Annotated in this window: 182 protein-coding genes, 2 pseudogenes and 1 riboswitch (1 of these 185 only partly in view); of the genes and pseudogenes, 103 read left to right on the forward strand and 81 right to left on the reverse strand. The window is 68.5% G+C overall.

Annotation, left to right across the window (positions count from 1 at the left end; genetic code table 11):
- On the forward strand, positions 1-170 hold the 3' end of the coding sequence (locus tag MKK51_RS11100; protein WP_243977094.1) for a cell wall hydrolase. 709 nt of this gene lie to the left of the window's left edge; the window shows 170 of its 879 coding nt (coding positions 710-879); its start codon lies beyond the left edge, outside the window; the stop codon is at positions 168-170.
- A 111-nt stretch (positions 171-281) separates the two neighbouring features.
- On the opposite strand, the gene MKK51_RS11105 is transcribed toward MKK51_RS11100, so the two are convergent.
- Together MKK51_RS11105 and ispG are read right to left on the reverse strand one after the other, a co-directional pair.
- Positions 282-2,234: a potassium transporter Kup gene (locus MKK51_RS11105; protein WP_243977096.1), complete on the reverse strand. Its 1,953-nt coding sequence runs from the start codon at positions 2,232-2,234 to the stop codon at positions 282-284.
- Between the two features lie 307 nt (positions 2,235-2,541).
- A complete protein-coding gene (gene ispG, locus MKK51_RS11110; RefSeq protein WP_243977098.1) occupies positions 2,542-3,855 on the reverse strand; it encodes a flavodoxin-dependent (E)-4-hydroxy-3-methylbut-2-enyl-diphosphate synthase in 1,314 nt (437 codons plus the stop codon).
- A 474-nt stretch (positions 3,856-4,329) separates the two neighbouring features.
- Here ispG and MKK51_RS11115 point away from each other — a divergent pair, with 474 nt between their 5' ends.
- From MKK51_RS11115 to MKK51_RS11125, 3 genes are all read left to right on the forward strand, one after another.
- Complete coding sequence (locus MKK51_RS11115; protein WP_243977319.1) at positions 4,330-5,391, forward strand: patatin-like phospholipase family protein; 1,062 nt, start codon at positions 4,330-4,332, stop codon at positions 5,389-5,391.
- A gap of 48 nt (positions 5,392-5,439) precedes the next feature.
- Positions 5,440-6,087, forward strand: a complete 648-nt coding sequence (locus tag MKK51_RS11120; protein WP_243977099.1) for a sigma-70 family RNA polymerase sigma factor — start codon at positions 5,440-5,442, stop codon at positions 6,085-6,087.
- 93 nt (positions 6,088-6,180) lie between these two features.
- A complete protein-coding gene (locus MKK51_RS11125; protein ID WP_243977100.1) occupies positions 6,181-6,951 on the forward strand; it encodes an anti-sigma factor family protein in 771 nt (256 codons plus the stop codon).
- Between the two features lie 31 nt (positions 6,952-6,982).
- Here the strand turns inward: MKK51_RS11125 and MKK51_RS11130 are convergent, their stop codons facing one another.
- A complete protein-coding gene (locus tag MKK51_RS11130) occupies positions 6,983-7,996 on the reverse strand; it encodes a bifunctional riboflavin kinase/FAD synthetase (RefSeq protein WP_243977101.1) in 1,014 nt (337 codons plus the stop codon).
- Between the two features lie 277 nt (positions 7,997-8,273).
- Between MKK51_RS11130 and MKK51_RS11135 the strand changes: the two genes are divergently transcribed.
- Together MKK51_RS11135 and MKK51_RS11140 are read left to right on the forward strand one after the other, a co-directional pair.
- Positions 8,274-8,657 (forward strand): response regulator, encoded by a 384-nt coding sequence (locus MKK51_RS11135; RefSeq protein ID WP_018046001.1) that lies wholly within the window; start codon positions 8,274-8,276, stop codon positions 8,655-8,657.
- Between the two features lie 56 nt (positions 8,658-8,713).
- Positions 8,714-9,253: a protein phosphatase CheZ gene (locus MKK51_RS11140; RefSeq protein ID WP_243977102.1), complete on the forward strand. Its 540-nt coding sequence runs from the start codon at positions 8,714-8,716 to the stop codon at positions 9,251-9,253.
- Positions 9,254-9,295: 42 nt separating this feature from the next.
- Here the strand turns inward: MKK51_RS11140 and MKK51_RS11145 are convergent, their stop codons facing one another.
- Entirely contained in the window at positions 9,296-10,210 is a 915-nt protein-coding gene (locus MKK51_RS11145) for a TIGR01459 family HAD-type hydrolase (protein WP_243977103.1), read from the reverse strand.
- A gap of 103 nt (positions 10,211-10,313) precedes the next feature.
- Positions 10,314-11,780 carry an EAL domain-containing protein gene (locus MKK51_RS11150; protein WP_243977104.1) on the reverse strand — a complete coding sequence of 489 codons (1,467 nt, stop codon included), beginning with the start codon at positions 11,778-11,780 and terminating at the stop codon, positions 10,314-10,316.
- A gap of 284 nt (positions 11,781-12,064) precedes the next feature.
- Between MKK51_RS11150 and MKK51_RS11155 the strand changes: the two genes are divergently transcribed.
- From MKK51_RS11155 to MKK51_RS11165, 3 genes are all read left to right on the forward strand, one after another.
- Positions 12,065-12,286 (forward strand): heavy-metal-associated domain-containing protein, encoded by a 222-nt coding sequence (locus MKK51_RS11155; protein WP_243977105.1) that lies wholly within the window; start codon positions 12,065-12,067, stop codon positions 12,284-12,286.
- A 217-nt stretch (positions 12,287-12,503) separates the two neighbouring features.
- Positions 12,504-14,177, forward strand: coding sequence for a formate--tetrahydrofolate ligase (locus MKK51_RS11160; RefSeq protein ID WP_243977106.1), 1,674 nt, complete (start codon positions 12,504-12,506; stop codon positions 14,175-14,177).
- A gap of 113 nt (positions 14,178-14,290) precedes the next feature.
- The gene (locus MKK51_RS11165) at positions 14,291-14,977 is read left to right on the forward strand and encodes a spermidine synthase (protein WP_243977108.1); all 687 of its coding nucleotides are present in this window, start codon (positions 14,291-14,293) and stop codon (positions 14,975-14,977) included.
- 15 nt (positions 14,978-14,992) lie between these two features.
- Here the strand turns inward: MKK51_RS11165 and MKK51_RS11170 are convergent, their stop codons facing one another.
- Together MKK51_RS11170 and MKK51_RS11175 are read right to left on the reverse strand one after the other, a co-directional pair.
- On the reverse strand, positions 14,993-15,262 hold the full coding sequence (locus MKK51_RS11170) for a hypothetical protein (protein WP_409565662.1): 270 nt from the start codon (positions 15,260-15,262) through the stop codon (positions 14,993-14,995).
- A 70-nt stretch (positions 15,263-15,332) separates the two neighbouring features.
- On the reverse strand, positions 15,333-15,641 hold the full coding sequence (locus MKK51_RS11175) for a hypothetical protein (RefSeq protein ID WP_243977110.1): 309 nt from the start codon (positions 15,639-15,641) through the stop codon (positions 15,333-15,335).
- A 962-nt stretch (positions 15,642-16,603) separates the two neighbouring features.
- On the opposite strand from MKK51_RS11175, the gene MKK51_RS11180 reads away from it, so the two are divergent.
- The 3 genes from MKK51_RS11180 (at position 16,604) to MKK51_RS11190 (ending at position 19,454) form a co-directional block, all read left to right on the forward strand.
- Positions 16,604-17,662, forward strand: a complete 1,059-nt coding sequence (locus MKK51_RS11180) for a hypothetical protein (protein ID WP_243977112.1) — start codon at positions 16,604-16,606, stop codon at positions 17,660-17,662.
- A gap of 141 nt (positions 17,663-17,803) precedes the next feature.
- Positions 17,804-18,811 (forward strand): DUF262 domain-containing protein, encoded by a 1,008-nt coding sequence (locus MKK51_RS11185; protein WP_243977113.1) that lies wholly within the window; start codon positions 17,804-17,806, stop codon positions 18,809-18,811.
- 1 nt (position 18,812) lies between these two features.
- The gene (locus MKK51_RS11190) at positions 18,813-19,454 is read left to right on the forward strand and encodes an MAE_28990/MAE_18760 family HEPN-like nuclease (protein ID WP_243977115.1); all 642 of its coding nucleotides are present in this window, start codon (positions 18,813-18,815) and stop codon (positions 19,452-19,454) included.
- On the opposite strand, the gene MKK51_RS11195 is transcribed toward MKK51_RS11190, so the two are convergent.
- Positions 19,451-20,220 (reverse strand): IS5 family transposase gene (locus tag MKK51_RS11195; RefSeq protein ID WP_243977117.1). Its coding sequence is split into 2 segments (ribosomal slippage): positions 19,451-19,903 and positions 19,906-20,220, totalling 768 coding nucleotides; the frame shifts between segments, so codons are not numbered across the junction. The two genes, MKK51_RS11190 and MKK51_RS11195, sit on opposite strands and share 4 nt — an antisense overlap.
- Positions 20,221-20,570: 350 nt before the next feature.
- A complete protein-coding gene (locus MKK51_RS11200; RefSeq protein ID WP_243977321.1) occupies positions 20,571-21,161 on the reverse strand; it encodes a GNAT family N-acetyltransferase in 591 nt (196 codons plus the stop codon).
- A 356-nt stretch (positions 21,162-21,517) separates the two neighbouring features.
- Between MKK51_RS11200 and zapE the strand changes: the two genes are divergently transcribed.
- The 3 genes from zapE (at position 21,518) to MKK51_RS11215 (ending at position 25,958) form a co-directional block, all read left to right on the forward strand.
- Positions 21,518-22,663 (forward strand): cell division protein ZapE, encoded by a 1,146-nt coding sequence (gene zapE / locus MKK51_RS11205; RefSeq protein ID WP_243977120.1) that lies wholly within the window; start codon positions 21,518-21,520, stop codon positions 22,661-22,663.
- A 464-nt stretch (positions 22,664-23,127) separates the two neighbouring features.
- Positions 23,128-23,607, forward strand: coding sequence for a (2Fe-2S)-binding protein (locus MKK51_RS11210; protein ID WP_243977121.1), 480 nt, complete (start codon positions 23,128-23,130; stop codon positions 23,605-23,607).
- Positions 23,604-25,958: a xanthine dehydrogenase family protein molybdopterin-binding subunit gene (locus tag MKK51_RS11215; RefSeq protein WP_243977123.1), complete on the forward strand. Its 2,355-nt coding sequence runs from the start codon at positions 23,604-23,606 to the stop codon at positions 25,956-25,958. Before MKK51_RS11210 ends, MKK51_RS11215 begins: the two co-directional genes overlap by 4 nt.
- Before the next feature lie 61 nt (positions 25,959-26,019).
- Here MKK51_RS11215 and MKK51_RS11220 read toward each other — a convergent pair whose 3' ends face one another.
- Positions 26,020-26,787, reverse strand: a complete 768-nt coding sequence (locus tag MKK51_RS11220; RefSeq protein ID WP_243977125.1) for a cation transporter — start codon at positions 26,785-26,787, stop codon at positions 26,020-26,022.
- A gap of 68 nt (positions 26,788-26,855) precedes the next feature.
- Here MKK51_RS11220 and MKK51_RS11225 point away from each other — a divergent pair, with 68 nt between their 5' ends.
- Entirely contained in the window at positions 26,856-27,311 is a 456-nt protein-coding gene (locus tag MKK51_RS11225) for a MerR family transcriptional regulator (protein WP_243977127.1), read from the forward strand.
- A gap of 76 nt (positions 27,312-27,387) precedes the next feature.
- Positions 27,388-27,783, forward strand: coding sequence for a hypothetical protein (locus MKK51_RS11230; protein ID WP_243977128.1), 396 nt, complete (start codon positions 27,388-27,390; stop codon positions 27,781-27,783).
- Positions 27,784-28,032: 249 nt separating this feature from the next.
- Here MKK51_RS11230 and MKK51_RS11235 read toward each other — a convergent pair whose 3' ends face one another.
- Positions 28,033-28,254 carry a hypothetical protein gene (locus tag MKK51_RS11235; protein WP_018045985.1) on the reverse strand — a complete coding sequence of 74 codons (222 nt, stop codon included), beginning with the start codon at positions 28,252-28,254 and terminating at the stop codon, positions 28,033-28,035.
- A gap of 395 nt (positions 28,255-28,649) precedes the next feature.
- Here MKK51_RS11235 and MKK51_RS11240 point away from each other — a divergent pair, with 395 nt between their 5' ends.
- The 8 genes from MKK51_RS11240 to MKK51_RS11275 all read left to right on the forward strand — a co-directional run bounded on the left by MKK51_RS11240 (position 28,650) and on the right by MKK51_RS11275 (position 36,421).
- Positions 28,650-28,838, forward strand: coding sequence for a hypothetical protein (locus tag MKK51_RS11240; protein WP_243977129.1), 189 nt, complete (start codon positions 28,650-28,652; stop codon positions 28,836-28,838).
- 768 nt (positions 28,839-29,606) lie between these two features.
- Positions 29,607-30,689, forward strand: a complete 1,083-nt coding sequence (locus MKK51_RS11245; protein WP_243977130.1) for a sulfate ABC transporter substrate-binding protein — start codon at positions 29,607-29,609, stop codon at positions 30,687-30,689.
- A gap of 237 nt (positions 30,690-30,926) precedes the next feature.
- On the forward strand, positions 30,927-31,784 hold the full coding sequence (gene cysT / locus MKK51_RS11250; protein WP_243977131.1) for a sulfate ABC transporter permease subunit CysT: 858 nt from the start codon (positions 30,927-30,929) through the stop codon (positions 31,782-31,784).
- Positions 31,777-32,655, forward strand: a complete 879-nt coding sequence (cysW, locus tag MKK51_RS11255; protein ID WP_243977132.1) for a sulfate ABC transporter permease subunit CysW — start codon at positions 31,777-31,779, stop codon at positions 32,653-32,655. The genes cysT and cysW overlap by 8 nt, the downstream gene beginning before the upstream one ends.
- Before the next feature lie 4 nt (positions 32,656-32,659).
- On the forward strand, positions 32,660-33,706 hold the full coding sequence (locus MKK51_RS11260; protein WP_243977133.1) for a sulfate/molybdate ABC transporter ATP-binding protein: 1,047 nt from the start codon (positions 32,660-32,662) through the stop codon (positions 33,704-33,706).
- A gap of 93 nt (positions 33,707-33,799) precedes the next feature.
- Positions 33,800-34,357 carry a DUF4337 domain-containing protein gene (locus MKK51_RS11265; RefSeq protein ID WP_243977143.1) on the forward strand — a complete coding sequence of 186 codons (558 nt, stop codon included), beginning with the start codon at positions 33,800-33,802 and terminating at the stop codon, positions 34,355-34,357.
- Positions 34,358-34,427: 70 nt separating this feature from the next.
- Positions 34,428-34,934, forward strand: a complete 507-nt coding sequence (locus tag MKK51_RS11270) for a phosphate-starvation-inducible PsiE family protein (protein WP_027171349.1) — start codon at positions 34,428-34,430, stop codon at positions 34,932-34,934.
- A 140-nt stretch (positions 34,935-35,074) separates the two neighbouring features.
- Positions 35,075-36,421 carry an L-serine ammonia-lyase gene (locus MKK51_RS11275; RefSeq protein ID WP_243977145.1) on the forward strand — a complete coding sequence of 449 codons (1,347 nt, stop codon included), beginning with the start codon at positions 35,075-35,077 and terminating at the stop codon, positions 36,419-36,421.
- Positions 36,422-36,515: 94 nt separating this feature from the next.
- Here the strand turns inward: MKK51_RS11275 and mdoH are convergent, their stop codons facing one another.
- Positions 36,516-38,438, reverse strand: coding sequence for a glucans biosynthesis glucosyltransferase MdoH (gene mdoH / locus MKK51_RS11280; protein WP_243977147.1), 1,923 nt, complete (start codon positions 38,436-38,438; stop codon positions 36,516-36,518).
- A gap of 237 nt (positions 38,439-38,675) precedes the next feature.
- Here mdoH and MKK51_RS11285 point away from each other — a divergent pair, with 237 nt between their 5' ends.
- Positions 38,676-40,151 carry a glucan biosynthesis protein gene (locus MKK51_RS11285; protein WP_243977323.1) on the forward strand — a complete coding sequence of 492 codons (1,476 nt, stop codon included), beginning with the start codon at positions 38,676-38,678 and terminating at the stop codon, positions 40,149-40,151.
- 283 nt (positions 40,152-40,434) lie between these two features.
- A riboswitch (cobalamin riboswitch) is annotated at positions 40,435-40,634 on the forward strand.
- Between the two features lie 112 nt (positions 40,635-40,746).
- Positions 40,747-42,897: a TonB-dependent receptor gene (locus tag MKK51_RS11290; protein WP_243977148.1), complete on the forward strand. Its 2,151-nt coding sequence runs from the start codon at positions 40,747-40,749 to the stop codon at positions 42,895-42,897.
- Positions 42,898-43,045: 148 nt separating this feature from the next.
- Here MKK51_RS11290 and MKK51_RS11295 read toward each other — a convergent pair whose 3' ends face one another.
- Positions 43,046-43,708: a TetR/AcrR family transcriptional regulator gene (locus MKK51_RS11295; RefSeq protein ID WP_243977149.1), complete on the reverse strand. Its 663-nt coding sequence runs from the start codon at positions 43,706-43,708 to the stop codon at positions 43,046-43,048.
- 81 nt (positions 43,709-43,789) lie between these two features.
- Between MKK51_RS11295 and MKK51_RS11300 the strand changes: the two genes are divergently transcribed.
- A complete protein-coding gene (locus MKK51_RS11300) occupies positions 43,790-44,530 on the forward strand; it encodes an SDR family oxidoreductase (RefSeq protein ID WP_243977150.1) in 741 nt (246 codons plus the stop codon).
- A gap of 109 nt (positions 44,531-44,639) precedes the next feature.
- Here MKK51_RS11300 and MKK51_RS11305 read toward each other — a convergent pair whose 3' ends face one another.
- Positions 44,640-45,755 carry a hypothetical protein gene (locus MKK51_RS11305; protein WP_243977151.1) on the reverse strand — a complete coding sequence of 372 codons (1,116 nt, stop codon included), beginning with the start codon at positions 45,753-45,755 and terminating at the stop codon, positions 44,640-44,642.
- A gap of 234 nt (positions 45,756-45,989) precedes the next feature.
- Here MKK51_RS11305 and MKK51_RS11310 point away from each other — a divergent pair, with 234 nt between their 5' ends.
- Positions 45,990-48,317, forward strand: coding sequence for a Tex family protein (locus MKK51_RS11310; protein ID WP_243977152.1), 2,328 nt, complete (start codon positions 45,990-45,992; stop codon positions 48,315-48,317).
- Between the two features lie 177 nt (positions 48,318-48,494).
- Here the strand turns inward: MKK51_RS11310 and MKK51_RS11315 are convergent, their stop codons facing one another.
- A complete protein-coding gene (locus tag MKK51_RS11315; protein WP_243977153.1) occupies positions 48,495-48,956 on the reverse strand; it encodes a hypothetical protein in 462 nt (153 codons plus the stop codon).
- A gap of 98 nt (positions 48,957-49,054) precedes the next feature.
- Positions 49,055-50,203, reverse strand: coding sequence for a trans-sulfuration enzyme family protein (locus tag MKK51_RS11320; protein WP_243977154.1), 1,149 nt, complete (start codon positions 50,201-50,203; stop codon positions 49,055-49,057).
- Between the two features lie 142 nt (positions 50,204-50,345).
- Between MKK51_RS11320 and MKK51_RS11325 the strand changes: the two genes are divergently transcribed.
- Entirely contained in the window at positions 50,346-50,864 is a 519-nt protein-coding gene (locus tag MKK51_RS11325) for a TspO/MBR family protein (RefSeq protein ID WP_243977155.1), read from the forward strand.
- Positions 50,865-50,871: 7 nt separating this feature from the next.
- Here the strand turns inward: MKK51_RS11325 and hemA are convergent, their stop codons facing one another.
- Positions 50,872-52,215 carry a 5-aminolevulinate synthase gene (gene hemA, locus MKK51_RS11330; RefSeq protein ID WP_243977156.1) on the reverse strand — a complete coding sequence of 448 codons (1,344 nt, stop codon included), beginning with the start codon at positions 52,213-52,215 and terminating at the stop codon, positions 50,872-50,874.
- 365 nt (positions 52,216-52,580) lie between these two features.
- Between hemA and MKK51_RS11335 the strand changes: the two genes are divergently transcribed.
- Entirely contained in the window at positions 52,581-52,748 is a 168-nt protein-coding gene (locus MKK51_RS11335; protein ID WP_243977158.1) for a hypothetical protein, read from the forward strand.
- A 138-nt stretch (positions 52,749-52,886) separates the two neighbouring features.
- A complete protein-coding gene (gene murA / locus MKK51_RS11340; protein ID WP_243977160.1) occupies positions 52,887-54,176 on the forward strand; it encodes a UDP-N-acetylglucosamine 1-carboxyvinyltransferase in 1,290 nt (429 codons plus the stop codon).
- 45 nt (positions 54,177-54,221) lie between these two features.
- On the opposite strand, the gene MKK51_RS11345 is transcribed toward murA, so the two are convergent.
- On the reverse strand, positions 54,222-54,587 hold the full coding sequence (locus MKK51_RS11345) for a hypothetical protein (RefSeq protein WP_243977161.1): 366 nt from the start codon (positions 54,585-54,587) through the stop codon (positions 54,222-54,224).
- A gap of 216 nt (positions 54,588-54,803) precedes the next feature.
- On the opposite strand from MKK51_RS11345, the pseudogene MKK51_RS11350 reads away from it, so the two are divergent.
- From MKK51_RS11350 to MKK51_RS11365, 4 genes and pseudogenes are all read left to right on the forward strand, one after another.
- Positions 54,804-55,229: pseudogene (locus MKK51_RS11350) on the forward strand (DUF2948 family protein); the annotation flags it as partial.
- Between the two features lie 143 nt (positions 55,230-55,372).
- Positions 55,373-56,668, forward strand: a complete 1,296-nt coding sequence (hisD, locus tag MKK51_RS11355; RefSeq protein WP_243977162.1) for a histidinol dehydrogenase — start codon at positions 55,373-55,375, stop codon at positions 56,666-56,668.
- A 7-nt stretch (positions 56,669-56,675) separates the two neighbouring features.
- Positions 56,676-57,206: a UPF0262 family protein gene (locus MKK51_RS11360; RefSeq protein WP_243977163.1), complete on the forward strand. Its 531-nt coding sequence runs from the start codon at positions 56,676-56,678 to the stop codon at positions 57,204-57,206.
- A gap of 39 nt (positions 57,207-57,245) precedes the next feature.
- Positions 57,246-57,707 carry a low molecular weight phosphatase family protein gene (locus tag MKK51_RS11365; protein WP_243977164.1) on the forward strand — a complete coding sequence of 154 codons (462 nt, stop codon included), beginning with the start codon at positions 57,246-57,248 and terminating at the stop codon, positions 57,705-57,707.
- Here the strand turns inward: MKK51_RS11365 and MKK51_RS11370 are convergent.
- Positions 57,685-58,572 carry a C40 family peptidase gene (locus tag MKK51_RS11370; protein ID WP_243977325.1) on the reverse strand — a complete coding sequence of 296 codons (888 nt, stop codon included), beginning with the start codon at positions 58,570-58,572 and terminating at the stop codon, positions 57,685-57,687. The two genes, MKK51_RS11365 and MKK51_RS11370, sit on opposite strands and share 23 nt — an antisense overlap.
- Positions 58,573-58,861: 289 nt before the next feature.
- Here MKK51_RS11370 and MKK51_RS11375 point away from each other — a divergent pair, with 289 nt between their 5' ends.
- The gene (locus tag MKK51_RS11375; protein ID WP_243977165.1) at positions 58,862-59,194 is read left to right on the forward strand and encodes a hypothetical protein; all 333 of its coding nucleotides are present in this window, start codon (positions 58,862-58,864) and stop codon (positions 59,192-59,194) included.
- 4 nt (positions 59,195-59,198) lie between these two features.
- On the opposite strand, the gene MKK51_RS11380 is transcribed toward MKK51_RS11375, so the two are convergent.
- The 3 genes from MKK51_RS11380 to MKK51_RS11390 all read right to left on the reverse strand — a co-directional run bounded on the left by MKK51_RS11380 (position 59,199) and on the right by MKK51_RS11390 (position 61,642).
- On the reverse strand, positions 59,199-59,885 hold the full coding sequence (locus MKK51_RS11380; RefSeq protein WP_243977166.1) for an SDR family NAD(P)-dependent oxidoreductase: 687 nt from the start codon (positions 59,883-59,885) through the stop codon (positions 59,199-59,201).
- Positions 59,886-59,974: 89 nt separating this feature from the next.
- Positions 59,975-60,691, reverse strand: coding sequence for an MgtC/SapB family protein (locus MKK51_RS11385; RefSeq protein ID WP_243977167.1), 717 nt, complete (start codon positions 60,689-60,691; stop codon positions 59,975-59,977).
- Positions 60,692-60,739: 48 nt separating this feature from the next.
- Positions 60,740-61,642 carry an alpha/beta fold hydrolase gene (locus MKK51_RS11390; protein ID WP_243977168.1) on the reverse strand — a complete coding sequence of 301 codons (903 nt, stop codon included), beginning with the start codon at positions 61,640-61,642 and terminating at the stop codon, positions 60,740-60,742.
- 384 nt (positions 61,643-62,026) lie between these two features.
- On the opposite strand from MKK51_RS11390, the gene MKK51_RS11395 reads away from it, so the two are divergent.
- The 9 genes from MKK51_RS11395 (at position 62,027) to panC (ending at position 70,129) form a co-directional block, all read left to right on the forward strand.
- Positions 62,027-63,040 (forward strand): AAA family ATPase, encoded by a 1,014-nt coding sequence (locus MKK51_RS11395; protein ID WP_243977169.1) that lies wholly within the window; start codon positions 62,027-62,029, stop codon positions 63,038-63,040.
- A gap of 26 nt (positions 63,041-63,066) precedes the next feature.
- Complete coding sequence (locus MKK51_RS11400; RefSeq protein WP_409565663.1) at positions 63,067-63,999, forward strand: DUF58 domain-containing protein; 933 nt, start codon at positions 63,067-63,069, stop codon at positions 63,997-63,999.
- 3 nt (positions 64,000-64,002) lie between these two features.
- Positions 64,003-64,470: a DUF4381 family protein gene (locus MKK51_RS11405; RefSeq protein WP_243977170.1), complete on the forward strand. Its 468-nt coding sequence runs from the start codon at positions 64,003-64,005 to the stop codon at positions 64,468-64,470.
- 4 nt (positions 64,471-64,474) lie between these two features.
- Complete coding sequence (locus MKK51_RS11410; protein WP_243977171.1) at positions 64,475-65,488, forward strand: VWA domain-containing protein; 1,014 nt, start codon at positions 64,475-64,477, stop codon at positions 65,486-65,488.
- Positions 65,485-66,414, forward strand: coding sequence for a vWA domain-containing protein (locus MKK51_RS11415; protein ID WP_243977172.1), 930 nt, complete (start codon positions 65,485-65,487; stop codon positions 66,412-66,414). The genes MKK51_RS11410 and MKK51_RS11415 overlap by 4 nt, the downstream gene beginning before the upstream one ends.
- Complete coding sequence (locus MKK51_RS11420) at positions 66,414-67,331, forward strand: tetratricopeptide repeat protein (RefSeq protein ID WP_243977173.1); 918 nt, start codon at positions 66,414-66,416, stop codon at positions 67,329-67,331. Before MKK51_RS11415 ends, MKK51_RS11420 begins: the two co-directional genes overlap by 1 nt.
- On the forward strand, positions 67,325-68,659 hold the full coding sequence (locus MKK51_RS11425) for a hypothetical protein (protein WP_409565664.1): 1,335 nt from the start codon (positions 67,325-67,327) through the stop codon (positions 68,657-68,659). The genes MKK51_RS11420 and MKK51_RS11425 overlap by 7 nt, the downstream gene beginning before the upstream one ends.
- A 111-nt stretch (positions 68,660-68,770) precedes the next feature.
- Entirely contained in the window at positions 68,771-69,172 is a 402-nt protein-coding gene (locus MKK51_RS11430) for a hypothetical protein (RefSeq protein WP_243977174.1), read from the forward strand.
- A 93-nt stretch (positions 69,173-69,265) separates the two neighbouring features.
- Positions 69,266-70,129: a pantoate--beta-alanine ligase gene (panC, locus tag MKK51_RS11435; RefSeq protein WP_243977175.1), complete on the forward strand. Its 864-nt coding sequence runs from the start codon at positions 69,266-69,268 to the stop codon at positions 70,127-70,129.
- 13 nt (positions 70,130-70,142) lie between these two features.
- Here the strand turns inward: panC and MKK51_RS11440 are convergent, their stop codons facing one another.
- The 6 genes from MKK51_RS11440 to MKK51_RS11465 form a co-directional block, all read right to left on the reverse strand.
- Positions 70,143-71,369, reverse strand: a complete 1,227-nt coding sequence (locus MKK51_RS11440; RefSeq protein ID WP_243977176.1) for an alpha/beta hydrolase family esterase — start codon at positions 71,367-71,369, stop codon at positions 70,143-70,145.
- 181 nt (positions 71,370-71,550) lie between these two features.
- Positions 71,551-72,276, reverse strand: coding sequence for a DNA polymerase III subunit epsilon (gene dnaQ / locus MKK51_RS11445; RefSeq protein WP_243977177.1), 726 nt, complete (start codon positions 72,274-72,276; stop codon positions 71,551-71,553).
- A gap of 35 nt (positions 72,277-72,311) precedes the next feature.
- Positions 72,312-72,917 (reverse strand): dephospho-CoA kinase, encoded by a 606-nt coding sequence (gene coaE, locus MKK51_RS11450; protein ID WP_243977178.1) that lies wholly within the window; start codon positions 72,915-72,917, stop codon positions 72,312-72,314.
- The gene (locus MKK51_RS11455) at positions 72,917-73,756 is read right to left on the reverse strand and encodes a shikimate dehydrogenase (RefSeq protein ID WP_243977179.1); all 840 of its coding nucleotides are present in this window, start codon (positions 73,754-73,756) and stop codon (positions 72,917-72,919) included. The genes coaE and MKK51_RS11455 overlap by 1 nt, the downstream gene beginning before the upstream one ends.
- Positions 73,757-73,838: 82 nt before the next feature.
- Positions 73,839-74,453 carry a Maf family protein gene (locus tag MKK51_RS11460; RefSeq protein ID WP_243977180.1) on the reverse strand — a complete coding sequence of 205 codons (615 nt, stop codon included), beginning with the start codon at positions 74,451-74,453 and terminating at the stop codon, positions 73,839-73,841.
- A 20-nt stretch (positions 74,454-74,473) separates the two neighbouring features.
- Positions 74,474-75,304 (reverse strand): pyruvate, water dikinase regulatory protein, encoded by an 831-nt coding sequence (locus MKK51_RS11465; protein WP_243977181.1) that lies wholly within the window; start codon positions 75,302-75,304, stop codon positions 74,474-74,476.
- A gap of 622 nt (positions 75,305-75,926) precedes the next feature.
- Between MKK51_RS11465 and hemE the strand changes: the two genes are divergently transcribed.
- From hemE to MKK51_RS11485, 4 genes are all read left to right on the forward strand, one after another.
- The gene (gene hemE / locus MKK51_RS11470) at positions 75,927-76,997 is read left to right on the forward strand and encodes a uroporphyrinogen decarboxylase (protein WP_243977182.1); all 1,071 of its coding nucleotides are present in this window, start codon (positions 75,927-75,929) and stop codon (positions 76,995-76,997) included.
- A 19-nt stretch (positions 76,998-77,016) separates the two neighbouring features.
- On the forward strand, positions 77,017-77,460 hold the full coding sequence (hemJ, locus tag MKK51_RS11475) for a protoporphyrinogen oxidase HemJ (RefSeq protein ID WP_243977330.1): 444 nt from the start codon (positions 77,017-77,019) through the stop codon (positions 77,458-77,460).
- Positions 77,457-77,834, forward strand: coding sequence for a lysozyme inhibitor LprI family protein (locus MKK51_RS11480; protein WP_409565665.1), 378 nt, complete (start codon positions 77,457-77,459; stop codon positions 77,832-77,834). The genes hemJ and MKK51_RS11480 overlap by 4 nt, the downstream gene beginning before the upstream one ends.
- 81 nt (positions 77,835-77,915) lie before the next feature.
- Positions 77,916-78,254 carry a hypothetical protein gene (locus MKK51_RS11485; protein ID WP_243977183.1) on the forward strand — a complete coding sequence of 113 codons (339 nt, stop codon included), beginning with the start codon at positions 77,916-77,918 and terminating at the stop codon, positions 78,252-78,254.
- A 52-nt stretch (positions 78,255-78,306) separates the two neighbouring features.
- Here MKK51_RS11485 and hisG read toward each other — a convergent pair whose 3' ends face one another.
- The 3 genes from hisG to hemH all read right to left on the reverse strand — a co-directional run bounded on the left by hisG (position 78,307) and on the right by hemH (position 81,653).
- A complete protein-coding gene (gene hisG, locus MKK51_RS11490) occupies positions 78,307-79,326 on the reverse strand; it encodes an ATP phosphoribosyltransferase (RefSeq protein WP_243977184.1) in 1,020 nt (339 codons plus the stop codon).
- Entirely contained in the window at positions 79,319-80,473 is a 1,155-nt protein-coding gene (locus MKK51_RS11495) for an ATP phosphoribosyltransferase regulatory subunit (protein ID WP_243977185.1), read from the reverse strand. Before MKK51_RS11495 ends, hisG begins: the two co-directional genes overlap by 8 nt.
- A gap of 97 nt (positions 80,474-80,570) precedes the next feature.
- Positions 80,571-81,653 (reverse strand): ferrochelatase, encoded by a 1,083-nt coding sequence (hemH, locus tag MKK51_RS11500; RefSeq protein WP_027171396.1) that lies wholly within the window; start codon positions 81,651-81,653, stop codon positions 80,571-80,573.
- A 127-nt stretch (positions 81,654-81,780) separates the two neighbouring features.
- Between hemH and MKK51_RS11505 the strand changes: the two genes are divergently transcribed.
- From MKK51_RS11505 to MKK51_RS11550, 10 genes are all read left to right on the forward strand, one after another.
- Positions 81,781-82,734: a class I SAM-dependent methyltransferase gene (locus MKK51_RS11505; RefSeq protein ID WP_243977186.1), complete on the forward strand. Its 954-nt coding sequence runs from the start codon at positions 81,781-81,783 to the stop codon at positions 82,732-82,734.
- 120 nt (positions 82,735-82,854) lie between these two features.
- Positions 82,855-84,375, forward strand: coding sequence for a bifunctional metallophosphatase/5'-nucleotidase (locus tag MKK51_RS11510; RefSeq protein WP_243977187.1), 1,521 nt, complete (start codon positions 82,855-82,857; stop codon positions 84,373-84,375).
- Positions 84,372-85,061, forward strand: a complete 690-nt coding sequence (locus MKK51_RS11515; protein WP_243977188.1) for a uracil-DNA glycosylase — start codon at positions 84,372-84,374, stop codon at positions 85,059-85,061. Before MKK51_RS11510 ends, MKK51_RS11515 begins: the two co-directional genes overlap by 4 nt.
- A gap of 142 nt (positions 85,062-85,203) precedes the next feature.
- A complete protein-coding gene (locus MKK51_RS11520; RefSeq protein WP_027171400.1) occupies positions 85,204-85,623 on the forward strand; it encodes a hypothetical protein in 420 nt (139 codons plus the stop codon).
- Positions 85,624-85,717: 94 nt separating this feature from the next.
- On the forward strand, positions 85,718-87,004 hold the full coding sequence (rlmN, locus tag MKK51_RS11525) for a 23S rRNA (adenine(2503)-C(2))-methyltransferase RlmN (protein ID WP_243977189.1): 1,287 nt from the start codon (positions 85,718-85,720) through the stop codon (positions 87,002-87,004).
- Between the two features lie 9 nt (positions 87,005-87,013).
- Positions 87,014-87,496 (forward strand): hypothetical protein, encoded by a 483-nt coding sequence (locus MKK51_RS11530; protein WP_243977190.1) that lies wholly within the window; start codon positions 87,014-87,016, stop codon positions 87,494-87,496.
- Between the two features lie 86 nt (positions 87,497-87,582).
- Positions 87,583-89,319, forward strand: a complete 1,737-nt coding sequence (gene ggt / locus MKK51_RS11535) for a gamma-glutamyltransferase (RefSeq protein ID WP_243977191.1) — start codon at positions 87,583-87,585, stop codon at positions 89,317-89,319.
- 72 nt (positions 89,320-89,391) lie between these two features.
- The gene (locus MKK51_RS11540; protein WP_243977192.1) at positions 89,392-90,171 is read left to right on the forward strand and encodes a lysophospholipid acyltransferase family protein; all 780 of its coding nucleotides are present in this window, start codon (positions 89,392-89,394) and stop codon (positions 90,169-90,171) included.
- 199 nt (positions 90,172-90,370) lie between these two features.
- The gene (locus MKK51_RS11545) at positions 90,371-90,766 is read left to right on the forward strand and encodes a hypothetical protein (protein ID WP_243977193.1); all 396 of its coding nucleotides are present in this window, start codon (positions 90,371-90,373) and stop codon (positions 90,764-90,766) included.
- A gap of 105 nt (positions 90,767-90,871) precedes the next feature.
- On the forward strand, positions 90,872-91,969 hold the full coding sequence (locus tag MKK51_RS11550; protein ID WP_243977194.1) for a DUF2125 domain-containing protein: 1,098 nt from the start codon (positions 90,872-90,874) through the stop codon (positions 91,967-91,969).
- A 194-nt stretch (positions 91,970-92,163) separates the two neighbouring features.
- On the opposite strand, the gene MKK51_RS11555 is transcribed toward MKK51_RS11550, so the two are convergent.
- From MKK51_RS11555 to MKK51_RS11565, 3 genes are all read right to left on the reverse strand, one after another.
- Positions 92,164-93,123, reverse strand: a complete 960-nt coding sequence (locus MKK51_RS11555) for a prephenate/arogenate dehydrogenase family protein (RefSeq protein WP_243977195.1) — start codon at positions 93,121-93,123, stop codon at positions 92,164-92,166.
- Positions 93,116-94,237, reverse strand: a complete 1,122-nt coding sequence (locus MKK51_RS11560; protein WP_243977196.1) for a pyridoxal phosphate-dependent aminotransferase — start codon at positions 94,235-94,237, stop codon at positions 93,116-93,118. The genes MKK51_RS11555 and MKK51_RS11560 overlap by 8 nt, the downstream gene beginning before the upstream one ends.
- Before the next feature lie 86 nt (positions 94,238-94,323).
- The gene (locus MKK51_RS11565; RefSeq protein WP_243977197.1) at positions 94,324-95,187 is read right to left on the reverse strand and encodes a chorismate mutase; all 864 of its coding nucleotides are present in this window, start codon (positions 95,185-95,187) and stop codon (positions 94,324-94,326) included.
- Positions 95,188-95,480: 293 nt separating this feature from the next.
- On the opposite strand from MKK51_RS11565, the gene MKK51_RS11570 reads away from it, so the two are divergent.
- The 4 genes from MKK51_RS11570 (at position 95,481) to MKK51_RS11585 (ending at position 99,231) form a co-directional block, all read left to right on the forward strand.
- Positions 95,481-96,689 carry a homoserine O-acetyltransferase gene (locus tag MKK51_RS11570; RefSeq protein WP_279601082.1) on the forward strand — a complete coding sequence of 403 codons (1,209 nt, stop codon included), beginning with the start codon at positions 95,481-95,483 and terminating at the stop codon, positions 96,687-96,689.
- Between the two features lie 5 nt (positions 96,690-96,694).
- Positions 96,695-97,378 carry a methionine biosynthesis protein MetW gene (metW, locus tag MKK51_RS11575; RefSeq protein ID WP_243977198.1) on the forward strand — a complete coding sequence of 228 codons (684 nt, stop codon included), beginning with the start codon at positions 96,695-96,697 and terminating at the stop codon, positions 97,376-97,378.
- A gap of 202 nt (positions 97,379-97,580) precedes the next feature.
- Complete coding sequence (locus tag MKK51_RS11580; RefSeq protein WP_243977199.1) at positions 97,581-98,807, forward strand: adenylate/guanylate cyclase domain-containing protein; 1,227 nt, start codon at positions 97,581-97,583, stop codon at positions 98,805-98,807.
- A gap of 163 nt (positions 98,808-98,970) precedes the next feature.
- Positions 98,971-99,231, forward strand: coding sequence for a hypothetical protein (locus MKK51_RS11585; protein WP_227436491.1), 261 nt, complete (start codon positions 98,971-98,973; stop codon positions 99,229-99,231).
- Between the two features lie 186 nt (positions 99,232-99,417).
- Here the strand turns inward: MKK51_RS11585 and MKK51_RS11590 are convergent, their stop codons facing one another.
- Positions 99,418-100,179, reverse strand: coding sequence for a methyltransferase (locus MKK51_RS11590; protein ID WP_243977200.1), 762 nt, complete (start codon positions 100,177-100,179; stop codon positions 99,418-99,420).
- Between the two features lie 190 nt (positions 100,180-100,369).
- Between MKK51_RS11590 and MKK51_RS11595 the strand changes: the two genes are divergently transcribed.
- The 5 genes from MKK51_RS11595 to MKK51_RS11615 all read left to right on the forward strand — a co-directional run bounded on the left by MKK51_RS11595 (position 100,370) and on the right by MKK51_RS11615 (position 104,327).
- A complete protein-coding gene (locus MKK51_RS11595; protein WP_243977201.1) occupies positions 100,370-101,401 on the forward strand; it encodes an extensin family protein in 1,032 nt (343 codons plus the stop codon).
- Positions 101,402-101,611: 210 nt separating this feature from the next.
- Positions 101,612-102,079, forward strand: a complete 468-nt coding sequence (locus MKK51_RS11600) for a hypothetical protein (protein ID WP_243977202.1) — start codon at positions 101,612-101,614, stop codon at positions 102,077-102,079.
- Entirely contained in the window at positions 102,076-102,735 is a 660-nt protein-coding gene (locus MKK51_RS11605) for a ribonuclease T2 (protein WP_243977203.1), read from the forward strand. Before MKK51_RS11600 ends, MKK51_RS11605 begins: the two co-directional genes overlap by 4 nt.
- Positions 102,736-102,753: 18 nt before the next feature.
- A complete protein-coding gene (locus MKK51_RS11610; protein WP_243977204.1) occupies positions 102,754-103,599 on the forward strand; it encodes a 23S rRNA (adenine(2030)-N(6))-methyltransferase RlmJ in 846 nt (281 codons plus the stop codon).
- Between the two features lie 26 nt (positions 103,600-103,625).
- Positions 103,626-104,327, forward strand: coding sequence for a spermidine synthase (locus MKK51_RS11615; RefSeq protein WP_243977333.1), 702 nt, complete (start codon positions 103,626-103,628; stop codon positions 104,325-104,327).
- 32 nt (positions 104,328-104,359) lie between these two features.
- Here MKK51_RS11615 and MKK51_RS11620 read toward each other — a convergent pair whose 3' ends face one another.
- Positions 104,360-104,647, reverse strand: a complete 288-nt coding sequence (locus MKK51_RS11620) for a hypothetical protein (RefSeq protein ID WP_243977205.1) — start codon at positions 104,645-104,647, stop codon at positions 104,360-104,362.
- Between the two features lie 104 nt (positions 104,648-104,751).
- Positions 104,752-106,185, reverse strand: a complete 1,434-nt coding sequence (locus MKK51_RS11625; RefSeq protein WP_243977206.1) for an FAD-linked oxidase C-terminal domain-containing protein — start codon at positions 106,183-106,185, stop codon at positions 104,752-104,754.
- Positions 106,186-106,488: 303 nt separating this feature from the next.
- Here MKK51_RS11625 and MKK51_RS11630 point away from each other — a divergent pair, with 303 nt between their 5' ends.
- Positions 106,489-106,857 (forward strand): c-type cytochrome, encoded by a 369-nt coding sequence (locus MKK51_RS11630; protein WP_243977207.1) that lies wholly within the window; start codon positions 106,489-106,491, stop codon positions 106,855-106,857.
- A gap of 150 nt (positions 106,858-107,007) precedes the next feature.
- Here MKK51_RS11630 and MKK51_RS11635 read toward each other — a convergent pair whose 3' ends face one another.
- Positions 107,008-107,520: a MarR family winged helix-turn-helix transcriptional regulator gene (locus tag MKK51_RS11635; protein WP_243977208.1), complete on the reverse strand. Its 513-nt coding sequence runs from the start codon at positions 107,518-107,520 to the stop codon at positions 107,008-107,010.
- 289 nt (positions 107,521-107,809) lie between these two features.
- On the opposite strand from MKK51_RS11635, the gene MKK51_RS11640 reads away from it, so the two are divergent.
- Positions 107,810-108,232, forward strand: a complete 423-nt coding sequence (locus tag MKK51_RS11640; RefSeq protein WP_243977209.1) for an organic hydroperoxide resistance protein — start codon at positions 107,810-107,812, stop codon at positions 108,230-108,232.
- Between the two features lie 53 nt (positions 108,233-108,285).
- Here the strand turns inward: MKK51_RS11640 and MKK51_RS11645 are convergent, their stop codons facing one another.
- The 4 genes from MKK51_RS11645 to MKK51_RS11660 all read right to left on the reverse strand — a co-directional run bounded on the left by MKK51_RS11645 (position 108,286) and on the right by MKK51_RS11660 (position 112,086).
- Positions 108,286-108,720, reverse strand: a complete 435-nt coding sequence (locus MKK51_RS11645; RefSeq protein WP_243977210.1) for an NfeD family protein — start codon at positions 108,718-108,720, stop codon at positions 108,286-108,288.
- Complete coding sequence (locus tag MKK51_RS11650; protein ID WP_243977211.1) at positions 108,717-109,709, reverse strand: SPFH domain-containing protein; 993 nt, start codon at positions 109,707-109,709, stop codon at positions 108,717-108,719. The genes MKK51_RS11645 and MKK51_RS11650 overlap by 4 nt, the downstream gene beginning before the upstream one ends.
- 76 nt (positions 109,710-109,785) lie before the next feature.
- On the reverse strand, positions 109,786-111,084 hold the full coding sequence (locus MKK51_RS11655) for a hypothetical protein (protein ID WP_243977213.1): 1,299 nt from the start codon (positions 111,082-111,084) through the stop codon (positions 109,786-109,788).
- 159 nt (positions 111,085-111,243) lie between these two features.
- Positions 111,244-112,086, reverse strand: coding sequence for a hypothetical protein (locus MKK51_RS11660; protein WP_243977215.1), 843 nt, complete (start codon positions 112,084-112,086; stop codon positions 111,244-111,246).
- 454 nt (positions 112,087-112,540) lie between these two features.
- Between MKK51_RS11660 and MKK51_RS11665 the strand changes: the two genes are divergently transcribed.
- Both MKK51_RS11665 and MKK51_RS11670 read left to right on the forward strand, forming a co-directional pair.
- A complete protein-coding gene (locus tag MKK51_RS11665) occupies positions 112,541-113,494 on the forward strand; it encodes a lipid kinase (protein WP_243977217.1) in 954 nt (317 codons plus the stop codon).
- Between the two features lie 45 nt (positions 113,495-113,539).
- A complete protein-coding gene (locus tag MKK51_RS11670; protein WP_243977219.1) occupies positions 113,540-114,283 on the forward strand; it encodes a TerC family protein in 744 nt (247 codons plus the stop codon).
- Between the two features lie 178 nt (positions 114,284-114,461).
- Here the strand turns inward: MKK51_RS11670 and MKK51_RS11675 are convergent, their stop codons facing one another.
- From MKK51_RS11675 to MKK51_RS11695, 5 genes are all read right to left on the reverse strand, one after another.
- Positions 114,462-115,352 carry an acid phosphatase gene (locus MKK51_RS11675; protein ID WP_243977221.1) on the reverse strand — a complete coding sequence of 297 codons (891 nt, stop codon included), beginning with the start codon at positions 115,350-115,352 and terminating at the stop codon, positions 114,462-114,464.
- Positions 115,353-115,497: 145 nt separating this feature from the next.
- Positions 115,498-116,379: an alpha/beta fold hydrolase gene (locus MKK51_RS11680; protein ID WP_243977223.1), complete on the reverse strand. Its 882-nt coding sequence runs from the start codon at positions 116,377-116,379 to the stop codon at positions 115,498-115,500.
- A 174-nt stretch (positions 116,380-116,553) separates the two neighbouring features.
- Positions 116,554-117,396 carry a 2,3,4,5-tetrahydropyridine-2,6-dicarboxylate N-succinyltransferase gene (gene dapD, locus MKK51_RS11685; RefSeq protein ID WP_409565666.1) on the reverse strand — a complete coding sequence of 281 codons (843 nt, stop codon included), beginning with the start codon at positions 117,394-117,396 and terminating at the stop codon, positions 116,554-116,556.
- A 77-nt stretch (positions 117,397-117,473) separates the two neighbouring features.
- Positions 117,474-117,737 carry a YARHG domain-containing protein gene (locus MKK51_RS11690; protein WP_243977225.1) on the reverse strand — a complete coding sequence of 88 codons (264 nt, stop codon included), beginning with the start codon at positions 117,735-117,737 and terminating at the stop codon, positions 117,474-117,476.
- 95 nt (positions 117,738-117,832) lie between these two features.
- Entirely contained in the window at positions 117,833-118,285 is a 453-nt protein-coding gene (locus MKK51_RS11695) for a cyclic nucleotide-binding domain-containing protein (RefSeq protein ID WP_243977227.1), read from the reverse strand.
- 176 nt (positions 118,286-118,461) lie between these two features.
- Between MKK51_RS11695 and MKK51_RS11700 the strand changes: the two genes are divergently transcribed.
- Positions 118,462-118,683 carry a hypothetical protein gene (locus MKK51_RS11700; RefSeq protein WP_243977229.1) on the forward strand — a complete coding sequence of 74 codons (222 nt, stop codon included), beginning with the start codon at positions 118,462-118,464 and terminating at the stop codon, positions 118,681-118,683.
- Between the two features lie 3 nt (positions 118,684-118,686).
- On the opposite strand, the gene MKK51_RS11705 is transcribed toward MKK51_RS11700, so the two are convergent.
- Entirely contained in the window at positions 118,687-119,373 is a 687-nt protein-coding gene (locus tag MKK51_RS11705; RefSeq protein WP_227438736.1) for a response regulator transcription factor, read from the reverse strand.
- 271 nt (positions 119,374-119,644) lie between these two features.
- Here MKK51_RS11705 and MKK51_RS11710 point away from each other — a divergent pair, with 271 nt between their 5' ends.
- Complete coding sequence (locus MKK51_RS11710; protein WP_243977231.1) at positions 119,645-120,181, forward strand: L,D-transpeptidase; 537 nt, start codon at positions 119,645-119,647, stop codon at positions 120,179-120,181.
- A gap of 13 nt (positions 120,182-120,194) precedes the next feature.
- On the opposite strand, the gene MKK51_RS11715 is transcribed toward MKK51_RS11710, so the two are convergent.
- Positions 120,195-121,520, reverse strand: coding sequence for an MFS transporter (locus MKK51_RS11715; protein WP_243977233.1), 1,326 nt, complete (start codon positions 121,518-121,520; stop codon positions 120,195-120,197).
- A gap of 155 nt (positions 121,521-121,675) precedes the next feature.
- On the opposite strand from MKK51_RS11715, the gene MKK51_RS11720 reads away from it, so the two are divergent.
- Complete coding sequence (locus MKK51_RS11720) at positions 121,676-122,116, forward strand: MarR family winged helix-turn-helix transcriptional regulator (RefSeq protein WP_243977235.1); 441 nt, start codon at positions 121,676-121,678, stop codon at positions 122,114-122,116.
- Between the two features lie 56 nt (positions 122,117-122,172).
- On the opposite strand, the gene hisS is transcribed toward MKK51_RS11720, so the two are convergent.
- The 3 genes from hisS to MKK51_RS11735 all read right to left on the reverse strand — a co-directional run bounded on the left by hisS (position 122,173) and on the right by MKK51_RS11735 (position 124,808).
- Positions 122,173-123,711, reverse strand: a complete 1,539-nt coding sequence (hisS, locus tag MKK51_RS11725; RefSeq protein WP_243977237.1) for a histidine--tRNA ligase — start codon at positions 123,709-123,711, stop codon at positions 122,173-122,175.
- Between the two features lie 119 nt (positions 123,712-123,830).
- Positions 123,831-124,316: a DUF3429 domain-containing protein gene (locus MKK51_RS11730; protein ID WP_243977239.1), complete on the reverse strand. Its 486-nt coding sequence runs from the start codon at positions 124,314-124,316 to the stop codon at positions 123,831-123,833.
- Between the two features lie 96 nt (positions 124,317-124,412).
- Positions 124,413-124,808 carry a tautomerase family protein gene (locus MKK51_RS11735; protein WP_243977241.1) on the reverse strand — a complete coding sequence of 132 codons (396 nt, stop codon included), beginning with the start codon at positions 124,806-124,808 and terminating at the stop codon, positions 124,413-124,415.
- Between the two features lie 93 nt (positions 124,809-124,901).
- On the opposite strand from MKK51_RS11735, the gene MKK51_RS11740 reads away from it, so the two are divergent.
- The gene (locus tag MKK51_RS11740) at positions 124,902-125,756 is read left to right on the forward strand and encodes a LysR family transcriptional regulator (RefSeq protein ID WP_243977242.1); all 855 of its coding nucleotides are present in this window, start codon (positions 124,902-124,904) and stop codon (positions 125,754-125,756) included.
- A gap of 143 nt (positions 125,757-125,899) precedes the next feature.
- Here the strand turns inward: MKK51_RS11740 and secB are convergent, their stop codons facing one another.
- Positions 125,900-126,409, reverse strand: coding sequence for a protein-export chaperone SecB (gene secB, locus MKK51_RS11745; protein ID WP_243977244.1), 510 nt, complete (start codon positions 126,407-126,409; stop codon positions 125,900-125,902).
- A gap of 437 nt (positions 126,410-126,846) precedes the next feature.
- On the opposite strand from secB, the gene MKK51_RS11750 reads away from it, so the two are divergent.
- From MKK51_RS11750 to mnmE, 5 genes are all read left to right on the forward strand, one after another.
- Complete coding sequence (locus MKK51_RS11750; protein ID WP_243977246.1) at positions 126,847-127,575, forward strand: Tim44/TimA family putative adaptor protein; 729 nt, start codon at positions 126,847-126,849, stop codon at positions 127,573-127,575.
- A gap of 16 nt (positions 127,576-127,591) precedes the next feature.
- Positions 127,592-128,782, forward strand: coding sequence for a murein transglycosylase A (locus tag MKK51_RS11755; RefSeq protein ID WP_409565667.1), 1,191 nt, complete (start codon positions 127,592-127,594; stop codon positions 128,780-128,782).
- Positions 128,779-129,486, forward strand: coding sequence for a Smr/MutS family protein (locus tag MKK51_RS11760; RefSeq protein WP_243977248.1), 708 nt, complete (start codon positions 128,779-128,781; stop codon positions 129,484-129,486). Before MKK51_RS11755 ends, MKK51_RS11760 begins: the two co-directional genes overlap by 4 nt.
- A gap of 252 nt (positions 129,487-129,738) precedes the next feature.
- Positions 129,739-131,082, forward strand: coding sequence for a transcription termination factor Rho (rho, locus tag MKK51_RS11765; RefSeq protein ID WP_027171473.1), 1,344 nt, complete (start codon positions 129,739-129,741; stop codon positions 131,080-131,082).
- Positions 131,083-131,331: 249 nt separating this feature from the next.
- The gene (gene mnmE / locus MKK51_RS11770) at positions 131,332-132,639 is read left to right on the forward strand and encodes a tRNA uridine-5-carboxymethylaminomethyl(34) synthesis GTPase MnmE (RefSeq protein WP_243977250.1); all 1,308 of its coding nucleotides are present in this window, start codon (positions 131,332-131,334) and stop codon (positions 132,637-132,639) included.
- A 32-nt stretch (positions 132,640-132,671) separates the two neighbouring features.
- Here the strand turns inward: mnmE and MKK51_RS11775 are convergent, their stop codons facing one another.
- The 7 genes from MKK51_RS11775 to leuS all read right to left on the reverse strand — a co-directional run bounded on the left by MKK51_RS11775 (position 132,672) and on the right by leuS (position 141,433).
- A complete protein-coding gene (locus MKK51_RS11775; protein ID WP_243977335.1) occupies positions 132,672-133,565 on the reverse strand; it encodes a ParB/RepB/Spo0J family partition protein in 894 nt (297 codons plus the stop codon).
- 54 nt (positions 133,566-133,619) lie between these two features.
- Positions 133,620-134,462 carry a ParA family protein gene (locus tag MKK51_RS11780; protein WP_243977252.1) on the reverse strand — a complete coding sequence of 281 codons (843 nt, stop codon included), beginning with the start codon at positions 134,460-134,462 and terminating at the stop codon, positions 133,620-133,622.
- Entirely contained in the window at positions 134,459-135,100 is a 642-nt protein-coding gene (gene rsmG, locus MKK51_RS11785; protein ID WP_243977253.1) for a 16S rRNA (guanine(527)-N(7))-methyltransferase RsmG, read from the reverse strand. Before rsmG ends, MKK51_RS11780 begins: the two co-directional genes overlap by 4 nt.
- Complete coding sequence (mnmG, locus tag MKK51_RS11790) at positions 135,090-136,979, reverse strand: tRNA uridine-5-carboxymethylaminomethyl(34) synthesis enzyme MnmG (protein ID WP_243977254.1); 1,890 nt, start codon at positions 136,977-136,979, stop codon at positions 135,090-135,092. Before mnmG ends, rsmG begins: the two co-directional genes overlap by 11 nt.
- A gap of 156 nt (positions 136,980-137,135) precedes the next feature.
- Positions 137,136-138,167, reverse strand: coding sequence for a DNA polymerase III subunit delta (holA, locus tag MKK51_RS11795; protein ID WP_243977336.1), 1,032 nt, complete (start codon positions 138,165-138,167; stop codon positions 137,136-137,138).
- Positions 138,164-138,715, reverse strand: a complete 552-nt coding sequence (gene lptE / locus MKK51_RS11800; RefSeq protein WP_243977255.1) for an LPS assembly lipoprotein LptE — start codon at positions 138,713-138,715, stop codon at positions 138,164-138,166. The genes holA and lptE overlap by 4 nt, the downstream gene beginning before the upstream one ends.
- 126 nt (positions 138,716-138,841) lie before the next feature.
- Positions 138,842-141,433, reverse strand: a complete 2,592-nt coding sequence (gene leuS, locus MKK51_RS11805) for a leucine--tRNA ligase (protein ID WP_243977256.1) — start codon at positions 141,431-141,433, stop codon at positions 138,842-138,844.
- Positions 141,434-141,629: 196 nt separating this feature from the next.
- Here leuS and MKK51_RS11810 point away from each other — a divergent pair, with 196 nt between their 5' ends.
- Positions 141,630-142,349 carry a YggS family pyridoxal phosphate-dependent enzyme gene (locus MKK51_RS11810; protein ID WP_243977257.1) on the forward strand — a complete coding sequence of 240 codons (720 nt, stop codon included), beginning with the start codon at positions 141,630-141,632 and terminating at the stop codon, positions 142,347-142,349.
- 52 nt (positions 142,350-142,401) lie between these two features.
- On the opposite strand, the gene MKK51_RS11815 is transcribed toward MKK51_RS11810, so the two are convergent.
- On the reverse strand, positions 142,402-145,293 hold the full coding sequence (locus MKK51_RS11815) for a phosphoenolpyruvate carboxylase (RefSeq protein ID WP_409565668.1): 2,892 nt from the start codon (positions 145,291-145,293) through the stop codon (positions 142,402-142,404).
- Positions 145,294-145,729: 436 nt separating this feature from the next.
- On the opposite strand from MKK51_RS11815, the gene MKK51_RS11820 reads away from it, so the two are divergent.
- The gene (locus tag MKK51_RS11820; RefSeq protein WP_243977260.1) at positions 145,730-146,479 is read left to right on the forward strand and encodes a hypothetical protein; all 750 of its coding nucleotides are present in this window, start codon (positions 145,730-145,732) and stop codon (positions 146,477-146,479) included.
- A 25-nt stretch (positions 146,480-146,504) separates the two neighbouring features.
- Positions 146,505-146,933, forward strand: a complete 429-nt coding sequence (locus tag MKK51_RS11825) for a cupin domain-containing protein (RefSeq protein ID WP_243977262.1) — start codon at positions 146,505-146,507, stop codon at positions 146,931-146,933.
- Positions 146,934-147,075: 142 nt separating this feature from the next.
- Here the strand turns inward: MKK51_RS11825 and MKK51_RS11830 are convergent, their stop codons facing one another.
- From MKK51_RS11830 to MKK51_RS11840, 3 genes are all read right to left on the reverse strand, one after another.
- The gene (locus tag MKK51_RS11830; protein ID WP_243977264.1) at positions 147,076-148,380 is read right to left on the reverse strand and encodes an HlyC/CorC family transporter; all 1,305 of its coding nucleotides are present in this window, start codon (positions 148,378-148,380) and stop codon (positions 147,076-147,078) included.
- Between the two features lie 247 nt (positions 148,381-148,627).
- A complete protein-coding gene (gene aroB / locus MKK51_RS11835) occupies positions 148,628-149,746 on the reverse strand; it encodes a 3-dehydroquinate synthase (RefSeq protein WP_243977266.1) in 1,119 nt (372 codons plus the stop codon).
- Positions 149,743-150,366 carry a shikimate kinase gene (locus MKK51_RS11840; protein WP_243977268.1) on the reverse strand — a complete coding sequence of 208 codons (624 nt, stop codon included), beginning with the start codon at positions 150,364-150,366 and terminating at the stop codon, positions 149,743-149,745. The genes aroB and MKK51_RS11840 overlap by 4 nt, the downstream gene beginning before the upstream one ends.
- Positions 150,367-150,704: 338 nt before the next feature.
- On the opposite strand from MKK51_RS11840, the gene MKK51_RS11845 reads away from it, so the two are divergent.
- Entirely contained in the window at positions 150,705-150,857 is a 153-nt protein-coding gene (locus tag MKK51_RS11845) for a histidine kinase (RefSeq protein WP_243977269.1), read from the forward strand.
- A 35-nt stretch (positions 150,858-150,892) separates the two neighbouring features.
- Positions 150,893-151,852, forward strand: a complete 960-nt coding sequence (locus tag MKK51_RS11850; RefSeq protein WP_313898806.1) for a site-specific tyrosine recombinase XerD — start codon at positions 150,893-150,895, stop codon at positions 151,850-151,852.
- 29 nt (positions 151,853-151,881) lie between these two features.
- On the opposite strand, the gene MKK51_RS11855 is transcribed toward MKK51_RS11850, so the two are convergent.
- The 3 genes from MKK51_RS11855 to MKK51_RS11865 all read right to left on the reverse strand — a co-directional run bounded on the left by MKK51_RS11855 (position 151,882) and on the right by MKK51_RS11865 (position 155,069).
- Entirely contained in the window at positions 151,882-152,916 is a 1,035-nt protein-coding gene (locus tag MKK51_RS11855) for a PAS domain-containing protein (RefSeq protein WP_243977270.1), read from the reverse strand.
- 357 nt (positions 152,917-153,273) lie between these two features.
- The gene (locus MKK51_RS11860; RefSeq protein WP_243977271.1) at positions 153,274-154,440 is read right to left on the reverse strand and encodes an AI-2E family transporter; all 1,167 of its coding nucleotides are present in this window, start codon (positions 154,438-154,440) and stop codon (positions 153,274-153,276) included.
- A gap of 137 nt (positions 154,441-154,577) precedes the next feature.
- Positions 154,578-155,069 (reverse strand): molybdenum cofactor biosynthesis protein MoaE, encoded by a 492-nt coding sequence (locus MKK51_RS11865; protein WP_243977272.1) that lies wholly within the window; start codon positions 155,067-155,069, stop codon positions 154,578-154,580.
- Between the two features lie 225 nt (positions 155,070-155,294).
- Between MKK51_RS11865 and MKK51_RS11870 the strand changes: the two genes are divergently transcribed.
- Both MKK51_RS11870 and MKK51_RS11875 read left to right on the forward strand, forming a co-directional pair.
- Positions 155,295-156,314: a gamma carbonic anhydrase family protein gene (locus MKK51_RS11870; RefSeq protein ID WP_243977273.1), complete on the forward strand. Its 1,020-nt coding sequence runs from the start codon at positions 155,295-155,297 to the stop codon at positions 156,312-156,314.
- A gap of 122 nt (positions 156,315-156,436) precedes the next feature.
- A complete protein-coding gene (locus MKK51_RS11875) occupies positions 156,437-157,309 on the forward strand; it encodes a DUF3108 domain-containing protein (protein WP_243977274.1) in 873 nt (290 codons plus the stop codon).
- Between the two features lie 12 nt (positions 157,310-157,321).
- On the opposite strand, the gene MKK51_RS11880 is transcribed toward MKK51_RS11875, so the two are convergent.
- The 3 genes from MKK51_RS11880 to MKK51_RS11890 all read right to left on the reverse strand — a co-directional run bounded on the left by MKK51_RS11880 (position 157,322) and on the right by MKK51_RS11890 (position 159,194).
- Positions 157,322-157,879 (reverse strand): pyridoxamine 5'-phosphate oxidase family protein, encoded by a 558-nt coding sequence (locus tag MKK51_RS11880; protein ID WP_243977275.1) that lies wholly within the window; start codon positions 157,877-157,879, stop codon positions 157,322-157,324.
- 19 nt (positions 157,880-157,898) lie between these two features.
- On the reverse strand, positions 157,899-158,165 hold the full coding sequence (locus tag MKK51_RS11885; protein ID WP_243977276.1) for a helix-turn-helix domain-containing protein: 267 nt from the start codon (positions 158,163-158,165) through the stop codon (positions 157,899-157,901).
- A gap of 411 nt (positions 158,166-158,576) precedes the next feature.
- A complete protein-coding gene (locus MKK51_RS11890) occupies positions 158,577-159,194 on the reverse strand; it encodes a TetR/AcrR family transcriptional regulator (protein WP_243977278.1) in 618 nt (205 codons plus the stop codon).
- A gap of 183 nt (positions 159,195-159,377) precedes the next feature.
- Here MKK51_RS11890 and MKK51_RS11895 point away from each other — a divergent pair, with 183 nt between their 5' ends.
- Positions 159,378-162,803, forward strand: a complete 3,426-nt coding sequence (locus MKK51_RS11895; protein WP_243977280.1) for an acyl-[ACP]--phospholipid O-acyltransferase — start codon at positions 159,378-159,380, stop codon at positions 162,801-162,803.
- A 177-nt stretch (positions 162,804-162,980) separates the two neighbouring features.
- On the opposite strand, the gene MKK51_RS11900 is transcribed toward MKK51_RS11895, so the two are convergent.
- From MKK51_RS11900 to MKK51_RS11910, 3 genes are all read right to left on the reverse strand, one after another.
- Positions 162,981-164,660, reverse strand: coding sequence for a methyl-accepting chemotaxis protein (locus MKK51_RS11900; protein WP_243977282.1), 1,680 nt, complete (start codon positions 164,658-164,660; stop codon positions 162,981-162,983).
- A gap of 412 nt (positions 164,661-165,072) precedes the next feature.
- Positions 165,073-166,221 carry an aminotransferase class I/II-fold pyridoxal phosphate-dependent enzyme gene (locus MKK51_RS11905; RefSeq protein WP_243977283.1) on the reverse strand — a complete coding sequence of 383 codons (1,149 nt, stop codon included), beginning with the start codon at positions 166,219-166,221 and terminating at the stop codon, positions 165,073-165,075.
- A gap of 50 nt (positions 166,222-166,271) precedes the next feature.
- The gene (locus MKK51_RS11910; protein WP_243977285.1) at positions 166,272-167,837 is read right to left on the reverse strand and encodes a hypothetical protein; all 1,566 of its coding nucleotides are present in this window, start codon (positions 167,835-167,837) and stop codon (positions 166,272-166,274) included.
- Between the two features lie 146 nt (positions 167,838-167,983).
- On the opposite strand from MKK51_RS11910, the gene MKK51_RS11915 reads away from it, so the two are divergent.
- The 3 genes from MKK51_RS11915 to MKK51_RS11925 all read left to right on the forward strand — a co-directional run bounded on the left by MKK51_RS11915 (position 167,984) and on the right by MKK51_RS11925 (position 170,622).
- Positions 167,984-169,252 (forward strand): adenosylmethionine--8-amino-7-oxononanoate transaminase, encoded by a 1,269-nt coding sequence (locus MKK51_RS11915; protein ID WP_243977287.1) that lies wholly within the window; start codon positions 167,984-167,986, stop codon positions 169,250-169,252.
- A 74-nt stretch (positions 169,253-169,326) separates the two neighbouring features.
- A complete protein-coding gene (locus MKK51_RS11920; RefSeq protein ID WP_409565669.1) occupies positions 169,327-169,725 on the forward strand; it encodes a response regulator in 399 nt (132 codons plus the stop codon).
- 234 nt (positions 169,726-169,959) lie between these two features.
- Entirely contained in the window at positions 169,960-170,622 is a 663-nt protein-coding gene (locus MKK51_RS11925; protein ID WP_243977288.1) for a MarR family winged helix-turn-helix transcriptional regulator, read from the forward strand.
- A gap of 167 nt (positions 170,623-170,789) precedes the next feature.
- Here the strand turns inward: MKK51_RS11925 and MKK51_RS11930 are convergent, their stop codons facing one another.
- Both MKK51_RS11930 and MKK51_RS11935 read right to left on the reverse strand, forming a co-directional pair.
- Positions 170,790-170,969 carry a hypothetical protein gene (locus tag MKK51_RS11930; RefSeq protein WP_243977290.1) on the reverse strand — a complete coding sequence of 60 codons (180 nt, stop codon included), beginning with the start codon at positions 170,967-170,969 and terminating at the stop codon, positions 170,790-170,792.
- Positions 170,970-171,171: 202 nt separating this feature from the next.
- Positions 171,172-171,438: a hypothetical protein gene (locus MKK51_RS11935; RefSeq protein ID WP_018045876.1), complete on the reverse strand. Its 267-nt coding sequence runs from the start codon at positions 171,436-171,438 to the stop codon at positions 171,172-171,174.
- Between the two features lie 435 nt (positions 171,439-171,873).
- Here MKK51_RS11935 and ileS point away from each other — a divergent pair, with 435 nt between their 5' ends.
- The 6 genes from ileS to MKK51_RS11965 all read left to right on the forward strand — a co-directional run bounded on the left by ileS (position 171,874) and on the right by MKK51_RS11965 (position 180,074).
- On the forward strand, positions 171,874-174,861 hold the full coding sequence (gene ileS / locus MKK51_RS11940; RefSeq protein ID WP_243977293.1) for an isoleucine--tRNA ligase: 2,988 nt from the start codon (positions 171,874-171,876) through the stop codon (positions 174,859-174,861).
- Positions 174,862-174,922: 61 nt separating this feature from the next.
- The gene (gene lspA / locus MKK51_RS11945; RefSeq protein ID WP_243977338.1) at positions 174,923-175,423 is read left to right on the forward strand and encodes a signal peptidase II; all 501 of its coding nucleotides are present in this window, start codon (positions 174,923-174,925) and stop codon (positions 175,421-175,423) included.
- A 211-nt stretch (positions 175,424-175,634) separates the two neighbouring features.
- Positions 175,635-176,264: a hypothetical protein gene (locus MKK51_RS11950; protein WP_243977295.1), complete on the forward strand. Its 630-nt coding sequence runs from the start codon at positions 175,635-175,637 to the stop codon at positions 176,262-176,264.
- 259 nt (positions 176,265-176,523) lie between these two features.
- On the forward strand, positions 176,524-177,909 hold the full coding sequence (locus MKK51_RS11955) for a M16 family metallopeptidase (protein WP_243977297.1): 1,386 nt from the start codon (positions 176,524-176,526) through the stop codon (positions 177,907-177,909).
- Between the two features lie 64 nt (positions 177,910-177,973).
- Positions 177,974-179,275, forward strand: coding sequence for a M16 family metallopeptidase (locus tag MKK51_RS11960; protein WP_243977299.1), 1,302 nt, complete (start codon positions 177,974-177,976; stop codon positions 179,273-179,275).
- 202 nt (positions 179,276-179,477) lie between these two features.
- Positions 179,478-180,074 carry a HupE/UreJ family protein gene (locus tag MKK51_RS11965; RefSeq protein ID WP_243977300.1) on the forward strand — a complete coding sequence of 199 codons (597 nt, stop codon included), beginning with the start codon at positions 179,478-179,480 and terminating at the stop codon, positions 180,072-180,074.
- A 9-nt stretch (positions 180,075-180,083) separates the two neighbouring features.
- Here MKK51_RS11965 and MKK51_RS11970 read toward each other — a convergent pair whose 3' ends face one another.
- A complete protein-coding gene (locus tag MKK51_RS11970; protein ID WP_243977302.1) occupies positions 180,084-180,707 on the reverse strand; it encodes an FMN-dependent NADH-azoreductase in 624 nt (207 codons plus the stop codon).
- Positions 180,708-180,861: 154 nt separating this feature from the next.
- On the opposite strand from MKK51_RS11970, the gene MKK51_RS11975 reads away from it, so the two are divergent.
- The 4 genes from MKK51_RS11975 (at position 180,862) to MKK51_RS11990 (ending at position 186,145) form a co-directional block, all read left to right on the forward strand.
- Entirely contained in the window at positions 180,862-181,797 is a 936-nt protein-coding gene (locus MKK51_RS11975) for a ring-cleaving dioxygenase (protein ID WP_243977304.1), read from the forward strand.
- A 398-nt stretch (positions 181,798-182,195) separates the two neighbouring features.
- Positions 182,196-182,969 carry a ferredoxin--NADP reductase gene (locus MKK51_RS11980; protein ID WP_243977307.1) on the forward strand — a complete coding sequence of 258 codons (774 nt, stop codon included), beginning with the start codon at positions 182,196-182,198 and terminating at the stop codon, positions 182,967-182,969.
- Positions 182,966-183,649, forward strand: a complete 684-nt coding sequence (bioD, locus tag MKK51_RS11985) for a dethiobiotin synthase (RefSeq protein WP_243977309.1) — start codon at positions 182,966-182,968, stop codon at positions 183,647-183,649. The genes MKK51_RS11980 and bioD overlap by 4 nt, the downstream gene beginning before the upstream one ends.
- A 558-nt stretch (positions 183,650-184,207) precedes the next feature.
- On the forward strand, positions 184,208-186,145 hold the full coding sequence (locus tag MKK51_RS11990) for a potassium transporter Kup (RefSeq protein WP_243977311.1): 1,938 nt from the start codon (positions 184,208-184,210) through the stop codon (positions 186,143-186,145).
- On the opposite strand, the gene MKK51_RS11995 is transcribed toward MKK51_RS11990, so the two are convergent.
- The 5 genes and pseudogenes from MKK51_RS11995 to MKK51_RS12015 form a co-directional block, all read right to left on the reverse strand.
- Complete coding sequence (locus MKK51_RS11995; RefSeq protein WP_243977313.1) at positions 186,146-186,442, reverse strand: hypothetical protein; 297 nt, start codon at positions 186,440-186,442, stop codon at positions 186,146-186,148.
- 244 nt (positions 186,443-186,686) lie between these two features.
- A complete protein-coding gene (locus tag MKK51_RS12000) occupies positions 186,687-188,222 on the reverse strand; it encodes an acyl--CoA ligase (RefSeq protein ID WP_243977314.1) in 1,536 nt (511 codons plus the stop codon).
- A gap of 118 nt (positions 188,223-188,340) precedes the next feature.
- On the reverse strand, positions 188,341-189,351 hold the full coding sequence (locus MKK51_RS12005; RefSeq protein WP_243977315.1) for a ketopantoate reductase family protein: 1,011 nt from the start codon (positions 189,349-189,351) through the stop codon (positions 188,341-188,343).
- Positions 189,352-189,399: 48 nt separating this feature from the next.
- Entirely contained in the window at positions 189,400-190,176 is a 777-nt protein-coding gene (locus MKK51_RS12010) for a fumarylacetoacetate hydrolase family protein (RefSeq protein ID WP_243977316.1), read from the reverse strand.
- 3 nt (positions 190,177-190,179) lie between these two features.
- Positions 190,180-190,372: pseudogene (locus MKK51_RS12015) on the reverse strand (oxalate/formate MFS antiporter); the annotation flags it as partial.

The raw sequence follows: 190,372 nt of genomic DNA on the forward strand, positions 1-190,372 counted from the left end.
AGCGCGCGGTCACCGCCTCCCACTCCGCCGTAGGACAGGGCGCGAACCTCAAAGCCTCATCGAAGCCGGTGGCGAGAACGCGGGTCGCCCATACCAGGAGCCCGGCGACGCTGGCGGCCCTCGCCCCCGAGCCGCCACCGCCGCCCGTCATCAACCTGCCGAGGCCGTGAACCGGCCGGCTAGAGCTGCGCTCGACCACGTTGGGTCGGGGCACACCTCGAGCTCTTTGTATTCGCGCACTCTTTTTCGCCGAACCTGCATCCACTTCGGCGGAGAGCGCTCTAGACGGTGACCTGGGTCCCCACCTCCACCACGCGGCCGGTGGGGATCTGGAAGAAGTCGGTGGCGTCGTTGGCGTTCTTGGCCAGCGTGATGAAGATCCGGTCCTGCCAGAGCGGCATGCCGGAATGTGCGGCGGGGCGGATCGAGCGGCGCGACAGGAAGAACGACGTCGCCATGATGTCGAACTTGAAGCCCTGCTTCTTCAGGAGGGTCAGCGTCCGTGGGATGTTGGGCTGCTCCATGTAGCCGAACTTCATCACGATCTTCGAGAAGTGCGGGCCGATCGGCTCCATGCGGATGCGGTCCGCATCGCTGGAGCGCGGCGTGTCCACGGTCTCCACCGTGAGGATGACGTTCTTCTCGTGCAGCACCTTGTTGTGCTTGAGGTTGTGCAGCAGGGCCGCCGGGGCGATCGACGGGTCGCTGGTGAGGAACACCGCCGTGCCGCGCACGTGGTGGGGCGGGCTCTTCTCCAGCATGCCGACGAGTTCCAGCAGCGGCACGTCGGTCTTGCGGGTCTTGTTGAACAGGATGTTGACGCCCCGCACCCAGGTCCACATCACGATGATGAGCATCCCGGCGAGCACGAGAGGCACGTAGCCGCCCTCGAACACCTTGAGCAGGTTCGAGAGCAGGAACAGGAACTCGATGACGATGAACGGCATGATCGCGGCGGCGGCGGCGATCGGCGACCATTTCCACGACTTCCAGAGCACGATGAAGCCCATGCTCGCGGTCAGCAGCATCGTCCCCGTCACGGCGATGCCGTAGGCGGAGGCCAGGGCCGAAGACGATCGGAACAGGATTGCCAGCACCACCACGCCGATCAGCAGCAGGATGTTCACCTGCGGCAGGAAGATCTGGCCCGAATGCGATTCGGAGGTGTGGCGGATTTCGAGGCGCGGGAGCAGGCCGAGCTGGATCGCCTGGCGCGAAAGTGAGAATGCTCCGGTGATAACGGCCTGGCTCGCGGTGACGGTGGCGATGGTCGCCAGAATCACCATGGGCAGAAGGCCCCATTCGGGGACGAGCTGGTAGAACGGGTCGGTCGTGTCCGGCACGTTGAGAACCAGCGCCGTCTGGCCGAGATAGTTCAGGGTCAGGCATGGAGCCACGAGGCCGAGCCAGGCCACCTGGATCGGCCGGCGTCCGAAATGCCCGAGATCGGCGAACAGCGCCTCGGCGCCGGTCACCGCGAGGAAGACCGCGCCCAGCGCCACCAGGGCCCCGGTGCCATGGCCGAGCAGGTAATGCAGCGCGTACCAGGGATTGAACGCCTGGAAGACGTCAGGCCGCGAGATGATGTGCGGCAGGGCCGCGAGACCCAGCGCCAGGAACCAGACCACCATGATCGGGCCGAAGAAGGCCGCCACCTTGCTGGTGCCACGGCTCTGGACCATGAACAGGGCGAAGATGATCGCCACCGTGATCGGCAGGACGTAATGGTCGAAGGCCGGGGTGACGAGCTTCAGGCCCTCCACCGCCGAGAGCACGGAGATCGCCGGCGTGATGACGGCGTCGCCGTAGAACAGGGAAGCGCCGAGCAGCCCGAGCATGAAGACGATGCGCGAACCGCCGAGCGCCTTGCGGGCCAGGGCCATCAGCGAGAGGATTCCGCCCTCGCCGTTGTTGTCCATGCGCAGCAGGATGACGACGTATTTGATCGTGACGATCAGCAGCAGTGCCCAGAGGATGAGCGATGTCGTGCCCAGGACCTCCTCGGGCAGCAGGATGCCGTCCGCCCTCGCCGGGCCGAGCGCCTCGCGGAAGGCGTAGAGTGGGCTGGTGCCGATGTCGCCGTAGACGACGCCGACGGAGCCGACGACCAGCGTCCAGAAGCTCGTCTTCCCATGCCCGTGATTGCCCGACCCATGCTCGCCTGACCCTGTCTCGGGATGGGCCGCGGGGCCTGACTGAGCGCCGGGGACGCTCGGGATGGCGGTTTGCGTCATGCGCTGCGATCAGGCTTCTGCGACGGGGAGAGGGATCGAACGGGGCGGCTTGGATTTTGGCGCGCGACATGGCTCAGAGAGGCGGGCGAACCGCGAGCGGAGTCCAGTCCCCACACGTCGCGGCCGACCCGGCGGCCGACCCCTGAAGCTACGGCTCCCAGCGCGAAGCATGCCAAGGTCGTATCATGCGGGTGGGACGCAGAGAACGACGATCCCGCGATGAACGGGAGGTCTTTGCCGGGGAGGCGAACGAATTCGCCCCGCGTGCCGGAGCAGCGCGGGACGACGGGCGTCACGGCGGACGGGCTCACTCGGCGGCGTTGCGGGCGCCCTGGCCGAAACGGCGCTCGATATAGTCGATCACCACCGTCTCGAAATCCTTGGCGAGCGTGGCGCCGCGCAGGGTCATCGCCTTCTTGCCGTCGATGAAGACCGGGGCGGTGGGGGTCTCGCCGGTGCCGGGCAGCGAGATGCCGATATCGGCATGCTTCGATTCGCCGGGTCCGTTGACGATGCAGCCCATCACCGCGACGTTCAGGCCCTCGACTCCCGGATAGGTCTTCTTCCATTCCGGCATGGAGGTGACGATCCAGTTCTGGATGTCGCGGGCGAGTTCCTGGAACGTGGTCGAGGTGGTGCGGCCGCAGCCGGGACAGGCGGCGACCATCGGCACGAAGGTGCGGAAGCCCATGGTCTGCAGCAGTTCCTGCGAGGCCTTGACCTCCACGGTGCGGTCACCGCCGGGCATCGGGGTCAGCGAATAGCGGATCGTGTCGCCGATGCCTTCCTGGAGCAGCACGCCGATGGCTGCGGAGGCCGCGACCAGGCCCTTCGAGCCCATGCCGGCCTCGGTGAGACCGAGATGGATCGCGTAGTCGGAGCGCCTGGCGACCTCACGGTAGACCGCGATCAGATCCTGTACCGCAGAGACCTTGGCCGAGAGGATGATCCGATTCTTGGGAAGGCCGAGTTCCTCGGCGCGCTGGGCCGAGGACAGGGCCGAGCGCACCATCGCCTCGCGCATCACGGCGCGGGCGTCGATGGGACGCGTGGACCGGGCGTTCTCGTCCATCAGGTGGGTGAGCAGCGCCTCGTCCAGCGAGCCCCAATTGGCACCGATGCGGATGGTCTTGCCGTAGCGGATCGCCTGCTCAACGATCGTCGAGAACTGCGTGTCCTTCTTTTCCTTAAAGCCCACATTGCCCGGATTGATCCGGTACTTGGCCAAGGCCTCGGCGCAGGCCGGGTGGTCGGAGAGGAGCTTGTGGCCGATATAGTGGAAGTCGCCCACCAGCGGCACGTGGACGCCGATGCGGGCCAGCCGGTCGCGGATTTTCGGGACGGCGGCGGCCGCCTCGTCGCGGTCGACGGTGATGCGCACGAGTTCGGAGCCGGCCCGCGACAGGGCGGCGACCTGCGCCACGGTGGCATCGATATCGGCCGTGTCAGTGTTGGTCATCGACTGGACGACGACCGGGGCGCCTCCACCGACGGTGACGGCCCCCTCGCCCTCACCCACCGTGACACCCACCGTACGGTGGCGCGGCGTCGGACCGGCGATCTCCGGGCCGGAAATCGAAATGCCGGGGCCGAACGGATCGGCGGAAGTGGCTTCCATCATGGCGTCCATCGCTGACCTTGCTTATGGCCTGGCCTGCCCTGAAGCGAGCGCCCGGCCATGGTCGTCTGGTATCAAATCCTGCCGATCCTTTGCGAAGATCGGGTGAAGGGTCCGGTGATTGAGACCCCTGCCGGTTAGCTGAGATGGCGCGCCGCATGCGTCAAGCCCGCGTACCGCATGGTAGAACCACGGGGCAGGACGGACCGCGCGCAACGCGTTGGCCCAGCGTCGGCTGACATGTCTTATCCCATGGGCGATGTCGAGGGAATTGGCGCAGTGCGACATGTCCGCCACAGGGACGGTCCAAGCGGAACCGATCCATGCAGTCACCGGTTTGCTGGCCTGCGACCTTTGATGCTGCAATGCAGCATACTCATGCGCACCTTACTCAATGCGCCTGTGTGATCCTGCCATGTGGAGCTGACGATGCTCGATTCCCAACAGCCGGCCCTGGTCGATTCGCCCTCTACCGATATGGAAGTGGCCCCGCCTCGCCCCGTCGCGCGCCTGCCCGTCAGCCTGGCCGGTCCGAATGCCGAGAAGACCGTCGCTCTGGCCTTGCAGGGCGGCGGCGCCCATGGTGCCTTCACCTGGGGCGTGCTCGATGCCCTGATCGAGGATGGCCGCCTGGCCTTCGAGGCCGTCACCGGGGCCAGCGCCGGGGCGATGAACGCGGTGGTGATGGTCGACGGCTGGATTGCTGGAGGGCCGGAGGGCGCCCGCGCCGCCCTCGACCGGTTCTGGCGCGAGGCGAGCCTCGATGGCGATTTGTGGCCGGCCCAGCGCGGCGTGTTCGACCGGCTGTTCGACTTCTGGAACGAGAACCCGGTGCTGGATTTCTGGATGCGGGCGCTCAAGACCAGCCCTTACGTCTCCAACCCGCTCAACGTGAACCCCCTGCGCAAGGCCTTGGCCAAGCACGTGGATTTCGAACGGCTGCGGACGGCGGAGACCGCCGGGATCTATGTCTCGGCCACCAATGTCTGGACCGGCAAGCTCGCCATCTTCGAGCGTGATTCCCTGAGCGTCGACCATCTCATGGCCTCCGCCTGCCTGCCCACCGTGTTCCAGGCCGTGGAGATCGACGGTGTGCCCTATTGGGATGGCGGCTATCTCGGCAACCCGCCGATCTACCCGCTTTTCCACGGGGCTCGGACCCGCGACGTGGTCCTGGTCCAGATCAACCCGGTGGAGCGGCGCGAGACCCCGCGTTCGCGCGAGGAGATCCAGGACAGGCTCAATGAGATCACCTTCAACGCGAACCTGATGCGGGAACTGCGCGCCATCGATTTCGTCGACGGGTTGATCGACGACGGCGTGCTCGGCCGCAACGACTACCACCGCATGCTGGTCCACCGCATCGACGGGACGGGAGCCCTGGACGATTACAAGGCGTCGTCGCGGATGGATGCCCGGATGCGCGTGTTCGAGGGCCTGCGCGACAAAGGCCGGGTGGCGGCGCAGGCCTGGCTCACCGAACATTACGACGGCATCGGACGGACCTGTACCCTCAATCTCAAGGCGACCTATCAATAGAGGGATGCCCGGCCGGATTAGCTGACCGGGCTCGCGCGTTAACTGACCATGACGGCCGAACCCACTCAGACCGCCTCCGCCTCCTCCATCGTCGACCTTCTGGTCCCGCTGCGACGCTATGCGCGTTCGCTGACGCGCGACGCGCTGAAGGCCGACGACCTCGTTCACGATACCCTCGTCCGCGCGCTGGAATCCGGCCTCTCCGTGAGGCCGAACACCAACCTGCGGACCTGGATGATGACGGTGCTGCACAACGTCTTCATCGACGACCAGCGCCGCAAGCGGGTGGAAGCTCGCCATGCCGAAGCCCTTGTCCAGATGGGCGACGAGAGCGTGCCGCCGGCGCAGGAGGGACAGGTGCGTCTCGCCCAGATCCGCCAAGCCTTCCTGACCCTGCCGGAGGAGCAGCGCGCCGCGCTCCACCTCGTGACCCTCGAAGGCATGGCCTATGCCGATGCGGCGGCCGTACTCGGGATCCCCATCGGCACGCTGATGTCCCGCCTCGGTCGCGGTCGCGCGGCCCTTCGCGCCTTCGAGGAAGGCCAGGTTAGCAGTGGCCGCAGCCGTTCCGAAACGGCGCCGGGTTCGGGCGCGGGCAGACCCGAGCGACCGCACCTGCGCCTCGTCAGCGATTGGAACGGGCAGGACGCCCGGCCGGACATGCGACTCCCGTCCAAAGCCATCGGCGGATCATAACCTCCCCGAATTCGAGGGTACTCGGCGACGAGCGAGTACCAGGACTGCATGGAAGCCCCGCTGTTTCCAACCGTTGAACTGGATACGACCGTCATGATCGACCCGATCACCGACAGTGACCTCGCTGCCTTCGTCGATGGACAACTCGACGTCATGCGCCGGCTCGAGGTGGAAGCCCATCTCGGCCGTACGCCGGAGGCGGCAGCGCGGGTGATGGCCGAGATGCATGACAGGGATGCCCTGCGCGAGGCCTTCTCGCAGCTGCCGGGACCGGGTCCGGAACGCAACCGCGCGGCGGCCCGCCGTCTTGACCGGTCCATGGCTTGGCGGCGGGTGGGCGAACGGCTGAAGCGGGCGGCGGTGATCGTGCTCCTCGTGGGTGCCGGCTGGATCGCTCATTCGGATACCGGCGTGTTCGGTGTGCCCGACACTTTCGCCGCGCCGGTAGATCCCGCCCTGGTCGCTGATGCGCGCCAAGCAAGAGAGGTGGCCCAAATCCGTGTCCGCCTCGGCTCGCCTGCCTCACCGAGCTACGACAAGGCCGGCATTTCCAGCGCCACGGGCATCGTCCTGCCGGATCTGCCGGGGGATTGGTCCGTGCGCGACGTCCAGATCGTTCCCGCGCGTCACGGCGCCGGTGTCGAGGTCGTGATCAACACCCCAGATCTCGGCGAAATCTCCCTGTTCGCGGCACGGGGCACCAACGAGGCAGCTTTCACCGGAGAGGTGACGAGCCCGGGCGACGGGGAGACCGTCTACTGGACGGCGGGCCGCTCGGTTTATGCGCTCAGCGGCACCGGCCGCCAGGACGCCCTGCAGCAGGCGGCGCGACGCCTCGCCTCGATCGAGACCGCCAAGCGCTGATCCGCAGGCTGGCGCGGCCCGGCGTCGCGTCTCAGCCGATCATCGACGGAACGCGGTCGCCCGCGATGATGGTCCGTGCCTCGGCCGCGTCCACGTCCATCCTGGCGATCAGGGCCTCGGCGTCGGAGAAGCGTTTCTCGCCGCGGATGTAGCCGAGGAACTCCACGGCGATGGTCCGGCCGTAGAGATCGCCCGAGAAGCCGAACAGGTTGACTTCGAGCAGGGGCGCGCCGTCGTCGAAGGTCGGACGGCGACCATAGCTCGCCACGCCGTCTCGCACCGTTCCGTCGGGCAACCCGATGCGGACGGCATAGATGCCGTGGGAGAGGGCACAATCGGGCAAGGCCACATTCGCCGTGGGATAGCCCAGGGTCCGGCCACGCTTGTCGCCATGCCGGACCTCGCCGCAGACGAACCAGCGGTAGCCGAGCAGACGGTTCGCGCGGACGATGTCCCCCTGCCGCAGGGCTTCCCGGATCGCGCTCGACGAGACGGGTGCCTCCCCCTCCGCGATGGAGACGGGAGGGATGATCCGACACGCCAGGGAGGCTTCGGCGCAGAGCCGGGCCAGCACCTCCGGCGTCCCCTCGCGTCCGCGCCCGAAATGGAAGTCGTGGCCGATCACGACGCCGGTGAGGCCGAGATCGCGCGCCAGCAGGTCGTGAACGAAGCCTGCGGCGGTGGTCCCCGCCATGAGGGCGTCAAAACGGCGCACGATCAGTCCGTCGAGGCCGAGGCGGGCGAAGACGATCTCCTTGGCGGCCGGTCCCGTCAGGCGGAACATCGGCAGGTCGGGCGCGAAGTAGGCGCGCGGATGGGGTTCGAAGGTCAGCATCACCGCCGGCACGCCGCGCCGGTCGGCCTCCTCACGGACGGCCTCCACGAGAGCGCCGTGGCCCCGGTGAACGCCATCGAAATTGCCGATCGCCGCGATGGCCCCGGCAAGGGCCGCCGGCACCGCCTCGTCCTCGCGGCAGATCGTGAAGGGCCGCCCCGCCGGAGAGCCGGCTCCAGGGCGCGCGGAAGGGTCGTCGGCTGGCGCCATCGGGTTCAAGCGGTCTCGAAGAAGCTGCGGCCAAAACGGCGACCGTGGGGGATTCCGCGCGGGAACCTGTCGAAAAGCCGGAGGAGGGTCAAGGGAAGCGGCCGGCCGATCGACGGGGGATGCACGATAGGCTTCGCAGTTAACCGCTTCGCAATGCTGGGCGCGGTACTTTCACGGACGAGAGGCGGCGCGTGGCGGCGCTTCCCCCAGTTCGTTTGCCACTTTTCCGGTTCGCGGCATGCCGCACCGGCCCTGCACCGACGGAGCACCCCGACCCATGGCCCTCGATCTCGGCATGCCGATCCTCGTCGTGGACGATTATCAGACGATGGTCCGCATCATCCGCAACCTGCTCAAGCAGCTCGGCTTCGAAGAGGTCGACGATGCGTCCGACGGGACCGCGGCCCTCGCCCGGCTGAAGAACCGCAAGTACGGCCTCGTCATCTCCGATTGGAACATGGAGCCGATGACCGGCTACGAGCTGCTGCGCCATGTCCGTGCCGACGAGGCCCTGCGCACCACGCCATTCATCATGGTCACCGCCGAATCGAAGACCGAGAACGTGATCGCGGCCAAGAAGGCCGGCGTCAACAATTACATCGTCAAGCCCTTCAATGCGGCGACGCTGAAGAGCAAGATCGAGGCTGTCTGCGGCGCTTGAGCCGCAGACCCCATCTCTTTTCTTCGGCGATTCACAGCACCGTGGAGCGACAGGCGATGGCCATGGCGGAAAAGGTACGGACGACCGCCCCTCACCCGACGTTGACGCGACCGTCGCTGATCCGAGAGCTGGTCGAGATCGCCGACTACATCGCGCATGTCCGCAAGGAGATCGCGGCCCTGCGGGCGAACGAGCTCACCCGCGACCGACTGCCGATGGCGCATGAGGAGCTCGGCAGCGTCGTCGAGGCGACCGCGGGGGCGACGAACTCCATCATGACGGCGGCCGAGGAAATTCTCAGCCTTCCCAACGACAAGAACTACCGTGCCGCCGTCGAGGCACGGATGAACGACATCTTCGAGGCCTGCACGTTCCAGGATATCACCGGCCAGCGAATCGCAAAGGTGAGCGAATCCCTGCGCCAACTCGAAAGCCGCCTCTCGCGTTTTGCCGCCGCGGTGAAGGCAAAGGACGAGGGTGGCGTCGACCCGGCCGAGGTGGAGCGCCGGGTTCGGGCCGAACTCCTCCTCCTCAACGGGCCGCAGATCAAGGGGCCCGCGACCGCCCAGGACGAGATCGACGCCCTGTTCTCCTGATCGGCGGGTCTTACCGCTCGGGGCCGATGAGATCCGGGGACGCTACCAGACCAGCCGCTCGATGACGGCATCCGGGTGCACCTCCTGCCGGGCGAGCCATTCGGACACCTCGCCCAGCGTGTCGTGCTCGGCGAGAACGCCGAGTTCCTCCGCATGGATGCCGCGCGCCACCAGCAGGTTCGGGATTCCGTAGGCCGCCGCCCCCGCAATGTCGGTGCGCAGGGCGTCGCCAACGGCAAGGACGCGGGCAGCGTCCGGCGCGGAGCCACCGTCGAGCTCTGCCGCCATGGCGAGCGCCGCCTCGTAGACGGGGCGGTATGGCTTGCCGGCATAGGTCACCGCGCCGCCGATTTCCGCATAGGCCTGCGCGATCAGGCCGGCGCAGGGGATGAGCTTCTTCTCGCGCTCGACCACGAGGTCGGGGTTGGCGCAGATCATCGGCACGTTCCGTGCCCGGAACCCGGCCAGCGTCACACGGTAATCCTCCGCCGTCTCGGTCGTGTCGTCGAACAGGCCGGTGCAGACCACCCGATCCGCCTCCCCGGCCGCCACGAGGCATATGTCGAGGCCATCGAAGATCGTCGCGTCGCGTTCCGGCCCAAGATGGTGGATGCGCTCCCCCGGATGCTCCGCGATCAGCCGCCGGGTCAGGTCGCCGGAGGTGAGGATGGCGTCATAGGCCTGGCGCGGCACACCGTAGCCGTCGAGGATGGTCCGAACGCCGGCCCAGGGGCGGGGCGCGTTGGAGACGAGGATAACCCGACGCCGGCGACCGGCGCCGGGCAGGGTACGGAAGCGGATCAGCGCCTCGCCAGCCCCTACATGGGCACGCGTCCCGTCATGCAGGACACCCCAGACGTCGCACAGGATGAGATCGTAGCCCTCGGCGACGCCGGAAAGCCCGCCCAGAATCGGGATCGGCGCCGAGGGTGCGGCGCGCGCGATCGTTTCGCTCATGAATCTGGCCTGACTGGCGACGGATGGAGGGGCATCGAGGATGGCCGACCGGTTAGGCCGACCGATCGCCGAAATCAACGCATCGGGATCATGCCAGCGCGCCTCAGCCGGCGCGGCGGAGGAAGTCGCGGAACGGCCGGCGCTGCGGCGGCGGTTCGGGGTCGTCGCCGGGCTCCTGCGGCGGCAGGGGCACCTGAGGCGGCGGCACTTGCACCGGAGCCGCGGCGAGGACTTCGGCCCGTACCGCCCGAGCCGGCGCGAAGACCGACCCTTGCGCCAGCGGCACGTCGAGGTCGATGAGGTCCGGAACGTCGCTCTCCTCCTCGACGGCGTCGGCCACGAGCCGGATGCCGGACCTCGACAGGGAGGCGACGAGATCGTCCAGGGTGATATCGGGCATGGCCTGGCTGGAATCGGGTCGCAGCAGGAGATCGGCGGGCACCTTGACCTGGCTGACGCCCCGGTCGGCCAGGGCCAGCGGATCGAGGCGCAGGTCCACGGGACGGTCCAGGGCGAAGCCGACACGGCCGCGCAGTTCCGCCAGGGCGCCGGCCTGCTCTGCGTCCAGGCTACGCCAGCTCGATTGGGGCAGCGCGATCACGAGGCGTCCCAACAGGCTGGGTTCGCCGGCGAGCAGCCGCGGCAGCGTGCGCAGGAAACCGGGTTCGAACAGGGAATGCGGCGACAGGGCGTAGGTCACCGCCGCCTGACTGCCGCGCCCGCTGAGGTGGCGTGCCACGGTGGCGACGAGGGGAAGCATGCGGCGATCGAGTTCGGTGGTCCGCCCATGGCGTTCGAGGGCCGGCAGGAACAGTTCCGGCTTCAGGATGTCGGCGCCGAGGCGCAGGCGCGCCAGCGCCTCATAGGACACGACCTTGCGTTGCGGCAGAGAGACGATGGGCTGGAGATGGACCTCGAGGCCGCCGCCATCGAAGGCCGCGACCATGACCGCATCCCGGCTCCGGTCCACCCCCGCCTCGGACCGCTCCTGCGGCGGCCAGGCGCGCGGCACCCAGGGTGCGGTGCCCCTCTCGTTCCGGAATGCCGGGGAGGGCGGCGGAACGACGGGGACATCGAGAACGGCCTGACGGGCGACCGGGGTCGGAACGGGAGCGGTCGGTGGCGTCGCCTTCAGGCGGGCGATCTCGCCATCCTGCGTAGCGACCACGGCGGCGAGTTCGCGGACGATGCCGCTCAGCAGGCCGATCTCCGCCGTGACCTCCTCGACGGCAGCCTCCACCGAGGACTCCCTGGGTTGCCTGGCCTCGACCGGGCCGGCCTCCTCGGCGCGGGCACGCTCGATCCGCATCTGCTGGTCTGCGATGAGGCGAGCCACCGTCTCCAGGCGCACGAGGCGTTGGGACAGGACATCGAGCTCCCCCGACAGCTTCTCACAGCGCAGGTCGAGATTGCGCGCCCGGCGCGCGGCCAGGATCGCAAGGAGGCCGCTCATGGCCGCCAGTCCGAAGGCGCCGCCGAGGGGGGAGATCACTGCGAGCGGCGCCAGGACCACGAACCCGATGAGACTCAGGAGCCACGGGCCCGTGCGTCGGCCGACGTTCCGGGCCATCGGAATACTCTTATCCTCACGACGATCGAGCGGAGATCACGGGGCGTCGCTCACGGAGTCCGCAAATCGAGACAGGCTTCGGTTGTCGCCGAGGCGACGAGGTCCCACAAGATGGGAGGGGGCTTCGTGAACCGGTTTTTCGCCATGTGTTGCATGAGCTTCGAAGCTTGGCTTCAGCCAGTCTGGCATCGCCGATGTCGCCCCCTGGGTCATCCCCCCTCGCGGCAGGAGAGGATTTGGCTCTACATAGGCGCGAGGCGTGACCCAGCGACGGGAGCGGGTGGATGGACACGAGACGGGTGGACCTGCTGATGCAGGTGGACGGCATGACCTGCGACGGCTGCGCCGAGGCCGTGCGCAAGGCCATCCTCCGGATCGATCCGGAGGCGCATGTCGCCGTCGACCGCGATCACGGCCGCGTGGCGATCACCACCGATGCCCAGGCCCTGACGATCGCCGCAGCGCTGAATCAGGCCGGCTACACGGCGACGGCGATGTCGGGCTGACGGCGCGGGCAATCCATGCCGGAATCCACGCTTTCAAACGAAATTTTGCAGACGCGTTGAAAAATTCCGACGCGCTTTTGCTTGCTCCATCGCTCACAGTGATGACAACGGTGAAGCCTGGTGCCCGCGGCGTCGACGCCCGACGCCGCGAACACACGACGTTCCACAATAAACGCCCGCGCGACACGCCATCGCGACGACAGACCGGGAGAGACCAATGCCCTCAGACATCGAGATCGCTCGCGCGGCAACCCTGAAGCCGATCACGCAGGTGGCGGAGACGATCGGCATTCCGGACGAGGCCTTGCATCATTACGGCCGGCACATCGCCAAGATCGATCACGCCTTCATCAAGTCGCTGGAATCGAAGCCCGAGGGCAAGCTCGTCCTGGTCACCGCCATCAGCCCGACCCCGGCCGGCGAGGGCAAGACCACCACGACGGTGGGTCTCGGCGACGCGCTGAACCGCATCGGCAAGAAGACGGTGATGTGTCTGCGCGAGCCCTCGCTCGGCCCGTGCTTCGGCATGAAGGGGGGTGCCGCCGGCGGCGGCAAGGCCCAGGTCGTGCCGATGGAGCAGATCAACCTGCATTTCACCGGCGATTTCCACGCCATCACCTCGGCGCACAGCCTCGCCGCCGCGCTCATCGACAACCACGTCTACTGGGCCAACGAGCTCAACATCGACGTGCGCCGCATCCATTGGCGCCGTGTGGTCGACATGAACGACCGGGCCCTGCGTTCGATCACCCAGTCGCTGGGCGGCGTCGCCAACGGCTTCCCGCGCGAGGATGGGTTCGACATCACCGTGGCCTCCGAGGTCATGGCGGTGTTCTGCCTCGCCCGTGACCTCGACGACCTCGAGGCGCGCCTTGGTCGCATCGTCATCGCCGAGACCCGCGACCGCAAGCCGGTGACGCTCGCCGACGTCAAGGCCACGGGCGCCATGACCGTGCTCCTCAAGGACGCACTGCAGCCGAACCTCGTCCAGACCCTCGAGGGCAACCCGGCCCTCATCCATGGCGGCCCCTTCGCCAACATCGCCCATGGCTGCAACTCGGTGATCGCCACCCGCGCCGGCCTCAAGCTCGGCGACTACGTGGTCACCGAAGCCGGCTTCGGCGCGGATCTGGGCGCGGAGAAGTTCATCGACATCAAGTGCCGCCAGGCGGGCCTGAAGCCCTCCGCGGTGGTCATCGTCGCCACCGTGCGCGCTCTCAAGATGCATGGCGGCGTCTCGAAGAAGGAGCTCGGCTCCGAGAACCTCGACGCCTTGGAGAAGGGCTTCGCCAACCTCGCCCGCCACGTGGAGAACGTACGCGGCTTCGGCCTGCCCGTGGTGATCGGCGTCAACCACATCTACGCCGACACCGATGCCGAGCACGCCAAGCTCAAGGAGCTCTGCCGCGACAAGCTTCAGGTCGAGGCGATCACCTGCAAGCATTGGGCGGAAGGCGGGGCCGGCGCCGAGGAGCTGGCCCGGGCCGTCGTCAAGCTCGCCGAAGGCGAGCAGAAGCCCCTGACCTTCGCCTACGAGACCGACACCAAGCTCACCGACAAGGTGAAGACCATCGCCACCAAGCTCTACGGCGCGGGCGACATCCAGGTGGAGTCGAAGGCGGCCACCAAGCTCGCCCAGTTCGAGAAGGACGGCTACGGCAACCTGCCGGTCTGCATGGCCAAGACGCAGTACTCGTTCTCCACCGACCCGAACCTGATGGGCGCGCCCTCGGGTCACCTCATCTCGGTGCGCGACGTCCGCCTCTCGGCTGGCGCCGGCTTCGTCGTGGTGATCTGCGGTGAGATCATGACCATGCCCGGCCTGCCCAAGGTTCCCGCCTCGGAAGGCATCCATCTCGATGCCGACGGACAGATCGAGGGGCTGTTCTAGCCTGCTGCCGGAGGCGCCCCTTCCCTGACGGGGAGGGGCGCCTCCCCGGAACGCGTGCTCCCTCGCCCCATCTGTGATAGCCGGGACGGCATGCCGTCCCGCTGCCGCCTCCCATGATCCCCTGGCTCGTCCTCGACACCGCACCGATCCCCGGGGATGCAGGCCAGCTCCGGCTGCTCCAGCGCGGCTCGGAATTCTCGATCCAGCTCGGGCACAACGAGCTGATGAACAGCCGGCTCAGCGGCTCGGAGAGGGCGCTGGCGAACCTCGCCGCAGAGCGCGTCGGGACCCGCGCCGGGGCGCGTTTCCTGATCGGCGGCCTCGGCATGGGCTTCACCCTGCGCGCCGCCCTCGATGCGTTGGGGCCCGACGCCGCGATCGTCGTCGCCGAACTGGTCTCGAACGTAGCGGAATGGGTGCGCGGCCCCTTGAGCGCCCTGTCGGCGGATGCGCTCTGCGATGCTCGGGTCGACCTGCGGATCGGCGATGTCGTCGGCGAGATCCGCTCGGCGCGCTCCGCCTACGATGCCATCCTGCTCGATGTCGACAACGGTCCCGACGGTCTGACCCGGCCCGAAAACGACAGGCTCTACAACGAGATGGGTCTGGCTGCGGCCATGGCCGCCCTGCGCCCCGCCGGCGTGCTGGCGGTGTGGTCGGCGCACCCGGACCGGCACTTCACCCAGCGCCTGCGCCGGGGCGGTTTTGCCGTGGAGGAGGTGCCGGTGCGGGCCAATGGCACCGGCGGCGCCCGCCACACGATCTGGCTCGCTTCGAAGTCCGGCCGCGCCCGGCGCTGAAGCCGGAGGAGCGTGTCAGGCCGGGTGCCGACCCCGCTCCAGGCGTCGGCTGAGCCGGGTTACGCCATAGATTTCAGCGAGTTGACGCCGGGCCGCCTTCACCGGCGCAGCCTCGCGCTCGGTGCGGGCCGCCGCGATGACGCGCAGCGTATGCGCCACGCAGCGCTCCAGACGGACCGTCGCGGCACCGTCGGGCGGTCGCCGTTCCTGGGCCGGAGTCTCGGCAATGGTCATGCGGCAAGCCCCCTCGCTCACGATGGACGGGACCGGGTCTAACGGCGCCATGCGGCGGCCGTTCGGTGGAGACTGGGCCATACGGTGGCAGCTTGGCCATGGCGCTGGCGCGTGGCGGTGCTCAGTCGCGCGTGCTGCCCTCGTTGAACTTGTCGCGGCAGACATACCCGACGAAGCATTGCGCCACGTCGCGGGTGAGTTCGTAGGCGGGCTTGGGCGCTTCCGGCAGGGGGCAGAAGCCGCCGTCGCGGACGATCCTGTCGTAGGTGATCGGCCCCGTGGTCATCACGATGGCGCCGACGCGGTTCACCAGGGCGGCGGCGTCGGCGCAGAGCATGGCGGGCGTCGCCGGCCGCTCCTGGGCCGAAATCGTGAGAGGCGCCAGGACGATACAGGCGGCGAGCGCGGATCTGATGGCGCGGTGTCTCATGGCGGAGCGATCGTTTCGAATGGGGAGCCGGGCGGCTGCGCCGCCCGATCGCACCGGAGGATAGCGCCCCGCGACACCGCCGCCAATCCACGGGACGACCGCCATCGGACCGGCCTTCCATGCGCCATCGCTCGGGGTTTCGGGACGTCCCGCGCCGATCCTGCCGAATCCGACAGGAACCCGAGGCAGGGTCGGCCGGTGGCGCACGTCTCGCAGACCCGGCGCGGCCGATCCTGGTGCGACGATTGGCCGGCCAGACCATCGCGAGAAAGAGCGGCGCCAGGCGGATGGCGGCACCGACGCCCCGACGACCCACCTGCGATCACCGCGCCAGACCAGCCGGACAAGGAGCGCGAGCATCGCGGCGGCGACGCACCACAGACCCGTCTGCCCGGCGCCCCCGCGCCTCCGGACGACGCAGCGCACGATATCCCGCAGCATGGGTCCGGTGAAGGTGATGCGATGGGCCGCCCCGGCCAGCGAAGCCCTGCCTGCGCCGTGCGGCTTCATGGAGCGGAGATTCGCGGTCCCTGGCCAGCCCGCGCCATTCTGCGACCTTTGCTCCATTCAGTTGCGCGACCGGTGGCGGCGGCTATGGAGCTTGCGTTGCCGAGCGGCTAAGGTACCCATGTTGACACGACTATCGCGATGCAACCCACTATTGTGCCCTCCAAAGCGTTTGATCGCGCTGTTCCATCTTGGAGCTAGAAAAATAAAGATTGCGGATGGTTCAGAATATTAAAATACAAAGCCCCAAGATTAACAGGCGCTCTCAGTCGGACTGGTCGAGAGTGTTCCCATATTATGCTGGATACCCCGAGTCTTTTGCTGAGAGCATCATATCTAGCGCCGAATTATAAGAAGATTCCACAATTTTTGATCCTTGGAATGGAAGCGGAACAACAACCTTTGCGGCATCTCAACTTGGCTTTTCGACAATCGGTTTCGACATAAACCCAGTCATGGTTATTGTTGCTCGCGCGCGCACTTTGCCTTCGACGGAAGCCGATGCGCTCCTTGCTCTTTGCGCTGAGATATCAAGACAGGCGTATAGCAATCATATTGTCTGTCTCCAAGACGATCCGCTACTCTCCTGGTTCGATATCAGCACAGCTAATCGAATCAGGACACTTGAAGTAGCTGTTAGAAAACTCTTGCTAGGAGAAATGGTTATCACGCAACAAGGTGTGAATTTTGAAAGAATATCAAGCATATCAGCAACATTTTACGTGGCACTATTCAATGTACTAAATCATATCTCCAAATCACTGAAGACTTCAAATCCGACTTGGCTTAGAAAGCCGGATCAGGAAGAACGTAAAATTTGCATTGATAGCGATCAAATCATTAGACTTTTCCAGATCGAGATACAAAATATTTCTAAAGCAGTCGCTGAGAGAGTCAATAAGAGTTTATTTACTCCGGGTAGAGTTACATTACGCGCGGCCGATAGCACAGAAAAGCTATGTATATCCGACATCGACTTGGTGCTGACTTCCCCGCCATACTGTACTAGGATCGATTATACATCGGCCACCTCCCTTCAACTTGCAGTTCTTTATCCGCTGAATAATATGCGCATTGATCATCTGAGTCGGCGCATGGTTGGTTCAATCAGAGTGCCAACTGAAGAAATAACAACATCCCCCAATTGGGGCGTTAAGTGCTTAGAATTTCTCGGCCAAGTGTATGACCACCCCTCGAAAGCGTCTAATGGATATTATTACAAAACACATATTGATTACTATAATAAGATGTATAAATCACTAAAAAATATCTCGGCAGCAATAAAACCGGGTGGTCTCGCAATTTTAGTGGCTCAAGACTCATATTATAAAGAAATTCACAATGATGTTCCAACTATTATAGCGCAATTTGCGGATACTATAGGACTTGCACTTGAAAGAAAAGATGACTTTGCTGTTAAGAGATCTATGCTGGGCATACATCGACACTCGAAGACTTACAGACAGAGACATAGCACCATCGAATCTGTTATTTGCTTAAGAAAATCAATTTAAAGCGAGGAAGAGACGGCAAGACGTCCCGAGGCTGAGCCAAAGACGAGCACAGAAGCTAGAGATCTGGACGCACAGATCGATGCTGAGCGCAATAACTTGCGAACAGATAAAATCGATCTTTCGTATGGGGAACTAGCATCAATGTACGAGGCGGGAGAACTTATTATCACTCCTGAATATCAGCGCTTGTTTAGATGGACGGAAGATAAACAGGCAAATTTCATCGAGTCTTTGCTTCTGGGATTTCCTGTTCCCGCCATTTTTGTTGCAGAGGGAGATAATGGCGTTTGGGAGCTAGTTGATGGGTTGCAACGACTGTCGACTGTATTCGGATACATGGGTGTCAGAAAAGATTTACAAGGCAACATTGCCTCACCTTCTCGCCTTAGCTTTTCAGTAAAAGATGATCGCAAACTTCCTTTATTGGAAGGATTTACTTATGAAAAAATGTCACTCCGTTCACGGCTTACTCTTAAAAGAACTTATTGCCGAGTGGAGGTAATTAAGGTCGGTAGCGCACCAAATATGAAATATGACGTGTTCGAGCGACTTAATACTGGAGGTGCAAGATTGGAGCCCCAGGAGATCCGGAATGCGATCTTCCGCGCTAGCAATCCTGCTTTTATGGCTTACTGTGATGAATTGGCAATATTTCCTGCGTTCCAAGATAATTTAATTATCTCAGATAACCAGCGCCAGTCGATGTTCGATAGAGGATTAGTGTTGCGATTTTTTACATTAAAAAACAATTCAGAAAGTTTTGGTCATGACGTAGAACCATTTATTACTAGCTACGTGAAAAAGATAATTGCTCAGCAGGTGAGTTTCGACTTAGCTGTAGAGAAAGAAATTTTTGAAAAAACTTTCACATTGATAGCTGTGGCGTTGGGAGAGGATGCTTGGCGGCATCATAGGGATGGTCAGGCCAAAGGAGCTTTCTCAGTATACGTATTTGACGCAATATCTATTGGTGTAGCAAGCAATTTACCGGCCGCATCTGCTTTATCGTCCCCCGAACTCGCGACTCGCTGTAGAGCAGTCAAAGACGCGGCCGAATTTAGAGATAATGCTGGCGCTGGAGGAAACACACAAGCAAGGATGAAAGCCCGTCTCGATACCGCCATACGCATAATCAGAAACGGCGTTTGAGATGACGGCGGAAGAATTTGCGCAAGCTACAGCTGATGCTGTCGATCGCCGACGTGAAGAAGTAAATCTCGTCTTGCGGGTTGTTGCGGGTCAGGAAGGCACGGTATTAGAGCAGACTGCCGCTATCATGGCGCTGCCAGTTCTGTATGCGCATTGGGAGGGCTTTGTAAAGGAAACTGTTTCTCAGTATATTGAATACATCGAAATGCAGCGCCTGCATCCAAGAACAACTCATCCAACAATATTTTCTTTTGCTATGCGTAAGCGATTGAAGGCGCTTATCGACAGTGGATCGATCGAGAGAATGACAAATTTTGCTTCTTGGATTGTTGGCACTGCCGTCGAGCCCCTGCGTTTCGCCGATAAAAAAGTTGTTACAGGTGGAAATTTATCTTATAATAATCTTAAAGAACTCTGTGATAGCTTGAAAATCGACGTTGTGCACATTGAATCTGATAGAAAGAAAATAGATGCGCTGGTTAATCGTCGAAACAACATTGCCCATACTGGTAGGCCACCCCGTTTAGATAAAAACGATGTGGCTGATGATGCATCTCTTGTGATCGGTCTCATAGAGAAATTTGAGGTAATATTGAGAGAGTGTGTGGATGCTAACCGATTCAGGTCGAGTGATCCCGCCTAGCTCGTAGACTCATAAGATCGGAGCCAGATACGGACGGCTGCGAGTTTAACGCTGGCGAGATCGTTGGCCGAGTCCTTGTCGTAGCGAGAGGCTACAGCTCTGAAGTGCTTGCTTATGTTGAAGAAGCGTTCGACGAGGTTGCGGTAGCGGTACAGGAAAGCGCTGAAGGCCGGGACAGTCTTGCGGTTCGGCATCGGCCGGACGTTGGCCCACTCCCCTTGCCGGGCCAGATGGTCTCGGCGTTCGTCGCTGTCGTAGGCCCGGTCGCCGAGCAGGGTCTGACCCGGACCGAGCGCGCCGAGCATATCGTCCGATGAGCGGCCGTCATGGGCCTGCCCCTCGGTCAGCTTGAGAGCGATAGGGCGGCCCTCGGCATCCACCAGGGCAAGAATCTCGGTGGTCAGGCCGCCGCGCGAGCGACCCATGCAACGGGATCGGTCGTCTTTTTTTGGGCGGTGGCCGCATGCTGGTGCACCCGCACGCTGGTGGCGTCGATCATCTGAATATCGCCGTCGTAAGCCTTTGACACGGCATCGATAAGTCGATCCCACACCCCAGCCTTGCGCCACCGCCGGAAGCGGTTGCAGCAGGTCGTTTGAAGTCCATACCGCGCTGGGATATCGGCCCAAGGCGCGCCCGTACGCAGACGCCAGAAGATGCCGCTGAGCACGCGCCGGTCGTCCACTCGCTCGACACCGCGTGTGTCCGTCGGCAGGACCGGCTTGATCGCCGCCCATTCCGCATCCGTGAGATCAAACCGAGCCATCGGCACCTCCATCTAGAGGGGAAACCCGGTGATCTTCGTCCTGATCCAAATCCCGTTATGAGTTCACGACCTAAAGCGGAGCCACCGTCCCATCTGCGATTTTCGATGAGTTTCAAGGGTGGTACGCAAGAGCACAAATTTGGAGTTGCAATTTTTATGTCTCCATGACGGCATTTGAGGCGTATTGTTCTGTCTGATAGGAGACGAAGGGTAAATTGTTTCGCGGCTTAAGAAAACGTCCCAGCCTGACGTTCGTCGCCGAGCCCCGAGCCAAGGGCATCGCCCTGGCACCGCGATCTCTCGCCAGAGACTCCAAAAAAAATCGACGCCGACGCGGCGGGTCGCCCCCCTCACGCCGCCCGCTTGAGCGGTTCGGCGGCGGCGGCCACGGCCAGGGTGAAATCCAGGGCCTCGTCGAGCCCCTCCCGCCAGAGGGAAACCGGGGTCGGGCGGGCCAGGACGAGAGCCCCCTCCGCATCGCCATCGGCCAGGGTCACGACGGCGCCGAGCTTCGTGGCGAGTCCGCGCATGGGTCCGTTGCGGCTGAGACAGCGGACATGCAGGTCGCGGACGCCGCGGTTGCGCGCCGCCGCGACGATCCGGCGGAAGAGGGCGTGGCCGAGGCCGTTGCGGCGAAACCCGCGTTCCACGGCGAAGGCGGCCTCCGCGTCGCGGCCGAGGCTCAGCCCCGGGACGGGACCGGTGAGCGGGCGCACTTCGCCGAGCGCGCGCAGCGTTCCGTCGACGAAGCCGCCGAAGACCAGCCCCTCGACCGTGAGGGCGCGGGCCGCGTAGGCGACGGCCGCCGCATCGCTCAGGGCGGCCATGAAGCGGTTGGCTCGGGTATCGGGGTCGAGCCGCAGGAAATAGGCCTCGACCATGGGACGGTCGCTGGGCCAGAGACGCCGGACGTTGGGTCCGGTCGGAATCGTGTCGGGCATGGTGGTGCCGTACTCCGGAATGACGGCGCGCAGGGTGCGCGGGCTCCGGGCGTAACCTCCCTCGAGGAGGCCACGAGATGGCATCGGCCCCGGTTTTGTGCAATGCAACAAAACGTCATCCCGCCGACGCGCCGCGCTTGATCCCCCCGCCCACGCGCGGCAGACCGGTCCGATGGGCTCCGGGCCTCCGGTTTCAGGAGCCTGTCGCCGGACCGGTTCCATCGAGGCAGGCGCGGCCGCCGCGCCGTCCCGTATCCGAGGTCGTCATCGTCGTGAGTCCCCCCTCAGGTTCCACCCCGTCCGCCGGTTCGCAGGGCGGCGATTCTCCCCCCGGTCCGGTTTCGGCGCGCTACGACATGCTGGTCGCGTCGGGCGCCATCGAGCGCGACCCGGCCCAGATCCATCTGGTTCAGGCCCTCGACAGGCTGGTCCAGGATCTCGACCGGCGCAGACGGGCGAAGAAGGGCAGCGCGCTGGGCTGGCTGTTCGGGCGCAGCGGCGACGGGGAAGGCCCGCCCAGGGGCCTCTACATCTGGGGTTCCGTCGGGCGCGGCAAGACCATGCTGATGGACCTGTTCCACGAGGCGGCGCCGGGCAAGAAGCGCCGGGTCCATTTCCACGGCTTCCTGTCGGATGCCCATGAGCGCATCCACGCCCACCGGCAGGCGCTCAAGGCGGGCACGGCCAAGGGCGACGACCCGATCCCGGTGGTGGCGGACGCGCTGGCCGACGAGGCGACGCTCCTCTGCTTCGACGAGTTCACGGTCACCGACATCGCCGATGCGATGATCCTCGGGCGGCTGTTCGGGGCCCTGTTCAAGCGCGGCGTCACCGTGGTGGCGACCTCCAACGTTGAACCCGACCGGCTCTACGAGGGCGGGCTCAACCGGGCCCTGTTCCTGCCCTTCGTCGCGGAGCTGAAGAGCCGGGTCGAGGTCCTGCGCCTCGATTCCCGCACGGATTTCCGCCTGGAGAAGCTCGGCGGCGCCTCGGTCTATCACGTGCCCGCCGACGAGGCGGCCGAGGCCGCCCTCGCCCAGGCCTTCAAGGGCCTCACCGGCAAGGCGAGGGGCAAGCCGGCCACGATCCGGGTGAAGGGCCGCGAGGTGGCCGTGCCGGAGGAGGCCGCCGGCGTCGCCCGGTTCGGCTTCGCCGATCTCTGCGCCCAGCCGCTCGGCGCCTCCGACTACATGGCCATCGCCCATTCGTTCCAGACGGTGATCGTCTCGGGCATCCCGGTGATGGGCGAGGCGAACCGCAACGAGGCCAAGCGCTTCATCACCCTCGTCGACACGTTCTACGACGCCCATGTGAAGCTCATCGCCTCGGCGGCGGCCGAGCCCACCGGTCTCTACACGGCGACGGAAGGCCGCGAGGCGTTCGAGTTCGACCGCACGGTCTCGCGCCTCATCGAGATGCGCTCGTCGGAATACCTGGCCCTGCCGCACGGGCGGGGGGATTCCGAGGCGTCGGGGTCGAGCGCCGGCCTCGTCGAGACCTGATCGGTTCGAACGATCCTGCGATGGGACCACGACGCCATCGACGTGATTCGACAGGTTCGGCCCGCAGCCGGAGGGGTGTCGGCGAAGTCGGCCTAGACAACGAGCGACGGTCGAAAGCGTCGCACGGTCCCGCTGCGCGCCGTGCGCAACAGCACATCGAATCCGTGGCCGAGCTTGGCGAAAGCGGCGCCCGTGGCTGCCGGACGTTGCACTGCAGCACCCCCACCGTTTAATTGGATTCATTATGAGGTCCGGGGCGTGGGCGCTTCGTGCACTGCGACGGCGCCCTGTCGAGGGGCGCCGGATCCGCTGCCGCACCTCAACGACGTTTCGATGCGGGACGGCGACCACGTCGTGCGCGCCCCGCCCCTGACCGACGACCTCCGAGGTATTCGCGAGCCCGAAGGATTGGTGGCCAGCCGATCTCGACCGGTCCGTGGCCTGAGCGATGACAGGATACACCGATGATCAAACTCACCGTGAACGGGGCTGAACGCAGCTTCGACGGCGATCCCGACATGCCGCTGCTGTGGTTCCTGCGCGACGAAGTCGGCCTCACCGGCACCAAGTTCGGCTGCGGCCAGGCGCTCTGCGGCGCCTGCACCATCCATCTCGGCGGCACCGCCGTGCGCGGCTGCGTCACCCCCGTCTCCGCGGCCGAGGGCCAGGAGGTGGTGACCATCGAGGGGCTTTCCCCCGACGGCAACCACCCGGTCCAGGCGGCGTGGCGCGACCTCAACGTCTCGCAATGCGGCTATTGCCAGTGCGGGCAGATGATGCAGGCGGCCTCCCTCCTCAAGGAGACGCCCAAGCCCAGCGACGACCAGATCGACGAAGCCATGAGCGGCAACCTCTGCCGCTGCGGCACCTATCCGCGCATCCGCGCCGCGATCCACCAGGCCGCCGGAAACGCGCCGGCCGCCAACACGGGAGAGCGCCTGTGATCCACGACGCACAGCTCATGGCCGACCTCGCCACCGAGACGACCGCCGCCGCCCCCGAAGCGCCGAGCGCTCTCGCCAATGTCAGCCGCCGCGCCATGCTCGGCGGCCTGGGCGCCCTGGTCCTCGCCCTGTCCTGGCGCGAGTCCGCGCAGGCGGAGGAGAAGAAGGACGAGGGTCCCAAGAAATTCGGCGCCGATGCCATGCCGCATGGCTGGCAGGACGACCCGAAGGTGTTCGTGGCCATCGCCCCCGACGGCACCGTGACCATCACCTGCCATCGCTCGGAGATGGGCCAGGGCGTGCGCACCTCCGTCGCCCTCGTGGTGGCCGACGAGCTCGAGGCCGATTGGGCCAAGGTGAAGGTCGCCCAGGCCTGGGGTGACGAAGCCCGCTTCGGCAACCAGGACACCGACGGGTCGCGCAGCCTGCGCCACTTCTTCCCGCATCTGCGCCATGCGGGTGCCGCGGCGAAGGCCATGCTGGTCCAGGCCGCCGCCAAGCAGTGGGGCGTGCCGGCAGCGGAAGTGAAGGCCGAGAACTCGGTCCTCACCCACGCGAAGTCGAAGCGCACCCTGGGCTACGGCGATGTCGCAGCCGCGGCCTCCGAACTCGCCGTCCCCGCCCGCGAGAGCGTGACCCTGAAGGACCCCAAGGCCTTCAAGTTCATCGGCAAGGGCAAGATCGGCCTCATCGACAACCGCGACATCACCACGGGCAAGGCCATGTACGGCCTCGATACCCGCCTCGACGGGATGCTCTACGCCCTCGTCGCCCGCCCGCCGGTCTTCGGCGGCAAGGTCGCGAGCTACGACGATGCCGAGGCCATGAAGGTCCCGGGCGTGGTCAAGGTGTTCAAGATCGACGCCCCCGAGATCCCGTCCGAGTTCCAGCCGATCGGCGGCGTCGCCGTCATCGCCAAGAACACCTGGGCGGCGATGAAGGGCCGCGAGGCCCTGAAGATCACTTGGGACGACGGCCCGAACGCCACCTACGACTCTGTCGCCTTCCGCGGCGAATTGGAGAAGGCGGCACGTGCCCCCGGCAAGGTCGTGCGCAACCAGGGCGACGTCGACGGCGCCATGGCCAAGGCGAAGCAGCGGATCGAGGCCGAGTATTTCGTGCCCCATCTCGTCCAGGCCCCGATGGAGCCCCCGGCCGCCACGGTGCGGATCAAGGACGGATTCTGCGAGGCCTGGGCCTGCACCCAGGCGCCGCAGGCGACCCACGACCGGCTGGCCAAGAAGCTCAACCTGCCCGCCGACAAGGTGCGGGTGAACGTGACGCTCCTCGGCGGCGGTTTCGGCCGCAAGTCCAAGCCCGACTACGTGCTCGAGGCCGCCCTGTGCTCGCAGGCCGTGGACGGCGCCCCGGTGAAGCTCACCTGGACCCGCGAGGACGACCTCCATCACGGCTACTACCACACGATCTCGGTGGAGCGCCTGGAGGCCGGCCTCGACGCCAAGGGCATGCCGGTGGCCTGGCTCCACCGTTCGGCCGCGCCCACGATCGGTTCGATCTTCGCCGCCGGCGCCAAGAACGAGCTGCCCTTCGAGCTCGGGATGGGACTGACCAACACGCCCTTCGACGTACCCAACATCCGCCTGGAGAACCCGGCGGCGGACGCGCATGTACGGATCGGCTGGTTCCGCTCGGTCTCCAACATCCCGCACGCCTTCGCGATCCAGTCCTTCGTCGCCGAGTTGGCGCATGCGGCGGGCCGGGATCCGAAGGAGTACCTGCTGGCCCTGATCGGCCCCGACCGGGTGATCGACCCGACCAGCATCGGCGACGTGTGGAATTACGGCGAGGATCCCGCCCGCTATCCCATCGAGACCGCGCGCCTGCGCGGGGTCATCGAGGCGGCGGCCAAGGGGATCGGCTGGGGCCGCAAGCAGCCGAAGGGACGGGGCCTCGGCATCGCCGGACACTACAGCTTCGTCACCCATACGGCGGTGGCGGCCGAAGTGGAGGTGGGGTCCAAGGGTGAGGTCTCGGTCAAGCGCATCGACATCGCCGTCGATTGCGGACCGCACGTCAACCCGGAGCGCATCCGCTCGCAGATGGAGGGCGCCGTGGTCATGGGGATGGGGCTCGCCCTGTCGGCCGAGATCACCTTCAAGGACGGGCGCGCGCAGCAGAACAACTTCGACGGCTACGAGATCACCCGTCTCGACGCCGCCCCGAAGGAGCTGCACGTCCACCTGATCCAGAACGCCGACTACACCCGCCCCCTGGGCGGTGTCGGCGAGCCGGGCGTCCCCCCCGTGGCGCCGGCCATCGCCAACGCCGTCTTCGCCGCCACCGGGCGCCGCATCCGGCAATTGCCGATCCGCGACCAGCTGAGCTCGTAGGAAACGCGCCCCGGCCCGGACATCCGGGCCGGGGCCTCTCGCTCCAGCCGAAGGCGGCGGATCACCCCGCCGCCACGACCCCGGCGTTCGAACCACCCTCCCGGTACTCGGCCCAGGCCTGTCTCAGGATCTGGACCGAGGAGGTGAGGAAGATGCCGGCCATCAGCGCGGCGACGGCGAGGTCCGGCCAGGCCGATCTGGTGCCCCAGACGGCGAGTGCCGCGCCCATCACCACGATGTTGCCGATGGCGTCGTTGCGCGAGCACAGCCAGACGGAGCGGACATTGGCGTCGCCGTCCTTGTAGCGCATCAGCAGCAGCACCGAGGCGACGTTGGCGGCGAGCGCCAGCAGGCCGATGCCGCCCATCCATTCCGCGCTCGGCACGCCGAGGACGAGGGTCTGGTAGAGCGTCGAGCCGAAGACCCAGAGCGCCATCAGGCTCAAGCTCACCCCCTTCCCCAGGGCCGCCATCGAGCGGGTGCGCAGGCTCGCGCCGATGACCGCGAGGCTGAGACCGTAGGTGACGGTGTCGGCCAGGAAGTCGAGGGCGTCCGCCTTCAGGGCCTGGGACCCGGCCGCCTGCCCCGCCGCCATCTCGGTGACGAACATCGCGCCGTTGAGGGCGATGACGAACCACAGCACCCGCTTGTAGCGCGGATCGACCCCGTCGAAGACCGGAACGCCGCCGCCGCAGCCGCAGGATTCCTCGTGCGGCGCGGCTGTCGGCGCCTGCGTCGCGACGGCATGGTGATGCCCGTCGCCGGGTGCGTGGGCATGGGTGTGGATCTCGGGCTGGTTCCGGCCCGTGCCGCAGCAGGATTCGGCCATGGCTCTCTCCTCGTTTCGTCGTTAAACAGGAGCCTACAAGCTCTAGCGACTAGAGGATCAAGCGGAAAATGGCGTTCTCGATCGGAATCCTGTCGCGCCGTGCCGGGGTGAAGGTGCCGACGATCCGCTATTACGAGCAGGTCGGGCTGATGCCGTCGCCCCCGCGCAGCGACGGGCAGCAGCGCCGCTACGGCGACGCCGAGGTGGCGCGGCTCAACTTCATCCGTCACGCCCGCGAGCTCGGCTTCGAAGTGGATGCGATCCGCGAACTCCTCGCCATGAGCGCGCAGCCGGAGGAATCCTGTGCCGAGGTGGACCGCCTGGCGCGACGTCACCTGGCGGAGGTGGAGCAGCGCATCGCCCGGCTGGTCTCCCTGCGCACGGAATTGCAGCGCATGGTCACCGAATGCGGCCACGGACGGGTCGGCGAATGCCGGGTCATCCAGGTTCTGGCCGACCACGGCGAGTGCGACCACGACCATGGCGGTGCACGACCGGGGTCGACGGGGTTCGCCGCGGCGTAAACTTCGCCGCTCCGGCGGAGCCGAAGGGGCCGGCGGCGGGTTGTCCCGTCACAGACCCGCCCGCTGAGGAAACCCCATGATTCAGAGACCCCGTCCCCTCGCCGCCCTCCTGGCCGCCGGATTCGCCGCCGGCCTCGTGGCGAGCCCGGTCCTCGCCTCTCCCTGTTCGGAGGAGATCGCGCGTCTCGACGCCAAGGTGAAGGACGAGGCCACCGGCTCCATCTCCGCCTCGACCTCGGGCAAGGCGGCGGCCGGCGCGCGGGAAGGCCAGGGGGAAACCGCGCAGAGCGGCAACGCCTCGACCCCGGCCGCTCCGCCGGAGAAATCCGCGGAGGCGGGCAAGGGCGCCGAGGCCGCGATGCAGGCGAAGGTCGCCCTGGACGAGGCCCGCACCGCCGACGGCAAGGGCGACGCCCAGGCCTGCAACGCCGCGCTGGAGCGCGCCAAGAGCCACCTCGCCACGGCCCCTTGAGGCGCGGGTCCGCCCCCGTGGCGGCGCACCGGCCGGGGAAGCCCGGCACGGTGCAGGCGGCGGGTCGTGCGGGATGTCCCGGCGAAGCGTGAAAAGAGACGTTTCTTCGTGTGCGGCCGTCTCGGACATCCGGCCCGACCGGCGTCGTCTCTGCCGCAGACACGGTGCCATGCGGTGCCCTGCCCGTCCGTGTCTGTTAGGCGGCGCAGGAAGGCCGCCGTCAAGGATGGAAGATCCCTGTCGGGGATCTTACGCGGCGGCGCTCAGGGCGTGTTTGTTGCCCTGAATGCCGGCACAAAGATCGTCGATTTCCGCAAGATCTAGACTTTCACCCGAGTGACTTGCAATTGCATCGATCAGGTGGTCTTGCCGCGGATCGAACGGATGACCCTGAAGGCGATAGAATTGATAGTAACGCAGTGCCGCCAATACGGTATCGCGCTCTCGCACTGTGATGGTGATGGTCTGCATTCTTTGAAGATCTCCCCTTTGTGCGGCGATCGCTCTCCGAAGACTTGAATCCGACTCATCGAGCGAGAGCGTTGTAACCCCGCTTCGGCGTAGCCGTCCACCGTTGGAAACCATTCGGCAACCCTGTCGGGAGAGGGTCCGGGGGGCATGGCCGGATGCAACCCTTTGCAGGCGCGCCGTTTCCTCCCGGAGGGGGGTGCGGCGGATTTATTTCGCCCCGAAAAATGCAAAATGTCATTGACAGGAAAGGGGAAAACTGGCGCCGCCCGCAAAAGCTTGGCCGCACACGGTTTTTGCGGAATCGATAAAATTGTCCTTAACCAATCCGTGCGAGCCTTCGGGTCACGACCGGCCCGCTCATTCGTGAGGAGGTCGGCCTGAGCGGAGCACCCCTCATGACCAAAGTGCAGCCGGATGACGGGCAGGACGGTCGGGCCTACCGGGCAAGACCCGCGGCGCTCTCGGCGAGCGTGCGACGCCATCTCGGGCTGAACCTGCGCACCCTCTACGCGGCCACGCTGGTCGAACCGGTGGGCGAGCGGATCGAATCGCTGCTGACGAAACTCGGCCGCTCGAAGGGCTGACGCGTCACGCGGAATGAGCGTGACGACACATGTCGTTCAGAATCCCGATGCTATGGGTGGCGTCCACGGACCGGATCCTCCCGGCGCGTCCTCAGCCAACCCGCGAAACCCCATTCCATGACCGTCCTCGTTCTCGTCGTCGCCGGAAACATCCTCCTCGCGACCGTCTTCTCTTTGGTCGCCCTCGCCTCCGACTGAGTGCTTTTCGCGGAACTCCCCCTGCGCCGTCGTGCTCCGGGCAGGAACCGGCCGCGACCGGAAGTTCCGTGAGCGCTGGGAGCCGCCCCTCGCGGGCGAAGTCCCTCCCCGTTCAAGCCTGCCCCCCATCCCGGCACGCAAACGCCGGGAGCCTGCCCGGACGACCGGTCGCGGCATGCCGCGACCGGCGCTTCGTCCTGCCTCCCCCGATCGGTCCGAGGCCGCCCGGTCTCTCCCGATTCGACACGGACGTCGCTCCGCACGCGGCCTCGGTGAGGGGCGGGAGGTCGCCATGCGGCTCGGCCCGCGATTCGCGGCAGAACGTTCTTTCTAAAGAACCCTTCCCCGCAGACATCTTCTTCCCCGTACGCGCCCGGTGAGAGAACCCGATTCTCCCCGTCGTCTATCGTTCTTCCAGCCCTCGCTTATCGAAGGAGAATTACCTATCTGAGTTGCGTAACCGGTATTCGGCCCAGCTTGACATTGTTCTTTAAAAAGAACGAAACGTAGCATCCCCGGGGCGTCGGGACCGCAAAGGTCCCTCCCCGCGATGGAGCCGGAGACAAACCTGTGAGCGCGACCATGTCCTCGACGCCCGAAGCCCGCCGTTTCTCCCACAGACGGCGCGTCCTCGCCCTCTGCGCCGGTTCGGTCGGCCTGGTCACGGCGGGGCTCGCCTCCGCGCTGCTGACCTCCGGCGCCGCCCGGGCAGAGACCGAACTCCTCAACGTCTCCTACGATCCGACGCGTGAGCTCTACAAGGAGATCAACGCGGCCTTCATCGAGGAGTGGAAGGCCAAGACCGGCGAGACCGTCACCGTCCGCGCGGCCCATGGCGGGTCCGGCTCGCAGGCCCGCACCGTGATCGACGGCATCCCGGCCGATGTGGTGACCCTGGGCATCCCCTCCGACATCGACGCGATCAGCCGCCTCTCGAAGAAGATCCCCGCCGATTGGCGCACCAAGCTGCCCAACGAGGGCCTGCCCTACACCTCCACCGTGGTGTTCCTGGTGCGCAAGGGCAACCCGAAGGGCGTGAAGGACTGGGGCGACCTGGTGAAGCCCGACGTGAAGGTGATCACCCCGAACCCGAAGACCTCCGCCGGCGGGCGTTGGAACTTCCTCGCGGCCTGGGGCTACGCCTACGAGAAGGAGGGCAAGAGTGCCGACAAGGCCAACGCCTTCGTGGGCCAGCTCTACAAGCAGGTGCCGGTGCTCGATACGGGGGCCCGCGGCTCCACCGTGACCTTCGCCCAGCGCGGCCTCGGCGACGTGCTGCCGACCTGGGAGAACGAGGCCTATCTCGTGTTCGACGAGTTCGGCCGCGACAAGTTCGACGTGGTCGTGCCGCCGACCTCGATCTATGCCGAGCCGCCGGTGGCCCTGGTCGACGCCAATGTCGACAAGAAGGGCACCCGCAAGCAGGCCGAGGCCTACCTGCAGTTCCTCTACACGGACACGGCGCAGGCGATCTTCGCCAAGCACCATTACCGTCCGATCAAGCGCGAGGCCGCCAAGCCCGAGCATCTGGCGCAGCTGCCCGAGCTGAAGCTCTTCAAGATCGAGGATCTCCAGGGCAACTGGGACGATATCCAGAAGAAGAACTTCGACAATGGCGGGCTGTTCGACCAGCTGAGCAAGCCGCCGCAATAGCGCGTCCCTCACCTCCCGCCGCGGCGACGGCATTCCACATGTCGCGGGCTGCGCGGCTCTCGTCCCCCTCGTGGGGAGAGGGACGCGCTCTGTCCGCAAAAGAACATGCGTGCCCCCCGCAGCCGTCACGGGGAGGGTGCCAGCGGAGCGGAGGCCGACCTTTCGCCGGACACCGCACCGGTTTCCCGACCCGCCGAGGCGGGAGGGCGGCGATCCAACGAGCATTCAGGACCATCCATGGCAGAGCCGCCTCTGCGTCCGAGACGACGCTTCCGTCAGCCCAGCGTGATCCCCGGCTTCGGCATCACCTTCGGCTACACCCTGACCTGCCTCGGCATCATCGTGCTGCTGCCGCTGGCCGCCCTCGTCGCCCGTGCCTCCGGCCTCGGCCTGGCGGGGATCTGGCAGGTGGCCACTGATCCGCGCGTCGCCAGCGCCCTGCGCGTGAGCTTCGGCGTGTCGCTCCTCGCGGCGCTCACCGCCTCGGTCTTCGGTTTCCTCATCGCCTGGGTGCTCACCCGCTACCGGTTCCCCGGCCGCAAGCTCGTGGACGCGGTGGTGGACCTGCCCTTCGCCCTGCCCACCGCCGTCGCCGGCATCGCCCTGGCCTCCCTCTACGCCCCCAACGGTCTCGTCGGCGAGCAGCTCGCCAAGCTCGGGATCGAGGCCGCCTACACGCCGGTGGGCATCTACATCGCCATGGTCTTCATCGGCCTGCCCTTCGCCGTGCGGACGGTGCAGCCCCTCATCGAAGAGATCGACAAGGAGATCGAGGAGGCCTCGGCCACCCTCGGCGCCGACCGCTGGCACACCCTGATCAAGGTGGTGGTGCCGCCGCTGATCCCGGCGGTGCTCACGGGCTTCGCCCTCGCCTTCGCCCGCGGCGTCGGGGAATACGGCTCGATCATCTTCATCGCCGGCAACCTGCCCTACGTCTCCGAGATCGCGCCGCTCCTCATCGTCATCAAGCTCTCCGAGTTCGATTACGGGGGCGCCTGCGCCATCGCGACGATCATGCTCGGCATCTCGTTCGTGACGCTGCTGGCCATCAACCTGATCCAGGCCTGGAGCCGCAGGAGGTTCGGATATGTCTAGCGCCCTCGCCACCCGGCCGCCCGCCCGCGCCGGGAGCGTGGTGACCGAAGGCCTCGCCGTCCGCGCCCTGCTGATCGGGATCGCGGTGGTCTTCCTCGCCCTGTTCCTGGTGCTGCCCCTGGTGACGGTGTTCATCCAGGCCTTCGCCAAGGGCTGGTCGGCCTATCTCGCCGCCTTCACCGAGGCGGATGCCCGCTCGGCGATCCGCCTGACCCTGCTCACCGCGGCCATCGCCGTGCCGTTCAACCTCGTCTTCGGCATCATGGCCTCCTGGGCCGTCGCCAAGTTCGAGTTCCGCGGCAAGAACCTGCTCGTGACCCTCATCGACCTGCCGTTCTCGGTCTCGCCGGTGGTCTCGGGCCTGATCTACGTCCTCGTCTTCGGCGCCCAGGGACTCCTCGGTCCGTGGCTGCTCGCGCACGACATCCAGATCATCTTCGCCGTTCCCGGCATCGTGCTCGCCACGATCTTCGTCACCTTCCCCTTCGTCGCCCGCCAGCTGATCCCGCTGATGCAGGAACAGGGGACGGCGGAGGAGGAAGCCGCGCTGACCCTGGGCGCCTCCGGCTGGCACGCCTTCCGGACGGTGACGCTGCCCAACATCCGCTGGGGGCTGCTCTACAGCGTGCTCCTCTGCAACGCCCGGGCGATGGGTGAATTCGGCGCGGTGTCGGTGGTCTCGGGCCATATCCGCGGATTGACGAACACGCTGCCGCTCCACGTGGAGATCCTCTACAATGAGTACAACTTCGTTGCCTCTTTCGCCGTCGCTTCCCTCCTTGCCGGCCTCGCTCTTGTCACCCTCCTCGTCAAATCCCTCCTCGAATGGCGCTTCAGCGCCGAGATCGCAGCCGGCGCACGGGGCCACTGACCCGGTGGGATCGTCCACGGCGATCCGGGTCGAGGGTCTGTCGAAGACCTTCGACACCGCGGCGGTGCTCCACGACCTCTCCCTCGACGTGCGGGCGGGCGAATTGCTGGCGCTGCTCGGCCCCTCGGGCTCGGGCAAGACCACGCTGCTGCGCATCATCGCCGGGCTCGACTTTCCCGATCGCGGGCGGATCATCTTCGGCGCCGACGATGCCACCCGGGTTCCGGTGCAGGAGCGCGCCGTCGGCTTCGTGTTCCAGCACTACGCCCTGTTCAAGCACATGAGCGTGGCCGAGAACATCGCCTACGGCCTCAACGCCCGGAAGCGCGCGGACCGGCCGGCCAAGGCCGAGATCAAGCGCCGGGTCGGCGACCTCCTCGACCTCATCAAGCTCTCGGGCTTCGCCGATCGCTACCCGTCGCAGCTCTCCGGCGGCCAGCGCCAGCGCATCGCCCTGGCGCGGGCGCTGGCCGTGGAGCCCCGCGTGCTGCTGCTGGACGAGCCCTTCGGCGCCCTCGACGCCCAGGTGCGGAAGGACCTGCGCCGCTGGCTGCGCGAGATCCACGACCGCACCGGCCAGACCACGATCTTCGTGACCCACGACCAGGACGAGGCGCTGGAGCTCTCCGACCGCGTCGCCGTCCTGTCCAAGGGCCGCCTCGAACAGATCGGCACCCCCGACGAGGTGCAGGAGAACCCGGTCTCCTCCACCGTGCTGAAGTTCCTCGGCGACACGATCGAGGTGGAGGCCATCGCCCAGGGGAGCGAGGTCCGTGTCAACGGCCGCCTCACCCCGGTGAAGGCCCCGCCCGGTCTCGTCGGCCCGGTCAAGCTCTACGCAAGGCCGTGGCAGCTGCAATTCGCCGAGCCCGGCCAGGCCCATCTCGAAGGCCATGTCCGCTCCTCCTATCGCAGCCAGGGCCGCCAGCGGATCGAGGTGGACCGCCCCGAGGGCAAGACCGTCGTGGTGGAGGCCTCCGACACCCACCGCCTCGCCGCCGGCCGCCCGGTCGGCCTGACGATTAACGCCGGCTACGTCTTCAAGGATTGACGGGGCGGCGCCGGGACGGCGGAGGAAACGGTTGCGCTTCCTCCGCGGATCGGCTGTGACTCCCGCCGTCGAAATCGAGCGGGAGGACGCAGCATGTCGGGTCACGGAGCCATCGAGGGCTCGAACAAGAAGGTCGCGCTGCTGATCTCGGTGCTGGCGCTGTTCCTGGCGCTGGCCGAGACCCTGGCCAAGGGCGCGCAGACGGAAGCGCTCAGCGCCAACGTCGAATCCTCCAACCAATGGGCCTATTACCAGGCCCGTACCATCCGCGGCACCATCCTCAAGACCGCCGACGAGACCCTCGCCCTGATCCCGCCGGAGACGGCCAACGCACCGGCCATCGCGGCCAAGCGCGCCGAATGGGCCAAGACCATGGCCCGCTGGGAATCGGACCCCGCCACCGGCGACGGGCGCAAGGAGCTGCAGGAGAAGGCGCGGGCCTCGCAGGAGCACCGCGACCTCGCGCTCCACCGCTACCACCATTACGAGTTCGGCTCGGCCGCCTTCCAGATCGGCATCGTGCTGGCCTCGGCCCAGGTCATCACCGGCATCGCCGCGCTGACGCTGGCCGGCGGGTTCCTGGGCGTCGCCGGCCTCGTGATGCTGGGCTTCGGCCTCTACGCGCCGCACGTTCTGCCGTTCTTCCACTGACGCGGGAATCAGGGCGCCGAGCCTGGACTCTCGCCTCCTTCGCGACACTTGAAGGAGAGGGAGGCATGTCATGGCGCAAGACAGCGAGCAGGAAGGCCGGCTGACCCGGATCTCGGCCTTCGTCTTTCTCCATACCGAACACGCGGTCTATGCCGCCCTGGGCCTGCTTCTCGCCGGGACGGCGATCCTCGCGCTCATCGACGCGACGGGCCTGCTCTTCGGCGCGATCCGCCATCTCGGGGGCTCGGGCGAACTCCTCAAGATCGTCGACAGCCTGCTGTTCCTGCTGATGCTGGTGGAGATCCTGCACACGGTGCGGGTCTCGATGCGCTCGGGCAAGCTCACCTGCGAGCCCTTCCTCATCGTCGGGCTGATCGCCTCGATCCGGCGCGTCCTCGTCATCACCCTGCAATCCTCGGAAGTGATGCATGCGCCGATGACGGCCGAGCGCGAGGCGCTGTTCCGCGCCTCGATGATCGAGCTCGGCGTGCTGTCCGGGCTCATCCTCACCATGGTGATCTCGATCTTCCTGCTGCACCGCGCCCGCGACGACAACGAGGTGGCCGGCAAGGAATGACCTTGGAATGACCTTTGGAATGATCTTGCGGCCGCGGAGTTGGCGTCGCACTTGCGACAGCGAGGCCCGATCGTCAGATCAGGCCGATGGGACGAGCGGTCGCGACGCCGCGATGGTGCGGATGAGACGGACCGGGACCGATGATCAGCGCCTTCGACCTGTTCAAGATCGGGATCGGCCCGTCGAGTTCGCATACGGTGGGGCCGATGGCGGCGGCCCTCGCGTTCCGCGAGCGGACGCGGCGCCGTCCCGGCCTCGCCCGCATCCGCGCCGAGATCTTCGGCTCCCTCGCCTGGACCGGGCGCGGACACGGGACCGACATCGCCATCCTCCTCGGCCTCCTCGGCCATAGCCCCGCCGGGATCGACCCCGACCGGGTCGACGAGTACGTGGCCGAGGCGAAGCGGACGGGCCGGCTCGGCCTCGGCGGCCCGGCCTTCGCCCTCGAGAGCGATCTCGTCTTCAACTTCACCGAGGTGCTGCCGGTGCACACCAACGGCATGCGCTTCCGCGCCCTCGACGGGCACGGCACGGTCCTCGACACGGTCACCTGCTACTCCATCGGCGGCGGGTTCGTGGTCGGCGAGGAGGCGGTCCGCGCGAGCGAGGCGATGACCTTTCCGCTCCCCTATGCCAGCGCCGCCGATCTTCTCGCGACGTGCCTGCGCACCGGCTTCTCCATCGCCCAGGTCCAGCGCGCCAACGAGGGCGCGAGCCGCAGCCGCGAGGCCATCGACGAGGGTCTGGACGCCATCCGCGACGCGATGTTCGCCTGTATCGACCGGGGCCTGCGCCAGACCGGGGAACTGCCCGGCGGCCTCAAGGTGCGGCGGCGGGCCAAGAAGCTGTTCGAGGACCTGGAGGCCAACCGCCATCTCAACGCCCGGCCGGCCCACGAGATCATGGACTGGATCAGCCTGTTCGCCCTCGCGGTGAACGAGGAGAACGCCGCCGGCGGCCGGGTGGTGACCGCCCCCACCAACGGCGCCGCCGGGATCGTCCCCGCCGTCCTGCGCTACGCCCGCGACTTCTGCCCCGGCTGGTCGGACGAGCGCGGCCGCGAATTCCTGCTGGTGGCCGCCGCCATCGGCGGCCTCATCAAGAGCCGCGCCTCGATCTCCGGCGCCGAGGTCGGCTGCCAGGGGGAGGTCGGCTCGGCGGCGGCCATGGCGGCGGCGGGCCTCGCCGCGCTGCTCGGTGGCTCGACCCTGCAGATCGAGAACGCCGCCGAGATCGCCATGGAGCACCATCTCGGCATGACCTGCGACCCGATCGGCGGCCTCGTCCAGATCCCCTGCATCGAGCGCAACGCCTTCGGCGCCAACAAGGCGGTGGTCGCCGCCTCCCTGGCCCTTCGCGGCGACGGCATCCACCGGGTCAGCCTCGACGAGGTCATCGAGACCATGCGCCAGACCGGCCACGACATGCAGGCGAAGTACAAGGAAACCTCGCTGGGCGGCCTCGCGGTGAACGTGGCGGCGTGCTGAGGGAGGAGAGCCTCCGCATTGTCGAGAAGACCCGAGCGAGGTCGAGCATCGGCTCGCCCCCGCGACTCCGCTCGGCTCCCGGCCCTCGCCCGCCTCACCGCGGCGCGGAGATTTCCGCCTCCGCGACCGTCCAGACGTCCTGGCGCGCGGGCGTGCCGCGCTCCTCGCCCCGGCGGACCGAGGCGAGATCGAGGAGTTCGGGGGCGCGGTTCGTGTCGTCGACGGAGAGGAACAGGCCGTTCCTCTGCGAGGCCCGGCCGAGATCGGCGCGGCTGGTCAGCACGCTGAAGGCGGGGCTCGTGAGGAGCGCAAGGGCCACCGGCCCCATCCACAGGGCGAGCCAGGGATCGCCGGCATAGGCGAGAAGGCCCGCGAGCAGGGCGCCCGCCACCAGGGCGTCCACCTGCAGGCGGATCGCCTCGGACCACGGCACCTGACGGTCGTCGCGCACCTGCGAATCCCAGCGCACCACGCGGCCGATGAAGGTGGTGGCGACGGCGCCGGCGGCGAAGACCGTCATGACCGGCCAGAGCAGCACCCAGACGATCTGCTCGAGCACGGCGCTCTTCAGGAGCGAAGCCGTACCGCCGAACGCGGCGCGGCGGGCCGGCGAGGCCAGGACATGGCCGAGGCTGAGGAGCTTGGGCAGGGCCATCACGGCGACGACGAGGGCGGCCAGCGCATGGGCGGCGAGGCCCGTTCCGGTGAGCCCATAGGCCAGCAGGCCGAGATCGCCGGTCAGGGCGGCCCGGATCGAGGCGGCGGCGAGGAACAGCACCCAGAGCGGGCAGGCGAGGTAGGACAGGATCCCGACCATGAGGTGCCAGCGGCTCGCCGCGCGCAGCCCCGGCAGGGCGGTGACGCGCAGGTGCTGCATGTTGCCCTGGCACCAGCGCCGCTCGCGCCCGAGGAGATCGACGAGGTTCGTCGGCATCTCCTCCCAGGTGCCGCCCATCTCCGGCAGGAGGCGGACCTCCCATCCGGCCCGGCGCAGGAGGGCGCCCTCGACGATGTCGTGACACAGGATCTCGCCGCCGAGGGGCGCCTTGCCGGGCAGCACCGGCAGTTCGGCGTTGTCGGCGAAGGCCGCGACCCGCAGGATCGCGTTGTGGCCCCAATAGCTCCCGTCCGCGCCCTGCCAGGTCTCGAGGCAGCGGATCGACAGGGGCGCGTAGAGCCGCACGGCGAATTGCTGGATGCGGGCGAACAGCGTGTCCCGGCCGGTGGCGTAGGAGACGGTCTGGATCAGCCCGACCTTCGGCGCCTCCTCCATCAGCCGGGCGAGGCGGCGCATGGTGGCGCCGGTCATGAGGCTGTCCGCGTCGAGGACGATCATGAAATCGTAGTCCGCGCCGTAGGACTTGCAGAACTCGGCGATGTTGCCGGCCTTGCGGCCCGCATTGTCCTGGCGCCGCCGGTAGCGGAAACGCGGCAGGCCGGGGCCGTTCAGGCTGGCCCAGGCCTCGATCCGGGCGAATTCATGCTCCTCCACCGCCGCGATGGCGCCGTCGCGGGTATCGGAGAGGACGAAGATGTCGATATCGGAGCCGTCTCCGCCGGAGCGCTGGAGGGAGCGGGCCATGACGCGCAGGGCGGCGAACACCGCCACCGCGTCCTCGGCATGGATCGCCACCACGGCCGCCGTGCGGCTCAGGCCCGAGGCGGTGGCCGGCACCGTGGCCGAGCGGAGCTCGATCGCGGATTTGGCGGCATCGCCGAACCCGGCCGCCGCGAGGCCGTAGACGTATTGCCAGGCGACGAAGGATTGCCACGTCATCACGAGGCCGAACAGCACCAGCACGGCCCAGCCCAGCGCACCGTCGGGGCGTCCGTAGGCGGAGACGGCGAGCCACGCGATCGCGGCCGCGGTGACCAGGGTCGGCACCGCCAGCAGGAGCCGCCGCCACAGGAGCGACGGCGCCTCGAACACGGGCGTCCCGCCCGGCCGGATCGCGGGAATCGCCGGGTCCGGGATTCCGGCTTGGGATGCGTCGTGCGACAACCGGGGGATGGACATGGGGCGATGGACACTCGATCGAAGTGAAGTGGGCCGTCATCCGTCACGACATGAAGGGCATCGATGACACGGGACGACGGTGGAGACGAGCGTTCGGGACGCGAGCCCCTCTCGCGGCGGCAGACCTTGCAGACCGCGCTCGGTATGACCGCCGGCATCATAATGCCTAGTGCCGTCGACCTGAATACCGCCAGAACGATGGCCGCCGATACGCTCGACCCGGCCCATGACGGGCCGATGACCTTCGAGGGCGTCGTGGCCCAGGCCCGCCGCCTCGCCGCCGCACCCTACCGGCCCGCTCCGGAGGATCTCCCGGCCCCCCTCGCCGGCCTCAGCTACGACGGCTACCGGGCGATCACCTTCCGCCCCGACGCGGCCCCGCGCCTCGGCGGCTCGTTCTCGCTGCAGCTGTTCCATCGCGGCTTCCTGCAGAAGAAGCGCGTCGCCCTGTTCCTCCAGCCGCCGGACGGGCCGCCGCAGCCGATCCTCTACCAGTCGAGCCTGTTCGATCTCGGCTCCGCCCTCGCCGGGCAGGATTTTTCCCGCGATCTCGGCTTTGCCGGCTTCCGGCTGCATCACGCCTTCGACGATGCGAAGCCGGCTCAGCAGGAGGAATTTTTGGTCTTCCTCGGCGCCTCGTACTTCCGGCTTCGCGGGAAGACGCAGGAATACGGCCTCTCGGCGCGGGGCGCCGCGATCCGGACCGGCGGTCCCGGCGCGGAGGAGTTTCCGGACTTCACGGCGTTCTGGATCTGCGAGCCGAAGGCCGAATCCCGCGCCGTGACGATCCTGGCGCTCCTCGATTCCCCGAGTCTCGCGGGCGCCTACCGCTTCGTGGTCGAACCCGGCGAGACCTCGCGGATGGTCGTCACCGCCGCGCTGCATCCCCGCGCCGCGATTCCGCGCCTCGGCCTCGCTCCCCTCACCAGCATGTTCCTGCACGGGCAGAACGGTCCCGGCGCGCGCGGCGCCGCGCCCTTCGACGATTTCAGGCCCCAGGTCCACGATTCCGACGGGCTCGTGGTCTCCACCCGGGACGATCGCCTGTGGCGCCCCTTGAGCAACGGACGGCGCGAGCCGCAGATCTCGGCCTTCCGGGTCGATCCCCTCGACGGGTTCGGGCTTCTCCAGCGCGAGCGGAGCTTTGCCGCCTACCTCGATGTCCAGGCCCGGCACGAGGCCCGGCCCGGCCTCTGGGTCACGCCCCAGGCGGGGTTCGGCGCCGGGGCGGTGCAGCTCTTCGAGATCCCGTCCCGCGAGGAGTACATGGACAACGTCGTCGCCGCCTTCGTGCCGGGCGCACCGGTCACGGCGGGGAGCGCCCTCGACCTCGCCTACACGCTGTCCACAATCGGGTCCGAACCGGACACCGCCGTGCTGAGCGCGCTGGCCAGGGTGGTCTCCACCCGCGTCGGTTCGGCGGAGCGCCTGCGCCCGACCACGCCGCCGAGTCCGGAACGGCGCCTCTACGTCGTCGATTTCGAGGGACCGGGACTGCCCGCGGGCCATGACGGTGACATCGCGGCCGAGGTCTCGGCCAGTGCCGGCACCCTGGTCGATCCGGTGGTGGAACGGGTGCCCCAGACCGGGGGCTGGCGCCTCTATGTGGAATGGCGCGCGCCGACGCCGCTGCCGCCCGGCGACGTCATCCTGCGGGCGCGCCTCATGCGCGGCGGTCGCCCGCTCAGCGAGACCTGGGACAACGCCGCCTGATCGCCGGGCAATCCCCCGCCGCGGCTTTCGTCGATGACAGCCTGTCGTCGAGCCCCTGGCACGGGCTCGCCGCGCACCGGCCGTCCTGCGGAACCAGGCGCCTGCGCCAATCGGCCCGCGAGAGGGGCGAGCGCTTCCGGGCGGAGGAGAACGGCCGCCGCATCGGGGAGCCGAGGAGCCTCGACCCGCTGCCGGAATGATGCCGGTCGTTGCTGCGATGCAACAGGGCGGCGGCGATGGTCGGTGCGGGAGAAACTCGCAATTGACCCCCCCGTCGCCACCGACCTAGCTTGGCCGTGACGGTTCCTCCTCGGGGGATCAAAAGGGAACGCGGTGAGGGTCTTGGGCCCGATGCCGCGGCTGCCCCCGCAACTGTAAGCGGCGAGCCCTTCATCAACACGTCACTGGGTGATTCACCTGGGAAGACGATGAGAGGGCGGCGACCCGCGAGCCAGGAGACCTGCCGTCAGTCGTGGTCACCCGCGAAACGCATCGGGCGGGGTGTCCCGGTGGGGTGTCGGGGCGTTCGTATATCGGGAACGCATCGGCTTCGTTCGCGGTGACGTGCCACTGCCGTCGCCCGAGGTTCTCGCCCGTGTCCGCCCCTCCTCCACGCGCTCTCCCTCCCCTCCTCGTCCTCGCGCTGCTGACATCGGCGTCCCCCGTCCTCGCCCAGGCCGGCGCGGCGACCACCGCCGAGGCGACCCTCGACGAACTCTCCGTGGCCGCCGACACGCGACCGCCCTCTGCCGCCGGTCCCGGTCTCGGCGGGGCCACGGGCGGTGTCGGCGGGGCCGAGGCCTTCGGCGCCCTGTCCGCGCCCGCATCGACGTCGAGCTCCGGCGTCATCACCGGCAAGGTTCTCAACGACCGCCCGGTCACCCGCCCCGGCGAGGTGCTGGAGGCGGTGCCCGGCCTCATCGTCACGCAGCATTCGGGCGAAGGAAAAGCCAACCAGTACTTCCTGCGTGGCTTCAACCTGGACCACGGCAGCGACATCGCCATCACCATCGACGGCATGCCCGCCAACATGCGCACCCATGCCCACGGCCAGGGCTATGCCGACATCAACTTCCTCATTCCCGAGCTCGTCGGCGCGGTGGAGTTCCACAAGGGTCCGTATTTCGCCCGCGACGGGGATTTCGCCTCAGCCGGCTCGGTGCGGATCGACTCGATCGACGCGGTGCCGCGCCCTCTCGCGCTGACCTCCCTCGGCAGCTTCGGCTACAAGCGGGCACTCACCATCGCCTCCGCGCCCCTCGGGGAGGGGACCCTCCTCGCCGCCGGCGAGGCGCAGGTCTATGACGGCCCCTGGGTGGTGCCGGACGCCATCCGCAAGCTGAACGGCGTGCTGCGCTACAGCCAGGGCACGGCGCTGGACGGTGTCTCCGTCACCGGCATGGCCTATTCCAACCGATGGACCGCCACCAACCAGATCCCCCAGCGGGCGATCTCGGACGGGCTGATCGGCCGTTTCGGCACCCTCGATCCCACCGATGGCGGCGAGGCGAGCCGCTTCTCCCTGTCGGGCCGCTGGAGCCGGTCGGACGACGGCGGCGTCACCCGCGCCAGCGCCTACGTCATCCGCTCGAACCTCAACCTCTTCAACAACTTCACCTACTTCCTCAACGATCCGGTCAACGGCGACCAGTTCCGCCAGCTCGACAGCCGCACCGTGGCCGGCGGCGAGATCGCGCGGGTGTTCAAGGGCGAGCTGTTCGGTCTCTCCATGGAGAACGAGATCGGCGTGCAGACCCGGTTCGACGACATCCATGTGGGCCTGTTCAACACGCGGGCGCGCACGTCGCTCTCCACCGTGCGCGACGACCGCGTGCAGGAGGGCAGCGCCGCCCTCTACGTCGAGAACCGCCTGCGCTGGACCGACTGGCTGCGCACCAGCATCGGTGTCCGCGCCGATGGCTACGACGCCACCGTGAGATCGGACAATCCGCTGAATTCGGGCCATGTCCGCGACGGCATCGTCAGCCCCAAGCTCGGCGTCGTGTTCGGGCCCTGGATCGAGACCGAGCTGTTCGTGAATTACGGCGAGGGCTTTCATTCCAACGACGCGCGGGGCGCGACCATCTCGGTCGATCCGGGCAACCCCCTGTTCCCCCTCGACCGGGTGCCGCTGCTGGTGCGCTCGGTGGGCTCGGAGGTCGGCCTCCGCAACCGCTCCATCGCCGGCCTCGAATCGACCGTGACCCTGTTCCAGCTCGATTTCGACTCCGAGAACCTGTTCATCGGCGATGCCGGCACCACCGAGCCGAGCCGCCCGAGCCGGCGCACCGGCATCGAATGGACCAACCACTACGCGGTGACGCCGTGGCTCGCCCTCGACGGCGACCTCACCGTGACCCATGCCCGCTTCGCCGACCGCGACCCGGCCGGAAGCCGCATCCCCGCCGCCCCCACCGCCATCGCGGCGGCCGGCTTCACCCTGGGCGAGTCCCTCGGCTGGTTCGGCACGCTCCGGCTCCGGTATTTCGGGCCGCGCCCCCTGATCGAGGACAATTCCGTCCGCTCGCAGCCCACCACCCTGGTGAACGGCCGCATCGGCTACAATTTCGACAACGGCGTCACGGTGCAGCTCGACATCCTCAACCTCCTCAACGTCAAGGCGAGCCAGATCGATTACTTTTACGAGTCGCGGCTGCGGGGGGAACCGGCCGCCGGCGTCGCCGACAGGCATCTCCATCCGGTGGAGCCGATGGCGGTGCGGTTGACCGTGGCGGGGCGGTTTTGAAGCGTGGACCGGCGGTCGAAACCGTCCCGTCAGGGCTCCACCAGCCTAAGCGGGTTCGCGTTGGCAAGCCAACGCTTCACCCTGCTGAGCTCTTTGCTGTGCCGCAGGTTTTTATCGCAGAACCGGCGGCCACTTCTGCGAAACCTGCCTAGCCCGATGCGCCTCCCTCGCGATCGCCCCATCTCAGCATGGCGAGCTGAGCGACGGCCTCCAAGTCGGCGCGGCTCGCCCCGTCTCGGGCCAGGATCGACATGCCGCTCTGGACCGTCTGCACGAAACGGGCGAGGGCGTGGACGTCCGTCGAGGACGGAAGCTCCCCCGCCGACACGGCTGCGGCGAGGCGCGCCTTCAAGCGCTCCAGCGTGACAGCACGGGCCGACCGCACGAGTTCGCCGAGTTCCGGACGGCCCTCACTTCCGACCGCCGACAGCGTCACCATGCAACCGAGGGGATTGTCGGCAAGGGATCCCGTCAGGGCTGCAGCCGAATCGAGCAGCAGGGACAGGATGGCGTCTCGGGCCGTCCCGGCCGCTCGGAACCCGTCCCAGACCAGAGCCTCGTACCTGTCGTCGTAGTGGCGCAGGGCCTCCGTATAGAGCGCCTCCTTCGAGCCGAACGCGGCGTAGAGGCTGGGAGAGCCGATCCCCATCGCCTGGGTCAGATCGGCCATCGACGTCGCCGCGTAGCCTTTGAGCCAGAATAGGCGGGTCGCCTGCGCGAGGGCGGCGTTTCGATCGAACGCGCGCGGTCGGCCGCGACCACGGACCGGTCCCGTCCCGGCGGCTCTCGACGTCCGTCCTGATTTCTGCATCGATCGATCTATAAATCGCTTGACCCGTCCCGACAACGCATCTAGCCATTTATATATGGATCGTTACAGAAAGAAGAAATCATGACCGAGCTGATGGGTCGGCGCGCCCTCCTCACCGGAGGCTCGCGCGGGATCGGGGCCGCCATCGCGTTGGCCCTCGCCGACAAGGGGGCGGATGTGGCGCTCACCTATGAGCAGTCGGCCGACCGCGCCGCCGAGGTGGTTCGGGCCATCGAGGCGAAAGGCCGGCGCGGGCTCGCCATCCAGGCCAACAGCGCCGATGCGGCGGCAGTGAAGCGCTCGGTCGACGAGGCCGTCACAGGGCTGGGTGGTCTCGACATCCTCGTCAACAATGCCGGCATCGTCCGCTACGGGCAGGTCGAGGAGATGAGCCTGACGGATATCGACGCGATCCTCGGCGTGAACATCCGCTCCGTCATCCTCGCGTCGCAGGCGGCCATTCCGCATCTCGGGCAGGGCGGCCGGGTCATCACAATCGGTTCCTGTCTCGCCGAGCGCGTCCCCATGCCGGGGGTGACGGTCTACTCGATGTCGAAATCCGCTCTGCTCGCGTTCACGCGAGGATTGGCCCGGGAACTCGGTCCGCGCGGTATCACCGTGAACCTCGTACAGCCGGGACCAACGGACACGGACATGAACCCGGCGACAGGCGATCAGGCGGATGGCCAGCGCGCGCTCACCGCGCTCGGGCATTATGGGACGTCAGAGGACGTCGCGGCGGCGGTCGCGTTTCTCGCCAGCCCGGCCGCGCGCCAGATCACCGGGACCGGGATCACCGTCGATGGCGGCGCCAATGCCTGACTGAGCATCCGCTCGGTCTCGTCCGTTGGCATGATCCGCCGCGTCGCGAGGACGCGCTTCAGTCGGTCGTCGGGTTCAAGGGGTCGGGGCCGAGGCCTCGACTCTTTCCTCATTTCTCAGACGCCGCCCGTTTCCGCACCACCATCTCCCCCCGGAACAAAAACTTCTGCGCGCGCTTGCCGGTGTCCACCTCGGTGGTGAAGACGTTGCCCTTGCTGTCCACGGCGAGGTTGTGGACCCAGTGGAAGTCGCCGGCCATGCGGCCGTTGCGGCCGAAGGCGCCGAGCACCTCGCCGGTGTCGCGCCTGAGGGTGCGGACCTCGTTGTTGGCGCCGTCCGCGTTGAGGAGGTAGGTCTGGTCGGGGTCGGGCCAGAGCGCCAGTTCCCAGACGGAGCCGTTGGCGCGGGTGGCCTTCTCCACGAAGAACTCCTTCACGAAACTGCCGTCGCGGCGAAAGACCTGAACCCGGTCGTTGGCCCGGTCGCAGACATAGACCAGCCCGTCGCGGGCGATCTGGACGCAATGGACCGGATTGCGGAATTGCTGCGCCGGCGCGGCCGCGGGGTCGTAGGCCGGCAGGGTCTCGTCGGTGGGCGGCTTGCCGTAGGCGCCCCACATCCGCTTGAACGCCCCGGTCCCGGCGTCGAACACGATGACCCGGTGGTTGAAGTAGCCGTCGGCGACGAAGAGTTCGTTGGTCTCCGGGTCCACCTGCATGGCGGCGGGCCGGCCGAGGCGGGTGGTGTCGAGGCTGTTGGTCTGCGGGCCCTGCTTGCCGATCTGCAGGACGAATTTCCCCTCCGGCGTGAATTTCAGGATCAGCCCGTCCTGCTCGCCATTGCCGGCGAGCCAGACGAAACCCTTGTGGTCGATATGGATGCCGTGCTCGTTCTGCGGCCAGTCATAGCCCTCGCCCGGACCGCCCCAGGAGCGGATCAGGGTGCCCGCCTGGTCGAAGACCAGCACCGGAGGGGCGGGGTGGCAGCATTTGGTGCGCGGCGGGTCGAGGCTCGCCGCCTTCTCGTCGTCGGTGAGCGTGCGCGGGCGCTGTACCACCCAGATGTGATCCTGCGCATCCACAGCGACGCCGGAGGCCTGGCCCATGATCCAGTTGTTCGGCAGGGGTTTGGGCCAGGCCGGATCGACCTGGAAGGTCGGGGGTTCCGCCGAGGCCGCCCCCGCGAAGGCGACGACGAGCGCGGCCAGACCAAGCCTGAGCCTCATGCGATTCTCTCCCTGACCCGTTCGTTGTTGCGACGAGTCTCGGCTGCGACGACCCCCTTGTCCATCGCACGCAAGCCCGATCTGCGGCCTCATCGGCGACAATCGGTATCGACACGGGGGACTTTGTCACGAACACATCGGCCCGGGAGCCCGGGCGGGGCGGCCGGATGCGGTTTGACCGCTCTCCGGCCTGGCCTGTAGACACCGCGGCCCCTTCACGCGCGCGAGGATTCCATGGCCGCCATCACTGCAACCATCGCGGCGGAGCTCAAGGTCGCCGAGCGGCAGGTGCGTGCGGCCGTCGAACTCCTCGATGGCGGATCGACGGTGCCGTTCATCGCGCGCTACCGCAAGGAGGTCACCGGCGGCCTCGACGATTCCCAGCTCCGCGACCTGGAGGAGCGCCTCGCCTACCTGCGCGACCTCGAAGCGCGCCGCGCCGCCATCCTCGAGAGCATCGAGGGCCAGGGCAAGCTCGACCCGGCCCTCAAGGCCCGCATCCTCGGCGCCGACACCAAGGCGCGCCTCGAAGACCTCTACCTGCCGTTCAAGGTGAAGCGCCGCACCAAGGCGCAGGCCGCCCGCGAGGCCGGGCTCGGCCCCCTAGCGGAGGCCCTGCTCGCCCATCCCGAACGCTCGCCGGAACAGGCCGCCGCCGCCTTCGTCGATGCGGGCAAGGGCGTGGCCGATGTCGACGCCGCCCTGGAGGGGGCGCGCACCATCCTCATCGAGCGGTTCGGGGAAGACCCGGAACTGGTGGGAACCCTGCGCGACACGGTCTGGCAGCGCGGCCGGATGACCTCCACCGTCAAGAAGGGCAAGGAGGCGGCCGGCGAGAAGTTTGCCGACTATTTCGACTTCTCCGAGCCTCTCTCGCGCCTGCCCTCGCACCGCATCCTCGCTCTGTACCGGGGCGAGAAGGAGGAGATCCTCGACCTCGACATCACCGATGCCCCCGGCGACGCGGCCGAGAAGGGCATGCCCTCCTGGCAGGAACTGCGCATCGCCCGCGCCTTCCGCATCGGCGATCACGGCCGGCCGGGGGACCGTTTCCTGATGGAGACCGTGCGCCGGACCTGGCGCACCAAGCTGAAACCCGCCCTCGACACCGACCTGCGCGCGCGCCTGAAACAGGTGGCCGAGACCGGGGCGGTGGGCGTCTTTGCCGGCAACCTGCGCGACCTGCTGCTGGCCGCCCCCGCCGGCGCCCGGCCGACCCTCGGCCTCGATCCGGGCTTCCGCACCGGGGTCAAGGTCGCGGTGGTCGACGCCACCGGGAAGGTCGCGGCCACCGACGTGATCTACCCGCACGAGCCGCGCCGCGACTGGAACGGCGCCCTCGTCGCCCTGGCGAGGCTCTGCCGCGCCCATAAGGTCGAGCTCGTCGCCATCGGCAACGGCACCGCCTCGCGCGAGACCGACAAGCTCGCCGCCGACCTCATCGCCAAGCAGCCGGACCTGAAACTCACCAAGGTGATGGTGTCGGAGGCCGGCGCCTCGGTCTATTCGGCCTCCGCCTATGCCAGCGCCGAACTGCCCGGCCTCGACGTGACCCTGCGCGGCGCGGTCTCCATCGCCCGGCGCCTGCAGGATCCGCTCGCCGAACTGGTGAAGATCGAGCCGAAGGCCATCGGCGTCGGGCAGTATCAGCACGACCTCGCCGAGGGCCAGCTGTCCAAGGCCCTCGACGCGGTGGTGGAGGATTGCGTGAACGGCGTCGGCGTCGACGTGAACATCGCCTCCGCGCCCCTCCTCGCCCGCGTCTCCGGCCTGTCCGAGCGGGTGGCGGCCAACATCGTGGCGACGCGGGACGAGAAGGGCCCGTTCCGCACCCGCGCCGGCCTCAGGAAGGTGGCCGGCCTCGGGCCCAAGGCCTACGAGCTCGCCGCCGGCTTCCTGCGCATCCGCGACGGCGACGATCCCCTCGACGCGTCGGGCGTCCACCCGGAGGCCTATCCGGTGGTGCGCCGCATCCTCGCCGCCGCCGGGCAGCCCATCCAGGCCGTCATCGGCAACGGTCCCGTCCTGAAGAGCCTCGACCCGAAGCGCTTCACCGACGAGACCTTCGGCCTGCCCACCGTCACCGACATTCTGTCGGAGCTGGAGAAGCCCGGCCGCGACCCGCGCCCGGCCTTCAAGACCGCGACCTTCCAGGAGGGGGTGGAAAAGATCTCGGACCTCCGGCCCGGCATGCGCCTCGAAGGTGTCGTGACCAACGTCGCCGCCTTCGGCGCCTTCGTGGATATCGGCGTGCACCAGGACGGCCTCGTCCACATCTCGGTCCTGGCCGACCGGTTCGTGAAGGATCCGCGCGAGGTGGTGAAGCCCGGCGACGTGGTGCAGGTGCGCGTCGTCGAGGTGGATGCCAACCGCAAGCGCATCGCGCTCAGCATGCGCTCGGAGGAGGCCGGCGTGGCGCGGCCGGGGAGAGCAGAGGAGCGCTCGTCCGCCTCACGCCCCCAGCCGAGACCCGCCCCGGCGCCGCGCGGCCCGGCCCCCGACGGCGCGTTCGCGGAGGCCCTGCGCCGGGCCGCCGAGGGCAAGGACAAGGGACGCCGCTGACGGCGGCGCGCCTGTCCCTCATCCCGCGCGATGAGCGGGAGGCGCAGGCGAAGCGAGGGGGCGGTTCCTCGTATCCGGAGGTCGGCGCCGGCCCGCTCACGGTGACCAGCACCCTGTGAGCCCATCGTGCATCCGAGCCGATGTCGCGGACAGGGTCCCAGGTTCCGCGAAGTCGGCTCAAGGCTTCTTCAGCACCTCGATCGGGTCGGTGCGCTGGCTCGGCTTCGGCTCGGCGGTGGCCGCGCCGGCATTCCCGTCCGGCTTCTCGTGCCGGGCGCCGGAGCTGGTATCCGCGCCGGGTCCGGTGCCCTGGGTCGGCACCGTGCCGCTGGCCAGTTCGAGGCAGGTCACCATCTCCACGTAGGACGGGAAGCCGCCGGCCTGGAACTGCTTCTCGCACTGGCTCTTGGCGGCCGGCGAGTAGTCGCCCCAGCGGCGCTGGGCTTCCTTGCGCGCCGCCTCCTCCGAACGCAGGCAGCCCTCGACGGTGGCATTGTCGCTGACGCTGGCCTCCGCACGGACCGAGGATCTGCAGGTGGCCTGCACATCGAGCTTGGGCGGCCCGTCGGCGGCCGGGGCCACGTTCGTGAGGGCGAAGAGCGCGAGGGCGCCGGTCAGGAGGGGAACAGGGTATCGCATCGGGCCGTCCTCGCTCGCATCACGGCGACCGCCCGGCGGCGGTCCGTCCCTCGCACAATGCGCGAAGGGCGGGATCGCACCATGAAGCGACGAGAAAATCAGGCGAGGGCCGCGTCGAGATCCGCGAACAGGTCGTCCACGTGTTCGATCCCCACCGAAAGCCGCAGCAGATCGGGGGGACACGGCGTGCCCGGCCCCTCCACCGAGGCGCGGTGCTCGATCAGGCTCTCGACCCCGCCGAGGGACGTGGCGCGCTTCCACAGGCGTACCCGCGCCGCCGTGGCGATGGCCGCCTCCTCGCCGGCCGCGACCCGGATCGACAGCATGAAGCCGAAGCCCCCCTCCATCTGCCGCGCCGCCACCGCGTGGCCGGGATCGTCGGGCAGACCGGGATAGAGCACCGACGCCACGCGCGGATGCACCGCGAAGCGCCGGGCGAGGTCCGCCGCCGAGGCGGATTGCGCGGCGACCCGCAGGGGCAGGGTCCGCAGGGAGCGCATGAGGAGATAGGCCTCGAACGGGCCGAGGATCGCTCCTCCCCCCGCCCTGATCGCGCCGATGCGCTCCCAGAACGCATCGGCGCGGGCCGAGGCCAGGACACCGGCGACCACGTCGGAATGTCCGTTCAGGATCTTGGTGGCCGAGTGCATGACGATGTCGGCCCCGAGCGTCAGGGGCCGCGTGTGGATCGGCGAAGCGGCGGTGGAATCGATGGCGAGACGCGCCCCCGCCCCGTGCGCGATCTCGGCCGCGGCGGCGATGTCGGTGACGGTCCAGAGGGGATTGCCGGGCGTCTCCACCCAGACGAGCTTCGTCGTGCTCGGCCTGATCGCGGCGCGTAGGGCGTCGAGGTCGTCCATGGCGACGAAGTCGAGGCCCCATCCCCGGCGCGGCGCTTCCTGCTGGAGCCAGCGCTTCAAGGCCCAGTACATCACGAGGGGGGCGACGATGTGGTCGCCGGGCTCCAGGGCCGAAAAGACGGCGGTGGCCGCCGCCATGCCGGAGCCGAACAGCATCGCGCCGGCCTCCGCCTCCTCCAGCATGGCGATGACGGCCTCGGCCTCGCGGGTCGTGGCGTTGTCCGGCCGGGCATAGGAGAAGCCCGAACTGTAGCCGTTGTCGGGATCGCGGAGGAACGTCGTCGAGACATGGAGCGGCGCCACCACCGCCCGCGTCACCGGATCGACATGGCCCATCGCCTGCGCGGCGAGGGTGCGCTTGGTGAAGGGGGTGGTGGACTCAGTCATCGGACCATCCGTACGTTGAGGACGTTGGGGCTGTCATCGGCGTGAAACCGGGGCATGAAACCAGCCTCGGCGAAACCCTCGCCCTCATCAAACGCCTTTTGCGCCCCCACGTTTTGAAGCCTCAGAGGAATGATCCACGCCGATGACGTCCGCCCTCGCTGTTCCGGAACGGCCCGTCTTCTCCTTCTGGCCTCGACTCGCGGTCGCCATCCTGCCCGTGGTGGCCACCTCGGTGATCGGCTCCCTCAGCACCACGCCCAACATCGAGGGCTGGTATGCCGGACTGGCGAAGCCCGGCTTCAATCCGCCGAACTGGCTGTTCCCGGTGGCCTGGACGATCCTCTACGCGATGATCGCGCTGTCGTTCTGGCGCCTGCTCGGGGCGTATCCGGCCACGGGTCCGATGCGGCGGGCCTGGGGGCTGGCGGTCGCCGCCTTCGCCGCCCAGCTGGCGCTCAACGCGGCGTGGTCGCCGGTCTTCTTCTCGGCCCATGCCCTCGGCTGGGCGGGAATCGTCGCCGCGGCGATGCTGGTGATGATCCTTTGGACCATCCGCCTGTCCTGGCGCTTCGACCGGTTCGCGGCGGGGCTGCTCGTGCCCTACGCCGCCTGGGTCACCTTCGCGACGGTGCTCACCGTGGCGATCTGGCGGTTGAACTGACCGCCCCCTACTCCGCCGCCTCGACGAACACCGTGCCGGCGCGGGGCAGGTCCAGGGTGTCCCAGGTCTCGGTGAGGGCCGCCGTCAGCTTGGCGATGCGGGCCGCGTCGTGGAACGGCGAGGGCGTGATCCGCAGGCGCTCCGTGCCGCGCGGCACGGTGGGGTAGTTGATCGGCTGGATGTAGATGCCGTGCTGTTCGAGGAGGTGGTCGGCCGCCGCCTTGCACAGCTCGGCATCGCCCACCATCACCGGCACGATATGGGTCTCGGTGGGGAGCACCGGCAGACCCGCCTCTTCCAGCGCCACCTTGGTGAGGGCGGCCTGGCGCTGATGCGCCGTCCGCTCCACCTGCGACCGCTTGAGGTAGCGTACCGAGGCGCGGGCCGCCGCCGCGATGGCCGGCGGCAGGGCGGTGGTGAAGATGAAGCCCGGCGCATGGCTGCGCACGGCGTCGCACAGGACCGTCGAGGCGGTGATGTAGCCGCCGACGCAGCCGAAGCCCTTGGCCAGCGTCCCCTCGATCACGTCGACCCGGTGCATCACCCCGTCGCGCTCGGCGATGCCGCCGCCGCGATTCCCGTACAGACCCACCGCGTGGACCTCGTCGAGATAGGTCATGGCGCCGTACTTGTCGGCGAGATCGCAGATGGCGGCGATGTCCGAGACGTCGCCGTCCATGGAATAGACGCTCTCGAAGGCGATCAGCTTCGGGCGGTCGCCGGCCGCGATCAGCAGTTCCTCGAGATGGGCGAGATCGTTGTGGCGGAAGATGCGCTTCTCGCAGCCCGAATGGCGCACGCCCTCGATCATCGAATTGTGGTTGAACGCATCCGACAGGATCAGACAGTTCGGGATCAGCTTGGCGATGGTGGAGATGCCGGCCTGGTTCGAGACGTAGCCCGAGGTGAAGACGAGGCCCGCCTCCTTGCCGTGCAGATCGGCGAGTTCGCGCTCCAGGTCCACCAGCGGCGAATTGTTGCCGGCGATGTTGCGGGTGCCGCCGGCGCCGACGCCGCAGCGGGCGGCGGTCTTGGTCATGGCCGAGACCACGTCCGGGTGCTGGCCCATGCCGAGGTAATCGTTGGAACACCAGACGGTGATCTCGCGGGTGCTGCCGTCCGGACGGCGCCAGTTGGCCGTGGGGAAGCGCCCGGCGATCCGCTCGATATCGGCGAACACCCGGTAGCGGCGCTCGTCGTGCAGACGGTCCACCGCCCTGCGGAAATAGGTCTCGTAATCGGTCCGGCCCTGCCCGAACGACGCCCGGGCGGACGATCCCTGACCGGAGGAATCGCGGGGCGTCGTGGTGTCGCTGATCATCGTCATCGCGGGCATCCGATTCACGGGCATCCGTCCTTCACGCTATGGCCGACCGCATGGCAGCGCCGTTCCTGGCGGCTCCGCATCCGCTCGTCTGCATTCAGCAGCAGCATCGTTACAAAGGGCTTGTTCCGAAGCACCAAACTCTCCGCTGCGGGTCTTTCCGACCGTCAAGTCCCGCTGGCGCAACGATCTCGCTTCGCATGGCGCGTAAGGAATCAGGCGGTGCTGATTTCGACGCCACGGCCCCGACGATACAGGCGAACTTGGAATTGGTTCAAGTCGACTCCTGCATTCCAGCTCTGCGCCTGTTGAGACCGGGTGGCAAAGCCGGTATTTCGCCCTGGCGACGATGGGTCGCGCAGTGATCGCCATAGTTTTTAAGAGTGATCGCCATGAAGAACGACGCCACGCGCAACGAGCGGCTGAAGGCGGCCCTGCGGGACAACCTGAAGCGCCGCAAGGCCCAGACGCGGGTCCGCGGGCAGGCCACGGCCGCGGCGGAAACCGGCGCTGCCGGCGAGCGGTCGGACGCGAAGCCGGATCGCGACGGAGGCGGCTGACGATCCTCTTTCGGACAAAACTCACGTATAGGCGGCTCGATAAGGCCGTGCCGCGAGCGCACCGCCACCGCTTGCAGATTTAGGTCGGCGCCGCCCTCCCGTCACGGGAAGGGGCAGGACGCCGCGCGAAGGACGACGATGGACCGGATCAACATCATCGGCGGAAAGCCGCTCCACGGCGTCATCCCGATCTCGGGCGCCAAGAACGCCGCCCTGCCCCTGATGATCGCCAGCCTGATGACGGGGGAATCCCTCGAACTCATCAACGTGCCGCGCCTCGCCGACATCCACGCCCTGCTGCGGATCCTCGGCAATCACGGCGTCGACCACATGGTGGTGGGCAAGCGCCCGGGCGATACGACGGAAACCGGCCAGACCATCCGGCTCACCGCCTCCAACGTCATCGACACCACCGCGCCCTACGAACTCGTCTCCACCATGCGGGCGAGTTTCTGGGTGATCGCGCCGCTGCTCGCGCGCTTCGGCGAGGCCCGCGTCTCGATGCCCGGCGGCTGCGCCATCGGCACCCGCCCCATCGACCTCATGCTGATGGCCCTGGAGCGCCTCGGCGCCACCGTCGAGATCGACGGCGGCTACGTGGTGGCGAAGGCCAGGAACGGCCTGCGCGGCGGCGAGATCCACTTCCCCAAGGTCACGGTGGGCGGCACCCATGTGGCGCTGATGGCGGCCTCGCTCGCCAACGGCTCCACCCTGATCGAGAATGCCGCCCGCGAGCCGGAAGTGGTCGATCTCGCCGATTGCCTCATCAAGATGGGCGCCAGGATCGAGGGTGCCGGCACCCCGCGCATCACCGTCGAGGGCGTCTCGCGCCTGAACGGGGCGCGCCATACCGTCCTGCCCGACCGGATCGAGACCGGCACCTACGCCATGGCCGCCGCCATGGTGGGCGGTGACGTGACCCTGGAGAACACCCGCGCCGACCTCCTGCACAGCGCGCTCGACGTGCTGAAGACCACCGGCGCCGATATCACCTCCACCGCCGACACGATCCGCATCCGGCGCAACGGCGGCGGCATCGTCGCGGTGGACGTGACCACCGACCCCTTCCCGGGCTTCCCTACCGACCTGCAGGCGCAGTTCATGGCGCTGATGACCCTGGCCAAGGGTCAGTCCCACATCCGCGAGACCATCTTCGAGAACCGCTTCATGCACGTGCAGGAACTCGCGCGTCTCGGCGCCAGGATCCGGCTCGAAGGCGATCTGGCCATCGTCGACGGGGTGGAGCGTCTCAAGGGCGCCCCTGTCATGGCCACGGACCTGCGCGCCTCGGTCTCCCTCGTCATCGCCGGCCTCGCCGCCGAGGGCGAGACCAGCATCAACCGGGTCTACCATCTCGACCGCGGCTTCGAGGCGCTGGAGGCCAAGCTCGGCCGCTGCGGCGCCGAGATCAGCCGGGTCCGTTCCTGACCCTTCCCGATCCGGGAGGCGGTCCGCGCCTCCCGGACGAAGGCCCTATTCCAGCACGTTGCCGCGCTTGGGGCCGAAGCCCGGGATGTCGCAGCGGCAGGGCGCCTGGATCGGACTCGGATAGGCGGGGCAAGTGCCGCGCGAGGTGACGCAGACGCTGCCCATGCGCTGGCGTCCGTATCGCGGCGGCAGGGGCCGGCGCTCGTCGTCCTCGTAGGGCCGGGCATACCCATCGTAGCGATCGTAGCCGCGCGGCCGGTCGTCGCCGTAGGGCGGCCGGTCGTAGGTCGGCCGGTTGTAGCCGTCGTCGGGATAGTGCGGGACTTGGGCCTGGGCTTGCCCCAGGCCGGCCGCCACCGTGAGGACGGTGACGGCCGCAAAGGCGATACGACGTGCAGGTCCGGCTTTCATGGCTTTGGATATCCCGATTCGAAGGTCGGCGAAGGCGTAGTTCCTTCCGCATGAACGGCGTCTGACCCCGGCGCGGCGGACGGCCGGTCTCGCCGGCACCCTGCAATTGTTCCGGGCCGCGCAGTTGCCGCAAGGCGGCCGCCTCGCTACCTACGGCCGACCCACTTCCACACCCGGCGCCCGATCCGGCGGCGTCCGGCCAGATGCGAACCCGACATGGAGCTCCTCAAGCTCGCCGCCCTCGACGCGGAGGATCTCGCCATCCTCTCGGCTCATCTCCAGGATGCGGTCCTGCGCCCGCAGGACCTCGCCTATCTCGCGTCGTCGCACCGCTTCGTGCTGGTCGGGCGGCGTTTCGACTGGTCGACGCCGGATGCCGAGGCTCCGCGCCGGCGCCTCACCGGCCTCCATTTCGAGCGGGTCATGGCCGTGCGCGCACGCGGCCTCACGCCCGGCTCCGCCTCCGACGAACCGCTCAACCTGCTGGCCGTCACCTTCGAGCCGAAGGAGGACCCCTCCGGCACCGTCACCCTGGTCTTTGCCGGCAAAGCGGCGATCCAGCTCGATGTGGAATGCATCGAGGCGCGGCTGAAGGATCTCGGTCCGGTCTGGGAGGTGGAAGGCCGCCCCGACCACGAGGCGGCGGAAGCCGGCCGTGCCGCGATCCTGGGCCAAGGAATCCTGAGCCATGGAATTCCGGGCCAAGGGATCCAGGACCAGGCGAGTGGGGCTGCTTCCGCCAAGGACAATGTCGTGAAAGATCCGACCGGGAAAGAGTCTGCCTGATGGTGCGCCTCGACAGCCGCAACGCCGATTTCGCCGCCGCCTTCGCCGGCCTCCTCAGCGTCAAGCGCGAGATCTCCGAGGATGTGGACGAGACCGTGCGCGGGATCATCGCCGGCGTGGTCTCCGGCGGCGACGCGGCCCTGGTGGACTATACCCGCCGCTTCGACCGGCTCGGCGAGGACTTTTCCGCCGCGACCCTGCGGGTGACGCCCGATGAGGTGCGGGCGGCCATCGCCGCCTGTCCGGCCGAGGCCCTCGACGCCCTGCGCCTCGCGGCGACCCGCATCGAGGCCTTCCATCGCGGCCAGGTGCCGGGCGACCACATGGCCACCGACGCGATCGGCGTGACCTCGGGCTGGCGCTGGACGGCGCTCGAATCGGTCGGCCTCTACGTGCCCGGCGGGACGGCGAGCTATCCCTCCTCCGTCCTGATGAACGCCATCCCCGCCCGCGTCGCGGGGGTGCCGCGGGTCGTCATGGTGGTGCCGATGCCGGAGGGGCAGATGAACCCCCTGGTGCTCGCCGCCGCCGACCTCGCCGGAGTCGGCGAGATCTACCGGGTCGGCGGCGCCCAGGCCGTGGCGGCCCTGGCCTACGGCACCGAGACCATCGCCCCCGTGGCCAAGATCGTCGGACCGGGCAATGCCTGGGTGGCGGCGGCCAAGCGCCGGGTGTTCGGGCAGGTCGGGATCGACATGATCGCCGGCCCGTCCGAGGTGCTGATCCTCGCCGACGGCCACGCCAACCCCGATTGGGTCGCCGCCGACCTCCTCGCCCAGGCCGAGCACGACGTCGCCGCCCAGTCGATCCTCATCACCGATTCCTCCGACCTCGCCGACGCCGTGGAGAGCGCCGTGGAGCGGGCCCTGGCCACCCTGCCCCGGGCCGACATCGCCCGGGCGAGCTGGCGCGATTACGGGGCGATCGTCCGCGTCCGCGATTTCGACGAGGCCGTCCCCCTGGTGGACCGCCTCGCCCCCGAGCACCTGGAGATCGAGACCGCCGACCCGGAGGCCGTGGCCGCCAAGGTCCGCAACGCCGGCGCGATCTTCCTCGGCAGCCATACGCCGGAAGCCATCGGCGATTATGTGGGCGGCCCCAACCATGTCCTGCCCACCGCCCGCTCGGCCCGGTTCTCGTCGGGCCTCGGCGTGCTCGACTTCATGAAGCGGACGACGATCCTGCGCTGCGATCCCGCGGCGCTGAGGGCCCTGGGGCCGGCAGCCATCGCCCTCGGACGGTCGGAGGGCCTCGACGGCCACGCCCGCTCCGTGGCGATCCGCCTGAATCTGTGAGGGGACGATGGCAGGCCCAGGACAACCTGAAACCGAACAACCTGAAACGGGACGATCGACAGGGGCATCGTCGTCGATTCACCGCCTCGCGGCGGTGACCTTCGACGAGGATTCCATCGGCCGGGGCAACCCCGACCAGGAGCACGAGCGCGCCATCGCGATCTTCGACATCCTGGAAGAGAACCACTTCTCGATCCCCGGACGGGAAGGCCCCTACGCGCTCACCCTCGGCCTCGTGGAGAACAAGCTCTCCTTCGCGATCCGCCGCGAGGACGGCGAGCCGGTGATGACGCACCTGCTGTCGCTGACCCCGTTCCGCCGGGTGATCCGCGACTACGAGATGATCTGCGAGAGCTACTACAACGCGATCAAGACCGCCTCGCCCACCCAGATCGAGGCGATCGACATGGGGCGGCGCGGCCTGCACAACGAAGCCTCCGAGCTTCTCAGACAGCGGCTCGAAGGCAAGGTCGACCTCGACCACGACACCGCGCGGCGCCTGTTCACCCTGGTCTTCGCCTTGCACTGGAAGGCGTGAACGCCCTCCCCGTCGTTTGAAGCCCGAGGCAGTCACCGGATGGCGGAAGAGGCCGGCCCGAAGAAGACGCGCGTGCAGTCGGTGCTGTTCATGTGCAACTTCAACGCCGTGCGGTCCCTCGCGGCGGAGGCGGTGGCGCGCCACTATTTCGGCAAGTCCACCTATGTCCAGTCGGCGGGCGTCCGCTCCGGCGAGCCGGCCGACCCGTTCATGGTGGCGGCCCTCGACGAGATCGGCATCAACGCCTCGAAGCACAGGCCCCGGACCCTCCTCGAACTGGAGGAATGGGAGGGGTTGAACTTCGACCTCATCATCAGCCTGTCGCCGGAGGCCCACCACGCGGCCCTGGAGGTGACCCGCACCAACGCCGTCGACGTGGAATACTGGCCGACACCGGACCCGACGCTGATGCAGGAAGCCTCGCGGGAGCAGCGTCTCGAGGCCTATCGCGACGTCCGCGACGGGCTGATCGCCCGCATCAAGACCCGGCTGAAGGCGTGAGCCGCCGGATCGATGTCACCCCCCCGTAGCTGTTCTCGGAAATGCGCGCCACCGCCACCGCCAAGGGCTCCACCGCCACCGCCATGTGGTGGCCGTTGGCGTGGATGAGGCGGGTCCCGTCCAGCATCATCCCCACATGGCCGCGCCAGAACACGAGGTCGCCCCGAGCCAGGCCGTCGAGGCGCGGGGGCAGCGCCGTGCCGAGGGCCGCCTCCTGCTGGTCCGCATCGCGGGGAGACGGAACGCCCGCCAAGGCGAGGCAGAGCTGGACGAGGCCCGAGCAATCGAGCCCGAGGCTGGTGCGCCCGCCCCACAGATAGGGGGTGCCCACGAGACGCTCGGCGGTGGCGGCGGGATCGGGCTCCACCGTGCCGATCGGCGCGCAATGGTCGGCGAAGACGTAGGCACCATCGGTAAAGCCATGGCCATCATCGGCGAGGCGCAGGAAATCGCCCTCCCGTCCGGTGATGCCGAGTCCGGCGCCGAGGCTCACATGGCCCAGGGGAGGCCGCTTCATGGTGGCGGCCGGGTAGAGGAACGTGCGCAGGGCCGTCACCCGGTGGGTCGGGGCCGGAGCCTCCAGGGCGAGGGCGGCCTCCGGCAGGTAGCCGACATAGCCGTCGGTTTCGAGTTGCACGAAGGCGAAGCCCCCGCCCGTGTCGTAGAGGGTCACAGGGTCGCCCATCACCGCTTCGGTCTCGATCCCCGCCTCCGGGCTCGGCCGGCGCCGCAACGGGGCCGAGGCGGCAACGAGGCGGCCGCTTCGCCCGGCGACGTAGCGCTCGGCATCGACACGGCCCCGCAGGCGGATATCGGCCAGATCGGGGCGGGCCGGGACCAGCCTGGCATCGGTGAGATCGGTGATGGGAAACATGATCGGGCCAGTATCGGCGGCAGCGTGGCCGCATGCAACGGCGCGCGGAACGGCTCCTTCATCGCCCCGAGGACGTGACATATCGACACGTCGACATGCCCGTTCAATAGGCAATTCGACGACCATACGGACGCGCGCAGGGCATCTCTCGCCGGATATGCGGGAAATTCGGGCTCCGACGGGGGAATGCACGGAACGCGTGGGTGCGTCGTCGAAATGGTGCAATGCACTGCCGCTGCGGTCGCGTTATCCTCGTTCGGTGTGGAGCGCGGACCGAGTCGTGAAGAAGACGCCGAAATCCTTTCAGGATCTGCCGCCGATCCGTGTCCGGCGCGAACCGCCGACGATCCCCGAGGCGATCGCCGCCGCGCAGGATCTCGCCGACGATCTCGAACAGCAGGTCGAGATCGCCGCCGGCCTGATCGGACTTCCCCTCGACGAGGTGCGCCCGCACGTGCTCGCCGCCGTGAAACCGAAGCCGGAGAAGATCTCCGAGCGCATCCTCACAGCCGGCAGCCCGAGCCGGGCGCCGCGCACCGTCATCGTCGAGCGCCGCACCCGCCCGCCGGTGGTGGTGGAACGGCGCGGCCGCCCCCTCGACGGGCGGCGCTGAGCGCCTACCAGGCCAAGGTCGCGCCGGTATAGTCGAGATAGGCGATGCCGGTCTTGCCGAGGCGGCCCTCGATGACGTCGGCCAGACCGGCCACGCTGGTTCCCACGTCGATATCCGCCTCCTCGCCGCCCATTTCCGTGCGGACCCAGCCGGGATGCAGGAGGGCGACGCCGAAGCCCTCGTCCCGGTGGCGGATCTCGAAGCTGATCGCCAGGGTGTTCAACGCCGCCTTGCTCGCGCGGTAGGTCTCCCATCCGCCGCTCTCGTTGAGGGCGACGCTGCCGAGAACGGAGCTCATGAAGGCGATGAGGCCGTGGCCCGCCAGCCGGTCGCGGAACAATTCGGCGAAGCGGATCGGGCTGATGGCGTTGGTGAGGTAGACCTGTGCGGCGACCTCGCGCGGGACGTCGTGGGCGGGATCGTGCGCCTGGGTCGCCACGCCGGCCACCACGAAGATGAGGTCGTAGCGCTGGTGGGCGAGGCGGTCGTGGAGGGCCGCCACCGCCCCGTCGTCGTCGATATCGGCGGTCTCGACGGTGAGCGTATCGGAGGCCAGGGCCGCCAACCCGCCGGAGGGCGAGCGCTGCGTGGCGGTGACGGCCCAGCCGCGCTGGAGGAACGTCTCCACCAATCCGAGGCCCAGGCCCCGCGAGGCCCCGACGATCAAGGCGTTCCTGCGTGTTCCGGTCATGGTGAGGGCCCTCCGCCGCCGGGACGAGCCCCGGCATCACGGGCTTAAGGTCGGTCTTTTCCGCACGGCGGCAATGGCGGCCGACGCGCTCAATCGGCGGTCTGGACCGACCAGGTCGCATGGCTGATCCGCCCGTCGCGCTCCAATCCGGCCACCACCGCATCGAGTTCGGCGGAATCCACCGCCGTGGCCACCAGGGTCGCCACCACCTCCACCGTCTCCTCGCCGCGCTCCACCACCTCGGTGCCGCCGACGGGGTAATGGGCCGCCTCCAGCCGCTCCACGAGAAGGTCGCGGGCGGGGCCGGCCTGCTCGGCCTGCACCGTGATCTGGACCTCGTAGGTGGCCTCGGTCTGGCTCTCGTCGATGGGGACGCGGTTGATGGCGTTGACGAGGGGCCGCAGCAGGGTGTTGCCGGACAGGATCGCCGCCGTGACGAAACTGGCCTCCAGGGGGAAGTCCGCCCCGGCGAAGGCTCCCACCGCCGCCGAGCACCACAGGGTGGCGGCGGTGTTGAGGCCGCGGACGTTCATGCCCTCCTTCATGATGACGCCGGCCCCGAGGAAGCCGACGCCTGAGATGACGTAGGCGACCGTGCTCACCGCGCCGCGCGTCCCTTCGAGGCGCATGCCGAGATCGACGAAGGCCGCCGCACCCACCGCCACCAGCACGTTGGTGCGCAGGCCCGCCGTGCGCTGGCGATATTGCCGCTCGGCGCCGATCATCGTGCCGAGGACGAAGGCGACGACGAGGCTGATGGCGGAATTGACGAATTCGGGAAGCGGCGAGGCGAGGAGCGCGGTCATGGGCGCTGCATGTCGCCCGCCCATGACGAAACGGTGACGCTTTGCGCGTCAGCCATCGAGAAAGGCCCGCAGGGCCTCGAGGGTCCCGGGGGCGTTCTCCTCCGCCAGGAAATGGCCGGAGGTGATGTCCACGGCCTCGGCCTTCGGGGCGAAGGTGCGCTGCCACGCCGCCAGCGGGGTCTCGTGCGAATGGTCGAGATAGCCGTCCCCGGTGAGGATCAGGGTCCGGCAGGAGAGGGTCTTGCCCGCCGCCAGGTCGTCGAGATCCGCCTCGCGGTCGCGGGTCGCACCGGCCCGGTAATCCTCGCAGAAGGCGTGGATGCGCTTGGGAACGGTCCAGCTGTCGCGATAGAGGCGCAGGGCTTCCCGAGCGAAGGGGTCGAGGCTCCGGGCGTTGCTCCATTGGCGGAGGAGCCCCTCGAAATAGGCGACCGGATCGCGGCCGATCTCTTCCTCCGGACCGGGGGCCGGCCGGGCCAGCGACGCCCAATGCGACGACACGTCGGGATCGGCCTCGATCCGCTCCCACTGGACGAGGGTGGGCAGGATATCGAGGAGGGCGAGGCGCTCGATCCGGCCCGGCTCGTCGAGAGCCAGGCGGTAGGCCACCCGCGCCCCGCGATCGTGACCCGCGAGTGCGAAGCGGACATGACCGAGACGCTCCATGATCGCCACCACGTCGCGGCCCATGCGGCGCTTGGAATAGGCCTCGTGGCGAGCGTCGCACTTCGGGGCCGCGGACCAGCCGTAGCCTTTCAGATCGAGGCAGACTACGCGATGGGTCTCGGCCAGAGCCGGCGCGATCCGGTGCCAGCAGGCATGGGTCTGCGGAAATCCATGGAGGAGGATCAGGGGAGGCGCCTCCTCCGGGCCGCCGCTGCGGGCGAAGAAACGGCCCTTCGGAATGTCGATCCAGTCCGCACTGAAGCCGGGAAAGAGGTCCGTGCTCATGGTCTGCTCCACTCTGCCCGCTCGGTGTGGACAGAAACCGGAAGGCCGGCCTCGGGTTTCCACCGGCATCGTGCGGGATGCGACATAACGCCGAACTTTTTGCGGGAAGGCCGTCGGACCGGCAACGAGATCCTCTCCGTCTGCACCGTTATTCCTGACTCTCGGAGTGTCGGGCCTCCTGCCCGATCCCGCCGTCGTGTTTCACGGGAAACGGGGCGCGGGATTGACGCCGGTACCGCGCAGCGGGCACACCCGATGGACATAGGGATCTCTTAAGAATCCGCCCGAGGAGACGCGCATGGTGCTGTACGCCGGCCCTGCCACGATCATGCCCCGCCGATCCGCTGCGGCTGCCCTGCGGGCGGTCATGGCCGGCGCGCGCTCATGAGTGATGCAACATTGGCCACGCGTCCCGCCGCCCTGCCGCCGCAGGCCGCCGACGAAGCCCTGCGCGCCCGCATCTTCGCCCTTCGCGATGGGCTGAGCCACGGACTCATCGGCGCGGAGACCCTGGTGGAGCGCCTCCTCATCGGGCTTCTCACCGGCGGCCATCTCCTCATCGAGGGTGCGCCCGGCCTCGCCAAGACCCGCGCGGTCAAGCGCCTGTCGGACGGGCTCGACGGCAGCTTCGCCCGCATCCAGTGCACGCCCGACCTGATGCCGGCCGATCTCACCGGCACCACCGTCTGGCGCCAGGATGCCGGCGATTTCGAGTTCCTGCCCGGCCCGTTGTTCCACTCGCTGATCCTCGTGGACGAGGTGAACCGCGCGCCGCCCAAGGTCCAGTCGGCCCTGCTGGAATCCATGGCCGAGGGCCAGATCACGGTGGCCGGGCACACCCATGTGCTGCCCGACCCGTTCATGGTGGTGGCGACCCAGAATCCCATCGAGCACGCGGGCACCTTCCCCCTGCCGGAGGCGCAGCTCGACCGCTTCCTCCTCCACGTGGTGGTGGAGATGCCCGACGAGGCCTCCGAGCGCCGCATCCTCGACCTCGTCGAGGGCGAGCTGAACCACCATGCCGAGGCGATGGCGGTGAAGCTCACCGTGGCGGAAATCCGCGCCGCCCGCGCGGCGGCCCTCAACGTCCACGTCTCGTCGGCCCTGAAGGACTATCTGGTGCGGCTCGTGGCCGGCACCCGCACCGACAAGGCCGCGCCGGATCTTCGCGCCTCGATCGAACATCCGGCTTCCCCGCGCGGGACGCTGGCCCTGATGCTCGCCGGCAAGGCACGGGCCTATCTGCGCGGCCGCGACCACGTGATCCCGGAGGATATCTCCGATCTCGCCGCCGACGCCCTGGCGCACCGGATCGGGCTCACCTGGCGCGCCGCCGCCGAGGGACAGACCGCGCGGGGCATCATCCAGGGCCTCGTCCAGCGGGTCCGGGCGCTCTGAGGGCGGAAGGGTCCGGTAGCACAGCCATGGCGTCCCCCCCCGGCCCGACCACGGCCCCCGCGCACGGCCCCGGTATCCATCTGTCGGGCGAAGCCCTGATGGGCCTGCGCCACCTCGCCCGCCGGGGCGTCTCCCCGGCCACCCGTACCCTGGCGGGGCTTCCCGGCGGCATCGTCACGCGACGGCGCGGGCGCGGCTCCGAGCCCGACGACGTGCGGCTCTGGTCCGAGGGCGACGACCGCCGCCATATCGACCGCAACGCCACCGCCCGCACCGGTATCCTCCACGTGCGGACCCACCACGACGAGCGCGACCGCGCCGTGGTTCTGCTGGCGGATTTCCGACCCTCCATGCTGTTCGGCACGCGCCGTGCCCTGCGCTCGGTGGCGGCGGCCGAAGCCCTGGTGCTGCTGGGCTGGCGCGTCGTCGGCGATGGCGGCCGGGTCGGCCTCGTGGCGGCCTCGTCGGGCGAGCCGGTGGTGGTCCGTCCCGGCGGCGGAGAGCGGGCGATGACGGCGGTGACGGGTGCGCTCGCCATGGCCCACGCCCAGGCGCTCGCCGCCTCGGACAGGACGGACCCTCCCCTCGACCGCAGCCTGACCGTGGCGGCCAGCCTGCTGCCGTCCGGCGGACATCTCGTCATCGGCAGCGCGCTCGACGCGCCGGGACCCGAATTCGACCACCTGCTCACCGTGCTGGCCGAGCGCCTGTCGATCCGCCTCGTCCTCGTCAGCGACGCGTTCGAGCGCAGGAAGCCGGCCGGGTTCTTTCCCTTCTCCACGCCGGACGGGCAGCGTGGCACCGTCCAGGTCGGGCGCTCCGCCGCCATGACGGAGGGCGCACCCGACGACCGGCTCATCGCCTATGCCCGACGCGGGATCGAGGGGTTGCGCCTCGACGCCGAGGCCAGTCCCGAGGCCTATGCCCCGCTGATGGAACGTCTCGATGCGGTGCTGTAGCGCGTGAACCCCCTCGCTTCCCCCACCGATCTCACCCAGCTGCGCGGCCTGCACCTGCCGGCGGACGCGGCCAGCGGCACCCAGGGCGAAGTGGTGCTGGCCATCGCCTTGGGCTTCGTCGCGGCCCTCCTCGTCGGCCTCGTCAGGCTGATCCGGGCGCGCTCCAAAGCCTCAGTGCGGGCCTCGGCCCTGCGCGGCCTCGCGGAGACCCGCGCCCTCGCCCCGGAGGCACAGCTCATCGCGCAGGCCCGCCTGCTGCGGCGCCTCGCCCGGACGCTGGCCGGCGACGAGGCCGCCTCGACCCACGGTGCGGACTGGGCGGCCACCCTCGACCGCCTGTTCGCCACGGACGTCTTCAGCAAGGGCGCCGGCAGGGTCGTGACGGAGGGCCTGTACCGGCGCTCCTCCCCGGCCGATGTCGAGGCGATCGATTCCGAACTCGGCCGCCTCTTCGCGCGGATCAGGGCCTGACCCGATGCCAGCCTGGTTCACCGCCTTCCTCTCGGCCTTCGATCTCGCCGCGCCCCTGGCGCTGCTACTTCTGCCGCTGCCCCTCCTCGCGGCCCGGCTGCTGCCGCCCGAACGGATGGGATCGAGCGGCGCCCTGCGCGTCCCCGCCTCCCTGGTGGCGGGCTCCGGTCGCGGCGACAGCGTGGCGGCGCGCGGCCGCGGCCGCGCCGTCCTGATCTGGACCCTGTGGGCCGCCCTGGTGGCGGCGCTCGCCGGCCCCCGCCTCGTCCTGCCCGCCACCGCGCTTCCAGCCTCGGGCCGCGAGATCATGCTGGTCATGGACCTGTCCGGCAGCATGGAGAGGCGGGATTTCGCCATCGACGGCGAGACCGTGACGCGGCTCACCGCCGTGAAGCGGGTGGGCACCGACTTCATCCGCCGCCGGGCCGGGGACCGGATCGGCCTCGTGATCTTCGCCAACGAATCCTATGTGGCCGCGAGCCCGAGCTTCGACACCGCCACCGTGGCGCGTGCCCTCGACGAGGCGACGATCGGCCTCGTCGGACGTTCCACCGGCATCGGCGACGGCCTCGGCCTCGCCCTCAAGCGGCTGGTGCCGGCGACGTCGGGCGAGGCGCCCGACGCACCGCAGGCGACATCGAAGGTGGTGGTGCTGATGACGGACGGCGCCAACAATGCCGGCCAGACCACGCCGCGCGACGTGGCGGCCCTGGCCAAGGAACTCGGCGTCAAGGTCCACACCATCGCGCTTGGCCCCCGCGACATGTCCAACGCCGACGGCGAGCAGGATGTCGTCGATGCCGAGACCCTGAGGGAGATCTCGGCCTCCACCGGCGGCACCTTCTTCCGGGTGAAGACCACGGACGACCTCATCGCCATGGCCGATTCCATCGACGCCATCGAGGGCGGACGCGCCAAGGCCCCCCCGGTCCCCCTGCGCCAGGACCTCTGGCCGTGGCCGGCCGGCCTCGCCCTCCTCTGCGCGGCGGCCCTGCTGGCGGCGAGGCGCACGGCATGAGCGCCCTCCTCTCCTTCGCCATCCTGCGGCCCTGGTGGCTCCTGGCGATTCCCGTCATCCTCGTCCTCGCCCTGCGCGCGGCCTGGCGCTCGGCACCGCTGGGGGATTGGGCGAAGGCGGTCGATCCCGGTCTGATGGCCTTCCTCGAGACGCGGGGGGCCGTCCTCGGCGGGCGGCGCCAGGCCAACCTCGCCGCCGCCATCGCGGCCGGGATCATCGCCATCGCCCTCACCGGGCCGGCCATCGAGCGTCCCGACGCCTCGGCCTTCCGCAATCTCGACGCGACGGTGGTCGTCATCGATCTTTCACGCTCCGTCGCCGAGGGCGGCCACCTCAAGGAGGTCCGCCAGATCGCCGACAGCGTGGCCCAGGCGGCGGGCACCCGCAGCGTCGCCGTGGTGGTCTATGCCGGCGACGCCTATCTCGCCGCCCCGCCGACCACGGATCGGGACGCCCTGAGCCTCGTCCTCTTCGCCCTCGACGGCGACACCGTGCCCGATCGCGGCACCCATCCCGAGCGCGGCCTCGCCATCGCGCGCCGGACCCTGGAGGAAGCGGGCGTCATCGCCGGGGACGTGGTCCTCGTCACCGACGGCGACGGGATCGGCGATGCCGCCCTGCGCGAGGCCAATGCGATCCGGGCCAAGGGCTGGCATCTCCATGCGGTGTTCGTGCCGGCCACCAATGCCCTGCCGGACGGTTCGCCGAAACCCGACCGGGCGGCCCTCGACCGCGTGACCGGCGCGGGCGATGGCGTGACCGTCGATCTCGACCAGCCCGCCGCCCTCCTCGACATCGTCGGCGCCAGCACGGCGCAGCATCTGGCGGCGGGCGGCTACACCGTGCTGGCCTTCGCCGATCTTGGGCGCTGGCTGATCCTGCTCGCCCTGCTTCCCGCCCTCGTCCTGTTCCGCAGGAGCGCCTGATGAGCACGGTGCGGTCCCGCCTCCCCGGCCGTCTCCCGTCCGCCCTCCCCCGGCATTGGACCGGCTGGGCGAGGATCGCCGGCATCACCCTGACGGGTGCCGGCATTCTCGGGCTCACCCTGGTCTCCGAGCCGCGCACGACCCTCGGCCGCAGCCTGATGGGCCTCGGCCTGCCGGGTGCCGCCGCCACCGTCCTCGCCGATCCCGCCTGGCGCGGGCCGGCCCTCTATGAGGCGGGACGCTACGAGGAGGCCATCGCGATCTTCCGGAACGGCGGCCGGCGCAACGCCTACAATCTCGCCAACGCCCTAGCGCGTTCGGGCGACTACCAGGGCGCCATCGACGCCTACGACGTCGCCCTCCAGTACAATCCGCGCGATGCGGATGCGCAGGCCAACCGGTCCCTCGTCGCGCGCCTCGTCGCCGAGGGGCCGGGCGATCCGGGCAAGGGCGGCGGCCTCGCCAATGCCACGGCGACGGTGGGCGCGCGCTACAACAAGACCTCGAACCAGGACCCGAACGACGACATGAAGGCCTCTTCCGTCGGCGATGGGCTGGCCGGCAACAAGGAGGGGGGCACCTCCTCCTCGACGCCGGGCAACAGCAAGGTGGCGCGGCGCGGCAAGGCCGAGCAGCAATCGGTGGATTCCGGCAAGGGCGAGGCGAGGGGCTCGGCCAGCGACGCGGCCGGACGCGGCCGCACGGGCGCCGGCTCGGCCATGGTCGCCGCCGCCCCGGAGCGGGAGGCGCGGCGCGTGACGAAGAGCTTCGAGGCGCACGAGATCCGGCCCGACCGGCTCTGGCTCCAGACCCTGCCCGACGATCCCGGCCGGTATCTCAAGCTGCGCCTGAAGGCCGAGCAGGCGGTGCGCGTGGAGGCGGGCACGGCGGTCCCGGCGGGGAGCAACCCATGGTGAGCTTTAACGGAGCGATGCGGGTGTGTCTTCCAGCCCGCAAAGGGGGAAGGGATCATGGGCGGCGCGGCGTCCTCCTGCTCGGTGCGTTCCTGCTCCTCGCCGGTCCCGCCCATGCGGAGATCTCCCCCGGCGACCTCACCCTGACGGTGACGCCGGAGCTCAACGGGAACGCGGCGCCGTTCTCGCGGGAGATGGTGCTGCTCCATATCCGCGGCGTCTACCGGCAGGCGATCCTGCTGGAGGAGGTGGTCCAGCCGTCGCTGGCGAATTTCAGCTGGACCCAGCTCGGCCGCGACACCTGGTCGAAGACCCGCCTGCCGGACGGACAGGTGGCGGTGGCCTTCGACCGGACCATCGCGATCTTCCCGCACCATCCGGGCGATTTCACCATCGAGCCGTTCATCCACCGCCTGACCATCAACGATGGCGGCACCCGCAAGGTGGTGGACGTTCCCTCCGCGCCGGTCTCCCTGCCGGTCGCCACCTGGACGAAGGAGATCGGCGGCCCGGACGTGAAGGAGCCGTGGTGGCTGCCGGCGCGGGACGTGACCATCACCGATTCCTGGAATCCCGACCCCGAAACGGTGAAGATCGGCGAGACCACGAGGCGGATCGTCACCCTGGAGGCACAGGGGCTGGTGGCGGAAGGATTGCCGCCGCGCCCGGTCATGCGCACGCGCGGCATCCTCACCTTCGCCGGCCCCGTGACCCGTGAGACCATCATCACGCCGACGGGGCCGGTGGCGCGGGCCACCTATCAATGGGACGTGCGCCCCGCCGTCACCGAGATCGTCCCGCTCGAGGCGATCACCATCCCCTGGTTCGACACCGTCTCCCGAACCCTGCGGGAAGCGGAAATCCCGGCCCGCCAGATCGGCGGAGGCCTGCCCGACCGGGACGAGGACGCCAAGCCCGTCGCTCCGGCCTCGCCGATGGTGGTGGCGGCAGCGGCCGTGGGCGCCTTCGGGTTCGGCCTCGCCCTCATCGGCTTTGGCGGTCCGCGACGGTCGCGGCGGTTGCGCCTCGACCGTGCGACACGGCGCGACCTCGCACGCCATGCGGAGGCGGGCGACGCACGGGCCTTCCGCGCCGTCCTCGGCCCGGTCTTCGACCGCGACCCCGAACTCGCGCGGGTCTGGCGCTCCACCCCCGTCATCGCCGAGGCGCTGACAGCCCTCGACGCGTCGCTCTATGGCCGAACCGAGGGACCAACGCCGGACCTGGCTCTGTTGGCCGGCACCCTGTCGAAGCCGATCAAGATCGATGGTCCGTCCGCCGCGCCGCCCGCCCGCCTGGCGGATCTCGATGGCCGGGCACCGCAACGGTAACCTTTCGTTCACCCTGTTCTGAGACCGTCGCGCGTCGTTCACGGACGGTGAGTCGGGCGGTGGACGCCCATGGACAGGGCTCCCGGAGACGGGCGCACGCAGCGGGATGACATGAGCCGAGGGCGTGAGACAGCAAGAGGCCGTGCCGCGAGGGCCCTGATCGCGATGGGCTTCGTGGCGGCCGCAGGGGGCGGTCCCGTCCGCGCCGCCGATGTGCGGGAGCGCTGGTCCACTCCCTACGGCGTGGAGGCCGACCGCCCCGACCCGGGAATCGAGCCGCCGCCACGCTACTTTCCGCGCGCGGAGGAGGACAGCGCGCCGCGACGGGAGCGTGCGAGACCCCGGCGTGTGGCCTGCATCCCGAGACGCGTGCCCATCCCCACCGACGCGCCGGACGATCCGAGCTATGTCGGTTCGGCCTATGGGCTCGGAAAGCCGAGCTATTACGGGTTCAAGCCGGCGCTGGGCGTGGACGACCCCTTCGGCCGGTCCCTGCTGCCCTATTGCAACTGACCTTGGCCGACCGCGGCATCTGGCCTTCCGGCGCCGAGTTGGGATAGTCGAGGGACGATCCGACGTCCCTCGAAGCCTTGCCGAAGAGCCCCGATGAGCAGCCAAGCCTCGCCCGTCCCACCGGTCCGGTTCGACGCGGTGGACCCCATGCGGGCCTGCATCCATGCCTGGAAGGCGGCCGGCGACCGTGTCGTCCTCGTGCCCACCATGGGTGCCCTGCACCAGGGCCACCTCTCCCTCGTGAGCCGGGCGCGGGAGCTCGGAGAGCGGGTCGTCGTCAGCATCTTCGTCAACCCGACGCAGTTCGGGCCGAGCGAGGATTTCTCGCGCTATCCGCGTAACGTCGAGGCCGATCTCGCGCTCCTGTCGGAGGCGGGCGTCGATGCCGTCTACCTTCCCACGGTGGAGACGATGTACCCGGCGGATTTCTCCACCAGCCTCACGGTGGCGGGCATCAGCGAGGGATTGTGCGGCGCCTTTCGGCCGGGCCATTTCTCCGGCGTCGCCACGGTGGTGACGAAGCTCGTCAATCAGGTCCAGCCCGACACCGCCCTGTTCGGGGAGAAGGATTTCCAGCAGTTGCAGGTCATCCGCCGCGCCGTGCGCGACCTCGACATCCCCGTCGCCATCGGCGGCGTGCCGACCCTGCGGGAAGAGGACGGCCTCGCCCTCTCCTCGCGCAACCGTTACCTCGATGCGGAGGAGCGTCGGATCGCCCCCCTGCTCCACCGCGAGCTCACGATCATCGCCGAGGGGTTGAGAGCGGGGAATGCCGCCTCGCCCCTCGTCTCCGCCTCCACCGATCGCCTGATCGCGGCCGGGTTCGGCACCGTCCAGTATCTCAGCGTGTGCGATGCCGACACGCTGGCCCCGGTGGAGCACGCCACGGGGCCGACCAGGATCCTGGTCGCCGCCTATCTCGGCTCGACACGGCTCATCGACAACGTCGCCGTCTGACGGGACCGCGGCATCAGTGGCGCGGCCGGTCCAGGCGGTGCGCCATGAAGAAGTCGACCATCGCCCGTGACGCATCCGGGCCGCGCGGATCGGTGTAGCTGCCCGACGGGTCGCCGCCCGACCAGGAATGGCCGAGGCCGCGCACCACCCAACTTTCCACCACGACGCGATCGGACTCGTCGGCATAGCGCGTGCGGGTATAGGCCAGGCCGCCCGGGCCGGTTCCCTCCGAGACGGACGGATGCAGGGCCTCGACGCCGGCCTGGATGAGAACCTGATCGCCGTTGCGCGGATGGACGGTGCCGTCACTCTCGCCGTGGACCATGATGGTCGGCACCCGCGCGGTCTCCGCCGGCGGGATCACCACCGACCCCGACGGGCCGAGACGCATGGTCGTCAGTGCCGAGGAGATGTCCCCGGCACAGCCGGCCGCGAGACCCGAATGCACGCCGACGGCGGCATAGAGGTCGGGATAGGCCAGGGCGATATTGGCGGCGGCGGCGCCACCGGCCGAGAGACCTGCAATATACACCCTGCGCGCATCGACATTGTACGCACTCATCACCGCGCGGGTGAGACCCGCGATGATCTCGGCCTCCCCGGAACCGCGTCCCTGGTCGCCGGGCTGGTACCAGTTCCAGCAGCGCTGGCCGTGAGCCCTCACGCTCTGGGCGGGATAGACCACGAGGAACCCCTCCGTCTCGGCGAGACGATTCATGCCGGTGCCGGCCGCGAAATCGTCCGGCGACTGGGTACAGCCATGGAGCATGACGAGGAGGGGCGGGGAGGCGACCGTTTTGCTCGGGACGTAGAGCTTGTACTCACGTGCGCCCGCGTCGTTCGAGAACGCATGCTCGGTGAAACTCCCCTCGCCTGCGGGGGGAGTCGCGACTTTACCGTCCCGGAACAGGTTGGTGGGATCGAACCCGGAAAATCCCGACGGCGTCGATCCCGGCGCGACCACGCCCTGACCCGTCAGCCCAAACTTCCGCGCCACCTGACCGAAGGCATCGCGAAGATGATCCTGAAGGCCTTCCGTCACCGACCCGGCCGTGGGATGCGCGGGTTGTGCGGACTCGCCGCCGCCGACCTGCACCATCTGGCCCGAAGCCTCGGCGTCGGACCGGCGGAAAAGGCCGCGCTGGATGAGATCGGCCGCTTCCTGCAGGCGCCCTGCGCCCGTCAGCTTGGTCGCTTCGACGAGATCGTCCAGACGCGTGCGGTTCGGGTGATCAGCCATCGCATGATCGCTTTCTTGGGTGTTGAGAGAGTGGCCAGCGGATCCAATCGATGCCGGATGCAGAGACATCCCGCATCGACGATGGGCCTTATTCGCCTCCGCGCCGACTCGATGTTCGAAGATGTAAGCTGGTTCTATTGCATTGCAATATGCTTTTTATTGCATTGCACTTGACGGTCTTTCACTCACCGTCGGTCTCGCTGACGTAGTCGCGCCAGATCGGGCTGGAACCGAGGGTGGCGACGAAAGCCGTGTGCTGATCAACTTCCAAAGGGTTCAAACGGTTGCGCAATCGGCGTGGGCCCGTGGCGATGGCGCCGCCGCCGGGATCGACGACCTGGACCGGCTCCGTGGTCTCGACCATGGCGAGGCCGAGGCTCGTCTGCTTGCCGCCGAGCAGTTCGATATAGACCTCGGCCAGGATCTGAGCGTCGAGGAGCGCCCCGTGCTTGGTGCGCCGCGTCGTATCGATGCCATAGCGGACACAGAGTGCGTCGAGGCTGTTGGAGGCGCCGGTATGTTTGCGCCGGGCCATCTGCAGCGTGTCGACCACCGCCCCCAGGTCGATCTGCGGCGGCCCGCCTTCGCCGAGCCTGGCGAATTCCATGTTGAGGAAGCCGACATCGAAGGGCGCGTTGTGGATCACCAGGGGGGAATCGCCGCAGAAGGCGACGAAATCCGCGACGATCGCCGAGAAGACCGGTTTGTCGGCGAGGAACGCGTCGGACAGACCGTGGACGCCGAAGGCGCCCTGCGAGACGGGCCGCGTCGGATTGACGTAGCGGTGGAAGGTCACCCCCGTCTGGATGTGGTTGATGAGTTCGACGCAGCCGATCTCGATCAGCCGATCCCCGTTCTTGGCATCCGTTCCGGTGGTCTCGGTGTCGAGGACGATCTCGCGGAGCATGGTGCGGTCCATTCGAGGGGATACGAAGTGGTCGGTCAGGCCGGGCCTGTGTCGGCAAGCTGTTCGATGAGAGCGTCGACCTGATTTTCGGCGCCAGCAAGGCCAAGCCCGGTATCGATGAGGAAGTCGGCGCGGGCGCGCTTGTCGGCATCGGGCATCTGCTTGGCGAGGATGGCGGCGAGCGTCGCCTCGGACATGCCGGGACGCGCCAGGACACGCTGCCGCTGAACCTCGGGATCCGCCGTCACCACCAGAACGGCGTCGCATCTGCCCTCCCCGCCGGTCTCGAACAGGAGGGGAATGTCGAGGATGACGAGGGACGCGTCGGCGTGGTCGTCGAGGAAGCGCTGTTCCTCGGCCCGGACGAGGGGATGGATCGCGGCCTCCAGCCGGGCCAGGGAGTCCGGCCGGCCGAGCACGTGGTCCCTCAGGCGCGCGCGGTCGACGGAGCCGTCCTTCGCGACGGCATCGGGAAAGAGGTCTGCGATGAGGCGGGCCCCCGCTCCTTCCGCCGCGTAGAGGCGCCGCACCGCCGCGTCCGCGTCATGGACCGGGATGCCGCGTTGGGCGAAGAGGGAGGCCGTGGTCGATTTCCCCATGCCGATGGAGCCGGTGAGGCCGAGGATGAAGGGCCGAGCCATCACGTGGCCGCCAGATCGGCGACGATGAGGGCGCGCAGTTCCGGCGTCACCGCCGGACGGGTTCCGAACCAGCGCTCGAAACCCGGCACGGCCTGGTGCAGCAGCATGCCGAGCCCGTCGACCACGCGATGCCCCCGCGCCGCGGCTGCCGCCAGAAGCGGCGTCTCCAGGGGCGAATAGACGATATCGGCCACGGCACATTCAGCCGGCAAATGATCCAGCGCGATGTCGAGAGGCGGCTTGCCGGTCATGCCGAGGGAGGTCGTGTTGACCAGCAACCGCGCGCGACGGAGGGCCTCGTCGAGCCCGTCCCACGCGATGGCCTCGACGCGGGACGGGTCGAGGCCGGCAATGGCCTCGGCCCGCGAACGCGTGCGGTTGGCGACCCGGATGCGGGTCGCCGGACCGTCGAGCAGGCCGGCGACGACGGCCCGTGCCGCCCCTCCCGCCCCGAGGATCACGACCTCACCGGTCTCCGCGCCGAGCCAGTCCGGCCCGAGGGTCTCGTCGAGATGGGCGGTGAAGCCAACGGCGTCGGTGTTGTCGCCCACGAGACGTCCCTGCCCGTCGAAGGAGAGCGTGTTGACCGCGCCGATCCGCCGGGCGGCCTCCGTCAGCACCTCGGCCCCGGCAAAGGCGGCTTCCTTGTGCGGCAGGGTCACGTTTCCGCCGGCGAAGCCATCGGCCTTCAGGCCGCGCAGGAAGGCCCCGAACTCCGCCGGCGCCACGTCGATCCGCTCGTAGGAGCCAGAGAGCCCGAGGGTCGCGAGCCAGTGTCCGTGGATCATCGGCGACCGGGAATGGGCGATCGGATGACCGACGACGAAGGCTTTGATCATGGAGGGGTCTCGCGCGGCGTTCAGGATCAGAGGGCCGGAATCAGAAGGCCAGAATCAGAAGGCCAGAATCAGAAGGCCAGAATCAGAAGGCAAGGCAGCCGTGGCTGCGCAACCGGTCGAGCAATCCGGTCAGCGGCAGGCCAAGGATGGTGGCATGGGCGCCTTCGATTGCCGCGAACAGATGGATGCCGAGGCCTTCGAGCTGGTATCCGCCCACCGTGCCGGTGACACGCTCATGTCCGGCGATCGCCAGATAGGTGTCGATGGCGGATGGGCTCAGATCCCGCATGGCGAGACGGGCCTCGTCGTGAAGGAGGTCCGGTTTGCCGCCCGGAACGATGAGGGCGGCGGCGGAATGCAGGGAATGCGTCCTGTTCGATAGCCGGCTCAATTGATGTCTCGCGGCATCGAGGGAGGCGGATTTGTGAAACACCTCCCCGTCGCAGGCGAGAACCTGATCGGCGGCCAGGACGATCCTGTCGCCGACCGTGGCCGCCACCGCCCGCGCTTTGGCCAGGGCCAGGCGGCGGGCGAGATCGGCGGGAGCGAGGGGGCCGGCCTCGGCCTCGATCGTGCGCTCGTCGACATTCGGGACCACCACCTCCACTTCGAGGCCGGCAGATTCGAGGAGATGTCGGCGCGTCGGCGAACCGGAGGCAAGGATGAGCAGGCGTTCGGGCAGCCAGAGGCGGGTCATCACGGATCTCGCGTCGGGCGTCATGCCACGATGAACTTGAGGCGGTGTTCGCGGTGCAGGTCGAGGATCGCGGCGGCGGTCTCCTCGATGGACCGCCTCGTGACGTCGATGGTCGGCCAGCGATGCCGGTTGCAGAGTTTGCGGCAGGCAGCGATCTCGTCGGCGACGGCGTCGCGATCGACATAGAGCGAGGTATCGTCCGCCTTCAGGCTCAGCAGGCGGTTCTGCCGGATCTGCACGATCCGCTCCGCGCTCGCCAGGAGGCCGACCACGAGGGGCTTGCGGGCATTCTCGAGATTGGGCGGCACCGGCATTCCTGGAACGAGGGGGAAATTCGCCGTCTTCAGCCCGCGATTGGCGAGGTAGATCGCCGTCGGGGTCTTGGAGGTGCGGCTGACGCCCACGAGGATCACGTCGGATTCGTCGATGTCGAAGGGCAGGTTGCCGTCGTCATGGGCGAGGGTGAAGTTCATCGCGTCGATGCGCTTGAAATACTCGGCGTTCAGCATGTGCTGGGCCCCCGGCCGGGCCGTCGTCTCCGCGCCGAGATAGGATTGCAGCAGGGCGTGGACGGGTTGGAGCACGGAGAGGCACGGCGATCCGGTCTCGCGACAGGCCGCCTCCAGCCGCTCGGTCAGGTCGTGCCCGACGAGAGTGTAGAGAACGAGGCCCGGCGCCGCCTCGATCTCGGAGATCACCCGTTCGAGCTGGGCCGCGGATCGCACCAGCGGATAGACGTGCTCGATGGCCGAGACGCCCTCGTACTGAGCGGCGGCGGCGCGGCCCACGTTGATGAGGGTCTCGCCGGTGGAATCCGACACGAGATGGAGGTGGAAGTAGCTGCGACTCATCGGAAATTCCCATCCCAGGCCGGCGGACGGGCTTGAGGGATCTCCGGGTTATCCACCACACCTGACGGCCGGAGTCGACAGGTGGGGATAAAGCGCCCCTATCCGGGTCGGGGTCGGAACCGTCCCCCGGGTTGTCGACTCTCACGTCAACATGCAGACCGGCGGCCCTCGTCCCGATCCCGGTTTGGGAGATTCAGGGAGGGTTCCGGCACGAGGACCCCATCACGGCGCGCAAGTCGCTGATGGGACTTCTGGTTCTCGAAAGTTAGCGCGAACCCGTTAAAGCCCCGTTAACGGCGGTGGCGCGGGGATGGGGTGTGGACAAGTTCGCGATCCCGTCGTCCCCCGTCTAAAAGAAAAAACAGAGTCCTAGAATCTCTCTTTTCTTATTAGATAGACGGGACGGGGACAGGGATTTTCGGCCGGCCTCGGGGGCTCTCGCACGAAACAGGGTTTTCGGGATCGAGCGTCGGAGAGGCGAGGACGTCCTGCGGTCGAACACCGTCACGGGGCAAAAGACCTTCCCGAAGAAAAGACCTTCCCGAAGCGCAGCAGGAGCGTCATAGCTCTGTTCCAAGGAAGAGGGTCTCTTCCCATCAAGATGAACCGGGCGGAGACGCGCATGACTCGACGTGACGGCACCGATCGTGTGCTGCTTCAGGTTCTCGACGGCACACCGTCCCGGATTCCTCCCGCCTGGATGATGCGGCAGGCCGGGCGCTACCTTCCGGAATACCGCGAGGTCAGGGCGCAGGCCGGCTCCTTCCTCGACCTCTGCTACAATCCGGACTTCGCCACCGAAGTGACCCTGCAGCCGATCCGGCGTTTCGGTTTCGACGCGGCGATCCTCTTCTCCGACATCCTCGTGGTGCCCGATGCCCTCGGGCAGAATGTCCGCTTCGTCGAGGGAGAAGGCCCGCGTCTCGATCCGGTCCACGGCCAGGACGAGTTCGCCCAGCTGAAACAGGCCGACGATCCGAGCATCTTCCGGCACCTGGAGCCGGTCTTCGAGACCGTCCGGCGCCTGCGCTCCGAGCTGCCGGTCCAGACGACGCTTCTCGGTTTCTGCGGCGGTCCCTGGACGGTGGCGAGCTACATGATCGGCGGGCGCGGCACGCCCGACCTCGCTCCCGCCCGCGCGCTCGCCGATACCGAGACCGCCCTGGTGGAGGCGCTGATCGACCGCCTGGTCTCGGTGCAGATCGAGTACCTGTCGCGTCAGCTCGAAGCTGGCGCCGATGCGGTCCAGATCTTCGAATCCCATGCCGGCTCGCTGCCCCGCGCTCCGGCCGCGACGGCGGATGCCCTCGCGCATTGGAGCTTTGCTCCCATCGCCCGCATCGTCGACGGAGTCAGGGCGCGTGTACCGGGGGCGAAGATCATCGTCTTCGCCCGTGGGTCGGGCCTCGAGGGCCATGCCCGCGTCATGGCGGAGACCGGGGCGGACGCCGTCGGGGTCGATTGGAGCGTCGATCTGAAGGCCCTGCGCGGTGCCGTGGCGCCCCGCACCGTCACCCAGGGCAACATCCACCCAGAAACGCTGATCGAGGGTGGCGAGGCCCTCGATGCGGCCGTAGACGGGGTGCTCGAGGCGACGGAGGGGCTGCCGCACATCTTCAACCTCGGCCACGGCATCACGCCGCAGACGCCGATCGCCCATGTGGAGCGGATGCTCGCGAGATTGCGGCGCTGACGGGCGGACCATGGCCGACATGCTCTATCTCTGGATCAAGGCGATCCACGTCATCGCGGTGATCTCGTGGATGGCGGGGCTGCTCTACCTGCCGCGCCTCTTCGTCTACCACGCGTCCCTGCCCGAGGGCGCGGCCTCCTCGGCCCAGTCCGAGACGTTCAAGGTCATGGAACGGCGCCTGATGAAGGCGATCATGAACCCGGCCATGATCGTCACCTGGGTGCTCGGCCTGATCCTCGTCTGGCAGAGCGGGTTCTACGCCTCCGGCTGGATGCAGGCGAAGTTCGCCCTGGTCCTGGCCCTCAGCGGCTGCCACGGCTGGTTCTCGCGGATGGTCAAGGATTTCGCCGCCGACCGGAACGCGCGGCCCCACCGCTTCTACCGGATGGTCAACGAGGTCCCGACGCTCCTCATGGTGGCCATCGTCATCCTCGTCATCGTCAAGCCGGGATTCGGATCATGACTTCATCGCATCCTCGCGACCGCGCCTATCCCCGTTACAGGGCATGGGGCTTCGCCGCCGCCATGATGCTGGCCGCGCCCGGGGCGGAAGCCGCGAGCTTCCCGTGCGAGAAGGCGGAGACGCCCGACGAGAAGGCGATCTGCGGCCATCTTCCCCTCAACGACCTCGACGTGGAGATGGCGGTCCGGTTCGAGATCCTGCGCGGGCTCCTGCCCATGGGCGGCAACGCCAAGCTGCGCGACGACCAGGAAGCCTGGCTGCAGGAACGGCGCGGCTGCGCGGCGGACGTCGCCTGCCTGACGAAAGCCTACGAGGCCCGGCTGAAGACCCTGCGCGGCGTCTTTTCGGAGTTCGCCAAGCAGGGACCGCTTTAGAATGCCGCCCAACACTCCCGGTCCCGGTCGGTGCTCGCCCACGGCATGACGGCGCAGCAAGAGCTTCGTGGGAGACACGGAATGGAATGGCTGGAGCCATGGGAGCCGGTGGAACCGGGGCGAACGGATGACCCCTCCGCTTTCGGCCGGGGCTGGGAAGCCGAACTCCGCAAGGAGGTCGTGCCGGGGCACGTCCTCCACGGCCTGGCGGTCACCTTGATCGCCCGTCGATACGATCGGGACGACGCCCTGTTTCAGATGCAGGACGGAAGGGTCGCGCAGGTTCACCTGACATGGAAACAGGCGCCGGAGCCCGACCCGCACTGGCCGGAAACCGTCATCTACCCCTCGTTGCAGGCCTGGGCGGATACGGGCCAGCGCCATGAGCATGACGAATGGCTCGCCGACAACGGCCAATGACCGCCTTCGGCCGAGCCGAACCCGGATCCCTCCTGGTGTCGTCGGCCGGGCCTCAGCCCAGCCGCGTGAGCAGGCGGTCGATCAGCGGGTTGTCCGGGCCGAAGGCGTAGTCGATCCGCCTGACGCTCACCGCGCTGGCTCCCGACTTCACGAGATCGTCCACGAGGTCGAACGTGGCGTCCACCGGGCAGTGGAGCACGATCTCGGCACTCCGGGTCTCCGGCATGCCGTAGGGCAGCTGCGCATCGTGCAGGGCGCTGATCCCGGCCAGATCGAGATTGCCGTCGGCCGGCATCGCCGCGCGGATCTCGCGGGTGAGGCGCGCGCGCTCCTCCGCCGCGATCCGGCCGAGCACGGTGCGCAGGGCCTTCTTCTGGCTCTGTCCCCAGGGGGCGGTCAGGGAAGCGACGAGATTGGCCTCCGAGCGCAGGATGATGCCGTCGTCGAGGATCTTGAGGGCGTTGGCGGCCAGCGTCGCCCCCGTGGTGGTGATGTCGACGATGATCTCCGCCGAGCCCGAGGCGGGGGCGCCTTCCGTGGCACCGAGACTCTCCACGATGCGGTAATCGGCCACCCCGTGCTCGGCGAAGAACCGCCGGGTCAGGTTCACGTATTTCGTGGCGATGCGCAGGCGGCGCCCGTGGCGGATGCGCAGTTCGGCCGCGACCTCGTCGAGATCGGTCATGGCGCGGACGTCGATCCAGGCCTGCGGCACCGCGACGACGACGGTGGCCTGGCCGAAGCCCAGGGGCGTCAGCAGCTCGACCTGGCCCCGCGCGTCGGGAAGGCTCTCGCGGATCAGATCCTCGCCGGTGACGCCGAGATGGGCGCTGCCGCTGGCGAGCTGGTTGGCGATCTCGGAAGCCGAGAGATAGCGCACCTCCACATCCGGCACGCCGACGAGCTTGCCGCGATAGTCGCGCGCGCCCGCTCCTTGCGCGAGTTTCAGCCCCGCCCGTGCGAAGAACGCCGAGGCGTTCTCCTGCAGACGTCCTTTCGAGGGCACGGCAAGGACGAGGGGGCCCTCGGCTGCCCCCTGCGAAGCCTCGGGAGTCGGAGCGGTGTCAGCCACGGGACGATCCTTCCGACGTGAGGACACGGGACAGCCAGACGGCGCAGCCCACCGCCGGAATCGGCGTGGGACTGCCCAGATGCTGCAGCAATCCGTCGTAGCGGCCGCCGCCGACGAGGGGGGCGGCCCCTTGTCCCCGCGTCACCTCGAAGATGAAGCCGGTATAATAATCGAGATTGCGGGCAAAGCTCCCCGAGAAGCGGAACCGCTCCACGTCGAGACCGCGCGCGGCCATGAACCCGGTCCGCTCCTCGAACAGGGAGAGGGCGGCCTCCAGCGGCGCATAGGTGATACCCGCCGAGGAGGCGAGTTCGCGCATGGACCGGGCGGCCTGATCCGGATCGCCGGAGATGGCACGGTAACGCTCGACGACGGCGCGGTTCTCGGCGTTGAGCCCGGCGCCGCCATTGGCCCGCGCCGAGGCCTTGGCGAGGAAGCGTTCCGCGATCTCGCCGGCGCTGCGTCCGCCCACGCGGGAGATGCCGGCGATGGACAGCACGTCCTCGACGAAGGCGCGCACGCCCTTCGGATCCTGGCCCTGGATCGCCGCCAGCAGCCCGGCATGGGGGTCCTCCACCGTCGTGACCGTGGTGACGTCGTCCAGGGAGCGCCCCGCCGCGAGGGCCCGCAGGGTCCGACGCTTGGCGGCGGGCGGTACGCCGAGTCCGTCGAGCAGGGCGTCGATGACGCCCATGTCGCCGAGCCTCACCGAGACCTCGCCGGCTCCGAGAAGATCGAGGCCTTCGAGGGCGAGGCCGAGCACTTCGGCATCCGCCGCCGGGATGTCGGTGCGGCCGATGGATTCGATGCCGGCCTGGAGGAACTCCTCCGCCTCGCCCGAACCCAGCCGGAAGACCGGGCCGAGATAGCCGTAATCGGCGGTCGTCCCCACACCCCGCGCCAGATGCTGGCGGCAGACGGGAATGGTGAATTCCGGCCGCAGGCAGAGTTCCGTGCCCGACGCGTCCTGCGTCACGAAGATCCGCCGGCGGATGTCCTCGCCGGAGAGTTCGAGGAACGGCTCCACCGGCTGGAGCACGGCGGGGGTCACCGCGCCGTAGCCGGCTTGCGAGAAATGCGCGAGGAGCCGCGTTCCCTCATCCGCTCGCACGGTGTCGATCGGATCGACTGCCTCCGGTCTCGTCATGGTTCACCCGCCGCCTGATGCCGCGTCCTTTATCAACCGCATCCGCTTTTGGCGACATCAACCGCATCCGCGCTCGACGAACGGATCGTGCGGCCTTTCAGAGCCAGCCCTGGAGCTCGCGGCGGACCACGTTCTCGATGACTTTCATCCCGAGATCGCTGTCGTTGAGGCAGGGGATGTAGGCGAAGCGCTCGCCGCCATTGTCCTCGAAATAATGGCGGTTCTCGCCGTCGAGCTCCTCCAGGGTCTCGAGGCAGTCGGCGGTGAAGCCCGGCGCCACGATGGCCATGCGCTTCACGCCGGATTTCGCCAGCGCCTGCACGGTCTCGTCGGTATAGGGCTTCAGCCATTCCTCGTTGCCGAAGCGCGACTGGAACGTCGTGCGCATCCGCTCCGTCGAGAAGCCCAGGGCCTCGCGGATGAGGCGGCCCGTCTTCACGCACTGGCAATGATAGGGGTCGCCCTTGAGGAGGTAGCTCTTCGGCACGCCGTGGAACGAGGTGAGGATCACCTCCGGCTCGAAATCGAGCTTGGCCAACCCCTCGCGGATCGAGGTGGCCATGGCTTCGATATAGACCGGATCGTCGTGATAGGGCGCCGAGACCCGGACGGTCGGCTGCCAGCGCATCTGCATCAGCGCCTTGAAGGCCTGATCGCAGGCGGTGGCCGAGGTGGCGGCGGCGTATTGCGGGTAGAGCGGTACCAGGAGGATGCGGTCGCAGCCCTGGTCGAGGAGCGCCTGGATCCGCAGGGAGACTTCCGGCTTGCCGTAGCGCATGGCCCAGTCGACCACCACCGAATCACCCATCGCCGCCTGCAGGCGCTCGCACTGGCCCCGCGTGATGGTCTTGAGCGGACCCTCGTTGCGTTCGTTGTTCCAGACGGACGCGTAGTCGCGGCCCTTCGGACCGGGGCGCTTGGTGAGGATGATGAGGTTGAGGATCGGCCACCAGATCAGGCGCGGCACCTCGATGACGCGGCGATCCGACAGGAACTCCTTGAGATACCGGCGCATGGGCCAGTAGCTCGTGCCCTCCGGCGTGCCGAGGTTCATCAGGAGCACGCCGACCCGGCCCCAGCGCACGGGCGGGTGGTCGGAGGGCAGGCTGGCGGTCGCGGAGGAGCTGGTCTGCAACGGCTTGAGGTCCTTGAGGGACGTCGGTTCGACGCGTTCGTTCATCGGGTTCCCGAGCGCCCCGGCAGGGCGCGGTTTGTCAAAGCGGTCGTGGTGGCGCAGTTGTCTGGCGCAGCATATCTATCTAGAGCACGAGGCCTGCCAGCGACCATCTCTTGCTTGAAGGCGCGACATGCCGTCTCCCCGGTACTTCTTCAACCACTTCATGCCGTTCACCGGCTACCCCTATAAGGGGGGACCGACGGTCTGCAATCTGTGCGGATCGGCCGAGACGGTGACGGTGGCCGAGACCGACCGGCGGCTGAAGACCCTGAAATCCGTCGCCTGCGTGCAGTGCGGCCTGATTCGCACCGACCCGATGCCGACGCCGGACGAACTGGCGCATTATTACGCCCATGCCTACCGGGCCGATTACCAGCTCGCCTTCGCCGGCGGTCCGCCGCGCCACCACCTCAACCGCTCGGCCCGCGAAGCGACCTTCCGCGCCGATCTGCTGGCGCCGAAACTGAAGCCCGGCGCGCGGGTCCTCGATTTCGGCTCCGGCTCGGGCGAGTTCCTGGCCGCGGCCCGCGCCAGGGGCTGCGAGGCCATCGGCATCGAGCCCGGACGGGACTATTCTGCCTATGCCCGCGAGCATCACAAGGTCGAGGTCCTGGACGACGCCGACGACGGGCGCTTCCCCGCCGGGCATTTCGACGTGATCTCGACCCATCACGTGTTCGAGCACCTGCGCGATCCGGCCGTGGTGATGGAGCGCCTGTCGCGCTGGCTGAAGCCCGACGGCGTCATCTATGCGGCGGTGCCGAACATGGCCGCCACCGGCAAGCCGCCGCACGAGCGTTTCCACTTCGCCCATGTCCACGGCTTCGTGCGCGAGACCTTCGACCTCAACGCCCGCCGGGCCGGCCTCGTGCCGCATCCCGATTACTGGCGCGAGGACACCACGGTGGTCTACCGCAAGACCGACGCTCCCGTGGGCGAACTCGCCAATCCCGGTCTCGCCGAGCGCCTCGTCGTCGAACTCAAGGGTACGCCGGCCGCCGCCTATCTCGTCTCCGGCGCCTGGATCTGGCCGATGCTCCGCCGCAACGCCAAGGCGGTCCGCGACGGTTTCGCGTCGCGCTGAGCGGCCATTCGAACCAAGAGCTGGAGGCGGCGCGCCGCTGTTGCATCGGCTTCATCGATCGCGTCCACACTCGGCCGTGAGCGGGCACGCCATCGCCCGGTCCTCCGGAGACCTATCGCGATGCCCCGTCCCACCCGTCGTCAGACCCTGAGCCTCGGCCTCGGGGCGGGTCTCGCGGCAGGCCTGGCCGCACCCGCTGGCGCCGGGGCGATCGAGCCGACCTTCACCCTGCTTCTCGTCAACGACGTCTACCTGATGTCGGAGGTGGATGGCCGCGGAGGATTTGCCCGGCTCAACGCGGTGGTGAAGGCCGAGCGGGCGCGCGGCGTGCCGATGCTCTACGCCCATGCCGGCGACACCCTCTCCCCCTCCCTGATGTCGGGGTTCGACCGCGGCGCCCATATCGTCGAGCTCCTCAACATCGCGCCGCCCGACGTCTTCGTGCCCGGCAACCACGAATTCGATTTCGGCCCCACCACCTTCGCCCAGCGCATGGGCGAGGCGGCCTTTCCGGTCTTCGCGGCGAACCTGCGCGGTGCGGACGGCAAGCCCCTTGCGGGCCTCCGCGACAGGATGGTGGTGAGCCTGGGCGGGATCCGGGTCGGCCTCGTGGGCATCACCCTCGCCAGCACCCCCGAGAAGTCGCAATCCGGCGACCTCGTCTTCGGTCCCGAGATCGAGACGCTGCGCGCGGCGTCCCAGGCCCTTCGGGACGAGGGGGCCGAACTCATCGTCGGCATCTGCCATACGGCGCGCGTCACCGACGAGGCCATCGTGGCGGCCCGGATCGTCGACATCCTGCTCTCGGGCCACGACCACGACCTCATCGTGCAGTATGACGGCCGCAGCCTCCTGGCGGAATCGAGCTTCGACGCCCGCTACGTCACCGCCATCGACGTCGCCGTGACGGTGAAGGGAACGGGTAAGGCCCGGACCCTGTCCTGGCAGCCGACTTTCCGCATCCACGACACCGCCGATGTCACGCCGGACCCCGAGACCCTCGCCCTGACGCAGCGCCTCGAGGCGCGGCTGGCGACGCAACTCGACGTGCCGGTGGGGACGATCGGCACGCCCCTCGACAGCCGCATCTCGACGGTGCGCCTGCGCGAAGGCAGTTTCGGCAATCTCGTCGGCGATGCGCTCCGCGCGGCGACGGGGGCCGAGATCGCCATCACCAATGGCGGCGGCATTCGCGGCAACCGGCTCTATCCGGCCGGCACCGTGCTGACCCGGCGCGACATCCTCACCGAACTGCCCTTCGGCAACACCACGGTCCTGGTCTCCCTGAAGGGCGCGCAGGTGCGGGCCCTGCTGGAATCGGCCCTCGCCGATCTCGGCCGCCCGGCCGGCCGTTTCCCGCAGGTCTCGGGGCTCGTCGTCACCGTCGATCCCGGGGCGAGTGCGGGACACCGCATCCAGTCCATCCTCGTGGACGGACAGCCCCTCGACGAGGCGCGCACCTATACGGTGGCCTCCAACAACTTCCTCTACGAGGGCGGCAACGGCTACGGCCTCCTCGCCGACGGGCGCACCCTCATCGGCGCCACGGACGGCAAGCTCGTCGCCAACGAGGTGATGGCCTATATCGGCCGGCATGACCCTCTCTCCGTCCCCGATGGCGGCCGGATCGTGATCCGGTGACGGCGCCCGGCCCGCTGAGCCTGGCCCTCGACGAGTTCCGTGCCTCGGGCTCGTCCTGGCTGACGCTGCCGTTCTTCTCCGATGGGGCGGCGGAAGCCGTCTGCGCGCGGGTCGACGAACGCATCGCACAGGGGGCGAGCGTCCTGCCCTCCCCCGATGCGGTCTTCCGTGCCCTCACCCTGACGCCGCTGGAGGATGTGAAGGCCGTCATCCTCGGGCAGGACCCCTACCCGACGCCGGGTGACGCCAACGGCCTCGCCTTCTCCTATGTCGGCCCCCGCCGGCTTCCCGCCTCCCTCAAGGTCATCCTCGCCGAAGTGCCGGGGCGGCCGGCGAGCGGCGACCTGACACCCTGGGCGAGACGGGGCGTGCTGCTCCTGAATTCGGCCCTCACCGTGGAGGCCGGCAAGTCCGGCGCCCATCTGCGCTACGGCTGGTCCGCCCTCACCGACGACGCGGTGAGGGCCGTCTCGGCCCGGCCGGCCCCCGCGATCTTCCTGCTCTGGGGCGCGCAGGCCCGCGCGCGGGCCGAGTTGATCGACCGGACACGCTGCGGGGTGATCGAGACCGGCCATCCCTCGCCGCTCAACCGGCTACGGGATTTTCCGGGCACGCGGCCCTTCGACGAGGCCAATGCCTGGCTGGCGGCCAGAGGCCTGGCGGCCATCGACTGGTCGCTGGACTGAGGGAGCGCATCGGTCGCTTTGACAGGGCGGCCCGGCGGTCTATCTCGGTGGGGCAGCATAAGCGGAACTTAAGAATCCGCGCCTGCCCCAGGATCTTGCCCGAGATCTTGCCCGAGATCACGTCGCCGAGGAAACGCCGCCCATGCTCCCCAGAACCGTTCTCGCCGGTGGCCTTGCCGCCGGTCTGCTCATGACCTCCCTGGCCGAGGCCCAGATCCGCAACGCGCCGCCCCCCCGCGCCCTGGAATTCGCCGCCTACATCTTCGCCGCCGCCAATGTCTGCGGCTACCGGGTCGGCGTCGATCAGTTCGATGCGCTGCTGCAGAAGCAGGGTGTGAACGCCGCCGATGTCGGACCGCGCGGCCCCTTCGGCGGCAAGGTCCAGACCATCTTCGCGCTGATGTCGAACCAGATGCAGCTCAACCGCGAACAAGCCTGCCTCGCGGTGGCCGGTGAATACGGCCCCGAGGGCAACGTCACCAAGAACGTGCTGCTGCCGGCCGCCATGGAGGGCGCACCGGCCGAATCGACGCCGCCCGCCGAGGCCAAACCCGCCCAGTAACCCCGCCATTCCCGGCACGCATCGGGACACATTCGCGTTCCGGTGCGGGATCGCCTATATCGGACCGATTCCAAGTCCGAAAGTTGAGTGATCCATGGCGACGGCGTCGGTCGACACCGCCGGCCGCGACGACAGCGTCGTGACCGCAATCGAGAAGCTTCCCGAGTTCCAGCCGGACGCCGTTCCGCCGGGCCGCTCGTCCCTCATCGGCCTGACCCGTGAGCAACTGAAGGAGCGTCTGGCCGCCATCGGCGTGTCGGAGCGCGAGCAGCGCATGCGCTCGGGCCAGCTCTGGCACTGGCTCAACGCCCGCGGCGCCACCGACTTCGACCAGATGACCAATGTCGGCAAGGGCCTGAAGGCCGAGCTGGCGCGGGCCTACACCCTGGAGCGGCCGGAGGTCGTCACCGAGCAGATTTCTCGCGATGGCACCCGCAAGTGGCTGCTGCGCATGGCGCCCACCGGCAAGCACGATCACAATCGCGGCGCCGAGATCGAGTGCGTCTATATCCCCGGCCGTGGCCGCGGCACCCTCTGCGTCTCGTCCCAGGTCGGCTGCACCCTCACCTGCAGCTTCTGCCATACCGGCACGCAGCGCCTCGTGCGCAACCTGACCGCCGCCGAGATCACCGCGCAGGTGGTGGTGGCCCGCGACCGGCTGAACGACTGGGTCGGCCAGAACCCGGTGGCCGCCGGCGAGGACGAGACCCGCCGCGCCGTCACCAACATCGTCTTCATGGGCATGGGCGAGCCCCTCTACAACATTGACAACGTCATCGATTCCGTGGGCGTGATGTCGGACCAGGAAGGTCTCGGCCTCTCCCGCCGGCGCATCACCGTGTCCACCTCCGGCGTCGTGCCGCAGATGCAGCGGCTCGGGGTCGAGGCCCATGCCATGCTGGCGATTTCGCTCCACGCGGTGCGGGACGATCTGCGCGACACCCTGGTGCCGCTCAACCGGAAATATCCCCTGGCCGAACTGCTCGCGGCCTGCCGCCACTATCCCGGACTCAACAATGCCCGCCGCATCACCTTCGAATACGTGATGCTGAAGGGCGTCAACGATTCGGATGCCGATGCCCGCGAGCTGGTGCGGCTGCTCAAGGGCATTCCGGCCAAGATCAACCTGATCCCGTTCAACCCCTGGCCCGGCAGCATCTACGAATGCTCCGACTGGGAGCGGATCGAGCAGTTCTCGGAAATCGTCTACGAGGCCGGGTATGCGTCGCCGGTGCGGACCCCGCGCGGCCGCGACATCCTCGCCGCCTGCGGCCAGCTCAAGAGCGAGACCGAGAAGCTGCGCGCCCGCGCCCGCATGATGCTGGAAGACGGGATCGGCGCCGAGGGCGTCTATGCCGGGGCCGATGACGAGGACGGCTGAGCGCGTCCCATGCGGTTCCTGGGGCGCCTGATCTGGGCGAGCCTCGCCCTCTGCCTCGCGATTCCCTGCGGGGCCCTGGTGCTCGTCGCCGCCATCCTGCTCGATCCGGTCTCCAGCGAGGCGCTGACCCGGATCGGCCTGTTCGGCTTCCTGCAGGGGATGACCGACCTCGCTTCCGGGATCGGACCCGACGCGATCCTCGTCCTTGCCGCCGGCCTCGCCAGGGCCGGGTTCTTCCTCCTGGTGCTGCCGCCCGTCGCCATGGCGCTCATCGGCGAGGCGATGAATCTGCAGAAGGCCACGGCCTATGCCCTCGGCACGGGCCTCGCCACCGCCCTGGTGCCCTGGCTGATGCGGGGTGCGTCCGGCTCCCTCACCGCGCGCAACCTCGCCGTCGAGGGACGAGTGACGGCCCTGCTGTTCCTCGCCGGAGCGGCCGCCGGGCTGGTCTATGGCTGGATCGCCATCCGCGACCGGCCGGCAGGGGCCTGAACGGGCCTGGCTGCCGAACGTTGCCTGTCGTGAGCATCGGTTGTGGCACTGGATGCCGTGGGAGAGCCTCGCATGACGGATTGGGCATGACCGGACGTCGTTTCAGCCTCGCCTTGGCGTTTCTCGCGGTCCTGTCCGCACCGGCCCTCGCCCAGGCAGTCCCGGAACCGCCGCCGATCCCCTCCGACGATGCCCGCATCCTCCCCGTCCTCGGGGCCCATGGCATGGTGTCCTCGCAGGACGCCCTGGCGACCCGCGTCGGCGTCGCGATCCTGAAGGGCGGGGGCAACGCCGTCGACGCCGCCGTGGCGGTGGGCTTCGCCCTCGCGGTGACGCTGCCGCAGGCGGGCAATCTCGGTGGCGGCGGGTTCATGCTCGTCCGCCTGGCCGGGACCGGCGAGACCGTGGCCATCGACTTTCGCGAGACGGCGCCTGCCGCGGCGACGGCGGACATGTTCCTCGCCCCCGACGGGCAGCCTGATCGCGGCGCGTCCATCCGCACCGGCAAGGCCGTCGGCGTTCCCGGCTCCGTGCGCGGATTGGCCGAGGCGCACCGCCTCTACGGCTCCGGCCGCTTCACCCTCGCCGAGCTCATCGCCCCGGCTCGGGCTCTGGCCAGGGACGGGATTCCCGTGGAGGGCGGGCTCGCCGATTCCCTGCCCCGTGCCGCCGACCGCCTCGGGCGCTGGCCGTCGAGCCGGGCCGTGTTCTTCCGCGACGACCGTCCGCTCCGGCGGGGCGAGACCCTGGTCCAGACCGATCTCGCCGCGACCCTCACGGCCATCGCCGAACGCGGCCCCGATGCCTTTCATACCGGCCCGATCGCCGAGCGGATCGCGGCCGCGGCGAGACGCGCCGGCGGGGTGCTGACGCCCGCCGATCTCGCCGCCTACCGGCCCGCGATCCGCCAGCCCATCCGCGGGACCTACCGCGGCTACGAGATCGTCTCGATGCCGCCGCCGAGTTCGGGCGGCGTCCATCTGATCGAGATCCTGAACATCCTCGAAGGGTTCGATCTCGCCTCGATGGGCGCTGGCAGCGCCCAGGCGCTCCATACCCTCGCCGAGGCGATGAAGCCGGCCTATGCCGACCGCGCCACCTGGCTCGGCGACCCGTCCCGCTCGGAGGTGCCGGTGCGCGGGCTCACCGCCAAGGCCTATGCCGGCACCCTGCGCGCCGCCATCGACCCCGCCCGCGCCCGTCCGGCCGAGGCGGTGAAGGCCGGCGACCCGCTGCCTTACGAATCCGACCACACCACCCACTATTCCGTGGTGGACCGCGCCGGGAACGCCGTCTCCACCACCACGACCCTCAATTTCTCCTACGGGCTCGGCCTCGTGGCCGAGGGGACCGGCGTCCTCCTCAACAACGAGATGGACGATTTCTCCGCCAAGACCGGGAGCGTCAACGCCTACGGCCTCGTCGGCGGCCCCGCCAACGCGGTGGCGCCGGGCGCGCGGCCGCTCTCCTCGATGACCCCGGCCATCGTGCTCAAGGACGGGCGCCTCGTCCTCGTCACCGGGAGTCCAGGCGGCAGCCGCATCATCTCCACGGTGCTGCAGGTGATCGTGAACGTCATCGATTTCCGCATGAACCTCGCCGAGGCCGTCACCGCCCCGCGCATCCATCACCAATGGCGGCCCGATGTTCTGTTCGCTGAGGACGGGCTCTCGCCGGACACCCTCGCCTTGCTCCGGGCGAAAGGGCACGCGGTGCGGGTGGGGTCGAGTTCGGGCTCGGCGAATTCCGTGATGACGGGAGACGGGCTCGTGGCCGGGGCCGCCGACACGCGCCAGCGCGGAACCCTGGCCGAGGGCGAATAAGGCGGTTCGGGTCCGGCGGATGGTGCGGCGGGACGGTGCGCGCTACAGGAAGGGCATCAGTCCGGGTTTCCGATGCACATCCTCCGCTCCATCGCCTTCAACATCGTCTTCTATCTCGCCACCGCCCTCATCGCGATCGGCGGCCTGCCGTCCCTCGTCTCGGAGCGCGCCTGCATCCGTGTCGCCCGGTTCTGGGCCAAGGTGAGCCTGTGGCTGCTGCGCGTGGTCGGGGGCGTGCGCGTGGAGTTCAGGGGTCTGCACCACCGCCCGCCCGGCGCACTCCTGGTGGCGTCCAAGCATCAATCCGCCCTCGAGACCCTGGCCCTCGTCACCGCCTTCCCGGACTTCGCCTATATCCTCAAGCGCGAACTGCTCTGGATCCCGCTCTTCGGCTGGTACCTCTCCCGCTCCGGCATGGTCGCCATCGACCGCTCCAAGGGCGCCCGCGCCATGGCGGCGATGAACGAGGCGGCGGACCGGGCCATCCGCGACGGGCGCCAGCTCATCATCTTCCCCGAGGGAACCCGCAAGGCGCCGGGTTCGCCCCCTGCCTACAAGCTCGGCATCACCCATCTCTACGCGGCGCTCGGCGTCCCCTGCCTGCCCGTCGCCCTCAACAGCGGCCTCTACTGGCCCCGCCGTCGGCTGACCCGCCGCCCCGGCACCACGGTGATCGAGTTCCTCGCCCCCATCGCCCCCGGCCTCGAACGCACGGCGTTCCTCGAGGAGATGCAGACTCGGATCGAAGCCGCCTCCGATGCTCTCCTGGCGTCCGGCCGGGCGGATCTGGCGGCGCGCGGTCATGCCGTGCCGGAGACCGGTGCCGTCGGAGAACAATCCCGGACCGCTTGAACACGCCGTCTTTCCACAGGCTGTGGATAAGTGGGTCGGAGGCACCCTGCGGAGAGCGAAAGCGCGACTCTTGACGGGAGGAAATTGTTAAGATTACTCTGGAACAAAGGGCGAACGGAAAGGCCGTGTTCGTTCCCGCCCCACGGGGCGCGGAACACGGTCTTCACCGACGCCCATCCTCTGATCCGGAGATCCATCCATGCGCGAAGTACGTCTCAGGACGGCGGCCAGCCTGCGTGGAACTCCCGCCCTGGCGCTGAGCGCCTGGCGCGGCCGGTCCGGGCGCCGCTACGTCGTCGGCATCCACGAACTGGCCGAGCTCGAACTCGACGACATGGGCGAGGCGGTGGTGATGGCCGTGCGGCGGGATTCCGCCGGGATCGGCGAACTCGTCGCCGTGGCCGCGGCCGGATCGAGCCCGCGCGAGCGGCTCACCCGCAACTGGATCGCCCGTGCCCGCCATGGCGGCGCCACGGAGATGCATGTCCACCGCCTGGCCGAGGACGAGGCCGAGCGCTGCGAGATCGTCGCCGATCTTCATGTGGACCGGCCCATGGACCGGCCCATGGATCAGATCACGGGCGTCGCCGCCTGAATCGGCGGGCGGCCATGCTTTCGCCGCCTTGAGACCCGCCAAAGCTCACTCACGAAGGAACCCCCGTCGACGGCGGCGGGGCTTCGAGAGCGAGGCGAGTGGACGATGGCGCAGGCACCGGATTTGACGGCCAGGAAACGGCCATCGCGGACCGGCCTATTCCTGCCCTACATCCTCCTCCTCGCCGTCATCCTGCTCTGGAGCGCGGGCTGGTTCTGGATTCGCGGCAAGGCCGCGTCCGAGATGGATGCCTGGGTGGCCCGCGAGGCCTCGGCCGGGCGCAGCTGGACCTGCGCCGACCGCTCCATCACCGGCTATCCGTTCCGGATCGAGCTGCGCTGCGCCTCCCTCGCCTTCTCGCGGGCGGACAGCCGCTTCACCCTCGGGCCTCTGACGGCGGTGGTCCAGGTCTATCAGCCGCGTCAGGGCATCCTGCAGGCGAGCGGACCGTTCCACGTGGAACAGGACGGCCTCGTCGCCGACGCCAGCTGGACCTCGCTGGAAGGGAGCTTCCACGGAACCTCCGACGGGTTCACGCGGGCCTCCCTGGCGGTGGATGGACCGAAAGTCAGCGTGCAGAATGCCGGACCGCAGCCCATCGCCGTGGCGGCCGGGCACCTCGAATTCCACGCCCGCCCGACACCCGTCCGCTTCGCCACCGAGGGTGCCGTCGATACCAGCCTGCGGCTGACGCAGGCGAGCGTGCCGGCGCTCGATCCCCTCCTCGGCAACACCGCCCCCATCGACATGGCGCTGGATGCCACGGTGAATCAGGCGGCCGTCATCCGGACGGGACAGGTGGCGCGCGAGCTCGAAACCTGGCGCCGGGCCGGCGGCAGCCTCGACATCGCCCTGCTCTCCCTGGCCAAGGGCGACCGCCGTCTCCAGGCCCAGGGCAAGATCGCCCTCGACGACGAGCACCGCCCCAGCGGCCAGATCGATCTCCGCGCTGCCGGGGTGGAGGCCCTGGTGGGCCAGATCATGGGCCAGCGTTTCGGGGCCGAGAAGGGGGCCCTGATCGGAGGCCTCGTCGGCAAGCTCCTCGGTGGCGCGAGCCGCCGCCAGGACGCCGATGCGGCCGCGGCACCCGCGGCGGCGGGAGACCCGTCCCTCAAGGCGATGCCGCCCCTGCGCCTCGCCGATGGTCGCCTGATGCTCGGTCCGTTCCCGATTCCCAACGTCCAGGTGCCGCCGCTGTATTGAGCGGGCCCGTCGCTTCGGGAACCTGCTTTCCAGGGAGGCTTCCCCCTCTCCGCGACCGCGGGGAGAGGGGGGGCGCCGTATTCATGGATCCTCGATGGGGAGCAGACGGGTTTGGACGGTCATCCGCCATACGACCTCATCCGTGAGCGACCCATCGATCCAGCCCCCCAGGACCCCATCCGCCGGACAGGGCACTAACGCCCCGAGACCGGTTCGTCCTTCGCCGGCTCCGGCGGGGTGCGGCTGCGGCCGAAATCCGCCTCCGCCGTCTCCTGCCCCAGGGCGACGATGCCCCGGCGGATGGCGCGGGTGCGGGTGAACAGGTCGAACAGCGCGTCGCCGTCGCCCCAGCGGATGGCGCGGGCCAGGGCCGCGAGATCCTCGTTGAAGCGGCCGAGCATCTCCAGCACCGCGTCCTTGTTGGTGAGGAACACGTCCCGCCACATGGTCGGATCGGAGGCGGCGATGCGGGTGAAGTCGCGAAACCCGCCGGCCGAGAACTTGATGACCTCCGATTGCGTCACCGCTTCGAGATCGGCGGCGGTGCCGACGATGTTGTAGGCGATGAGGTGCGGCACGTGGCTGGTGATGGCGAGCACGAGGTCGTGATGCTCCGGCGTCATGCTCTCGACGATGGCGCCGAGCCCCTCCCAGAAGGCCTGGACCCGTGCGGTGGCGGCCTCGTCGGTGCCCTCCGGCGGGGTGAGGATGCACCAGCGGCCCGAGAACAGGGTCGAGAACCCGGCATCGGGGCCGGAATATTCGGTGCCCGCCACGGGATGGGCCGGGACGAAATGGACGCCGTCCGGCAGATGCGGCGCGACGGCGGCGACCACGGATGCTTTCACCGAACCGACATCCGAGACTATGGCGCCGGGTTTCAGATGCGGTGCCATGACCTCGGCGACGGCACCGACCGCACCCACGGGCACGCACAGGATGACGAGGTCGGCGCCGGCGACGCCCTCGGTCTCGCCCGTCGCCTCGTCGGCGAGGCCGAGCGCCCGCACCCGTTCGATCACCGCCGGGTCGCGGTCGATGGCGACGATGCTCCGCGCCAGCCCGTATTGCCGTGCACCCCGCGCGATGGAGGAGCCGATCAGCCCGAGGCCGACGATGGCGAGGCGCTGGCAGACGGGGCTGGCCTCAGGCACGGATGCCGTCCTTCACGAAGGCGGTGAGCGCCGTGACGAAGGCCCGATTGGCCTCCTCGCCGCCGATGGTGACGCGCAGGGCGTCGGGCAGCCCATAGGACGTGACCCGCCGCACGATCACGCCGCGCGCGGTGAGATAGGCGTCGGCCTCCGCAGCGCTGCGATTCGGCTCGTCGGGAAAGTGGACGAGGATGAAATTCGCGACACTCGGCGTGACCGCGAGGCCGAGGGAGGAGACGACCTCCGTCGTCCAGGCGAGCCAGGTCTCGTTATGGGCGACCGCCGCCGCCACATGCGCCTCGTCGGCGATGGCCGCCGCCCCGGCCGCGATGGCGCTGGCCGACAGGTTGAACGGCCCACGGATGCGGTTGACCGCGTCGACCACCTCCGGCGGACCCACCATCCAGCCGATCCGCAGGGCGGCGAGACCGTGGATCTTCGAGAAGGTGCGGGTCATCACGACGTTCTCGGCCTCGAGGACGAGCTCGAGACCAGCGCTGTAATCGTTGGTCCGCACATATTCGGCATAGGCCCCGTCGAGGACGAGGAGGACGTTCGGCGGCAGGCCCGCATGCAGGCGCCTGATCTCGGCGAAGGGCAGGTAGGTGCCGGTCGGGTTGTTGGGGTTGGCGAGGTAGACGATCCTCGTGCGCGGCGTGACGGCGGCGAGAATCGCGTCGACATCGGCGTGCAGGTCGCGCTCGGGCACCACCACGGGGGTACCGCCGGCGGCCAGTATGGCGATGCGGTAGACTAGGAATCCGTGCTCGGTAAAAATCCCCTCGTCGCCCTCCGAGAGATAGGCGTAGGCGAGGAAGGACAGGAGCTCGTCCGACCCGGCGCCGCAGACGATGCGGGCGGGATCGAGCCCGTAGCGGAGGCCGATGGCCTCGCGCAGGCGCGTGGAATTGCCGTCCGGATAGAGGGCGAGGCGGAACGCCTCTTCGCGCATCGCCTCGATGGCCAGCGGGCTCGGGCCCAGGGGCGTCTCGTTCGAGGAGAGCTTATGGACCTTCGCCGCTCCGGGGGCGCCGCTCTTGCCGGGCACATAGGCCTCGATGGCGAGGATTCCGGGGCGGGGAACGGGACGGGACACGGAGGGAGCGGAGGACATGAGCGCGGGCCGGCTGGAGGTCAGGCTGCCCCTCTAACGCAGCTTGCCCGCCTTGACGAGAGAACCGGCCGTCTCCCGGCTCGCCGTCAGACCCGGAACCGGGCGGCGTGGCTGCCGATCTCGTCGAGGCGTTCCACCGTCGCCCCGGCCCGTTCCAGGGTCTCCCGCAACTGCCGGCCGCCGACGCCGCCCGGCACGGCGAGGAGAAGGCGGTGACCGTCCGTGACCGCCGCGCGCGCCACCACCTCGCCGTAGAGATCCTGCAGGGCACGGGCGCTCTCGGGCGTCCAGCTCTCGAGCCGGGCGGCGTGGAGCACCCAGTCGCGCTGGGCGGCGGCCGGGTCGTCGAGGGGATTGGCGACCACGAAGACCGGTGTGCCGGCGGGATGGGTCGGCCGCTCGATGAAGGGCAGCCGCGCGATCACCTTGGGACGTCCCTCGCCGACGAGACCCTCCCACCACGGCGCCTCCTGGCTCGGCGGCGCGGAACCGTCGGGGTCGAGGCGGAAGATGCCGAGATCGCCGCGCGAGGCGGCCACGGCCTCGATCACCGCCGCGCAGGTGGGATGCGGCCGGTAGGGCACCGTGAAGCCGAAATGGAAGCGTGCCGAGTCGCGCATCGGCGCGTCGCCGCCGGAAATGTCCGCATGAACGCTGAACGGGGCCTGGACCCAGGTGAAGGTGGCGATGATGACCCGCCATATCCCCTCCACGGTGTCGAGGGGCAGCAGCCCGCGATGGCGCTCGGCCACGCGTCGCATCATCGAAGCCTCGCGGCCGGGCCGGAAGGCCGAGCCGCTGGCCGAGGTGCGCTTGACCGCGATGAGACGGTCGATGATCGAGCCGCGCTGGATCAGCAGGGCATGCATCTCCGCGTCGATCCGGTCGATCTCGGCGCGCAGCTCGGCGAGGTTGTCGAGGGGCGGTGCGGGTCTCGTGGTGAAGCGCATGCGGGCTGTCGCGTCCGGCGGCGGGTGTGAGGATGGCCGTTCCCGCATGAAGGGTACGGCGTATCGTGTCTACGTTTCCCGAAGCCCCAGGACCAGAGCATCGGGTGTGACCTTACTCGCGGGCGGCCCCTTTCGTTGACGCCCGTGCATGCGCACATTACGCCCACATGTCGTCCGGCTGGGCCGGGCATCGATGGGGATGGACCTTCGCGACGCGTCGATGGTGTGGCGACCGGCCGCCCCCCTCGCATCGCCGCGGAAGCGAATCGGCGAACAACGCGCGAAGACGCCTGATGACCATGTCGCTCGACAGTCTCGCAAGGCCCGACGGAGGGAACCTCCGCCAGGACGGCATCCCGACGGATGCGCCGCCCTCCCTCGATCCGCGAAGCCCGGTGGCCGTGTTCGGCCTCGACGAACCGCTCGCGATGGATGCCGGCGTCGATCTCGCGCCGTTCCGGATCGCCTACCAGACGGCCGGCACTCTCAACGCCGACCGGTCGAACGCGGTGCTGATCTGCCATGCGCTCACCGGGGACCAGCATTTCGCCCACACCCATCCTGTGACGGGCAAGCGCGGCTGGTGGGAGACCCTGGTGGGACCGGGCAAGCCCATCGATACCGATCGCTACTTCGTGATCTGCTCGAACGTGATCGGCTCCTGCATGGGCTCCACGGGTCCGGCCTCCGCCGATCCCGCCACGGGCAAGCCCTACGGCCTCGACTTTCCCCTGGTGACCATCCGCGACATGGTACGGGGTCAGGCGATGCTTCTCGACCGGCTCGGCATCCGCGACCTGTTCCTCTGCGTGGGCGGCTCCATGGGCGGCATGCAGGTTCTGCAATGGGCGGCCCTCTATCCCGACCGGGTCTTCGCCGCGATGCCCATCGCCACGGGCGCCCGGCACTCGGCCCAGAACATCGCCTTCCACGAGGTCGGCCGCCAGGCGATCATGGCCGACCCGGCCTGGGCGGAAGGGCGCTACCTGGAGGCCGGGACGCGGCCCGCCAAGGGCCTCGGCGTGGCGCGGATGGGCGCGCACATCACCTACCTCTCGGAGCCGGCCCTGCACCGCAAGTTCGGCCGCCGCTTCCAGGGCGGCCATGCTCCGACCTTCTCGTTCAACGCCGATTTCCAGATCGAGAGCTACCTGCGCCACCAGGGCCTGAGCTTCGTCGAGCGGTTCGACGCCAACGCCTATCTCTACCTCACCCGCGCCATGGATTACTTCGACCTCGCGGCCGACCATGGCGGCGTGCTCGCCAACGCCTTCCGCAACACCAGGACACGGTTCTGCGTGATGTCCTTCACCTCCGACTGGCTGTTCCCCACCGCCGATTCCCGCGCCATCGTGCATGCGCTGAACGCGGCCTCGGCCTCGGTCGCCTTCGTCGAGGTCGAGAGCGACAAGGGCCACGACGCCTTCCTCCTCGACGAGCCGGTGATGTTCAACGCCGCCAAGGGCTTCATCGACGCCGCGGCACGGGCCAGGGGCTTGTGACGTCGGTGACCCGCGTGGCCCTCGCCCCCTGGAGCACGACCGACACGCTGCCGCGCAGCGACGGCGCCCGCGTCGACCACCTCGTCGTGCTCGGCCTCGTCCCGCCCAGCGCCCGCGTCCTCGATATCGGCTGCGGCGACGGGACCCTGCTCACGCTTCTGCGCGACCGGCGCGGCATCGACGGCCGCGGCATCGAACTCTCCCGCGAGGGCGTCAACGCGTGTCTCGCGCGTGGCCTGCCGGTGATCCAGGGCGATGCCGACACGGACCTGGCCAATTATCCCGACGACGCCTTCGACGTGGTGGTCCTGTCCCAGACCATCCAGGCGACGCGCAACCCGCGCATCGTGCTGGAGCACCTGCTCCGCATCGGCCGGCAGGTGGTGATCTCGTTCCCGAATTTCGGCCATTGGCGGGTCCGCTCGGAACTGGCTTTCCGGGGTCGGATGCCGGTGACCGAACTGATGCCGGAGGAGTGGTACGAGACCCAGAACATCCACCATTGCACCATCCGCGACTTCGTCGGCCTGTGCCGGACCGTGGGGGCCGAGATCGAGAAGGCCACGGCGCTCGACGCCCGCGGCCGGCCGATGCGGATTTCGATGCCGTGGTGGGTCTGGAACCTGTTCGGCGCGCAAGGGGTGTTCCTCCTGCGGCGCGGCGACGGATCCCCGTCCGACGCCGTATAGGGCGATCGGGGCGACCACATCCCTCCTGCGAAGCCGGGGAGCGGCTGCCGGTGACCCGGCATGCGGCAATCTCCACCGATGGCCTGCGCGGGCCGCATCCGGCATGAGGAGCGGCCGATGGCGCAGGAGGAGACAGCTATTGAGAACCGGGGATCGAGACCGGGCACACGGGGAAGAGCCGCGTTCGCCGACGATCACGCAGTTGCAGCAGGCCTCGAGCGGCCGGTCCTTCGCCCTGCAGCTGCTCATCGTCCTGGTCCTGCTCGTCACCGCGCAGGCCTATGACGGATCGATCCACGGCCTGGGGCACTGGGTCGTGCTGTCGGCCTATGCCGGAGCCTCGATCCTCCTGGCCCTGGTCAGCCTCCGGACGGCGCCGGGCGCGGGCATTCCCTTGGAGCCGAGCCGAGAGTGGCTGAGCTGGGGCTCGACCCTGCTCAATGCCAGCGTCGCGATCTACGTCCTCATCGAGCACATGTTCCTGGGCGCCGCCGACACGGAGGAGGCGGCCGCCGCCGCCAGCCGGCTCCCCGCCTTCCTGATCCTGCTGCAGACCGCGCTGACCATGCGCGTCTGGCACACCTGCCTCTTCGCCGGTCTGGTGACGGCGGGGTGGGGCGGAGCCATCCTGTTCGTCTACCTCTCCCCCGAGAGCCATCATCTGGGACCCCACGTCACCCTCGACGAGGAGGTGCCGGGGCTCCTCACCTTCATGGTCGCCAGCCTCGTGGTCCTCGACGGGCTGCGGCGGCTGACCTGGGCGGTGGCGGCGACGTTCCGGCTGGAGCGGGAGCGCCTGATCCTCACCCGCTTCGTGCCGGCCGCCGTCGCCGAGGATCTGGCGCAGGGCGGCGGTCCGGGCGAGGTCCAGGAGCGCCACGCCTGCCTGTTCGCCCTCGACATCCGCGGGTTCTCGGCGCTGACGCGGACGCGGCCGCCCCAGCAGGTGGTGGAGGTCCTCATGGAGATGCGCGCCCTGACGCACCGGGCCGTGACGGAGCGCGGCGGCATCATCGACAAGTACATCGGCGACGGGGTGCTGGCGCAGTTCCTCGTCGGGCCTCCCCAGGCGCAGGCGCGCGCGGCCTTCACCTGTGCCGAGGCGGTCCAGCTGCGGCTCGCGGCCCTCAACCGGCGCCTCGCGGAGAAAGGCCTTCCCTCCCTGCGCGTCACCATCGCGCTGCATGCCGGCGACGTCCTCGTCGGCGTCTTCGACGACGGCCACCGCGCGGAATTCACCGTTCTCGGTCCGGCCATGAACACCCTCGCGCGCATCGAGGCGCAGGCCAAGGCCGCGGACCTCCCGATCGCCATCTCGGAGGATTTTCGCGATCTGCTCGCCGGCTCCGGAGCCAGCGGCCTCAACTGGATCTCGGCCGGGACTGTGAGCGAGGCCGCGGGGCCGCGGCTCTACGCGGTCGCGCCCTGAGGCGTAACCAGGGCCGGACGCCATGGGCAGGGCCGTCCCTTAATCCCGCATGGTTCGTGTGCCGTGACACGTCGTGACGGAAAAAGACTTCCTATATAAGTTTCATACAGAGAGAAGCGGGCCAAATATCTGGTCTGCACTGTAAAGGAACTTAGCAAACGCCATGATGAACCGTATCGCCGCCGTCGCTACCGCTCTTGTGCTTGGCGCTGCTTCGATCTCTTCTGCAACGGCGTTCGAGCGCCCCTCGCGCTACACCGCTTTCTCGCCCTACGACGTCACCGAGACCGGCTCCCTCAGGGAAGTCAGCCGCCCGCCCGCCTATCTCGGCTGCCCGATGAGCTCGGCCGCCGAAGGCAACGCCAACCAGCCGAATTTCCCGGTCCAGCAATACGGTCAGACCTCCGGCGGAAACCGCTGCTGATCCTTCGGGACGAGAGGGACGAACATGGCTCTGAAGGGCTTTTCCTACGCCATGATCGGCGCCTTCGCGGGCGGCCTGATCTGGACGATCGTCGGCTCCGCGAGCGTTCTCCTGGCCTCGTAGGTCGGATCGTTCACCGAGACCGGAACGCCGTGCGGCGGGGCGAGAGCCCCGCCGTTTTCCGTGTCAGGGATCGCGCCGGATCTCCAGGGTGGCGACCTCATAGGTGATCGCCGCTCCCCCCGTCTCGAACCGCCTGATCACCGTGCGCAGCGCGCCGGGTGAGAGGGGACGGACGGCGCCCGGCGTTCCCGCCCCGATGGCGCGGAGCGAACGGAGGAAGGCCCGGCCGTCGGCATGCGCCTCCACGACCGGTTCCAGGGACAGGCTGCTCGTGCAGCCTGCGAATCGGAGGCGGGCCAGGGCCTCTTTTGTCGGATAGGACGGTGTGGCCGGTCGATGGCCGACGGCGTCATGCGCCTCATGCCATTCGCGGAAGGTACCCGAGGCCAGGGTCGTCACCGCGAGGAACCCGCCCGGCGCCAGCAGACCGGCGAGCCGGCCGAGCGCACCCTCCAGATCCTCGAACCATTGTGCCGCCAGGCTCGAACAGATCAGATCGAAGCCCGGCGCCAGGCAGGGCCGCTCGCCGTCCATGACGAGGAACGCCAGGTCGGACCGGTGCTTCACGCGCGCGCGCGCCCGCCGGATCATGGCGGGGGCGAGATCCGAGGCGACCATCAGGCCGGGCGTCACATGGGCGAGGACGGCCTGTGTCAGGAAGGCCGTGCCGCATCCGATCTCGAGGATCCGTGGCGACGGGGGCAGGGGCAGGGCGGCGATGCGCTGCGCCAGCCCCTCGGCGACGATCGCCTGGATGAGTCCAGCGGCATCGTAGTCTTCCGCCCCGTCGAAGGCCCGGGCCACAGCCTGTTTCCAGGGACGCATCGGTGCCGTCGGCGGGATCATCGGTGAGGCTGCGATAGACCGGGCGGGGGGCGCGCTCAAGCGTTCCGGCACCATTGGCCGTCCCGGCACAAGCAAGGGGGGAGCCTCGACCGTCCACACTCCTCCACAGGCGGCGGATCGCTCCGCATCGTTGACGAACGCTTTACGAAAAGCTGCCCATTGTTCGGAGATGTGGCGTAGCGTACTCGCGTTTTCCGTTCTTGGGCTGATCGGCGCAGGTCTCACCGGCTGTGGACGCAGCCCGTTCGAGAGCCGCGAAGCCTGGCGCGACCAGACCGAACAGGCCTGCAACGCCAGGCGGTTGGTGGAGACCACCGAGTTCGTGACGCCGGTGAAGGAAATCAACGGTCCGGGCGTCTGCGGCATGCTGCAGCCCTACCGGATCACCCGTCTCGGCAAGGGGTCGGTCGTCCTGAAACAGCGGATGACGCTGGCCTGCCCGGCCCTGGCCGAGGCCGAAGCGTGGCTGGCGGACACGATCCAGCCCGCCGCCAACCTGTATTTCGGCCAGCCCGTGGCCGAGATCAACGCCGGCTCCTATGCCTGCCGCGGCCGCAACAACCAGGCCGGCGCCAAGCTCTCGGAGCATTCCTTCGGCAATGCCGTCGACATCATGTCGTTCAAGCTCGCCGACGGCTACGTCATCACCGTCAAGGGCGGCTGGCGCGGCACCGAGGCCGAGCAGGGTTTTCTGCGCGAAGTCTTCGTGGGGGCCTGCGCACGCTTCTCCACCGTCCTCGCCCCCGGCTCCAACGTGTTCCACTACGACCATATCCATGTGGATCTCGCCCGCCACGACCCCCGCGGCCTCAAGCGGATCTGCCAGCCGCTGCTGAAATTCACGCCGCAACTCGGGGCCGACGGCGTACCCCGGCCGATCTCGCGTCCGCGCCCGGTGGAGCGCCAGCCCGCCCCGCCCCAGGCCCCCGTCGATATCGAGGAGGACGATCCCTACGGCGTGACGCCGATGTCCTCGAACCGGCAGCCGGCCCGGACGAGCCCGCAGGTCGCCCGCGCGCCCTCCCCCAGCCCGTCCGCCCGCGCCCCCTCGGCCTATGCCTCCACCCCGGTGGGCCGGCCGGTGCCGCGTCCGCAGACATCGCGTCTGGCCTCCGCGCCGACCTATGCCGAACCGGCGCCGGGCTTCTCCGACGAGCCGCTCTCGCTCGCCGCTCCCGGTCTCGCCGACCCGATCTATTGATACCGGGCGTCCGCGCGGCGGCGGGCGTCCGCCGAACGCGCCGAGGACGACCATCGGTCGGGATCGGCGCCGCTCGGTATGAGCGCCCGACTGTGTTCCGGTCGCCCCAGGGCGGGGCGAAAGCGACGCCGCCCCGGCCCTTCCGCTTGACACGGCACGACGAGACGCCATCGTCCCGGAATGAACGGACTCCAGCGGAAAGACGCCGGCATGCGCCCGAATTCCCTCGCCACCGCCCTGGCCCTCGGCCTCGTCCTCGCGGGTAGCCTGCAACCCGCCTTCGCCCGCTCGGGCCGCGAGGAGATCACCCCCGCTGAGGAGCGGGAGTTTCCCTTCGACGCGCAGATTCCGGGCTGTCAGGATTCCTCGGTGCTGGAACAGATGTCGAGCCAGTTCGCCGAGAAGGAGGCGAAGTTCTGGAATTCGAACCTCACCATCGTCGGCTACGACCGGATCGAGCGGACGGCCTGGCGCCCCTGGGGCCTCGACACCTATCCCCGCCGCTTCTGCAGCGCCGTGGCGACCACGTCGGACGGGATCAAGCGCAAGGTCGATTATTCCGTGCGCGAGGGCCTCGGCATCATCGGGGTGACCTGGGGCGTCGAGTTCTGCGTCCACGGCCTCGACCGCAACCTCGCCTATGCCTACGCCACGGCCTGCCGCGAAGCCCGTCCGTGAGACGAGTCGCCGCGCTCGCCGGACTGGCGCTGACGGCCCTCGCCGGAACCGCGCAGGCGCAGGGCTACGGACGCGGCGGAACGCCCGGCGAGTTCGATTTCTACGTGCTGGCCCTGTCCTGGTCGCCGACCTATTGCGAGACGGCCGGACGGCGTGACGCCGACGGCCAATGCCGGCCGGGTCGCGGCCTCGGCTTCGTCGTCCATGGGCTGTGGCCGCAATATACGCGGGGCTACCCGTCCGACTGCTCCGCCGTGGAACGCGCTCCCACCCGGCAGGCCATGGATGTGGCCGGCGAGGTCTATCCGAGCGAGGGGCTCGCCCGCTACGAGTGGCGCAAGCACGGCACCTGTTCGGGCCTCGATCCGATGGCGTATTTCAAGGCCGCCGCCCAGGCGCGGGAGGCGGTGACCATTCCGGCCGCCTTCGCCAAGCCGGAATCCGACACCCGCATCGCACCCGTCGACATCGCCCGCCAGTTCGTGGCGGCCAATCGGGGCCTGCGGCCGGACATGATGTCGGTCACCTGCACCCGGGGAGAGTTGCAGGAGGTGCGGATCTGCTTCACCAAGGATCTGCGCGGCTTCACGCCCTGTCCCGAAGTGGCGCGGCAGAACTGCCGCGCGGGCGAGATCGCCGTCGACGCGAGCCGGTGAGGCCAGGAACCTGCGCCCATGAATTACAGGCACGCCTTCCACGCCGGTAATTTCGCCGACGTGCTCAAGCACCTCGTGCTCACGCGCGTGCTCCATCATCTCCAGGCCAAGCCCACGGGGTTTCGCGCCATCGACACCCATGCGGGCCTCGGCTTCTACGATCTGACCGGCGACGAGGCGGGCCGGACGGGTGAGTGGCACGATGGCTGGGGCCGCCTCGACACGCCCTTCCCCGACGAGGTGGAGGCGCTGTTCGCCCCCTATCGCGAGGCCGTCGCCGCCACCCAGGCGCGGCACGGGGCCACGATCTATCCCGGCTCTCCGGCCATCATCCGCGAATTCCTGCGGCCCAGCGACCAGGGCGTCTTCGTCGAGCTGCACCCCGCCGATGCCGAGATCCTGCGCGAGGGCTACAACCAGGATCCGCGCACCAAGGTGATGCATCTCGACGGGTGGACCGCCCTCAACGCGCTGATCCCTCCCCCCGAGCGGCGGGGCGTCGTGCTGATCGACCCGCCCTACGAGGAACTCGGCGAGGTCGACCGCCTCGGCGCGGCGCTGGCCAAGGCCGTGGCGAAATGGCCGACCGGGATCTATCTCGGCTGGTATCCGATCAAGGATATCGCCCTCGTCGACCGCATGGTGGCGGAACTCGACCGCTCGCTCTCCCGGCCCGCCCTGCGCATCGACCTGATGATCTCGGAGCCGTATCCGAACCGTCTCAACGGCAACGGCCTCATCGTCATCAACCCGCCCTGGCGCCTCGCCTACGAGGCCGCCCTCTTCCTGCCCGCCCTCGCCGAGCGGCTGGCGCGCGGCGATTACGGGGCGTTTCGCTGCGACGCGTTCGGCGTCGAGGCTTGAACCCTGTCGTGAAGGTCGTCCCATCGATGAATGCCGCGATTCCCATCGCCAGCGCCGCCATTCCTGGCAGCGTCGAGACGATGCGCCTCGTCCGCTACGACGATGCCTTCTCGATCATGGTGGGCACCGCCGAACTGATGAACGACCGGCACCGCGATTCGGAGCGGGCCCTGGCCACGGTCACCTGCGCGCGGCTCGCGGCAAACCCAACACCCAGGATCCTCGTCGGCGGACTCGGCATGGGGTTCACCCTGCGCGCGGCCCTCGATGCCCTCGGCCCACAGGCGGAAATCGTCGTGGCCGAGTTGATGCCGGCGGTCATCGCCTGGGCGAGCGGTCCCCTCGCCCATCTCTTCACCGGAAGCCTCGACGATCCGCGGGTGACCCTGGTCGAGGCCGACGTGAACCGCCTCATCCAATCGGGACCGGCGCAGTTCGACGCCATCCTCCTCGATGTCGACAACGGCCCCAAGGGCCTGACGCGGCGGGAGAACGACCGCCTCTACGACGGCTGGGGTCTCAAGCGGGCCCACTATGCCTTGCGACCGGGCGGCATCCTGGCCGTCTGGTCCGGAGGGCCGGACCGCCGGTTCAAGAAGCGGCTCCGGCGCTTCGGCTTCGATGTCGAGGAACAGCGTTATCCGGCCCATCCCGGCGGTCGCCGGCACGTGCTCTGGATCGCGGTCAGGACGGACGAGCGCGAAGAGGCAGGCCGGCGGACCGGATAGCTCCGTCGCCGGCCGCCCCGGCCGGATGGATCTCAGTAATTGTAGGAGCGGCGCGGGTAGGGCTGGTTCGGTGCGTAGCCGGCCCCACGCTGTTGCACCCGCGAGCCGTACTCGATCTCGCGCTGCTGCTTGGCGCGGCGATTGGCGAGATAGCGACCGCCGATGCAGCCCGCCACCGCGCCCACCACGCCGCGCTCGGCGAGGTAATGCCCGGCGAGGCCGCCGATGATCGCGCCCTTGATGCAGCCTTTGGCTTCGGCCGCTCCCGTGCTCGCCACGGTGAGCAGCGTCAGGGCCGAGAGCGTTGCAACGATGCGCATGATCATCCTCCACGATTGTGCGGGGAGGAAACACCGACCCGGAGCCGAGCGTTCCGGGCCTGTGCGGCAGATGGCGGGAAACCGCGACGAGGGGCGCGGCCGCCTCAGGCCGCCACCCGTCCCTCCAGGGGAAAGACCTTGGCGGGGTTCATCAGCCATTTCGGGTCGAACACGTTGCGGACCCGCATCTGCTGGTCGAGGTCGGCCTGCGCGTACTGGAAACGCATGAGCTCGCGCTTCTCGATGCCGACGCCGTGCTCGCCGGTGAGGCAGCCGCCGACCTCGACGCAGAGCTTGAGGATCTCGTCGCCGGCGGCCTCCGCCTTCTGCAACTCGCCGGGCGTGTTGATGTCGAACAGGATGAGGGGATGCAGGTTGCCGTCCCCCGCATGGAAGACGTTGGCGACCCGAAGCCCCTTGTCGGCGCAGATCGCCCCGATGCGCTCCAGCACCAGGGGCAATTGCCCGGTGGGGATCGTGCCGTCCATGCAGATATAGTCCGAGATCCGGCCGGTGGCGCCGAAGGCGGATTTGCGCCCCTTCCAGATCGCGGCGCTCTCGGCCTCGGATTTCGAGACGCGGATGCTGGTGGGCCGGTAATCGCGGGCGATGGCCTCGATCCGGGCCAGCATGGCCTCGCATTCCGCGTCCGACCCCTCGACCTCGATGATCAGCATCGCCTCGGCGTCGCGGGGGTAGCCGGCCTGGGCGAAATCCTCGGTGATGAGGATCGCCTCGCGGTCCATGTATTCCATGGCCACGGGGATGATGCCGGCGGCGATGATGGCGGCGGTGCAGGCGCCCGCATCCTCCACCGAGGAGAAGCCCACCAGGGCCGGGCGCGCGCCCTCGGCCGCCCGCAGGATGCGCACCGTCGCCTCGGTGACGATGCCGAGCTGACCCTCCGAGCCGCAGATCAGGCCGAGGAGGTCGTAGCCGGCGCTGTCGAGATGGGCGCCCCCGATCTCGGCCACGGTGCCGTCGTTCATCACCAGGGTGACGCCCAGAAGGTTGTTGGTGGTCACACCGTATTTCAGGCAATGCGCGCCGCCAGAATTCATCGCGATGTTGCCCGCGATGGTGCAGGCGAGCTGGCTCGACGGGTCCGGCGCGTAGAAGAACCCCTCGTGGCTGACAGCGCCCGAGATGGCGAGGTTGGTCAGGCCCGATTCGACCCGGGCGACCCGATTCTCGAAATCCACGTCGAGGACGCGGGTCATCTTGGCGACGCCGAGGATGATCGCGTCCTCCTGCGCGATGGCCCCGCCGGCGAGGGAGGTGCCGGCGCCGCGGGCCACCACCCGCACGCCGTTGGCGTGGCAATAGGCCATCACGGCGGAGACCTCGGCGGTGGTGGAGGGCAGGACCACGGCGAGCGGCATCTTGCGGTAGGCGGTGAGCCCGTCGGTCTCGAAGGCGCGGCGCTCGTCCTCGGTGGTCACCAGGGCCTCGGCGGCCACCAGCGGGCGCAGGCCGGCGATGATCGCGTCGCGGCGGGCGAGAATGTCGGGATCGGGGGTGGGGAAGGCGATCGACATGGGGCGGGCGCTCCTCGACGTCTCGGCCCGTCTTCAGCCACCGCTCAGCTTGGAAGGACTAAAAGCGAGCCGTGAACCGTTCAGGGCAATGGAATTGGAAGACATCTAAACGATATCCGGTCTCGATGCATCAGGATCGGATGCGTCGACGGTTCCGGGAGGCGGAACGGCCGGCTTCGGGCTTCCTTTCGCCGCACGGACCCGAGGCGAGTTTGGAACGTTCCCAGTCTCGATCTGTTCTAAAACCAAAAGCTCTGCCATAAGCTCGGCTGGCTCATGCCGCTCAACGGAGGAAAAGATACAATGCGTCACCTCATCCTCGGCGCCGCTCTCGCGCTCATGCTCCCGATGTCCGCACAGGCCCAGGACGCCGGCGACGCGGCTGCCGGCGAGAAAGTGTTCTCGGCCTGCAAGGCCTGCCACAACTTCGAGAAGAACGGCGTCGGTCCGAGCCTCAAGGGCGTCTACGGCGAGAAGGCCGGTGAGGGCCATGACGGCTACAGCTTCTCGGCCGCGCTGAAGAATTCCGGGATCACCTGGGATGACGCGAACCTGAAGGAATGGCTCAAGGATCCCAAGGCCAAGGTGCCCGGCACCAAGATGGTCTATCCGGGCCTGAAGGACGACAAGAAGATCGCCGACGTCATCGCCTATCTCAAGTCCAAGTCCTGAGGGACGGAAGCCGCAGCCGATCACGGCGGCCGCGGCTTCGAGCCTCCGGAAACGGAAGCGTCCTGTCGATCGTCGATGGAGGCCGTCCCTGTTCGCTCAGGGGCGGCCTTTTGCGTGATCGGAGCCGCCGGGGGACGGTTCCGGAACCGGTCACTTGGAGGTCGGAGAGTCCTCATTGGCGCCGGCCACGTTGTCGTGGAGCGCTCCCCGCAGCATGACCAGGGAGTCGAGGAGCGCTCGGCGTCCGTCTTCCGACATCCCGGTCAGGGCTCCCGCGAGACCGGGGACGCAATCCATCCGCCCCTCCAGCTCGCGCCCCTTGGGCGTCAGGAAGATGCTGACCTGGCGCTCGTCGGCCCGGTCGCGGGCCCGGCGGACATGGCCCGACGCCTCCAGCCGTTTCAGCAGAGGCGTGAGCGTTCCGGAATCGAGGAACAGCTGGGTTCCGATCTCCTTCACCGTCAGACCCTCGTGTTCCCAGAGGACCAGAAGGACCAGGTATTGCGGATAGGTGAGGTCGTGGGCGGCCAGGAGAGCACGGTAGGCTCGGCCGAAGGCGTGGGCCGCCGAATAGACCGCAAAGCAAAGCTGACCGTCGACGCCCCGACCCGTGGTCGCGACGTCGTCGATGGGATCTGCGTGCGTGATACGTCGGCCTGCCATTCCTGGGGCCTCCCTCATGTTGGTCGGGTCCGGTGTCGGGTCCGGCCCAACTACCCTATGTAATTGATAATGCGGAATGGTCACCAGCGTTCACGGTACTCTCGCAAAACGGTTGCGCGCAATTTAGTTTGGTGTCATATGGGATATCAGTTGCGTGCAATCTAGTTTCGCTTTTTAGTCGGATCCCGTGATGTCGCACGTTTTCCTCCGGTGGACGGGTTTCCCCGTCCTCTCGTGAGACCATCTTTCCTCGACGCAACCCTCGTCGACCTTAAGCAGGATGACCACCATGAAGGCACTCTATACCGCCCACGCCCATGCCACCGGCGGCCGTGAAGGCTCCGCCTCCACCGACGACAAGGCCGTCAACGTCACCCTGGTGACGCCGAAGGAACTGGGCGGCGGTGGCGGCAACGGCACCAATCCGGAGCAGCTCTTCGCCACCGGCTACGCCGCCTGCTTCCTCGGCGCGATCAAGTTCGTGGCCGGCAAGGACAAGGTGAAGATCCCCGAGGACGCCAAGGTCGAGTCCTCCGTCGGCATCGGCCCGCGCGACGACGGCGAGGGCTTCGGTCTCGTCGTCAGCCTGAAGGCGACCCTGCCCGGCATCGAGCGGGACAAGGCCGAAGATCTGGTGAAGCGCGCCGATGTGGTGTGCCCCTATTCCCACGCCACCCGCGGCAACATCCAGGTCGACATCAGCGTCGCCTGAGCGCGCACCGCGAAGCCGGAGGGGCCACCCGCCCCTCCGGCTTCGTCCGTCCGTCAGGCCGTCGTCACGGTGAGCACGGTTCCGTCGATCCCGGTGACCCGGATGCGGGTTCCTGCCGGTGCATCGGGACCGGAGACGCGCCAGAGCGTGTCGTTGACCCTGATCCGTCCGAGCCCGTTCGCGATCGCGGCGTCGAGGTGGAATTCCTGGCCGATCAGGCCCTGCGCGCCGCGGTTGAGACTGTTGGGACGCCCGGTCATCCGCTTCTGCGCGACCACGACGAGGCCCACCGACAACACGGCGAACAGGACGATCTGCGCCTGCCACGGCATCGGCACCACGGCGACTTCGAGGCCCGTGACCATGGCGGCGGTGCCGAGCCAGACCAGGAACACGCCCGAGATCGCGAGTTCCGCTCCCATCAGGACCAGCCCGACCAGGATCCAGGTCCAGACCGGTCCCAAAGCCGTCACCCCATCCACGATCACGCAGCCCCTCCCCCGCTCGGGCCGACCTTCGGCGGCAGGCCGGACGGTTTTCTCTGCTGCGCCGTGCCCTCGCCGAATACGCCGCGGGTGATCTCCGCGATGCCGCCGAGGGTGCCGGCGAGGGACGCCGCCTCGATCGGCACCACCACCACCCGCTGGTTGGGCGCGGTGGCCAAGGCCTTGATCGCATCCACGTATTTCTCGGCCACCAGGAAGTTCGCCGCGGCGAGGTCGCCTTGGGAGATCGCTTCGCTGATGAGGCTCGTGGCGCGGGCCTCGGCCTCGGCGCTGCGCTCACGGCCCTCCGCATCGCGGAACGCGGCCTCGCGCCTCCCCTCGGCTTCGAGGATGGCGGATTGCTTGCGGCCTTCCGCGCGCAGGATATCGGCCTGGCGATGGCCCTCGGCTTCGAGGACGGAGGCGCGCTTCTCGCGCTCCGCCTTCATCTGGCGGGCCATGGCGCCGGCGAGATCGGCGGGCGGCAGGATGTCCTTGATCTCGATCCGGGTCATCTTCACCCCCCAGGGCGAGGAGGCCGCATCCATGACATGGAGCAGACGTTCGTTGATTTCGTCGCGGTGGGACAGCAACTGGTCGAGGTCCATCGAGCCGACGACGGTGCGGATGTTGGTCATCGTCAGCGTCATCATCGCGGTTTCGAGATTCGAGATCTCGTAGGAGGCTTTGGCCGCGTCGAGCACCTGATAGAACACCACCGCGTCGATCTTCACCCCGGCATTGTCGCGGGTGAAGGCCTCCTGGCTCGGCACCTCGATGACCTGCTCCATGACATTCACGCGCCGGCCGATCCGCTCGACATAGGGGGCGATGAGGCCGAGCCCGGATTCGAGGGTGCGCGAGTACCGGCCGAACCGCTCCACCGTGTAGACGTGGCCCTGCGGGATGATGTTGATGCCGATGGCGAGGGTGACGACCACAAGGACGACGAGTGCCACCGCCACCACGCTCAACCCGATCGAGAGATCCATGCCTGTCCCCACTGCCCCTCCGGTGAGGACATTGAGGCCGAGCGTCCCCACCGATGCAAGGTGAATCGTCCTCTCGTCAGCGCGCCCAGACCCCCAGGCGCTCCGTCCGCGCACGATCCTCGGCGGCGACGAGATCGGGGGTGGCTTCCGAGGAGGCACGGCCTCCGCCGTTGAAGAGCACGACCTCCGACAGGTCGCGACCGTCCACGGCGCAGAGATAGGCCGCACTTCCGGCGACCGGCTGGCAGGTCACCGGGCGGCCGGCAAGGTAGCGCGTCAGTTCTTCCGGCTGTCCGCCGCGGACCCATTCCACCCCGAACAGGCGCACGAGCTTGCCGCCGACGCGCAGGGTCGCGGTGTCGATCACCTCCGTCTTGCCGGTGATGGCGTTGGATGGTTCAGGCGGCTTCGTCGGGCTCTCCTCGGCCGAGGGTGGACTCGGCTCCTCGGCGGGAATGCCGGGGGGCGTCGCCGGGGAAACCGTCTCGCGCGGATTGGCCATGGTGGAGGGCCGGTTCTGCGCCGGGTGGGTCTGGGGCGGCGATGTCGCCTGGGAAGGATCCTGCGCCTTCGCGTCCTGCCGGGGAGCCTCCGCATCCGGTGTGGAGGCCGGCCTGTCGTTCCCACCGCCAGCGGTGAGAAGCAGGACGATGGCGAGGCCGGCAATCAGACCCGCCCCTGCGAGCGTGCCCGGCCGGGTCAGGATCGAACCGTCATCCCGGCGAAGGCGGCGCAGCCGGTCGCCGACACGGGCGAGCCATCCAGGCCAGCGGGCCGGTTGCGCGCCCTGGACCGGCGTCGTCGCAGGAGAGGCCGTGGCGGCGAGGCCCGAGAAACGGTCACGGGCGTTGGCGACCGTCTCGCGGGCCCTGTCGCCGAACGAGGCACCGATGCGCATGCCGCGTTCGCGCAAGGTCGCTTGCGGGCTCGATTCCCGCCCGCCGCTCCGGCGCTCGGCCAGGGAGAGACGGATGGTGCTCAGAGTGCCCGCCAGGGTGGCCGAGACCGTGGCTGCGGCGGCCCTTCCCCGGATGAGCGAGCGGGCCATCACCGACCGGGCCAGTTCGGACTGCGAGTCCATGAACCGCGCCGTCGCCGCCTTGATCTCGTCCGATGCGGTGGGCTCGGGCGGCGCCTCCACCGAGGGTTTCGGCGGCACCGGCACGAACAGGGCGCCATGGCGCTCCCGCAATTCGCCGAACAGCTCCTCGAGGGTCAGAGGGCCGCTTTCGCCGTGTCGCGGTGTCCCGGAACGGTCGACGACCCGGTAGAAGGGCGGCTCGGCGGCAGGCTCGACCACGGCCTCGGCGAGGAGCTGCAGCGTCCGCCTTGCCACCGGAAACGCATTCTGGCGGCGGATCTCCGCTTCGATCATCGCGCGGACGGATTCCCGTGCGCCACGCGCCGCGACAATGGCCGGAGCCTCGACCTCACCGGACGGGTGCGTCGGAGAGGCCTTGGTCGGAGAGGTCCTGCCGGCTGCCCGTGTCTTGGCTGCGCGTGTCGTGGCTGCGATCATCGGTTCGACTGTGGCTCAGGCGCCGCGCCGTGTCGATGCGGCGGCGCTCAGCTGTCCCGGTGCGAAGCGGCGCAGGACCCGGCTCGACTCGGACACGATCACCGGACGCGGTCCGGCAAAGGAGATTTCCAGGGTCAGTTCCGCCACGCCCTGCGAGCGGGCACCGTTCCTCGGATTCGCCGCACGGAAATCGAAGGTGGAGCGCACGATGCAGCTGCTCGTGCCGACGCTGCAGGCCGTGCGCGGGGAACCGTCCTGCACCACGTAGCGGCGGTCCGGCCAGCGCCGGACGAAGCGGCGCTTCTCCGCCATCAGCGCCGCCAGAGACAGGGTCCGGCCGTGGAAGCGGACGGACTCGGCGTAGAAACGCGGTGCGGCGGCGACCATGCCGTCGCCGGGCTCCGAGACCGCGTCGAGATAATCCTCGTTGAGCCTCTGGGCCTTGCGCGCCCATTCGGGAAAGCGGTCCTCGGAGGCCATCGCCATGTTCGGGGGCGGTGCGCCCGGGGAGACGGTGAGGGGGAGGGCGTTCGGCGGAACCTGCGACAGCCGGCGGGGGGAATGCCTGATCCCGCCCTCGGCGTGGCGGCTGCCGCGACGGGTCCGCTGCGGTGCTTCTGTGCCCCTCTCCGCCACGGAGGCGGCACTCGGCGCCGTCTCGGGTTTCGCCGCCTGGGCCGGACTCGCCTCGGGTGCCCCCTGCACCGCCTGGGGCGAGGCGGGTTTCGGCTCGGGCTTCGTATCGGCCTTGGCCGGAGGATCGACCCAGGCGGGGCGGCCCTGAGCCCCGGCGCCACCGGTGGACATCAAGGCCCCGAGGAGGGCCGCCGAGCAAGTGGAGAACAGTCCGTAGCGCATGGCATCTCACCGCTGTCGCGAGCGACGTGGAGGGTGGGCACGACCGCATGACAGCGTCCGGCCGAAGGGAAACGTCAAGGTCGGGCGTTCGGTTGCCCGTGTCCAGACGGCCCGTTCGCGACGGGGCTCCGTCGTGGCCCGAGACCTAGCACGCGGCGTTGCCGGGCTGCTTCGATCGGGCGCCGTTCCCCGCGTTATGCCCGCTGTTCCCAGCCATCGGCGATCACCGTCCGCCGGGGTTTGCGAGGGCCCATCTGACCGTGACCGGCTCTTCTCCGGGACATTGCCTCTTGCCATCGGCGCGGGAGCGCCCACCTCTGGAGAGCTTGACGGGTCCGGGCCCCTCTGGAGGCCGAGGCGTCGGCCGCGATGTCGGACTCCTTCTCTGCCTTTGCGCTGACGCGGCGCGAACGCACCGGGGGGTTCTGAAACTCGTGGTTGTTGCGATGATCTCATGCGGCATCTCCGGATGCCCCTTCCCGGAGGCGGCCTCGTGAGCGCCGCCTCGCCCCGCCGGGCTCTCCTTCTCGTCAACCCGAACGCCCGGAACGGCTCGTTCTCCCTCGACGCCGTGCGCGATGCCCTGCGTGCCGCCGGCATCGAGCCGTTCGAGCCGCCGGGTGATCCCGATTGCACGGCGGTGATCAAGCGCCATGCCAAGGACTGCGATCTCGTCATCCTCGGCGGCGGCGACGGCACCATGAACTCCGCCGCACCGGCCCTGGTCGAGACCGGCCTGCCGCTGGGCATCCTGCCGCTGGGGACCGCCAACGATCTCGCCCGCTCCCTCGGCCTGCCCACCGACCCGGTGGAGGCCGCGCAGCTCATCGGCACGGCGCGGCCTCAGGCCGTGGATCTCGGCTGGGTCAATGGCCGCTACTACTTCAACGTGGCGAGTATCGGCTTCTCGGCCGACCTCGCCGGCGACCTCACCGCCGAGTCGAAGAAGAAATGGGGCACCCTCGGCTATGCCATCGCCGCCATGCGCGTCCTGCGGCGGGTGCGTCCGTTCACGGTCTATCTCGAACATGACGGGCAGACCGAGACCATCACCACGATCCAGGTCTCGGTGGGCAACGGTCGCCACTACGGTGGCGGGATGACCGTGGAGGAGACCGCCACCGTCGATGACGGCAAGCTCGATTTCTACAGCCTGGAGGTGAAGCACTGGTGGCGGCTCATCGCGCTGCTGCCTGCCCTCCGCCGGGGCACGCAGGGCAAGGCGGCCGACGTGCGTGCCTTCAACACCACCGAGATCGTGGTGAAGACCAGGAAGCCGAGACCGGTGAACACGGATGGAGAGCTCTCCACCTACACTTCGGCCCATTTCAAGGTCGTGCCCAAGGCGATCCGGATCTATGCGCCCGAGCCTTCCGCGCGCCCCGGCATCATTCCGGCTGCGTCCTGACGTTGCGCCGCTTTCCGACCTGACGACGTTCGAGGTTCTCTCCCCGTGGATTCCCTTCTTCAACTCGCCGCAGACCCGACCGCCTGGGTGGCGCTCGCCACCCTGATCGTGATGGAGGTGGTGCTCGGCATCGACAATCTGATCTTCATCTCGATCCTCACCAACAAGCTGCCGGCCCATCAGCAGACCAAGGCCCGCCGCATCGGCATCGGTCTCGCGCTGATCCTGCGCCTCGGCCTGCTCGGCACTGTCGCCTACATCGTCCACCTGACGCAGCCGGTCTTCGAGGTCTTCGGCAAGGCCTTTTCCTGGCGGGACATGATCCTCATTGGCGGCGGCCTGTTCCTGCTGTGGAAGGCCACGAAGGAAATCCACGAGACCGTCGATCCCGATGACGGCCACGAGGATGCGTCCTCCCCCGTGGCGCTGAGCTTCGCCGCCGCCGTGGGGCAGATCCTGGTCCTCGACCTCGTCTTCTCCATCGACAGCATCATCACGGCGGTGGGCATGACCGATCACGTGCCGATCATGGTGATCGCCGTCATCACCGCCGTCACCGTCATGCTGTTGGCGGCCGACCCTCTGGCGCGCTTCATCGACGCCAACCCCACGGTGGTCATGCTGGCGCTCGGCTTCCTCATCATGATCGGCATGACGCTGATCGCGGAAGGTTTCGGCGCTCACGTGCCGAAGGGCTACATCTACACCGCCATGGCGTTCTCGGCCGGCGTCGAGGCGCTCAATCTCCTCGCCCGCCGCCGGAGACGGAACAGGACGACCGTGGGGTAGGGGGGCAACTCCTCCCCCCTTTCCGTTTCACGGGAAAACGAAGAAAGGCCCGACCGGGATAACGGTCGGGCCTTTCTTGTTTCCGACGCGAGCGAAGGAGCCAGGTGGAGGGGCCGAGGCGCGACCGACAACGGCCCGCGCTGCAGGGAGTCGGTCCCTGCCGAGCCCTCGTGACCGCCTACAGGATCGGCTCACGCAGGGCCGAGGTTTCGCGGGCGCAGATCGCCGCGTCCGGAGGCGAGCCTTCCTGCGACAGGTTCTTCGCCATCTCCACGCGAGCCCGCTCGAGATCGGTCCGGAAGCCGGAATCACCCTGGAGCGAACTGACGACGACGCTGGCCGTGGTGCGTCCGGCCTCCACGTCGCTCGCCCAATGCACGCCGCAGACAATACGGTTCTCGCCGTAAGCCTTGCCGCGCAGGAAGAACTGCGTCGCCTTCTCGGGGACCAGGGCGGCGAGGATGGACGCGTAGGCCCATCCTTGTGTCGCGTGGCTGGAGGGGAAGCTGAAGGCATCACCCAACTCGCGGGTTCGCGCCACGCAGATCTCGGCCTCGTTGCCGACGAAGGGACGCAGGCGACGGTAATGCTCCTTGAGCGAGCGGGTGGCGCGGCTGATGTCGAGGCGGGTCCGTTCGAGCAGCGTCATCAGCGCGGGCGAGCGGGACTGGTCGATCTTGCGCCCGAGCACGCAGGCGAAATCATCGAGAATGGCCGAGGGGCCGTCCGCCACATCCGCAGTGGCGAGTTCCCAGCGCGCGCTGCCCTTCAGGGCGCGGGTCGCCGTGAAGGCGGTCTTGTCGGCCGTTTCCGCCGCGGATTGCCCGCGTGGGGGCGGCGGCAGGATCGCGACGGCATCGGGCGCGGTCGCGTCGGACAGATAGGGCGCGCGCGCCGGCATCCCCGGCGTCAACGGCGTGGTCGCGACGGCCGGCGCGGAGCGTGGCTTCCCGCCCGTGGTCTTGGTGTCTGCCGCGTTCGGCGCGGGCGCTTGCGCCAGGACGGGAGCCGCCATGAGGGCGCATGACGTGAAGGCAAGCGACGCGAGAGCGGGAAGCAGAGGAGACATGACAGCAGCTCAGGGTGAAATGCGTCGGGAACAGCAAGCGACAGGAGAGCCATAGGGTTCCTGAACGACACTCGTATGGCACTCGAAACGCATGACATTTCGCCGTTCCGTCACGGATATGGCCTCCGATCGCTATCGGATGACCCTACCGGATGCCGGCGCGGATCGCGGCAGCGACCTCCCACGGATATTCTTCGTGCGGGCTCAGAGCCCCCGGAACCGAAGCCTTGGCCACATGGCCTGCGGCGATGAGGGCGTCCATCTCGGCTCCGGATCGGCGAGGGGCACGCTCGGGACGCAGGACCAGAATCGGCGGGAGCCCGTCGGCTTCGAACAGGGCGAGGAAGTCCTTGCGCGCCCTGAACGGGTCGAGCCCTCCGGTGACGAAGGCCGCCGTGCCGAAACGGCCACCCGGCTGGAGCGTCACCGCATGCTTGTCGGCGATGACGCCGGGCGTGACGTGGTCCGGATCGGCATAGACATGCGCGCGCATCATCCGTCCGATCACCGGGGGACTGATATTGATGCGGTAGAGCGCCTCGCCGAGAAGGGGAAGCTCGATGGCTTTGCGGATCCCCGAGAGCCAGCCACGGCGCGAGTCGCCGAGCGCGGTGGGCAGCGGTCCACGCCATGTGGGGGCAACGAGGACGAGTTGGTCAAACAGGCCGGGATGCCGCCGGGCGGCCGCCACCAGATAGGGGGCCGCATGACCCGCCGCGATGCCGATGGCGTAGGGGCCCGGCACGGCGGCGATCAAGGACTCCATGAAGGCGTGGAAGGTGTCCGGCTCCATGGCGATGCGGGAACGCGGATGGTTGCCGAAGCCTGGCCAGTCGGGAATGAGGCAACGGTAGTCGTGGCCGAGAATCTTGGCGAGGGGCCGCATCTCCGCGCGTGCCGAGATCGACGACAGGGCCGGCAGGAGCAGGGCCGCGGGGCCGCTTCCGACGATGTCGCAGGGCGTCGGGACCTTGCGCTCCAACACGTCGAGCTGAAAGCCACGGGTGGAGTGGGCAGGCTCGATCATCGCTTGCAACGCCTCATCCGGGACGGTCCGTATCGGATTGGAGATCTAATGCACCGGTCGCCGCCGCACAGGTCGGCCCGGTGTCGCGCTAAGGTCGACGACATTCGTCCGGCCCCCCTCTTCCCGCAGGCGGAAAGAGGGGAATGCCGATCGTTGAGAGAATCCGGGTTCGCCTCAGGTGCGCAGCAACTCGTTGATCGCCGTCTTGGAGCGGGTGCCGGCATCCACCCGCTTGACGATGACGGCGCAGTAGAGGCCGGGGCCGGGCGTGCCGTCGGGCAGGTCCTTGCCGGGCGTGGTGCCGGAGACCACCACCGAATAGGGCGGCACGCGGCCGTACATGACCTCCCCGGTCGACCGATCGATGATCTTGGTGGAGGCGCCGATATAGACGCCCATGGAGAGCACGCTGCCCTCACCGATGATCACGCCCTCGGCCACCTCGGCGCGGGCGCCGATGAAGCAGTTGTCCTCGATGATGACCGGATTGGCCTGGAGCGGTTCGAGCACGCCGGCGATCCCGGCGCCGCCGGAGATGTGGCAGTTCTTCCCCACCTGCGCGCAGGAGCCGATCGTCACCCAGGTATCGACCATCGTGCCCTCGCCCACATGGGCGCCGAGATTGATGAACGAGGGCATCAGCACCGCACCCGGCGCGATATAGGAGCCGCGGCGCACGAAGCAGCCGGGCACGGCCCGGAAGCCGGCCTCGCGAAAGTGCTTCTTCTTCCATCCCTCGAACTTCGACGGGACCTTGTCCCACCAATTGGCCCCGTCGGGGCCGCCATGGATGATCTCCATGTCGTTGAGGCGGAAGGACAGCAGCACCGCCTTCTTGAGCCACTGGTTGACCTGCCACTCGTCGCCGACCTTCTCGGCCACGCGGGCCTTGCCGGTGTCGAGCAGATCCAGGGCCTCGTCCACGGCCTCGCGCACGGCGCCCTTGGTCGAGACGTCGATCCCGGCGCGCTCCTCCCAGGCGGTCTCGATGGTGGCGGAGAGATCGGCGTGGGACATGGCGGCGTTCCGGTCGGTGAGGGTGAGGGCCGTTGCTTACAAAAGGCGGCCGCGCCTGTCACCTCGGGGATGGCGCTTCATTCCCGGCAGCCGTTGCGGGTCTCCTCCCGCACGATCTCGCCGACTTTCGCCCGGTCGCGGGCGGAGAGCGGAACGTCACGGATGTCGGAAAAGCGGCAATTGACGTTGCCGAAGGCCGCGATCGCGCGCTGTGTCCTGAAGCAGTAGCCGGCCTCCGCATAGACCGCGTTGCGCTCGCCCCAGAGCTCGTCGCAGGGGGATGCCGCCAGGGAAGGGGAGGCGGGCAGGAGAGCGAGGCAGAGAATCACGGCGGCGCGCATGGGCAGCTCCTGGGCAGGTATGAGGACGTGACGGTTTGTGGCCCGTCTTTGCGGGTTTCGCCAGATCCTGCCGCGTGCCGGTGTGCCAAGCCGTCTCAGAAAGCGTCGATCCTGGCGCGCACGCCGTCGAGTCCCTCCACCAACGTGGCGAGGTCGTCGGCGAGGGTGGCGTGGATCGCCTCGGCCGCATCGGGAAATTCCTCGAGCACCCGCCGCATCAGCGTGGGCGTGATGCGGATAACCTCCGCCGGTGTCACGGCATGGGCATCGGTGGGGCGCTCGCCGCGCAGGAACAGCGCCATCTGCCCGATCAGGGCGGAACGGCCGACCCTGACGGGTTCGGCACCGGCGCCACGCGGCGCCAGTTCCACCGTTCCGGACATGACGACGAATCCGCCGTCGCTGCGCTCGTCGCGGGCGAACAGGACGTCGCCCGCCATCAGGCTACGGCGCTCGGCGGCGAAGGAGAGGAGCCTCAGGGCATCGCGCGCCATGAAGCTGAACAGGGGCGCGGCCGCCAGGATCGCGATGTCGTCGTCGAGCCCCAATACCGTCCGCTCCTTCAAAGCCGAGGCGCCCCGCCAGTGGATCAGACCTTAACCGAAGGCGGGCAAGGGGGGAAATCCGGCCCGGTGCCGGCCCGCGCGAGGCGGACCGATCAAACGGCTGTCATGAAACCGGTGAAGAGATAGGTTTTCCGATCGAGTCGAGAGCGGATAGACCGGTGGCCAATCATTTCTGCCTGGATCCGAACGATCCCTATGCCCAGACCGAAGTCCTGGTGATCTTCGAAGGCAGCTATCCGGATATCCGTCTGCTGTCGGTCATCGACGGCAACAAGGACGAAATCCTGTCCGATCTCGTCATCGAGCAGCAGCGCGACCTCATCCGGGAGATCGCCGCCTCCTACACCTCCGGCGGTGATGCGCCGATGGCGGCCGCCTGACCGTCAGGGCAGCAGCTTGTAGCCGCCGCCTTCCGTCACGAGGATGGCGGTGACGGCCGGGTTCGGCTCGATCTTCTGACGCAGACGGTAGATGTGGGTCTCGAGCGTATGCGTCGTGACCTGGGCGTTGTAGCCCCAGACCTCCGCGAGGAGCGTGTCGCGTCCCACCACCTCGCGGCCGGCGCGGTAGAGGAATCGCAGGATCGCGGTCTCCTTCTCGGTGAGCTTCAGCTTCGAGCCGCGCTCGCAGACGAGGAGCTTCGCGCCGGGGCGGAACGTATAGGGGCCGATCTGGAAGACGGCGTCCTCGCTGGCCTCGTGGCTGCGCAGATGTGCGCGGATGCGGGCGAGGAGCACGGCGAACTTGAACGGCTTGGAGACATAATCGTTGGCGCCCGCCTCGAGGCCTTCCACCGTGTCCTCTTCAGAGTCCTGTGCGCTCAGCATGATGACCGGGCCGCGATAACCGTTGCGGCGCATGGTCCGCACCGCTTCGCGTCCGTCCATGTCCGGCAGGCCGACATCCATGATCGCGAGATCGATCCGGTCCTCGGCCACGCGGGCGAGAGCGGATGTCGCGTCCTCCGCACTGACGGTGACGAACTCCTCGTACAGATCGAGTTGTTCGATCAAGGTTTCGCGCAGGGACTCGTCGTCGTCGCAGATGAGCAGGCGATGGGTGGTCGACATCGGCCGGGGATACTTTCACACGCAACTGGGATGCGCCCTGACGAGCCGATCCCGAGAATTTGAGAAACCGCCGCGTCATCGGCCGCGAGCGTACACAGCAGAGTGATGGCGGGTTTATGTCAGAACCTTGAACGACGTCAGGCCCGGGGCAGACTTTGCACGGCCGTGACGGTTCGACGCCCGGAAAAGTTTCGCATGGGTGCGGTCGCCACGCAGCGTCGCCTTAGGAATGGGCTGGCTCGAACCGGTCCGTCCGGACGATAAGGCGAACATGATCCGTCTGACCCTCTCCCGCATCCGCGTCCGCCGGCTGGTGAGCGACCCCGCCCGCGGGCAGATTCTCGCCGCGACTGCGGTCATCCCCTGCGCGCTCGGCCGCTCCGGCATCGGTCAGGTCAAGCGGGAAGGGGACGGTCTGTCCCCGCGCGGCGTCTTCCGCCTCCGGGCCGGAGCCTATCGCCCGGACCATTTCGGAGCGCGTCCCCGCACCGTGCTGACCCTGCGCCCGACCCGGCGGAACGACGGGTGGTGCGACGACCCGCGCGACCGGCGCTACAACTGCCCGATCACCCTGCCCGCCCCCGGCGTCAGCGCGGAACGGATGTGGCGGGAGGACGGTCTCTACGACCTCGTGGTCGATCTCGACTACAACCGCCAGCCGATCCGACCGGGACGCGGCTCGGCGATCTTCCTGCATGTGGCGCGGCCGGGATACCTGCCCACGGAGGGCTGCGTCGCGGTGAAGCGAACCGATCTCGTCCGCCTCCTCCGGCGCCTCGGGCCGCGCACCCGGCTCCAGATCCTCTGACGGCCGCATCCCGCTACCCCCGCGCCGGGAGTGCGGCGGGCGAGACGTCCCGCCGGTCGCCGGGCCGCGACAGGGTCATGACCAGGATGGCCGCGAGGATGCACAGGGCGCCTGCGGCGAAGAAGGCCGGCAGGTAGCTCGACAGGGCCGTGCGCGACAGGCCGGCGCCGTAGGCGATGGAGGCGGCCCCGAGCTGATGGCCCGCGAACACCCAGCCGAAGACGAGGTTCGCCTTCTCGCGCCCGAACCGGGCGGCGGTGAGCCGCACGGTGGGCGGCACCGTGGCGATCCAGTCGAGGCCGTAGAAGGCGGCGAAGACCGACAGGCCGACGAAGGAGAAGTCGGAGAAGGGCAGGAACATCAGCGAGAGGCCGCGCAGGCCGTAATACCAGAACAGGAGCCAGCGGTTGTCGTAGCGGTCGGAGAGCCAGCCCGACGCCACCGTGCCGATGAAGTCGAACACGCCCATCGCCGCGAGCACGCTCGCCCCTTGCACCGGGCCGATTCCGTAATCGGCGCAGAGGGGGATGAAGTGGGTCTGGATCAGCCCGTTGGTGCTGGCCCCGCAGATGAAGAACGTGGCGAAGAGCACCCAGAACACGCCCGTGCGCGACGCCTCCCGCAGGGCACCGAGCGCGCTGCCGGCCATGGCGGGCGGGGCCGGACTGGTGGGGGCGAGGGCAGTTTCGCCATAGGGGGCCAGCCCCATTTCCTCCGGCCGGTCGCGCATCAGCGCCGTGACGGCGAGCCCCGCCGTCAACAGGAGGCCGCAGATCACGAGGAGCGCGGCGCGCCAGCCGAGATGCTCGGTGAGGGCGGCGAGAAGCGGCAGCACGATGAGCTGGCCGGTGGCCGAACTCGCGGTGAGGAGACCGACCACGAGGCCGCGCGAGCGCGAGAACCAGCGGGTCGCGATGGTGGCACCGAGGACCAGGGCGGTAAGTCCCGTGCCGATGCCGACGACGACGCCCCACAGCATGACGAGCTGCCAGACCTGACTCATGAACAGGGAGGTGAGGAGCCCGCCGACGATGAGGAAGAGCGCCAGGAGCACGATACGGCGCGGGCCGTAGCGGTTCATCAACTGGGCCGCGAAGGGCCCCATCAATCCGAACAGGACGAAGCGGACGGCGAGCGCCGAGGAGATCGTCGCCGTGTCCCAGCCGAATTCCTTCTGCAGCGGCAGGATCAGCACGCCGGGCGCGCCCACGGCGCCGGCCGTCACCAGCATGGTGAGGAAGGTGACGCCGGCGACGACCCAGCCGTAATGGACGTTCCGGCGGGCGAGGGGCGCGGCCACGGCGTTCGAGAGCGATCCGAAGGGAGCGGTGCTGGGCATACGGCCTCTTCGGGTTCCGCATGATGGTTCTGTGCGATGACCGGGCGGGGGGCCCGGCACCGCGGCGCGTTCGACCCTTGCTTAGGCGCATATGCACTCGTTAGACAAGCATGGTGCCCGCACCCCTGTGACCCGTTTCCCGAGGATCTCTCGCGATGGACCATCCGGCGCCGGTCTCGGCCTGCCACTGCCTCGCCCTTCGCCAGGCGTCGCGCCGGTTGACGCAGCATTACGACCAGCATCTCGCACCGACCGGCCTGCGCACCAGCCAGTACGGCCTCTTGCGCGGCCTCGCCCGCGTCGGGCCGATCTCCATCAACGGCTTTGCCGAGATCATGGTGATGGATCGGACCACGATGGGTCGTGCCCTGCATCCGCTCACCCGGGACGGGCTGATTGCCGCCGGTCCGGGACGGGACGGCCGCACGCGCTCCCTGACCCTCACCGCGGCGGGCCGAGACCGCATGGAGGAGGCGCTGCCGTTCTGGGAGCGGGCGCAGCGAACCTTCGAGGACAGCTACGGCGCCGCGCCGGCGACCGACCTGCGCCGGGCGGCCCTGAGTCTGGCGCGATCGGGGCTTTCAGCGGCCGGATGAGCCCGTCGTGTCGCCGAGGCGACGTGGGTGATCCGGGAGATGGCTCCCGGCCGTCTTCAGAAATGCCGTGCCAGCACCTCGCGGACGCGCTCGACCATCTCGTCTTCCTTCACCGAGAACTGAGCCGGTCGGGCGGCTTTCCACTCGGCGTTGCTGGAGATGGCACCCGCCGCCTTGGCACCCTCGATCAGGTCCTTGACCTGGACCTCGCCGGCCTCGCGCTCGTTCGAGCCCTGGATGATGGCGCAGGGGCTGCCCCGCCGGTCGGCGTATTTCATCTGCGCCTTCATGCCCGAGCCGCCGAGATAGAGTTCGGCGCGGATGCCGGCCTCGCGCAGGCGTGCCACCAGGCGCTGGTAATCGGCGATGTTGTCGCGGTCGAGGACCAGCACCACCACCGGGCCGGGCTTCGCGGTGCCTTCGAGAAGGGGGCTCCCGGTGAGCTGCAGCGCCGAGAACAGCCGCGACACGCCGATGGAAAAGCCGGTGGCCGGTACCGGCTCGGCGCGAAAACGGCCGACGAGGCCGTCGTAGCGGCCGCCGCCCGCCACCGACCCGAAGCGCACGGTCTGGCCGTCCTCGTTGGTCACGGCGAAGGTCAGCTCGGCCTCGTAGACCGGACCGGTATAGTATTCGAGGCCTCGCACCACCGAGGGGTCGGCCCGGATGCGGTCGTGGCCAGAGCCCGCCGCTGCGCAGAGGCGCATGATGGCGTGCAGTTCGGCGATGCCTTCGCGGCCCGTCTCGGACGAGCCGACGACGTCGCTCCACGAGCCGAAGAACTGTTCCCAGAAGGCCATCCGGTCGCCCTCGGCGTCGGGAGCTGCCTGGAACGAGACATAGGCGAGGATGCGCTCGATGGCGTCGGGCGCGAGCCCCGCCCCCTTGGCGAAATCACCGCTCTCGTCCTTGCGACCCTCGCCGAGGAGCTGGCGCACGCCTTCGACGCCGAGGCGGTCGAGCTTGTCGATGGCGCGCAGGACCGTGAGGCGCTGGCCGGCCTTGTCCTCGCCCGAGAGGCCGATCGCCTCCATCACCCCGTCGAGCACCTTCCGGTTGTTGACCTTGATGACGTACTGGCCCGACAGGCCGAGCTTTTCGAGCGTGTCGGCCATCAGCATGCAGATCTCGGCATCCGCCGCGACGGAGCCGGCGCCGACGATGTCGGCATCGCATTGCATGAACTGGCGGAAGCGGCCCGGGCCCGGCTTCTCGTTGCGGAAGACGTAGCCGGCCCTGAAGCTGCGATAGGGTTTGGGGATCGCGTCGAAATGCTCGGCCACGTGCCGGGCCAGGGGCGCGGTGAGATCGTAGCGAAGGGACAGCCAGGATTCGTCGTCGTCCTGGAACGAGAACACGCCCTCGTTCGGCCGGTCGAGATCGGGCAGGAACTTACCGAGCGACTCGGTGTATTCGACGAAGGGGGTCTCCAGCGCCTCGAAGCCGTAGAGCTCGAAGCTCTGGCGGATCGTCTCCAGCATCCGGTGCTGCGCGGCGATCTCATCGGCGCGGCGGTCGACGAAGCCGCGCGGCAGGCGCGCCTTCAACGTGTCGGCCTTCGTGGAATCGGCCTTGTTGGATTCGGCCTTGGCCATGGTGTCTTCGCTTCTTCGCTCGGTCTGTCGGTGTCAGGCGGGCTCTATCCCGCGCGCTCCCGAGCGGCAAGCGCGCGGGGGCAGGGGCGCGGCAAGAGGCACGGCAAGGGGCGTCGTCGTCAGACCTTCAGGGCCAGCAGCGCGCACAGGCTGAGGATGGCGATGGGGATCTGCGTCGGGCGCAGGCGCGCGAAGAAGAGCGGCGCCTCTCCGGTACGGGCCGCGATGGGATCGAGGATCGCCACGGCGGTGAAGCCGGCGATCAACAGCGCGATGGCCGCTACGGTCTGGCCGAGGGACGCGGACAGGAGCGCGAGAAAGCCCAGGCCGAACAGGCCGAGCATGGTGGCGATCTGGATGAAGGTGGGGCCGCCCTCGGTGCGGAAGCTGACGCCGCGCCGCACGCCCGACAGGAACAGCAGGATGGCGCATCCCCACAGGATGGTGAGGTAGAGGATCGCATCCCCGAGATCGTCGCGCCGCCACCAGGCCAGGGCCGCGCCGACGGCGAAGGGCAGCATCGGCCCGTAGCCGAAGACGATGCTGAGCCAGGGGACGGTGCGGGGTTCGCTCACGGCGAGCGTACGTCTGTCGTCCTTGGCCATCGTCGAAGAACCCCTTCATTCCGCCGCCGGGCAACCCCTGCGTCGAGGGGCGGTTCCGGTGGGCGGCGTGGCATGACGTCCTCCGGCGAGGCACGGTCAGGGCGTTGCGGGTGGTCCGTATGGCATCAGGCCGTTGCCGAACGACCAGTTTTCACGTGCAACCTCGACGAGATTGATGAGCACGTTCTCCGGTCGCACCCCCGGATCGGCCGCGAGGTTGCCAGCGATCGCAGTGTAGAGCGCCTGTTTCTGGCCGGTGTCGCGGGTGTCGTTGGCAGTGATCTGGATGATCACGAGGTCGTCGTCGCGGGCGATTCCAAGATAGTGGGGATCGTAGGCGAAGGCCGAATCCGCGTGCTCATGAAGCGCGGTGAAGAGGTCGTTCTCCGGCACCGCGAACGTGTCGCGCATGGCGGCGTAGATCCCCGACACGAGGGCCTTGTGATAGGCGGCGTCCTTGCCGGCACGGAGGGAAATGCGGGTGAGGGGCATGGGCTGGGCTCCTGTTGGCTCGGACCACGCTTGCATCCGCCATTCATAACAGCAACATATCGTTGGCTATATCTGTGATAACGGTTTGTCGTCATGCTGGCGCGCCCCCTCGATATCGACAGCGTCCGCGCCTTCGTGCTCGCGGCCGACCTCGGCAGCTTCACCCGCGCGGCCGATGCCCTGGCGACCACTCAGGCCGCCATCAGCCTGCGGATGAAGCGCCTGGAGGACCGCCTCGGCTGCCGTCTCCTCGACCGGACGCCGCGGCACGTGCGCCTTTCGCAGAGGGGCGCAGAGTTCCTGCCCGCGGCGCGCGGCCTCCTCGAAGCCCATGAGCGGGCGTTGGCCGACCTCGCTCAGGCGCCGCCCGCGCGGCTGGTCCTCGGCATCAGCGACCATGTCGCCGGCCCCAACCTCGCCGTCACCCTGCGCCGCCTCGGGATCGACGGCAGCGGGCTGGTGGTGGAGGTGCGGATCGCCCCGTCGCACGACCTCGTGACGAGTTTCGAGCGGGGCGAGATCGACGCCGCCATCGTCCGGAGCGAGGGCGAGGCACGCCGTGACGGGACTGTGCTGTCGCAGGAGCGACTCGTCTGGTTCGGCGCCCCGGACTTTGTCCGCCGCCCGGGCGAGCCCCTGCGTCTCGCGACCCTCGCCTGCCCCTGCGGCGTGCGGGCGGCGGCGATCCGCACCCTCGACGCGGCGGGCCTGCCCTGGAGCGAAGTGTTCGTGGGTGGCGGCGTCCTCGCGGTGGGAGCGGCCGTCAGCGCCGGCCTCGCTGTCGCGGCGTTGGCCCGGGGCATTGCGCCGGCGGGCGCGGCCGAGGTGGCCGAGCGTCTCGGTCTCCCGGAATTGCCGGTCTCGACCGTGGCGTTGCACGCTCGCGCTGTCGATCCGCGCGCGCAGGCGGCCCTGCGAGCGCTGGCCGCGTCCTATCGGGGCGGCTGATCCCGTTCCAGTCGATCAGATCGCTCGGCCGTCCCGCGAGGCCGTCGGATCGCGCATGTCCAAACGACGACGCCCCGGCGCCTGAGCGGCCGGGGCGTCCATTCACAACGGGTCGCGATGCGGCTGCGCGACGGCTGGCCGAATCAGGAAGCCAGCGGTCCGGTCGCGCCGGCCTGCTGGTTCTGGGCCTCGAAGGCCTTCTGGCGGTAGAGGCCGACGAAATCGATCGGGTCGATATACAGGGGCGGGAAGCCGCCGTTGCGCACGGCCTCGGCGATGATCTGGCGCGCGAAGGGGAAGAGCAGGCGCGGGCACTCGATCATCACGGCCGGGTGGAGCTGGTCCTGCGGGATGTTGCGCATGCGGAAGATGCCGGCATAGTTCAGCTCGAAGGCGAACAGCACCTCGTTGTTGATCTTGGCATCGCCTTCCAGCGTCAGCTCGACCTCGAAATCGGCCTCGGCCAGCTGCTTGGCGTTGACGTTGACCTGAATGTTGATCTGCGGGCCGCTTTCCTGCGGCTGGAGCGAGCGCGGCGCGTTGGGGTTCTCGAAGGAGAGATCCTTGGCGTATTGCGCCAGGGCGTTGATGGCGGGCGACTGGTCTTCGGCGGGGGCCGCGCCGTTGCCGTTCGGTGCCGGGGTGTCGGCCATGGCGTTCTCGTCCTCTTTCGCGGGGTCTGTCGGGGCACCTCGGCGATCCACTGCGCGGCGTATCGTCTGATCGTCGCAGGGCCGGGTCCGAGCGACAGCGCGCTAACACGACGGGCCACCTCGGACAAGACGAGCGGCGGGAGCGGACGCGGCGCGAGAGCCGGGAGTTCGGCCCACGACGCGAAGCCGTCTCGGGACTCGGCGATCCGCTCTTGACCCTGAACCCTCCGGCATGGCCACTCCTTGGCTGGATACGGCGCACGGCGAGTCCCATATGCGGGCTGACCTCGTGGGTCGCGTCCTCCTCATCCAGGGCGGGATCCTTGGATTCTCCGGCTCGATCCTTGCGCGGCGCTCCGATAAAGGGCGTAGCGGCGGGATTTTCGGGAGCCCCCTTCGAACATACATGTCGTGCGACGGCCACGATCGGATCGGTGATGCAGGATTCCTTCGATTTGACGACCCTGATCTTCCTGGCGCTCGCGGTGTTCGTCATCTGGCGGCTCCGGTCGGTGCTCGGGCAGAAGACCGGAACCGAGCGCTCGCCGTTCAAACCGGTGGACCGGAGCCGCAATCCGGCGCCGCCGTCGCGGTCGGACGGCGACAACGTGGTGCGTCTGCCGGGTGCGGACCGCGCCCAGCCGCAGACCGATTCTGCGCCTGCCGCCGTTGCCGAGGTCCGCGACTGGCGCGGCATCGCCGAGCCCGGCTCGGCCGTCGCCCATGGCCTCGAAGCCATCGTCCAGGCGGAGCCGAGCTTCGACCCCCGCGCTTTCGTCGAAGGCGCCAAGGGCGCCTATGAAGCCATCGTGATCGCCTTCGCCAAGGGTGACCGCAAGACCCTGCGCAGCCTGCTCTCGCGGGAGGTCTGCGAAGGGTTCGAGCGCGAGATCACTGCCCGCGAATCGCGCCGCGAGACGGTGGAGACCACCTTCGTGTCCCTCGACAAGGCGGAGATCGTCGCCGTGGACGTCCGCAACAAGGTGGCGCAGGTGACGGTGCGGTTCCTCTCGCACCTCATCACCGCGACCCGCAACGCCGAAGGCCAGGTCATCGACGGCAATGCCGAGGCCGTGGCCGAGGTGCCGGACGTGTGGACCTTCGCCCGCACGCTGGGCAGCCGCGACCCGAACTGGCAGCTCGTGGCCACCGAAGCCGGCGCCTGAGGATCCAGGGTTTGTCGTGACTGGGTTTCTGAATCGGGCGTCCGTCGCCGCCCTGGCTCTCGTCGCTGGCTGTCTATCCGGCCCGGTCGCTGTCGCGGCCGGGCCGCTTCGCGTCGGAGAGGCGCTTCTGGAGCCTGTGGACCTCGCGGCGCTACTGGGCTTTCCCGGCCCCGACCCGGCCGTCTCCCTCGACGCGTTCCGCCGGACCTGCGCCGCTCCCCCGGTGGAGATCGCACCGACCGTCGCCGGCTCGGCGGGGGATCTCGCCGCCGCCTGCAGCCGTGCCGCGTCGGTGGAGCCTCAGGAGGCCGGGGCCTTCTTCACGCGGAATTTCGATGCCTATCGCATCGTGAGGCCGGGCGAGGCGGGCGGTCCGCCGCGCCGGACGGGCTTCCTCACCGGCTATTTCGAGCCCGAACTCACCGGCTCCTTCGCCGCCGGCCCGGGTTTCACCACCCCCGCCCTCGCCCGGCCGGACGATCTCGTGAGTCTCGCCCCCGGCGAGACGAAGCCGGGCCTCGACCCGGCCCTGCGGGCGGCACGGGCGACGGGGACCGGGTTCGAGCCCTACCCCGACCGTGCGTCCATCGAGGAGGGCGGGATCGGGGATCGGGCCCGGCCGCTCCTCTACCTGCGCGATCCGGTCGACCTCTTCGTGCTCCAGGTCCAGGGTTCGGGGCGTGTGCGTCTTCCCGACGGGCGGGCCGTGCGCGTGCTTTATGACGGTCGCAACGGCCGGCCCTACACCTCGGTGGCCAAGCTCATCGTCCAGGCGGGGCACCTGCCCCTCGAAGGCCTGACGCTGGCGCGCTGGACCGGCTGGCTCCGCGCCCATCCGGCCCTCGCCAAGCCGTTGATGCAGGCCAATGCCTCCTACATCTTCTTTCGCCTCGCCGAGGTGGAGGATGCCGGTCTCGGTCCTCCGGGCGCGGCGGGCGTGCCTCTGACGCCGGGCCGCAGCCTCGCGGTCGATTCCACCCTGTGGCGCTATGGAACGCCGTTCTGGCTCGAAGGACGGATCGCGGGGGAGGACGCGCCGGGACGTCTCGTGGTCGCCGCGGATACCGGCTCGGCCATCGTCGGCCCGTCGCGCGGAGACCTCTATCTCGGCACGGGCGAGGCGGCGGGGATCGCCGCCGGCAACCTGCGCGATGCGGTCGGATTCGTGGTCCTGCTGCCGAAGCCGCTGATGGCGCCTGCTCCATGAGATTGCCGCGCAGACCCCGTGGCCTGTCGGGCGAGGATGCATTCCTCTGGGGCGAAATCGCACGGCTGATCACTCCGCTGCGTGGCCGCGCCATGCCGGTGGCCAAGACTCCGGTGGCCAAGACGCCGGTGACCAAGACTGCGATAGCCAAGATTCCGACGGCTAAGGTTCCGGCCGTCGGGAATCCCCCTCCTGCGAAGAAGAAGTCGGACGCACCGGGGCTCGTCGCCAAACCCATGACGAAGCCGGCGCCTGAAAGGGCCGCATCGCCCGGTGGTATGAAGACCTCTGCGAAACGCATCGTGAAGCCGATCCCCCCGCCCGTCGCGGCCCCGGCCGCCGTCGTCGCGGCGCCGCCTCTGCCCGGCCTCGAACGGAAGTCGCGCCTCGCCCTGCGGCGCGGATCGCTCAAGGTGGAAGCGCGGATCGATCTTCACGGCCTGTATCAGGCCGAGGCTCACGGCGCCCTGGTCGGCTTCCTCATGCGCTGCCGCTCGGCAGGCCACGCCCATGTCCTCGTCGTCACCGGCAAGGGGGGCGGGGCGGGTTATGACGACGCCTTCTCGGAACGCGGCGTGCTGCGCCGTTCGGTGCCCCATTGGCTGCGCGCACCGGAACTGCGCAGCATCGTCATCGGCTTCGAGGAGGCGGCACGCCATCACGGCGGCGCGGGTGCGCTCTATGTGCGCCTGAGGCGGCGCTGAGGCGTCGGTCCCGACGGCCGACCGGCACGGCATTCGCTCGCGCGGGCGGGGCTTGAGCGGGATGCGGAAACGCGATATGGGGGAAGTCCCTCCTTTTACGCCGTGTTGCATCCGAGAGCCATAGGCTCCCCTTAGACGATGCGCGGAGCCGGTCTTTACCGATGCTCCGACATAGGTGCCGACAAGGCATCCGGCGCTTTCCCGACTGTCCCGCCCGATCAACCCTCGTCCATCGTCGGTTCTCATTCTCCCATGACGTCACAGAACGATTCGCTCATCCCCGTTGATCCGCCGGCCGAGGTCGGATTGGTCGCCGCCGATCTCGGTCAGCACCGCGAGGTCAAGCTTCAGGATCTGAAGTCGAAGACCCCCACCGACCTGATCGCCTTCGCCGAGGAAGTCGAGGTCGAGAACGCCTCCACCATGCGCAAGCAGGAGCTGATGTTCTCCATCCTGAAGCAGCTCGCTGCCAAGGAGGTCGAGATCATCGGCGCCGGCACGGTGGAAGTGCTTCAGGACGGGTTCGGTTTCCTGCGCTCCTCGGAATCCAACTACCTGCCGGGCCCCGACGACATCTACATCTCGCCCACCCAGATCCGCCGCTTCGGCCTGCGCACCGGCGATACCGTCGAGGGACCGATCCGCGGCCCGAAGGACGGCGAGCGCTACTTCGCCCTTCTCAAGGTGAACACGATCAACTTCGAGAACCCGGAGAAGATCAAGCACAAGGTCCATTTCGATAACCTGACGCCGCTGTTCCCGACCCAGCGCTTCAAGCTCGAACTCGATGCGCCGCCGAAGAAGGATTTTTCGCCGCGCATCATCGACATCGTCGCGCCGATCGGTAAGGGCCAGCGCGCCCTTATCGTGGCGCCGCCGCGCACCGGCAAGACCGTGCTGATGCAGAACATCGCGCAGTCGATCACCATCAACCACCCGGAATGCTACCTCATCGTGCTGCTCATCGACGAGCGCCCCGAGGAAGTCACCGACATGATCCGCTCGGTGAAGGGCGAGGTCATCGCCTCCACCTTCGACGAGCCGGCCACCCGCCACGTGCAGGTCGCCGAGATGGTGATCGAGAAGGCCAAGCGCCTGGTGGAGCATGGCCGCGATGTGGTCATCCTGCTCGATTCGATTACCCGCCTCGGCCGCGCCTACAACACCGTGGTGCCGTCGTCGGGCAAGGTGCTCACCGGCGGTGTCGATGCCAACGCGCTGCAGCGCCCGAAGCGCTTCTTCGGCGCGGCGCGCAACATCGAGGAGGGCGGCTCGCTCTCGATCATCGCCACCGCGCTGATCGACACCGGCTCGCGCATGGACGAGGTGATCTTCGAGGAGTTCAAGGGCACCGGCAACTCCGAGATCATTCTTGACCGCAAGGTGTCGGACAAGCGCATCTTCCCGGCCATCGACATCACCCGCTCGGGCACGCGCAAGGAAGAGCTCCTGGTGCCGCCGGATTCGCTCAAGAAGACCTATGTTCTTCGCCGCATCCTCAACCCGATGGGCGTCACCGACGCCATCGAGTTCCTCATGGACAAGCTGCGCCAGACCAAGAGCAACAACGATTTCTTCGACTCGATGAACACCTGAGGAGGGGCCTCCCTCGGGCTCGGACGCCCGCCATGAGATGGCGGGTGTTCCCCGGGGGGGCGCGTTCCCAAACTCGTTTCATTCCCTGGCAAGAGCTTGGAAAGACGTGAGTTGCGGGGACTTGGGATCCAGGCCGGCGAGGCCGACCGACCGTGTTTTCCTTCGGAAATCAGTTGCGTTGCCGGCTAATTTAGATCCGGGGCAGGGGATGCCCCTCCGGTTCCGGTAAGCCTCGGCAGGATGTCCGCCATGAGCGACGGCACCACCATCTTCGCTCCGGCGAGCGGCTTCGGCCGAACGGCCGTCGCGGTCATCCGGATCAGCGGACCGGCCTCCGCTTCCCTCATCGAGACCATGGCGGGGCGACGGCCGCCGCCCCGTCGGCTCTCCCTCCGCACCCTTCGCGACTCTGCGAGCGGGGACGTGCTCGACTCCGCACTCATCGTCTGGATGCCGGGACCCGCCACCTTCACGGGCGAGGACATGGCCGAATTCCACCTCCATGGCGGCCTCGCCGTGCGGTCCGCCGTCATGACCGCGCTCGCCGCACATCCCGGATGCCGTCTCGCCGAGCCGGGTGCCTTCAGCCGCCGCGCGGTGGAGAACGGGCGAATGGATCTCACCGCCGCCGAAGGAGCGGCGGATCTCATCGAGGCGGAAACGGATGCCCAGCGGCGTCAGGCTTTGCGCCAACTCGACGGTGTCCTGGGCCGCAAGGTCGCCGATTGGCGGGACCGCCTGATCGATCTACTCGCCGGAGCCGAGGCCGCCCTCGACTTCTCCGACGAAGGCGATGTCGACGAGACGGCGCTTGACGCGGCGTTGCATGCGAAAGCGCGTGCGATCCGAGACGAGATCGACACGGTCCTCGCCGATGGCCGACGGGGGGAGCGCCTGCGGGAAGGGTTCGTGGTGGTGCTGTCCGGCCCTCCGAATGCCGGCAAATCGACCTTGCTCAACGCCCTGAGCCGACGGGACGCCGCCATCGTCTCGTCGATTCCGGGCACGACGCGGGATCTCATCGAAATCCGCTGCGATCTCGCCGGATTGCCGGTCCTCATCGTCGATACGGCGGGATTGCGTGACACCGCCGATCCCGTGGAAGCCGAAGGCATCCGCCGCACCCGTATACGGATGGAACAGGCCGATCTGGTCCTTGCTCTTCATTCCAGCGACGACCCCATCGATGGGACTGTCTCGCTGCCCGATCGCACCATCCGGGTACGCACGAAAGCCGATCTGGGAGTTGATGCGGGCGACATCATCGCCGTCTCCTCTGTCACCGGAGAGGGCCTCGACCGCCTGCTCAGCCTCATTGAGGAACGGGCGGAGGCGGCCCTCGGCGGCGGCGATGCGCTCGTCACCCGGGAACGCCACCGCGACGGGCTGACCCGCTGCCGCGATCACCTCGGCCGCGTGGTGTCGGGCCCTGCCCTTCCGGAACTCCTGGCCGAGGATCTGCGCCTCGCCGTACGGGCACTCGGAGAAGTCGCTGGCCGGGTCGGCGTCGAAGACATGCTCGACCGCCTGTTCTCCGGATTCTGTATCGGCAAGTAACGGGCGGACGCCGCCCGGCCGCTATGGGACCGTTAGGCTTTGTCCGAGACCTCGAACCGCCTGCACAAGGCATCGAGCTCTTCCGCCGTCTCGTAGCGAATCCGGATTTCGCCGCTACCCTGGGTCTTGGATTTCAGCGAAACCGAAACGCCGAGAGCCCGTGCCATGGCCTGTTCGAGGCTGCGCACCTGTCCGTCGCGCTCGGGCTTGCGCGGGCGCCCGGGACGCGGTGCATCGCCCTCCGGCACTTCCGCCGAGGCAAGAGCCTCGACCTCGCGCACGGAGAGGCCCTCGGCCACGATCCGCCGCGCGACACCTTCGGGATCTCTCACCGCGAGCAAAGCACGGGCATGACCGGCCGTGATTTCGCCCGCTACGACGCGCTCCTGGATCGCGCCGGATAGTTGCAACAGCCTCAAGGTGTTGGCGAGGTGGCTGCGGCTCTTGCCGATGATCTCGGCGAGTTCGGTCTGGCTGTAGCGGAACTCGCTCATCAGCCGCTCGTAACCCGCTGCCTCTTCGATGGCGTTGAGGTCGCTGCGCTGGACGTTCTCGAGAATGGCGTATTCGAGGGAGGTCCGGTCGTCGATCTCGACGACGACGATGGGCGCTTCGTGCAGACCGGCGCGCTGGGCGGCGCGCCAGCGGCGCTCGCCGGCGACGATCTCATAGGTATCCGGCACGCCCGCTAGCGCCCGCACGACGATGGGCTGGATGATGCCGCGCAGCTTGATCGAGGCTGCCAGCTCGTCGAGCTCGGCTTCATGGAAGCGGCGGCGCGGGTTGCGTGGGTTGGGACGGAGAAACTCGACGGCGACCTTGCGCTGTGCCTGCGGCTTTCCCGCATCGCCGTTGTCGTCCCCAAAATCCCCGATCAGGGCCGCAAGCCCACGCCCGAGCCGGGGCCGCGCCACATCATCCGCCATCGCCACCTGCTTCAACTCCGATACGCTACGCATTTACGAGACAGAACGAGAGATCTACGCCGCGACCGGAAGCCGGCCCTCGCGCTGGATCACTTCCGAGGCCAGGCGCAAATAGGCCTGCGAGCCAGCGCATTTCAGGTCGTAGAGCAAGACCGGCTTGCCATGCGACGGGGCCTCCGACACACGCACGTTACGGGGAATCGTGGTCTCGTAGACCTTGTCCCCCAGAAAACTCCGCACGTCGGCGGCGACCTGGTTCGAGAGGTTGTTGCGTGGATCCACCATGGTGAGCACCACCCCCTGGATCGTCAGCCGGGGGTTCAGAGCCGTGCGCACCTGCTCCACGGTGCGCAGGAGCTGGCTCAAGCCTTCGAGGGCGAAGAACTCGCATTGCATCGGCACGAGCACGGCGTCGGCGGCCGCGAGGGCGTTGATCGTCAGCAGGTTCAGGGAAGGCGGACAGTCGATCAGGACATAGGTTACGCCCTCCGTCGCACCCGCCTTGCCGATATCGCGCATGGCGTTGCGCAGGCGATGGGCACGGTCCGATGAACTGGCCATTTCCAGTTCGAGGCCAAGCAGATCCATGGTGGAAGGCGCCAGCAGCAGCCGGGGTACGGCGGTGGGGACCACGGCCTGGGCCAGGGACGCGTCCCCGGCGAGCACGTGATAGGTCGAAACCTTGCGCGAGCGCCGATCGATACCGAGCCCGGTGGAGGCGTTACCCTGCGGATCGAGGTCGATCACCAGCACGCGCTCGCCGATGGCAGCGAGGGCGGTGCCGAGGTTGATGGCCGTCGTCGTCTTGCCGACGCCGCCCTTCTGATTGGCCAGGGCGAGGATTCGGAGCGGCCGCTCGGGCGCTGCCCTGGGGGCGGAAGAGGGTTCGATGGTCATGAATCCACGCGGGAGAGGGTCGTGACGCGGACGATCCGCGCTTCCGACTCAGTACGGCTCGTCACCAGATCGTAAACGAATCTCCACCGTTGCGCTGCAGTGGTCAATTCCGCCGGTGCATCACGGCCCTTCGGAAACAGGGCGGTGGTGCCGGTTGTCAACAGCGGTTCCGTCCATTCGAGCAGCTGGTGAAGCGGCGCCAAGGCGCGCGCACAGACGACATCCACGCCCACATGGTCGGAGATCGCGTCTTCGATGCGAAGATTGCGCACCCGCGCCGGAGCTTTCGTCAGGCGGGCGGCCTCCGTGAGGAAGGCGCATTTGCGGGCATTGCTTTCGATCAGATCGACCTGAAACCCAGGCCGTTCGCGGCCCGCGATGGCGAGGATGAGACCGGGAATGCCCGCTCCTGAACCGAGATCGAGCCATGTGGCGGCGTTCGGCGCGAGATCGAGAAGCTGCAGCGCATCGGCAATATGGCGGGTCCAGACCTCCGCGAGGGTCGCCGGTCCCACGAGATTCTTGACGCTCTGCCAGCGGCGGAGTTGCTCGACATAGATGTCCAGCGCGTCCGCTGTTTCACGTGAAACATTCGCTTGTGCGAGAACCCGAGCCCGGTCGTCCTGCTTAGCGGCCATGAACAAGCGCCAGGCTGGAGCGGTCGGCACGGCGCGCATGCGCCGCGAGGAGGGTGAGGGCGGCGGGGGTCACCCCCTCGATCCGCGCCGCCTGCCCCAGCGTGCCTGGACGGACGGCTTCGAGCTTGGCCTGCATCTCATTGGACAGGCCGGGGATCGCCGCATAGTCGAGCTTGATCGGTAGGGCCACGGCCTCGTCCCGCCGAAAAGCCGCGATATCAGCGCTCTGCCGGTCGAGATAGACCGCATAGGTCGCATCCGTCCGCAGGCGGTCCGCCACGCGGGGGGACACGCTCCGTAACTCGGGCCACACCTCGGTGATGCGCTCCCAGCCGATCTCGGGATAGGACAGCAGCTGGTACGCGGTGCGGCGGATGCCGTCCTGATTGAGACCGATGCCGTGTCGGGCCGCTGCCGCTGGTGTCAGGCTGAGGCCATCGAGCTGCGTTCGCGCCGCTTCGAGTTCTTCCTGCGAGCGGGCAAAATGCTCGGCTCTCACCGATCCGACGCAGCCGAGGGCCGCACCGCGCGGGGTCAGCCGCTCGTCTGCATTGTCCACGCGGAGAGAGAGCCGATACTCCGAGCGCGACGTGAACATCCGGTAGGGCTCACTGACCCCATGGGTCACGAGATCGTCGATCATCACGCCGAGATACGATTCCGCCCGGTCGAAACAGGTGAGGGGCGATCCGCCCGCGAGACGGGCAGCATTGATCCCGGCCACCAACCCCTGTCCCGCCGCTTCTTCGTAGCCGGTAGTGCCGTTGATCTGTCCCGCGAGGAAGAGGCCGGGCAGGCGCTTGGCTTGAAGGCTGGTGTCGAGTTCGCGCGGGTCGACGTAATCGTATTCGATGGCGTAGCCCGGACGCACGATCGCCGCGTGTTCGAGGCCGGGGATCAGGGCGATCAGATCGCGTTGCACGCTTTCCGGCAGGGCGGTGGAAATGCCGTTGGGATAGACTGTCGGGTCGTCCAGCCCCTCCGGCTCCAGAAAGATCTGGTGTCCCTCGCGGTCGCCGAAGCGCACCACCTTGTCCTCGATGGAGGGACAATAGCGCGGTCCGCGACTGCTGATCCCGCCCGAATACATCGGCGAACGGTGGAGATTGGCGCGGATGAGATCGTGCACGGCACGGGTGGTACGGGTGATCCCGCATTGGATCTGAGGCGTAGTGATCCGGTCCGTCAGCGTCGAGAACGGGACGGGATCGTCATCTGCCGATTGCATCTCGAGCCCGGACCAATCGATGGTGCGGCCGTCGAGGCGGGCGGGGGTACCGGTCTTGAGCCGCCCCAGGGCAAAGCCCAGCCGGTCCAGGGTCTGAGCGAGACCGACGGACGGCCCTTCCCCGACGCGCCCGGCGGGGATCTGCACTTCGCCCATATGGATGAGCCCGCGCAGGAACGTGCCGGTGGTCAGCACGACGGCGGGGCAAGCCATGGTCCGCCCGTCCGCCAGGACCACGCCCGCCACCCGTGCGGCGGTAACGAGGATATCCGCGACTTCGCCCTCCACCACCACCAGATTGGCAGTGTCGGCTACCGCCTCCTGCATCGCCCGCGCATAGAGTTTGCGATCGGCCTGCGTGCGGGGCCCACGCACGGCGGGACCCTTGCGCCGGTTGAGCAGACGAAATTGAATTCCCGCCGCATCGGCAACTCGGCCCATCAGCCCGTCGAGGGCATCGACCTCACGGACGAGATGACCCTTGCCGAGACCGCCGATGGCCGGGTTGCATGACATCGCGCCGATCGTGGCGGCCGAATGCGTGACCAGGGCGGTGCGGGCACCGGTACGGGCGGCGGCGGCGGCCGCTTCCACGCCGGCATGGCCGCCGCCGACCACGACCACGTCGAAAGAGGAACTCGTCTGGGACATAGGGTGATTAGGCGCGACCGGAGCGAGTCGTCAACGAGCCGTGCGCGCAGAGCCGACACTCGGCAGAACTGGGCCGCTTCGGCCTCAGGCTGGGTGGGACCCGTTGTGGCAGGGAGGCGACGTGGACGACGCGAGCAAGGACATGGGCTCGCTCTCTCAGCCACGTCGGCGGGCGGCCTCCGTGGCGATGCGCAGAAGCGTCGCCGAAGCATGGGCATGGGCGAGGTCGGGCTGGGAGCGGCGGCAGGCAAGCACAGCCTCTTGCAGCAACTGTACCGCATGACGGAGGGCGACGGGGGACCAGCGCCCGAGCTGAGCCTCGACGATGGCCTTGCGGCGAAAGTGCAGGCCGCGCCAATTCCCCACCATCATGCTCGGACTCTGCCCCTCCCCCGCGATTCGGGTTGAGAGCAGCGTGAGGGCATGACGCAGGGCCGAGCCGAGCATCACCGAGGGATCCATACCCTCGTGGCGGAAGCGGCGATAATCCCGCTCCACCTCTTCACCGCGTCCGACGAAGGCGGCGTCGATCAATGTATTGAGGACGCTGCCGGCGACGTCGCTGATCACCGCCTCCACGTCGTCCAGGGTGATCTCCGTCTGACCCCTGGCATAGAGCGCCAGCTTCTCGATCTCGGACAGGCTCGCTCGCCGATCTCCACCCAGACTCATGGCCAGGATGTCGCGCGCCTCCCGGGCGATGCGCTGGCCATTCTCCTGAAGCGTGCGGTCGATGAGCTCGGCCAGGGCGCGCTCGTCATCGGCGTAGCAGGGGAGCGCCAGAGCCCGAGACGACTTCTCGCAAAGCGTCCGCAGGGGCGCGCTCTTGGCGAGGTCTCCCGCCTCCACCACGATGCGGGAACCGGCGATCTCGGCCTTCAGCGCCGCATCCACCGCCGGAGCGTAATTGCGGCTTCCGGGCCGTACCCAGATGCTGCGCTGGCCGCCGAACAGACCGACCGTTCCAGCCTCGTCCACGAGCCGGCCGGCGTCGGACGCAAGGACATCGCCGTCGATCTTGACCAGAGCGAAGGGATCGGACGGATCGGTGACGAAACTTTCGGCCAGACGTTTGGCGCGCTCGAAGACGAGGCCGGTATCCGGCCCGTAGACGAGTATGACCGCGATCTGCGACGCAGGTCCGCGCCGCAGCAGTGCCTCGATATCGCCGGCCTTGACGGCGGTCAGGGCTTGGTCACCAGAACGGAAGCGATCCGCGTCTTGATCTGGTCGGCCAGGGTCTTGGCCAGACGGATCTCTGCATCGCGGGCTGCGCGCAGGGAGGCGAAGCGCTGGATCGAACGATCATAGGTCGTGGTGGCCACCGCCACACCCTCGGTGATGATCTTCGCACCATCCAGTGATTCGAGGGAGAACCGGATGGTCCCCACCAGCGTGCCCGCCTCGGCGCGACCCGTCTGGGACGACACGATGGGGGTCTGCACCGATTCGCTCCCCTGCATCTTGAGGCGATAGCGTTTCGGAGACGGCTGGCCCGAACCGTCGAGATCGAAGATGAGTTCGCTGCGCAGGTAATGCCCGAGCCGCTCCTGGCCTGCGGCCGTGGAGACGTCGTCCACCTGGACCGAAGCAAGGAGGGCGGCCATGGGTTCGCCGGACGCGGTCGGTCCGTAGAGCGGGCGAAAGCAGGCCGACAGGTTGACGGCCAAGAGGGAGACCAACGCGACCTTCGCCGCGCGGGACCATACCGCCTGTCTCAGCCCATGCATCATCATCACAGTACTGCTCTCCGTCCGGTCCCGCTCTTTACGGCGATCCCGCCCCTTGCGTCACCTGTATAAGCAGCAAGCTTTACGATTCCTCTGCGGCAGGACGATGGTGACGCTCGCATGGGGCGTCTCTCACACCACGAGGTTCACGATCCGGCCGGGCACCACGATGACCTTGCGAGGAATACGGCCTTCGAGGGCCTTCCGCACGGCGTCATCGGCGAGGACGAGGGCTTCCACCTTCGCGGTATCGGCCGTGCGAGGCACCGTGACATCGGCACGCTTCTTCCCGTTGAGCTGGACGGGGAGGGTGATCGCGTCCTCCACCAGCAACGCACGATCGACTGCCGGCCACGCGGCCTGAGCGACCAGCCCCTGTCGGCCGAGGGCCGACCAACATTCTTCCGCCAGATGCGGCATCATCGGCGCAACGAGCTGCGTGAGGATGCCGGCCGCTTCCGTCGCCGCCTCCCGCGAAACGGAGGCGGTGCGGATCGCCTCGTCGAGAGCGTTCGACAGGGTGTAGATATGGGCGACGCAGCGGTTGAAGCGGAGGCGCTCCACATCCTCTTCCACAGCGGCGAGGGCTTTATGGGCGGCCTTGCAAAGCGCAGCGTCGGACGCTCCGCTTTCGGCGGGTACGCCCACCGCGAGGGAGACCAAGCGCCAGACCCGCTGGACGAATCGGGCCGCTCCCTGGACGCCATCCTCCGTCCAGATCACGTCACGCTCAGGCGGCGAATCGGACAGCATGAACCAGCGGGCGGTATCGGCGCCGTAGCTGGCGATGATGTCGTCCGGGTCCACCACGTTCTTCTTCGATTTCGACATCTTCTCGATGGAGCCGATGGCGATCGGCGCATCTGTTTTCACGTGAAACGCCTGACGCTCGCCGCCCTCGGCGGTGATGCGGATATCGGCCGGCTGAACCCAGGCTCCGGCCGCGTCCTTGTAGGTCTCGTGGACGACCATGCCCTGCGTGAACAGGCCGGCGAACGGCTCCGAGACACCGGACCATCCGGTCGCCTGCATCGCCCGGGTAAAGAAGCGGGCATAGAGCAGGTGCAGGATCGCGTGCTCGATGCCACCGATATACTGGTCGACCGCCAGCCAGTGATCCACGGCCGCACGGTCGGTGGGGGCATCCTTGAGCCAGGGCGCGGTGAAGCGCGCGTAGTACCAGGATGAATCGACAAAGGTGTCCATCGTGTCGGTCTCGCGCCGGGCCGCAGCGCCGCAGCGCGGGCAGGGCACGTTGCGCCAGACGTGGTCGCGCTCGAGCGGGTTGCCGGGCGTGTCGAACGAGACCTCGTCGGGCAGCTTCACCGGCAGGTCGGTGACCGGCACGGAGACGGGCCCGCAGGCGTCGCAATGGATGATCGGGATCGGGCAGCCCCAATAGCGCTGGCGTGAGACGCCCCAGTCGCGCAGGCGGAACTGGACCTTGCGCGCCGCCACCGCCTCCCCGTCAAGGATCTCCGCCTCGAGTCGGTTGGCCACGGCATGGAAGGCCTCGTCCGTCGTCATGTCGTCGAGGAAGCGCGAATTGATCATCCGTCCATCGCCGTCATAAGCGGTGTCGGTGACGACGAAGCTCGCCGCGTCCTGTCCCTCCGGGCAGACGACGGGCGTGTTGCCGAGGCCGTACTTGTTCGAGAAGTCGAGGTCGCGCTGGTCGTGGGCGGGGCAGCCGAACACGGCACCGGTGCCGTAATCCATCAGCACGAAGTTCGCGACATAGACCGGTAGCAGCCAGGACGGGTCGAGGGGGTGGCGCACCCGCAATCCCGTATCGAAGCCGAGCTTCTCCGCCGTGTCGATCGCAGCCTGCGCCGTGCCGGTGCGGCGGCATTCCTCGATGAAGGTCTGGAGTTCGGGACGGGTGGCGGCCACGGACGCCGCGACCGGGTGGTCGGCGGCGATGGCCAGGAATTTCGCGCCGAACAGGGTGTCGGGACGGGTGGTGTAGACCTTGATCTCGCCGTCACGCGCATCGAAGGCGAAGCGGACTTCCAGCCCCTCCGAGCGGCCGATCCAGTTCTTCTGCATCACCCGGACCTTCTCCGGCCAACGCTCCAGGCCGTCGAGGGCGTCGTAGAGATCCTGCGCGAAATCGGTGATCTTGAAGAACCATTGGGTCAGCTCGCGCTGTTCCACCAGCGCCCCCGAGCGCCAGCCGCGCCCGTCGATGACCTGCTCGTTGGCGAGCACGGTGTGGTCCACCGGGTCCCAGTTCACCTTGGCGGTGCGGCGAGTGACGAGTCCCTTGTCGAGGAAGTCGAGGAACATCCGCTGCTGGTGCTTGTAGTAATCGGGGTCGCAGGTGGCGATCTCCCGGCTCCAGTCGAGGGACAGGCCCATGCTCTGCAACTGGCCGCGCATGGTGGCGATGTTGGCGTAGGTCCAGTCGCGCGGGTTGACCTTGCGCTCCATGGCCGCGTTCTCGGCCGGCAGGCCGAAGGCGTCCCAGCCCATCGGATGGAGGACCGCGAAGCCCTTGGCGCGCTTGTAGCGGGCCACCACGTCGCCCATGGCGTAGTTGCGGACATGGCCCATATGGATGCGCCCCGACGGGTAGGGGAACATCTCCAGGACGTAGTATTTCGGGCGCGGGTCGTCGTTCTTCGTGGCGTAGATGCCTTGCGCCGCCCAGGCCTCCTGCCAGCGCGGCTCGGCATCCTTGGCGTTGTAGCGCTCCGGAACGGGCATGGGGGAGGAAGTCATGATGGGAACTCTGAGATACGGGCCAGGACGGCCTGGCAAGGCGCCTCACGCGGCGCCGGATCGGTTGGGTGCCGGACTAACACGGCCTGTTTGCCGGTCAACAGAGCCGTCACCGGTTGAGCCCGGCGCTTGCGGCCCGCGTTGCGGATGATAGGTCAGGCGAAACCTGCCCTTCCTCCTTCGCCCACGAGACACCATGCCCGACTCCTCCCCGCCGAGATACGCCCATCCGGACACCGCCGCCGTCGTCGCCGGGCTGAAGGCCGTACGCGAGAGGATCGTGCAGGCGGCCCAGGATTCCGAGCGGGACCCGGCCGCGATCTCCCTGGTGGCGGTGTCGAAGCTCATCGACGCGGACGGCATCGTCCCCGCCCTGGAGGCGGGACATCGGGTCTTCGGCGAGAACTACGTTCAGGAATCGAAGGCGAAGTGGCCGGCTCTGCGCGAGCGCTTTCCCGATGTCGAACTTCATCTCGTCGGGCCGCTCCAATCGAACAAGGCGCGCGAGGCGGTGGAACTGTTCGACGTGATCCACGGCCTCGACCGGCTGTCCCTGGCGGCGGCCCTGGCCAAGGAGATCGAGCGCACGGGCCGGACACCGAAGCTGCTGGTCCAGGTCAATACCGGCGACGAGCCGCAGAAGGCCGGGGTCTCGCCGTCGCAGGTGGACGTCCTCCTCAGCGAGTGTCGTGAGACCCACGGACTCGCGATCAACGGGCTCATGTGCATCCCACCGGCCGAAGCCCCGCCCTCCGCGCATTTCGCCCTCCTGGCGCGCATTGCCGAGCGCCACAACCTGCCCATCCTCTCCATGGGCATGAGCGCCGATTACCCGGCGGCGATCCAGATGGGCGCCACCCATATCCGGGTCGGCACCGCCATCTTCGGCGAGCGCCCCCGCGCTGCAGGGGCCTGAACCGCACCGCCTGTCCCGGTGCCGCTTCGCGGGGCTCGGGAGCCACCGCGCCCTAGCCGAACGCACCCACCTCGTGCTGGATCATGCCGGACAGCTCGCGGACGCGGGCGAAGGACTGACGGATCGGGCCGAAGATCGTCTTGTGCTCCGATTCGTAGGTACCGACGTCGCGCGGGCCGGCAGGCTCGCCGAAATTGAGACCGAGGGTCGGGTCCGGCGTGATCGGGAAGATCTCGTCGAGCATGGCGAGGCAGCCGTCGATGTCGAGGCGCAGGAAGCGTTCGATCAACTGCTCGCGGGTGATGCCGGATTGCGGACGGAAGCCCGGTATGTGCACGGCCAGGAACCAGATCCGGTGGATCAGGGCGAGGCGCAGGGCGTGAAGCAGGGTCAGCCGCACCGACATCTTGCCGAGATCGGGAGCGGCGGATTGCAGGCTCAGCCAGTCGCTGGTCAGGCGGCCGAACAGGCGGCGCAGGTCGGGTGCGAGGCGCAGGCGGTCGAGGGCGGTGGCGATGACGAGGAGTTCGTCGCGCCGGTCGTCGCGCTGCGTGCGCCGTGCCCGTTCCAGCCACATGGCCGGGTCGAGCGTGTCGATATAGGCGCGCAGCACGTCGAGGTCGCCCACCGCCGAGGCGTGCTGCGCGAGGCGGAACGCGCGGGAGAACCGGACCGAATCGCGACGCATGTCGCGGAACAGATCCGGTGCGCGGCTCGCCGCCCGGCCGAGGCCGTGCAGCGAATTCGCGAGATAGCCGAGCTGGTGCAGGATCGCGTTGTTGGGGATCGCGCGCATCTGGCGGGGATGGGTGATCATGCTGGGACCGCCGCTGTCGCTCTGGCGCGCCACGGGCCGTGAGCCGGTGCGGTCGAGGAGGCTCGGGCCGAACGTGCCCAGCAGTGCCGCGTAGCCGGGGTCGTCCACCAGGGCTTCCATGTCCTGGCGGGCGACGGTGAAGAACTCGGCGGCGAAATCGGCCTCCCCATAGATCGGGTCGTCGGTCTCGTCGGCGCCCGGCGCGTCGGACAGGACATAGTCGGCGAACGAATCGTCGTCGGCCGTGTCGAAGGCGAAGACGTGCTCGGCGATCCGCTCCACCGTCGAGCGGGCGAGGGCCTGCGTGCCGAACATCAGGTAACCGTCCGAACCCTGGAAGCTCGATTCCAGCCGCACCTTGATGCCGGCCTTGCGGTTCCTGTGTCGCGAATCCTCCGGCGCGAGATAGGCGAGGCGGTCCCGCAGGGAAGTCGGATGGGCGCCGCGCCCGATCGATTCGCCATGGGTGTCGAAGATCGCGAGCTCGATGCCGGACAGGCCGTTCTGCGTCATCAGGTCAGTGATGCGCAGGCGCAGGCGCTCGATCCAGAAACTCGCGGCGAGCTGGCCGACATAGCGGCCCGAATCCGAATAGCCGAACTGTACGGTCAGCCGGCCGATGCGCTTGAGGTAGGCGCGCCAATGCGGGTTGCGAAGGGCGTCGTCGAGGACGCGGATGCCCTGTTCCAGGGCGCTTGCCGTCTCGAACAGCGGCGTGATCTCGACCTTGTCGCTGATCCCGTAATGCCGGGCCAGCCAGAGGGCGGCCAGCAGCGTGTAGCCGGTCTCCGTCTCGGCGATGAGGAAGCGCACCGGATGAGTGCCGTCCACGTGCTTCAGGATCTGCGCGATGGTCATCATCAGGCGCGCGGCCGAGGCCCGTTCGGCGGCGAGTGCCCCGAAATCGACGGCCACCGGCTGCACGTCGTTGAGGAGGGCGTGGATCGTGGAGAGGTGCGAGCGCCGGTGCGCCGCGTCCGTCGGCTCCCCTTCGAGGTCGATGACCCGGCGCACGGCGTTGTGGATCTGGCTGGCGTTGAGCCGGAAATGCGGCAGGGCGTTCGAGAGGCCGTGGGTGGCGATGCCCGAGCGCAGAAGGGCGATGGTGCGCTTGTCGTCATCGCTCTCGACGCCGCCCAGGGCTCCGGCGAGGCCCGCCAGGATCGGCCCGGAATCGGTCTGGGCGCGCTCGCGCTCGATGATGAGCGCCAGGGCGAAGCGGTGCACCGCCTCCAGGGACGGCTTGGTGCCGAGGCGCGGGGCGACGGCGAGCTGCCGGTTCACGGCCGCCAGCGCGCCCTGCGTCAGGTCCCGCACCACGTTGGTGGCCGGCACGTCCGGCAGGTGCCGCATCACCCGGTCGAGCTGCATGCGCTTCGATTCCAGGCGGTAGCGCAGGGTATCCCACCAGCCGATATCGGTACGCCCGTCCGTGTCGCAGCCGACCCAGGAGGCAAGGGCGAAGGGCTTGAGCACCAGTTCCGTCCAGCGGTCGGGCCAACGGGCGCGGGCGGCGTCGAGAAGGGCGGCATTGAAGCTGTCCAGGGCCGCACGGCCGTGATTGGCCGCGAGGCAGGCCTGCTCGAACTCGTCGTCCAGGCTGATCTTCGCGTCCGGTCGGGTCGAGAGGGCGCCGGCCTTCTCCATCAGGGGCAGGCGTGCGGCCTCGCTGTCCTGGGACGTGGCCTCGGCAATGAGGGCCGCAACGGCCTTCGGCATGCCGAAGGTCGGGTGGGCGGTGAACACCACGGCGAAGCCCGTGCGGCCGACGAGATCGCGGAAGGTCTCGAAATCTCCCGTGCCTTTCGCAATCGCAGCCACGAGGCGCGCCGGCATCGCGCTGTCCGCCGATGCCCGGGCGTCCCGATCCAACCCGACATAGCCGCGCAGACGCTCGGCGCGAGCCACCAGGGCCTGGGTCCGCAGCCGGGTGAACAGGCCGTCGAGGTCGTCCTCGCCGATCTCGTCGCGGTCGAAGCGGCGGGTGATCGCGAGCGTCACCGCCAGGACGGGATTGCGGAACGGATCCTCGCTCGACCGCTCGCGGGATTCCTCGATCAAGGCGATGAGATCCTGTTCCAGCTCGCCGGGATCGGGCGCCGCATTGGTTGGGCTGCGGTCAAGCATGCGCATCGATCGACCTTGTCTGGACACAGGAGAGGAGGAGGGTGGTCCCGGAATCGAGCCGTCTTAGACCGAGTCGGGCGTCGGTCCGGCGACAATGAGCGGAAGACGATCCGTCATCCACCGCCGCATGGCCTTGCCGGGGGGCGTCACGACCGTGCAAGGGCAATCCGTCCGCATGGTTTCGGCTCCGCATGTCGTCGGCGCAAGGGGTTGGGCACAAGGGGTTGGGTCAGACGCAAGGACCGTTCCGGCGCTCGCGCTCCAGAGGGCGATGGCCGGTCCTTGTGCGAAAGCGCTCCCGCGATGCGCGGCAAGTGGATGCAACCCCGCCCCGGCTGGGGTAACCCTCGGGGCCATGCAGATCCGTTCGATCCCGCCTCATCTTCCCGGCACCCCTGTTCCGGCGTTCCGGCCGTGGAGGGCGAGGAGCGCGCTCGTGTGCTGCACCGCCCTGCTGTGCGTGATGCTGGGAGCCGGTCCCGGTCTCGCCCAGGAGGACACCACCGCGCAGGCGGGCGAGGCCGAGGCACCGGCGGTCAAACCCAAGCCGAAACCAAAGCCGAAGCCCAAACCGAAACCCGTCGCCAAACCTGTGGAGAATTCTGCGGAGACGTCTCCGGCCGCCCCCGTGGCGATGCCGGCCGCCAATCTCGCCCCCGTGAAGCCGCCCGAGCTCATCGTGGTCTGCGACAACGGTCAGGGCGCCTTCTACGAAGGGCAGGGCGCGGTCTCGCTCTGGGTGACGCGCAGCGGCGCCATCACCGTCGACAACCCGCTTCGCCCGCTGACGCCGGAAACCACGCGGGTGCTGCAGGTCGTCATCGGCAACAAGGCGGCCACCGCCTTCGGTCCCGACCTCCTGGCGCTGCGCCGGGGCGGCAGCCCCGCCGCCCTGGAGGCGACCACGGGCGGACCGGTGCGCTGGGACGAGCAGCTCACGGTGCTGCCGGATTTCCTCAACATCGTCTCCGAGGCCGGCGAGGTTCTGGCGCGGCTCGATTACCGTCGCTGCGGCGATGCCCCGGAGGTGAAGGCGGCGCCGGTCGCCAAGGCGAAGCCCAAGCCCGTGGCGAAAGCGCCGCGTCCGCCCAAGGCTTCCACGGGCGAGGGAGCGGGGCGAGGAGGGGAGGGGGCCGCTCCTCGCGGCCTGCAATTGCCGCAGGGTGCCATTCCGGCCGGCCAATAATGATCGCGAAACGAGGGAGACCGACATGAAGGCCGCCGAGGTGATCGCCCAGCTGGGGCTCCGGCCGCACCCGGAAGGCGGCCATTACCGCGAGACGTTTCGCGATCCGACGGAGGTCGATGGCCGTTCGGTAGGCAGCGCGATCTACTACCTCCTCGATCTCGGGGAGACGTCGGAATGGCACCGGGTCGATGCCTCCGAGCTCTGGTTCTGGCATGCCGGCGCGCCGATGGTGATCACCACGAGCCCGAACGGGCACGATGCTGCCGCCGCCTATCTCGGTCCCGACCTCGCCCACGGCCAGCAGCCGCAGATCGTGGTGCCGGCGGGACATTGGCAGACCGCCACGAGCCTCGGATCCTGGACCCTGGTGAGTTGCACCGTCTCCCCGGCCTTCCGGTTCGAGGGGTTCGAGATGGCGCCTCCGGGCTGGCGGCCGGTGCCGCGGGGCTAGAGCGCTCTTCGCCGAAGCGGATGCCGGTTCGGCGAAAAAGAGCGCGGCAAAACAAGGGACTACAGCTGCGCCCGACCCAACGCGTTCGGGCGCGGCTGTAGACGAGCGCGGATCGCGTCTCTCCCGCCGCCAGACCAGGTTTCTACCCCTCGTTCTCCTCCGTCTTCGCGATCATCGGCACCAGCGGGGTGATCCGCAGGGCGGTGATGCGGTTCTTGGCCTTGCGCAGGACCTGGAACCGGAAGCCGTGGAAGTTGAAGGCGGTGCCGGTATCGGGGATGGCCCGCGCCTCGTGGATGACGAGGCCGGCGATGGTCGTCGCCTCCTCGTCGGGCAGGTTCCAGTCCATGGCGCGGTTGAGGTCGCGGATGGCGACGGAGCCGTCGGCATTCACCGAGCCGTCCCCCTGGGGGCGCACCCCGGAGACCGCGACGTCGTGCTCGTCGGCGATGTCGCCGACGATCTCTTCGAGGATGTCCTCCAGGGTCACGAGCCCCATCACCTCGCCGTACTCGTCGACGACGAGGGCGAAATGGGTCTTCTTGGTGAGGAAGGCCTTGAGCTGGTCGCGCAGGCTGGTCGTGTTGGGCACGAACCAGGTCTCGAGGGCCAGGGCCTCCACCTTGAGACCGGAGGCGTCGCCCCCGGCGGCATCGAGCGCGCGCAGCAGGTCCTTGGCGTGGAGCACGCCGATGATGTTCTCGGAGGTGCCGCGCCAGAGCGGCATGCGCGTGTAGGGCGAGGACAGCACTTCCCGCACGATGTCCTCGGAGGGCAGGTCGGCGTTGATGGTGCGCATCTTGGTGCGGTGCACCATGACCTCGGAGACGGACAATTCGTGCAGGTCGAGCAGGCCGCCGAGCATGTCGCGCTCGGCCTTGGCGACGCCGCCCTCGCGGTGGAGCAGGGCGACCTGCCCGCGAATCTCTTCCGTCGGCGAGAGGATCGACTGGTGCTGCCCGATGCTGATGCCGAAGGGACGCAGCATCAGCCGCACCACCTTCTCGATGGCGATGGCTGCAGGGCCGAGGAGCGCCACCGCGAAGGCCACGGGACGCGCCATCACAAGGGCGGCCTGGTCCGGCTTGTTGATGGCGAGGGTCTTGGGCAGCACCTCGGCGAACACGATGACCAGAACCGACATCACGCCGGTGGCGTAGAGGACGCCGCTCTTGCCGAAGATCGTGGTCAGCACGCTCGTGGTGAAGGCCGAGGCGCCGATGGCGACGATGTTGTAGCCGATCAGCATGGCGCCGATGAACCGCTCGCGCGAGGCGAGAATGCGGTTGACGAGGCGTGCCCGCAGGTCGCCATTGTTCTCGAGGGAGAGCATCCGCGCCCGCGACGCCGCGGTGAAGGCGGTCTCCGCCCCCGCGAAGAAGGCCGAGAGCAGCAGCGACATCACCACGATGCTCGCGGCGAGCCAGAGGTCGGTATGCGTGTCCATCAGGTCGTCGTCGCACCAAGTCGCGTTGCACCGGCACGGTGCCGGTCTCGGCGAGCCCCTCTCATATACCAACCCGCCACCGAAGCGATTCCATGACGCCGGCTCCGAGCCGAGCGGGCGTTATGGCTGCTCGTCGGTTCCGGCCGACTGGAGCCAAGCGGTGTCCCGCACGCGACGTCATCCTTGCCCCGAATCCCGGATCGCCCTCCGCCGCCGCTCCGGGCATCCGGAAGGGGAGGCGATCCGATCACGCTCCGCTCAGCTCGTCCTCGAGAAAAGCCTTCACCTCGGCGCGGTTGATGCCCGGTGCGATGAAGCTCCGGCCGATCCCACGGGCGAGGATGAAGGTCAGCGCCCCGTCGCGGACCTTCTTGTCCTGGGCCATGGCCTCGAGGATGGCGTCGGCATCGCCGCATCCGCCGGGGACGGCCTGGAGCCGGGTGGGCAGGCCGGCCAAGGCCAGGTGGTTGGCCACGCGGCCGGCATCCTGACCGGGGCAGAGGCCGAGACGGGCCGAGAAGCGGAAAGCCAGGGCCAGCCCGATCGCGACGCCCTCGCCATGGACGAGGCGGGCGGATTCGTAGCCGGTGAGCCGTTCCAGGGCATGGCCGAAGGTGTGGCCGAGGTTGAGCAGGGCGCGCTCGCCGTCCTCGCGCTCGTCGCGCACCACGACGCCGGCCTTGGACCGGCAGCAGATCGCCACCGCCTCGTCGCGCTCGGGGCCGCCGGAGAAGATGCCGGCCCAGTGGGCCTCGCACCAGTCGAAGAACCCGGCATCGGCGATGAGGCCGTATTTCGCCACTTCGGCGTAGCCGGCGCGCATCTCCCGCTCGGACAGGGTGTCGAGGGTGGCGGTATCGGCCAGGACCAGGCGCGGCTGGTGGAAGGCGCCGATGAGGTTCTTGCCGAGGGCTGAGTTGATGCCGGTCTTGCCGCCCACCGAGGAATCGACCTGCGAGAGCAGGGTCGTCGGTGCCTGGACGAAGCGGACGCCGCGCCGGAGCGTCGCCGCCGCGAAGCCCGCGAGATCGCCGACCACGCCGCCGCCGAGGGCCACCACGAGGTCGTTGCGCTCGATCCGGTGGGCGAGGAGCCCGTCGCAGACCTGGGCGTAAACCGCATAGCTCTTCGACGCCTCGCCCGGCGCGACGGTGACGAGGCCGGAGCGCAGGCCCGCCGCCTCCAGGCTGTCGCGCAGGCGTTCGCCATAGAGCGCCGACACGGTCTCGTCGGTGACGATGGCAGCCGCACGGCCTCCGAGGGCGGCCACGCGGGCGCCGGCTTCGTCGAGGAGACCCCGGCCGATATGGATGTCGTAGTCGCGGCCCTGGTCGAGGGGGACGTGGACCGTCTGTCCGTCACTCACTGCGCGGCGACGCCTTGGTTCGAGGGGCCGTTGAGATAGGCATCGAGGGCCTCCATCACGTCCTCCACCACGCGGTCGTGCGACACGTCGCGCGAGGGGATCATCACGTCGGCACTGCCATAGACGGGATGCCGGACCTCCATCAACTGCCGCATCGTCTCCTCCGGGTCGTCGGTCTGGAGGAGGGGCCGGTTGCCGCGCTTGCGCACGCGGCGCATGAGCACGTCGAGCTCCGCCTTCAGCCAGACCGAGACGCCACCTTGCGCGATCCGCGCCCGCGTCGCCTCGCGCATGAAGGCGCCTCCGCCGGTGGCCAGCACCAGCGGGCCCTCGCGCAGAAGCCGAGCAATGACGCGCTCCTCGCCCTCGCGAAAGCTCGGCTCGCCGTAGATCGCGAAGATGTCCGGGATGGTGAGGTGGGCCGCCGCCTCGATCTCGTTGTCAGCATCCTTGAACATCAGCCCGAGGCGCGTCGCCAGGCGCCGCCCCACCGTACTCTTGCCGGCGCCCATGAGACCGACGAGCACGATGGAGCGCGCGCCGAGGGCACGGCGGAGCCTGACTTCGATGGGATCGGCGGCGATGTCGCTTCCCGATGGCTCGGTCTCGGTCTCGGTCATTGTTGAGATCTTGATACACCCCTTCGCGCGATCCTAGCGCGTTTCACCCTCCGGGCGAAGCGAGGCCGTAAGGCGCGGCGTGTTTCTTCCCGGGACCTGCTTCTTTTGGGGCAGGTTTCCTCTGGGGCAGGTTTTCCCGGCCCGCGACGGCTCCCGGACCGGTGAGGCCGATTGCCACTCGGCGGCTTCGGGCCTCTTGCGGCGCACCCTGTGGCTCCGAAGTCCTTGCCATCGCGCGCCCGGCATGGTGCAAACCCTTGGCTTGGCAGCTCAATGATCTGCATGCCGGCCGACGTCGTCCATGTCCGCAGAGCTCCCTCCGACCGAGGTTCGTCCGAGTGCCGACCCTGTTTCGTTTCCTCGCCACGCTCGCCATCCTCGGTGGACTGGTCTTCGCGGGCATGTTCGCGCTCGCCACCTTCGTCCAGCCCACGCCCCGGGAAATGAGCGTGAGCATTCCTGCTGCAAAATTGCAGCCGCCGGGCCGGTGACGGGATCGGAGAAGGCCGATGACGCGACCGACGAGGTGGCGGGCGCCGAAGGTCCGGACCTCATCGTCGCCTATCTCGAGATGCTCGCGGCCGAGCGTGGCGCCGCCGCCAACACGCTCGCCGCCTATCGCCGCGACCTCGACCATTACCTCGCGGCCCTCGCCGCCTCGGGACGCGATCCGCTCGATACCGATGCGGGCGAGGTCCGTGCCTATCTGGCGGATCTCGAAACACAGGGGCTGAAGGCCGCTTCCGCCGCGCGCCGGCTGTCCTGCCTTCGCGGCTTCCACAAGTTCCTGTACGCCGAAGGCCTCGCCGAGACCGATCCGAGCGCACCGGTGGGTGGCCCGCGCAGGGGGCGCACCCTGCCCAAGGTGCTGTCGGTGGCCGAGGTAGACGACCTTCTGCGCACCGCCCGCGAGCGGGCCGTGGCGCCGCAGGCCGAGAATGCGACGGGCGGCGAGCGGCGGCGCGCGGTCCGGATGCTGTGCCTGCTCGAAACCCTCTACGCCACCGGCCTGCGCGTATCGGAACTCGTCGCCCTGCCGCGCTCGGCCGCCACCACGAAGCAGCGCTACCTCGTGGTGAAGGGCAAGGGCGGACGCGAGCGGCTGGTGCCGCTCACCGATCTCGCCCGCGCCGCCATGCGCGAGCACCTGACCCATCTCACCGGCGACGGTCCCTTCCTGTTCCCGTCCGACAGCGAGAGCGGGCACCTGACCCGGCAGGCTTTCGCCCGCGACCTCAAGATTGCGGCGGCGGCGGCCGGGATCCGTGAGGACCGCGTGAGCCCGCACGTGCTGCGCCACGCCTTCGCCAGCCATCTCCTGCAGAACGGGGCCGATCTCAGGATCGTGCAGGAGCTTCTGGGACATGCCGACATCTCGACGACCCAGATCTACACGCATGTCCTCGACGAGCGCCTGAAGAGCATGGTCCGCGATCTCCATCCGCTCATGGACGACCCGGCCGAATCCGGGACCGCGCCCGTCTGAACGGGGCGCCGCGCCGTTCCGGCCCCGCCTCAGCCGGCCCTCTGCGCTCCCCTGCTCACCGCGATCGTCGACTCGTCGATGAACGAGAACACGATACCCGCTCTGCGCAGGGCGTCGATCGCCTGATTGCGGTTGGCGACCGAGACGGCGGTGATGCAGCCTTCGAGCCGCCGGATCGTCGAGAGCGACACCCCCGAGGCTCCGCTCAGATCCGTCATCGACCAGTCGAGCAGCGCGCGCGCCGCGCGGATATGCCCGGATTCGAGGCGCTGTTCGAGGCCGAGGAGAAGGCGGCCGGCGGGCCTGATCTTCAGATGGATCGGACCGACGAAATTGGTCCAGCTTTCGATATGCCCCGCATCGTTAAGAACGGGAACAAGCACCATGCGGTATCTCGCGGTGTCGCCGTTCGCCAGTCTCAGCGTTCGCAGCACCTGTGTGATGTGCTTGGCCGAGAACGAACTCTCCATCTCTTGCAGGCCGTTTTTCCGGCCGTATTCCTTCACGATCGGCCGGCCGGGATCCTGCAGCAGTTCTGTCTCGGGCACGCCGACGAGGTCGAGCCATTCCTCGGAGAACTTTGTGAACGGAAACGCATAGGTGGTCGATGTGAAGGCCCGGACGGACTCGAAGATCGCCCGGTCTCGCCGCCGCTGCTCCGCTTCGGCGCGAGCCCACATGGCATGATCGCTGATGTCGACGAGGATGCCGTGGGCGCACACGGGCCGTCCATCAGGCGTGGCCGTTACCTCCACGCGGCTCACGACGGTACAGATCCTGGAATCCGGACGGACGATGCGGAAGGTCGAGGGCGGGACCGATTCCGATTGCCTGACGAAAGCGGGTTCCATGGTCCGCGGGCAGTCATCCGGATGGATGAGCTGGAACAGAAGCGCGTAATCGGGCCTGACGATGCCCTCGGAAATCCCCAGGATCGGATACAGTCCGGGCGACCAGAAATGAGTATTGTCGACGAAATTCCAACGCCAACGGCCGACATTGATAGAGTGTTGGGCTGTGTTGGGAGCGTCATACCATAGGCTTCTAAGCGCGCCGCCGTGCATTGTGAGACCGCAAATTCACGTTGATCGTCGACGATAGGACGGATCCAGGGAGCCGAAACGACGATCTGAACTGATGGAATCTATCTTTTGATATTAACATACTATTCGTTTCGAAAACAATCTTGCCGCAATGCGAAATCGCGCGACGATGGTCGATTTCATCGCCACGCTTCGGCCAAGCTTCTTTGCGAGGACGCCACGCCTGCCGTCACGGCTTTCGACGACGCTCCATCGTCACGGGAATAAGAACGGCCCCATAGGTGAGCCGTGTAAGGCCCAGGGGCGGATCGCCGATGCCATACGGCCGCACGCAGCCGTTTCCGGCGGCGGCGTCACGCCAATCCGCTGGCTCCGCGCTCAGACCTCCGCTTCTTCGTCGAGCGTGTCCTCGATGTAGACCTGTTCCAGCACGACCTTGATCACCGCCATCAGCGGCAGCGCGAGGGCGATGCCCCAGAGGCCGAACAGGACGCCGAGCACGAGCTGGCCGGCGAAGATGGTGGCCGGCGGGATATCCAGCGCCCGCTTCTGGATGAAGGGCGTCAGCCCGTAGCTCTCCAGGCACTGCACGACGAGGTAGACGCCGAAGGCGCCGAGCGCCGCGTTGGTGCCCGAGGCGAGACCTGCCAGCACGATGATGACGCCGGCGATCAGCGGGCCGATGGTGGGGATGAAGGCGAGGAGCCCCGCCTGCAGGCCGAGGATGAGGGCACCGCCGATGCCGAGGAAACTCAGGCCCGCCCAGATGCAGACGAAGATCACCGCCATGGTGATGAGCTGGCCGAACAGCCAATGCCGCAGGGTCTCGCCCATGCCGTCGAGGAGGGCGGTGGCACGGGGGCGGTAATGGGGCGGCACGAACCGGACGGCGCCGTCGCGGTAGCTGGCGGGGTCGGCCGCGCAGGCAAGGCCGAGGAACACGATGACCAGGACGTTGCCCAGTGCGCTGAACAGGCCGGTGACGACGGCAGCCGCCGGTCCCAGCACGCTGCCGGCATCGGAGAGGAGGGAGCCGGGGCTCTTGATCGCCCCCGAGGCGAGCCCGCCGAGGCCACCGGGCTTCTTGTCCTTGTCGGCCGCGTTGTCCTTGGCTTTGTCGGTGTCCTGATCGCCCGACGTCTCGCCCGGCGCCGAGAAGGCGGGCAGGTCGATCCCGTATTCCTTGAGGCGGTCACGGACCGACCCCGCCTGCTTCGTGACGGTCTGGCCGAGTTCCCGGCCCTGCTGCACCACCGTGGCGCCGCCGAAGACGAGGAAGCCGAGGGTGAGGCCGCCGAGGATCAGGCTGACGATGGTGAGCCGCATCCCGCGACCGAGACCGATCACCTGGCCGAGCAGACGCGTCAGCCCGTCGAGGAAGACCCCGAGGAGGATGCCGGCAAAGATCAGGAGCAAGGTCGAGGCGGCGGTCCAGGCGAGGATCAACAGGGCGATGAACGCCACCACCGCGATTCCCGAAGCCGCCGGCGACCAGTTGGCGGGGTGCGGACCCGGCTCGTCCTTGATCGGCGTACCCTGCTGCATGTGCTTGTCCCTTCGCGCGGCCTGCCACGCGGCCGGTGCGACCGGGCGCGCGAATCCCGTCACAGGCAAGGGGCGCGCGGCATGAGGCGCGCCCTCGTCTGTGGATGGACCGGCGACGAATCCCCGCTGGACCGTCCTCACGCCCAGCGTGACGCCGCCTCGTCGTCGGCGCCCGTGGCCTCGACCCAGCCTCCCGTGGTGCCGTCGGTCAGGTGCTCGCGCTTCCAGAACGGAGCCTTCGTCTTGAGGTAGTCCATCAGGAAGCTCGCCGCCTCGAAAGCGGCCACGCGGTGGCTTGCCGCCGTCACTACGAGGACGATGCCGTCGCCCGGCGCGACGAGGCCGTGCCGGTGGATCACCCGCACGGCCTGGAGCGGCCAGCGGTCCTGTGCCTCCGCCACCACCCGGCCGATCTCCGCCTCGGCCATGCCGGGATAATGTTCGAGTTCGAGCCCGGTCAGGCGCCCGCCCTCGTCGCGGCACAGGCCGGTGAAGGTGACGATCGCCCCGGTCCTGCCCCGGAGAATCCCGCTCAGTTCCGCCATCTCCGCGGCCACGTCGAACGGCGCGCTCTGGATGCTGATCGCGGCTGCGACCCGATCGTCCGCCGTCGTCTCGCCTGCTGACATCCGTCGATTCCTTGACGCATCGGCGCGAAAGCCCTCGCGACCGGGTCTGATCCCCCGTAAGGGATGCGCGACATTGCAAAGTCCGCGCGGTGGTTCCACGCTGTTGCCCATCGGTCCGTCAACGGCATCCAGGCGCCCGGCCTTACCACCTGATCGGCATGGGTTCCATGCCCCGGCACTCCCATACCCGGTCCGCGCCACCGGCTTCGAAGGAACCCCCCTCGCGTGACGCCTGACTTGATCCTACCCTATGACGGCGTCCTGCCGGTCTTCTCGGCCCGTCCGGTCTGGTGCGGACGCGGAAGCACGGTCATCGGCGCCGCGACGATCGGTGCCCAGGCCTGGCTCGGCGACGACAGCGTGATCCGCGCCGACGGCGAGGCGGTGACCGTCGGCGAGCGCTTCTGGCTCGGCCATCGCTCCACGCTCCATATCGCCACCGATTCGCATCCCACCCTCGTCGGCGACCGGGTGACGGTGGGCCGCAACGCCGTTGTCCACGCCTGCACGGTGGGGTCCGACGTGGTGATCGAGGACGACGTCATCGTCCTCGACGGCGCCACCGTGGAGGACGGAGTGCTCATCGAGGCCGGGGCCACCGTCTTCCCGCGCTCGCACCTCGCCGCGGGATTCGCCTATGCCGGCAGCCCGGCGAAACCCCAGCGTCCGGTCACCCCGGCGGAGATCGCCGAGCGGGCCGAGCGCGTGCGCGAGGCCACGGGGGATACGCCGTCGCCCGTCGCCGGCGACGAGATCGATGTCGATCCCAGCGTCTATGTCGCCAGCACGGCGCGCCTGCGCGGCCGCATCGCCCTCGGTGCGGGATCGAGCGTGCTGTTCTCCTGCGACCTGCATGCGGAGGTCGGCCCCATCCTCGTCGGCGCCGACACCAACATCCAGGACAACACCGTCATCCGCGCACGGGCCGAGGGCGTCGTCATCGGTCGCGACACCACGATCGCGCACAACGTGCGGATGGCCGATTGCCGCATCGGCGCGCGCAGCCTCATCGGCATCGGCTGCGTGCTCGCCCCCGGCACCGTGGTGGCCGACGACGTGCTGCTCGCCGGCGGCTCCACCACCGATCCGGGCCAGCTCCTCGAGAGCGGCCATCTCTGGGGGGGCCGCCCCGCTCGGATCCTCGGCCCCCTCGACGCGGACAAGCGCGCGATGATGACCCGCATCGTCGCCGGCTATTGCGAGCATGGGCGGGTGTATCGGCAGATGGAGAACGGGGCGGGCTGAGGGGAAGCCTGAAGCGCGCCTGCCCCGATCCTCGGATGCGTCGATCCCCCGACAGGTGCCGGTTCGCACCAGCGTCGCTGGCGGCATCTCTTAAGGCATGATGGCATGTAGGAGAGCAGCGCATGGTTGCCTCGTCCAATGATGCTCGCGAGACGCGCTCCATCGCGTTGATCGGCGCGGTGCTTTTGACCCTCGCCGCGCCGCTCGCGGCTTCGGCCGCGCCCGAACCCCAGCGCTTCTCCATCACCTATCGCCTGTCGTTTCTCGACCTTCCCGTGGGCGAGGCCATTCTCGCCGTCGATCAGGCGGGTGGCCGCTATGCCTACGATCTGAAGGCAGGCCTGCGCGGTCTGGCCGGTGTCTTCTTCGAGGGATCGGGGACGGCCTCCGCATCGGGGGAGCGGTCGCGGACCGGAGCGCTCACCGGCACGTTCCGGTCCGAGAGTCTCTATGGCCGCAAGCCGGTTCAGGTCTCCATGGTCCTGTCGGGCGGACGCGCCCATGACGAGAGCGTGGAGCCGGCTCCGACCCCGACGCCCGACCGGATCCCGGTGGCGCCGCAGGACAAGGTCGGCGTCGTCGATCCCCTGACCATGCTGGCGATCCCGCTCGGCCCGGCGCCCCTCGACGCTGCCCTCTGCGAGCGGCGCATCCCCGTTTTCAACGGAGTGGCGCGGGCGGATATCGTCCTGTCGCGCGGGGTGCTCGTGACCGTCCAGGAGGGACCCTATCGCGGACCGGCGCTCGATTGCCGGGTGCGCTGGGTGCCGGTCTCGGGTCACCGTCCCAACGGCAGCAGCGTGCGCCGCATGGCCGAGAACGACGATATTCGCGTGCGGCTCGCGCCCGTTCCCGGCGGCGCGATGCTGTTGCCGCTCACGATCTCCCTGGCCACCGGTTGGGGGCAGGCGGGGATCGCAGCGACGCAATGGGGTGCGCCGCTCGAGGCCGGCGGACGCGGCGCGGTGAAGGTCCACCTGCCCAACGCACGGTAGGTGACGCCCTTGCTACTCCTCGGCGAACAGCCCGGTCGGTAGTCCATCCATGCTGCGGGCGTTCTTCTGGCGGCGATAGGCGTCGAGTTCGGCCTCGGTCTTGGCCCGCGCCCAGCGGTCGAGGGTCGGACGTTCCTCGCGGTAGTCGAACAGGGGGACACCGAAGCCGCAGGAGGTCTGCACGAGATCGATGGCGAGGCGCACCATCTGGCGCGCTCCCGGCGGCTCCCAGCCGTCGAACGCTTCCGAGAGAAGGCCGGCATAGGCCTCGCCGCCCCGCACCAAAACCTCTCCGCGCCCGTAGAGCCGCAGGATCGTCGGCGCGCCCTCGAACGCGCAGAACATCACCGTCAGCCGTCCGTCCGCCCGCAGATGCGCGGCGGTCTCGTTGCCGCTGCCGGTGCGGTCGAGATAGACGACGGTGTTCGGGGCGAGGACCCGGAACGTATCGGTGCCGCGCGGCGACAGATTGACCCGCGTGCCCTCCGCCGCCGATGCGGTGAAGACGATGCGCTGCCGGGCGATGAAATCGAGATGGCGCTCGTCGAGGGCCGGAAACTGCTTGGCCATGGATGTCTTTCTCGCTGCGCTACGCCGCCTCGGGACGTCCCGGCATGATCGCGCGCAGGGCTGCTTCGGGCTCGCGATCCAAGATGTTGAGAAGAGTGCGGACATAGGGTGGGATCAGGGTGCGGCCCTGTTCCCAGTTCTTGAGGGTCGCCAGGGGTGCGCCGATCACCTCGGCGAAGGTCGCCTGCGTCATGCCGAGGTGCTCGCGGATCATCCGAGGAGGCCGCACGATGGCTGCGCCATCGAGGTGTGATGGATCGTCCGGGTCGAATCCGTCCTCGACCATGGAGCGGCGGATTTCCTCCTCGGTGGTCGCGTCCAGTCTGGCGCGTGTCCGTCTTCACGAGGACGGGACCCGAAAAAGACCGTGACGGCGTCCGAGAAATCGATGCCGCGTTCCGTTAGAGCATTTTCCGTAATCTCTGGATCACGGAAAATGCTCTAACCTGCTGTGTGGTCGCATTTTCTTCACGCGAGCCGGCATCCACCTCGCTTGAAAATGCTCTAGAACCTTGCCCCGCAGGCGCGGATCCCAATCGAAATTCATCCCGGGCTTCGCGTCTCCGGAGAGCTCGCTACACACCTCTGCAGTCGAAAAGAGGATGATTCCGCGGGCGTTTCGCGAGGGCCGGATATACGCTGTCAGCGTCCCCTCAGTAAAGGACGGGCCGGGTTCCCTCGCTGCAACGCGCTTTTCCTAAGGCCGCAGGAACCGCCCGACGAGCAGCCGCGCCAGGTCGCGCGGCGGTTCGGGGGTGAGGACGGCGAGCTTGTTGGAGGTGGAGAGGGAGGCGAGCCCGTGAAGGCCGGCCCAGAGGGTCGCCACCGCCTGCCGTCTCTCGCCCGCATCCGGGATCATGGGTTCGAGCACCCCGTCGACGAGGTCGGTCGCCTGTGCGAGGGCGGCGGCATACCAGTCGGGAAAGGCCGAATCCGGTGCCACGGAATGCTCGAAGACGAGGCTCCAGACACGCGGGTCCGAGGCCACGAAGGCGAGATAGGCGTCGGCCAGCGCCAGGGCGTTGTCGCGCGGGTCGGCGTCGGGAAGGATCGCGCCGGTGAGGGCCGCGTGCAGGCGCTCCAGGGTGCGGGCGTTGACCCGCATCACCACCGCGTCGAGATCGCCGACGCCGTTGTAGATCGAGTTCGGGGCGTAGCCGATCACCGAGGCGAGCCGGCGCATGCCGAGGCCGCGCAGGCCCTCCATGCGCACCAGCCCCTCGGCCGCCTTGGTCACCAGGGCCGCGAACTCGTCGCGGTTGTGCTCGCCCCGCGGGCCGGTGCCGCGCCGTGCCGGTTTGGTTGCCTTGGCCACTCTGCCGCGCCCTCGCGTGCCCTCCGGCACGTCACCGCCGCATAGATTGCACGACGTGCAAAAGCAAGGTTGCCGGCCTCTCGGCCAGGCGTTAATTTGCACGACGTTCAAAAATCCTGGCCGTGCCGGATTTGACGGTTCGTTACAGGGTGGGCAGTCATGGTCCGCCCCGAGGAGACCCTGATGTTCCGTAGCTTGATGACGACGCGCCGGTTCGCGCCCCTGTTCTGGTGCCAGTTCTTCTCGGCATTCAACGACAATTTCCTGAAGAACGCCCTGGTCTTCCTGATCCTGTTCAAGGTCGCGGGCGCCGGGGGAGAGGCCACCCATCCGGGCATCCTGGTGACCCTGGCCGGTGCCGTCTTCATCGGCCCGTTCTTCATCCTGTCGGGTCTCGGGGGCGAACTCGCCGACCGCTACGACAAGGCCCTCATCGCCAAGCGCCTGAAATTCGCGGAGATCTTCGCCGCCGCCGCCGCGGCGATCGGCTTCTTCCTCCACTCCGTGCCGATCCTGTTCCTGGCGCTCGGCCTGTTCGGTACGGTGGCGGCCCTGTTCGGCCCGATCAAGTACGGCATCCTGCCCGACCACCTGAAGCGCAACGAACTCACCGCCGGCAACGCGCTGGTCGAGGCGGCGACCTTCCTCGCCATCCTGCTCGGCACCATCGTGGCGGGTTTCGCCAGTGCGCTCGGCGGCGACGCATTGGCCTTCAGCGCCCTGATCATGGTGTTCGCCATCCTGTGCTGGCTCTCGGCCCGGCAGATCCCCTCCACCGGCGAAGCGGCGCCGACGCTGAGGATCGATCCCAACGTCGCGCGCTCCACCGTGGCGCTGCTGCGCGATCTCTACGCCGATACCCGGCTGTGGCGCGGCTCGCTCATCGTCAGCTGGTTCTGGCTGGTGGGCGCCGTGGTGCTCGCCCTGCTGCCGGTGCTGGTGCGTGAGAGCCTGAACGGCTCGGAGACGGTGGTCACCCTGCTTCTCGCGATCTTCTCGGTGGGCATCGCCGTCGGCTCGGCCCTGGCCTCCTGGCTCGCCAGCGGCCGCATCGTCCTGCTGCCGACGCCGATCGGCGCGCTGTTCATGGGCCTGTTCGCCCTCGACCTCGCCTGGACCATCGCGCACCTGCCGCCGGTGTCCGGCGAGGTGATGGGGGCCGGCGCCTTCCTTTCCACCGGAACGGGCCTGCGCGTGGCGGCGGCCTTCGCCGGCCTCGCCATCGCCGGCGGCCTCTACATCGTGCCCTCCTTCGCCGCCGTGCAGGCCTGGACCGACAAGGACAAGCGCGCCCGCGTCATCGGCGCCGTCAACGTGCTCACCGCCGCCTTCATGGTCACCGGGGCGCTGGGCCTCGCCGTCCTGCAGGGGGCGGGCTGGTCCATGGCCTCCCTCCTCACCCTGATCGGCGTCGCCAACCTCGCCGCCGGCGTCATCGTGCTGAAGGTGATGCCAACGAGCGCCTTCCGCGATTTCCTCTCGATCCTGTTCCGCGCCTTCTACCGGCTCGAAGTGCGCGGCCTGGAGAACGTGGAGAAGGCCGGCCCCAACGCGATCATCGCCCTCAACCACGTCTCCTTCCTCGATGCGCCGCTGGCCCTCTCGCTCCTCGACAAGGAGCCGGTCTTCGCCGTCGACCACGGCATCGCGCAGCGCTGGTGGGTGAAGCCGTTCCTGCGCGTCACCAAGGCGATGCCGCTGGACCCGACCCGGCCGCTGGCGACGCGCACGCTCATCAACGCGGTGAAGGACGGCGAGACCCTGATCATCTTCCCCGAGGGGCGTCTCACCGTCACGGGCAGCCTGATGAAGGTCTATGACGGCGCCGGCCTCATCGCCGACAAGTCCGGCGCCATGGTGGTTCCGGTGAAGATCGAGGGGCTGGAGAAGACCGCCTTCTCGCGCCTCTCCCGCAATCAGGTCCGCCGCCGCTGGTGGCCGAAGGTCATCGTCACGGTGATGTCGCCGGTGGCGCTTACCGTCGATCCCGCGCTCAAGGGCAAGAACCGGCGGCGCGCGGCGGGGGCGGCGCTCTACGACATCATGTCCGATCTCGTCTTCGACACCGCCTTCGTCGACCGCAGCGTGATGAGCGCCCTGATCCAGGCCGGGACCGACCACGGCTGGCGCCGCACGGCGCTGGAGGATCCCGTCACGGGCAGGCTCAGCTATTCCCGCCTCGTCATGGGCGCCAACATCCTCGGCCGCAAGCTGATGCCGCTCGCCGCAGAGGGCAAAGCCATCGGGCTGATGCTGCCCAACGCCAACGGCGCGGCCGTGACCTTCTTCGCCCTGGCCAGCGCCGGGCGCGTGCCGGCGATGATCAATTTTTCGGCCGGCCCCGCCAACGTCCTCTCGGCCTGCACGGCGGCGGAGGTCGATACCATCCTCACCTCCCGCGCCTTCATCGAGAAGGGCCGCCTCGGCCCATTGATCGAGGCGATCCAGGGCAAGGTGAAGCTCGTCTACCTGGAGGACATACGCGCCGGCGTCACGACCGGGGACAAGATCCGGGGCTTCCTCAGCCCCCGCAAGCCCCTCGTGGCGCGGCGCGGCGACGATCCGGCGGCGATCCTGTTCACCTCGGGCTCCGAAGGCACGCCCAAGGGCGTGGTCCTCGCCCATCGCTGCATGCTCGCCAACACCGCCCAGGTCGCGGCCCGCATCGATTTCGGGCCGACCGACAAGGTGTTCAACGTCCTGCCGGTCTTCCACGCCTTCGGCCTGACGGCGGGCCTGATCCTGCCCCTGGTCTCCGGCGTCCCGGTCTACCTCTACCCCTCGCCGCTGCATTACCGGATCGTGCCGGAACTGATCTACGGGTCGAACGCCACCGTCCTGTTCGGCACCGACACCTTCCTCGCCGGCTACGCCAAGACGGCCCATTCCTACGACCTGCGCTCGCTCCGCTACGTGGTGGCCGGTGCCGAAGCCGTGAAGCAGGCGACCCGCAAGACCTGGAGCGAAAAGTTCGGCCTGCGCATCCTCGAAGGCTACGGCGTCACCGAATGCGGGCCGGTGGTCGCCCTCAACACGCCGATGTTCAACCGCTTCGGCACGGTCGGCCGGCTCCTGCCGGGGATCGAGTCCCGGCTCGAACCGGTGCCCGGTATCGAGGAGGGCGGCCGCCTCTCGGTGAAGGGACCGAACGTGATGCTCGGCTACCTCCGGGCGGAGAAGCCCGGCGTGCTGGAGCCGCCGCCGGAGGGCTGGCACGATACCGGCGACATCGTCGCCATCGACCCGGAGGGCTTCGTCACGATCAAGGGCCGCGCCAAGCGCTTCGCCAAGATCGCCGGGGAGATGGTGTCGCTGGCCGGCATCGAGGCCATCGCCGCCGAACTCTGGCCGGATACGCCGAGCGCGGTGGCGGCGGTGCCGGACGCACGAAAGGGCGAGCGGCTGATCCTGTTCACGGAGCGCAAGGACGCCACCCGCTCCGCCTACCAGACCTTCGCCAAGGGCAAGGGCGCCACCGAGATCGCCATCCCGGCCGAAGTGGTGGTGCTGGACAAGCTGCCGATGCTGGGGACCGGCAAGGTGGATCAGGTGGGCGTGGTCAAGCTGGCGCGCGACCGGGCCGGCGGCGAGTCGACCGCTGCTGCGTGAGGGGCGCTCGCCTCGCACGGTTCCGGGCCGCCCTTCGGGCATCCCGTGACAAGGGTCTTCGGATCGACCGCTGACGCTGCGAGGCGTCAGCTTTTCCCCAGTTGCCCCGCAGCGTCAGCAGGAGGCGGCTGGCTAAGGGGCTTCGACGACGATCCGTTGAGCCCATCGGCGTCTCGGTTACGCCACGCGGATCGCCGAGAGGAATTCGTCGACCTCGCGTTTGACGTTGACCGATTGAGCGGACAGTTCGCCGGCCGCCATCATCACCTTCCGCGCCGCGCTGTCGGTCTCGCCCGCCGAGGCCAGAACGCGCGCGGCGTTGGCCGACACGTCCTGGGTGCCCCGCGCCGCCTCCACCGCATTGCGCGAGATCTCGCCCGTGGCGACCGTCTGCTCCACCACGGTGGCGGCGATCGACTCCGTGATCGCGTTGACCGAACCGATGGTCTGCCCGATCTGCCGGATCACCCCGGCGGCCTCAGCGGTCGCCCGCTGGATGGCCGAGATGTGGCCGCCGATCTCGCCCGTCGCCCTTGCGGTCTGGCCGGCGAGTTCCTTCACCTCGCTGGCCACGACCGCAAAGCCGCGCCCGGCCTCGCCGGCCCGGGCCGCCTCGATGGTGGCGTTGAGGGCCAGCAGGTTGGTCTGACTGGCGATGCTGGAGATCATGTGGACGGCTTCGCCGATGCGCTCTGCGGCTTCGGACAGGCTGGTCATCGCCGCCTCCGTCGCTTGCGACTCGCGGGCCGCGGCGTTCGCGACCGAGTTCGACTGCTGCACCTGCCGCTCGATCTCCTGGAGCGAGGCCACCATCTCCTCGGCCGCCGCGGCCACCGTCTGCACGTTGGCCGACGTCTGCTCGGCCGCCGCGCTCGACGCGGTGGCCTGCCGACTGGTGGCATCGGCCACGCTCGTCATCGAGCGCGCGGTCGCATCGAGCTCCGTGGCGGCGGAGGTGACGATGCCGATGGCGCCGCCGATCCTCTCCTCGAACCCGCGCACCAGCCGATCGACCCGATCGGCCCGTTGCTGGCGGGCGGATTGCTCGGACGCCTGACGTGCCTCCAGCTCGACGCGGGCGAGGGAGTTCTGGCGGAAGACGTCGACCGCCCGCGCCATCTCGCCCATTTCGTCGTGACGCGTGAGGCCGGGAATGTCCGTTGCGAGATCCCCGCGGGCAAGGATGCTCATCGCGTTCGTGAGATCGCGGACGGGGCGCGTGACTTGCCGCCCGATGGCGAGGGCGGCGGCCGCGACCACGAGCGCGATGCAGGCCAGACCCATCGCCAAGCCGATCACGACAGCCTTCAGATGCGCGAACGTGTCGTCGGCATAGACGCCCGTGCCGATGATCCAGCCCCAGGGCTTGAAGCCCGCGACGAAGGAGATCTTTTCCACCGGCTGCTCGGCGCCCGGCTTGGGCCAGTAGTACGAGACGAAGCCGCTGCCCTTGGCCCTGGCCGTCTCGACCATCTCGACGAAGAGGGCTTTGCCCGTCGGGTCCTTATGGCCGGACATGTCCTTGCCATCGAGTTCCCGCTTGATCGGATACATCACCATCCGGCCCTGTTCGTCGATGACGTAGAAATACTCCCCCTCGCCGTATCGCAGGGTCCGCAGGACATCGAGCGCCGCCTGGCGCGCCGCCGCGTCGGTCAGGTGGCCGGTTCGCGCTTCCGCTTCGAAATGTTTGACGACCCCAGACGCTACTTCCACGAGCTGCTGTGTCTTGAGGGCTCGGCTATCCGTGACCTCGTTGCGGAGTCCGTTGATGGCCAAGGCTATGAGACCCATCAAGCCAAGAATGCTGACGACGGTGATCGCTTGGATCTTTGCGCCGATGCGAAGCTTCTTCATCTTGTGCCTACAAGGATAGAACCGCGAGTTGCCCAATCGATAAATATAAATCGTTAAAGTAGACTGATCGAGCATCGGGAGATGGCACGGGTGTGTCGGCTCATTCGTGAATGAACCGCGCGGTCGCCGCCTCCCGAAGAATGTGCAGGGCCACGTCGTGCCCGCGACCGCCGATGTCGGAAGCTCCTCGCCGGAGACCGGGCGCAGCACGACGCACCGTGGCGGGTGCAATGTCAGCTCACGCTCCGTGGTCCGTGACGTGGCAGGGCTTGTGACCAGGACGCCTCGACGTGATGGGGAACCGCCCGCGTCCGCACGCGCTTCCTCGACGTTCGGACGGTGCGCTCGTGCAACCGAGTCCCTGCGGTCCGGTGCTCTTCCGGCTCGGCTCACCGCCCTGCCGGGGCGCCGCTCAGCCGATACGCTCCTGCAACGGCCCCATCAGCGCTTCCGCCAACCCATCCACCTGCGCCTCCGTATGTGCGGCGGAGAACGCCACCCTCAGCCGCGCCGTCCCGGCCGGCACCGTGGGCGGGCGGATGGCGACGACGAGATAGCCCTTCTCCTCAAGGGCCGACGAAAGGCCGAGGGCGGTTTCCGCCTCGCCGACGAGGATCGGAACGATGGGGCTCTGTGCCTCGGGGAGGCCGAGCCGCATGGTGAAGCGGCGGGCGAGGGCCAGGGGCCGTGCGGCGAAATCCGGCTCGGCCTCGACGATGTCGAGGGCGGCCAGGGCGGCCGCGGCCGAGGCCGGGGGCAGGCCGGTGGTGTAGACGAAGCTGCGGGCGCGGCTCGTCATCAGGTCGACTACGGCGCGGGAGGCGCAGAGATAGCCGCCATAGGAGCCGAGGGTCTTCGACAGGGTGCCCATTTCGAGGGGCGCACGGGCATCCGCCGCGACGACGCCGAGGCCGTGGGCGTCGTCCACGAGGGCCCAGGCATCGTGCGCGTCGGCCAGATGCAGGATGTCGGCGATCGGGCCCCGGTCGCCGTCCATGCTGTAGACGCGCTCGGTGAGGATCAGCGCGTGCTGGTGGCGGGAGCGGTGCTTGGCCAGCAGCGCTTCGAGATCGCCGAGGTTGTTATGGGCGAACCGCAGTACCTTCGCGCCGGAGAGCCGTGCGCCGGCCCAGAGGCAGGAATGGCCGAGCGCGTCCACGAGGATCAGGTCGCGCGGTCCGGCGAGCCCGGAGACGATGCCGAGATTGGCGAGATAGCCGCTGCCGAAGACCAGGGCCGCCTCCGTCCCCTTGTGGGCGGCGAGGCGCTCTTCCAGGGCCGCCAGGGGCGGGTGGCTGCCGGTGACCAGCCGGGAGGCGCCGGCGCCGGTGCCGTAGCGCGCGGTCGCGGCCTGGGCCGCCGCGATGACCCGCGGATCCTGCGACAGGCCGAGATAATCGTTGCAGGAGAACGAGACGAGGCTGCGCCCGTGTCGCGTCGCCGCCGCCTGCGGGCCGCGCGTGGTTGGATGGAGATGACGGCGCAGGGAGGTCTCGTCGAGGCGGGCGAGATGGTCGCGGGCGAACGCTTCGAGGCTGGCGGTGCGGTCGAGGTCGGACATGGGAGCGGGAAGAAGGCCCGTGCCTCTGCGATGTCAAGCACGCGCCGGGGTCACTCGCGCGGCCGGCGCCTTTCGATGCGGTAGAGCGCGAAGCGCGCGGATGCGGCCAGAGGCACGAGGAGGCCGGGCATCGGATTCGGAGCCGAGGGGCCGACGACGTAGAGGTAGTCGAAATCCTCGGTCCAGGCGCGGGTATAGTCGGGCGCGTCCTCGTTGGGACGGCCCTCGGCGATGTCGCGCAGGATCCCCATCGCCGTCGGGCCGCCATAGGGGACGGCCAGGTGGCGGTAGCCATCGATCACCGTCACCGGCTGCTTGCCGATGGAGGTGAACAGCGTCGGCACGAACGCATCCGCATAGGCGACGGCCAGCGTCACCGCATTGTAGATCGGATAATCGGAGAGGTCCTTGAGCGGTGGGTCCTCGCCGCTGCCGCTATGGCCGACGAGGACGCGGGAATTCGGCGTCAGCTGCCCGAAGGAGGTGAGGAGCGCCGCATATTCGCTCCGGTAGATCGCCGCGACGGTGAGGGCGCAGGCCAGGTTCATCAGGGTCACGCCCAGGACGACCGCAGCCGTGATGCGCTCCCAGGCTCGGCTCGGCGGCGACACCACGATGAAGCCCGGTACGATCAGCAGGGCGGCCACCGTCACCCGGAGGTCGACGAAAGCGGTGTCGAACAGCCGTGTGGGCAGGGCGACGAAGAGAACCGCGAGACCGCCGGCCAGCCAGAAGCCGGATTGGACGGCGCGGAACGCACCGCGCAATGCGAGCATGAGGGTGAGTCCGACGAGAAAGACGGTCCCAGCGGCCGAGAGCCACAAGCTGTAGCCGTTCAAGGTCGTGAAGAACATCACGAGCTTCAAAGGGCCGTTCCAGGCGGTCCCGTCCTGGCCGACGGAGCCGCCGGACATACGCATGATCCCGAAAGCGACGAGCGCCGGCAGGGCAAGGGTGAGGAAGCGCGCCATCGTCGCCGGCAGGGAGGGATGCCGGTTCCGGGTGCGCCAGAGCTCATGGATGCCGAGGGTGAAGCCGTAGAGGCCGAGCGCGAACAGGTGGGCGCCGAACAGCAGGGCCACGAAAAGGCTATGCATTGCGAGCCGGAGTGGCCAAGGCCGGTCCTGCAGGACGATCCAGCAGGCGATACCCCACAGCGCGATGCCGAGGGCGAACTGGAAGTTCACGAAACCCCAAGCAAAGGGAACGCTGTAGAGCACCAGCAACGCGAGGAAGCCGCTCACCTGAAAGCGGCGCTTCACGGCGAGTTCGATGGCGATGGCCCCGGTGATCGTGAGGATCTGGCTCGCCAGCAGGAACAGACGGGTCGCGAGTTCGACGCTCGTGACCCACGCGATGAGCGGCACGACGAGGTCCATGGCAAGGTTCGGATAGAGCGCCCAGGTCACCCGGTAGAAGGGATGCGCCTCCGGGGTTCCGTCACGCACGAGGATGTGCATGCGGGCGAGGTGGTTGGGATAGTCCACCATCGCCGGGATCGGCATCGCCAGCACCGGGAGCAAGGCGATGAGGAACAGGAAGGCAAACACCGCGACGGTCAGGGGAGAGGCACCCCATGACCGGCCGGGGACGAGTTCGGATCTCTCGGCAGGCACAGGACGGTCCCGGACAACGGCATCCCTCCGCAAGGCCGGTCGACGGCCTGGAGGGCGAGGCCGCGGACCATGCCTCCGGCCGCTTTAAGATCGGGTTAGGGGATCGGTCCCTTGACCGTTCCGCTGCGTACGCCCATCCCCCACCGATGCCTGCGGATGCGAAAACCTCTCTCTGGCGGCCCTATACGCAGATGCGGAATGCCGCGCCGCCCCTCGAAGCCGTGCGCACCTCGGGCTCGCGGATCGTGCTCGCCGACGGGCGCGAGCTCATCGACGGCATCGCCTCGTGGTGGACGGCGGTTCATGGCTACAACCATCCGCATATCCGCGCGGCGGTGGCGGCCCAGCTCGATGCCATGCCCCATGTGATGTTCGGGGGGCTCACCCATGCGCCGGCCGAGCGCCTGGCCTCGCGCCTCGCCGCCCTGGCGCCGGGCGACCTCGACCACGTGTTCTTCACCGATTCGGGATCGGTGGCGGTGGAGGTGGCCCTCAAGATGGCCGCGCAGATGTGGCTCAACCGGGGCGTCGCCGGTCGCAGCCGGTTCCTCGCCTTCCGGGGCGGCTACCATGGCGACACGATGGGGGCGATGTCGGTCTGCGACCCGGAGGAGGGCATGCACCGCCGCTTCGGCGCCTATCTGCCGGCTCAGCTCTTTTGCGATCTTCCGCACGACGACGCGACCGCCGAATCCCTCGACCATGCCCTGGCCGCTCATGGCGACAGCCTCGCGGCGATCATCGTCGAACCGCTGGTCCAGGGCGCGGGCGGCATGGTGATGCACGCCCCCGAGACCCTGGCACGGGTGGCGCAGGCCGCGGAGCGGCACGGTCTGCCGCTCATCGTCGACGAGATCTTCACCGGTTTCGGCCGCACCGGCACCCTGTTCGCCTGCGAGCAGGCCGGGATCGTGCCCGACATCCTCTGTCTGTCGAAGGCGCTGACCGGTGGCACCATGGCGCTGGCCGCGACGATCGCGCGGCGCCCGGTCTTCGAGGCCTTCCTGTCCGACGACCCCGCGGCGGCGCTGATGCACGGTCCGACCTTCATGGCCAATCCTCTCGCCTGTGCCGCCGCAAATGCCAGCCTCGACCTGTTCGAGACCGAGCCGCGTCTGGATCAGGCACGGGCGATCGAGATCCGCCTGCGGGAGGGACTCTCCGGTCTGCGGGGCCTTGCCGGAATCGCCGACATCCGCGTCCTCGGCGCCATCGGGGTCGTGCAGTTCGAACGCGCGCCCGATCTCGCGGCGCTCAAGGCGCGCCTAGTGGAGCAGGGTGTCTGGGTCCGCCCCTTCGGCGACATCGTCTACCTGACGCCGGCCCTGACCATCGCGCCGGACGATCTCGACCGTTTGTGCGAAGCCGTGGACCACGCCGTTCGCGCGACGTCGGGCGCCGGCGCGCGGGGGTGAAAATCTGTCCGCCCGTGCCCTGCAACCTGAACGGATGTTTATCGTTGGATCAAGTTGGGTCAAACGGTTGAAGGGTGGGCATCGTGGTGAATGAGACGACGCGCTCGGACGACGACAGGCCTGTAATCCTCCTCGTCGAGGATGAGGCCCTGACGATCATGGACCTCGGGGATGTCCTTGAAGATGGCGGCTACGAGACGGTGCAATGTGCCTCTGCGGAACGGGCGCTGGGCATTCTCCAGGCCCGCACCGATATCTGCGGGTTGATTACGGATGTGGAATTGTCGGGCAAGGTCAACGGCTTCGATCTTGCCAACGCGGTATCGGAAGCTCGTCCGACCCTGCCGATCGTCATCGTGTCGGGCCGTGCCGCTCCCGATCCCGATCGAATTCCGGCGGGCGCTCGCTTCATTTCCCGTCCCTGCACCGGGGAAGATATCCTCCAGCAGATCCAGAGCCTGATGCCCTGCTGAGACGCCGGGCGACAGTCCGGAACCGGTGCCGCCCTGGTTTCAGGCCGGCGGACATCTCTCCATCTGACGGACGATCTCTTCGCCGGGCGTTGGTTTCAGCGTGAATCTGAGCCGACTGTCATCTCAGCTTCACGAGCTGGACGCCATTTACACGCACATGGACCGCCTCCTTCGCCGGCGTCTCGATCGGCGGCTCGGGAACGCGGCCTCCTGCGAGCGTGGAGTCGGGCGGCGATGGTTTCGGCTGAAGAGCGAGGGGCGGTATCGTCCGGCAAGGCCCCATCGTCGGGTAAGTCCGAATCAGGCAAGACCGACAAGGCCGGCAGGGACACCGAACAGACGATGGGCAAGTCCGACAAGCGTATTCGCCCTCCCGGCTCGAAGAGCGTCGGCTGGGCCCTGGTCCAGGCGGCGCGGCTGCACCGTTCCCGGGTGGGGGATCGTCTCGCCGCCCTCGATCTGTTCGCCGGGCAGGAGCAGGTGGTTCAGGCTCTGGCGGTTGCCGGCACGATGACCATGGGCGATCTCGCCGCCACCCTGCGGGTCCGGCCGCCCACGGCCTCCAAGACGATCTCGCGCCTCGCGGCCCTCGGCTTCGTCGAGCGCCGCGCCGAGGCCGGGGACGGTCGCATCGTCCGTGTGCGCCTCACCGATGCGGGGCTCGCCAAGGCGGAGGCCATCGAGCGCATCTGGGACGACGTCGAAGGGGAGATGCTCGACGGTTTCGACGGCAAGGAGCGCCGCCGCCTGCGCAAGCTCCTGCGCAAGGCCGCCCGCAACCTCGCCGACGTCTCCGGCGTCACCGGCCATGAGGTCGACGGGGACGCGGATATCGAACTCGACGAGGACGAGCCCGATGCGTTGGTCGTGCCGATCCAGGGCGACCGCCTCGACTAGGTGTCTCTCACAGAACTCCCGCCGCACTGTCTTGCTCAGAGCGAGAACCGCCCGTGTCCGGGAGTTGTGTGAGGCACTCTGAACCGCAAGCGGAGCCCCCCTCGGCCGACCAATCGGCAGCGCGTTGCGGGCGTGTAACCCTCTGCGTCCCGACGTGAGGATTGTTCTCAGATCTTCCGGGCGATGCCCGAATGCGCGTGGACGCCCCGCTTCCGCTTGGAAGTGCGCCGCAGCTTCCGACGCTGCAGCCACAGAGCGAAACGTCCGGCAAGCCGGTCGATCATCATGACGACGGCGCTGACGATGATGGCGAACGCGCAAACGCTCCCGATCAGGATACCGGTCACGCCCGGTGTCGGGATCATCATCAGACAGACGAGCCCGAAGAGCGCAGTCAGGGGAACCCATTTTGCCATCATGCGGACGGTCCATCGGTATTGCCCTACCGACGCTGCCATACGCGCATAAACACAATCTTAAACCAAGGGCTTGCCTTGTCAGCGAGATCACCGGCCCTCCCTGTGCCGGGAAGGCCGGTGCGGCTTCGCCTCAGCGGTGGTGGCGGTGCCGGTAATGGCGACGCGAGTTCATGCGCGTCCGGTAGGCCCTGCGGCCCGGATCGATCCCGAGGGCGCCGTTGACGGTTCCGACCGCTCCGCCGACCGCTCCGCCCACGATCCCGCCGATCGGTCCGCCGACCCGATCGCCCTCGGCCGCGCCGCGGCGGACGCCGCCGGGAAGGCCCTGGGCCTCGGCCGCGCCCGACAGGGCGAAGGCGGACAGGACGAGGGTGGCAGCAAGCAATGCCTTCTTCATGACGGGATTTCCTCTTCTTCTTTTCGAATGCCGGCCGCGGTCTTGCGGGCGGATCGACCTTCAGCGTCCGGATCTGCACCGGTCCCGAGGGGGATGGCACGCCGTCACGCCTGGGTTGATAACGGCCGAGCTTCGAAAAAGTGGCATCGATCCGGATCGGCACTCGCTAACACGTGACCGGCCGGACGATGCGGGAGGATGATAGCCTCGCGGCTGCTGGTTTCTGCCGTCCGGCGCTGCTAGAAGCCGGGAATGCGCGTTCTCGATGTCCCGCGCGGCCTGAGCCGCCTTCGAATTACGAGCCCGGCCTCCGCCTGAAGGCCGCTGCGGCGGCCCGAGCGGAAGCCGGGAGGGCGGTCGCACCGCCTCCGTTCGCCGACATCGGCCAGACGCCGACCGTCCTGAAGATCAGCGCACCGTTTCGCAGAAGACCCCATGACCGATTCGACAGCCCCCGACGCCGGCCTGCCCACCCGCGACTATTCGCAGACCCTGTTCCTGCCCAAGACCGAGTTCCCCATGCGGGCCGGCCTGCCGGTGCGTGAGCCCCTCCTCCTGGAGCGCTGGGCCGCCACCGGCCTCTACGGCCGGATCCGAACCCAGGCCGCCGGCCGGCCGAAATTCGTGCTCCATGATGGGCCGCCCTACGCCAACGGCCACATCCATACCGGCACGGCGCTCAACAAGATCCTCAAGGACGTGATCGTCCGCTCCCAGGGCACGCTCGGCTACGACGCCAATTACGTGCCGGGCTGGGACTGCCACGGCCTGCCCATCGAGTGGAAGATCGAGGAGCAGTATCGCGCCAAGGGCCGCAACAAGGACGACGTGCCGGTGGTGGAGTTCCGCCAGGAATGCCGGACCTTCGCCGGCCACTGGCTCGACGTGCAGCGCGAGGAGTTCAAGCGCCTCGGTGTTACCGGCGATTGGGACCACCCCTACGTCACCATGGCGTTCCCGGCCGAGGCGGCGATCGCCCGCGAGCTGATGCGCTTCTCGATGACCGGCCAGCTCTATCGCGGCTCGAAGCCGGTGATGTGGTCGGTGGTGGAGAAGACCGCTTTGGCCGAGGCCGAGGTCGAGTACGAGGACCATGTCAGCGACACGATCTTCGCGGCGTTCCCCATCACCGCCGGTGCCCCCGAGGATCTCGCCGCCGCCCGGGTGGTGATCTGGACGACCACGCCGTGGACGATGCCGGGCAATCGCGCGGTGGCCTACTCGAAGAAAGTCGCCTACGGGCTCTACCGCGTCACCGAGGCGGCGGAGGAGAACTGGGCCAAGACCGGCGACACCTACCTCCTCGCCGACACCCTCGCCGCCGGGGTGTTCGCCTCGGCCCGCGTGGACGCGTTCGAGCGCGTCCGCGACGTGACGGCGGCCGAGATCGCGGGCCTCACCCTGGCCCATCCGCTCGCCGGCCATGTGGGCGGCTACGATTTCAAGGTTCCCCTGCTGGAGGGCGAGCACGTCACCGAGGAGGCCGGCACCGGCTTCGTCCATACCGCGCCGGGCCATGGCCGAGAGGATTTCGAGGTCTGGACGGCCAATGGCCGGGCCCTGCAGGCGCGCGGAATCGAGACCCGCATCCCCTACACCGTCGATGCCGACGGAGCGCTCACCAAGGAGGCCCCCGGTTTCACGGGAAAACTCGTCCTCACCCCCAAGGGCGAGAAGGGCGACGCCAACAAGGCGCTCATCGCCGCCCTCACCGAGGCCGGCACCCTCGTGGCGCGCGGGACCCTCAAGCACAGCTACCCGCATTCCTGGCGCTCGAAGAAGCCGGTGATCTTCCGCAACACCCCGCAATGGTTCATCGCCCTCGACAGGCCGGTGGAATCCCTGGACGGCCGCAGCCTGCGCGACGTCGCCCTCAAGGCGATTGAAGAGACCCAATGGGTGCCGCCCCAGGGCAAGAACCGCATCAACGGAATGGTCGCCAACCGCCCCGACTGGGTGGTCTCGCGTCAGCGCGCCTGGGGCGTGCCGATCACCGTCTTCGTACATCGCGAGACCGGCGCGATCCTGCGCGATCCGGCGGTCAATGCCCGCATCGAGGCCGCCTTCGCGGCCGAGGGGGCGGATGCCTGGTTCGACGATGCCGACGGTGCCCGCTTCCTCGCCCCCGAGCACGATCCGGCGGCCTACGAGAAGGTCACCGACGTCCTCGACGTGTGGTTCGATTCCGGCTCGACCCACGCCTTCGTGCTCGACGATCCCGAGCAGTTCCCGGGGCTGGCCGGGGTCAAGCGCAAGCGCGACGGCGGCACCGACACGGTCATGTATCTCGAGGGCTCGGACCAGCATCGCGGCTGGTTCCAGTCCTCGCTGCTGGAATCCGCCGGCACCCGCGGCCGCGCGCCCTACGACATCGTCCTCACCCACGGCTTCGTCCTCGACGAGCGCGGCAAGGAGAAGATGTCGAAGTCCAAGGGCAACACGCTGGCGCCGCAGGACGTCATCAAGGCGTCGGGCGCCGACATCCTGCGCCTCTGGGTCTCGGCCTCGGACTATTCGGACGACGTCCGCATCGGTCCGGAGATCATGAAGACCTTCGGCGAGACCTACCGCAAGCTGCGCAACTCGCTCCGTTGGATGCTCGGCTCGCTGGCGCATTTCGAGCCCGGACCGGAGATCCCGCACGCCGAGCTGCCGGAGCTGGAACGCCTGATCCGGCACCGCCTGTCCGAACTCGACGGCGAGATCCGCGAGGCCTACGCGAACTTCGACCTCAAGCGCGTCGTGGCCCTGCTCAACGGCTTCATGACCGGCGACCTCTCGGCGTTCTACTTCGATGTCCGTAAGGACGCGCTCTACTGCGATCCGATCTCGTCGAAGGTCCGTCGCGCCGCGCTGCAGGTGATCGACGAGACCTTCCGCCGGGTCACGATCTGGCTCGCCCCCGTCCTCGCCTTCACGGCGGAGGAGGCCTGGCTCGACCGCTATCCGTCCGATCTCGGCTCGGTCCATCTCGAGACGCTGCCCGAGACCCCCGCCTCCTGGCGGAACGCCGCCCTCGCGGAGCGCTGGCAGAAGATCCGCCGGGTGCGCCGCGTGGTCACCGGTGCCCTGGAGATCGAGCGCGCGGCCAAGCGCATCGGCGCCAGCCTCGAGGCGGCACCCACCGTGTTCGTCGCCGATCCCGATCTGCTCTCCGTCCTCGATGGGATCGATTTCTCGGAAGTCTGCATCACCTCCGGCATCACGATCTTGGAGGGGGAGGGGCCGGACGAGGCCTTCCGCATCGATGACGTGCGGGGCGTGGCGGTGGTCTCCGGATCGGCCAAGGGCCGTAAATGTGCCCGGTCTTGGCGCGTCTCCGAGACGGTCGGCTCCGACCCCGATTACCCCGACGTGACGCCCCGCGACGCTCAGGCTCTGCGGGAATGGGATGCGCGTCACGGCGGGGCGGAGGCAGCGTGATCCGAACGTGCACGGCGGCCCTCCCCCCTCCGCGGGGGAGGGGAGAGGGAAGAGCGTGACCATGCCGCCCTTCCGCCTCGGCCTCCTCATCCTCCTCGCCACCCTCGTCCTCGATCAGGCCTCCAAGCTCTGGCTCTATTTCGGCACCGATCTGGTGCTGACGCAGCCCTGGCGCCTGACCGCCTTCACGGATGTCGTCGTCGTCTGGAATCGCGGCATCTCCTACGGTCTGTTCCAGCAGGACGGCGGCCTCGGCCGCTGGATCCTGGTGGCGGTGTCGGTGGCGGCCTCCATCGGGATGATCGTCTGGATGCGCCGCGCCTCGTCGATGCTCCTGGCCGCCGCCCTCGGGCTCATCGCGGGCGGGGCGATCGGCAACGCCATCGACCGCGCGGCCTACGGCGCGGTGTTCGACTTCGTGCACCTCCATGCGGGTGCCTGGTCCTGGTACGTGTTCAACATCGCCGATGCGGCCATCGTCGCCGGCGTCGTCGGCCTCCTCATCGACAGCCTGATCCCGGTCCGGCGCCCTCGCGACGGGGCGTCGTCGGGCGGCCCCTGAAGATTCGCTCGGCTGTGATCCGTAAACCACACTTCGGATCGTTGTGTCCGGGAGGCTGGTGCGCTGCGGTCAAGGCGCCATACGTTCGCCTGAAACCGCCGTCAGGCCACGAGGGCAAGACCGGCATCGACCGACACCAACACGCGCCAGCACGTTCCGGGCGGGCAATCGAGCTGGCGCACTCTGCGGGCCGGCGCAATTTGGGGGCAGCATGATCGGGCATCGTGGGTTCATCCTCGGCCTTACCGGACTCCTCGTCGCGAGCGGCGCGCAGGCGCAGCAGGGCGTGTTCATGCGCGACACCCTGAGCAGCATCGGCCTGATCGAGCCCGAGAAGCCGGCCATCACCTATCGCGAGCGGGCTCCCCTGGTGATGCCGCCCAAGCTCGACGGCAAGGCGCTGCCGCCGCCGCGCGCCGCCACCGCCACGCCGCAATGGCCCAAGGATCCCGAGATCGTCCAGCGCGATCGCGAACTCGCCGACGCGAAGAAGCCGATCTCCCGCGGAGCGCAGGGTCGGATGAACGACAACAACATGACGCTCTCCCTCGACGAGATGCGTGGCGGGCGCCGCGCCGATGCCAGCGTGCGCACCGAGCCGGGCCGTCCCGAGAGCGACGGCGCCTCCTCGTCGATCTGGAACCCCTTCGACATCTTCGGCAAGCGCGCGGACAAGGCCGAGCCCATCCTCGCCGAGCCCGATCGCGATACGCTCACCGACCCGCCGAACGGATACCGCAAGGCCCCGAAGGCGGTCGCCCGGAACAACAGCGACCCCGTCAACAATCCCTCGCGGGAGCGTGAGGAAGCCGATCCGGGTACCTATATCCGGGGTCGCTAGCCAGGTTTTGTAAGAAGCCCGGCGACGCGGCGTTCCGGTCCGATCGCCGAACCGGGACGACCCCGCGGACGGTCCCGTCGCTCCTAGAGGAGATGGCCCGTCCTGGTGAATCCGGCGCCCGTACCCGGCGCCCTAAGGGGTGTCGGTACGGGACTTGCCCTGACCTCGGCCTGCGGAATCGTGGCATCCGGGGAGTGCGCAAGGGGCATTGCGTTCATGACGGGCGGTCACGCAGGGCCGACGTATCAAGGAAAAGACGATGCATCTGTTGCGGAAGGATACGCCCGGGTTCTCGCTCAACCGCCGCTACGGCCATGCCGGCCGGGCCGAGGCCGCGCCGTTCGGGCGCTCCGAGGCCGGCGGACCCGAAGTCTCCGCCTTCGCCCTCGACAACGGTCTCGACGTCGTCGTGGTGCCCGATCACCGCGCACCGGTGGTGACGCACATGGTGTGGTACCGCAACGGTTCGGCCGACGATCCGATCGGGCAGTCCGGCATCGCGCATTTCCTCGAACACCTGATGTTCAAGGGCACCGAGAAGCATCCGGTCGGCGCCTTCTCGCAAGCGGTGTCCGGCCTCGGCGGCCAGGAGAACGCCTTCACCTCCTACGATTACACCGCCTATTTCCAGCGCGTCGCCCGCGACCACCTGAAGACCATGATGGAGTTCGAGGCCGACCGCATGACCGGTCTCGTCCTCGAGGATTCCGTGGTGGCGCCCGAGCGCGACGTGGTGCTGGAAGAGCGCCGCATGCGGGTGGAGACCGACCCCTCGGCTCAGCTCTCGGAGGCCATGGCCGCCTCGCTGTTCGTGCACCACCCCTACGGCACGCCGATCATCGGCTGGATGCACGAGATCGAGGATCTCAACCGCAGCCACGCCCTCGACTATTACAACCGCTTCTACACCCCCGAGAACGCCATCCTGGTCGTTGCCGGCGACGTGACGCCCGATGAGGTCCGGCGGCTGGCCGACGACACCTACGGCCGCGTGACGCCGCGCGGTGCCCGGCCGGTGCGGGTGCGCGCCAGGGAGCCCGAGCCCCGCGCGCTCCGCCGGCTCAGCGTCGTCGATCCGAAGGTGGAGCAGCCGACCCTGCAGCGGCTCTATCTCACCCCCTCCTGCATGACCGCCCGCGACGGCGAGTGCCACGCCCTGGAACTGCTGGCCGAGGTGATGGGCGGCGGCTCGACCTCGTTCCTCTACCGCAAGCTGGTGATGGAGCTCGGCGTCGCCGTGAATGCCGGCGCCTGGTACATGGGCTCGGCCATCGACGACACGCGCTTCTCGGTCTACGCCATCCCCGCCGAGGGCGTGAGCCTGGAGCGCCTCGAGGACGAGGTCGACCGCGTCCTGCGCCGCGTCCCCTCCGAGGCCCTGGGTCCGGAGGCCATCGAGCGGGCCAAGACCCGGCTCGTGGCTGAGACGGTCTATTCCTCCGACAGCCAGTCGTCGCTGGCCCGCATCTATGGCTCGGCGCTCGCCATCGGCGAGAGCATCGAGGAGGTCCGCCGCTGGCCGTCCGATATCGAGGGCGTGACACGGGATCGCCTCGCTGCCGTCGCCGAGCGCTACCTGATCCCCGCCCGCTCCGTCACCGGATACCTGACCAAGACGCGCGATCCCGACGCCGCCGTCGCGTGAGGCGACCCTTACGCACGATCCCGTCGATTCCGGCCCGGGCGCCCAGAAGAAGAATGAGGTTCTTATGAACTCGGTCGAAGCCAATCTGGTCGATACCGCCGCCCGCAGCGCGAACGCTCCCACGCTGGCGCTTCCGGTGGCCGCCGCCGCCGGTATCGAAGCCTGGCACGTGGAATCGCCCGTGGTGCCGATGATCGCCCTCGCCTTCACCTTCGAGGGAGGGGCGGCTCAGGACCCGGAGGGCAAGGGCGGCGTGGCGCAGATGCTGGCGCGCCTCCTCGACGAGGGCGCCGGCGACCTCTCCTCCGACGCCTTCCAGGAGCGTCTGGCGGCGCGGGCCATCGAATTGTCGTTCCATGCCGGCGCCGACGCCGTGGGCGGCTCCCTCAAGATGCTGGTCAAGCACGCCGACGAGGCCATCGACCTCCTCGCCCTGGCGCTGGCCAAGCCGCGCTTCGACCCCGACGCCATCGAGCGGGTGCGGGCCCAGACGCTGGCCGGCCTGCGCTACCAGCAGAACGATCCGGGTGTGATGGCCTCGCGCCGCTTCTTCGCGGAAGCCTATGCCGGCCATCCCTATGCCCGCCCCTCGTCGGGCACGCCGGAGAGCATCGCGGCCATCACCCGCGACGACCTCGTGGCGATGCACCGGCGCATCATTGGTCGCGGCGGTCTGAAGGTGGCGGCCGTCGGCGCCATCGATTCTGAGCGTCTGGCCGACGCCCTCAACCGCGCCTTCGGTGTCCTCGACGAGGCCGGGCCGCTGAACGCCGTGCCGCAGACCCAGGTCGGCCAGCTCGGCCGCCGCGTCGTCGTCGATATCGACGTGCCGCAATCGGTCCTGCGCTTCGGCATGGGCGGCGTGCCGTGGAAGGACCCGGACTTCATCCCCGCCTACGTGCTCAACCACATCCTCGGAGGCGGCTCCTTCACGTCGCGCCTGTTCCAGGAAGTGCGCGAGAAGCGGGGGCTGGCCTATTCCGTGGGCACCTCCCTGGTCAGCCACCGCGCCAGCGCCATGACCTGGGGCTACACCGCCACCAAGAACGAGCGCGTCGGCGAAGCCCTGTCGGTGATCGGCGACGAGATCGGCCGCCTCATCAGCGACGGCCCGTCCGACGAGGAGCTTCAGAAGGCCAAGGACTACCTCACCGGCTCCTATGCCCTCGGCTTCGACACCTCGACCAAGATCGCGCATCAGCTCGTGCAGATCTCCTTCGAGGGGCTGGGCATGGATTACTTCGCCCGCCGCAACGAGATGGTGACGAACGTGACCCAGGCGGACATCCGCCGCGCCGGCGCCCGCACCTTCGCCGATGGCAGGATGCTGGTGGTGGCCGCAGGGCGACCGACCGATTTTCTGTAGGATCGCGTCTTCCACGCCTCCATAACGGTCGCGGCTCTCTTCCCGCCAAGCGGGGAGAGGGGATGCGCTCCAAGCGCGAACGAGACCATCCCGATCGCGTGCTCGCCCCTCTCCATCACCGTCCGGCACGACCGTTGCCAGGACCGGTCACGTCCTGCATTCAGGGTCGGTGATGGCCTCTGGGGCTTAGGGGAGAGTGGGAATGAGACGCTGCGTTCGAGTTCTGCCGGGTCTGATGTTGGGCCTGATGGCTGGTCCCGCCCTGGCGCATACCGGGCAGGGCGATGCGTCGGGCCTCGCCCATGGGTTCCTGCACCCGCTGACCGGTCTCGACCACATGCTCGCCATGGTAGCCGTGGGGCTCGTCGCCGTGCAGGTGGGCGGCCGGGCGATGCTCCTCGTGCCGCTGTCGTTCATCGGCATGATGGTTTTGGGCGGCGCCCTCGGCGCGGCCGGCGTGGCGCTCCCGCATGTGGAGACCGCCATCGCCCTGTCCGTGGCCGTGCTCGGTGCCGCCGTCGCCCTGCGGCTGACGATGCCGGTCGCGGCGGCCATGGCCCTCGTGGGCTTCTTCGCGGTGTTCCACGGCCATGCGCACGGCGCCGAGATGCCGGAGGCGGTCTCCGGTCTCGCCTACGGTGCCGGCTTCGTGGCCGCCACCGCCCTGCTTCATGCTGTGGGCCTCGGTCTCTGCCTCGGCATGGGCCGTATCGGCGAGGGGACTGGGCGCCCGGCGCTGCGGGTTGCCGGCGCGGCCTTCGCCGCCGCCGGCCTCGGCCTCCTGGCCGGCGCCTTCTGAAGCCGAAGCCTACAGCGTTCGCGCCAGGGCCCCGGCCTCGGCGCGGGCCCGCTCGCGGGATTGCCGGTCGAGATCGGCTCCCATCAGACCCTTCTCCACAGCGATCTGGTGGACGTCGGTGACACCGACCATGCGTAGCCACGTCGCCATGTAGGTCGATTGGTGGTCGTAGATCTCGGCGGGGAAATCCTCGCCGATGGCGACGCCCCGCGCATTGACGACGACGGCCGTCGCCTTGAGCATCCCGTTCTGGCCGCGCTCGTCGAAGGTGAAGAGCAGGTCCTTCTGGGAGACCAGGTCGAACAGGTGCTTGAGCTTGTAGGGGATCGTGTAGTTCCACATCGGCACCGCGAACAGGAGCAGATCGGCGGCCTGGAACCTGGCCGCCAGGGCGCGGATCGCGACCCAGGCCTCCTCCTGCGCCGGACTCAGGGCGTCGCCCGCCAGCGCCGCGTATTTGCCGGCGAGCGCCTCCCCGTCGAACTCCGGAAGCGGTGTGTTCCAGACGTCGAGGACGTCCGCCGTTCCCTCCGGATGCGTCTCACCCCAGGCGTCGAGGAAGGCGCGGGCGACCTCGATCGACGCGGAACGCTCCTTGCGCGGCGATGCTTCGACGTAGAGCAGATGGGGCATTCAGGGGACTCCGGTTGCCTGTCGTGCGGAAGATGTATCGCGCATCCCGCTCGAGCCCAGGGGGGGCCGCTTGTCCCGATGATCCGGCTCGCCATCGCATTCCTGCGAAGGACGACCCATCTCAGCGGGACATCGTCATTCGCAGGACAGGCCGATGCAGCTCACCGGACTTCATCACCTCACCGCCATCACCGCGCGGGCCGCGGACAACGCTGCCTTCTACACGCGAACCCTCGGGCTGAGGCTCGTGAAGAAGACGGTGAACCAGGACGACGTCTCGGCCTACCACCTGTTCTACGCCGACGGCATCGCCGCGCCCGGCACCGACATGACCTTCTTCGACTGGCCGGCGCCGCCCGAGCGCCGCGGCACCGACAGTATCGTCCGGACGGCGTTCCGCGTCTCGGGCGACGGCACGATCGCCTGGTGGCACGACCATCTCGCCCGCCAGGGCGTGACGCACCAAGAGCCGCTCCTGCGTGACGGCCGCCTCACCCTGGATTTCGAGGATCGGGAAGGCCAGCGCCTGATGCTGGTGGATGACGGCGGTGCTGGAGACGCCCATCCCTGGCCCGCCAGCCCGGTGCCGGTGGAGCGCCAGATCCGGGGTCTGGGACCGATTCGCCTGAGCGTTGCTCGGATCGGGGCGACGGAGGCCGTGCTCGCCGAGGTGCTCGGCATGAGCCGCGCCCGGAGCTATGACGTGCCGGAAGGCGAGGTTCGCGTCTGGCAGATGGGCGAGGGCGGGGCGGGAGCCGAGTTGCACCTCCTGGCCGAACCCGGCCTGCCGCCCGCCCGGCAGGGAGCGGGGGCGGTCCACCACGTCGCCTTCCGCATCCCCGATGCGGATTACGCAGCCTGGGCCGACCGGCTGAAGCAGCGCCGCATGCCATCGAGCGGGCCGGTGGACCGCTACTACTTCCGAAGCCTGTACTTCCGTGAGCCCAACGGAATCCTGTTCGAGATCGCCACCGACGGACCGGGCTTCACCGCCGACGAGCCGTTGGAGACCCTGGGCGAGCGCTTGTCCCTGCCGCCCTTCCTCGAAGACCGCCGCGCCGAGATCGAAGCGGGGCTGAAGCCCCTGTAATCGCAAGGTCGCCGGAGCAGACGGGTCTGCCGGGAGATGATCGCCGAGACGGACTGGCTGCGGCCGGGCGGGTGATGAAACCGGAGAGGGATGCCGCTCCCTCGGGGTGTCGGCATCTCTCGTCCGTGTGTCCGCCATCCCGGCGACGGTCACCGGATTCGTCTCCGAACCCCTGTCCCGCGATCGTACCTGCCATGTTCGTACCTGCCATGTCATGAGCCGGAATCGGGGCGCGATCACATCCCCCGTGGCCGGGATGCCTCTAAGTCAGAGCGATTCCAGACAGTTGGCGGTTTCATTGCCTGCGCGCCTGCTATGCCTTGACGGGCGCGCCGCAGGTGCGAGAAGACCCGGCTGAAAGCCGAGATTCGCAAGCGAAGTTTGAGACGGACCCGTCGATGAGCAAGTTCAACGAGGAGCGCGTGCTGAGCGTCCACCACTGGACCGACACGCTGTTCTCCTTCCGCACCACCCGCGATCCCGCGTTCCGCTTCCGCAACGGCGAGTTCGTGATGATGGGCATCGAAGTGGAGGGTCGTCCTCTGCTGCGCGCCTACAGCGTGGTCTCGGCCAATTACGAGGAGGAACTCGAGTTCTTCTCGATCAAGGTCGAGAACGGCCCACTCACCTCGCGGCTGCAGCACCTCAAGGTCGGCGATCCGATCATCGTCGGCAAGAAGCCCACCGGCACCCTGGTCCTCGACAATCTGATGCCGGGCAAGAACCTCTATCTCCTCGGCACCGGCACGGGCCTCGCGCCCTTCATGTCGATCATCAAGGACCCGGAGACCTACGAGCGCTTCGAGAAGGTCGTCCTCGTCCACGGCTGCCGGCAGGTCTCGGAACTCGCCTATGGCGAGACGATCACGCAGGAACTGCCCAACCACGAGTTCCTCGGCGAGGTCATCACCGCCGGCCTGATCTATTACCCCACCGTCACCCGCGAGCCGTTCCGCAACCGCGGCCGGATCACCGACCTGATGACCTCGGGCAAGCTGTTCGCGGATATCGGCCTGCCGCCGATGTCGGTGGAGAACGACCGGTTCATGCTGTGCGGCTCGCCGGACATGATCCGCGACACCCGCGAGATGCTGACCAGCGGCGGTTATGTCGAGGGCAACCACGGCGAGGCCGGCCACTACGTCATCGAGAAGGCTTTCGTCGAGAAGTGAGCGCGCGTGCCCACGCCGTCTTCGTCGCCGGCGCCGGGACCGAAATCGGCAAGACCTACGTCACCGCTTCCCTGACGCGCGCCCTGCGCCGCCGGGGAAGCACGGTGTCGACCCTGAAGCCCCTGGCGAGCGGTGTCCCGCCCTTCGTCGATCCGGGGTTTCGCGAGAGCGACACGGCGATCCTTCTGGAGGCCCAGGGATTGCCGCTGACGCCCGAGACGGTGGAGGCCTGCTCCCCCTGGCGCTTTCTCGCGCCGCTCAGCCCCGATCTCGCCGCCGCGTGCGAAGGCCGGAGCCTGCGCCTGTCCGACCTCGTCGGCTGGTGTGAGGCACGGCTCGAAGGGGCGGACCCGGCGACGATCCTCGTCATCGAGGGCGTCGGCGGCCTGATGAGTCCGGTGACGGCGGAGGCCACCGGTCTCGACTGGCTCAAAGCCCTGGCGCTGCCGACCGTCCTCGTCTCCGGCAGCTATCTCGGGGCGATCAGCCACGCGCTCACCGCGGCGGAGACCCTGCGCTGTCACGGCCAGACGCTGCTCGGTGTCGTCGTCTGCGAAAGCCTCGGCGCGCCGACGTCGCCCGAGACGGTCGCCGCTGCCATCGCCCGCCATGTGTCGGCTCCGGTGGTCTGCATCGCCCGCGACGGCGAATGCCCGGAGGCGCTGGCACGGCTGGTCTAGGCCTTATCCCAAGTCCCGCTGACCCCGACCCATAGGTTGGTGTCGGTGAGGTCCGGCGGATGACCGCCGCCGCGCCGTCGCGCGGGCAGCCCTCGATGAGTCAGGCGCTTCGAGGACTGGTATTACACCCGGAGCGGCAGGACCCCGGAGCGGCAGGACGGAGTGAGGGAGAAGCCTCGATCACGGGATCGGCCATGGGCGTTTCCGGAAATCTGTGATCGTCGCCCCTCATGATCTTCGAACGAGACGTTGCGTGGGTCTCGATTTCGCGTCGGCCGATCGGCATTGCCACTGTGGCAAGCGAGCGGACAGGTCCCCTCGGTGCGGGAGCCGTGCACGGTTTCCTCACCTGCCCGCTGTTATGGCGGCCATCCCTGGACTGCGGACCCGCGACCGCTAGAGCTGCGCCCGACCACGTTGGGTCGGAGCACACCTCTAGATCTTTGTTTTGTCGCACTCTTTTTCGCCGAACCGGCATCCACTTTGGCGGAGAGCGCTCTAGGTTGGGTCAGGCGGAAACGGAGTGCGTTCGGCCTATTCGCGGAAGGAAACGCCCCCTTGGCCCAACACGCATCGGCCCCCGGGGCCTCGGTGGAGAGCGCAGCTTCGAAGAGCGCAGATCCTCCGCGCGCCGGCCTGCCCCTCCTCCTCGGGGCGCTCGGCATCGTCTACGGCGATATCGGCACCAGCCCGCTCTACGCCTTCAAGGAAGCCGTGCGGGCGGCATCCGGCGGCGGACCGCCCCAGGCCATCGCCGTGGTCGGCGCCGTGTCGCTGATCTTCTGGGCCCTAATCCTCATTGTGTCGCTGAAATACGCGGTGCTGATCCTGCGTGCCGACAACCGGGGCGAGGGCGGCATCGTCGCCATGCTGGCGCTCCTCGGCGCCCGCCACGCCAAGCCCGGCACACGGCAGGCCGTGCTCCTCGTGGTCGGCCTCGTCGGCGCGGCCCTGCTCTACGGTGACGGAGCGATCACCCCGGCGATCTCGGTGCTGAGCGCGGTGGAGGGCCTCAAGGTGGCGGCTCCCGGCCTCGACCATGCCGTCCTGCCCATCACCATCGCCATCCTGGTCGGGCTGTTCCTGGTACAGAGCAAGGGCGTCGCCTTCATCGGCCGGATCTTCGGCCCGGTGATGGTGGTGTGGTTCGTGGTCCTGGCGCTCCTGGGCCTTGGCGGCATCTGGCACGCGCCGCAGATCCTCGGTGCCCTCAACCCCTGGCGCGCGGTGGATTTCCTCCTCCATGCCGGCTGGCACGTGAGCTTCGCCATGCTCGGCGCGGCCTTCCTCGCGGTCACCGGCGGCGAGGCGATGTATGCCGATCTCGGCCATTTCGGCGCGAGGCCCATCCGCCTCGCCTGGTTCGGCCTCGTCCTGCCGGCCCTCGTCATCCACTATTTCGGCCAGGGCGGCTTGCTGCTGGTCTCGCCGGACGCCATCGAGAACCCGTTCTACCGCCTCAGCCCGGACTGGGCCTATTATCCGCTGATCGCTCTCGCGACGCTGGCCACCGTCATCGCCTCGCAGGCCATCGTCTCGGGCGTGTTCTCGCTCACCCAGCAATCGATCCAGCTCGGCTTCCTGCCGCCCATGCGGGTGATCCACACGGCGCGCGAGGAGCGCGGGCAGATCTACGTGCCGGTGATCAACTGGCTGATGGCGGCCGCCACCCTGACCGCCGTCCTCACCTTCGGCTCGTCGGACAGGCTGGCCGGCGCCTACGGCATCGCCGTCTCGTCGCTCATGGCGATCACCACCCTGCTCGCCGCCCTGGTGGCGCTGAAATGGGGCTACAACCCCATTGCGGTCTTCGCCGTCAACGGTTTCTTCCTCGCCATCGATCTCGTCTTCCTCGGTGCCAACAGCGTGAAGCTGTTCGAGGGCGGCTGGTTTCCCCTGGTGCTGGCCGGCCTCGTCGCCTTCCTGATGCTCACCTGGCGCAAGGGGAACCTGCTGGTGGAGGAGGCCCGAACGACCCTGCGACAGCCCGAAGCGGAGTTCATCGCGCAGCTGCGCCGCGAGCCGCCGATCACCCTGCCGGGCAACGCCGCCTTCCTGTCCTCGGCCACGAGCGGGATCCCGCTCCACCTGTCGCGCTTCGTCGAGCGCAGCCATGCCCTGCACAAGCGCATCCTCCTCGTCACCGCCCTCTACGAGGAGGCGCCGAGCGTGCCGCGGACCGAGCGCGCCGAGGTGACCGAGATCACCCCGGACATCTTTCGCCTCGTCCTGCATTACGGCTTCATGGAGGACGCCTCGATCCCCGACGGCCTGCGATGCGCCGTCGAATGCGGCACGCTGCCGAAGGCGTTCCTCGACGACCTGACCATCTTCATCGGCCACGAGACCATCATCCCGAAGAGCGACGACCGGGGCATGGCGACGTGGCGCGAGACCATCTTCGCCTTCCTCCTGCGCAACGCCGAGGCCACCGGCGCGCAATTCTGCATCCCCACCCGGCAACTCGTGGAGGTTGGCACCGAGATCGAGATCTGACTATTCGGCGTCCGGGCTGCGCGGCATCCGCGCGGCCACGCATTCGCGCATGGCGTCCTCGATCCTGGCGGCCTTGGCGTTGCCGTAGACGGCCACGTCGTCGATGCATTTCAGGAAGTAGCCGGCGGTGAAGCTCTCGCTGATGCTGTTGAACGACTTGCCGAGGCGGGTGGCGATCTGCATGCGGTCCATGGCCGTGCCCTTGCTCCATTCCGTGAGCGGGTCGTTCATCGACAGGGCGTGCGCCAAAGCGGACATCGCAGCGAGCACGGCCAAAGCAGCCAACCTGTTCGTCATCGTGTGGCATCCTCCCATCGGCCGCGACGGATCGTCGTCCGTTCATTGATGGCCGTATGGGGCGGGACGATACTGACATCGGCAGCATCGTACAAATCGTTCGACCCACGGCGAGGCTAATTCTCCGCCATGGGTCTTATAAAGACTTATTATGATCTTTTGAGAGCGCGGGCTCGGCCGTCGGTTCGGATCGGCGGAGCCCTCCCCCTCGCCCGCAGAGGGGAGACGGGAGAAGGCTGCCGCCTTACGCCAGGCCGAGCTTCTGGGCGAGGCCGATGCGCTGGAGCTTGCCGGTGGCGCCCTTCGGAATTTCCTCGAGGAAGATGATCTTGGCCGGCACCTTGAACGGGGCGAGGCGCTCGGAGGCGAAGCCCCGCAGATCCTTCTCCGACAGGGCGTCGTGGCCCTCGCGCAGGACGATGGCAGCGACCACGTCCTCGCCGAGCTTGTCGTGCGGCATCGCGAAGGTGATGCACTGGGACACGGCCGGGTGGTCCATCAGGATCTCGTCCACCTCGCGCGGGGAGATCTTCTCGCCGCCGCGGTTGATGATCTCCTTCAGGCGCCCGGTGATCGAGAGGTAGCCCTCCGGGGTCAGCGTGCCCTGGTCGCCGGTGCGGAACCAGCCCTGCCGGGTGAAGGCTTCGGCATTGGCCTTGTCGTTGTTCTCGTAGCCGGACATCACGTTGTCACCGCGGATGACGATCTCACCGGTCTCGCCGGCGGGCAGCGGCTCGCCGTCATGGTCGACGATGGCGATCTCCGGGCCGGCGGCGAGGCCCACCGAGCCGGCATAATGCGGCCGGGGGGGGAGCGGGTTCGAGGCCATCTGGTGGGCGGCCTCGGTCATGCCGTAGGCCTCCAGCAGGGGCGCGCCGAAAACCTCCTCGATCTCCTTCATCACCTGCGGCGGCATGGAGGACGAGGAGGAGCGGATGAAGCGCAGGGGATTGGCCGCGATGATCTCCTTGTTGCGGGCGGCGCGGCCGAGGATCGCCTGATGCATCGTCGGCACCGCCGTGTACCAGGTGGGGCGGACCTCCCCCATCCAGCCGAAGAACTTCAGGGCGTTGAAGCCCGGCGTGCAGCAGACCTGCCCGCCCGCCGAGAGCGGCGCCAGGATGCCGGCGATGAGGCCGTGGATGTGGAACAAAGGCATGATGTTGAGGCCGCGATCCTCGGCCGTGAAGGCGAGGGTGGTGCGGATGTTGCGGGCCGAGGCGCAGACGTTCGACTGTTTCAGCGGCACGATCTTCGGGCGCGAGGTGGTGCCGGAGGTGTGGAGCACGAGGCCGATATCGTCGGGATGGGCCGGGCCGCCCTGGGCCGCGGGCGTCGCATCGGATGCGGAAAAGGCGAGGGTGAAGCTGCCCGCGCCCTGCTCGGGCGTCGGGGTCAGGCGCACCACCGGCACGCCGAGCTTCTCGGCCACCGCCACCGCCGGGCTCTGCGAGCCCTCTGCCGCCACCAGCAGCTTGGCGTTGAGGTCGGTGAGGTAGAACTCGAACTCGTCCGCCTTATAGGCGGGATTGAGGGGTGCCGAGGTGGTGCCCGCCGCGATGGCGATGAAGGCGGCGGCCATTTCCGGCCCGTTGTCGAGGACGATGGCGACCCGGTCGCCACGGCCGATCCCCTGCGCGTTGAGGGAGGCGATGGTGCTGTCCGTGAGCGCCCGCAGGGCGCCGAAGGTCAGCGGAACGCCGCCGGGGCTCGACAGGGCGCTGGCCTCGTCGGCGCCCGCCTGGATCAGCGCGTGCAGGGTGGTTGCGGTCTCGGCCATGGAAGCTGTGTCCTCATCGTCAGTTGCCTTCGGGGTGGTGAAGGCGGTCCGCCGCATGGGGAGCGGCACATGTTCACGGGGATGGGCGGTCGGTGGCGACCGCCGGGGGATCGTCGGGTCAGGCCGTCGCGATGGACAGGCGCCCCTGCGCCCGTTCGAGGCTCTGCGAGAGCAGCCGCATCAGGGCGTAGACGGTGCCGATATGCGGGGTCGGGGTGTCGGTGAGGCGGCCGAGTTCGATGATCGAGCCGACCAGGGCTTCGAGCTCGATCGGCCGGCCGGCCTCCACGTCCTGCAGCATCGAGGTCTTGTGCGCGCCGACCTTCTCGGCCCCGGCGATGCGCCGCTCGATCCCGAGCTTGAAGGTGATGCCGAGCTTGTTCGCGATGGTCTCCGCCTCGCGCATCATGTCGGCGGCGAGCGCCCGCGTCTCCGGGAACTGGCAGATATCCACCAGGGTGGCATGGGCCAGCGCGGAGATCGGGTTGAAGCTGAGGTTGCCCCAGAGCTTGAGCCAGATCTCGGCGCGGATGTCGCTGGTGACGGGCGCGCGGAAGCCCGCCTTGATCAGGAGCTGGGCCAGGGCCTGGACCCGCGGGCTCATGGATCCGTCGAGTTCGCCGAGACCGAAGCGGTGGCCCTCGATCACCTGGACCACGCCGGGCTCGGTGAGGACGGCCGCCGGATAGACCACCGAGCCGATGACGTGCTTCGGGTCGAGATGCTCGGCGATGAGCCGGCCCGGATCGGCGGTTTCCAGATGGGTTCCGGCCAGGTCGCCCCCATGGCCACCCGAAAAATACCACCACGGGATGCCGTTCTGCATGGTCACGACGAGGGTATCGGGGCCGATGAGGTGGTGGAGGTCGGCGGCGATCGGCCCGACCTGATGCGCCTTCACGGTGAGCAGCACCACGTCGTGAACGCCGGCCTCCTCCATGGACTTCGTGGCCTTGAGGTTCGTCACGTGGATCTCGGAGCCGTTCTCCTCGATCAGGCGCATGCCGTTGGAGCGGATGGCATCGAGATTGGCCCCGCGTGCGATGAAGGTGACGTCCTCGCCGATATTCGCGAGGCGAACCCCCAGAAATCCGCCGATGGCGCCTGCGCCGACGATCGCGATGCTCATGCTCGTGTCCTCATTGTCCGGATGTCGTGTCGGTCTGGTCTGTGCGGCTCAGGCGAAGCGGTTCGACAGGATTCCGATCCCTTCGATCTCCACCTCGACGGTGGCACCCTTCGGGATCGGTCCGGAACCGTTGGAGGTGCCGCAGGCGATGACGTCGCCGGGCTCCAGCGTCATGCCCCGCGAGATCATCGCGACGATCTCGTGCGGGCGGAAGATCATGTCGGAGAGGGGATAGGTCTGGCGCTCACGCCCGTTCACCCGCACCTTCACCGAGAGGGCCTCGGGGTCGAGGCCGGTGGCGATGGCCGGGCCGAACGGGCCGAACCCGTCGAGACCCTTCGAGCGCGTCCATTGGGCGAAGCTCGGATCGGCCTTCAGGATTTCCAGGGCGGTCACGTCGTTGACGCAGGTATAGCCGAAGATGTGGTCGGCCGCCTCGTCCGGGGTGAGGTCGCGCGCGCTCCGGCCCGCCACCTTGCCGATGACGATGCCGAGTTCACCCTCGAACAGGATGCGCCCGGCGCAATCCGGCACCGCGATCTCGGCGCCGCTCGGGCGATAGGTGTTGGCTGGCTTCAAGAGGAACAGCGGGGCGACCGGCGGGGTCAGCCCCTGCTTCTCGGCCATGGCGGAGAAGTTGTTCCACAGGGCGATGACCTTGCTCGGCCGGCACGGCAGGTCGAGGACGACCTCGGAGAGGGGCAGGATCTCTCCCGTCGCCCGCGGCGCGTCGAACAGGTCGCCCTCGTGCACGGCGACCTGCTCTCCGTCGAGGCGGCCGAAGCCGGCGCGTCCGTCGTGAATGTATCCGATCCAGCGGGCCATGGTTCAGATGCTCCGGGCGACGACGCGGGCACGCCAGGGCTTCAGCAGCACGATGGCGAGGAGGGAGGCGAGGATGTTGGCGCCGGCTGCGACGAGGAAGACGCCGTCCCAGCTGTTTGTGGCCTGCTGGAGGTAGTTGGCCACGGGCACGAGGAGGGCGGCTGTTCCCTTGGCGGTGTAGAGCAGTCCGGCATTG

The sequence above is a fragment of the Methylobacterium sp. E-045 genome (assembly GCF_022829685.1).
Taxonomy (GTDB): domain Bacteria; phylum Pseudomonadota; class Alphaproteobacteria; order Rhizobiales; family Beijerinckiaceae; genus Methylobacterium.

Coding starts and splice junctions, on each gene's coding strand:
- MKK51_RS11460 (WP_243977180.1), bottom strand. CDS start 74,453: ATGACCCGCCTCTGGCTGCCCGAACGCCTGCTCATCCTTGCCTCCGGT.
- MKK51_RS11440 (WP_243977176.1), bottom strand. CDS start 71,369: ATGGCTGATCACCCGAACCGCACGCGTCTGGACGATCTCGTCGAAGCG.
- MKK51_RS11690 (WP_243977225.1), bottom strand. CDS start 117,737: ATGCGCGCCGCCGTGATTCTCTGCCTCGCTCTCCTGCCCGCCTCCCCT.
- MKK51_RS11840 (WP_243977268.1), bottom strand. CDS start 150,366: ATGACCGAGACCGAGACCGAGCCATCGGGAAGCGACATCGCCGCCGAT.
- MKK51_RS11620 (WP_243977205.1), bottom strand. CDS start 104,647: ATGCGCATCGTTGCAACGCTCTCGGCCCTGACGCTGCTCACCGTGGCG.
- MKK51_RS11550 (WP_243977194.1), top strand. CDS start 90,872: ATGGCGCAGGCACCGGATTTGACGGCCAGGAAACGGCCATCGCGGACC.
- MKK51_RS11655 (WP_243977213.1), bottom strand. CDS start 111,084: ATGATCGAAGCGGAGATCCGCCGCCAGAATGCGTTTCCGGTGGCAAGG.
- panC (WP_243977175.1), top strand. CDS start 69,266: ATGAGCAGCCAAGCCTCGCCCGTCCCACCGGTCCGGTTCGACGCGGTG.
- MKK51_RS11570 (WP_279601082.1), top strand. CDS start 95,481: ATGACCATGTCGCTCGACAGTCTCGCAAGGCCCGACGGAGGGAACCTC.
- MKK51_RS11905 (WP_243977283.1), bottom strand. CDS start 166,221: ATGTCCGACCTCGACCGCACCGCCAGCCTCGAAGCGTTCGCCCGCGAC.
- MKK51_RS11540 (WP_243977192.1), top strand. CDS start 89,392: ATGCACATCCTCCGCTCCATCGCCTTCAACATCGTCTTCTATCTCGCC.
- MKK51_RS11980 (WP_243977307.1), top strand. CDS start 182,196: ATGAGCAAGTTCAACGAGGAGCGCGTGCTGAGCGTCCACCACTGGACC.
- MKK51_RS11610 (WP_243977204.1), top strand. CDS start 102,754: ATGAATTACAGGCACGCCTTCCACGCCGGTAATTTCGCCGACGTGCTC.
- MKK51_RS11120 (WP_243977099.1), top strand. CDS start 5,440: ATGACGGCCGAACCCACTCAGACCGCCTCCGCCTCCTCCATCGTCGAC.
- MKK51_RS11325 (WP_243977155.1), top strand. CDS start 50,346: ATGACGTCCGCCCTCGCTGTTCCGGAACGGCCCGTCTTCTCCTTCTGG.
- MKK51_RS11225 (WP_243977127.1), top strand. CDS start 26,856: ATGGCGTTCTCGATCGGAATCCTGTCGCGCCGTGCCGGGGTGAAGGTG.
- MKK51_RS11365 (WP_243977164.1), top strand. CDS start 57,246: ATGGCGGAAGAGGCCGGCCCGAAGAAGACGCGCGTGCAGTCGGTGCTG.
- mnmG (WP_243977254.1), bottom strand. CDS start 136,979: ATGTCCCAGACGAGTTCCTCTTTCGACGTGGTCGTGGTCGGCGGCGGC.
- MKK51_RS11105 (WP_243977096.1), bottom strand. CDS start 2,234: ATGACGCAAACCGCCATCCCGAGCGTCCCCGGCGCTCAGTCAGGCCCC.
- dapD (WP_409565666.1), bottom strand. CDS start 117,396: ATGTCCCACGCCGATCTCTCCGCCACCATCGAGACCGCCTGGGAGGAG.
- MKK51_RS11895 (WP_243977280.1), top strand. CDS start 159,378: ATGTTCCGTAGCTTGATGACGACGCGCCGGTTCGCGCCCCTGTTCTGG.
- MKK51_RS11485 (WP_243977183.1), top strand. CDS start 77,916: ATGGAATGGCTGGAGCCATGGGAGCCGGTGGAACCGGGGCGAACGGAT.
- lspA (WP_243977338.1), top strand. CDS start 174,923: ATGCCGCCCTTCCGCCTCGGCCTCCTCATCCTCCTCGCCACCCTCGTC.
- ileS (WP_243977293.1), top strand. CDS start 171,874: ATGACCGATTCGACAGCCCCCGACGCCGGCCTGCCCACCCGCGACTAT.
- MKK51_RS11410 (WP_243977171.1), top strand. CDS start 64,475: ATGCCAGCCTGGTTCACCGCCTTCCTCTCGGCCTTCGATCTCGCCGCG.
- MKK51_RS11810 (WP_243977257.1), top strand. CDS start 141,630: ATGCCCGACTCCTCCCCGCCGAGATACGCCCATCCGGACACCGCCGCC.
- MKK51_RS12000 (WP_243977314.1), bottom strand. CDS start 188,222: ATGGCCGAGACCGCAACCACCCTGCACGCGCTGATCCAGGCGGGCGCC.
- secB (WP_243977244.1), bottom strand. CDS start 126,409: ATGGCCGACACCCCGGCACCGAACGGCAACGGCGCGGCCCCCGCCGAA.
- MKK51_RS11970 (WP_243977302.1), bottom strand. CDS start 180,707: ATGCCCCATCTGCTCTACGTCGAAGCATCGCCGCGCAAGGAGCGTTCC.
- MKK51_RS11390 (WP_243977168.1), bottom strand. CDS start 61,642: ATGAGCACGGACCTCTTTCCCGGCTTCAGTGCGGACTGGATCGACATT.
- MKK51_RS11925 (WP_243977288.1), top strand. CDS start 169,960: ATGGTTTCGGCTGAAGAGCGAGGGGCGGTATCGTCCGGCAAGGCCCCA.
- MKK51_RS11180 (WP_243977112.1), top strand. CDS start 16,604: ATGGTTATTGTTGCTCGCGCGCGCACTTTGCCTTCGACGGAAGCCGAT.
- rlmN (WP_243977189.1), top strand. CDS start 85,718: ATGGCGACGGCGTCGGTCGACACCGCCGGCCGCGACGACAGCGTCGTG.
- MKK51_RS11175 (WP_243977110.1), bottom strand. CDS start 15,641: ATGAGACACCGCGCCATCAGATCCGCGCTCGCCGCCTGTATCGTCCTG.
- MKK51_RS11220 (WP_243977125.1), bottom strand. CDS start 26,787: ATGGCCGAATCCTGCTGCGGCACGGGCCGGAACCAGCCCGAGATCCAC.
- lptE (WP_243977255.1), bottom strand. CDS start 138,715: ATGATGATGCATGGGCTGAGACAGGCGGTATGGTCCCGCGCGGCGAAG.
- MKK51_RS11135 (WP_018046001.1), top strand. CDS start 8,274: ATGGCCCTCGATCTCGGCATGCCGATCCTCGTCGTGGACGATTATCAG.
- ggt (WP_243977191.1), top strand. CDS start 87,583: ATGACCGGACGTCGTTTCAGCCTCGCCTTGGCGTTTCTCGCGGTCCTG.
- MKK51_RS11660 (WP_243977215.1), bottom strand. CDS start 112,086: ATGCGCTACGGACTGTTCTCCACTTGCTCGGCGGCCCTCCTCGGGGCC.
- MKK51_RS11935 (WP_018045876.1), bottom strand. CDS start 171,438: ATGAAGAAGGCATTGCTTGCTGCCACCCTCGTCCTGTCCGCCTTCGCC.
- MKK51_RS11880 (WP_243977275.1), bottom strand. CDS start 157,879: ATGGCCAAGCAGTTTCCGGCCCTCGACGAGCGCCATCTCGATTTCATC.
- MKK51_RS11675 (WP_243977221.1), bottom strand. CDS start 115,352: ATGTCTCCTCTGCTTCCCGCTCTCGCGTCGCTTGCCTTCACGTCATGC.
- cysT (WP_243977131.1), top strand. CDS start 30,927: ATGGCAGAGCCGCCTCTGCGTCCGAGACGACGCTTCCGTCAGCCCAGC.
- MKK51_RS11150 (WP_243977104.1), bottom strand. CDS start 11,780: ATGGCCCGGAACGTCGGCCGACGCACGGGCCCGTGGCTCCTGAGTCTC.
- hemH (WP_027171396.1), bottom strand. CDS start 81,653: ATGAACGAACGCGTCGAACCGACGTCCCTCAAGGACCTCAAGCCGTTG.
- MKK51_RS11720 (WP_243977235.1), top strand. CDS start 121,676: ATGGACCATCCGGCGCCGGTCTCGGCCTGCCACTGCCTCGCCCTTCGC.
- MKK51_RS11590 (WP_243977200.1), bottom strand. CDS start 100,179: ATGCGTCCCTGGAAACAGGCTGTGGCCCGGGCCTTCGACGGGGCGGAA.
- MKK51_RS11975 (WP_243977304.1), top strand. CDS start 180,862: ATGCAGCTCACCGGACTTCATCACCTCACCGCCATCACCGCGCGGGCC.
- MKK51_RS11520 (WP_027171400.1), top strand. CDS start 85,204: ATGCTCCCCAGAACCGTTCTCGCCGGTGGCCTTGCCGCCGGTCTGCTC.
- MKK51_RS11465 (WP_243977181.1), bottom strand. CDS start 75,304: ATGAGTCGCAGCTACTTCCACCTCCATCTCGTGTCGGATTCCACCGGC.
- MKK51_RS11750 (WP_243977246.1), top strand. CDS start 126,847: ATGCAGGATTCCTTCGATTTGACGACCCTGATCTTCCTGGCGCTCGCG.
- MKK51_RS11415 (WP_243977172.1), top strand. CDS start 65,485: ATGAGCGCCCTCCTCTCCTTCGCCATCCTGCGGCCCTGGTGGCTCCTG.
- MKK51_RS11640 (WP_243977209.1), top strand. CDS start 107,810: ATGAAGGCACTCTATACCGCCCACGCCCATGCCACCGGCGGCCGTGAA.
- MKK51_RS11385 (WP_243977167.1), bottom strand. CDS start 60,691: ATGACCGCGCTCCTCGCCTCGCCGCTTCCCGAATTCGTCAATTCCGCC.
- MKK51_RS11395 (WP_243977169.1), top strand. CDS start 62,027: ATGAGTGATGCAACATTGGCCACGCGTCCCGCCGCCCTGCCGCCGCAG.
- MKK51_RS11285 (WP_243977323.1), top strand. CDS start 38,676: ATGACCTTCGAGGGCGTCGTGGCCCAGGCCCGCCGCCTCGCCGCCGCA.
- MKK51_RS11400 (WP_409565663.1), top strand. CDS start 63,067: ATGGCGTCCCCCCCCGGCCCGACCACGGCCCCCGCGCACGGCCCCGGT.
- MKK51_RS11275 (WP_243977145.1), top strand. CDS start 35,075: ATGATCAGCGCCTTCGACCTGTTCAAGATCGGGATCGGCCCGTCGAGT.
- MKK51_RS11760 (WP_243977248.1), top strand. CDS start 128,779: ATGAGATTGCCGCGCAGACCCCGTGGCCTGTCGGGCGAGGATGCATTC.
- hisD (WP_243977162.1), top strand. CDS start 55,373: ATGGTGCGCCTCGACAGCCGCAACGCCGATTTCGCCGCCGCCTTCGCC.
- MKK51_RS11200 (WP_243977321.1), bottom strand. CDS start 21,161: ATGCCCGACACGATTCCGACCGGACCCAACGTCCGGCGTCTCTGGCCC.
- MKK51_RS11635 (WP_243977208.1), bottom strand. CDS start 107,520: ATGGCAGGCCGACGTATCACGCACGCAGATCCCATCGACGACGTCGCG.
- MKK51_RS11665 (WP_243977217.1), top strand. CDS start 112,541: ATGCGGCATCTCCGGATGCCCCTTCCCGGAGGCGGCCTCGTGAGCGCC.
- MKK51_RS11875 (WP_243977274.1), top strand. CDS start 156,437: ATGGTTGCCTCGTCCAATGATGCTCGCGAGACGCGCTCCATCGCGTTG.
- MKK51_RS11965 (WP_243977300.1), top strand. CDS start 179,478: ATGAGACGCTGCGTTCGAGTTCTGCCGGGTCTGATGTTGGGCCTGATG.
- MKK51_RS11480 (WP_409565665.1), top strand. CDS start 77,457: ATGACTTCATCGCATCCTCGCGACCGCGCCTATCCCCGTTACAGGGCA.
- MKK51_RS11315 (WP_243977153.1), bottom strand. CDS start 48,956: ATGCGATACCCTGTTCCCCTCCTGACCGGCGCCCTCGCGCTCTTCGCC.
- MKK51_RS11735 (WP_243977241.1), bottom strand. CDS start 124,808: ATGCCCCTCACCCGCATTTCCCTCCGTGCCGGCAAGGACGCCGCCTAT.
- MKK51_RS11865 (WP_243977272.1), bottom strand. CDS start 155,069: ATGTCAGCAGGCGAGACGACGGCGGACGATCGGGTCGCAGCCGCGATC.
- MKK51_RS11950 (WP_243977295.1), top strand. CDS start 175,635: ATGATCGGGCATCGTGGGTTCATCCTCGGCCTTACCGGACTCCTCGTC.
- MKK51_RS11125 (WP_243977100.1), top strand. CDS start 6,181: ATGATCGACCCGATCACCGACAGTGACCTCGCTGCCTTCGTCGATGGA.
- MKK51_RS11335 (WP_243977158.1), top strand. CDS start 52,581: ATGAAGAACGACGCCACGCGCAACGAGCGGCTGAAGGCGGCCCTGCGG.
- rho (WP_027171473.1), top strand. CDS start 129,739: ATGACGTCACAGAACGATTCGCTCATCCCCGTTGATCCGCCGGCCGAG.
- MKK51_RS11650 (WP_243977211.1), bottom strand. CDS start 109,709: ATGGATCTCTCGATCGGGTTGAGCGTGGTGGCGGTGGCACTCGTCGTC.
- murA (WP_243977160.1), top strand. CDS start 52,887: ATGGACCGGATCAACATCATCGGCGGAAAGCCGCTCCACGGCGTCATC.
- MKK51_RS11155 (WP_243977105.1), top strand. CDS start 12,065: ATGGACACGAGACGGGTGGACCTGCTGATGCAGGTGGACGGCATGACC.
- MKK51_RS11710 (WP_243977231.1), top strand. CDS start 119,645: ATGATCCGTCTGACCCTCTCCCGCATCCGCGTCCGCCGGCTGGTGAGC.
- hemA (WP_243977156.1), bottom strand. CDS start 52,215: ATGCCCGTGAATCGGATGCCCGCGATGACGATGATCAGCGACACCACG.
- MKK51_RS11915 (WP_243977287.1), top strand. CDS start 167,984: ATGCCTGCGGATGCGAAAACCTCTCTCTGGCGGCCCTATACGCAGATG.
- dnaQ (WP_243977177.1), bottom strand. CDS start 72,276: ATGCTCCGCGAGATCGTCCTCGACACCGAGACCACCGGAACGGATGCC.
- MKK51_RS11420 (WP_243977173.1), top strand. CDS start 66,414: ATGAGCACGGTGCGGTCCCGCCTCCCCGGCCGTCTCCCGTCCGCCCTC.
- MKK51_RS11430 (WP_243977174.1), top strand. CDS start 68,771: ATGAGCCGAGGGCGTGAGACAGCAAGAGGCCGTGCCGCGAGGGCCCTG.
- MKK51_RS11320 (WP_243977154.1), bottom strand. CDS start 50,203: ATGACTGAGTCCACCACCCCCTTCACCAAGCGCACCCTCGCCGCGCAG.
- MKK51_RS11775 (WP_243977335.1), bottom strand. CDS start 133,565: ATGGCGGATGATGTGGCGCGGCCCCGGCTCGGGCGTGGGCTTGCGGCC.
- MKK51_RS11165 (WP_243977108.1), top strand. CDS start 14,291: ATGATCCCCTGGCTCGTCCTCGACACCGCACCGATCCCCGGGGATGCA.
- MKK51_RS11170 (WP_409565662.1), bottom strand. CDS start 15,262: ATGGCGCCGTTAGACCCGGTCCCGTCCATCGTGAGCGAGGGGGCTTGC.
- MKK51_RS11160 (WP_243977106.1), top strand. CDS start 12,504: ATGCCCTCAGACATCGAGATCGCTCGCGCGGCAACCCTGAAGCCGATC.
- MKK51_RS11140 (WP_243977102.1), top strand. CDS start 8,714: ATGGCCATGGCGGAAAAGGTACGGACGACCGCCCCTCACCCGACGTTG.
- MKK51_RS11585 (WP_227436491.1), top strand. CDS start 98,971: ATGATGAACCGTATCGCCGCCGTCGCTACCGCTCTTGTGCTTGGCGCT.
- MKK51_RS11495 (WP_243977185.1), bottom strand. CDS start 80,473: ATGACGAGACCGGAGGCAGTCGATCCGATCGACACCGTGCGAGCGGAT.
- MKK51_RS11240 (WP_243977129.1), top strand. CDS start 28,650: ATGACCAAAGTGCAGCCGGATGACGGGCAGGACGGTCGGGCCTACCGG.
- MKK51_RS11270 (WP_027171349.1), top strand. CDS start 34,428: ATGGCGCAAGACAGCGAGCAGGAAGGCCGGCTGACCCGGATCTCGGCC.
- MKK51_RS12010 (WP_243977316.1), bottom strand. CDS start 190,176: ATGGCCCGCTGGATCGGATACATTCACGACGGACGCGCCGGCTTCGGC.
- MKK51_RS11560 (WP_243977196.1), bottom strand. CDS start 94,237: ATGTCCTCCGCTCCCTCCGTGTCCCGTCCCGTTCCCCGCCCCGGAATC.
- MKK51_RS11825 (WP_243977262.1), top strand. CDS start 146,505: ATGAAGGCCGCCGAGGTGATCGCCCAGCTGGGGCTCCGGCCGCACCCG.
- MKK51_RS11545 (WP_243977193.1), top strand. CDS start 90,371: ATGCGCGAAGTACGTCTCAGGACGGCGGCCAGCCTGCGTGGAACTCCC.
- coaE (WP_243977178.1), bottom strand. CDS start 72,917: ATGGCTCGGCCCTTCATCCTCGGCCTCACCGGCTCCATCGGCATGGGG.
- MKK51_RS11360 (WP_243977163.1), top strand. CDS start 56,676: ATGGCAGGCCCAGGACAACCTGAAACCGAACAACCTGAAACGGGACGA.
- MKK51_RS11900 (WP_243977282.1), bottom strand. CDS start 164,660: ATGAAGAAGCTTCGCATCGGCGCAAAGATCCAAGCGATCACCGTCGTC.
- MKK51_RS11885 (WP_243977276.1), bottom strand. CDS start 158,165: ATGGTCGAGGACGGATTCGACCCGGACGATCCATCACACCTCGATGGC.
- MKK51_RS11425 (WP_409565664.1), top strand. CDS start 67,325: ATGGTGAGCTTTAACGGAGCGATGCGGGTGTGTCTTCCAGCCCGCAAA.
- rsmG (WP_243977253.1), bottom strand. CDS start 135,100: ATGGCCGCTAAGCAGGACGACCGGGCTCGGGTTCTCGCACAAGCGAAT.
- MKK51_RS11305 (WP_243977151.1), bottom strand. CDS start 45,755: ATGAGGCTCAGGCTTGGTCTGGCCGCGCTCGTCGTCGCCTTCGCGGGG.
- MKK51_RS11730 (WP_243977239.1), bottom strand. CDS start 124,316: ATGGCCAAGGACGACAGACGTACGCTCGCCGTGAGCGAACCCCGCACC.
- MKK51_RS11210 (WP_243977121.1), top strand. CDS start 23,128: ATGATCAAACTCACCGTGAACGGGGCTGAACGCAGCTTCGACGGCGAT.
- MKK51_RS11185 (WP_243977113.1), top strand. CDS start 17,804: ATGTACGAGGCGGGAGAACTTATTATCACTCCTGAATATCAGCGCTTG.
- MKK51_RS11855 (WP_243977270.1), bottom strand. CDS start 152,916: ATGCACGGCGGCGCGCTTAGAAGCCTATGGTATGACGCTCCCAACACA.
- MKK51_RS11625 (WP_243977206.1), bottom strand. CDS start 106,185: ATGTCGATCGCCTTCCCCACCCCCGATCCCGACATTCTCGCCCGCCGC.
- MKK51_RS11955 (WP_243977297.1), top strand. CDS start 176,524: ATGCATCTGTTGCGGAAGGATACGCCCGGGTTCTCGCTCAACCGCCGC.
- MKK51_RS11565 (WP_243977197.1), bottom strand. CDS start 95,187: ATGCGCTTCACCACGAGACCCGCACCGCCCCTCGACAACCTCGCCGAG.
- MKK51_RS11310 (WP_243977152.1), top strand. CDS start 45,990: ATGGCCGCCATCACTGCAACCATCGCGGCGGAGCTCAAGGTCGCCGAG.
- MKK51_RS11630 (WP_243977207.1), top strand. CDS start 106,489: ATGCGTCACCTCATCCTCGGCGCCGCTCTCGCGCTCATGCTCCCGATG.
- MKK51_RS11235 (WP_018045985.1), bottom strand. CDS start 28,254: ATGCAGACCATCACCATCACAGTGCGAGAGCGCGATACCGTATTGGCG.
- MKK51_RS11960 (WP_243977299.1), top strand. CDS start 177,974: ATGAACTCGGTCGAAGCCAATCTGGTCGATACCGCCGCCCGCAGCGCG.
- MKK51_RS11455 (WP_243977179.1), bottom strand. CDS start 73,756: ATGATCAAAGCCTTCGTCGTCGGTCATCCGATCGCCCATTCCCGGTCG.
- hisS (WP_243977237.1), bottom strand. CDS start 123,711: ATGGCCAAGGCCGAATCCAACAAGGCCGATTCCACGAAGGCCGACACG.
- MKK51_RS11740 (WP_243977242.1), top strand. CDS start 124,902: ATGCTGGCGCGCCCCCTCGATATCGACAGCGTCCGCGCCTTCGTGCTC.
- MKK51_RS11995 (WP_243977313.1), bottom strand. CDS start 186,442: ATGACGAACAGGTTGGCTGCTTTGGCCGTGCTCGCTGCGATGTCCGCT.
- MKK51_RS11530 (WP_243977190.1), top strand. CDS start 87,014: ATGCGGTTCCTGGGGCGCCTGATCTGGGCGAGCCTCGCCCTCTGCCTC.
- hemE (WP_243977182.1), top strand. CDS start 75,927: ATGACTCGACGTGACGGCACCGATCGTGTGCTGCTTCAGGTTCTCGAC.
- leuS (WP_243977256.1), bottom strand. CDS start 141,433: ATGACTTCCTCCCCCATGCCCGTTCCGGAGCGCTACAACGCCAAGGAT.
- MKK51_RS11300 (WP_243977150.1), top strand. CDS start 43,790: ATGACCGAGCTGATGGGTCGGCGCGCCCTCCTCACCGGAGGCTCGCGC.
- MKK51_RS11190 (WP_243977115.1), top strand. CDS start 18,813: ATGACGGCGGAAGAATTTGCGCAAGCTACAGCTGATGCTGTCGATCGC.
- zapE (WP_243977120.1), top strand. CDS start 21,518: ATGCTGGTCGCGTCGGGCGCCATCGAGCGCGACCCGGCCCAGATCCAT.
- MKK51_RS11705 (WP_227438736.1), bottom strand. CDS start 119,373: ATGTCGACCACCCATCGCCTGCTCATCTGCGACGACGACGAGTCCCTG.
- MKK51_RS11145 (WP_243977103.1), bottom strand. CDS start 10,210: ATGAGCGAAACGATCGCGCGCGCCGCACCCTCGGCGCCGATCCCGATT.
- MKK51_RS11680 (WP_243977223.1), bottom strand. CDS start 116,379: ATGATCGAGCCTGCCCACTCCACCCGTGGCTTTCAGCTCGACGTGTTG.
- MKK51_RS11830 (WP_243977264.1), bottom strand. CDS start 148,380: ATGGACACGCATACCGACCTCTGGCTCGCCGCGAGCATCGTGGTGATG.
- MKK51_RS11380 (WP_243977166.1), bottom strand. CDS start 59,885: ATGACCGGAACACGCAGGAACGCCTTGATCGTCGGGGCCTCGCGGGGC.
- MKK51_RS12005 (WP_243977315.1), bottom strand. CDS start 189,351: ATGAGCATCGCGATCGTCGGCGCAGGCGCCATCGGCGGATTTCTGGGG.
- hemJ (WP_243977330.1), top strand. CDS start 77,017: ATGCTCTATCTCTGGATCAAGGCGATCCACGTCATCGCGGTGATCTCG.
- MKK51_RS11295 (WP_243977149.1), bottom strand. CDS start 43,708: ATGCAGAAATCAGGACGGACGTCGAGAGCCGCCGGGACGGGACCGGTC.
- MKK51_RS11505 (WP_243977186.1), top strand. CDS start 81,781: ATGCCGTCTCCCCGGTACTTCTTCAACCACTTCATGCCGTTCACCGGC.
- MKK51_RS11815 (WP_409565668.1), bottom strand. CDS start 145,293: ATGCTTGACCGCAGCCCAACCAATGCGGCGCCCGATCCCGGCGAGCTG.
- MKK51_RS11595 (WP_243977201.1), top strand. CDS start 100,370: ATGTGGCGTAGCGTACTCGCGTTTTCCGTTCTTGGGCTGATCGGCGCA.
- MKK51_RS11230 (WP_243977128.1), top strand. CDS start 27,388: ATGATTCAGAGACCCCGTCCCCTCGCCGCCCTCCTGGCCGCCGGATTC.
- MKK51_RS11600 (WP_243977202.1), top strand. CDS start 101,612: ATGCGCCCGAATTCCCTCGCCACCGCCCTGGCCCTCGGCCTCGTCCTC.
- ispG (WP_243977098.1), bottom strand. CDS start 3,855: ATGATGGAAGCCACTTCCGCCGATCCGTTCGGCCCCGGCATTTCGATT.
- MKK51_RS11130 (WP_243977101.1), bottom strand. CDS start 7,996: ATGGCGCCAGCCGACGACCCTTCCGCGCGCCCTGGAGCCGGCTCTCCG.
- MKK51_RS11780 (WP_243977252.1), bottom strand. CDS start 134,462: ATGACCATCGAACCCTCTTCCGCCCCCAGGGCAGCGCCCGAGCGGCCG.
- MKK51_RS11510 (WP_243977187.1), top strand. CDS start 82,855: ATGCCCCGTCCCACCCGTCGTCAGACCCTGAGCCTCGGCCTCGGGGCG.
- mdoH (WP_243977147.1), bottom strand. CDS start 38,438: ATGTCCATCCCCCGGTTGTCGCACGACGCATCCCAAGCCGGAATCCCG.
- MKK51_RS11345 (WP_243977161.1), bottom strand. CDS start 54,587: ATGAAAGCCGGACCTGCACGTCGTATCGCCTTTGCGGCCGTCACCGTC.
- mnmE (WP_243977250.1), top strand. CDS start 131,332: ATGAGCGACGGCACCACCATCTTCGCTCCGGCGAGCGGCTTCGGCCGA.
- cysW (WP_243977132.1), top strand. CDS start 31,777: ATGTCTAGCGCCCTCGCCACCCGGCCGCCCGCCCGCGCCGGGAGCGTG.
- MKK51_RS11265 (WP_243977143.1), top strand. CDS start 33,800: ATGTCGGGTCACGGAGCCATCGAGGGCTCGAACAAGAAGGTCGCGCTG.
- MKK51_RS11715 (WP_243977233.1), bottom strand. CDS start 121,520: ATGCCCAGCACCGCTCCCTTCGGATCGCTCTCGAACGCCGTGGCCGCG.
- MKK51_RS11860 (WP_243977271.1), bottom strand. CDS start 154,440: ATGCAGCAGGGTACGCCGATCAAGGACGAGCCGGGTCCGCACCCCGCC.
- MKK51_RS11615 (WP_243977333.1), top strand. CDS start 103,626: ATGAATGCCGCGATTCCCATCGCCAGCGCCGCCATTCCTGGCAGCGTC.
- MKK51_RS11115 (WP_243977319.1), top strand. CDS start 4,330: ATGGAAGTGGCCCCGCCTCGCCCCGTCGCGCGCCTGCCCGTCAGCCTG.